Source organism: Deltaproteobacteria bacterium, assembly GCA_030690165.1.
Classification (GTDB): Bacteria; Desulfobacterota; GWC2-55-46; order UBA9637; family UBA9637; genus JACRNJ01.
Map to the genome: position 1 here is coordinate 57672 of JAUYHF010000007.1, position 201121 is coordinate 258792.

Annotated in this window: 196 protein-coding genes, 3 tRNA genes and 2 pseudogenes (1 of these 201 running past the window's edge); 151 read left to right on the forward strand and 50 right to left on the reverse strand. The window is 43.3% G+C overall.

The window, feature by feature from the left end:
• The 19 genes from tkt to Q8P28_01645 form a co-directional block, all read left to right on the forward strand.
• Positions 1-119 carry the final stretch of a transketolase gene (gene tkt / locus Q8P28_01555; GenBank protein ID MDP2681480.1) on the forward strand. Its footprint begins 1882 nt before the window's first position, so the window shows 119 of its 2001 coding nt (coding positions 1883-2001); its start codon lies off the left edge, out of view; its stop codon occupies positions 117-119.
• 11 nt (positions 120-130) lie between these two features.
• Positions 131-1039, forward strand: coding sequence for a decarboxylating 6-phosphogluconate dehydrogenase (gene gnd, locus Q8P28_01560; protein ID MDP2681481.1), 909 nt, complete (start codon positions 131-133; stop codon positions 1037-1039).
• A 2-nt stretch (positions 1040-1041) separates the two neighbouring features.
• Positions 1042-2499, forward strand: coding sequence for a glucose-6-phosphate dehydrogenase (zwf, locus tag Q8P28_01565; GenBank protein MDP2681482.1), 1458 nt, complete (start codon positions 1042-1044; stop codon positions 2497-2499).
• Entirely contained in the window at positions 2484-3239 is a 756-nt protein-coding gene (pgl, locus tag Q8P28_01570; GenBank protein ID MDP2681483.1) for a 6-phosphogluconolactonase, read from the forward strand. Before zwf ends, pgl begins: the two co-directional genes overlap by 16 nt.
• Positions 3240-3253: 14 nt before the next feature.
• Positions 3254-3970, forward strand: a complete 717-nt coding sequence (locus Q8P28_01575; protein ID MDP2681484.1) for a TVP38/TMEM64 family protein — start codon at positions 3254-3256, stop codon at positions 3968-3970.
• Between the two features lie 130 nt (positions 3971-4100).
• Positions 4101-4631: a peroxidase-related enzyme gene (locus tag Q8P28_01580; GenBank protein MDP2681485.1), complete on the forward strand. Its 531-nt coding sequence runs from the start codon at positions 4101-4103 to the stop codon at positions 4629-4631.
• Between the two features lie 51 nt (positions 4632-4682).
• Positions 4683-5366, forward strand: a complete 684-nt coding sequence (locus Q8P28_01585) for a Crp/Fnr family transcriptional regulator (GenBank protein ID MDP2681486.1) — start codon at positions 4683-4685, stop codon at positions 5364-5366.
• Positions 5351-5620, forward strand: coding sequence for a GDCCVxC domain-containing (seleno)protein (locus Q8P28_01590; protein ID MDP2681487.1), 270 nt, complete (start codon positions 5351-5353; stop codon positions 5618-5620). Before Q8P28_01585 ends, Q8P28_01590 begins: the two co-directional genes overlap by 16 nt.
• The gene (locus Q8P28_01595; GenBank protein ID MDP2681488.1) at positions 5613-6143 is read left to right on the forward strand and encodes a hypothetical protein; all 531 of its coding nucleotides are present in this window, start codon (positions 5613-5615) and stop codon (positions 6141-6143) included. Before Q8P28_01590 ends, Q8P28_01595 begins: the two co-directional genes overlap by 8 nt.
• Before the next feature lie 27 nt (positions 6144-6170).
• A complete protein-coding gene (locus tag Q8P28_01600; protein MDP2681489.1) occupies positions 6171-8585 on the forward strand; it encodes a glucan 1,4-alpha-glucosidase in 2415 nt (804 codons plus the stop codon).
• 23 nt (positions 8586-8608) lie between these two features.
• Positions 8609-9319 (forward strand): DUF3047 domain-containing protein, encoded by a 711-nt coding sequence (locus Q8P28_01605; protein MDP2681490.1) that lies wholly within the window; start codon positions 8609-8611, stop codon positions 9317-9319.
• A gap of 85 nt (positions 9320-9404) precedes the next feature.
• On the forward strand, positions 9405-10487 hold the full coding sequence (locus Q8P28_01610; protein ID MDP2681491.1) for an alkene reductase: 1083 nt from the start codon (positions 9405-9407) through the stop codon (positions 10485-10487).
• A 60-nt stretch (positions 10488-10547) separates the two neighbouring features.
• Positions 10548-11660 (forward strand): inorganic phosphate transporter, encoded by a 1113-nt coding sequence (locus tag Q8P28_01615; GenBank protein MDP2681492.1) that lies wholly within the window; start codon positions 10548-10550, stop codon positions 11658-11660.
• 17 nt (positions 11661-11677) lie between these two features.
• Positions 11678-13099 carry a dihydrolipoyl dehydrogenase gene (lpdA, locus tag Q8P28_01620; GenBank protein MDP2681493.1) on the forward strand — a complete coding sequence of 474 codons (1422 nt, stop codon included), beginning with the start codon at positions 11678-11680 and terminating at the stop codon, positions 13097-13099.
• A 24-nt stretch (positions 13100-13123) separates the two neighbouring features.
• A complete protein-coding gene (arsS, locus tag Q8P28_01625) occupies positions 13124-15130 on the forward strand; it encodes an arsenosugar biosynthesis radical SAM protein ArsS (GenBank protein ID MDP2681494.1) in 2007 nt (668 codons plus the stop codon).
• 113 nt (positions 15131-15243) lie between these two features.
• A complete protein-coding gene (locus tag Q8P28_01630; protein ID MDP2681495.1) occupies positions 15244-15861 on the forward strand; it encodes a MotA/TolQ/ExbB proton channel family protein in 618 nt (205 codons plus the stop codon).
• A 1-nt stretch (position 15862) separates the two neighbouring features.
• Entirely contained in the window at positions 15863-16273 is a 411-nt protein-coding gene (locus Q8P28_01635; protein ID MDP2681496.1) for a biopolymer transporter ExbD, read from the forward strand.
• Positions 16274-16295: 22 nt separating this feature from the next.
• On the forward strand, positions 16296-16637 hold the full coding sequence (locus tag Q8P28_01640; protein ID MDP2681497.1) for a hypothetical protein: 342 nt from the start codon (positions 16296-16298) through the stop codon (positions 16635-16637).
• 164 nt (positions 16638-16801) lie between these two features.
• Positions 16802-17446 (forward strand): hypothetical protein, encoded by a 645-nt coding sequence (locus Q8P28_01645; protein MDP2681498.1) that lies wholly within the window; start codon positions 16802-16804, stop codon positions 17444-17446.
• A 45-nt stretch (positions 17447-17491) separates the two neighbouring features.
• Here Q8P28_01645 and Q8P28_01650 read toward each other — a convergent pair whose 3' ends face one another.
• Genes Q8P28_01650 through Q8P28_01660 form a run of 3 tightly spaced genes read right to left on the reverse strand, consistent with a single transcriptional unit; the run spans position 17492 to position 20934 of the window.
• On the reverse strand, positions 17492-18913 hold the full coding sequence (locus Q8P28_01650; GenBank protein MDP2681499.1) for a sigma-54 dependent transcriptional regulator: 1422 nt from the start codon (positions 18911-18913) through the stop codon (positions 17492-17494).
• Positions 18914-18965: 52 nt separating this feature from the next.
• Positions 18966-20051 (reverse strand): ATP-binding protein, encoded by a 1086-nt coding sequence (locus Q8P28_01655; GenBank protein MDP2681500.1) that lies wholly within the window; start codon positions 20049-20051, stop codon positions 18966-18968.
• A 4-nt stretch (positions 20052-20055) separates the two neighbouring features.
• Positions 20056-20934, reverse strand: a complete 879-nt coding sequence (locus Q8P28_01660; GenBank protein ID MDP2681501.1) for a DUF3108 domain-containing protein — start codon at positions 20932-20934, stop codon at positions 20056-20058.
• A 122-nt stretch (positions 20935-21056) separates the two neighbouring features.
• Here Q8P28_01660 and Q8P28_01665 point away from each other — a divergent pair, with 122 nt between their 5' ends.
• Positions 21057-22604: a YifB family Mg chelatase-like AAA ATPase gene (locus Q8P28_01665; GenBank protein MDP2681502.1), complete on the forward strand. Its 1548-nt coding sequence runs from the start codon at positions 21057-21059 to the stop codon at positions 22602-22604.
• A 218-nt stretch (positions 22605-22822) separates the two neighbouring features.
• Here the strand turns inward: Q8P28_01665 and Q8P28_01670 are convergent, their stop codons facing one another.
• Positions 22823-23422, reverse strand: a complete 600-nt coding sequence (locus Q8P28_01670) for a hypothetical protein (protein ID MDP2681503.1) — start codon at positions 23420-23422, stop codon at positions 22823-22825.
• A gap of 164 nt (positions 23423-23586) precedes the next feature.
• Here Q8P28_01670 and Q8P28_01675 point away from each other — a divergent pair, with 164 nt between their 5' ends.
• From Q8P28_01675 to Q8P28_01715, 9 genes and pseudogenes are all read left to right on the forward strand, one after another.
• Positions 23587-23970, forward strand: a complete 384-nt coding sequence (locus Q8P28_01675; GenBank protein ID MDP2681504.1) for a helix-turn-helix domain-containing protein — start codon at positions 23587-23589, stop codon at positions 23968-23970.
• A gap of 16 nt (positions 23971-23986) precedes the next feature.
• A complete protein-coding gene (locus Q8P28_01680) occupies positions 23987-24805 on the forward strand; it encodes a hypothetical protein (protein ID MDP2681505.1) in 819 nt (272 codons plus the stop codon).
• Positions 24806-24957: 152 nt separating this feature from the next.
• The gene (locus Q8P28_01685; GenBank protein MDP2681506.1) at positions 24958-25461 is read left to right on the forward strand and encodes a hypothetical protein; all 504 of its coding nucleotides are present in this window, start codon (positions 24958-24960) and stop codon (positions 25459-25461) included.
• A gap of 113 nt (positions 25462-25574) precedes the next feature.
• Positions 25575-25868 (forward strand): hypothetical protein, encoded by a 294-nt coding sequence (locus Q8P28_01690; GenBank protein ID MDP2681507.1) that lies wholly within the window; start codon positions 25575-25577, stop codon positions 25866-25868.
• 384 nt (positions 25869-26252) lie between these two features.
• A pseudogene (rho, locus tag Q8P28_01695) lies at positions 26253-26975 on the forward strand (transcription termination factor Rho).
• A 254-nt stretch (positions 26976-27229) separates the two neighbouring features.
• A complete protein-coding gene (locus Q8P28_01700; protein MDP2681508.1) occupies positions 27230-27478 on the forward strand; it encodes a ribbon-helix-helix protein, CopG family in 249 nt (82 codons plus the stop codon).
• Positions 27475-27891, forward strand: a complete 417-nt coding sequence (locus Q8P28_01705; GenBank protein ID MDP2681509.1) for a putative toxin-antitoxin system toxin component, PIN family — start codon at positions 27475-27477, stop codon at positions 27889-27891. Before Q8P28_01700 ends, Q8P28_01705 begins: the two co-directional genes overlap by 4 nt.
• A 381-nt stretch (positions 27892-28272) precedes the next feature.
• Positions 28273-29526, forward strand: a complete 1254-nt coding sequence (gene rho / locus Q8P28_01710) for a transcription termination factor Rho (GenBank protein ID MDP2681510.1) — start codon at positions 28273-28275, stop codon at positions 29524-29526.
• A 59-nt stretch (positions 29527-29585) separates the two neighbouring features.
• Entirely contained in the window at positions 29586-29786 is a 201-nt protein-coding gene (locus Q8P28_01715) for a hypothetical protein (GenBank protein MDP2681511.1), read from the forward strand.
• An 81-nt stretch (positions 29787-29867) separates the two neighbouring features.
• Here Q8P28_01715 and Q8P28_01720 read toward each other — a convergent pair.
• The 7 genes from Q8P28_01720 to amrB all read right to left on the reverse strand — a co-directional run bounded on the left by Q8P28_01720 (position 29868) and on the right by amrB (position 35035).
• Positions 29868-29951: transfer RNA gene (locus Q8P28_01720), tRNA-Leu, on the reverse strand.
• Positions 29952-30018: 67 nt separating this feature from the next.
• The gene (gene secG / locus Q8P28_01725) at positions 30019-30369 is read right to left on the reverse strand and encodes a preprotein translocase subunit SecG (protein MDP2681512.1); all 351 of its coding nucleotides are present in this window, start codon (positions 30367-30369) and stop codon (positions 30019-30021) included.
• A 61-nt stretch (positions 30370-30430) separates the two neighbouring features.
• A complete protein-coding gene (tpiA, locus tag Q8P28_01730) occupies positions 30431-31195 on the reverse strand; it encodes a triose-phosphate isomerase (GenBank protein ID MDP2681513.1) in 765 nt (254 codons plus the stop codon).
• Between the two features lie 6 nt (positions 31196-31201).
• Positions 31202-32425 carry a phosphoglycerate kinase gene (locus Q8P28_01735; GenBank protein ID MDP2681514.1) on the reverse strand — a complete coding sequence of 408 codons (1224 nt, stop codon included), beginning with the start codon at positions 32423-32425 and terminating at the stop codon, positions 31202-31204.
• Between the two features lie 13 nt (positions 32426-32438).
• Positions 32439-33446, reverse strand: coding sequence for a type I glyceraldehyde-3-phosphate dehydrogenase (gene gap / locus Q8P28_01740; GenBank protein ID MDP2681515.1), 1008 nt, complete (start codon positions 33444-33446; stop codon positions 32439-32441).
• A 2-nt stretch (positions 33447-33448) separates the two neighbouring features.
• The gene (gene aroD, locus Q8P28_01745) at positions 33449-34150 is read right to left on the reverse strand and encodes a type I 3-dehydroquinate dehydratase (GenBank protein ID MDP2681516.1); all 702 of its coding nucleotides are present in this window, start codon (positions 34148-34150) and stop codon (positions 33449-33451) included.
• 81 nt (positions 34151-34231) lie between these two features.
• On the reverse strand, positions 34232-35035 hold the full coding sequence (amrB, locus tag Q8P28_01750; GenBank protein MDP2681517.1) for an AmmeMemoRadiSam system protein B: 804 nt from the start codon (positions 35033-35035) through the stop codon (positions 34232-34234).
• A 104-nt stretch (positions 35036-35139) separates the two neighbouring features.
• Here amrB and Q8P28_01755 point away from each other — a divergent pair, with 104 nt between their 5' ends.
• The 17 genes from Q8P28_01755 (at position 35140) to Q8P28_01835 (ending at position 50534) form a co-directional block, all read left to right on the forward strand.
• A complete protein-coding gene (locus Q8P28_01755; GenBank protein ID MDP2681518.1) occupies positions 35140-35901 on the forward strand; it encodes a YebC/PmpR family DNA-binding transcriptional regulator in 762 nt (253 codons plus the stop codon).
• Positions 35898-36428 (forward strand): crossover junction endodeoxyribonuclease RuvC, encoded by a 531-nt coding sequence (gene ruvC / locus Q8P28_01760; GenBank protein ID MDP2681519.1) that lies wholly within the window; start codon positions 35898-35900, stop codon positions 36426-36428. Before Q8P28_01755 ends, ruvC begins: the two co-directional genes overlap by 4 nt.
• 46 nt (positions 36429-36474) lie before the next feature.
• Positions 36475-37101 (forward strand): Holliday junction branch migration protein RuvA, encoded by a 627-nt coding sequence (gene ruvA / locus Q8P28_01765; GenBank protein MDP2681520.1) that lies wholly within the window; start codon positions 36475-36477, stop codon positions 37099-37101.
• Positions 37094-38122 (forward strand): Holliday junction branch migration DNA helicase RuvB, encoded by a 1029-nt coding sequence (ruvB, locus tag Q8P28_01770; GenBank protein MDP2681521.1) that lies wholly within the window; start codon positions 37094-37096, stop codon positions 38120-38122. The genes ruvA and ruvB overlap by 8 nt, the downstream gene beginning before the upstream one ends.
• 114 nt (positions 38123-38236) lie before the next feature.
• Positions 38237-38830 carry an epoxyqueuosine reductase QueH gene (locus tag Q8P28_01775; protein ID MDP2681522.1) on the forward strand — a complete coding sequence of 198 codons (594 nt, stop codon included), beginning with the start codon at positions 38237-38239 and terminating at the stop codon, positions 38828-38830.
• A gap of 234 nt (positions 38831-39064) precedes the next feature.
• On the forward strand, positions 39065-40168 hold the full coding sequence (locus tag Q8P28_01780; protein MDP2681523.1) for a hypothetical protein: 1104 nt from the start codon (positions 39065-39067) through the stop codon (positions 40166-40168).
• A 64-nt stretch (positions 40169-40232) separates the two neighbouring features.
• Complete coding sequence (locus Q8P28_01785; protein MDP2681524.1) at positions 40233-40646, forward strand: hypothetical protein; 414 nt, start codon at positions 40233-40235, stop codon at positions 40644-40646.
• A gap of 90 nt (positions 40647-40736) precedes the next feature.
• Positions 40737-42746 (forward strand): HAMP domain-containing methyl-accepting chemotaxis protein, encoded by a 2010-nt coding sequence (locus tag Q8P28_01790; protein ID MDP2681525.1) that lies wholly within the window; start codon positions 40737-40739, stop codon positions 42744-42746.
• Between the two features lie 182 nt (positions 42747-42928).
• On the forward strand, positions 42929-43813 hold the full coding sequence (locus tag Q8P28_01795; protein ID MDP2681526.1) for a DUF4384 domain-containing protein: 885 nt from the start codon (positions 42929-42931) through the stop codon (positions 43811-43813).
• A 91-nt stretch (positions 43814-43904) separates the two neighbouring features.
• Positions 43905-44141 carry a DUF433 domain-containing protein gene (locus tag Q8P28_01800; protein MDP2681527.1) on the forward strand — a complete coding sequence of 79 codons (237 nt, stop codon included), beginning with the start codon at positions 43905-43907 and terminating at the stop codon, positions 44139-44141.
• Between the two features lie 15 nt (positions 44142-44156).
• Positions 44157-44516 carry a DUF5615 family PIN-like protein gene (locus Q8P28_01805; GenBank protein MDP2681528.1) on the forward strand — a complete coding sequence of 120 codons (360 nt, stop codon included), beginning with the start codon at positions 44157-44159 and terminating at the stop codon, positions 44514-44516.
• 30 nt (positions 44517-44546) lie between these two features.
• Positions 44547-46997: a caspase family protein gene (locus Q8P28_01810; protein ID MDP2681529.1), complete on the forward strand. Its 2451-nt coding sequence runs from the start codon at positions 44547-44549 to the stop codon at positions 46995-46997.
• A 210-nt stretch (positions 46998-47207) separates the two neighbouring features.
• Entirely contained in the window at positions 47208-48419 is a 1212-nt protein-coding gene (locus tag Q8P28_01815) for a methionine adenosyltransferase (GenBank protein MDP2681530.1), read from the forward strand.
• Positions 48420-48511: 92 nt separating this feature from the next.
• A complete protein-coding gene (locus Q8P28_01820) occupies positions 48512-49114 on the forward strand; it encodes a methyl-accepting chemotaxis protein (protein ID MDP2681531.1) in 603 nt (200 codons plus the stop codon).
• A 30-nt stretch (positions 49115-49144) separates the two neighbouring features.
• Positions 49145-49594 (forward strand): type IV pilin protein, encoded by a 450-nt coding sequence (locus Q8P28_01825; protein MDP2681532.1) that lies wholly within the window; start codon positions 49145-49147, stop codon positions 49592-49594.
• Between the two features lie 14 nt (positions 49595-49608).
• Positions 49609-49986, forward strand: coding sequence for a TraR/DksA C4-type zinc finger protein (locus Q8P28_01830; GenBank protein MDP2681533.1), 378 nt, complete (start codon positions 49609-49611; stop codon positions 49984-49986).
• A gap of 77 nt (positions 49987-50063) precedes the next feature.
• Positions 50064-50534, forward strand: a complete 471-nt coding sequence (locus Q8P28_01835) for an NUDIX hydrolase (protein ID MDP2681534.1) — start codon at positions 50064-50066, stop codon at positions 50532-50534.
• Between the two features lie 39 nt (positions 50535-50573).
• Here the strand turns inward: Q8P28_01835 and Q8P28_01840 are convergent, their stop codons facing one another.
• The 3 genes from Q8P28_01840 to Q8P28_01850 all read right to left on the reverse strand — a co-directional run bounded on the left by Q8P28_01840 (position 50574) and on the right by Q8P28_01850 (position 52913).
• Positions 50574-50879, reverse strand: coding sequence for a type II toxin-antitoxin system RelE/ParE family toxin (locus tag Q8P28_01840; GenBank protein ID MDP2681535.1), 306 nt, complete (start codon positions 50877-50879; stop codon positions 50574-50576).
• Complete coding sequence (locus tag Q8P28_01845; protein ID MDP2681536.1) at positions 50876-51097, reverse strand: addiction module protein; 222 nt, start codon at positions 51095-51097, stop codon at positions 50876-50878. The genes Q8P28_01840 and Q8P28_01845 overlap by 4 nt, the downstream gene beginning before the upstream one ends.
• Positions 51098-51215: 118 nt before the next feature.
• Entirely contained in the window at positions 51216-52913 is a 1698-nt protein-coding gene (locus tag Q8P28_01850; GenBank protein ID MDP2681537.1) for a DUF262 domain-containing HNH endonuclease family protein, read from the reverse strand.
• Positions 52914-53272: 359 nt separating this feature from the next.
• Here Q8P28_01850 and Q8P28_01855 point away from each other — a divergent pair, with 359 nt between their 5' ends.
• The 7 genes from Q8P28_01855 (at position 53273) to Q8P28_01885 (ending at position 62264) form a co-directional block, all read left to right on the forward strand.
• Complete coding sequence (locus Q8P28_01855; GenBank protein MDP2681538.1) at positions 53273-55126, forward strand: ATP-binding cassette domain-containing protein; 1854 nt, start codon at positions 53273-53275, stop codon at positions 55124-55126.
• Positions 55127-55137: 11 nt separating this feature from the next.
• Entirely contained in the window at positions 55138-55347 is a 210-nt protein-coding gene (locus tag Q8P28_01860; protein MDP2681539.1) for a hypothetical protein, read from the forward strand.
• Positions 55344-56525, forward strand: coding sequence for an MFS transporter (locus tag Q8P28_01865; GenBank protein ID MDP2681540.1), 1182 nt, complete (start codon positions 55344-55346; stop codon positions 56523-56525). Before Q8P28_01860 ends, Q8P28_01865 begins: the two co-directional genes overlap by 4 nt.
• A gap of 118 nt (positions 56526-56643) precedes the next feature.
• Positions 56644-58851, forward strand: coding sequence for a phosphoribosylformylglycinamidine synthase subunit PurL (gene purL, locus Q8P28_01870; GenBank protein ID MDP2681541.1), 2208 nt, complete (start codon positions 56644-56646; stop codon positions 58849-58851).
• Between the two features lie 2 nt (positions 58852-58853).
• Positions 58854-60251, forward strand: a complete 1398-nt coding sequence (gene purF / locus Q8P28_01875; protein ID MDP2681542.1) for an amidophosphoribosyltransferase — start codon at positions 58854-58856, stop codon at positions 60249-60251.
• A 164-nt stretch (positions 60252-60415) separates the two neighbouring features.
• Positions 60416-60880 carry a transposase gene (locus tag Q8P28_01880; GenBank protein MDP2681543.1) on the forward strand — a complete coding sequence of 155 codons (465 nt, stop codon included), beginning with the start codon at positions 60416-60418 and terminating at the stop codon, positions 60878-60880.
• 145 nt (positions 60881-61025) lie between these two features.
• Positions 61026-62264, forward strand: a complete 1239-nt coding sequence (locus Q8P28_01885; GenBank protein MDP2681544.1) for an ankyrin repeat domain-containing protein — start codon at positions 61026-61028, stop codon at positions 62262-62264.
• Positions 62265-62405: 141 nt separating this feature from the next.
• Here Q8P28_01885 and Q8P28_01890 read toward each other — a convergent pair whose 3' ends face one another.
• Positions 62406-63488: an IS630 family transposase gene (locus Q8P28_01890; protein ID MDP2681545.1), complete on the reverse strand. Its 1083-nt coding sequence runs from the start codon at positions 63486-63488 to the stop codon at positions 62406-62408.
• Positions 63489-63583: 95 nt separating this feature from the next.
• On the opposite strand from Q8P28_01890, the gene Q8P28_01895 reads away from it, so the two are divergent.
• The 12 genes from Q8P28_01895 (at position 63584) to Q8P28_01950 (ending at position 76414) form a co-directional block, all read left to right on the forward strand.
• Positions 63584-63838 (forward strand): ribbon-helix-helix protein, CopG family, encoded by a 255-nt coding sequence (locus tag Q8P28_01895; protein MDP2681546.1) that lies wholly within the window; start codon positions 63584-63586, stop codon positions 63836-63838.
• Entirely contained in the window at positions 63835-64236 is a 402-nt protein-coding gene (locus Q8P28_01900; GenBank protein ID MDP2681547.1) for a PIN domain-containing protein, read from the forward strand. The genes Q8P28_01895 and Q8P28_01900 overlap by 4 nt, the downstream gene beginning before the upstream one ends.
• Positions 64237-64256: 20 nt before the next feature.
• Complete coding sequence (locus tag Q8P28_01905; GenBank protein ID MDP2681548.1) at positions 64257-65750, forward strand: caspase family protein; 1494 nt, start codon at positions 64257-64259, stop codon at positions 65748-65750.
• 147 nt (positions 65751-65897) lie between these two features.
• Positions 65898-66713, forward strand: a complete 816-nt coding sequence (locus Q8P28_01910) for a DUF4384 domain-containing protein (GenBank protein ID MDP2681549.1) — start codon at positions 65898-65900, stop codon at positions 66711-66713.
• 233 nt (positions 66714-66946) lie between these two features.
• Positions 66947-68224: a caspase family protein gene (locus Q8P28_01915; protein MDP2681550.1), complete on the forward strand. Its 1278-nt coding sequence runs from the start codon at positions 66947-66949 to the stop codon at positions 68222-68224.
• 91 nt (positions 68225-68315) lie between these two features.
• Entirely contained in the window at positions 68316-68879 is a 564-nt protein-coding gene (gene pyrE / locus Q8P28_01920; GenBank protein ID MDP2681551.1) for an orotate phosphoribosyltransferase, read from the forward strand.
• Between the two features lie 58 nt (positions 68880-68937).
• Positions 68938-69549 carry a hypothetical protein gene (locus Q8P28_01925; GenBank protein MDP2681552.1) on the forward strand — a complete coding sequence of 204 codons (612 nt, stop codon included), beginning with the start codon at positions 68938-68940 and terminating at the stop codon, positions 69547-69549.
• A gap of 90 nt (positions 69550-69639) precedes the next feature.
• A complete protein-coding gene (locus Q8P28_01930) occupies positions 69640-70701 on the forward strand; it encodes a FecR domain-containing protein (GenBank protein ID MDP2681553.1) in 1062 nt (353 codons plus the stop codon).
• A 75-nt stretch (positions 70702-70776) separates the two neighbouring features.
• Positions 70777-72909, forward strand: coding sequence for an adenylate/guanylate cyclase domain-containing protein (locus tag Q8P28_01935; protein MDP2681554.1), 2133 nt, complete (start codon positions 70777-70779; stop codon positions 72907-72909).
• Between the two features lie 78 nt (positions 72910-72987).
• Positions 72988-74454 carry a mechanosensitive ion channel gene (locus Q8P28_01940; GenBank protein ID MDP2681555.1) on the forward strand — a complete coding sequence of 489 codons (1467 nt, stop codon included), beginning with the start codon at positions 72988-72990 and terminating at the stop codon, positions 74452-74454.
• 89 nt (positions 74455-74543) lie between these two features.
• A complete protein-coding gene (locus Q8P28_01945) occupies positions 74544-76166 on the forward strand; it encodes a transglutaminase domain-containing protein (protein MDP2681556.1) in 1623 nt (540 codons plus the stop codon).
• Between the two features lie 11 nt (positions 76167-76177).
• Entirely contained in the window at positions 76178-76414 is a 237-nt protein-coding gene (locus tag Q8P28_01950; protein MDP2681557.1) for a cytochrome b5 domain-containing protein, read from the forward strand.
• A 40-nt stretch (positions 76415-76454) separates the two neighbouring features.
• On the opposite strand, the gene Q8P28_01955 is transcribed toward Q8P28_01950, so the two are convergent.
• Entirely contained in the window at positions 76455-78506 is a 2052-nt protein-coding gene (locus tag Q8P28_01955; GenBank protein ID MDP2681558.1) for a transglycosylase SLT domain-containing protein, read from the reverse strand.
• 137 nt (positions 78507-78643) lie between these two features.
• Here Q8P28_01955 and argJ point away from each other — a divergent pair, with 137 nt between their 5' ends.
• From argJ to Q8P28_02215, 52 genes and pseudogenes are all read left to right on the forward strand, one after another.
• Entirely contained in the window at positions 78644-79834 is a 1191-nt protein-coding gene (gene argJ / locus Q8P28_01960; GenBank protein MDP2681559.1) for a bifunctional glutamate N-acetyltransferase/amino-acid acetyltransferase ArgJ, read from the forward strand.
• A gap of 99 nt (positions 79835-79933) precedes the next feature.
• Positions 79934-80356, forward strand: a complete 423-nt coding sequence (locus Q8P28_01965; GenBank protein ID MDP2681560.1) for a HEPN domain-containing protein — start codon at positions 79934-79936, stop codon at positions 80354-80356.
• 107 nt (positions 80357-80463) lie between these two features.
• On the forward strand, positions 80464-81243 hold the full coding sequence (locus tag Q8P28_01970) for a prepilin peptidase (GenBank protein MDP2681561.1): 780 nt from the start codon (positions 80464-80466) through the stop codon (positions 81241-81243).
• A 3-nt stretch (positions 81244-81246) separates the two neighbouring features.
• On the forward strand, positions 81247-82905 hold the full coding sequence (locus Q8P28_01975; protein ID MDP2681562.1) for an ATP-binding protein: 1659 nt from the start codon (positions 81247-81249) through the stop codon (positions 82903-82905).
• Positions 82906-83026: 121 nt separating this feature from the next.
• A complete protein-coding gene (locus Q8P28_01980; GenBank protein MDP2681563.1) occupies positions 83027-84370 on the forward strand; it encodes a sigma-54 dependent transcriptional regulator in 1344 nt (447 codons plus the stop codon).
• Positions 84371-84530: 160 nt separating this feature from the next.
• Positions 84531-84860, forward strand: coding sequence for a nucleotidyltransferase domain-containing protein (locus Q8P28_01985; GenBank protein ID MDP2681564.1), 330 nt, complete (start codon positions 84531-84533; stop codon positions 84858-84860).
• Positions 84857-85261, forward strand: a complete 405-nt coding sequence (locus Q8P28_01990) for a HEPN domain-containing protein (GenBank protein ID MDP2681565.1) — start codon at positions 84857-84859, stop codon at positions 85259-85261. Before Q8P28_01985 ends, Q8P28_01990 begins: the two co-directional genes overlap by 4 nt.
• Positions 85262-85453: 192 nt before the next feature.
• Complete coding sequence (locus Q8P28_01995; GenBank protein ID MDP2681566.1) at positions 85454-85948, forward strand: GspH/FimT family pseudopilin; 495 nt, start codon at positions 85454-85456, stop codon at positions 85946-85948.
• Between the two features lie 19 nt (positions 85949-85967).
• On the forward strand, positions 85968-86405 hold the full coding sequence (gene pilV, locus Q8P28_02000) for a type IV pilus modification protein PilV (GenBank protein MDP2681567.1): 438 nt from the start codon (positions 85968-85970) through the stop codon (positions 86403-86405).
• A gap of 87 nt (positions 86406-86492) precedes the next feature.
• Positions 86493-86852 (forward strand): annotated as a pseudogene (locus Q8P28_02005) (four helix bundle protein).
• Positions 86829-88052, forward strand: coding sequence for a PilW family protein (locus tag Q8P28_02010; protein MDP2681568.1), 1224 nt, complete (start codon positions 86829-86831; stop codon positions 88050-88052). The pseudogene Q8P28_02005 and the gene Q8P28_02010 overlap by 24 nt, the downstream one beginning before the upstream one ends.
• Before the next feature lie 50 nt (positions 88053-88102).
• On the forward strand, positions 88103-88651 hold the full coding sequence (locus Q8P28_02015; GenBank protein MDP2681569.1) for a hypothetical protein: 549 nt from the start codon (positions 88103-88105) through the stop codon (positions 88649-88651).
• 60 nt (positions 88652-88711) lie between these two features.
• The gene (locus tag Q8P28_02020; protein ID MDP2681570.1) at positions 88712-89068 is read left to right on the forward strand and encodes a hypothetical protein; all 357 of its coding nucleotides are present in this window, start codon (positions 88712-88714) and stop codon (positions 89066-89068) included.
• Between the two features lie 44 nt (positions 89069-89112).
• Positions 89113-93693, forward strand: coding sequence for a PilC/PilY family type IV pilus protein (locus Q8P28_02025; protein MDP2681571.1), 4581 nt, complete (start codon positions 89113-89115; stop codon positions 93691-93693).
• A 109-nt stretch (positions 93694-93802) separates the two neighbouring features.
• A complete protein-coding gene (locus tag Q8P28_02030; protein ID MDP2681572.1) occupies positions 93803-94663 on the forward strand; it encodes a putative Ig domain-containing protein in 861 nt (286 codons plus the stop codon).
• Positions 94664-94766: 103 nt separating this feature from the next.
• Positions 94767-94964, forward strand: a complete 198-nt coding sequence (locus Q8P28_02035) for a helix-turn-helix transcriptional regulator (GenBank protein MDP2681573.1) — start codon at positions 94767-94769, stop codon at positions 94962-94964.
• 14 nt (positions 94965-94978) lie between these two features.
• Positions 94979-96043: a type IV pilus assembly protein PilM gene (gene pilM / locus Q8P28_02040; GenBank protein MDP2681574.1), complete on the forward strand. Its 1065-nt coding sequence runs from the start codon at positions 94979-94981 to the stop codon at positions 96041-96043.
• On the forward strand, positions 96040-96609 hold the full coding sequence (locus Q8P28_02045; GenBank protein MDP2681575.1) for a PilN domain-containing protein: 570 nt from the start codon (positions 96040-96042) through the stop codon (positions 96607-96609). Before pilM ends, Q8P28_02045 begins: the two co-directional genes overlap by 4 nt.
• A 79-nt stretch (positions 96610-96688) precedes the next feature.
• A complete protein-coding gene (locus Q8P28_02050) occupies positions 96689-97276 on the forward strand; it encodes a type 4a pilus biogenesis protein PilO (GenBank protein MDP2681576.1) in 588 nt (195 codons plus the stop codon).
• Positions 97277-97382: 106 nt separating this feature from the next.
• Positions 97383-97868, forward strand: a complete 486-nt coding sequence (locus tag Q8P28_02055; protein ID MDP2681577.1) for a pilus assembly protein PilP — start codon at positions 97383-97385, stop codon at positions 97866-97868.
• Positions 97865-100750 carry a type IV pilus secretin PilQ gene (gene pilQ / locus Q8P28_02060; protein MDP2681578.1) on the forward strand — a complete coding sequence of 962 codons (2886 nt, stop codon included), beginning with the start codon at positions 97865-97867 and terminating at the stop codon, positions 100748-100750. Before Q8P28_02055 ends, pilQ begins: the two co-directional genes overlap by 4 nt.
• Before the next feature lie 390 nt (positions 100751-101140).
• On the forward strand, positions 101141-102376 hold the full coding sequence (gene aroC / locus Q8P28_02065) for a chorismate synthase (GenBank protein MDP2681579.1): 1236 nt from the start codon (positions 101141-101143) through the stop codon (positions 102374-102376).
• The gene (locus Q8P28_02070; protein ID MDP2681580.1) at positions 102377-102877 is read left to right on the forward strand and encodes a shikimate kinase; all 501 of its coding nucleotides are present in this window, start codon (positions 102377-102379) and stop codon (positions 102875-102877) included.
• A gap of 46 nt (positions 102878-102923) precedes the next feature.
• Complete coding sequence (aroB, locus tag Q8P28_02075; GenBank protein MDP2681581.1) at positions 102924-104030, forward strand: 3-dehydroquinate synthase; 1107 nt, start codon at positions 102924-102926, stop codon at positions 104028-104030.
• Positions 104031-104119: 89 nt separating this feature from the next.
• Positions 104120-104644, forward strand: a complete 525-nt coding sequence (locus Q8P28_02080; GenBank protein MDP2681582.1) for a hypothetical protein — start codon at positions 104120-104122, stop codon at positions 104642-104644.
• 33 nt (positions 104645-104677) lie between these two features.
• Entirely contained in the window at positions 104678-105721 is a 1044-nt protein-coding gene (locus tag Q8P28_02085) for a Xaa-Pro peptidase family protein (protein ID MDP2681583.1), read from the forward strand.
• A gap of 19 nt (positions 105722-105740) precedes the next feature.
• A complete protein-coding gene (gene accB / locus Q8P28_02090; protein ID MDP2681584.1) occupies positions 105741-106205 on the forward strand; it encodes an acetyl-CoA carboxylase biotin carboxyl carrier protein in 465 nt (154 codons plus the stop codon).
• Between the two features lie 104 nt (positions 106206-106309).
• On the forward strand, positions 106310-107644 hold the full coding sequence (accC, locus tag Q8P28_02095) for an acetyl-CoA carboxylase biotin carboxylase subunit (GenBank protein ID MDP2681585.1): 1335 nt from the start codon (positions 106310-106312) through the stop codon (positions 107642-107644).
• Positions 107645-107687: 43 nt separating this feature from the next.
• A complete protein-coding gene (locus Q8P28_02100; GenBank protein ID MDP2681586.1) occupies positions 107688-108470 on the forward strand; it encodes a biotin/lipoate A/B protein ligase family protein in 783 nt (260 codons plus the stop codon).
• Positions 108471-108494: 24 nt separating this feature from the next.
• The gene (locus Q8P28_02105; GenBank protein MDP2681587.1) at positions 108495-110462 is read left to right on the forward strand and encodes a tetratricopeptide repeat protein; all 1968 of its coding nucleotides are present in this window, start codon (positions 108495-108497) and stop codon (positions 110460-110462) included.
• Between the two features lie 67 nt (positions 110463-110529).
• Positions 110530-111984: an HD domain-containing protein gene (locus Q8P28_02110; GenBank protein ID MDP2681588.1), complete on the forward strand. Its 1455-nt coding sequence runs from the start codon at positions 110530-110532 to the stop codon at positions 111982-111984.
• Positions 111985-112140: 156 nt separating this feature from the next.
• On the forward strand, positions 112141-112638 hold the full coding sequence (locus tag Q8P28_02115; protein MDP2681589.1) for a peptidylprolyl isomerase: 498 nt from the start codon (positions 112141-112143) through the stop codon (positions 112636-112638).
• Positions 112638-113318, forward strand: coding sequence for a DUF3047 domain-containing protein (locus tag Q8P28_02120; GenBank protein MDP2681590.1), 681 nt, complete (start codon positions 112638-112640; stop codon positions 113316-113318). The genes Q8P28_02115 and Q8P28_02120 overlap by 1 nt, the downstream gene beginning before the upstream one ends.
• 57 nt (positions 113319-113375) lie before the next feature.
• Positions 113376-115340: a selenocysteine-specific translation elongation factor gene (gene selB, locus Q8P28_02125; GenBank protein ID MDP2681591.1), complete on the forward strand. Its 1965-nt coding sequence runs from the start codon at positions 113376-113378 to the stop codon at positions 115338-115340.
• A gap of 47 nt (positions 115341-115387) precedes the next feature.
• Entirely contained in the window at positions 115388-116434 is a 1047-nt protein-coding gene (gene selD, locus Q8P28_02130) for a selenide, water dikinase SelD (GenBank protein ID MDP2681592.1), read from the forward strand.
• Positions 116435-116494: 60 nt separating this feature from the next.
• Positions 116495-118249 carry a hypothetical protein gene (locus tag Q8P28_02135; protein MDP2681593.1) on the forward strand — a complete coding sequence of 585 codons (1755 nt, stop codon included), beginning with the start codon at positions 116495-116497 and terminating at the stop codon, positions 118247-118249.
• Positions 118250-118294: 45 nt separating this feature from the next.
• Positions 118295-119596 (forward strand): FAD-dependent oxidoreductase, encoded by a 1302-nt coding sequence (locus tag Q8P28_02140; GenBank protein MDP2681594.1) that lies wholly within the window; start codon positions 118295-118297, stop codon positions 119594-119596.
• A gap of 101 nt (positions 119597-119697) precedes the next feature.
• Positions 119698-119928 (forward strand): antitoxin family protein, encoded by a 231-nt coding sequence (locus Q8P28_02145; protein ID MDP2681595.1) that lies wholly within the window; start codon positions 119698-119700, stop codon positions 119926-119928.
• Positions 119912-120097 (forward strand): hypothetical protein, encoded by a 186-nt coding sequence (locus tag Q8P28_02150; protein MDP2681596.1) that lies wholly within the window; start codon positions 119912-119914, stop codon positions 120095-120097. The genes Q8P28_02145 and Q8P28_02150 overlap by 17 nt, the downstream gene beginning before the upstream one ends.
• 283 nt (positions 120098-120380) lie before the next feature.
• Complete coding sequence (locus tag Q8P28_02155; protein ID MDP2681597.1) at positions 120381-120563, forward strand: hypothetical protein; 183 nt, start codon at positions 120381-120383, stop codon at positions 120561-120563.
• Between the two features lie 186 nt (positions 120564-120749).
• Positions 120750-121025, forward strand: coding sequence for a hypothetical protein (locus Q8P28_02160; protein MDP2681598.1), 276 nt, complete (start codon positions 120750-120752; stop codon positions 121023-121025).
• A complete protein-coding gene (locus Q8P28_02165) occupies positions 121025-121384 on the forward strand; it encodes a DUF6516 family protein (GenBank protein MDP2681599.1) in 360 nt (119 codons plus the stop codon). Before Q8P28_02160 ends, Q8P28_02165 begins: the two co-directional genes overlap by 1 nt.
• 141 nt (positions 121385-121525) lie before the next feature.
• Positions 121526-122320 carry a hypothetical protein gene (locus tag Q8P28_02170; GenBank protein MDP2681600.1) on the forward strand — a complete coding sequence of 265 codons (795 nt, stop codon included), beginning with the start codon at positions 121526-121528 and terminating at the stop codon, positions 122318-122320.
• A gap of 92 nt (positions 122321-122412) precedes the next feature.
• On the forward strand, positions 122413-122718 hold the full coding sequence (locus tag Q8P28_02175) for a 4Fe-4S dicluster domain-containing protein (protein MDP2681601.1): 306 nt from the start codon (positions 122413-122415) through the stop codon (positions 122716-122718).
• Positions 122719-122757: 39 nt separating this feature from the next.
• Complete coding sequence (locus Q8P28_02180; GenBank protein MDP2681602.1) at positions 122758-123936, forward strand: acetyl-CoA C-acetyltransferase; 1179 nt, start codon at positions 122758-122760, stop codon at positions 123934-123936.
• Positions 123937-124098: 162 nt separating this feature from the next.
• Positions 124099-124323, forward strand: coding sequence for a hypothetical protein (locus tag Q8P28_02185; GenBank protein MDP2681603.1), 225 nt, complete (start codon positions 124099-124101; stop codon positions 124321-124323).
• Positions 124316-124459, forward strand: a complete 144-nt coding sequence (locus Q8P28_02190; GenBank protein MDP2681604.1) for a hypothetical protein — start codon at positions 124316-124318, stop codon at positions 124457-124459. The genes Q8P28_02185 and Q8P28_02190 overlap by 8 nt, the downstream gene beginning before the upstream one ends.
• A gap of 18 nt (positions 124460-124477) precedes the next feature.
• Positions 124478-124570, forward strand: a complete 93-nt coding sequence (locus Q8P28_02195) for a type II toxin-antitoxin system RelE/ParE family toxin (GenBank protein ID MDP2681605.1) — start codon at positions 124478-124480, stop codon at positions 124568-124570.
• An 80-nt stretch (positions 124571-124650) separates the two neighbouring features.
• Positions 124651-125499, forward strand: coding sequence for a 3-hydroxybutyryl-CoA dehydrogenase (locus Q8P28_02200; GenBank protein MDP2681606.1), 849 nt, complete (start codon positions 124651-124653; stop codon positions 125497-125499).
• Positions 125500-125511: 12 nt separating this feature from the next.
• Positions 125512-131295, forward strand: coding sequence for an MG2 domain-containing protein (locus Q8P28_02205; GenBank protein ID MDP2681607.1), 5784 nt, complete (start codon positions 125512-125514; stop codon positions 131293-131295).
• 3 nt (positions 131296-131298) lie between these two features.
• Positions 131299-133674: a penicillin-binding protein 1C gene (gene pbpC / locus Q8P28_02210; GenBank protein ID MDP2681608.1), complete on the forward strand. Its 2376-nt coding sequence runs from the start codon at positions 131299-131301 to the stop codon at positions 133672-133674.
• Positions 133675-133676: 2 nt separating this feature from the next.
• Positions 133677-135062 (forward strand): MmgE/PrpD family protein, encoded by a 1386-nt coding sequence (locus Q8P28_02215; GenBank protein ID MDP2681609.1) that lies wholly within the window; start codon positions 133677-133679, stop codon positions 135060-135062.
• Here the strand turns inward: Q8P28_02215 and mltG are convergent.
• Both mltG and Q8P28_02225 read right to left on the reverse strand, forming a co-directional pair.
• Complete coding sequence (mltG, locus tag Q8P28_02220) at positions 135059-136102, reverse strand: endolytic transglycosylase MltG (GenBank protein MDP2681610.1); 1044 nt, start codon at positions 136100-136102, stop codon at positions 135059-135061. The genes Q8P28_02215 and mltG overlap by 4 nt on opposite strands.
• A 69-nt stretch (positions 136103-136171) precedes the next feature.
• On the reverse strand, positions 136172-136429 hold the full coding sequence (locus tag Q8P28_02225; protein ID MDP2681611.1) for a zinc ribbon domain-containing protein: 258 nt from the start codon (positions 136427-136429) through the stop codon (positions 136172-136174).
• Between the two features lie 119 nt (positions 136430-136548).
• On the opposite strand from Q8P28_02225, the gene Q8P28_02230 reads away from it, so the two are divergent.
• From Q8P28_02230 to Q8P28_02250, 5 genes are all read left to right on the forward strand, one after another.
• Positions 136549-136674 (forward strand): hypothetical protein, encoded by a 126-nt coding sequence (locus Q8P28_02230; protein MDP2681612.1) that lies wholly within the window; start codon positions 136549-136551, stop codon positions 136672-136674.
• Positions 136675-136941: 267 nt separating this feature from the next.
• A complete protein-coding gene (locus tag Q8P28_02235; GenBank protein ID MDP2681613.1) occupies positions 136942-138378 on the forward strand; it encodes a c-type cytochrome in 1437 nt (478 codons plus the stop codon).
• A gap of 91 nt (positions 138379-138469) precedes the next feature.
• Positions 138470-139552: a tetratricopeptide repeat protein gene (locus Q8P28_02240; protein MDP2681614.1), complete on the forward strand. Its 1083-nt coding sequence runs from the start codon at positions 138470-138472 to the stop codon at positions 139550-139552.
• A gap of 121 nt (positions 139553-139673) precedes the next feature.
• The gene (locus tag Q8P28_02245; GenBank protein MDP2681615.1) at positions 139674-140900 is read left to right on the forward strand and encodes a cytochrome c3 family protein; all 1227 of its coding nucleotides are present in this window, start codon (positions 139674-139676) and stop codon (positions 140898-140900) included.
• Between the two features lie 128 nt (positions 140901-141028).
• The gene (locus Q8P28_02250) at positions 141029-141418 is read left to right on the forward strand and encodes a cytochrome c3 family protein (protein MDP2681616.1); all 390 of its coding nucleotides are present in this window, start codon (positions 141029-141031) and stop codon (positions 141416-141418) included.
• A 48-nt stretch (positions 141419-141466) separates the two neighbouring features.
• On the opposite strand, the gene Q8P28_02255 is transcribed toward Q8P28_02250, so the two are convergent.
• The gene (locus Q8P28_02255) at positions 141467-141973 is read right to left on the reverse strand and encodes a hypothetical protein (protein MDP2681617.1); all 507 of its coding nucleotides are present in this window, start codon (positions 141971-141973) and stop codon (positions 141467-141469) included.
• A gap of 79 nt (positions 141974-142052) precedes the next feature.
• Between Q8P28_02255 and Q8P28_02260 the strand changes: the two genes are divergently transcribed.
• The gene (locus Q8P28_02260; protein ID MDP2681618.1) at positions 142053-142538 is read left to right on the forward strand and encodes a cytochrome c3 family protein; all 486 of its coding nucleotides are present in this window, start codon (positions 142053-142055) and stop codon (positions 142536-142538) included.
• Here the strand turns inward: Q8P28_02260 and Q8P28_02265 are convergent.
• Complete coding sequence (locus tag Q8P28_02265) at positions 142520-142906, reverse strand: hypothetical protein (protein ID MDP2681619.1); 387 nt, start codon at positions 142904-142906, stop codon at positions 142520-142522. The genes Q8P28_02260 and Q8P28_02265 overlap by 19 nt on opposite strands.
• 131 nt (positions 142907-143037) lie before the next feature.
• Between Q8P28_02265 and aspS the strand changes: the two genes are divergently transcribed.
• The 4 genes from aspS to Q8P28_02285 all read left to right on the forward strand — a co-directional run bounded on the left by aspS (position 143038) and on the right by Q8P28_02285 (position 147098).
• Positions 143038-144831 (forward strand): aspartate--tRNA ligase, encoded by a 1794-nt coding sequence (aspS, locus tag Q8P28_02270; protein ID MDP2681620.1) that lies wholly within the window; start codon positions 143038-143040, stop codon positions 144829-144831.
• A gap of 422 nt (positions 144832-145253) precedes the next feature.
• Positions 145254-146249 carry a hypothetical protein gene (locus tag Q8P28_02275; protein MDP2681621.1) on the forward strand — a complete coding sequence of 332 codons (996 nt, stop codon included), beginning with the start codon at positions 145254-145256 and terminating at the stop codon, positions 146247-146249.
• Between the two features lie 346 nt (positions 146250-146595).
• Positions 146596-146805: an addiction module protein gene (locus Q8P28_02280; protein MDP2681622.1), complete on the forward strand. Its 210-nt coding sequence runs from the start codon at positions 146596-146598 to the stop codon at positions 146803-146805.
• Complete coding sequence (locus Q8P28_02285) at positions 146802-147098, forward strand: type II toxin-antitoxin system RelE/ParE family toxin (protein ID MDP2681623.1); 297 nt, start codon at positions 146802-146804, stop codon at positions 147096-147098. Before Q8P28_02280 ends, Q8P28_02285 begins: the two co-directional genes overlap by 4 nt.
• A 61-nt stretch (positions 147099-147159) precedes the next feature.
• Here Q8P28_02285 and Q8P28_02290 read toward each other — a convergent pair whose 3' ends face one another.
• The 4 genes from Q8P28_02290 to Q8P28_02305 form a co-directional block, all read right to left on the reverse strand.
• Positions 147160-148104 (reverse strand): hypothetical protein, encoded by a 945-nt coding sequence (locus Q8P28_02290; GenBank protein MDP2681624.1) that lies wholly within the window; start codon positions 148102-148104, stop codon positions 147160-147162.
• A 2-nt stretch (positions 148105-148106) separates the two neighbouring features.
• Entirely contained in the window at positions 148107-148691 is a 585-nt protein-coding gene (locus Q8P28_02295) for a D-sedoheptulose 7-phosphate isomerase (protein ID MDP2681625.1), read from the reverse strand.
• A 121-nt stretch (positions 148692-148812) separates the two neighbouring features.
• Positions 148813-149634, reverse strand: a complete 822-nt coding sequence (locus Q8P28_02300) for a hypothetical protein (protein MDP2681626.1) — start codon at positions 149632-149634, stop codon at positions 148813-148815.
• 8 nt (positions 149635-149642) lie between these two features.
• Positions 149643-150074 (reverse strand): hypothetical protein, encoded by a 432-nt coding sequence (locus Q8P28_02305; protein MDP2681627.1) that lies wholly within the window; start codon positions 150072-150074, stop codon positions 149643-149645.
• Positions 150075-150470: 396 nt separating this feature from the next.
• Between Q8P28_02305 and Q8P28_02310 the strand changes: the two genes are divergently transcribed.
• The 14 genes from Q8P28_02310 (at position 150471) to Q8P28_02375 (ending at position 164005) form a co-directional block, all read left to right on the forward strand.
• Complete coding sequence (locus tag Q8P28_02310) at positions 150471-150671, forward strand: cold-shock protein (protein MDP2681628.1); 201 nt, start codon at positions 150471-150473, stop codon at positions 150669-150671.
• Between the two features lie 106 nt (positions 150672-150777).
• Positions 150778-151983: an exodeoxyribonuclease VII large subunit gene (gene xseA, locus Q8P28_02315; protein MDP2681629.1), complete on the forward strand. Its 1206-nt coding sequence runs from the start codon at positions 150778-150780 to the stop codon at positions 151981-151983.
• Entirely contained in the window at positions 151964-152194 is a 231-nt protein-coding gene (gene xseB, locus Q8P28_02320; GenBank protein MDP2681630.1) for an exodeoxyribonuclease VII small subunit, read from the forward strand. Before xseA ends, xseB begins: the two co-directional genes overlap by 20 nt.
• 2 nt (positions 152195-152196) lie before the next feature.
• Positions 152197-153084 carry a polyprenyl synthetase family protein gene (locus Q8P28_02325; GenBank protein ID MDP2681631.1) on the forward strand — a complete coding sequence of 296 codons (888 nt, stop codon included), beginning with the start codon at positions 152197-152199 and terminating at the stop codon, positions 153082-153084.
• Positions 153085-153178: 94 nt separating this feature from the next.
• Entirely contained in the window at positions 153179-155083 is a 1905-nt protein-coding gene (dxs, locus tag Q8P28_02330; GenBank protein MDP2681632.1) for a 1-deoxy-D-xylulose-5-phosphate synthase, read from the forward strand.
• The gene (locus Q8P28_02335; protein ID MDP2681633.1) at positions 155055-155792 is read left to right on the forward strand and encodes a TlyA family RNA methyltransferase; all 738 of its coding nucleotides are present in this window, start codon (positions 155055-155057) and stop codon (positions 155790-155792) included. Before dxs ends, Q8P28_02335 begins: the two co-directional genes overlap by 29 nt.
• Complete coding sequence (locus Q8P28_02340; GenBank protein ID MDP2681634.1) at positions 155793-157718, forward strand: ATPase, T2SS/T4P/T4SS family; 1926 nt, start codon at positions 155793-155795, stop codon at positions 157716-157718.
• A 115-nt stretch (positions 157719-157833) separates the two neighbouring features.
• A complete protein-coding gene (locus tag Q8P28_02345) occupies positions 157834-158838 on the forward strand; it encodes a 7-cyano-7-deazaguanine synthase (protein ID MDP2681635.1) in 1005 nt (334 codons plus the stop codon).
• Between the two features lie 59 nt (positions 158839-158897).
• The gene (gene larE, locus Q8P28_02350; GenBank protein MDP2681636.1) at positions 158898-159716 is read left to right on the forward strand and encodes an ATP-dependent sacrificial sulfur transferase LarE; all 819 of its coding nucleotides are present in this window, start codon (positions 158898-158900) and stop codon (positions 159714-159716) included.
• 115 nt (positions 159717-159831) lie between these two features.
• Positions 159832-160107 (forward strand): hypothetical protein, encoded by a 276-nt coding sequence (locus Q8P28_02355; GenBank protein ID MDP2681637.1) that lies wholly within the window; start codon positions 159832-159834, stop codon positions 160105-160107.
• Complete coding sequence (locus Q8P28_02360) at positions 160107-160511, forward strand: DUF6516 family protein (protein MDP2681638.1); 405 nt, start codon at positions 160107-160109, stop codon at positions 160509-160511. Before Q8P28_02355 ends, Q8P28_02360 begins: the two co-directional genes overlap by 1 nt.
• Before the next feature lie 161 nt (positions 160512-160672).
• On the forward strand, positions 160673-161974 hold the full coding sequence (locus tag Q8P28_02365; GenBank protein ID MDP2681639.1) for a trypsin-like peptidase domain-containing protein: 1302 nt from the start codon (positions 160673-160675) through the stop codon (positions 161972-161974).
• A 74-nt stretch (positions 161975-162048) separates the two neighbouring features.
• On the forward strand, positions 162049-163263 hold the full coding sequence (locus tag Q8P28_02370; GenBank protein MDP2681640.1) for a hypothetical protein: 1215 nt from the start codon (positions 162049-162051) through the stop codon (positions 163261-163263).
• 154 nt (positions 163264-163417) lie between these two features.
• Positions 163418-164005 (forward strand): transposase, encoded by a 588-nt coding sequence (locus tag Q8P28_02375; GenBank protein ID MDP2681641.1) that lies wholly within the window; start codon positions 163418-163420, stop codon positions 164003-164005.
• A 25-nt stretch (positions 164006-164030) separates the two neighbouring features.
• Here the strand turns inward: Q8P28_02375 and Q8P28_02380 are convergent, their stop codons facing one another.
• A complete protein-coding gene (locus Q8P28_02380) occupies positions 164031-165266 on the reverse strand; it encodes an aminotransferase class I/II-fold pyridoxal phosphate-dependent enzyme (protein ID MDP2681642.1) in 1236 nt (411 codons plus the stop codon).
• A 227-nt stretch (positions 165267-165493) separates the two neighbouring features.
• Here Q8P28_02380 and Q8P28_02385 point away from each other — a divergent pair, with 227 nt between their 5' ends.
• Positions 165494-165739 (forward strand): ribbon-helix-helix protein, CopG family, encoded by a 246-nt coding sequence (locus Q8P28_02385; GenBank protein ID MDP2681643.1) that lies wholly within the window; start codon positions 165494-165496, stop codon positions 165737-165739.
• Between the two features lie 183 nt (positions 165740-165922).
• On the opposite strand, the gene Q8P28_02390 is transcribed toward Q8P28_02385, so the two are convergent.
• From Q8P28_02390 to uvrC, 6 genes are all read right to left on the reverse strand, one after another.
• Complete coding sequence (locus tag Q8P28_02390; protein MDP2681644.1) at positions 165923-166132, reverse strand: type II toxin-antitoxin system HicB family antitoxin; 210 nt, start codon at positions 166130-166132, stop codon at positions 165923-165925.
• 121 nt (positions 166133-166253) lie between these two features.
• Entirely contained in the window at positions 166254-167201 is a 948-nt protein-coding gene (locus Q8P28_02395; GenBank protein ID MDP2681645.1) for an L-threonine 3-dehydrogenase, read from the reverse strand.
• A 29-nt stretch (positions 167202-167230) separates the two neighbouring features.
• Positions 167231-168208, reverse strand: a complete 978-nt coding sequence (locus Q8P28_02400; GenBank protein MDP2681646.1) for an electron transfer flavoprotein subunit alpha/FixB family protein — start codon at positions 168206-168208, stop codon at positions 167231-167233.
• Positions 168209-168238: 30 nt separating this feature from the next.
• Positions 168239-169030 (reverse strand): electron transfer flavoprotein subunit beta/FixA family protein, encoded by a 792-nt coding sequence (locus Q8P28_02405; GenBank protein ID MDP2681647.1) that lies wholly within the window; start codon positions 169028-169030, stop codon positions 168239-168241.
• Positions 169031-169237: 207 nt separating this feature from the next.
• Positions 169238-171658 carry a DNA internalization-related competence protein ComEC/Rec2 gene (locus Q8P28_02410; GenBank protein MDP2681648.1) on the reverse strand — a complete coding sequence of 807 codons (2421 nt, stop codon included), beginning with the start codon at positions 171656-171658 and terminating at the stop codon, positions 169238-169240.
• A gap of 97 nt (positions 171659-171755) precedes the next feature.
• Positions 171756-173591 carry an excinuclease ABC subunit UvrC gene (gene uvrC, locus Q8P28_02415; protein ID MDP2681649.1) on the reverse strand — a complete coding sequence of 612 codons (1836 nt, stop codon included), beginning with the start codon at positions 173589-173591 and terminating at the stop codon, positions 171756-171758.
• A 114-nt stretch (positions 173592-173705) separates the two neighbouring features.
• Here uvrC and Q8P28_02420 point away from each other — a divergent pair, with 114 nt between their 5' ends.
• Positions 173706-174002, forward strand: coding sequence for a hypothetical protein (locus Q8P28_02420; GenBank protein ID MDP2681650.1), 297 nt, complete (start codon positions 173706-173708; stop codon positions 174000-174002).
• 35 nt (positions 174003-174037) lie between these two features.
• Positions 174038-175114: an SUMF1/EgtB/PvdO family nonheme iron enzyme gene (locus Q8P28_02425; GenBank protein ID MDP2681651.1), complete on the forward strand. Its 1077-nt coding sequence runs from the start codon at positions 174038-174040 to the stop codon at positions 175112-175114.
• A gap of 125 nt (positions 175115-175239) precedes the next feature.
• On the opposite strand, the gene efp is transcribed toward Q8P28_02425, so the two are convergent.
• Positions 175240-175800, reverse strand: a complete 561-nt coding sequence (gene efp / locus Q8P28_02430; GenBank protein ID MDP2681652.1) for an elongation factor P — start codon at positions 175798-175800, stop codon at positions 175240-175242.
• A 136-nt stretch (positions 175801-175936) separates the two neighbouring features.
• On the opposite strand from efp, the gene Q8P28_02435 reads away from it, so the two are divergent.
• From Q8P28_02435 to ppc, 3 genes are read left to right on the forward strand one after another with little or no spacing between them, the layout of a single operon-like run.
• The gene (locus tag Q8P28_02435) at positions 175937-179359 is read left to right on the forward strand and encodes a diguanylate cyclase (GenBank protein ID MDP2681653.1); all 3423 of its coding nucleotides are present in this window, start codon (positions 175937-175939) and stop codon (positions 179357-179359) included.
• A gap of 38 nt (positions 179360-179397) precedes the next feature.
• Complete coding sequence (locus Q8P28_02440) at positions 179398-179775, forward strand: response regulator (GenBank protein MDP2681654.1); 378 nt, start codon at positions 179398-179400, stop codon at positions 179773-179775.
• Between the two features lie 5 nt (positions 179776-179780).
• On the forward strand, positions 179781-182597 hold the full coding sequence (gene ppc, locus Q8P28_02445; GenBank protein MDP2681655.1) for a phosphoenolpyruvate carboxylase: 2817 nt from the start codon (positions 179781-179783) through the stop codon (positions 182595-182597).
• A gap of 17 nt (positions 182598-182614) precedes the next feature.
• Here ppc and Q8P28_02450 read toward each other — a convergent pair.
• Positions 182615-182690, reverse strand: a tRNA-Glu gene (locus Q8P28_02450).
• A 98-nt stretch (positions 182691-182788) separates the two neighbouring features.
• Positions 182789-182862: transfer RNA gene (locus Q8P28_02455), tRNA-Gln, on the reverse strand.
• A gap of 139 nt (positions 182863-183001) precedes the next feature.
• On the opposite strand from Q8P28_02455, the gene sthA reads away from it, so the two are divergent.
• The 4 genes from sthA to Q8P28_02475 all read left to right on the forward strand — a co-directional run bounded on the left by sthA (position 183002) and on the right by Q8P28_02475 (position 188269).
• Positions 183002-184372, forward strand: coding sequence for a Si-specific NAD(P)(+) transhydrogenase (gene sthA, locus Q8P28_02460; GenBank protein MDP2681656.1), 1371 nt, complete (start codon positions 183002-183004; stop codon positions 184370-184372).
• A 79-nt stretch (positions 184373-184451) separates the two neighbouring features.
• Complete coding sequence (locus Q8P28_02465) at positions 184452-185048, forward strand: carboxypeptidase regulatory-like domain-containing protein (protein ID MDP2681657.1); 597 nt, start codon at positions 184452-184454, stop codon at positions 185046-185048.
• Positions 185049-185081: 33 nt separating this feature from the next.
• Entirely contained in the window at positions 185082-186275 is a 1194-nt protein-coding gene (locus Q8P28_02470; GenBank protein MDP2681658.1) for a PAS domain S-box protein, read from the forward strand.
• Positions 186272-188269, forward strand: a complete 1998-nt coding sequence (locus tag Q8P28_02475; protein ID MDP2681659.1) for an ATP-binding protein — start codon at positions 186272-186274, stop codon at positions 188267-188269. Before Q8P28_02470 ends, Q8P28_02475 begins: the two co-directional genes overlap by 4 nt.
• Positions 188270-188347: 78 nt before the next feature.
• Here Q8P28_02475 and sat read toward each other — a convergent pair whose 3' ends face one another.
• The 16 genes from sat to Q8P28_02555 form a co-directional block, all read right to left on the reverse strand.
• Positions 188348-189508, reverse strand: coding sequence for a sulfate adenylyltransferase (gene sat, locus Q8P28_02480; GenBank protein MDP2681660.1), 1161 nt, complete (start codon positions 189506-189508; stop codon positions 188348-188350).
• Between the two features lie 92 nt (positions 189509-189600).
• Positions 189601-190317: a phosphoadenylyl-sulfate reductase gene (locus tag Q8P28_02485; GenBank protein ID MDP2681661.1), complete on the reverse strand. Its 717-nt coding sequence runs from the start codon at positions 190315-190317 to the stop codon at positions 189601-189603.
• Between the two features lie 69 nt (positions 190318-190386).
• Positions 190387-190998: an adenylyl-sulfate kinase gene (gene cysC, locus Q8P28_02490; GenBank protein MDP2681662.1), complete on the reverse strand. Its 612-nt coding sequence runs from the start codon at positions 190996-190998 to the stop codon at positions 190387-190389.
• A 28-nt stretch (positions 190999-191026) separates the two neighbouring features.
• On the reverse strand, positions 191027-191491 hold the full coding sequence (locus Q8P28_02495) for a universal stress protein (protein MDP2681663.1): 465 nt from the start codon (positions 191489-191491) through the stop codon (positions 191027-191029).
• Positions 191492-191605: 114 nt separating this feature from the next.
• Complete coding sequence (locus tag Q8P28_02500) at positions 191606-193033, reverse strand: DASS family sodium-coupled anion symporter (GenBank protein MDP2681664.1); 1428 nt, start codon at positions 193031-193033, stop codon at positions 191606-191608.
• Positions 193034-193037: 4 nt separating this feature from the next.
• Positions 193038-194279 carry a radical SAM protein gene (locus Q8P28_02505; protein ID MDP2681665.1) on the reverse strand — a complete coding sequence of 414 codons (1242 nt, stop codon included), beginning with the start codon at positions 194277-194279 and terminating at the stop codon, positions 193038-193040.
• 19 nt (positions 194280-194298) lie between these two features.
• Positions 194299-195123: a molybdopterin-synthase adenylyltransferase MoeB gene (gene moeB / locus Q8P28_02510; protein MDP2681666.1), complete on the reverse strand. Its 825-nt coding sequence runs from the start codon at positions 195121-195123 to the stop codon at positions 194299-194301.
• Between the two features lie 79 nt (positions 195124-195202).
• A complete protein-coding gene (locus Q8P28_02515) occupies positions 195203-195613 on the reverse strand; it encodes a M67 family metallopeptidase (GenBank protein ID MDP2681667.1) in 411 nt (136 codons plus the stop codon).
• A gap of 71 nt (positions 195614-195684) precedes the next feature.
• Entirely contained in the window at positions 195685-196638 is a 954-nt protein-coding gene (locus tag Q8P28_02520; GenBank protein MDP2681668.1) for a cysteine synthase family protein, read from the reverse strand.
• Positions 196639-196913: 275 nt separating this feature from the next.
• Positions 196914-197765 (reverse strand): 4-hydroxy-3-methylbut-2-enyl diphosphate reductase, encoded by an 852-nt coding sequence (locus tag Q8P28_02525; GenBank protein ID MDP2681669.1) that lies wholly within the window; start codon positions 197763-197765, stop codon positions 196914-196916.
• A gap of 2 nt (positions 197766-197767) precedes the next feature.
• Positions 197768-198421, reverse strand: a complete 654-nt coding sequence (gene cmk, locus Q8P28_02530; protein ID MDP2681670.1) for a (d)CMP kinase — start codon at positions 198419-198421, stop codon at positions 197768-197770.
• Positions 198418-199713 (reverse strand): 3-phosphoshikimate 1-carboxyvinyltransferase, encoded by a 1296-nt coding sequence (gene aroA / locus Q8P28_02535; GenBank protein MDP2681671.1) that lies wholly within the window; start codon positions 199711-199713, stop codon positions 198418-198420. Before aroA ends, cmk begins: the two co-directional genes overlap by 4 nt.
• A gap of 25 nt (positions 199714-199738) precedes the next feature.
• Positions 199739-199975 (reverse strand): YgiT-type zinc finger protein, encoded by a 237-nt coding sequence (locus Q8P28_02540; protein ID MDP2681672.1) that lies wholly within the window; start codon positions 199973-199975, stop codon positions 199739-199741.
• On the reverse strand, positions 199956-200114 hold the full coding sequence (locus tag Q8P28_02545; protein ID MDP2681673.1) for a hypothetical protein: 159 nt from the start codon (positions 200112-200114) through the stop codon (positions 199956-199958). The genes Q8P28_02540 and Q8P28_02545 overlap by 20 nt, the downstream gene beginning before the upstream one ends.
• A 405-nt stretch (positions 200115-200519) precedes the next feature.
• Positions 200520-200681: a hypothetical protein gene (locus Q8P28_02550; protein MDP2681674.1), complete on the reverse strand. Its 162-nt coding sequence runs from the start codon at positions 200679-200681 to the stop codon at positions 200520-200522.
• Positions 200682-200716: 35 nt separating this feature from the next.
• Positions 200717-200998, reverse strand: coding sequence for a hypothetical protein (locus Q8P28_02555; protein ID MDP2681675.1), 282 nt, complete (start codon positions 200996-200998; stop codon positions 200717-200719).
• Positions 200999-201121 lie beyond the last annotated feature (123 nt).

A 201121-nucleotide genomic window follows, 5' to 3' on the forward strand; every position in this document is an offset into this window, starting at 1 on the left:
TGATCGGGCTTAACCGTTTTGGCGCATCTGCGCCGGGTAATACTGTTATGGAGATGCTTGGATTTAATGTGGAGAATGTAGTTAAACGGGCTATGGCCTTGGTGCGAAGAAGGGAATAAAAGGAGGTCGTATGGAACTTGGTATGATAGGATTAGGACGGATGGGCGCCAATATGGCGGAGAGGCTCCTCAAAGGCGGTCACCGGGTTGTGGGGTATGCCCGCACACGCGATAAGGTGGAATATATCGTAAAAAAAGGCGGCGCAGGCGCATCCTCTCTTGAGGAAATAACCAAATTGCTTAAACCACCAAGGGTCATATGGCTCATGGTTCCGGCAGGCGAGGCAGTGGAAGAGACAATTAAAGGACTGCTCTCCTGTGTCGCAAAAAACGACCTGATTGTAGATGGCGGTAATTCATATTATAAAGATTCTATCAGAAGGGGATTGATGCTGAAAGAGAAAGGGATTCACTATGTTGATGCAGGTGTAAGCGGCGGTATATGGGGTTTAAAAGAAGGTTACAGCATCATGGTCGGTGGAGAGAAACCGGCAGTTGACAGGCTTATACCACTTATCAAGACACTCGCCCCTGCTGAAGATAAGGGGTGGGGGCATGTGGGGCCGGGCGGCGCAGGCCACTTCGTGAAGATGGTTCACAATGGTATAGAGTATGGCATGATGCAGGCGTATGCAGAAGGGTTTTCCCTGATGAGGCATAAGGAGGGATTTAACATGGACCTCCACCAGATTGCTGAAATCTGGAGGCACGGGAGTGTGGTCCGTTCGTGGCTCCTTGACCTGACTGCCGACGCCCTTTCTCAAGACCCTGATTTCAAGGCAATAAAACCCTATGTGGCAGACTCGGGTGAAGGGAGATGGACAGTATCCGAGGCAATTGACCTGAATGTCCCTGCGCCGGTGATTACCTTGTCGCTTCTCCAACGGCTCCGCTCCCGTGATCTGGAGTCTTTTTCAGACAAGCTCATTGCTGTCATGAGGGATAAATTTGGCGGACATGGAATAAAGAAGGAAGAATAGCTATGTCTAAAACAGATATAGAACCGCATATCTTTATTATTTTTGGCGCAACAAGCGATTTGATGCGCCGAAAACTTGCCCCCTCCATCTTAAGTCTTGCCGCCAGAGGCCTGCTAAAAGAAAAATGCTTAATCCTCGGTGTTGCCAGGACATCTGATTTGGATGATATATCATTTAGGTCTCATATTCGCGAGATTTTTACAGGGTCTGCTTTAAAAGATAAATTAGATATAGAGTGGTGCAATAGCTGTGTTTATTATCAATCTATCGGGTCCGGAGATGCTGAAGATTACAGAAGGTTGGCAGCCCGCATTGCAGAATTGGAAAAGGAACACATGCTTCCGGAAAACCGCATATTCTATCTTGCCCTCCCGCCCGATGCCTTTCCTCCAATCATCAAAGGACTTGGCGAGGCAGGGCTTAATACCAGTCATGGCTGGACACGGGTGGTCATAGAGAAACCCTTTGGCCGCGACCTTGCATCTGCGCAGGCATTGAATCGGTTAGCGCATGATTACTTCGATGAGTCTCAGATCTACCGCATTGATCACTATCTCGGCAAAGAGACGGTGCAGAACCTTCTTGCCTTCCGCTTCTCCAATACCATTTTTGAGTCCCTCTGGAACCGCGACAGGATAGAACAGGTAGAGATAACCGTTGCTGAAGAACTCGGAATAGGGAAACGTGCCAGTTATTATGAACAGGCCGGCGCTTTACGGGATATGGTGCAAAACCATCTTACACAGCTTCTAACTCTCATAGCGATGGAGGCGCCTCCTGCCTTTGATGCAGACGCTATCCGCGGTGAAAAGATAAAGGTGCTTCGCTCCCTTGCCCCTATCCGGCCAGAGGATGCTGTTTTCGGCCAATATACGAGGGGGCAGATAAATGGCAGTGAGGCGCGCGGCTACAAAGATGAGGCATCGGTATCACCGCTTTCTACAACTGAAACTTACGCTGCCATCCGCGTTGAGATTGCAAATTGGAGATGGCAGGGTGTGCCTTTTTACCTTCGGACAGGCAAGTGTCTTGCAAAAAAGACCAGCGCCATTGTGGTTACCTTTCGCTATCCGCCGATATCGATATTTCAGCCGTTTCAATCATGTAATATATGCTCCAACAGGCTGGTCATTACACTTCAGCCTGACGAAGGCTTTGACCTTTATTTTGAGGCAAAATCTCCGGGTGAACCTTTTACCATTAAAACCCATAATCTCCACTTCCGTTATGATGAGGTTTATGGCCATCTCCCTGATGCGTATGAGACCCTTTTGTTAGATATCATGGAGGGGGACCAGACCCTCTTTATCCATGCTGATGAAACTGAAAATGCCTGGCGTCACTATACCCCTTTACTGGAAAAGCGGCCGCTGGTTTACCCGTATGCTGCCGGCACATGGGGGCCTGCAGAAGCAAATCACCTTTTTAAAGGCACAGTTAAGATATGGACAACGCTGTAAGTCAAGAAGTCCGTATATATCCAGATATAGAATTGTTGAGCCATGAAGCAGCCAGGGAGATGGTTTATCTGATATGTACTGTTGCGGCAGAGAAAGGCAGATTTACTATCGCACTGTCCGGCGGCCGCACCCCTGTAGCCCTCTACCAACTCATAGCCGGCAAGTACAGCAGCCGGATTCCATGGGACAAAGTCCATATTTTCTGGGGGGACGAGAGATATGTTCCTGCGGGCCATGCAGACAGCAATTTTGCAATGGCCTCTAAAACGCTTATATCTCATATAAACATACCAACTCAAAATGTCCATCCTGTTCCTATTGAATTGAAACCAATAGAAAGGGTTGCAGAGGCGTATGAGCAGATGCTTAAGGGTTTTTTTTTAAGGGAATCTTCTTTCCCTTGCCTTGACTTAATACTGCTTGGCGTGGGAGAGGATGGGCATACAGCCTCACTTTTTCCTGGAGATTCTGCTATAAGAGAGATGCATAGATTGGTTATGCCTGTTATTGCCCCAGCCAATTATCCTCCAAGAAATAGGATAACCCTTACCCTTCCTGTAATAAACAGCGCGGACAATGTCTTCTTTATTGCGGCGGGGAGTGAAAAAGGCAAGGTTATTCGCTCCATTCTTGAGGATAGAAAAACTACCGGAAGGCTTTATCCGGCAGCGATGGTGCAGCCGAAGGGACGCATTATTTGGTTTCTGGATAACAAGGCTTACACCTCACATAAAAATTAATGAACCGGATCAATATGAAGAAACCCCCTTTGCTGACATGGCTCAAGGCGCTCATAGTTGCAGTCCTTATCATAGGGCTGTTTGCGGCTTTCAGGTATTCTGACCTCTCTTCCAGATTGCGTGATGTGTTGGCATGGATAGAAAACCTGGGATGGATCGGTGTTGGCGCTTACATTCTCATATACATTGCGGCATGTGTATTTTTACTTCCCGGGTCAGTTCTGACGCTTGGGGCAGGTGTTGTTTTTGGTGTAGTCAAGGGCTCCATAATTGTCTCCATTGCATCAACTCTGGGCGCAACCATAGCATTTCTCACCGGCCGTTATATCGCGCGGGGTTGGGTTGTGCGTCAGATTGAAAAGAGGCCTTTTTTCCGGGCAATTGATGAGGCGATTTCGGCAGAAGGCTGGAAAATCGTCCTGTTGACACGCCTGTCTCCGGTATTTCCATTCAGTCTTATGAATTACGCATTGGGACTGACCCCTGTAAAGTTAAAGGATTATGTTCTGGCCTCGTGGATTGGTATGCTTCCGGGGACAGTTATGTATGTCTACATTGGTTCACTGGCCGGAAGTCTTGTATCCCTGGGCGGAGCCGCCAACGGACGGCAGCGGTCTACCGGCGAGTGGGCGCTTTACGGAATCGGCCTTTTGGCCACATTAATCGTCACGGTATATGTCACACGCATTGCTAAACGCGCTTTATCGCAAAAAATAAGCAAGGTAGAATGATATGAGCTGTTGTGGAAACTTCTGCAACAAAAATAATTTTACCAGACTATATTTTGTAATATAGCATACAGAAAAATTTTATAGATCTCTATAAAATGATTTATATAAATTAAGAAGGAGGTAAATTGCTATGGATAGAATCAAATCTTTAAATAAAAATGTAGCAGCAGGAGAGGTAAAAGAAATATTGGAAGAGATCGAGAAAAATTTTGGAATGATCCCCAACTTGTTTAAAACCTATGCCCATTTTCTGCCCCTTTTAAAAGCGAATTGGAACAAGGTAAAAGAAGTAATGATGCAGGGAGACCTGAGCAATAAGGTAAAACAGACCATTGCGGTTCTGGTTTCCAAGGACAATAACTGCAAGTATTGCATAGCCGCTCATACTGCTGCGTTAAAATCCATTGGGGTTTCAGATGAAGAAATCAAAATAATTGAGGATGATGTCAGACGTTCAGACTTCAGTGAAAAAGAAAAAGCGATTATCGGTTTTGTCCGGAAAGCGAATCTCGAACCTCTGAAGATTTCCGATGCCGAATTTAATTCGCTCCGACAATCAGGCGCTTCGGACAGCGAAATCATTGAGGCACTTGGGGTCATGGAATTATTTACCGGGTTCAACAAGTTCCTCGATTCTCTACAGATCGGTATTGATTTCTAAATGTAATATAGCATACAGAAAAATTCAATAATAAGGTGTAGTATTATTATCATGAATAAACTCTGGTACCTAAAACAATGCGATATATTTAGCGGTATGGATAAAGATAAATTAGATAAAATCAACGATATTGCAAAAGAAAGGCATATCCCTAAGAATGAATTTATCTATTCCGCTCAGGACAAAGATGATCGGATGTTTATTCTTAAAAAAGGGAGGGCAAGGATTTTTAAGGTCTCAGCAGATGGTAAAATGATTACCTTATCTATTCTGAGAGAAGGAGATATTTTTGGAAGGATGTCAGCAGTAAGAGGAGGAACCTCCGGGGCCTACGCCGAGACTTTAGAGGATTCCTATATCTGTGTAATCCATCAGGATGATTTTCATAATGCAGTTAAGGAGATGCCGGAGATTGCATTGAGATTGATCGAATTAATAAACCATAGGCTAAAAGAGGCAGAGGATAGAATAGAAGATTTGGTTTTCCGTAATATCCCTGGCAGAATTGCAGGTATCCTTTTGAAACTGGCTGAACAGTTTGGAAAAGATACCAGTGAAGGGATTCAGATTAATTTCAAGATTACTCATCAGGAATTGGCTGATATGGTTGGAGCCACACGCGAAACCGTTACTATTATTTTAAATGACTTTAAGAATGATAACTTGATAAAGATAAGTGAAAAATATATCACCATAATTGATGAGAAGATATTAAAAGAATGGGCTGGAAGGTGAGAGAAAGAGCGAGTCCGATTGATGGAAAAAATAAAATGATATCAAAATCTATAATTCAATGCCCTGAATGCGGATTTAAAAAGGAAGAGGTGATGCCGGAAGATTCTTGCCAGTATTTCTACGAATGTACAAATTGTAAAACACGCATAAAGGCAAAACATGGAGACTGTTGTGTCTTTTGTTCTTATGGAAGTGTTAAGTGTCCGTCAAAACAAAATGAGAATAAAGAATTAAAGGGAGGTAAAGATGTTTAGAAAGATAAAGATATTAATGGTTATTGTCATGATTGTATTGATCACATTTTTGGGGAGCAGCCTGTTTGCCGAAGGGAAGAAGACAATCCTCTTCCACCTTAAGACAGGCCTTAAGCAAGACGATGCCCAGATATGTGTGGCGTATAACGAGATATGGGCAGCCATGGAATCCGGATTCAGTGTAGATGTGCTTATTGATGCCAGTGCAGTAAATACTTATAAAAGAGGGTTCTTTGGGAAGGACTCTTTGGAAAACTATAAACTGCCTGAGGGTATGCGGCAGGTACTGGCGCATCAATTCAATATCCCGATACAAAAGGTGCCTCAGGTTTACGGTGAATATTTAACTATGCTCCACAATAAAGGCGCCGTCTTTTATATCAATAGTGAGATGATGATTACTGCTGGTATTGCCAGGGATGAGAATGACATGGAAAAGATCTCGGCAAAATTCTTTAAACCTATTAGCATGAAAAAGATCATTGAACTCCGGACAAAGGCGGATTATTATCTGGCTTATTAAGCCGGAATAAACAAAAAGGAGCATTTTATGGGTTTAGTCAAGGGTCTAAATTTGAATAGCAGCGGGCTGTTTCCGGCGGAAAAACCTTTTGGAAAGCCCGGACTTCCATCGAACTGGTCTTCTGCTTCAAAGCAGGGTGTGGGAACAGCCTGCAATGATATTTCAAAGGTGTGGTTTACTATAGCAAACGGGATTATCACAGAGGTCTTTTATCCCACAGTAGATACAGCCAATATAAAAGACCTTCAGATTTTGGTAACCGACGGCAAGACGTTCGTTGATGAGGAGAGGAAAGACACAATATCAAGCATAGAGTATATTGCCCCAAAGTCCCTTGCTTATAGGATAATCAATACTGCCAAAAATGGAAGATACAAGATTGTTAAGCATATTGTAACAGATACTTATGGGCAATCATTGGTGATTAAGACTTCATTTCAGGCCTTAAAGGGAAATCCAGATGATTACCGTCTTTTTATCTATCTTGCCCCGCATATAAAAAACAAAGGTTACGGAAACTCCGGCAGATGTATCAGCTATGCTGGCAAGGATTATCTCATTGCCTGGCGGGAAGATATCGCCATTGCCCTTACCGCCAACATACCTTTTAAAAATATGTCATGCGGTTATTCCGGTTATTCGGACGGCTGGCATGATTTGAAAAATAATCTAAAAATGGACTGGTTTTTTCACCGGATTGAGGATGGAAATATTGCCATGATTGCGGAGATTGACGCAAAGGAATTTACCGCAGTCCTCTCCTTCGGAAGAGATGATGTGGAGGCAGTGCAGGAAGCTAACAAAACTTTGGAAAGGGGTTATGATGCCATAGAAGCAGGGTATATAAAAGAATGGCATAATTATTTATCCAAACTGAAAGATTTTAGTGAAGAGGGTTTTGACAACGGCAGGCTTTATTGGATAAGCACGATGGTAGTAAAGGCCCATGAAGATAAGACCTACAAAGGCGGGGTTATCGCCTCGTTGTCCATACCATGGGGTGAAAGCAAATCAGATACAGAGACTGGCGGTTATCATCTTGTATGGCCAAGAGACATGGTAAAGGCAGCCTTTAGCTTTATGGCAATGGGAGACATGGATACACCTCTCGCGATACTTAAATTCCTTGAACGAACTCAGAAATCTGATGGCTCATGGCCGCAGAACATGTGGCTTGACGGCAGGCCATACTGGAACGGCGTGCAATTGGACGAAGTGGCATTTCCCATACTTCTGGCATGGAGGCTTGGGGCTATGGGTATGCTGAAAGAAAATTTTTATCCCATGATTAAAAAGGCTGCGTCATATCTGGTAAAGGAAGGCCCTATTACAGAGCAGGAGCGGTGGGAAGAGAATTCAGGCTTTTCTCCATCTACTCTGGCCATTGAAATCGTTGCCCTGATTTGCGCGGCTCAGCTGGCCAAAAAAATGGGAGAGGATAGAGAATCAAAATATCTCTTTGATATCGCAGATTATTGGCAGACACATATTGAAGACTGGACATTCACTGATTGCGGTTGTCTCCTTTCTGAGCATCCTGAGCATTACCAGAGGATTGCCTCTGTTGCCCCTGAATCGCTTGATATGGGAGGAACAGCGTGTCAGATATTCCTTCCGATAAAAAACCTGCCATCCGAATCTATAAGAGAACATTCGCAATGTTCTGTTGTGGACGGCGGTTTTTTAGAATTGGTGAGATACGGCATAAGAGACCCGAAAGACCCGCATATTCTTAAGACCCTTCCTGTTATTGATAAACTACTCAAGATGGATACGCCATTCGGCGCTGTCTGGCACAGATATAATAATGATGGTTATGGAGAAAAGGAAGACGGCTCGCCTTTTGACGGCTCAGGCATCGGAAGGGCATGGCCCCTGCTTACTGGCGAAAGGGGAATGTATGAATTTCTTGCCGGTAGTTCTATTGACCCTTACTTGAAGGCAATGCAGGGCTTTGCCAATGATGGTGGAATGATTCCAGAGCAGGTGTGGGATGCAGAGGATATACCGGAAAAAGGACTTTTCAAAAATAGAGGCACCGGCTCGGCCACACCTCTTGTATGGGCGCATGCCGAGTATATAAAACTCTTGGTCAGCAAAAAAGAGTGCAGAGGCTGCGACATTGTTGATGAGATATACCAGAGATATGTGGTTAAAAAGACAAAGAGCAATATTATCGCATGGAAGATAAATAAACCTATAAAACGGATACAGGCATCAAACACCTTGCGAATTGTTACTTCTGAGATAGCCCTACTTCACTGGAGTAAGGATAACTGGAAAACCGTAAGGGACGATACCTTTGAGATAACCGGGCTCGGGCTCTTTTATATTGATATACCTGCCGGGACATTTCAACAGGGAGACACCTGTATATTTACCTTCTACTATCCTGTGACGGATAAATGGGAGGGTAAGGACTATATTTTAGTTGTGGAATAGTCTGGAATAAAAAGGAGGTGATGATGAATAAATTACAAATATTCTTATTGTTGTTTATAATCATCTTCTTCCCGTTAATCAGTTATGCCGGGGATAAGGTTTTTTTAAGGGAGGAATTCAATGACCTCTCGAATTGGAATCCGCTCAATTTCCCTAAGATAAAAAGACATACCATTTATACCATAGAATCCAATGGGGAAGAGAGATATCTCAAGGCGGAGAGCGATGCCTCTGCCTCCGGAATAATATACAAGAAGGAGTTTAATGTTTATGAATTCCCTAAGGTTAAGTGGCGCTGGCGGGTAGAGAATATATATAAAAAGGGGGATGTGAAAACAAAGGAAGGGGATGACTATCCGATCAGGGTTTATGTCGCCTTTAAATATAATCCGGAAAAGGCAACCTTTTCGGAAAAGTTAAAATATAATGCGGCAAAATTATTATACGGGGACTATCCCCCATACAGCGCTATCAGTTATATCTGGTCAAGCAAGGAATATCCGGAGAGGATGTTTACCAGCAAATATACAGACAGGGCAAAGATGATCCTCTTAGAGCAAGGGAGTACAAATGTCGGCAAATGGAAGACAGAGGAGGTAAATATCATAGATGACTATAAAGCCGCCTTTGGTGAAGATCCTCCTTCTGTTGCCACCATTGCTATCATGAATGATTCTGACAATACAGGGGAGAAGGGGATTTCTTATATGGATTATATTGAGGTATATAAGTGATGGAAATATTTTGACCTAACCATAAAAAGACATTATGTTGATAATCTGGTTAAATTTTACCTAAAACCTTAATTACAGGAGGGGTATGTCAATTTCAAATTTATTTACTAAAATTCAAATTGGTCCTTATCAACTTCCCAATCGGATAGTCATGGCGCCTATGACCCGTAACCGCGCCGGGAACGAAAATGTGCCGACCGCACTAATGGCTCAATATTATAAACAACGCGCATCTGCCGGACTAATTATCACCGAAGCAACACAGGTAACTCCTGAAGGAGTAGGTTATCCCAATACCCCGGGAATCCATTCAGATGAACAAGTAGAAGGCTGGAAACAGGTAACAAAGGCGGTTCATGAATCAGGAGGGCGGATCTTTCTGCAGCTTTGGCATGTGGGACGTATTTCCCATCCGCTTCTGCTTCCAAAAGGGATGAGGCCTGTGGCTCCATCGGCAATTGCGCCGCAGGGTCAGGTTTATACCCCGGAAGGGATGAAGCCCTATGAAATCCCCCGTCCGCTTGAAACAAATGAAATCCCCCGGATTATAGAACAATACATTCATGGGGCAAAAAATGCCTTAAGATCAGGATTTGATGGAGTGGAACTGCACGGGGCCAACGGTTATTTAATTGATCAATTCCTTCGTGATGGAACTAATATAAGAACTGATATATACGGCGGTTCCATAGAAAACCGCGCCCGATTTCTTCTGGAAGTTACAAAGGCCGTGATTGATATTTGGGGTAGTAACCGTGTTGGCGTGCGTTTATCCCCAGGCGGAACATTTAATGATATGAAAGACTCCAATTCTCTTAAGACCTTTAGCTATGCGGTAAAAGAGCTCAAACAATTGGGGATTGTCTATATCCATATTATAGAAACCTCTGAGGCGGATAAACGGCATGAGGGAAATTCTGTTGAAACCAAACAATTTCGGCCACTCTTTGACAAAGCTATTATTGTAAACGGAGGTTATAACCGTGAACGGGCAGATGCTACAATCAAAGATGGAGTGGCGGACATGGTCTCTTTCGGAGTTCCTTTTCTGGCAAATCCTGATCTCCCGCATCGTCTGAATATCGGCGCTCCGCTGAACATTCCTGATCCAGATACCTTCTATGGAGGAGGAGAAAGAGGATATATAGATTATCCGATTCTTAAATAAGAGCGCCATGAGGAGAAAGGGAAATAGTTTATCTGAAGGCAGAGGGAGTAACTGACGATTATGGGTATAGCACTTCTTTTTCTGGCCACTTTATTCCTGGCCTATTTTAACGGGGCAAATGATAATTTTAAAGGTGTGGCCACACTCTTCGGAAGTAAGACCATAAATTATAGGGACTCTTTATATTTGGCCACCATAACCACCCTTGCCGGTGCTCTTTGTTCTGTTTACATATCCTTCTCTCTTATTAAAATTTTCTCAGGAAAAGGGCTTGTTCCGGATAGTATTGCGGCCTCTCCTGAATTCTTATCAACTGTGGCCATAGGCGCAGGATTAACAATAATGCTTGCCACCCTGACCGGTTTCCCTGTCTCTACCACGCATAGTTTAACCGGAGCCTTGATTGGCGCCGGTTTTATGGCTATCGGCACACAGATAAATCTCAATACCCTGATTAACTCCTTCCTTCTCCCTCTTTTATTAAGCCCGTTAATCTCTGTTTCTCTCTCTGCCCTGCTTTATGCAGGATTACATTATCTGCGAATACAGGCCGACGTATGCAAGGAGTGGTGTGTTTGCGTAGGAGAGACGGAGCAACTGATCCCCATCCTTCAACCAAATTCTCTCGCGTGCCTTGAAGGTATAAAGGGGATAGATGCCTCTATCGGCACAGTAGACGAATGTAAGGAGAGATACACAGGTAAATTTATAGGGATCGAATATCAGAAACTGATAGACCTGCTCCATATCTTTAGCGCCGGAAGTGTGAGTTTCGCAAGGGGATTAAATGATACCCCAAAGATTGTGGCCTTGCTTATGACGGCTTCAGTATTTGATATCAAATATGGGATCATGGCGATTGCCGCAGGGATGGCTATGGGTGGGATTCTTAATGCCCATAAGGTGGCGCAGACGATGAGCAAAAAGATTGTCCCATTGAACCCGGGACAGGGATTTGTTGCAAACCTTACCACCGCCATACTTGTGTTTTTTGCGAGCAGAGCCGGTCTGCCGGTATCCACTACCCATGTCTCGGTTGGTTCTATCTCCGGCATTGGTCTCATTAATAAAAAGGTGAACATAAAGATCATTTCAGATATTTTGCTGGCATGGATATTAACCTTACCGGTATCAGCTATTCTCAGTGCGGGTATTTATTTGGCATTAAAATAATCTTAAGGGGGATAACCATGGAAGAATTTGATCTGACTATAATCGGCGGAGGTGTGGGCGGCCTGGTTGCGGCAAGCGGCGCAAGCCAGTTCGGGGCAAAGGTGGCCTTAGTGGAGAAAGAGAATCTGGGTGGAGATTGTCTCCATTATGGTTGTGTGCCCACAAAGACCCTTGTCCATTCTGCAAGGCTTATCTCTCTTATGCGCAGGGCTACGGAGTTTGGCCTGAACCCTGTAACGGTGGATTTTGAATTTAAGAAGATAATGGAGCATATGCGTGAGGTGCAAAAAAAGGTAGGGGAGCATGATGACCCTAAACGCTTTGAGAAGATGGGGATAAAATTATTTTTTGGAAAGGGAGGGTTTAAGGATACCCGGACATTTGAGGTAAACGGCACAAACATAAAAAGCAGGAAATTTCTTATCGCCACCGGTTCCCGACCGGTAAAATTGCCGATCCCTGGTCTGGACAAAGTAGATAGCTTGGACAACATAAAGATATTGGCCATTAATCACCTTCCTGAGTCCATTCTGATAATGGGCGCTGGACCAATCGGCATGGAATTTGCCCAGGTCTTCAGCAGATTTGGTTCAAAGGTAACAGTAATTGAGAAGGCAGGTCAGATCCTTCCGAGAGAAGAAAAGGAGCTCTCAGATAGATTAGAAGGGATATTAAAGAGGGAAGGTATGGAAATCATTACCTGTGTTGAGACCAAAAGGGTAGAACAGTCTGGGAATAAAAGGATAGTAGTGGCTGAGTGCAGCGGTAAAGAAAAGAGATTTGAGGCAGACGAACTCTTAGTTGCCATAGGAAGGGCGCCGAATATCGAAGGTATGAACCTTGAAAAGATAGGGGTTAAAACTACCTCAAAGGGGATAGTAGTTAATGATACCATGAAGACTACAGTCTCCAATATCTGGGCATGCGGTGATGTTACGGGAATGTTTCCATTTACCCATATGGCGGAATATGAGGCCGGAATAGTAATCGGGAACGCCCTCTTTCCATTTGTAAATAGAAAGATGGATAAGACAGTAGTCCCCTGGACGACCTTTACTGATCCTGAGCTTGCCCGTGTTGGTCTGACAGAGGATGAGGCAAGAAAGGAATATGGGGATATCAGGGTCTACAGATACCCCTTCTCTGAACATGACCGCGCAATAATAGACGGAGAAACAGAGGGGATGATCAAACTTATATGTGACAAGAAAGGTAAAATATTAGGCGCCCATATCCTTGGAAAGGGCGCAGGGGATCTGCTAAATGAATATACCTTTGCTATGAAGAATGGTCTTCCGGTGCAGAAGATATCACAGACCGTCCATGTATATCCGACAATGGGGCAGGTAGTAAAGAGGGGCGCGGACCAGTATTATAAGGAAAGGCTATTTTCCGGCTGGTTTCCAAAGGTGGCAAGGTTTTTAATGAAATTTAAATAAAAAGAGGTAGAACAGGTAGAACAGATGGAACTAATAGATAAGATGGTAGATGTGATGAAAAATAAGATAAAGGTTATTCAGATAAATCTGGGTGATAAATGCAATCTGCGATGCGCTCACTGCCATATTGAGGCTTCTCCGGAAGGAAACAGAAATATGGATTCCAATACAGCAATGAAGGTCATCAAAAGATTAATCGAGACAGATATCAAAGATATTGAATTCACCGGCGGGGCGCCTGAATTAAACCCTAATCTGCGGCTCTTTATCGAAGAGCTCTCCAGCCATAATAAAAATCTGACTGTAAGGACTAACCTGACTGTGCTCGACTCACCTGCCTATTCCCTTTACATTGATCTATATAAAAAATATAAGGTGAAGGTCATTGCCTCTCTGCCCGACATATTTCCTGATACTACTGATAAGCAAAGAGGAAAGGGTGTTTTCCAAAAGAGTATAAATGTCCTGAATAGACTTAATGCGATTGGTTACGGGAGAGATGGCCTGTTATTAGACCTCGTGTATAACCCGGTAGGAGATTATCTGCCGCCTGACCAAAACGAGATTGAGAATAATTATAAAAGGTTATTGAAAGAGAGATATGACATCACCTTTAACAATCTTATACCCATTGTTAACTCGCCCATTAAGAGATTTAAGGAATCTCTTCAACAGACAGGCAGGTTAGAAGAATATCTAAAACTGCTTAAAAAGAGTTACAACCCTGCCACAATAGATAAGCTAATGTGCAGGAATCTGATTTCTATTGATTATAGGGGTTATGCCTACGACTGCGATTTTAATCTGGCCTTAGGTATGAAGACTAAAGGTTATGAAGACAGGAAATTCTGGGAGATAGACCTGCACAATTTTAATCAGGAGATCACCTTTGGGCAACATTGTTATGCCTGTACTGTTAATATGGGGAGCTCTTGCCATGGTGTTCTGATAAAAGAGGAGGAATCCAGACCAATGGGATTTGTTATGAAAGAAAATGTAAAGAGATATTATGGTGAAGAGTTGCAAAAGACCTCTGACTTAAAGACAGGGGCGTGCTGCAGCGCTGATCTTATCCCGGATTATGTTAAAGATGCGCTTATGCTGATAAATGATGAAATAAAGATGAAATATTACGGATGCGGCTCGCCTATCCCGCTTTGCGTCGAGGGTTTGAATGTGCTTGATATGGGCTGTGGCACAGGGAGGGATAGTTATGTCATGTCAAAACTTGTAGGAGAGAATGGCTTTGTCTATGGTGTTGATATGACGGAAAATCAGGTAGGTATCGCCAAAAGATACATTAAAGAACAGACCGATAGATTCGGATACAAAAAGCCGAATATAGAGTTTATCCTCGATAATATGGAAAATATAACCAAACACCTTAAAGAAGAATCAATAGATCTGGTAATCTCCAATTGCGTAATAAATCTGTCTGAGGATAAGGAGGCGGTCCTGAAGGCAATATTTAATGTCTTGAAGTGGGGAGGGGAATTTTATTTTTCCGATGTTTATGCAGACAGGAGGGCGCCTGACGAGATAAGGAAAGACCCGCTTCTTTTTGCCGAGTGTCTTGGAGGGGCTTTGTATTATAAAGATTTTGTGCGGATAGCAAGAATATCCGGTTTCACTGATCCGCGCATTATATCTCAAAGGGAGATTCCTATTACAAATCCGGAGATTAGCAGTCTCACAGGCAATCTCAGATTCTATTCTATAACCTATCGCCTCTGGAAATTGGAAGGGCTTGAAGATGCCTGCGAGGATTACGGGCATATGGCCGTCTATAGAGGCGGAATCCCTGTATCACCATTCCGGTTTGAACTTGACGGCTCCCATATTTTTTATACAAACAAACCTGAACGTGTATGCGGTAATACTGCGCTGATGTTATCCAAGACAAGATTTGGCAGATATTTTGAAATAATCGGTGATTTAAAGGAACACTTCGGAGAATTCAAGGAATGCGGCACACCAGATAAATCTGATAGTAATAATAAAAATAGTAGTGTTCAGAGGGGATGTTGTTAGACTTATCTGATAAGATACTACTTGCCTAAGGGGACTGATTTCAGTAAAATTAGCGATGTGCATCTTAGCAGAGATAGCGTCTCTGATAAACAATCGTATTAGGGGAGACAGATATGTATTCATTTAATGTCGTAGAATTCTTTGTAAAGGGCGGGATATTCATGTATCCGATAACCCTTTGCTCAATTATATCTCTCGGTATATTTATGGAAAGACTCTGGAATGTAAGACGGAAAAAGATTATACCAAACACCTTTCTTGAAAAGGTAGAGGCATTTCTTAAAAACAACAAAACAGGAGAGTCAATCGGATATTGTGAAAGTCATAATTCTCCAATAGCAAGGATACTTCATACAGGTATAAAAAACCGTGAAAGAAGCAGAGAGACTTTAAAGGGTGTGATGGAGGAGGCAGGGAGAAAGGAGACGGTCAGGCTGTTTAAAAATGTTGAGGCGCTTTCAACCATTGCAAGCATATCCACGCTTCTTGGTTTATTGGGCACAATATCAGGCATGATAAAGATTTTTGCTGTCATATCACATGAGGCTATAGTAAATCCTACAGCGCTTGCAGGCGGTATATCAGAGGCGCTCAATACAACAGCATACGGACTTACTGTGGCAATACCTACAATCATATTTTATAAATACCTTTACTCAAGAGTGCAGGCATTGATTTTATCAATAGAAGAATCCTCTCTGTATATTCTGGATATTCTAAAAATGGAATAGCATGCATTTTAAAAGACCTGAAAGACATGACATAGGACTGGATATGACGCCGATTATTGATGTGGTGTTTAATCTCCTCATATTCTTTGCATTATCATTTAATTTCGGCATAACCCCCGGCATTCAGGTAAGACTTCCTGCTGCAAAAGGGGATGTATTAAAACATGAGAAAAAAGAGGTCATTGTGGTTGTAAAAAAAGACGGCAGTATATATCTTGAGCAGAAAAAGATAATCCTTTCAGACCTTCTGTCTGAACTTAGAAATGTCTTTCGCACAAATCCTGATATATCACTCATAATACAGGGCGATGAAGATGCTTTATATGGCAAGGTTGTAAGGATCATGGACTCGGCAAAAAAGGCAGGTATTACAAAGATTGCAGTTGCAACAAGACCTGAGGATGTGTTATAGAAAAAGAAAGGAGGTGATACCGATGAGTATTTCAAAGACAGTTATTGCAGCGCTTTTTTTGGTTTTGCTCGTTACAGTTCCTGCCATGGCAGATGAAAAGAAAGAGACAAAAAATCCATGTGGCATGATGGGTGGGCACGGCATGATGGGCGGGAAGGGGATGATGGGTGAAGGCATGATGGGCGGGATGCATGAAGGCATGATGGGCATGATGAAGGAGATGATGGGGATGATGAAGGAGATGATCCATACCCCAACCGATGCCCAGAAAAAGAGGCTGGACGAGATGATGATGAAGATGGATGGGATGATGAAGATGCATGACGAGATGATGAAGAAAAAGATGGAAAAGAAGGGGATGTAGCATTTTGAGGGGGGCGGCATCCAGACCGCCCCTCAAATATGATTGCGGAACATAAGCTGCGCATAAGAAATTATATATATGCCGGAGGAGATTCTGTGAAGAAAGTGGATGAGAGATTTGAAAGATAGGATTAAGGGATAATAAATCCATAGGAGGTATGAGCGATGATTGAATTTATCAAACCTGTCAGGTATGGAATTTTAGTCGGCCTTCTTGGACTTACCTTTGGCGTCGGCTGGGCGTTCTGGCTTGTGCTTGGACATGAGAGTATACATAGGAGCTTTGAAGAAAGTGTTGTTGAAAAAAAAGATACGCATAGCCTTATTCAGCTATTAGAACCCGGTAATGCTCAGGCCCACGGGCCAGAGGAAGTAAAACCCCGGCAACAAGATGAACATGCGGATATGATGAAGGAAGGGGAGCAGATGATGCCAATCTCGGAAGAAGATGAACATCAGCACGGTGAAGATATGCATGATAACCCCATTATGCAACTTGCCCATGAGAGACTCCGAAGGGGGCATATCCATGGTATGGGGTTGGGTCTTCTTACTATCGCAGTATCTTTCATTCTTGCGTTTACCAGCGCATCTGAGAGGATAAAAACCATAGCCCCTGTCCTTGCTGGGATTGGCGGGATTCTCTACCCCTTTGCATGGATTGTAATGGGCTACAGGACACCGGGCCTTGGGCCTGACGCAGCAGCGGCATCTGTGAGAATGATTGCCGGGATAGGAACTGCCCTTGTGCTTCTTGGAATTTTTACAGCAGGGGTTTTTCTTTTAAAAGATATTTTACAGAAAAGATGATAAGAGTGAAGCCTATTAAGGAAATAGAGATGACTGGGTCTTACTTTAAGAAAACTCCTCTATCTTTATTCCCAGTTCCTTTATCTTCTTTCTCAAGGTATTCCTGTTTATCCCTAAAAGCTCTGCTGTTTTGACCTGATTGCCGCCGGTCTTTTTTAGGACAAGCCTTATGAGCGGCCTTTCCATGAAAGGGACTATAGTTGCATAGAGTTCATGTTTTCCCTTTACATCGATACTGTTTATGAAGCCCTCCAGCCTGTTGTATATGATATCCTCAAGAGATTCCTTATTTTGTTTTTTCTGCGGAAGAGCAAGGTCGTCATACGACAGCACAGGATTGGGAGAGAGGATAACAGCCCTTCTCAGGATATTTTCAAGTTCCCTCACATTGCCTGGCCATAAATATGCCTTAATCGCTTCCGCTGCCTTTGGCGACAATGTCCTCGGTTCAATCCCCATCTCCTCCTGAAATCTCTGCAAGAAATATTCAGCAAGGAGCAGTATATCCTCTTTCCTGTTTCGGAGAGGCGGCAGCTTTATAACTACGACATTCAGTCTATACAGCAAGTCTTCTCTGAATCTTTTTTCCTCAACAGCCTTTTCAATGTCCTGATGTGTTGCCGCTATTATCCGCACATCCACCTTTATCGGCTGCTTGCCTCCAACCCTGTAAAATTCCTGTCCCTGTATCGCCCTCAGGAGTTTGCTCTGCAGGTCAAGGGGCATGTCGCCAATTTCATCAAGAAACAGTGTTCCATTATTCGCAAGCTCAAACTTCCCCAGTCTTGTCTCTACTGCGCCGGTAAATGCGCCCTTTTCATAGCCAAAGAGTTCGCTCTCCATCAGTTCCTTTGGTATGGCCGCTGAGTTAACGGCAATAAATGGCCCTTCATTTCTTGGAGAGTTTGTATGGATGAGTTTTGCAACCAGCTCTTTTCCTGTGCCGCTTTCGCCCTGAATAATAACCGGAACATCCTTTGGAGCAATTTTTCCCACTGTCTTGAATACATCCTGGACGGCCTTGCCCTTGCCGACAAATGTTACCTCGCTCGCCCATTTTTCCTTTAGTCTATCCTTAAGGTTTGAGACCTCATCTTTTAATTTTCTATATTCAAGCGCCCTGTCAACGATTATCTCAAGTTCGCCTACATCAAATGGCTTTGTTATGTAGTCAAATGCGCCGCCTTTCATGGCCTCTATGGCATTTTTCATAGTCCCCTGGGCTGTCATTATAATGATTGGAATTTTTAATCCGGCAGTTCTTATCTCTTTTAATACATCCAGGCCGTCTTTCTCAGGCATCCTTATATCCATTATTGCAACAGAAAAATCCTGTGACTTCAGCATTTCAAGGGCGGTCTTGCCGTCACGCGCCTCTGCTGTGTCTATCTTCTTGTCCTTGAACATTTGCTGAAGGACCCACAAGATGCCTTCGTCATCATCTGCTATCAAAACCTTTTTTTTCATTTTTAACTCCAAACTCCGTAAGGGTGTAATGCCTTACGCCCCTACATCAAACTCACAACTGCTTTTCCGCTATCGGCAGAAATATTGAAACAACAGTCCCTTTCCCGGGATTACTGTCTATTTTGAAGAAGCCTCCGTGTTCCTTGATAATCCTGAATGACAAGGCAAGGCCAAGTCCGCTCCCCTTTGCCTTTGTTGTAAAAAACGGCGTGAATATCTTCTCCATGTTTTCCTTTGATATGCCGCAGCCGTTGTCTTTTATCTCTACAGAGGCCATTTTAGCAGCCCTGTATCCCTCCTCAACAAGGTGAAAGTCTGTAAGCATTCTGGTATTTACCATTATTTCGCCATTTTTATCAACTGCCTCAATGGAATTTTTTATAAGGTTTAAAAATACCTGAATCAGATGTTCTTTATCTCCTAAAACCTGCGGAAGGCTCGGGTCATAACTTTTTATAAGATGCGCTGCCTTACCCTCTGTCATGGTGTTCCCAAGCAATATAACCGTATCTAAGACTTCGTGGATATTGATAGGCAGAGGTTTTATCCTTCGAGGATTTGCAAAGTCCAGAACCTCTTCCAGTATTTTATTCAGCCTGTCAACCTCTCTTATAATAATGTCTGTATATTCGGTCAACCCCTTTTCCCTAACCTTTCTTGACAAAAGCTGGGCAGCGCCCCGGATGCCGCCGAGCGGATTTTTAACCTCATGAGCAATGCCTGCGGCAAATGTGCCGAGAAAGGCAAGCCTGTCCTTTCTTACAGATTCCTCCTTAATGGATTTTATGCCTGAAAGGTCTCTTAAAAGCGCGACCGCCCCGATTATTTCTCCATTCGGGTTAAGCACAGTTGATGTAGTCACGCGCACAGGCGCCATCCCTCCCATTCTCTGACTGATTATATTTTCATGCTCTATAAAGACCTTGCCTTGGTTTAAGGTTTTTTCCAGCATGTCTGTAAGCCATGTATCTTTTGAAAATATGTCTTTTAACGGCCTCCTGATGGTTAATGCCCTTGACAGTCCTGAAATCCTTTCAGCGGCCTGATTATAGACAGTAATAAGCCTTTCTGTATCTATCCCTATAACCCCTTCACCAAGGTATTCTATGATATTTTCACAGATATTTGTCTGTTCCATCTTCCTACTCCCTACCGTCTACCGCTTTTCTAAATCCCATGCTTGATGTCATCTCTATAAGCGTTCCTCTGACATCGCCGAATAATATTAAATCTTTTGCTGTAGCTTGAATTGGTATAAGTTCTTTTGTGAATCGCACCTCCAGCTTTCCTGTCTGCGAGCCGAAAAGTTCCTTGTCTATTACTATATCGGCAAGATAATCTATTTCCGCATGGTCCGGGTTTATCCTTGCAGCCTTTTCTCCGTCTGTTGCAATCCTCACATATATGGTGGACACATTCTTTTTGGGAAATGTCGGCACATTAAATTCCTTACCCGATGCTATCTGACCATAAACACCGAATCTGAAATTATAAAAACCTGTAAGCGGATCGTCGTAATACCCGCGTGTAGGCAGGGGTTCTTCCGCCCCCTTGTCCTCTTGTCCGCCGCCCCAGCTTTTCCATCTGTAAGTCCTTTTATTGTAATCCACTATGGTGTAGCCCTCCCTTACCTTGTCTCCTATATGGACAATCTTTTCAACCTTCGTTGTCCTGAGCCTTCTGCCTTCTTCCCATTCTTCAACGTATGTAGTATAGATGTCCTTTCTGTATTTTGTGATAAAACCTATAAGTCCCATTGTCTCTGCCTGAAGCGTTATCTTGTAATTCCCCCTGTTCAGCCTGTGTATGCCTATCTTGCCGGTTGCGGCCTTCTTAAACCACCAGAAGCCTATATTGTAGGTAAATTCCTCGCCGTCAAAATATTCGCCGATGGTTGGTTGTTTTTTGATAATGTCAGCGCTAACTGAAGTTGCTGAGCCTGATGGAAGAATATAAACGAAACTAACAAGAAGAAAAAAGGGAACAAGCTTGATAAGAAATGACCTTCTAAATATGTTCATGCAATATCTTTATCAAAAACAGCATCAAAAGGCAAGAAGACAGGGATAGACAAGACGCAGAAATAAACTTGTATGTTTAATGCGATTTTTGATAGTATCAGAAAATTGAATGAGGGTAAAAAATGATAGCAAAGGTGTTTAGCGGAGCGGTTTTAGGCATAGATGCGTATATTGTAGAGGTTGAGGTGGATACTGCCTTTGGCCTTCCTGTCTTTTCCACAGTCGGTTTGCCTGATAATGCTGTTAAAGAGAGCAAGGACAGAGTAAGGGCAGCCTTGAAGAATTCAGGATATGAATTTCCCGCAAAACATATAACAGTGAACCTTGCGCCTGCGGATGTGAAAAAGGAGGGGACAACATTTGATCTGCCGGTAAGCATCGGGATTCTGACTGCTGAAGGGATTGTAAAAAAGGAAAGACTGTCTGATTATATGATCTTAGGCGAGCTCTCTCTGGACGGAAGGGTGAAACCTGTAAAAGGTGTTTTGCCAATGGCTGTTGCCGCAAAGAGGGAGGGCTTTAAAGGCATAATCCTTCCAAAGGAAAATGCCGAAGAGGCTGCCCTTGTGGATGGCATAGAGGTCCTTGGCATAGAAAATCTTTCACAGCTTGTGGAGTTTTTAAATGGCAATATTGAAATCCATGCCTGCAGGATAGATATTGAAACATATTTTAAAACTGATGGAGAATCGTACGTTGATTTGAATGAGGTAAAAGGCCAGGAACATGTAAAAAGGGCAATAGAGATAGCAGCGGCAGGCGGCCACAATCTCCTTATGATAGGACCACCTGGTTCAGGCAAAACCATGCTTGCCAGGCGCATGCCGACTGTCCTGCCAGACATGACATTGGATGAGGCAATAGAGACAACAAAGATTCACAGTGTCGCAGGGGTTTTGGACGGAAAAAGGGCTTTAGTAACAGCAAGGCCGTTTAGAAACCCGCATCATACAATCTCAGATGCAGGTTTGATCGGCGGCTCCCGCATCCCTAAGCCCGGCGAGGTTTCCCTTGCCCATAACGGCATTTTATTTTTGGATGAACTGCCTGAGTTTAAAAAGAATGTGCTTGAGGTGTTAAGGCAGCCCCTTGAGGACGGCAGGGTTACAATATCAAGGGCAGCCATCTCTCTTACCTATCCATCCGGTTTTATACTGATTGCAGCTATGAACCCGTGTCCCTGCGGCTTTCTCGGAGACCCACATAAGGAATGCCATTGCACGTCGATGCAGATTCAAAAATACAGGTCAAAGATTTCAGGGCCGCTCATGGACAGGATTGATATCCACTGCGATGTGCCTGCTGTCAGATTTAAAGAGCTTTCAAGCGATACAAAGGGCGAGTCCTCAAAAGATATAAAGGCAAGGGTTGATATAGCAAGAAAGATTCAGACAGAGCGGTTTGCAGGCTATCCTAAACATGAAGGCAGAAGGCTTTATTCCAACAGCCAGATGGCAGGACGTCATATAAAAAAGTTTTGCGGGATAGGTGATGATGGCAAAAGGCTTCTGGAAATGGCTGTGGACAAACTTGGCTTGTCAGCGAGGGCATACACCAGGATATTAAAGGTTGCGCGGACAATAGCTGACATGGAGGGCGAGGAGCGGATAAAATCTCATCATCTTTCAGAGGCGATACAATACAGGAGTTTGGACAGGGGGATGGTGTAAGGAGAACAATTATCAAGCTTTTCAAAAGAAAATTGGAAGAGAGAGAGGAGCGATTTATTGCAGATTTTAGAATAAAGAGGATAAAGGGATGGAGGAGGTATCCATCAGGAAGGCTATATCGGCAGGGGGTTTTATTTTTTTCGATGTTTGATAATTATTTTCCCCCTGTCCCCTTGCGGCGGGGATTACGTTGCCGCAAGGCATTGTATATGGGAGCGTCATGGCGATGGCCCCTTATCTATGCCCTGGGTTGGGGCTGCTATCCTCATCCTGTCCATGATTTCGCTGTCATGAAGCAAATCTTTTATCAGATTATGCATAAGAGTCGCGAGCGCGGTATTTGCGCTCCACTTTGACAGCTCCGACCTCTGGAACTCTTTCGACCACGAACCATCCTCTGAAGAAAGCGTTAACTTCATCCTGCCTTCAACGCCCCAAAGACCACTTTCCCACCATACATCGCTTACCTTGACATAAATCTTGGCGGGGCTTTCCGCGGAAACCTCCACGCCTCTTTTCGCCAATTCCTCTGCGTAGGCCACAAGAAAAACATCGGTCCATTGCTTGTAATTCGCGTAGTGTTTATGTTTAATTGGAACGATTATAGGGAAAACAATGACGATGTTCCAGTAGCTTTTGATTAAATGACGTTCGTTATCCGTCTGGCCGTTAATGAGTTGAACCGAATGTTTTTCCTCTAACACGCCCACAGTATCCAACCCTATTTCGGCGACTTTGCTGGGCGAGAAGACATGCGAACACCCGGAAATAAGCATGACGGCCGTTGGCAAAAACACATAGTAAAGGTTTTTTTTCATAAAAAAGCCTCCTTATAAGCTTTTTAAAATGGATATTTAATTAAGTTATAACAGAAGACGTGGTATTGTCAACCCCAATTCTCCTGCATGTGGTAGCAAAGTAAAACTGTCAGGGTATAACTGCAACAAGATAATGTCAGGGTATGGAAAAAGTGAGCCTGACAATGAAAGAATTAAAGAGAGTAGAAGTGATTCAAAAAGCGGTATCAGGAGAGATAACCGTCATGGAAGCAAAAGAGTTTCTTGGATTGAGTGAAAGGCAAGTTTACCGGTTAAAGTGTTCTTTCAAATTGAAAGGAATGAAAGGGCTTATACATGGTAACAGAGACAAAATCTCCCCAAGACGTTTAGACAATGAAATATGTGAAAAGGTTGTGAAACTGGCAAAGGGGGAATATGAAGGGTATAACGATTCCTTTTTTACCGAGAGATTAGGAGAGGAGGAAGGCATTCAAATAAGCAGGGAAAAGGTAAGACAAATCCTGCGTAAACAGGGCATAGTCCCAAAAAGAAAGAGAAGGCGTCCAACGCAGGACAAGAAGAGATAGGAAGCCTCAATCAGGCATGATGCTGCAAACAGATGGAAGCCGGCATGACTGGCTTCAGGGCAGAGGAGAATATCTTACCCTCATAGGAGCTATCGATGATGCAACCAACGAGGTTCCGTATGCCCTGTTCGCTCCCTACGAGACTACTGAAGGTTATATGAAGATGCTTATTGAAATAGCGAAAAGGAAGGGCTTGCCTCTTTCTCTTTATGCGGACCGGCACAGCATATTTCAAATAGAGAGGCATACACCTACCATTGCCGAACAGTTAAATGGAAAGCCTGACAAGACCCAATTAGGCAGGGCATTGGATGAACTGGGAGTGCAACTCATTCCTGCAAACTCTCCTCAGGCCAAGGGTCGCCAAGAGCGTTTGTGGGGGACTTTTCAGGACAGACTCGTATCTGAACTAAAACGATTCAATGCCAAAACCCAAGATGAGGCAACTGCTGTGCTTTTGAAATTCCTGCCGGATTATAACCGCAAGTTTATGGTAGAGCCTGCCGATAAGAAATCGGCATGGAGAAGTATTGACAATATAGACCTGCATAAGTATTTCTGCATGAAATACAACCGTGTTGTGGGAAATGACAACACCATATCGTTTATGAACGAAAAGATACAGATATGGAGTTCAAAAACAAGATACAGCTTTGCAAAGGCCAAAGTGGATGTGCATCATTTAATAGATGGAAAGATTAGAATATTTTATAAGGGAGAATTGATTGCAGAGGAAGAAGGTCTTGCCAGCGCACAGCTAAATAAGAGAGAACGGTTAAGAAAAAGATCCTGTATAACAAATAAATCTAATGAAAGGATTTCCTTGCAACCCTGACATTTTCATTTTGCTCTTAACCTGACATATTGACTTTGCTGCGACACCCCAATTCTCCTGCGGGTTCAGGTTTGCAACCTGAACCCGAATAGTTCGTATAAAGCAAACATGAATTATTGGGGAGCAGGTTACAAACCTGCTCCCGCAAATCTATGCCATCAATAAGGATTGCGAAAAAGTGTAATTCGGGTTTTTATTATCTTACTTTCACTATCAGAAACTGGTATTACATATTTGACAGGCACAACCGTTTTGAGATACTTGCGAAATCTTTAAAATATTGTCAAAAACACAAAGGTCTTAAATTGTATGCCTATGTATTTATGCTTAATCACATACACCTGATTGTATCATCCGATGATATGATCTGTTTTGTCCGGGACTTTAAAAAGTTCACCTCAAAAGAAATTCAGAAGAATATCATTGCGACAGAACCAAATGTTTTGAGTCTCTTTGATGTCGGGAGCGGCAAGTATGAATTTTGGGAACGGACTAATATGCCGAAGCTAATTGAACAAGAGGAGTATTTATTTCAAAAGGTAATATACATTCATTCAAATCCAGTGCGAAAACAGTATGTGAAACGTCCTGAAGACTGGGTATGGTCATCGGCAAATCATGAGAGCATGGTTTTGGTTGAACCGTTGCCGATATGAAATTTAGGGTTCAAGTTGCAAACTTGAACCCGCAGAGGGGTTTAATAGTTTGTTGAAAAAGATTTGAATATAAAGTTCTTATAGTATAGAATTGAAAGGAAAAGGAGGCGCTCATGCGAGCAACACAAAAAGAGAAAGACATAGTGCATGTCAAACAGTATGTAACCGATGCAAAAGGGCATAAGATGGCTGCGATTCTTGATATAAAAGAATTAGCAAGAGTCCATGAACTGCTGGAAGACCTTGCAGACCTGAAGGTTATTGAAGAAAGGGTGTATGAACTCGTCATCAAAAATTCCGCAAAGAAAGAACTCGATGATATTCCTGCTGCTCAATTCTTAAAGATTGATGCCGCCATTCTGTCATTAAATACATCCCGTTCATTTCCTTTCAAAACTTCAGAATAATCGTGGGAAAAGTAAGTGCAAAAAAATGAATGCAAAAAAACATTGACATATTTTAATATATTTGCTAATTTAAAATAACCATTCGGATTGAGACACCCTATATTGATAACTTTTTTCATATCTCATCACTAAACAACCCAAATGCTATTACCTTTAACAATCCCAGAGATAGGTTGAAAATCAGAGAAAAGACATTTACCGCTTGAAAATTTATTCTAACCTAATAACAACGCCAGCCATAGGCAGGCTATATAAATGGTAACATACCTTACCGTAATCAAATCAAATTTGTTTTTAGAGACAGTACGCAGTGAAGCAGTGCGCAGGTTATCTACTGCCTGCAACTCATACGATACTGCTCACTATTAAAAAGAGGAGTGATTTATGAATCTTAAAGAACTAAAAGAAAAAAAGATTGGCGAGCTTACATCGCTTGCCAAGCAGTACAATATAGAGGGCGCTGCGAGCATGAGGAAGCAGGATATGATCTTTGCGTTGCTTCAGTCACAGTCAGAGCAGAATGGCCTGATATACAGCGAAGGTGTTCTTGAAACCCTGCCGGACGGGTTTGGTTTTTTGAGGGCGCCTGACTATAACTACCTTCCCGGACCAGACGATATATACATATCCCCATCACAGATCAGAAGGTTTAATCTAAGGACAGGCGATATTGTGTCAGGCCAGATCAGGCCGCCAAAAGAAGGAGAAAGATATTTTGCCCTTCTCAAGGTAGAAAAGGTAAATTATGAAGACCCTGATGTTGCCAAAGATAAAATACTTTTTGACAACCTTACACCCTTATATCCTCAGGAAAAAATAAGGCTTGAACTGCCAGGCAAAAAAACAGATCTCTCTATGAGGATAATGGATTTTTTCACGCCAATCGGCAAGGGGCAGAGGGGTCTTATTGTATCTCCGCCAAGGGCAGGCAAGACAGTACTTTTACAAAAGATTGCCAACAGCATAACAACCAACCATCCTGATGTTGTCCTTATTGTGCTTCTCATTGATGAAAGGCCTGAAGAGGTTACTGATATGCAACGTTCTGTGAAGGGAGAGGTTATAAGTTCCACCTTTGATGAGCCTGCGCAGAGACACGTCCAGATGAGGTTATGAGGGACACATCCCATTTATAGGTAAATAGGATAAACAGCCCCAGGGACTTTGAATAGTATTTTGAAACAGGCAAAATTAAAGGGAGAGTAAGATAGGCATCCCCCTATTTTTTATTGAAGCCAATTTGAATCGGTAGAAAACGGTCAAACTGAACCAAAATTATTTTTCTGTGTAAAAGGAGCGATTTGACAATCATATATATGTGATATACAATATATACAAATATATATTCGGGAGGCAGAGACATGACAACACAAATGATCGTAAGGATAGATGAAGGGGTCAAAAACAGGCTTAATAGACTTGCAAGGCTTGAAGGCAAGACAACAAGCGAAATGGTCAGGGAACTGATAGAGGAACGTATTAAAGAACGCGATATCGGCGCATACGTTGATGACCTGTGGAATAGAATCGGCAGGAAATTAAAAGCAAAAGGTGTAACGGCTGCAATAATAGACAAGGCTGTCAAAGAGGCGCGAAAGAAGCAGGGATGAAGGTTGTCATTGATACGAATATCTTTGTTTCATCCTTTTTCGGAGGCAACCCGAAGAAGATTATAGACCTGTGGAAGAAAGAGAAAATAACCCTTTGTCTGTCTCATGCTGTCCTTGATGAATATATAGATGTTCTTCAAAGAATCGGGTTGACGGACGAAGCGGAGCTTGAAGAGTTATTATCCCTTTTTTCAAGGGGCTTTAATATCTTGTTTACCGCAAAAACTCCAAAAATAAAGATTGTCAAAAATGACCCTGATGATGATAAGTTTATTGAATGCGCTGCAGCGCTAAAGGCAGATGCTATTATAACAGGAGATAAGAAAGTCCTTGCTGTAAAGGAATACATGGGTATCAGGATATTAACGTCTCAGCAGTTTTTGGAAATCCATGACAATTTTGAGAAAAAATGATTCTTTGCAATGAAGTATAATGGGCCGTCTGCAGGTTGGTTAAGAACCCCTGCAAAAAAACTATTGACAGGTTTTAACAAATCGTGCTATTTTAAGACTACCTTTCAGAGCAATACACCTGAATATAATTTTTTTATATCTCATCATTATACAATCCAAATGGATTTACCTTTAATAACCCCATAGACAGATTGAAAAACAGAGAGAAAATATTTGCCGCTTGAAAGATATCCTAACCCAATAACATTGCTCACCATACACGGACATACAATGGCATCATCTTGCTGCACAATCAATCGCAGGCGCTTAATTTATGATTTTTAGACATGATAAGTCTGACTTATCAGGACAAACAATCAATTATTTAAAGAGGAGTGATTTATGAATCTTAAAGAACTAAAAGAACAAAAAATCGGCGAGCTTACATCACTTGCCAAGAAATACAATATAGAAGGCGCTGCGAGCATGAGGAAGCAGGATATTATCTTTGCGCTGCTTCAGTCGCAGTCAGAGCAGAATGGCCTCATATACAGTGAAGGCGTTCTCGAAACCCTGCCGGACGGGTTTGGTTTTTTGAGGGCGCCTGATTATAACTACCTTCCTGGACCAGACGATATATATATCTCTCCATCACAGATCAGAAGGTTTAATCTAAGGACAGGCGACATTGTATCAGGCCAGATTAGGCCGCCAAAGGAAGGAGAAAGATATTTTGCCCTTCTCAAAGTAGAAAAGGTAAATTATGAAGACCCTGATGTTGCCAAAGACAAAATACTTTTTGACAACCTTACACCTTTATATCCTCAGGAAAAAATAAGGCTTGAACTGCCCGGCAAAAAAACAGATCTCTCCATGAGGATAATGGATTTTTTCACGCCAATTGGCAAAGGGCAGAGAGGTCTTATTGTATCTCCGCCAAGGGCAGGCAAAACAGTCCTTCTCCAGAAGCTCGCCAATAGCATAACAACCAACCATCCGGAAGTTATCCTTATTGTGCTTCTCATTGATGAAAGGCCTGAAGAGGTTACTGATATGCAACGTTCTGTGAAGGGAGAGGTTATAAGTTCCACCTTTGATGAGCCTGCGCAGAGACACGTCCAGATTGCGGAAATGGTGATAGAAAAGGCCAAGAGGCTTGTTGAGCATCAACGGGATGTTGTTATTCTGCTGGATTCCATCACAAGGCTTGCCAGGGCGTATAATACTGTTGTGCCGCCGAGCGGCAAGGTGCTTTCCGGCGGTGTGGATTCAAATGCTCTGCATAAGCCAAAGAGATTCTTTGGCGCAGCAAGGAATATTGAGGAAGGGGGAAGCCTTACCATTGTTGCAACAGCATTGATTGAGACAGGGAGCAGAATGGACGAGGTTATATTTGAAGAGTTTAAAGGCACAGGCAACATGGAAATAGTCCTTGATAGAAAATTGTCGGAAAGGCGCATCTTTCCTGCTATTGATATTAACAGGTCAGGTACAAGGAAGGAAGACCTTCTCCTTACAAAAGAGGAGTTGAATCGCATATGGATATTAAGAAAGGTGCTTCAACCGCTCAACCCTGTGGAGAGTATGGAATTCCTATTGGATAAGATACAAAGCACGGATACAAACAAAGACTTTCTTAAATTAATGAGTAAGTAGCAGGGGCTATAATTGCTTTCAAGATGTTTGCCGGCAAAGGCTGTTGGAGGTATTTAAAAATGAAAGAAAAAATTGTTAGGATAGATAAAGGTAAAGAAGGGGTGGTCTTGCCGGAGGATTATCTCAGATATCTTGAACTGATACCCGGCGCGGATGTAGAGCTTGCCCTTGACAAGAAAAAAAATTGGATAATCATCAGGCCCCTGCATGGGGAGGATTTTGTGGAGCACTTTAAAACAACAATGGGGGCAATGGCATAATCTATCATAAGTATAATTGCAAAGTTAAGATTGTAAACTCATCTTCTTCTGTTTTAAAATTTTCAATTCAATCTTAAAAATTGGTGCCGAAGGGGGGACTCGAACCCCCACGGGTTTCCCCACCACCCCCTCAAGATGGCGTGTCTGCCATTCCACCACTTCGGCATGCTATGTTTCAACATAGCGTATTAGAAAACTAACATAAAGAAGCGAAGCAAATCAAGAACCACTATTATTTAGGCGCTGCGCCTGACGTATCCTGCGGTGTGTTAGAGGCTGGCTGCTGTTTTTCTGGAGTTGGCTGAGCCTCATGTTTTACTGCGGGGATATCCTTCATAATAGAGCTTGTTGTTCTGGCGCCGGCCATGTAAGTAAGATAAAGGGATGTTATCATAAAGATAATTGCGCATCCCGCTGTAATCTTGCTTAGAAATGTAGCCGGCCCGGCGCTTCCGAAAAGGGTCTGACTTGATGAGCCGCCAAAGGCTGCCCCGACACTTGCCCCTTTTCCTGCCTGCAGTAAAACAACTATTATCAGAAATATACTGACAAGGATATGAAGGATTATTGCTGTTGTGTACATTTATTTACTACCTCCTATAAATAAAGGCTATAGGCGCGAGGCTATGGGCTGCTCCTCTCATCTATTGCCTGTTTTTTTCAAATCTTACAATCCTTGAAAATGCCTCTGGCTTGAGGCTTGCCCCGCCTACCAATGCGCCGTCTATATTCGGCTGGGCCATTAAGCTGTCAATATTATCAGGCTTAACACTTCCGCCGTATATAATCCTTGTTTCTTTAACTGCCTCAAGATTGAACATCTCATATAAAAACTCTCTTATTGAATTGTGAACCTCTTCCGCCTGCTCCGAAGTGGCTGTCTTACCTGTGCCTATTGCCCATACTGGTTCATATGCTATCGTAACATCTTTCATCAGACCCCGGCTTATATTTTTCAAGCCTTCTTCCACCTGTTTTCTTACTATTGAAAGCGTCTTGTTATTTTCTCTTTGCTCCAGAGTTTCTCCGACACAGAGTATCGGCTGCAAGCCTTCTTTTAATGAGGCGAGAACCTTTTTATTTACGGACTCGTCCGTCTCGTTAAAATACTGTCTTCTTTCAGAATGGCCTATTATAACATACTTGCAGCCAACATCCTTCAACATCTCCGGCGATACCTCGCCTGTGTAAGCCCCATTCTTTTCCCAGAATACATCCTGGCCGCAGAGCCTTATTGAGGTTTCTGCCAGGAGATAATTTATATGGCGCAGCGCTGTAAACGGCGGGGCGATTGCCACCTCTACGTTGTTTACGCCTTTAATCGCCTCTCTTATTGCAAAGACCAGAGACTCAGCCTGGCTGATGGTCATGTGCATCTTCCAGTTTCCTGCTATGAGAGGTAGTGGCATAATTTTTTAAACTGCTTTTGCAACCCTGTTATTTTTTTTATAATGTCTTAATGCTGCAATCCCTGGCAGGTCCTTGCCTTCCAAAAGCTCCAGAAATGCCCCACCGCCGGTTGAGAGATACGACATCTTTGCGTATTCGCCTGCCCTGTGAATGGCAACATCTGTATCACCGCCGCCCACAATAGTAAGGGCATATGTGTTTGCAACATTTGTCACCATCTGGAAAGTGCCGCGGCTGAAGGCATCCATCTCAAATACGCCCATTGGGCCGTTCCATATAATTGTCTTTGCGTTCTGTATTGCCTCGCCAAAAAGGGTTGTGGTTGCAGGGCCTATATCCAGGGCCATCCAATCTTTTGGTATCTCCTGGTATGTTACAACCTTTGTTTCTGCTGAGGGATCAAATTTGTCCGCAACAACAAAATCAACCGGCAGATATAATTTAATATTTTTCTGCCGCGACTTTTCTATAACAGCCTTTGCGCTTTCCAATGCAGAGTCTTCCGCAAAGGATTTGCCCACCTCATAACCCAGCGCCTTGAAAAATGTCAACGCCATGCCTCCGCCTACAATGAGCTTATCCACCTTTTCGCACAGGCTTGATAAAACCCCGATCTTGTCAGACACCTTTTTCCCGCCCACAATGGCAATTAAAGGTCTTATGGGATTTTCCATTGCCTTCTTGAAATAAGTAAGCTCTTTTTTCATCAGGAAGCCTGCGCCGCATACCTTAACATATTTTGTAACCGCCACATTTGAGGCATGGGCGCGGTGCATTGTTGCAAATGCGTCGTTTATATAGACATCGGCAATGTTTGCCAGTTTTTTGCCGAACCCGTCGTCGTTCTTTTCTTCCTCAGGATGAAACCTCAGGTTTTCCAACAGAAGGACATCGCCCCCCTTCATGTTTGCAACCATTTTCTCCACATCGCTTCCCACGCAGTCAGGCGCCATGATAACCTCTTTTTCCAAAAGCCTGCCCAGCCTCTTTGCAGCAGGGGCAAGGCTCATTTCCGGAACCCTTTTCCCTTTCGGCCTTCCAAGGTGCGATGCCAGAATAACCTTTGCACCTTCATCAAGCGCATAATTTATAGTCGGAAGCACCGCCCTTATCCTGGTGTCCTCCGCGATGTTTCCCTTATCATCCAAAGGCACATTAAAATCAACCCGGATGAGAACCCGTTTTTCTTTTATATCAAGGTCGTCTATGAATATTAAATCAAAATCCACGGTCTGCCTCCGTTTATATGCCCTTTTCCGCCATCATTTTAACAAGGTCTTTCATCCTGCACGAGAACCCCCACTCATTGTCATACCATGAAAATACCTTTACCATCCTCTTTCCGATGACCTTTGTGGATTTTGCGTCAAAGATAGAAGAATGAGTGTTGCCCTTAAAGTCAACAGATACAAGCTCTTCATCAGAGTATTGCAGTATGCCTTTCAGCCTGCCGTCTGCTGCCTTCTTCATTGCGTTATTTACATCAACCTCTGTAACATCTTTTTGAAGCTCTGCGACCAGATCAACAAGAGATACCGTAGGCACAGGCACCCTTACTGCTATGCCGTCCAATTTGCCTTTGAGCTCAGGGATGACAAGGGATACCGCCTTTGCCGCGCCTGTTGTTGTGGGTATCATTGACAGGCCGGCAGCCCTTGCTCTTCTCAAATCTTTATGAGGCAGGTCTAAAATCTTCTGGTCGTTTGTATAGGCATGAATAGTTGTCATAAGACCCCTTACAATTCCGAACTCCTCCATCAATACCTTTGCAACAGGCGCAAGACAGTTGGTTGTGCAGGATGCGTTTGAAATAACATGATGCCTTTTAGGATCGTACTTTTCGTGGTTTACGCCCATACAGATAGTTATATCCTCATTTTTTGCAGGCGCTGAGATGATGACCTTTTTAGCGCCGGCAGTTATATGACCTGCCGCCTTTTCCTTGTCAGTGAAAAGGCCTGTACACTCAAGCACAACATCTATCTTTAAATCCTTCCATGGAAGCTGGGCTGGATCTTTTATGGCCGTAATCTTTATCTCTTTCCCGTTTACCAGAATAGAATTGTCTTTAGCCTTTACATCAGCGTCTAATATGCCGAACACAGAATCGTATTTAAGAAGATGGGCAAGGGTTTTGGCGTCAGTAACATCGTTTATTGCCGCAAAGTCCAAATCTTTTTCCTTTAACGATGCCCTGAGAATATTTCTGCCGATCCTTCCAAAACCGTTGATTGCAATCCGCACAGCCATTGTTACACCCCCTTCAATTTCTTTAAAAACATTTTTGTATCTTTCAGCGACAACTGCCCAGGCGCCGAGGATTTTGTAACTGATGAGTATGTTAACAAAGAACCGAGTATGGGAAACAATATCCTTGTTGCGGTTCCCAGCCTCCCCATGGCAATGGCAATTATATTGTCATGCTGCGCCATAAGGGACGCAAGCCTGATAAAATCCTTTTTATCCCTTGCAAGGGTTGCTATCTTTACTATATCTCCGCCTGCATCCCGGCAGTTCTTTACTATAGCATTCAGCTTTTTCTGATCAGGCGTATTTTTAAAATTATGATAAGAGATTATTGTCTTCTTGTTAAGCCTGCGGGTCTTATTTACCACATCTTTCAGAATATTTTTTGAGCTAAGTTCTATGTCAACCGCATCCACAAGCGGTATTATACTCTCAAATAATTTCAGCCGCTCGATATCGCCTATTGCTGTTTTACCGCCTTCTTTCCTGCTCCTTATCGTGGCTATAAGCGGTAGTTTGGTTTTTTTAACATTTTTTATAATCCTGTTGATATATGTCTGTCCCTGGTTTTTAAAACAGTCCAGCCTCAACTCCAGAAGGTCTGCCCCATCCATTTTTGCGGCAGATATTGCTTTCTTGTCCTCGCCGTCTACTATGACTGCGGCTATTTTAGGTATGCCTCCAAGCCTTACATTGCCGATATTCATTTAACAATCCTATGCGGCGGTTCCAAAAGCCTTTTATCAATACTCTAAAGAGAGATAAAAAGTCAAGTTTTAAAAATAGTATTAGTTGATCAATATCCCCGCGTAACCCACCACATGCTCATAATCTCCGCTTGTATCGCCTGATGTAGCATAGTCAATAAGTTCAGCCCTTTTTGCGCCCAATTCCTTTGCCGCTACAAGGGCTATTGCGGCGGGTATAATCCCGCACATGCTTATATCTTCACTGGATACTGTTTCCATAAGTCCTCTTGGGTTTAATGCAAGGATTTTATCTATTGCCTTCCTGTCCTTTTTCTTTGTCACAGCATCTCTTTCGTAGTGATTCATATCCGAACTTACAACAATCAAAACCTTATCTTTATATTTGCGGATTGCATTTGCAACAGCCTTTCCCAGTTCTTCACATTCCTTATAACTCAGATACATTATCGTTACAGGGACAATTGACGTCTTTGGATTGAAATGCTGAATAAACGGCAGCTGCACTTCTAACGAGTGTTCTCTTGCATGGGCGGTTGTGTCGTCTGAAAATATATGAGACTCTTCTATCAAAAGATGCGCTATTTCCTGATTTATAGCGACCTTGCCAAAGGGCATTTCCCATTCGCCGCTTGACATCAACGCCGCTCTTTCCCCGAGTCCTGTATGGTTTGGGCCGAGGAGCAGGATATTGTCAGGTATTTTCACTCTGGAATATACAGAGCCTGCCACCTTCCCGGAGTATATATATCCTGCGTGAGGCGCAATGATTGCAATAGCATCTTCCTTGAGAGATTTTTCTTTCACCAGAGATTCTACGGTCTTTTTAAGCGCTACGCGCTCGCCGGGATAAAACTGATATGCTACTGCAGGCCTTCTAATCATGGGCAAAATTTTAGCAGAAATATACCAGGATGTCCACATTACCTTTGCAAGAGGCAATGTTTTATGTTAATTTTATAGCGCTTTATTATATGGAGGTTTTTGAGATGTCAGGCCATTCAAGATGGGCGAATATAAAACACAAAAAGGCTAAGAGCGACGTAAAAAAAGGGAAGACTTTTACAAAACTCGTCAAAGAGATAATTGTGGCGGCAAAGATGGGCGGAGGCGACCCTGACGGCAATCCACGTCTAAGAACAGCAATAGATAAGGCAAAGGCCGCCAATGTGCCGTCGGATAACATAGAACGTGCGGTTAAAAAAGGGGCCGGCGAATTAGAGGGCGTAAACTATGAAGAGTTTTTCTATGAAGGCTACGGTCCTGCCGGAGTGGCTCTGCTTGTTTCCGTTGCGACAGACAATAGAAACAGAACAGCAGGCGATGTAAGGCACATATTTACAAAATGCCACGGCAGATTAGGCGAGAGCGGTTCGGTGGCATGGATGTTTGAGAAAAAGGGGATGTTTGTCTTTGATATGGGTTCTGTAAGCGAAGATAAACTCATGGAGATTGCATTGGAAGCAGGCGCCGATGATGTGATCACAAATGATGAAGACAAGGTATTTGAGGTTTACACGGCAGCAACGGGTTTTCATAAGGTTAAGGAGATATTTGACGCAAAGGGCATTAAATATACCCTGTCTGAAATCAGCATGATACCAAAAAATATAGTCAGGATAGAGGGTAAAGAGGCTCTTCAGGTTTTGAGGCTCATGGAAGAACTTGAGGACCACGATGATGTCCAGGCTGTTTATGCAAATTTTGACATACCGCAGGAAGAGATGGAGAAAGCAGGGGAGGTTTTTTGAGGGTGCTCGGCATTGACCCAGGTTCACATATTACAGGGTATGGCATGGTAGATAGCGAGAAGGGCAGGTTATTTCATGTCTGTGACGGCAGTATTGTGACCGCCCCCAAAAACCCTCTTACTTTAAGGCTCAATTCAATCTTTGATAGTATTCAAAAAGTTATTGATGAATTCAAACCAGGAGCTGTTGTTGTTGAGGAGATATTTTATGCAAAGAATGCCAGGAGCGCTATTATGTTAGGCCACGCAAGGGGCGTGGCAATGCTGTGCGCTGCCCGGCATGGACTGCCTGTGTTTGAATACAGCCCGATGAAGATTAAGCAAGCGGTTGTCGGCTACGGTAATGCCACAAAGGAGCAGGTGCAAAAGATGGTGAAGGCGCTTCTGAATATGGACTCTATACCAAAACCTGATGCCGCTGACGCATTGGCAGCAGCGATATGCCATATACACCACAGTCGACATTCTACGAATGTCGCATTGCAAATTGAAGATTGTAAATTGAAAATTTTAAAATTAAGAAAATAGATTTACAATTTAAAATTTGCAATTTACATTTTACAATGGAGCGACAGTGATAGCCCACATTAAAGGTAAAATAATCCACAAATCGCCGGAGTCCGTCATAGTGGATGTTGGGGGGGTTGGCTATGAGGTTTATATACCTCTTTCCACTTATTATAAACTCCCTGATTTAGAGGAATATGTAAGCCTCAACACATATACTCATGTAAGGGAGGATGCGCTTCAACTGTACGGTTTTTTAACTCCGATGGAGAAAGGCATATTTCAGATGCTCATAGCCGTTTCAGGTATCGGGCCGAAGCTTGCTAGGAATATACTTTCCGGCATACCGGCGGATGACCTTATTTCAGCCGTGTCATCTGCGGATATAGCAAGACTTAAAGCCATTCCAGGGATCGGCGGGAAGACAGCAGAAAGGTTGGTTGTTGAACTTAAGGATAAGATAGCAGTCATAGATAGAAGTCAGGGCGGGTGCCCTCTGGGCGCGGGCAGAAAAGAGGAATTTGGAAGCAGATACGACAGCATATCAAAAGATGTTTATTCAGCCCTTGTAAATCTCGGCTACAAAGGCCCTATGGCGGATAAGGCAATAGAAAAGGCCAAAAAGACTAATACAAGCGCTGCAACATTTGAATCCCTGCTAAAGGAATCGCTAAAGGCGTTGGCTCATGGATAAGAGAGACATTACACCGATCGTATTAGAAGACGAAAAGGTCTTTGATGCAACACTCAGGCCTAAGTCCTTAAAGGACTATATTGGTCAGAATGCAATAAAGGGGAATCTCAAGGTCTTTATTGATGCTGCCAAGGGAAGGGGCGAGGCGCTTGACCATGTGCTTTTTTGCGGTCCCCCTGGACTCGGTAAGACAACCCTTGCATATATCATAGCCAATGAGCTTAATGTAAACATAAAGACCACATCAGGCCCTGTCATAGAAAGGGCAGGCGACCTTGCCGCAATACTTACAAACCTTGAAGAACACGATGTCCTCTTTATTGACGAAATTCATAGGCTCTCCAGTGTTATAGAGGAGATACTATATCCTGCCATGGAGGATTATCACATAGACATAATCATAGGCCAGGGGCCGTCTGCGAGGAGCGTCAAACTGGACATACCAAAGTTCACGCTCATCGGCGCTACAACACGGGCAGGGCTTCTCACATCGCCGCTTCGGGACAGATTCGGGATTATCTCAAGGCTGGATTTCTATTCACCGGATGAGCTTAAAATAATTATCAAAAGGTCGGCAGGGATCTTAAATATGGAAACGGATGACGGCGGCGCAGAGGAGATTGCGCGACGTTCAAGGGGCACACCGAGGATTGCAAACAGGCTGCTTAAGAGGGTCAGGGATTTTGCGCAGATAAAGGCAGACGGCATAATAACCAGGGTGGTGGCAGATGAGGCGCTCAAATGTCTTGAGATAGATAACAGGGGTTTTGACAAGATGGATAGACAGATACTCCTTGCCATAATAGACAAATTCGGCGGAGGCCCTGTGGGCATAGAATCCCTTTCAGCAAGTTTACATGAGGAAAAGGACGCGCTTGAGGATGTGTATGAGCCTTTTCTCATACAGGAAGGTTTTATACAGAGAACGTCAAGGGGTAGAGTTGCGACAAAATTGGCGTATGAACATATTGGAAGGGTGTATAAAGAAGGACAGAATAGTCAGCAGGAAAAGTTGTTTTAGGTATAGTAAGCGCTAAAAATAAATAGACATCGTAGCTCAAGGCTTTAGCCTTGAAAGTCTTGAGAAACCTCAAACCTGAAGGTTTGAGCTACAGAAGAATGCCAACTTTAATTTATGAAACTACTCGTCCACATCTGCTGCGGCCCATGTGCCATATATCCGCTCAAGAAAATAGTTGATGGGAGGATGGATGTATGGGGATTTTTCTACAACCCGAATATCCACCCCTATACAGAATATCAAAAAAGACTTGCTGCTGTGAAATCCCTTGCTGAGAAGATGGATATAGAAATGATTTACAGAGATGAATATAACCTTGAGGAGTTTTTGAAGAATACATTAAAAGCAGAAATTGTAACTCAAGGCTTTAGCCTTGAGAATATCAAACCTGAAGGTTTGAGTTACAATAGGCCTGCCCGATGCGGCTATTGCTATTCCTCCCGGCTTGAGGCAACAGCAAAGGCTGCAAAGGAAAACGGTTTTGACTATTTTTCATCATCCCTTCTTTACAGCAAATATCAGAACCACGATGAGATAAAAAATATCGGCAATGAATTGGCAGAAAAATACGGTATCCCATTTTACTATGATGATTTTAGAATCGGCTGGAAACAAGGCATTAAAGAATCGAAAGAGATGGGGCTTTACCGGCAAAAGTATTGCGGATGCATATTCAGCGAAAAGGAGAGGTATTTAGCAGTTAAATAAACATTCGGGCTTTGTAGATATTGTAAGGATCCCCAAGTTGATATTTTTACTGTTATTTTTACTTGACAAACATCGTTAATATAAATACAGTCTACTCATAAAGATAGGTATTTTCAACTGTTGGTTTTTTTATTAAAGATTTAAGGAGGAAAACATGATGGGAAAATGATGAACATGGGATTAAGATAGTTAGGGCAATTAAATAAAAAAATAAAAAAAGGGTAGGAGGTTACTATGCAGAGAAAAGTAAACATTATATTTCTTGTTTTTTTATGGGCTGTTGTGATGGCTGCTACAGCACATTCAGCAGATTGGCGGTGGAACGGCTATTTTGGCGTAAACTATGAGGACGACACGCGGCAGAATCAGTCAGGGGGGTTTGATACCTATGTGCTCTCCCTTATCTCAAACATCAAGATAGATGAAAACCTCCGATTAGTGGGCCAAGTTGACTGGGAGCATGCGCCCTATATTGACTTTAGTTCAGACAGCACGGGCACAAAGAGCCTGGATCAACGGACATCAGGAGAAGTTACGCTGTCCAACGCCTACGGGCAGTATACGGTTGCTGAATACCTGAAAATAAGCGCAGGGAAGTTTTTCGTTCCTGTCGGCATCTACAACCAGATTTTTTATGCGGTGCCTACGTTTCCGACATTGAAGACTCCTCAAGAATCTGTCTATAAAAGAAGCGGCTCTACGGATAAGGACGCTACTTTCTTTCAGCGATATGCTCAAGGCGTATGGCTAAACGGAGATGCCGGTCTTCTTGCCTATGATGTTTATCTTACCAACGGAAGAACATTCCGGCAACATGTGGATGACAACACGAATAAGAGCGTCGGCGGAAGACTGAAACTGAATCTCCTCGTTCGCGACGTGGGCATCACACCCCTTGTCTCTTACTACCAGGACAAATACAGCGTGCCGGCTACCACGCCCACTCAAACAAAGAAACAAACTTCGTTTATACCGGGAATAGAAGTAACCGCAGGCGACCTGGTAGTGCGGGGTGAATATGCTTCGAGCACCATAAAAAATGTCAATGCCTCGGGGGAAACAGACTTCTCCGCATACTATGCAGAGGCATATTATACGATAGCGGAGAAATTCACACCCTATCTACGTTATGAGCTGTATGAGCCTAATAAAGATGTTGCAGACGACAAAGAGACGGAAACAACGGTTGGTGTTTCCTATCACATTATACCGTGGGTAGCGCAGGTTAAAGCCCATGTGAAGTTTCACGATTATGAAAAGGAAATATCCCCAACGGCAACATCCTCAGGCAAACAAGCGTATAATGTCTACGGCATAGGTCTGGCCCTTGGATTTTGATATGCATCATCCGTACAGCACAATCTGTTTTTTTATTGCCATTTTTTTTGCAATGTTTATGCGCATGGATTTTGCGTGCGCGGAAATGGAAGGCCAGAATGTGGTTGTGATTGTCAATTATAACCTTCTCCATGAGAACTCGTTGCTGCCTTTGGAGATGACGCAGAAGGAGTTAAAAGATATCTACCTGGGTGTCAAGGACAGCGAGAAGGGGGTAAAGCTCCTTCCTGCAGATCAGAAGGATAAAAAAATTTTTGGAGAGTTTCTTTCGCAATTCATTGGCATGTCAGCGACTTCGTATAAAAGCCACTGGGTCAAAAAATTATTTGCTTTAGGTGTCCCGGTCCCTAAGGTTATTGACGGGCATATAGAAGTGATAAAATATGTTTCAGAGAATGCGGGCGCCATCGGCTATGTATGGAAAAGCGATATTAAGGGAAATGAAAAGGGGATACGCGCGGTAAAGATATCGCCGTAAGACTGCGTAGATATAATGCAAAAAAGTCTTCACTCAATAAAATTCAGATTTTTTGCGGGTTTTTTTTCCTTCATTCTTATATTCCTCAGCATGCTTCCTATTATCTACACTACCAACAAGAGAAATAAAAATGATATGAGGGTCATTGTAAATCAAAGCGCCCAGCAGAGGCGGGTCTCTGAAATGGCTTTTCTGGTTAATCAATATGCAACTACAGGGCAGGAAGATTTTTTGAAACACTTTAATAAAGAAGAAGAGGAATTTGAAAAAACATTCAGGGGCATTGCAAACCCTCCGCAGGAATTGCTGGATTTGTGGAAATCCTATAAGAATATGTCTATAGCAATCATAGCGGAAGTCAAGAAAATATTTGCAGGGGAAGACGCATCCCTTGAGGAAATAGCCACATCGAAAAATAAATTGTCTGAGATTGGCGCTAAATTAGACGCCTCTATCAATTCCATGATTATTAATATAGAAAAAGAATCTCTCCATAGGGCAAAAACTATATTTATTGTTACAATAATCCTTCTAACCCTTGCTATATTTCTGGGTATATTCTTTATGTACTCCAGCTCCCGCGTGACTTTGCGGCCGTTCTTAAAAATTATTAGTGAATTGGATTCGGTCAGCAAGGGAGATCTTACTAATGAGATTGATGTTAAAATCCAATTTTGGGGATTCACCTTTAATGATGAGATAGCCCATCTGGTGGACAGCGTCAATACGATTATTCGTAACTTGCGCGTTTCTATCGGGGGTATCCATCGCACATCTCAAGATATGTCAGATGTCTCCCGCGGCCTCAAAGTAACCTCTGAGGGCCTCAAAGAATCTGCCCAGACACAGTTTGGCGCAATGAAAGAGGCCTCTTCATCCGTAGATAAAGCCAGCGCATCGATGGGGGCAGTTGCAGAAAATACAGAGGAACTGCTTAAGGCGGCGGAAAGTGCTTCAGCATCATCCATTGAAATGTCGGCTGCCGTTATTTCTGTTGCTGAACATGTTGAAAAGCTTGCAGTATCTATTCACAGGACATCTGCCTCAATCAGTCAGATAGGCGCTTCGCTTCAGCAGGTTGCTGCGCATGTTAACACCCTGTTCAGCACAACGGAAGAGGCAGCCTCTTACGCAACAGAGATAAATTATATAGTCAAGGACGTTGGCAATAGCTCACGGGAACAGGCGCATCTCGCTGAACAGGTGAAACGGGATGCTTCCACCTTTGGCGCAGAGGCAATGGATAGGACTATGTCGGGCATGGAAAAGATCAAAGAAGAGGTTGCTGTTACCTCGGCTGTTATCAAAAGGCTTGCGGAAAGATCTGACGAAATAGGAAAGATAATCGAGGTTATTGATGAAATTGCTGATACCACAAACCTTCTTTCCTTAAATGCCGCAATTCTTGCGGCCCAGGCAGGGGAGCACGGGCTGGGGTTTGCCGTGGTAAGCAATGAGGTAAAAGGTCTGGCAAAGAGCACTGCGTCAAGGACAAAATTGATAGCTGAACTCATTGGTCAGATGCAGGATGAGGTTGTTGCCGCAACAAGTTCCATAGAGCGCACTTCAGCGCGCGTTGCTGAAGGACTTAAATTTTCAAGGGAAGCCGGTGATGCGTTGAGCAAGATTACTAAGAGTTCTGAAGTTTCCCTTGACATGGCTAAAAAGATTGAGAAGGCCGCTGAAGAGCAGTCTCAGGGCGTAAGTCAGGTTGTTGAGGCAATTCAGAAGGTCAACAGTATGGTTGAGGGTATTAAGAAGGCAACGGATGAGCAAACAATGGCATCAAAAGAAATAATGCAAGCTACTGAGGATATAAAAGGGGTAACACAAGGGGTAAGGCATTCCACCAAGGAGCAATCAAAACAAGGCAAATATATATCTCAGGTTATATTCGATGTGTCTCAAAAGATGGGTTTAATTGCGAATGCCATGAAAGAACAAAAAACCATTGCAGAAAAGATTGTCTATACTATTGAGACAATAAAGAAAAAAACGAATGAAAATCTCTTGCTTACTGTAGAGCTCGATAAGACTGTTAAAAATCTTGATACGCAGGCAGTCTCGCTGAATGAACAAGTGGGTGGTTTTAAAGTGTAAGGTTCACTTCAATAGCCGCGGCTGTCAATCTAATCCCCCTCTTTTATCAATCGATTTAAATAAATATCAACTGAGCCAAAGGTCTTATTTATTGACTATTGAATAATTTGCAAATAAGAATTATCATAGCGTCGTATAGTTTAGAAACAAGGTCTTTACGGCCTGTTAATGAGGAGGGGATTATGAAAAGGATGCTTGTTCTATTGTTTTTCAGTTTGTTTATTGTGATTGGTTTATGGTGGGCAAAGCCCACCCTACTTTTTGCCGCCCAATCCACCATCACAGAATCCGAAGGCTATGCGTGCATGGGAGAAGATAAGTCAAGGAAGCAGGCTGAACAGACTGCAATGACAGATGCAAAGAGGAAGGCAGTGGAAAATGTGATGAGTTATATAAAGAGCGAGACAAAGGTCAAGGACTTTCAGCTTGAAAAGGATGTTATTGAGGCTTATGCAAATGCAAGCGTAAAGATAAATCAGGAGATTGAAAAGGGCTGGTATAAGGATGCCACAATGGGAGATTGCTATAAGATTAAGATTAAAGCGGAGGTTGTCCCTGATGAAAAGGCAATGAAAAAGGTTTCGCAGGCAGTGGACGACCCGTCTGCGCCGCTTGGCGTCAATGTCTGGACAGATAAAAAGGAATATAAACATGGTGAAAAGATAAAGATCTATGTCAAAGGCAATAAGCCATTTTATGTGAGGGTTGTTTATAAAGATGCTGATGGAAGTATTTTACAGCTTCTTCCCAATCCATACAGGCAGGATAATTATTTCAATGGGGGTGTGGTTTACGAAATTCCGTCAGGAAATGATAGATTTGAACTTGAGGTAAGCCCGCCATTCGGCGAGGAGAACATAATCGTTTATGCAAGCACATCGCCTCTGGGCGGTATAGAGCTTGAATCTTTGGGAGGGGTTTATCAGGTAAAAACAAATACAAAAGATATAGGCGACAGGACAAGGAGTGTTAAGATTATGGAAAAGGTGGGCAGCAAAGCCGGCGCTAATGAAGTTTCAGCTTCGGAATTTTTTGAAGAAAAGGCAGTTGTAAAGACAGGGAAATAGCAACTTTGCAGTTAAGTTTTTCATATTATCAAAGTATAGATTTTGTGATAATATAAGAGGCGGTTAAATGCAATAAAAAGGGGGATTGAGTATGGGAAAAGAGGATTTATTAAACCGTATTATTGTAAAACCTGAAGTGATGGTGGGAAAGCCGACAATAAGGGGATTGAGAATTACTGTGGAGCAGATATTAAAGGCGCTTGCAGGAGGAGTAACAGTTGAAGAACTATTAGAAGACTATCCTGAACTTGAAAGGGAAGATATTCAGGCAGCCCTTATGTATGCTTCTGAACTCGTAAACGAAGAACAGGTCTTTGCTGTCCGTTAAGAATAATCTCTTGCTATGGCAATCAAACTAAAATTTCTTGTAGATGTTGGCGTTGGCAAGAAAGTAGAGAAATATCTTGCAGAAACAGGCTATGATGTAAAGTGCGTGAGGAATATAAACCCAAGGGCTGGTGATTCTGATATATTGCATCTGGCAGTTAAGGAAAACCGTATGGTAATCACAATGGATAAAGACTTTGGGGAACTTGTTTACAATTCAGGAAAATTGCATTCGGGGGTATTGATTTTGAGGCTTGAAGATGCTAATGGCGACAAGAAGGTAGAAACCGTAAAGAAAATACTAAGCGAATATTCAGATAAGTTATACGGCAAGTTTTGTGTATTTCAGGGAGAAAGGTTAAGAATAAAAAACTAAAGCGTCTCTGAATTAAAGGAGGAGGGCGCGATGAAAACATTCAAAAAAATGACCCTGCCAAGAATTTTGTCTGTTATTTTTATTCTCTTTCTTCCCTCATGTATGGCAACGCCTGATATTCATGTTAAAAGCTCAGACATGTCAATTGCGATCAAGAAAGAGTCACCTGCGGTAATGCGTGTAGCGGTTTCTCTTGATGGTAAATATATATTGTCTGGAAGCATTGATTCTACATTCAGGCTGTGGGATATTTCAGCAGGAAAAGAGATAAGAAAATTCATTGTAAATCCAATAAACACTAATATGGGGCAGGGTGTTCAGGTAGCTTTTTCCTCTGATGGCAAACATGCGATTTCGGTTGGTGCAGACAATTTTAAGATTTGGGATATTTCAACTGGTGGTGAAGTAAGCTCTTTTGATATTGGCAGTTCATATGTGACGAGCATAAGTATATCTGCAGATGGGAGATATGCTCTGATACCATTCAATATCCTATTTTCATCAAGGCTCCACCTATATTTATTAGGTATTGGATCCGACAAGGTAATAAAGTTGGGAAAGTCTGTAAAAACGTGGGGTAGTGATTTTGTATCAGCTGCTATTTCTCCTGATGGAAAATATGCTTTATCAGGTCATGGTGATGGCAAAATAGAGCTATGGGACATTGCAAAAGAAAAGGTAATAAAAAAGATTAAGGGTAGAAGTTTTTTTCCGTCGGGAATTACTTCCGTGGCATTCTCTCCTGATGGGAAATATGCCCTTTCAGGAGGAACTGATAATACTGTTAAGTATTGGGATGTGACCAGCGGTGCAGAAATAAAGTCATTCAAAGGGCATACCAGTGTTACAGGTATTCTTTCCGTAACCTTTTCTCCTGATGGCAAACTTGGATTGTCAGGAGGTTGCGATGCTCTTATTAAATTGTGGGACCTTACTACTGGCGCTGAGTTAAAAACCTTTACAGGACACACAAGCGGAGGAGTGAATTGCGTTACTTCCGTCCAATTTACACCTGATGGAAGTCATATAGTTTCAGGCGGTGACGCCTCTGTGAGAATCTGGGATGTTGCTACAGGCGAGGAAATTGCCACTATGATCGGGTTCGAAGATGGTGAATGGATAGTTTTGACAACAGAAGGCTACTACAACTCCTCTGAGAAAGGTGCTCAATATCATACTGTTAAGATGGGGGGAAAAGACTACAGTGTTGACAGCTTCTACGACGTTTTCTACCGTCCTGACATGGTAGCAGCCAAGTTGAGAGGAGAAGACATAAAAGACTTAATCACAATCATCATGAAAGACGCAATCAAAACCCCGCCTCCTGTAGTTGAGATTAGCCCGATCGCATCATCTCCAACATCTTCAAAGGCAAAAGTCTGCTATAACATAAAAAGCACTGGCGGAGGAATAGGAGAGGTCCGGCTATTTCATAACGGAAAACTCATAGAATCAGATGGCTTTTACAAAGAAGCAGCCAAAGCAGTTACAGAAAAGACCCAGCTTGTGAAACTCAACAGCAAGACAATATATGAAGACATGAGAAGCGTAAAGATAAAAGGCATAGGAGAGATAAGCCCTGTAACAACCAAGACAAAGGGAGAGGTCTTTAACGACTGTAAAGAGATAGAGGCAATATCAGGAGAAAACGAGATAAGCATAACAGCATTTAACAAAGGCAATACAGTCCAGGGCTATATGCAGACAGCCAAATTCACCTCAACAATAAAACAGGAAGAACCCCATCTTTACATCCTCTCCATAGGTATAGACCAATACAAAGACAACTCAATAAACCTCAAATACGCGGTAAAAGACTCAAAAGACATAGAAGAAAGACTTCTTAAACAGGCAAAGAGCATCTACAAACCCCGGAACATCCACTACGAACTCTTTACAGACGATAATGCCACAAAGGCAAATATAATAAGCAAAATCAATGAACTTTCACAAAAAATCAAACCAACAGACAGTTTCATACTTTTTGTTGCAGGTCATGGGATACTCCTTCAGAACCAATACTACATGCTTACCCACGACTTTGACGGGAAGGTAAATGATAATAACCTCATAAGCTCAAATGAAATCGTAGAGTTCTCAAAGAAAATCAAATCCCTAAGCCAATTATTTATCTTTGACACCTGCCACGCAGGAGGAGTTGACTACATAGTAAGCGGTCTTTACGATGCAAGGATGTCGGTATTGGCTAAGAAGATGGGCTTACACATCTATGCCTCAGCAAGCGACAAGCAGTCAGCGCTGGATGGTTATCAGGGGAACGGACTTTTCACATACATACTCCTTGACGGACTGAATAACAAAATAGAAGCAGACAAAAATCAGGATAAACAAATCAGTCTCACAGAACTCGGAGGATACACAAAACAGACAACAACAGAGATATCAAAAAAAATAGGACATCAACAGACGCCATTGATAATAAACTTTGGCAAGGATAATGCAGTTTATGAGTTGAGGTAAGAAGATTATTCTTATTGCTCCGAAAATAGCCCATCCCCACCCTAACCCTCCCCTTGAATGGGAGGGAACAAAAAAGTCTCCTCTCCATCAGGGAGAGGATTAAAGCTTGCCCCCGAAGTATTTATCGGGGGGTGAGGGTGGGGTTAATTTTCATCCCCCTTTGTGAGCCAAAGGCTCGTTAGGGTTTCACCTGATAAAGAGGTATAACAAATGCCGAGAAATATCGCAGTAGAAATCCTTAAAAATAAACCTGTATCAGAGCAGGATGTTGAGATTGTTGAGAGGAAGGGTGTGGGACATCCTGATTATATCTGCGATGCCATAATGGACAGTATCTCCGTTGCCCTGAGCCAGGAGTATCTTAAAAGATTTGGGGATATTCTCCACCATAATATTGACAAAGGGCTTCTTGCAGCGGGACAGGTGGAAAGGAGATTCTGCGGCGGCAGGGTTTTAAAGCCCATGGAGCTTATAATCGGCGACAGGGCTACCTTTAAGGCCGGCGGCAAGGATATAGATGTGGAAGGCATTGCAGTTAAGACCGCAAAGAGATGGTTTGAAAATAATCTGAGGTTTGTTGATTCGGAAAAAGATGTCAGATACAGGAGCGTGCTTGCGCCGTCATCAGAGGAGCTTGCAGATATCTTCAAAAGAAAGGGAAAAATCAGGGGCGCAAACGATACCTCCGCAGTTGTGGGGTATGCGCCATTTACCTCCACGGAGAGCTCTGTTTACGAAACCGAAAGGTTTTTAAATTCAGAGGAGATTAAGAACATTCATCCTGAAACAGGCGAGGATGTGAAGGTAATGGGGCTGAGAAAAGGGGATATATTGGAGATGACTGTTGCTGTGCCGCTTATCTCAAGATATGTTGAAAACGAAAAGGATTATTTTATAAAAAAGGATAAGATAAAAACGCTGATAAATAGGTTTGTCCATGATAAATTTAAGTTTGATAAAATAACCGTCCATCTTAATACCCTTGACAAGAAGGGAAAAGGACTCGGCGGCATATATCTTTCTTTACTTGGAACATCTGCAGAAGATGCAGACTCAGGACAGGTTGGAAGGGGAAACAGGGTGAACGGCATAATATCACTTAATAGGCCAATGGGCACAGAGGCAGCTGCCGGCAAAAATCCTGTAAGTCATGTGGGCAAGATTTACAATATCCTTGCGCATAAATTGGCAAAGGATATATATGATAATGTTGAGGGGGTAAAAGAGGTCTATGTGTGGCTTTTAAGCGAGATTGGGACAAGGATTGATAAGCCGCACCTTGCTTCTGCGCATATTGTATTGCAAAGGGGCGCTGATAAAAGGAAGGTTTGCAAAAAGGCGGAAGGAATGATAGAAAAAGGGTTAGCCGATATAGGTAGATTGTGTATGGAGCTTGCCCGCGGCAGGTATCCGGTCTGCTGATTTTGCAGATTAGGCTCAATAGGTTTTAGATTTGCTATTTCCGATTGATACTTTTTTAGTTATTCCCAAATCATTTTTTAATGGAGGTAATCATGGCAAAGAGAGGACATGTATGGCGCAGATATTATATCCATGAGATTCAAAAGGAGTATGCAATAATGGTGGTCATACTCCTGCTGGTATATACCTTCATCCTGAGTCTGTTTCTTTTTGGACCGCCTGCGATTAAACTATTTGCTGATGTTCCGTTACCGGAGAAGGCGGAGGCTTCCACACAAGTCCTGGTATTTGCAGATAGGCTCTGGCCGGCGGTAATCGTAAGCTTCTTCCTGAGCACTGCTATCAGTATCTATGCTACCCATCGTGTTGCAGGACCTATATACAGGTTTGAACAAACGGTAAAAAGGCTGATTTTGGGGGATATTTCGGTAAGGATTAAACTAAGGGAAAATGACCGGTTAGTCTGCCTTTCAAATCTTATCAATCAGATGGCGGATAATATGAGCGCAGCTATAAGCGACGTCAAAAAAGAGACAGTTGAAATGAAAGAAATACTTGATAAAATTTTGCCGGAACTGGGATCTCAAGGCCATAAAGATATGTTGAAATCTATGGAAGGCATTGCAGAACATCGGGACAGGATAGAAAAGATGTTGGCAAAATTCAATGTAACCCAGGTTAAAAAAGCAGATTAAACATTCTGTAATGATAGAGGAAAGGCCATCATGCTTTTAGTTGATAGACCATTCCAAAAAAACTCATCCGGAAAAGGCATCACTGCCTTAAACAACCGCAAACAACCCCCGATGTTTTATTGCAAACCAGGGTTTACATTTATAGAGTTATTGTTTGTTATGATAGTGATGGCAATTTTATCTATTATTGCAATTCCGTTATATTTTAGTATAATCAAAACTGCCAAGACTGTGGAGGCGCAGCAGGCATTAACAGAAATCCAGAGATTGGAAGAATTATATCTGTTTGATAATAACAACTATTCAAACAATCTTTCAGGAATAGGATTCAAGGATCAGCTTAAATATTATTCTGTAACTATAGCGCTTAAGCCCAATGGTTTTACTGCCACAGCAACAGGAAATCTTGATAGCGATGCTGATATGGATACATGGACAATAGATGAAACCAAAAGGCTTGTTCATGGAATTCAGGATTGATTCGGAGGATAATAATGACGAGAAAATTGGCGAGAGATGAAATGTTTGAAAAAATGCTTATAGAAAAGAAGCGCAAGATGTGGAATGAATTGAGGGATGAGATTTTTAATAAGCTGGGCAAGGAATACCATAAGCAGTTTGATAGTCCGCAGGATTTGGAGGAGCAGTCTCTTATTGATTTGGTAGAGGATACAGGCCTTGCCGTTGCTGACATGCGGCGTGAAGAGCTTACAAAAATGGACGAGGCAATCGCAAGACTTGAGGCCGGAACTTACGGGATATGCGAGGGCTGTGGGGCAGAGATAGATGAGGGAAGATTAAAGGTTGTTCCTTTAACGTCTTATTGTGTCACCTGTCAGGCAAAGAAGGAAGGGAAAAAGCCAACACTGTAGACTGCTTACTGAATGTTCCAGACATCCTGCACCAAACTCCATGAAATAGGCCAACTCCGGTAAAAGATAGGGTTTGTATGAAGTTAAAAACCGGAAGCCGTGAAACAAAAGCCAGCATGAAAACAGGGCGTCAAATATCTTCCGGCGGTGTGGTCTTTCGCAGGGTAAACAGTAGGACTGAAGTTGCGCTCATTGCCGTAAAAGAAGGTAAAGTGTGGTGTCTGCCAAAGGGATTGGTGGAAGAGGGCGAAAACATTGCCGGAACTGCCCACCGTGAGGTGAATGAAGAGACCGGATTGGACGGTAAGATTATAAAGCTCATTGACCACATCCAATATTTTTATGCGCACAAAGAGGCGGAAGAGACAAAACGGTTTTTCAAGATAGTCTATTTTTTCCTGATGGAATATACCCAAGGGGATGTGAAAAATCATGACAGCGAAGTCAATGACTGCCGATGGTTTCCCATTGATGATGCAATAAAGATGGTTGAATATAAGGGCGAGAAAGAGATTTTGAAAAAGGCAAGGAGAATGATTGCAGTATAACTCTTGAATTCAGTGACGTCAGTCTACTGGAGCGGCTTGTTAGACACTATCTATTCTCTTTTTAATCAAATCAGGGCTTCTTTTGCCATGAATTACAGCCAGAACAATTATTCTTTCTTTTTCAACGAGGTAGATTATTTTGTAAGGAAATCTTTTGATGAGGTGTTTCCTTGTCCCTTTATATTCAGGCGCATGGATTTCCGGTTTTCTTTCTATGAATCTTAAACCTACATCAACCCGTAAAAGAAAGTCATATCCCAACCCAAGCCTGTTATCCTCATACCATGAAAATGCTTCCTTCAGGTCGTTTTCGGCTTCAGGTCTGATTATGACTTTGTATTTCATTGTTTAGCTGCTATCCTTTTGTAAACATCTTCCCACGGAGAGCCTAAATCGGGGTTTCTATGATATGCCTCCAATCGTTCATCAATTATCTTTTTTTCCTCTGCTGTTAATTCGATAGCCTCCGGTTCAGCGGCTATTGTATCCCAGATGTCCTCTACGAGCTGAATTCTTTCAGGTATTGACAATGCAAGGGTGTCTGTTGCTGTTATCTGTTTCATGGTTTATGCCTCCTGTTTTATCTTAAATTTGCACCGAACTATCCGATTATGTCGTAATGACAAGAAAGTAGACCTGATACCTTCTATGTATGACCCTCTATGTATTCCTGTTTTTTTCCTAATGTTCTTTGAACTTATTGATTACGAAATCATGGTTTTTTTGTAGTTCTGTTGGCGTCCATTGGTTGTATGTAGTCAGTATGCGAACTGAGTTAGGAAATGTTTCAATATTCGACTTGAAATACTTTTCTTTCTTTTCTTTAAAATCATAACGGCCTTGGGAAGTATTCTTTTTTCTGCTCATGAGTACTAGATTCCCAAGTAGATGTGTCATTGAGTCCCTTTCTATATCAGTGAAATCTTTACACCATTGGCTGTTGGTTATCGGAGTTTGTGGCAATATGTGCTCAATGCTTATTTGCTCTGAGCCTGACTTCTTCTCAGAATGGCTTTGGAATAAATAATCAAGCTTAAGTAGAATGTACTTAGCCCATTTTCTTCCATATACCTTGCCTTCTAAATTCCTGAAATACGATTTGGTGTCGAAGTTAAAAACATTAGAAGCAATAACCTCATCCGATGTTGCGGAGGATTCAATTTTCTTGAGTATCGTATTCATATTTTCGATTCTGGAGGTAGGCGTTTCTTGTGCGATCCAATCACCAGAAAATTTGTTATCAAGCTTTTTCAGAAATTCCAAAATACCTTTTGTTTTGAATTTGTCATAATAGGCCAAGAGTGGCGGGATCCAATCCGATGCCTCGAATCCAGACTGCATAACTACAAGTAGATTATCAAAAGCCCAACTGTTGCATATATCATAATTGTTTTTCGAGAAAAGAGTAGAGTGATGTTCTTTGAATCGCTTGATATATTCAAGGGTCTCCTTTCCTTTTTGCAGGAGCGGCTTCTTATCCTTTCCTTGCGGTTCGTAAATTTTATCCTCAAACTCCTTTAATAGGTTTAGTCTTGCCTTATCTTTTACGAGAAGAGTTCTGATAAAAGACAAAAATCTATCAAAGTCGTCACCGAACTCGTTTTCAGTCTCAACCCAGAATTCACCGAATTTTTCCTGCTCACGAGCATCTTTTATTTGACCTAGATTAATTGCTTTAAGTATATCGCTATTCCGCAGTGGAATCCCACGCGCATTAAGAACAGTAAAAAGCCTGAATGCATCTTCAAGATCTTCAGTAGAAACATATATCATAAGAACATAGTTCAAGAGGAACTGGAAAAACTTGTCGACACCGATTTTGTTGTCATTGTTGAAATATTTATGGATCTGAAGGATCGCACTCGCCATGTTCGATACGGAAACATCCCCTCCATTTTTCGCGTATTTTTCCAAGTCATCATGTTTTAATGTGCCTTTTAAAGCCATAACGTACTTCTCCATAAACTCCTGCACTTGTGGGCGAGCGGATATGATTCTCAAGCGTTCTGGAGTATTGGTATATGGATTCTTTTCCTGATAAACAAATTTGTGACAAGTGGTCCGTAGAATATCATCCTTAGCAAGGTCTCTTATTACAGCCATTAGAATAAGCAAGGATGTAAGACGTTGTTGGCCATCAAGCAAATCATTCTCGGGGAAATAAATGCCCTTATCTGGAACCGCTGGTCTATTCTGAAAAACTATAGATCCGACAAAGTATTGGCTGGTTGGATTGTTTTCTGCTGCATAGGCAATATCATCCAGCAGATCACTGATCTCCTCATTTCCCCAAACGTAAGGTCGCTGATATACCGGAATCGTAAACCACATATCGAAAACCTTTTTAACAAGGATCTTCTCACTCTTAATTTCACTCATCTTGGTCTCCTTAACAGGTATAGTTTAAGCGGGTAATGGGGTCTTGAAATGCCAAAGTCTTGCAATATCATTTTTCATACTTTTCCTCCTATCAACAAAATAAAAACGGTGACAGCTATCATTTATTGCCTTTCTGAAATTGCCCACAAGACTATTTTGCACTTTATGAATTGTTATCGGCATTTTTATATCCACACGCATTTTTAAATCAATTTTAGGCCAACCTCTGCGGAGAGTCAAGGAAAAATCCGGGAAAATTTTCTTTGTAAATTATATTATGTGCGATATAATCCTATGTTCTCAAGCAAGAGTTTGCAAACGAGAAAACGAAAATAAAAAAGAAAGGAATTTGAACATCAATGCTTAAAGTCAGCGGTTTGGAAAAGACGTACGGTTCGCAGGCGCTTTTTGATAATGTGAGTTTTGTCATGAATCCCGGCGAGCGCATCGGATTGGTCGGCAGGAACGGGCACGGCAAAACTACGCTCTTCAGGATGATACTTGGAGAGGAAGAGCCGGACGCGGGTGTTATCAGCGTTCCGAATTATTACACCATCGGGCATCTTTCCCAGCATATCCGTTTTACCGAGGATACGGTTCTGAAAGAAGGCTGCCTCAGCCTTCCGGTTTCGGAGGATGGAATTGATGAAAGCTATAAGGTGGAAACCATTCTTATGGGTCTTGGGTTTTCTGTGGATGATTTTAATCGAAATCCGGCCGAATTCTCCGGCGGTTACCAAGTCAGGCTAAATCTTGCCAAGGCGTTAGTCTCTGAGCCTAACCTCCTCCTTCTCGACGAACCGACCAATTATCTGGACATTATATCCGTGCGATGGCTGACGCGGTTTCTCCGTAATTGGAAAGGCGAGCTTATGCTTATCACGCATGACCGTGATTTTATGGACAGTGTAACAACACACACTATGGGTATACACCGCTTCAAGGTGAGAAAGATTGCAGGGCCTACGCAGAAACTGTATGAGCAGATATTGCAGGAAGAAGAGATACATGAGAAGACCCGCTTGAATGATCAAAAAAAGCGAAGTGAGGTTGAGGATTTTATCAACCGTTTCAGGGCTAAGGCTACCAAGGCAAGCGCTGTCCAGTCGAGGATAAAGGCCCTTGCAAAGATGGACAAGTTGGAAAAATTATCAGAAATAAGAACCCTTGATTTTTCATTCAGGGCCGCGCCATTTCCTGGTAAATGGCTGATGAATGCTGAGAATTTATCGTTTTCATATAATAAGGACGAACCGCCGCTTATCAACGGTTTCAACATAGCTGTTGGAAAAAATGACAGGATTGGAATTATAGGCAAAAACGGAAAAGGTAAAACTACTCTTCTGAATATGCTTGCAGGCGAGTTCCCTCCTCAGACAGGAGAAGTCAAACACAATCAAAACTTAGCTATTGCCTATTTCGGCCAGACAAATATTAACCGGCTTAATGGCAAAAGAACCATAGAGCAGGAGATAATGGATGTGCATCCGGACTGTAACAGAGGTATTGCGCGGAAAATTTGCGGAATTATGATGTTTAGCGGCGACAATGCACTTAAAAAGATAGAGGTGCTTTCAGGTGGTGAAAAGAGCAGGGTTTTGTTGGGTAAACTGCTTGTAAGCCCGTCAAATCTGCTTCTTTTGGATGAGCCTACCAATCATCTTGATATGGATTCCATTGATTCGCTTGTTGAGGCGATTGAGGCTTTTGACGGCGGGACAATAATTGTAACACACAGTGAACTGGTACTGAATGCCTTGGCAACAAGGCTTATTGTATTTGACGGCGGCAAAGTTGGTGTGTTTGAGGGAACATATCAGGAATTTTTGGATCAGGTGGGATGGGAAAATGAGAGAGAAACCGAAGAAAATAAGCCGAGCAGCAGGCAGAGCAAGAATATAAACAGGAAAGAGTTGCGCAGGCTAAGGGCGCAATTAAATGAGAGCCGTTCAAAGACTCTCGGCCCTTTGCAAAAAACGATTGCGGAAATGGAAAAAAATATCATGCTTCTGGAAAAGGAAGTAGAGGCAGATAGCCACGCGCTTGTTGAGGCTTCGGAAAAGGGTGACGGCGAGGCAATATCCAAATTATCAATTGCCATTCACGGATTAAACACGAAGATTGAAAAACAATTTAAAGCGTTAGAATCTGTGACTGCGGAGTATGACGCTAAAACAAAAGAGTTTGAGGAAAAGATGGCTGAGTTGCAGTAGCATGGCTGACGGTGATTTATGCCGACAGACTTGTGGATATAATCATGGACGGCATTGCCGATATCGGAGGCGATGAGTTGCAGGCTGAAAAAAGATTTGAGGAGATAGTCAGAACATATCCACAATACGGCAAAAATGAGCAAACCCTGAATCGGTATCTCAACTATCACAACGAGATTCAGATATTGATGGCACATGCCAAAGGAAATTCCAGCAGATGAGAGCCAGCCCTTTCGCCTTACTTTGCACCACAGGCCTGTTCGCCATATTCAGTTCCACTATTTCCAAAAGCCCTGTGCTGCCGCTTTTTGCGAGCTATCTCGGAGCAGACCCGGCAAGGGTAGGCATGGTTGCCGCTGTATCCGCCTTTACCGGCGTAGTTGCGAGCATACCGGCGGGGATGCTCTCTGACAGATGGGGAAGGAAGAAGATGCTCATCTTATCAGCAGTTGCCTTTTCCTCCGCGCCATTCCTTTATCTCTTTGTTACCAATATCTATCAGCTTGCAGCAATCAGGTTCTATCACGGGTTGGCTACTGCCATATTTGTGCCTGTTGCAACAGCCCTTGTCTCTGACCTCTTTCACCATGAGAGGGGTGAGAAAATCGGATGGTTCTCCACATCCACCCTTGTCGGCAGATTTATGGCGCCAATCGTTGGCGGATCTATCATTGGAACGTTGGCCTTGAATCCGGGTATGAGCTATAAGATTGTGTATCTGGTATGCGGAGCAGCAGGTATAATAGTCCTGTTTCTCACCATAAAAATACAGCATACTGCTGAACACGAAAGCAAAAGGCAATCGTGGAGCGAAACGGCAGGAGCATTTAAGACAGCAATATCCGACAGGAACATTCTCATAACCAGCATGATGGAGGCATCAATCCTGTTTTCATACGGAACTTTTGAAACATTTTTGCCGCTCTATTCTATAGAAAGAGGCATGAGTGCATATGAAATCGGTATATTCCTCTCCGCACAAGTGATAACACTGGCATTAACCAAACCGCTTATGGGGAAATTCTCTGACAGACACGGGAGAAAGCCGCAAATACTTGCAGGCGCCATAATCGGCGCAGTCTGCATCGGAACTTTCCCCTTTTTTAAATCATTTATACCGCTCCTCGCGCTGAGCATATTATTCGGACTCAGCCTCTCCGTGGTAACATCTGCAACATCAGCCTTTATCGCTGATTTGAGTAAAAAGGAAAACCGCGGCTCTGCAATGGGTGTTTTAGGATCAATCATGGACATAGGCCATACAACAGGCCCCCTTATTGCTGGGATAGTCGCCGCTTATTTTGGATTTGCCAGGTCATTTATAACGGCATCTTTGGTGATTATCGTATCCGCAGTTATCTTCGCAACAACTCTTGAGCGGAAACAATCTGGTTTTTAAGCGCTCTCAATTTTTCTCTTGTCATTTTATCCTATATTTGGTTATTTACCCAGTTAGAAATATATGCTTAAATAAAATAGTATCAACACATGAAAATTTCTAACGGGGCTTACCTTTCATGCAAATCACAAAAGACATTATCTTCCAGCACGGTCTTACAGACGACGAATATCAGAGGATTTTGAAGGCTCTCAGAAGGGAGCCTAATCTTCTTGAACTTGGCATATTCTCAGTAATGTGGAGCGAGCATTGCTCGTATAAATCATCTAAAATTCATCTGAAAAATTTCCCCACAACAGGCAAGCATGTACTGCAGGGCCCAGGTGAAAACGCAGGCATTGTTGATATCGGCGACGGCATGGCGGTTGCCTTCAAGATGGAGTCGCACAACCATCCATCCTATATTGAGCCGTATCAGGGCGCTGCCACAGGCGTGGGCGGCATACTACGAGATGTATTTACAATGGGCGCAAGACCTATCGCATCTTTAAACTCCTTAAGGTTTGGCTCCTTTGACCATCCAAAGACAAGATATTTATTAAACGGCGTTGTGGCAGGGATTGCAGGCTACGGTAATTGCATGGGCGTGCCTACTGTCGGAGGAGAAATCTATTTTCATGAATCGTACAATGGCAACTGTCTTGTAAATGCTATGACCGTCGGCATCATGGAGAGTAATAGAATTTTTAAAGGAATAGCAAAGGGCGTTGGAAATCCAGTCATATATGTCGGTTCTAAGACAGGCAGGGACGGAATACACGGCGCAACAATGGCATCGGATGTATTTGGTGAAGGCGGCGAAGAGAGACGGCCAACTGTTCAGGTCGGAGATCCATTTACAGAGAAACTTTTGCTTGAGGCATGTCTTGAGGTATTTAAGACAGACTATATTGTCGGCATACAGGATATGGGCGCAGCAGGCCTTACATCATCATCCGTAGAAATGGCATCCCGCGGCGGCACAGGCATTGACTTAGATGTGTCGCTTGTCCCAAGACGCGAAGAGGGAATGACACCGTATGAGGTCATGCTTTCAGAGTCTCAGGAACGGATGCTCATGGTTATAAGGCAAGGATGCGAGGGCAAGGTAAAGGAGATTTTCCACAAATGGGACTTGGAAGCGGTTGTCATAGGCGTTGTCACAAACAGCGGGCTTCTGCGCGTTGCGGAAGGGAATGATATCGTTGCCATGCTCCCTGTAAAGCCTCTGACTGATAATGCACCTGTATATAAAAGGCCGGTAAAGAGACCTGAGTGGCAGGATGATGTTAAGACCCTTGACCTTAAAAATATACCTGAACCCAAGAATTACAATGAAACATTATTAAAACTCCTTTCTTCTCCGAATATTGCAAGCAAGGAATGGATATATCGGCAATATGACCACATGGTAAGAACAGATACAGTGGTTTTGCCGGGTTCCGATGCGGCTGTTTTAAGGATAAAAGGCACAAAAAAGGCCTTGGCCATGACTACCGACTGCAACAGCCGTTATTGCTATCTTGATCCGTTCACCGGCGGCGCTATTGCTGTTGCAGAGGCGGCAAGGAATCTTGTGTGCTCCGGCGCAAAACCCATTGCCCTTACAGACTGCCTGAATTTCGGCAACCCTGAAAGGCCTGAGATCATGTGGCAGTTTGAGCAGGCTGTTCTGGGTATAAGCGAGGCATGCAAAAAAATTAGCATACCGGTAATAGGCGGAAATGTAAGCCTTTATAATGAGACATCAGGCACTGCTATATATCCTACACCCACCATAGGCATGGTGGGTTTGATAGAAGATATAAGTCTTCATGCTTCTCAATGGTTTAAAAGAGAAGGTGATGTCGTGGTTTTGTTAGGCGAAACAAAAGAAGAGCTTGGCGGAAGCGAATATCTTAAGGTTATCCATAAACTTGACAAAGGAAGGCCGCCGCATCTGGATTTAGGTTTTGAGGCAAGGGTTCAAGATGCTTGTTTAAGTGCAATACAGAGTGGTATAATAAAATCCGCTCACGACTGTTCAGAGGGCGGGCTGGCAGTTGCGTTGGCAGAATGCTGCATATCATCCTCCATGTCATTTGTCGGTGCGAAGATTACATTGCCTGCTTATACTATGAGGAGAGACGCACTGCTTTTTGGTGAAAGTCAGTCAAGGATTGTTGTCAGCGTAGCCAAAGAAGATATTTCGGTATTTATGTCCATTGCTGAGAAGCATGACGCGCCGGCGATTGTTATTGGAAAGGTTGGTGGTGAAAGGCTTAAGATAGATGGGTTGATTGATATACCTGTTGATGAATTGAAGGCAACATGGAGAGGCTCGCTTGAGAGGCTGTTAAAGGGGTAGATATGTTTGACAAATACAAAGACGAGTGCGGCGTGTTCGGCATATTCGGCCATACAGAGGCTGCGAATATGACATATCTCGGCCTTTATGCGCTTCAGCACAGAGGCCAGGAGAGCGCCGGGATTGTCTCGTCTGACGGAAAAGAGCTTTATTCCCAAAAAGCAATGGGCCTTGTGGCTGATATATTCAGCGAGGATGTTTTAAAAAAACTCCCGGGTCAGGCTGCTATAGGTCATGTGCGCTATTCTACAACAGGCGACAGCCATCTCAAAAATGCCCAGCCGTTTGTTATTGACTATTCCAGAGGCGCAATAGCTGTTGCCCATAATGGAAATCTGGTTAATGCCCGGATTTTGCGGGATGAGTTGGAGGCATACGGCTCCATATTTCAGTCAAGCACGGATACGGAAGTTCTTGTCCATCTCATTGCCCAATCCAAAGCCAATACCCTGACAGACAGGATTGCCGACAGCCTGAAACGGGTAAGAGGCGCATACTCCCTTGTATTTCTTACAGGGACTCAGATGGTTGCTGTCCGCGACCCGAGCGGCTTCAGGCCGCTTGCCCTCGGCAGGCTGAAAGACGGATGGGTGGTTGCCTCTGAGACATGCGCATTTGACCTGATTGAGGCGGAATATGTCAGGGATATTGAACCCGGCGAAATACTTCTTATTGACAAGCTTGGCCCGAGGTCATTCAAGCCATTTGACAAAGTTCCATATACGCCATGCATATTTGAATTTATCTATTTTGCAAGACCTGACAGCAATATATTCGGGGCAAATGTATATGCTGTGAGAAAAAATTTTGGAAGGGAACTTGCCATAGAGAATCCTATAGATGCGGATATTGTTATTCCTGTTCCAGACTCAGGCGTTCCTGCTGCAATAGGGTTTGCAGAAGAATCTAACATACTGTTTCAAATGGGCTTAATCAGAAGCCACTATGTGGGCAGGACATTTATAGAGCCAAAGGACGCCATAAGGCACTTCGGCGTAAAAATAAAACTTAATGCGGTAAAAGAACTGCTTAAAGGCAAAAAAGTTGTTGTGATAGACGACTCCATTGTCCGGGGCACTACCAGCAGAAAGATTGTAAAGATGATAAGAGACGCAGGGGCAAAAGAGGTGCATATGATGATTAGTTCCCCGCCCACTGTCTGCCCATGCTACTACGGAATAGACACGCCCACCAAGAATGAGCTTATCGCCTCCTCCCATAATATAGATGAAATAACCAAATACATTACAGCAGACACCCTCAGATATTTAAGCATAGAAGGCCTGTATAAGGCCGTTGCCGATGCAGGCGGAAATTTTTGCGACGCCTGTTTTACCGGAAAATATCCTATAGAATTCCCGACCGAGGGCAGGGAGCCGCAGTTGGCGCTGTTTAAGTAGTTGCGGACATTTATGTCCGCCGAATGGCCGACCTAAAGGTCGGCAATTACGTGGAAATGTAGCCGCGAACCTTTAGGTTCGCCAAAACTGCCGACCATAAAGGTCGGCAACTACGAAAAAATGTAGTTGCGGACATTTATGTCCGCTAATATTAGAAGACAAAAATGCTATTCCCAAAAGTTCCAAGACTTAAAAAGTTTGATTATAAAGGTCCTTACGCATATTTCATTACCATTTGCACCAATTTTAAGAACCAGTATTTCGTTGAGAAGGAAACTGTTGAAGCGGTATTAAGTCTTTTGAAAGGTTGTGCATCTGATTACAGGTTTAAAATATTTGCCTATTGTTTTATGCCAGACCATCTTCATATCCTATTACAGGGAGAAGAAGATTCTTCTTTAAAAGAATTCATGAGGATATTCAAACAAAAGACAGAATGGTGTTTTAAGAAGAATAGACAAAAAGCACTGTGGCAAAAAAGCTATTATGACCATGTTGTGCGAAAGGATGAGGCTATTGAGGGAATCAGCCGATATATATTAGGAAACCCTGTTAGAAAAGGGATGGTCAATGATTTTAGAGATTATCCATTTTCAGGTTCAATGATTTTTGATATAAATAAAATGTAGTTGCGGACATTTATGTCCGCCGAATGGCCGACCATAAAGGTCGGCAACTACGTGGAGAATGTAGCCGCTAACCTTTATGTTCGCCAAAACTGCCGACCATAAAGGTCGGCGACTACAAAAGAATAATTAAAACAGGAGACGCATTATGAAAAGGATATTTGGATATTTTTTAATTTTGAGTGTGCTTATTTTGCTTGCAGGGTGTGCAACAACAACGCCATTAATGAGTGCGATAGAAAGGGGTAATATTAATGCGGTAAAAGAATTGCTAAATAAGGGCGCTGATGTTAATGAAAAAGACAGTGGTGGCTGGACTCCTTTGCTGGGGGCGGCATATTGGGGCAACACAGAGGCTGCAAAGCTCTTAATAGACAAAGGCGCTGATGTTAATGCAACAAACAATCGTGGCTGGACTCCTTTGCTGAGGGCCGCATTGATGGGTAATACAGAAATTGCAAAGCTCCTTATAGAAAAAGGTGCTAACATAGATAAGGCTCTTGCAGCTATGGAGATAACTGCTATCGATATCGAGTACCCCCTCCACGCGGCAGAGGCAAAGGCTGGCATTAAATTTCTTGAGAGGCTTAAACCAAAGCAGGAAGTTGCAAGCCAGCCATCTCAAGGCATCTCAAAAGAAGAACTCAAGACCATTGTGCAGGCTGCTGTTGAAGGCGCTAAGACCCAAAAACAAGAATCCAAGTCTCCTTCCGTACAATCAGACATTGACAAGCCTTCGTTCAATACAGCAGAAAAAATTATGGGAGACAACGACCTCGCAGTGATTATCGGCATAGAAGGGTATCAGGGTATTCCAAAGTCAGATTATTCTTACGACGATGCAAATCTTGTGGGTGATTATGCAAAGGCCATGGGCTTTAAGCCGAGAAACATAGAACTGCTTTTGGAGGAAAGGGCAACTAAATCGGCCATTGAAAAGATTATAAAGACATGGCTGCCTAACAAGGCAAAGCCCGACAGCAGGGTGTTTATCTACTATTCAGGACACGGTGCGCCTGAGCCAAAGACAGGAGACGCTTATATTGTTCCGTTTGACGGAGACCCGAACTATCTCTCTGATACAGGGTATCCTCTCAAGAGTCTTTATGACAGCCTCGGCAAATTGCAGGTTGCAGAGGTGACGGTTGTGCTTGACGCATGCTTCTCAGGAGCAGGAGGAAGGTCTGTTCTTGCAAAAGGCTCAAGGCCGTTGGTTATGATGGCAGATGTGTCTGTCCTTTCATCAAACATGGCAGTTCTTTCGGCAACACAAGGGACGCAGATTTCCACATCATCAACCGAGAAAGGGCATGGCGTGTTTACATACTATTTCTTGAAAGCTTTAAAAGACGGCAAAAAACGATTGCAGAGATTTACGAATACATAAAGCCTTTGGTTGAAGACGAGGCAAAGCAGATGAATGTCCAGCAAAGCCCGAGCATAAATCCTGATGTTGAGAAATTAAAGGGACGGTTTGGGTTGAGGAAGTGAAGAGTTAAGGGGAGTTGTATTGAGATAGGTTGACACCCTAATGTAGTGTTACCAACGCTTCTTTACTTATAGATATTTTGCTCATAATAGATTGGACGGAAGCAGTCCAAGCGAATATTTTAGGGTTCTGATTATGAGACTCTATGTATTGTTTGATAACCTTAATAAGTTCTTTCAGATTTTTAAAAGATCCACGGCGGATTCTTTTTCTTGATATCTCGGCAAACCATCTTTCTACCATGTTTAACCAAGAGCTGGATGTTGGGATAAAATGAAGATAGAAACGTGGATGTCGTTGTAGCCATCTCTGAACCCGTGGATGTTTGTGTGTACCATAGTTATCAACTATTAAATGGAGATCCAGGTCTAATGGAGTTTTTGTATCTATAATTTGCAGGAATCTGATAAATTCCTGATGTCTGTGGCGCGGCATGCAATCTCCAATTACCGTGCCATCGAGCATGTTTAATGCTGCGAATAATGTTGTTGTGCCATGGCGGGTATAATCATGAGTTTGTCTTGCAGGAATGCCAGGCCGCAGAGGAAGTAATGGTTGTGTTCTTTCGAGCGCTTGAATCTGACTTTTTTCGTCTACACATAAAACAAGCGCTTTGTCCGGGGGGTTCAGGTAAAGCCCGACAACATCATAAAGTTTTTCGAGGAATCGTTTGTCCCGGCTGAGTTTAAATGTCTCGACCAAATGAGGTTTTAAGTTGTGTTCTTTCCATATTCGTTGCACGGTTGCATTGCTGACTCTTTGTTCTTTGGCCATGGTTCTGGTGCTCCAGTGGGTCGCATCAGGAGGCGTTGTGTGTAAAGTGGCATTTACAATAGCCCTAACTTTCTTGTGGCTTACCCTTGGAATACGTCCTGGCCTGGGGGCGTCTTTCGTAAGCCCAGCCAATCGAAGAGCCAAAAAACGTTCCCGCCACAATTGTACGGTAGGGCGGGAAATTTTAAGCATCGCCGAGATTTCTTGATTTTCGTACTTATTGGATGCCATTTGAATTATCCGAGATCTTTGAACAATACGAAAGGGCATCTTTTTACTCTTTGCCCATGCGTCTATTGTAAACCGCTCTTTTTCTGTCAATATAATGGTTTCTGCTACTCTACACATAAAACCATTATACATAATATTTTATATAAGTAAAGTTATTTATGTAACACTACACTAATGATGTAAGATATAAGATGTAGTCGGAGGTGAGGATTATGGAAACGTCAAAGCACAGAACACAGATATCTCTTGAAGACTGGCAGTATCAGGTGCTGCAAGAAATGTCAAAAAAGACAAAGAAAAGTCTTTCCGGCATCATCAGGGATTTGATAAGAGAAAAATTCTCAAAAGAGACTTTAAAAACAAAAGAAGATGCTCTCTGGGGCATAATAGGTCTTGGCGCAGGCAATGGTTCTCCTGTGGCACGTGAACACGACAGATTCCTTTATGCAAAAAGGATGAAGAAATGAAAAGGTTATTTGTTGATACAGGGGCTTGGTATGCCCTCGTTGACAAGAACTACCCTGACCATAAAAGCGCCGAACATTTTTTGAGAAACAATAAAATTCCGCTTCTAACAACAAATTTTGTATTTGATGAGACCATTACACTAATCCGAAGCCGCCTTGGATGGAACATCTCTAAGGATTTTGGGCAAAAACTCAAGCATAGCAAATTTGCAAGCATTGTTGCAGTAAAATATGAGGATGAAGAAAAGGCATGGGAGATTTTCCTGAAATACAAAGATAAGGATTTCAGCTATACGGATTGCACAAGTTTTGCGGTGATGCAGAGATTGAAGATGGATACGGCATTTTCTTTTGACAGCCATTTTCAGATAATGAGGTTTCAGGTAATGCCCGCATAATTTTTTTCAGGAGGTGCATTATGAAAAGGATATTAGATAAATATTGGAAGTGTCCCCCAATTATTCTTTCACGCATAGCGGGGGGTTGCCTTTTACTGGGCTGGCTCTTTGCTGGCTGTGTCAGTCTTCCCGAGCATCAAGACCCGTTGGCCGGCTTGAGGCCGGATGCGTCCGCTCAAAATACCTTCAAGAACCTGACCGTTGGCATCATTTTATCGGAGAATTCCAAGAAAACCGCCGAATACATGGAGAGGTGGCAGAAAACGTTTCGAGTTCCTGTCAATATAGAAGCAATCTTCGGAGAAGTCATAGCCGCATTGCAAAGGAATTTCAAATCAGCGGTGCGGTTGGACACGATCGAGGATGCCCGGGCTGCTCCTACGGATCTGACGGCGGTGATCGACATCACAGCGAAAATGCCCGGTAGCATCTTTGAGGAGAATTGGTTCAACGCCAGCGTGGTCTTGTTGGCTCCGGACCAAACACGGATAGATACGGTTACTGGCCGAATAGATAGATTCATCGTCCCCGACGGGACAAGAGAGATGGACGGTCTGCGCAAGGGTGCAGCTGAAGCGAGCCTCAAATTAGAGAACGCGCTGCTGTCCTCCAAAAAGGCCGCGGCTTTCGCTCTTGCAAAATCGAACGCCCCCAAGGCGGCGATAGCTCAGACATTTGCACCCCAAGCGGCTCCCGAACACAAAGTGACTTCGTCTGATGTCGACGAACTTCCTGCAATAAAAGCAAAACCCAACAAAAACTCCTATGCCATTGTAATTGGCATTGAACAATACCGTCAGAAACTTCCAAAGGCTGATTTTGCGACACATGACGCACAGACAATGACCGAATATCTAACAAAGGTGATGGGTTATCCAGAGGAGAATGTTGTTACGCTAATAAATGAACATGCTGCAAAGAGCGATTTTGAAAAATACTTTGAGAAATGGCTGCCGAATAATGCAGAGAAAGACGGCACAGTCTTTATATACTACTCAGGACACGGAGCACCTAACCCAAAGACAGGGGATGCATTTCTTGTGCCTTATGACGGAGACCCGGCATTTATTGACCAGACAGGATATTCTCTGAAAAGGCTTTATGACAATCTTGGAAAACTTCAGGCAAAAGAAATCATAGTTGCCCTTGATTCGTGTTTTTCAGGCGCAGGCGGAAGGAGCGTAATAGCGAAAGGCGCAAGGCCGCTGGTTATGAATATGGAAAGCTTTACTATTCCTCAGAAGATATCAGTTCTTTCAGCCTCATCAGGAGACCAGATAAGTTCAACATACGAGGAAAAAGGGCATGGGCTGTTTACATACTTTATGTTGAAGGGAATCAAAGGAGAAGGCGATACAAATGGAGATGGGACAGTAGAGATAAGAGAACTATTCAATTACATCAAACCACAGGTAGAGCGGATTGCAAGAAAGGTCTATAACAACGAACAATCTCCGCAGTTGATTGCGCCATCGGAAAAGCAGGAGATGTTTTTGATAGAAAAGACAAAATGAAACATCCATGACCTTCGGTCACAAGGGAACATGAAAATTAACCCCACCCTCACCTTAATCCTCTCCCTGAGGGAGAGGAAACTTTTTCGTTCCCTCCCCTTCAAGGGGAGGGTTAGGGTGGGGATGGGGTAAAAGAGGTATTTTCAGATGAAAAAAATTGTCTTAATAATAATTCTACTCCTTATTCCACTCTTATCCCATGCCTCTGAAAACCCGGTCTGGGTAGAGGCTGACGGCGAGGCTGTCATGGGCGAGATTGAGACCCAGAAGGAGGTAAAAGAACGGGCAAAGATAGACGCTCAAAACAAGGCTGTTGCGGAGGCGGTTGGGACTTTTATAAAATCCCACACCCTTGTCTCAAACAGCCAACTTGCAGAGGATTTAATATATGCCTCTGTCAGGGGAAAGATTGAAAAAACTGAGATAATAAAAGAAGGATGGGATGAAAAAGATAGAAACCTTTACAAGGTCAAACTCAAAGCCCTTATCAAACCCGTATATCCCGAAAAAGGCGAGGGCATATCCATAAAACTCTCCCTTTCAAAAACAGATTTGAGAGAGGGCGATGAGGTAAAGATATTTTATCAGGCAAGCAGCGACTGTTATATCTATATCTTTTCAGTCGCAGCAGACGGTTCTGTGACGCTGCTTCTGCCCAATTCAATCAATGCTGATAACAGCGTCAAGGCAGGCAAGGGTTATCAGTTTCCTTCTGATGAAAGCAAAATAAAATTGCAGGCGCAGTTTCTGCCGGAGTATAAGGAAAAGACAGCAGAGGAGAAAATAAAGATTATCGCAACGAGGCAGAAAGAGGATATAATCCCATTAGGATTTCAGCAAGGATTTTTCAAGATGTATGACGCAAAATCCACAGGCATGATAAGCGATTTGGTAAAGAGGCTTAACCAGCTTGAGCCTGCTGATTGGGCAGAGGCAACCGCGGTGTATGTGCTGAAGAGGTAAAGGTATTTAAATTTACCAGTAGAAGGCGGATTATGAGAAAGATATTTGATAAATATGGGAAGTGTTCCCCCTTTATTCTTGTGAAAAGCAATTTCCTATCATTGAGGCGCAGTGCGCTTTGTCTGGCCGCGATGGGGTTGTTCTTCGGGGGCTGCTCCACGACTATCCACATGCGCTACCAGCCGAGTTCGGCGGCCCGACCGCTGGATCTCGATGTGAAGCCCCGTATTTTCTTGGACCAGGTCGAGGACCGCACCGGAGGAGGACAGATAGCCGGGCTGGGCGGGAGGGGAGGGTTCGTTCCCTCGATCTCCGAAAGCCTTCGGGAAGCTCTGGAGGTGGAATTCGGACGGCTGGGGATCCCTCTGGTCGCAAGCAGGGCCAAGGCAGATGCCGCCCTCAGCGTTGCGGTAACGATGGCCAGCACTCGCGGAACCCCGCAGGGTCTCACGGCGGACCTCGCCTCCATCCTCACCGTGAAAGGCTCCAGGGGCGAGAACCTTTGGGAGAACACTCTGCTCGGAAGCGGGATCAGCCAAGGCTACAACGTTTCACCGTGGGGCCCCGCCTTCACGGCGGCTCTGGCCGATCTGATGTCCAAGATAGGGCCGGTCTTCCAATCTCAGGACGTCGTCTCCAAGATACTGGCAGCTTCCTCTGTCTCCGCGGGCGACGCCGTCGGTCGAAAGGCGCGAGCCGAGCCGCCCGTCGTGCGTTCCGATGTTGACGAGCTTCCCTCAATAAAAGCAAAACCAAACAAAAACTCATACGCCATAGTCATCGGCATTGAGCAATATCGTCAGAAACTTCCCAAGGCTGATTTTGCGGTAGCTGATGCAAAGACAATGACAGAATATCTCACAAAGGTAATGGGCTATCCAGAAGAGAATGTTGTAACGCTTACAAATGAACACGCTGCAAAGAGCGATTTTGAGAAATACTTTGAAAAGTGCTTGCCTAACAATGTAGAAAAGGATGGTTCTGTATTTATCTACTATTCAGGACACGGTGCGCCGAATGTGAAGACAGGGGACGCCTTCTTAGTGCCTTATGACGGAGACCCGTCATTCATTGCCGAGACCGGATATTCTTTAAAAAGACTCTATGAAGCCCTCGGAAAACTCCCGGCAAAAGAAATCATCGTTGCACTTGATTCGTGTTTTTCAGGCGCAGGGGGGAAATCTGTCATTGCAAAAGGAGCGAGGCCGCTTGTAATGACAATGGAAAGTTTAGCAATCCCTTCAAAAGTAGGAGTCCTTTCTGCCTCATCAGGAGATCAGATAAGTTCCACATATGAAGAAAAAGGGCATGGATTATTTACATACTTTATGCTCAAAGGCTTAAAAGGCGATGGCGATGTCAATGGAGATGGAAAAGTTGAATTAGGAGAACTGTTTAACTATATCAAGCCGCAGGTGGAGCGCATTGCCAGAAAAACTTATAATAATGAACAGTCGCCGCAACTAATTGCGCCGAATGAATTGATGAAACAGAAACTAATGGAAAAATGAGAAAAATAACAATGTAGATGCGGACATTTATGTCCGCCGAATGGCCGACCATAAAGGTCGGCGGCTACGGAAAAAAGGGAACAAATAATCTATGTCGATAGACCAACTAAAATCCCGCCTTCTTCAAATCATTAAAGAAAAATCTTATGAAAAAAAAGAGGTAACCCTTGCCTCAGGCAGAAAGAGCGATTTTTATATAGACTGCCGCCAGACAACCCTGCACCCTGAAGGGGCATATCTTGTTGGTAAAATCCTTTATGATATGGTAAAGGGATTAGACAGCGTCGTTGCGGCAGTGGGCGGTCCTACAATGGGCGCAGACCCGATTGCAACCGCCATAGCAGTTGTGAGCTGGCTTGAAGGCGATCCGCTTCCGGCCTTTATTGTAAGAAAAGAGCCAAAAAAACACGGGTTTGGTCAATGGATAGAGGGAAAGAAAAACCTTGCCAACGGCGCAAAGGTTGCTATAGTTGAGGATGTGGTAACAACAGGAGGTTCGTCTCTTTTGGCTGTAAAAATGGCTGAAGAAGAAGGATTAAAAGTTTGCGCTGTCTTTGCAATAGTTGACAGGGAAGAAGGAGGGGGAGAGAAGATACGAGAGGCTGGTTATGAGTTTAAGGCGATATTTACAAAAAGGGATGTTGTTGGAGGATAGGATGAGGAAAATTTCAAATTTCAAATTTCAAATTTCAAAATTTACAGGATTTTTATTTATGCTTTTACTCATCACTCTCAACTCATCACTCATAACTGTTTTTATAGGGTGTGCTGCAAAAAATGCGGATGTTGCGCAGCCTGCAAAGGATTATTTTACTGGTCTTCAGAGGATGACAAGACATGAAAAAGTCATAGACCGTCTTGAGAGCAAGCTGTTTGTGTATGCGACCTATAAAAGCCTTGCATTGAGAGAGGCGTACATTGACGAATATGCAAGGCGGTACAAGATGTATGATCACCAGAAGGATAGACTTGCCAAGGCAGAAGTGGAGATGGATGAGAAGTTTAACGAATTCTTCATTGCAGTATATACCCCCGAAGAGAGGTGGAATGATTTTAATACACCTGAATCTATATGGAAGATTTATCTGGAAGATGAAAAGGGTGACAGGGTCTCTCCTATCGAGATTAAAAAGGTGGATGTAAATAGCCCCATCATAAGAGAGTTTTATCCCTATCTTGATCTGTGGAGTTCGGGTTATGTCATAAGATTTCCAAAGTATATGGTAGGTGGAAAAGAACCGCTCCCCAAAAAGAATGCTAATTATTTCAGGCTTATAATTACAGGCGTCGTGGGAAGCGCGGCATTGGAATGGCAGCTAAAATAAGTGTCAGAGAGTCAAAGTGTCAGAGTATCAGAGTAAAAACTTTGACTCTGTGACTCTTTGGCGCTTTGACTCTTAAAATTGGAGGTTTTTATGCGTAAAATATTCTTTATCGTTTTAGTTTTGATTTCTGCCTACTGTTTACTGCCTGATGCTTACTGTTATGCAGGTATTGGCAATCTATCAAAAGGGAGCGGCGCAGTCTATTACAAGGCAAAGGGAGAAAAGAAATGGGCTGCCGCATCAGCAGGGATGGAGATAAATGAAGGGGACAGGGTAAAGACAGGGAGCGACGGGAGGATTGAGCTTTTACTGCAGGACGGCAGCAGGCTTACCATAGGAAATAATACAGAGATGGAGATAACAAAATTTTTACTGGATAAAGACAGGCGCAGCGCAACCATATTTGTTCAGGGAAAGTTAAGGGCAGCTATTGCAAAATTTTTCGGCAGAACCAATATGTGGGTTAAGACCCCTACTGCGGTTGCAGGTGTAAAAGGAACTGACTTTATTGTGATGAACGAAGGCAAGGCAAATGTCTTGTTCGGTCAGGAAGGAACTGTAGAGGTTAAGGGTAATGATAAAGAATCAGTATCGCTGTCACCCGATACAATGACAGAGAACACGCAGGGCCATACGCCGATTGCCCCTGTTAAGATAGAACCAAACACACCTCTATCAGATGCAAGGAAACAGCTTGAGGCAGTGACAAATGTTGATGCCCCTGTGGAATGGCAGGAGGCGGGAAAACTCCCGCAAATCCTTGCAAGATGGAATATGAATTACGGCCATTATCTTGCCGACAGCGGCAAATACAAAGAGGCCCTTGAGGTTTTTCAGATTGCGGCGGATCTGACCGATATACCTGAGATAGTAGCTGAGAGCCGCGTCCAGAGAGGCACTGTTTATTCAAGGAATTTAAGCCTCTATCAGGAGGCGCTGAAAGAATATCAGGCTGTGCTTGACAAATATCCGCAAATGCCGCAGGCTGAAAATGCCCTCTTTTCCATTGGCATGATATACAAGGATATGGGTGAAAAGGAAAAGGCAGGAGAATATCTGCAAAGATATCTTAAGCAGTATCCTCAGGGTAAGCACACATCCACTGTGGAAACACTAATCAAAGAACTTGAAAAGGAAGAAGGCAAACAGTGAACCCAGTTAGAAACTCATTGTTAATGAATTATCTGCTTTTGGCGGGTATCTTTAAGAGAGGAGGTTTCTAACGGGGTGAAAGAAAGGGCAGGATTTGTAGCCAATAAATTCTGGGTTTTTCTATTCTGGGGCATTCTGGCCTCTTCACTATCTTTGATTATTTATGTGGCGAAGCCTTCTTTTATAGAGGGCGTTGACCGGACAGCCGGCGACGCCAGATTTAAGGCGAGGGGGGAGGCGGCCACTGCTGATGAAGTTATTATTGTTGCTATAGATGAAAAGAGCGTAAATGAGCTTGGCAGATGGCCGTGGCCCAGGACGACCATGGCAAGGCTTATAGATAATCTTGCGCCTGCAAAGGTTGTTGGCCTTGACATAGTTTTTTCCGAGCCTGAGACATTAGAAAGGGACAATGCCCTTGGAAACGCTGTAAAGAAGGCAGGAAATGTAGTCCTTGGTTATTTCTTAAGGGAAGAGGCAACGAACGAGCCTGATAAGAAGGCTATAAATCAAATTAACCGCTCAAAGATAAAGATCGTAAAAATGCTTGAAAGCACCTCCTCTGTTCCTATCGTTGATCTCCCGGGCATAGAGACAAATATACCTGTAATAGGAAAAGACGCCTCAGGTTTTGGCCTCTTTAATATAATTCCGGATGGAAATGACGGCATTCTAAGAAGATCACAGATTATATTTCTCTACAAGGGCGACATATATCCCTCCCTTGCGCTTGAGGCGCTGAGAAAATATCTAAAAGGCGATGTTGTATTGCAGATTGCGCCTTACGGTGTGGATGGCCTTTCTATAAACGACAGGGAACTTCCTGTAGATGAGGGAGGCAGTTTTCAGCTTAACTTTTACGGCAAAGGCGGAACATTCAAGACATATTCTGCGGTAGATATTATAAAGGGGAGGCTGCCAATAGAGGCAATCAAAGGAAAGATAGTCTTTGTAGGGGCAACAGAAAAGGGGATATATGACTTAAGGGTTACACCATTAGATCCCATCTATCCGGGGGTTGAGGTTCATGCAACAGTTGCGGCAAATGTATTGCAGAAAAGGTTTTTAATACATGACAGCAGAGTTGTTGCCCTTGATATATTTTTTATAATCTTTTTATCTGTCGGCCTGTGCGCATCCCTTACATGGGTTCACAGGACATTCATCAGTCTTATTATATTTTTGGCATTCCTTTCACTGCACACTGCCGTCAATTTTTATCTCTTCTACTCCTATAATCTTGTGGCAAGCGCGATATATCCTTTCATAGGCATATCCCTTTCTTATCTCCTTGCAGAGGCGTACAGGAATATCGTTGTTGAAAGCAAGGGGCGCTATCTGAAAAAGGCATTCGGCACCTATGTCTCCCCTGATCTTGTATCAGAGATACTAAAAGACCCTGACAGATTAAAGCTCGGTGGGGAGAAGAAGGAGATAACCATACTTTTTTCCGATATCAGGGGGTTCACATCATTATCTGAAAAGCTTACTCCTGAAAAGTTAGTAGCTGTATTGAACGAATATTTAAGCCCCATGACCAGGATAGTTCTGGAAGAGAAGGGGACTCTGGATAAATATATAGGCGACGCCATAATGGTTATCTGCAATGCGCCTATTGACCTTCCTGACCATCCGCAGAAGGGTTGCAAAATTGCTATTAGATGGATTAAAGAATTGGAAAAATTAAACGGCGACTGGAAGGAAAAAGGTTATCCATCCATAGCTATAGGTATCGGCATCAATACCGGCGATGCTGTTGTCGGCAACATGGGCGCAGACCTTCGTTTTGATTATACCGCCATCGGCGACAATGTGAATCTTGCTTCAAGGCTTGAGGGTATGAACAAGACATACGGCACAGCCATAATTGTGAGTGAAAGCACCCAGAGATTGACGACTAATGATTTCCTTTTCCGCGAGCTTGATATGGTGCGGGTAAAAGGAAAGGAAACCCCGGTTGCGATTTATGAATTAATGGATTTACTTCCGGGTGATGTCTTAAAGAAAGAACTTGCAAACTCTTTTGCAGAGGCCTTATCTCTTTATAAAAGTCGCATGTTTGAAGAGGCAAAGTCCGGGTTTGATGCCATACTTGATAAATTTCCCAAAGACGGCCCTAGCGCTTTATATGCGCAAAGATGCTTAGATTGCCTTAAATTGCCTCCGCCGTCTGACTGGGACGGCGTTTATGTTGCAAAGACAAAATAGATTATATTATGCAGGGCAACCCTTCAGGGTTGCTACAGGCATGCTTAAAGCCTTGCCCTACTGTTTGCTGATTTGCTTATGATAATACCAGAACCCGCATCATCAGCTAATCTTAAGTCTTCTACCAGCGCAAGCGTCTGGAAGCCGCTGGCGGTTGTCCTTCTGTTTTCTCTTGTTGCCGCAGGTTTTAAGATTATATTCATTATAGGCAGGGATGTTTTGCCGGGGCAGGGCGCCAGGATAATAGACGGAGCTTTTATATTGTTTACCGCCCTTGCCGTGATGTTTTTTGTAAGATGGGTTATCTCAGACGCCCCGCTTGCCTTTCTGAGACACTTTACCATCGTTCCCCTGCTCAGAACCCTTATAGGCCTCATCCTTTATTTCATAACTGCTGTCTATCTTTTGCACCGCCTTGTAGGGATAGACCTGTCGCCCCTCCTTACAACATCCGCAGTGCTTACAGGCATTATCGCCCTTTCCCTTCAGGAGACATTGAAGAATTTATTTACAGGGATATGGATAAATACAGAACGGGTTGTGGCAAAAGGGGACTGGGTGAATATAGCCGGCAAGGAGGGTCGTGTCATGGATGTGACATGGCGGACCACAAGGCTTCTGACCTTTTCCAATGATTATGTGTATCTTCCCAATAAACTCCTTTCAGAAGGCTATGTGGATAATTATACATATCCCACGCCGCTTCATATTGCGGAGATCGATGTGGGCGCAAGTTATCACGACCCGCCCAACAAGGTAAAGGATGTCCTTATTGAGGTCGCATTAAAAGAGCCAGGGGTACTCCGCGACCCATACCCCGAGGTCTATCTTACAGCATTTGGCGATTTTTCAATACACTATAAGCTGAGGGTCTGGATAAACGACTACGGCTCAATATTAAAGATAAAAAACGGGCTGCATTATAATATCTGGTATGCGTTTAAGCGGAATAATATTGAGATACCGTTCCCGATAAGGACAATCTACCGCCATAAAGAAGCGATAAGTATGGTTAAGCCAGAGGATATCGAGGTTTATCTCAAAGGCATGGATTTTCTTAAGCCCTTATCGGATGCGGACATAAAGAGGGTTTCTGCTGCGGCAAAGATGGAAGTTTACGGCGCAGGAGAGATTATTTTTAAGCAAGGGGATAAGGGCGACACATGTTATTTTATCAAAGACGGCGCTGTTGATGTATTTCTTATAGACGAGACAGGTAAAGAAAGTTATGTGGCAACATTAAAAGGCGGCGGGTTTTTCGGAGAGATGAGCCTTCTTACAGGGGAGGAGAGAAAGACGACTGTTAGGGCAAAAGAGGATTCCCTGTTCATTGTTATAGATTCAAGGAGTTTCTGCGAGGTGTTTGAGAAGAGCCCTGATTTAATGGAAAGGCTCAGCAAGATAGTTGCGGCCAGATCCCTTGAATTGGAAGAAACCAAAAGAAAGATTGTAACAGAGGCAGAAAAGATTGAGGCGCGGATGTTTGCGGCAGAAGATGTGCTTGACAAGATTAGATCATTTTTTAAAGGGAAGGTGAAATCGTGAAAACTGCAAATTGCAAATTGAAAATTAAAAATTGCAATCTTGTCCCCGAAATTTTTTATCGGGGATTAAAAATTATTCTATTATTCCTCATGATAGCTTTTTTGCCTGCTGCTGCCTTTTCGTCAACAATCATACTTGAAGGGAGTATGGATGAGTTTATAGAGATTGAACAGAATCAAGGCTTTTCTGTCCCGCCTTCAGGGTTAAAAAAATTAGTGTTCCGTTTTGCAAGCCCGGTTTCATTTGCAAGTTCAACTGTAAATCAGGATGTTAAAGATTACGCACTTGTCTACGAGCCCAAGCCCGCATCCGTGGAAACAGAGACCGATGCCTTCGGGAATAAATTTACTAAGGTTACATGGCTTAATATAAACAGGAATGCCTCTGTAAGCGGGAAGTTTACGGCTGCGCTATTTATAACCCTCAAAGAACTGGCGAGCGCAGCGCCGTTTCCATTGAAAGATGCGGCAGAAAAAGAAAAGAGGTTTCTTGTTTCTACGCCGCTTACGCAGGCAGATAATCAAAGGATTAAAGGACTGGCAAATAACCTTTCAAGAGGCTCCGCCACAGAAGAAGCGGCAGTAATCCAGATTTTAAACTGGGTGGTTGATAATGTTAAATATACTACCAATCCTCCGCAGTATGACGCTGTCTATACGTTGGATACTGGAACCGGGAACTGCCAGAATTTTTCACATCTGTCTATTGCACTTTTAAGGGCTGTTGGCATACCTGCAAGGATTGTAGGTGGAATTACCCTGAATAAGTCATGGAAGGCGCCTCTTAAAAAAGGGAGCCTTGTCCAGAGCATAGGACAGGGTGGCCATGCGTGGCTTGAGGTATATTATCCTGATATCGGCTGGATTCCATATGATGCCCAGCAGAGTCATCTCTTTGTAAGTCCAAGGCACATAAAACAGACAACAGGTTTAGATGCAAAGGACATAAACGACTCATGGCTTGCCTCGCCAACGCTTCCGCCGTTCAGAGAGGATATTCAGGCAAACTTTGTAAGAGACGATATAAAACTCTCATTTAAAGATATCAAGGCAAATCCATCCAATTATATCCTTACTAATGCAATTATCGCGCATGTTGAAAAACCTGTTATAGAGATTCAGGCCCCTGAAAGGCCCAAGCCAAAACCTGCAAAGGTTATGGAAAGGGTTGAGTTTGGGAATATGGAATTTCCTTCTTTTGTTGATATATTCGTTAAAGGCAAAGGAGGGGAGGAGGGTTATAAGACGCTGGATAAAGAGACGGCTGAATATGTTACCTCCGAATACACTTACGCCCAGGCATTTACTATCTCAAGGCAAATGAAACTTGAGGAGATAAATCTTGCAATGCACAAATTTGGAGGCAGGGCAGGGAGCCTGTGGTTAGATGTTGTTAAGGATGACAATGGAAAGCCGGGCATGGAAGGGATAAGAAGCTTTCCGCTCAACCTTGATACCGTGAAATACTCTCCTGGATACCAGTGGTTTCCGTTCAGATTTGCGAAGGAACTTTCTGATAATCCTGTCCTGACGCCGGGCCGTTACTGGATAATTTTGAGAAAATCTAAGGATGCGATCGTGAATTGGTTTTATATCCCCGGCAATCCTTACGGCGATGCGGATGATACCCGCTCAACCAGCCAGGGGATTGACTGGTTAGACATATTAAATTACGATTTTAACTTCAAGGCAGCAGGGGTGTATTTGGAATAAGGAGGTATCAGGTGAAGGTCTTTACAGAAGAGGAACTAAAGCAATACGACGGAAGCCAGCAGGGGAAGCCGATACTCTTTGCTTACAAGGGCAAGGTCTATGATATTACGGCCAGCCCTTTATTCCTGGATGGCCTCCACTTTGAGCATTATGCCGGCATGGATTTGACCGATTATATGGCCGATGCGCCCCACAAAGATGAGGTGCTGGAAAAATTAAGGGTAGTTGGCGAATATAAGGGAGGATAAAATACAGGCTAAAAGGTTGGAGGGGGAGGGGGAGGCATTTCTATTCGCCATTCTCTGCAATCCGGCCGGCAAGATTAGCCTCCGAACCATATCTGTATATTGTTTTATATGCCTCATAATAACCTATTACTCTTTCCACATATTTTCTTGTCTCCTGATATGGGATATTTTCCACAAATTCATCCGTATCAAGCCCGCCCCATTTTTTCAGCCACTCGTCCACTGCATTGGGGCCTGCATTATATGCAGCAACAGCAAGAGGGAGATTACCTTTAAATCTCGTAATCATTGTTTTAAGATACCATGCGCCAAAACTTATATTAATGGCCGGTAGAAACAGTTTATCTTGTTTAAATGACGGGTGAGAAAGTTTTCTGGCTATCATTTCTCCTGTGCCCGGCATTATTTGCAGCAAGCCGACTGCCCCTGCGCCTGAGACTGCCTTTTCGTCAAATTCACTCTCCTGCATCATTACTGCATAGACAAGGAGAGGGTCTATTTGCAATTCATTGGCAGCACTCTCCACCAGTTCTTTATAGCCTTCAGGAAAGGCAAGTTGGTATGCGAAATCAGTAAAATCATATGATAAACTCCTCGCTGAAATATAGGAATGATGAAAATCACCTGCCTGCCTGTATAGTAAACTTATATTTATCGGGTCTTGCCTGTAGTTCATGGACGCCAATTCCTTTAATGCAAGGTTGTTCAGCCCAAGCCCTAATAATCTCTGCGCCCTTTGCATAGGCAGAGACTCATATGAATTTTGGCTCTCATATTTTTGGATTTTAAAATTCACCTCCTGCAGTTCGTGACCTGAAATCTCTTCCAACGCCTTTCTGCTCTTGACAGAATAATAGACGGGTGGAAAACTATCTGCGGCAATCTTGAATAGCCTTGCAGCATTATCCTTTTTACCAAGCATAAGAGATATCTTCCCCTGCCAATATACTGCCCGCATCCTTAACGGCGAGTTTTCCAGAGGATTCAATGTTTCAAGGGATTCCTCCAAATTTCCCTGCGAGTATAATAGCCAGCTTATCTGCCACAGTGCATCATTTTTATAAGAAGATGAAGGGTTTTCTGCTATAAGTTGTTTTAAAAAAACAGCAGTCAGATTTACATCTCCTTCATCTTTTGCAATCATGGCAAGCCTATAGAGTGCCTCTCCTCTCAGGCCTCTGTCATTATATACAGATATAAAAGTCTTTAATACATCTCTGGCGGACTTGAAATCCTTTAGCTTAATATAAGCCCTGGCAAGATAGATGAGCGATTCCTGTCTTATTTTGCCGTCTCCAGCAGATGAGAATAATTCTTTAAAAATCTCCACGGCCTTTTTATAATTTTTTGCCTGATAAAATACCTGCCCGAGAAGGAAACTCATTTTGTCGTCATGTTTTAACGGGACATCATACGGAAACCACGGCGGGCCTTCAAAAAGATATGCCTTGCTTTCTTCAATAGCCTTTCCATAATTTCTTGCCTTTAATAAGCCCTTTGCCCTCGTAGAGAATTCATCTATGTTTAATTTTCTGACCTCGCCTGATAAGACCTGGGAAATAAAAGAATTATCGCTATATTCTGCTTGCGGGAATTCGGTCAGTAATCTTTTAATAAAAGGAAAGGCTTCTCCCTGTCTGTTGCTCTGCATTAAGAGAGGGATAAGTTTGTAAAGGATGTGCGGGGTTTGAGGGTTATCCGAATGTCCGGTTAAAAGCCCTTTATAGGTATTTATGGAGTTTGCCGCATCGCCCTTTGCAAGGTAGATGTCGCCGATTTTTTCTTGGGCAGAGGGTTCTAACGGGCCTTTAGGATTGTAGTTGATGCAGGCAGTGAATGCGTTTAATGCCTCGTCAACTTTATTAAGAGATAGATATGCCTCTCCAAGATAATACAGGGCATAGTCGGAGAGGATAGTATCTCCTTTTCCTGCTGATTCCAGATAACCTATTGCCTTTTCAAAGCTGCCGTCCTGGTATGCCTTGTAGCCAAGGGAGAGGTTATTTTCAGGTTCTCCTGCATGGATATTAGGCACAGCAACAAAGATATACGAGGCGACAACAAAAGATATTATGTGTTTTATATCAGGCATGAGATAAAAGTAACACAGCTGTTAGTAGTTGTCAATTTAACCCTAAATGCGCCTTTCCTTGACTTCTCCTCATAAGTTGTTTTAAACTTCATAACCGGCGCTTTGTTTTGTGACTAAATGGAGAGGAAGAATAGAATATGAGCCCCTCAAATCTATCCATAAATGGTTTTAAATCAGCAGGCATCTGCTGCGGAATAAAGAAGGACGGGGGAAAAGACCTTGCCCTGATATATTCTGAATTGCCTGCCACTCTTGCAGGTGTGTTTACAAAAAATAAAATAAAGGCAGCGCCTGTCCTTATTGATATGCAGAGGATTAAAAAAGGTCTGTGTCAGGCAATAATTATAAACAGCGGCAATGCCAATGCCTGCACAGGCAAAAAAGGCATGGAAGATGCAAAAAGCATGGTCGCGGCAGTCGAAGATGCGCTTGGAATAAAAAAGGGTTTTGCAATGGTCTCGTCAACAGGGGTTATTGGGCAGAGGCTCCCGATTGACAGGCTAAAAAAAGGCATTCCAAAACTTGTTTTCTCCCTTTCATCAAAAGGCTGGAATGATGCAGTTAATGCGATTATGACAACAGACGCATTTCCAAAGATTGCGTTTGAAAAATGCAGAATAGGCGGCAAAGATATTACTGTTTTAGGTATCGCCAAGGGCGCGGGTATGATATGCCCGAATATGGCTACTATGCTGGCATTTATCGTAACTGATGCAGAGGTAGAAAGAAAAACATTGCAATCGGCTTTGAAAAAAGCGGTTGACAAATCATTTAACTGCATAACAGTGGACGGAGATACATCAACTAATGATACTGTGTTGCTCATGGCCAATGGAAAAGCAGGGAATAAGCACTTTACAGTTCACAGTTCACAGTTCACACCTTTTTATCAGATGCTTGAAAAGGTCTGTCAGAGTCTTGCAAAGATGATTGTAAGGGATGGTGAAGGTGCAACAAAGCTATTGGAGTTTAATGTTAGCGGCGCAAAGACAGATAAAGACGCAAAAAAGATCGCAGAGACTGTTGCCAATTCGCCTCTTGTGAAGACGGCATTCTTTGGCGAGGATGCCAATTGGGGAAGAATAATTGCTGCAATAGGCCGTTCAGGCGCATATGTGAAAGAAGAAAAGATAAATATATATTTCAATGGTGTGCCTGTTGTGTTAAGAGGTCTTGACGCAGACAGAGAAAGGGATGCGGCAAAGGCTGTTAAGAATGAGAATATATGCGTAAAGATTGAGATGGGTTTGAGCAAAGGCAAAAAGACAGTCTGGGCAAGCGATCTGTCGTATGATTATGTAAAGATAAATGCGGCGTATAGAAGCTGAAAAAAGAGTCAGAGAGTCAGAGTGTCAAAGAGTCAGAGCAATATCAAAAAGTTTGACTCTATGACTCTTTGAATCTTTGACTCTAAACCGGAGGTTTTTATGGAAGGTTTGGCAAAAGAGGCAGACAGGTGGTTTAGGCAGGCAGAGAATGATCTGAAGTCAGCAGGATGGAGCCAGCAGGGCGGTTTTTACGCGCATGCGTGTTTCTGGGCTCAACAAGGTGCTGCAAAGACGCTGCGGGCATTCCTGTTCATGCAAAAGGAGGATGCAAGGGAGACTCGTTCTGTCAGCGAACTCCTTGAAAGGTGCCTTACATACGATGAAGACTTTAAGGCAATTGTTGAATCCGGCAGCAGATTAGATATATATTACAAGACAAGCCGGTATCCTGACAGCCTTCCAGGCGGCATACCTGCCGAGATTATATCTGCCAGAGATTCCAAAGAGGCGATAAAGATCGCATCGGATATTTTTGCCCTTGTGGAGGAAAAGAGAAAGACGTATATTCCGGAAGTGATGTGAAACAGAGTCAAAGATTCAAAGAGTCATAGAGTCAAAATTTTGCTGCTGTTTCAATTACTCTGACTCTGCGACCCTCTGACTCTTTGACTCTATCAAAAGGAGTCCTATTGCCAGATACCTTAATTTACATCTTCACATTTATTTTCGGCAGCATTGTAGGAAGTTTTTTAAATGTCTGCATCCACCGCATCCCAGAAGGCAAATCAATAATATTTCCTCCATCCTCTTGTCCGAATTGCAATAATCCTATTGCATTTTATGATAATATTCCTATTGTAAGTTATATTGTCCTTCTTGGCAGGTGCCGTAGCTGCAAAACTCCTATCTCGCTGCGGTATCCTTTTGTGGAATTTTTAACAGGTCTTTTTGCTATAATGCTTTTACATAAATATGGTTTTTCAGTGATGTTTTTTATCTATTTTCCCTTTGTGTCAAGCCTTATCGTAATAACATTCATAGATATTAAATATCGGATAATTCCTGATGTTATAAGTCTTCCCGGGATTGGTGTAGGCTTGTTGGCTTCTTATTTTTTGCCTGTCGGGATATTGAATTCTGTCATAGGGGTTTTAGTCGGAGGCGGAACCCTTTTTCTGATTGCCTTTAGCTATCACTTTGTTACAGGCAGGGAAGGCATGGGTGGCGGAGATATAAAGCTCCTTGCAATGATAGGCGCATTTCTTGGTTGGAAAGCCGTTATAATAACCTTATTCACAGGCTCGTTTATTGGCGCTGCTGCCGGGTTTGTATTGATGCTGGCAAAAGGTAAGGACAGCAAATACGCCATACCCTTTGGTCCGTTTCTTGCCGTAGGCGCGCTAATTTCCCTCTTTTTTGGAGAATACCTTATAAAATGGTATTTATCGGGTATGCGGGCGGGTATGTGAGCTATGGATAAAATAAAAAAAACTTGGGGCATAAGAGGCCAGCTTATTGCAGGACTTACGCTTGTAACAGTGGCTGCCATAGCCCTTCTTGGATTTTTAAGCATCAAGATGCTGGAATGGAGCGCCTTGTTCAGAAAGGCTAAAGAGGCAGAGGTCATTGCCGCGGTTGTTCAAACATTTGTTCAGGACAGGCAGGGGGCAGAGGCAAAGGGGTTCAGGGATTTTGTAAAAAGTATTATGGAAAAAGGCATAATAAGAGATATGAGCATAACAGATGAAAAGGGAAGGGTATTTTTTGTTACAGGTGAGGGTGTGCTGACAGACAAAGACGAGGGGAGGCTGCTCTTTTCTGTTAAAGGATTAGCGGTGAAGACTACAGGCGGGGGGTGGTTTGAGGGGGTTGGAAAGGAATTGTTTATATCAACGTCCTTGAAGCAGGGGTCGGGGGCAGGGGGCCTGGGGCTTGGGAGATTAGTTTTTTCCATGCCTCTTTCGGATATAAAGGAAGAGGGCGCAAATTTCAGAAGGTTTATCTTTTTCTACTCCTTGTTTGATTCGCTCATTATAATAACGTTAGGCGTCTATCTATTTTCCAGAGGCATAATAAGGCCTATGGCTCTTCTTAAAGAGACCGCTGAAAGTATAGCCGGCGGCAGACTTGAACATAGGGTAAATATAAAGCCCTCCAATGAGATAGGGAGTTTTGCCTTATCTTTCAATATAATGGCTGATAAACTTGAGGAAAAGATAAAGACATTGGAAAGGCTTAATAAAGAACTTACAGCCATGCAGGGAGAATTGATAAGGTCTGAAAAACTTGCCACTGTTGGAAGGCTTGCAGCAGGCATTGCCCATGAGATAGGAAATCCTCTGGGCGCAATACTCGGTTATGTTGATATACTCAAAAAAGGCGCAGCCCCCCCCATCACCGTAGCCGCAGGTTTTAGCCTGCATAATGAGGAGGCGCTGGAAATACTTACACGGCTTGAGAAAGAAATATTAAGGATTGACATCATAGTGAGGGGCCTTCTTAATTTTTCAAGACCGTCGATCCCGCTCAGCGGGACGAAAGAGGCTATGCATAATATTGATATAAACCGGACAGTAGAAGATTCCGTTGAAATACTTTTGCCGCAGTTTTCTGCAAACGGCATATCATTTGACCTAAATCTTGACAAGGATGTACCAAATGTCTTCATTGATGATGGCAAGCTTAAACAGGTTCTGCTGAATATATTCATCAATGCAAAGGATGCGATGCCTGAAGGCGGAAAGATATTTATAAAAACAGAGGCCAGACCTGCCCCTGCAAGCCTGCCCCTGCAAGCAGTAAGCAGGGGTAGTAAGCAGGGGGGACAGCGCTCAGAGGTCAGGAGAAGAAAAAACGATATGGCAGATGCGGACATTGCAGGCATACGCATTCAAACTTTGGGCCGCAGCTATGTTATAATTTCTATTACTGATACTGGAAGAGGCATCAGGGAAGAAGACATCGGCAAGATATTCGACCCGTTTTTTACAACAAAAGAGCAAGGGAAAGGGACAGGTTTGGGGCTTGCAGTATCGCTTGGAATTGTTCAGACATTTGGCGGAGATATAAAGGTGAAGAGCGAAGCGGGAAAGGGAACTATCTTTGAGATTTTACTGCCTACCATACGATAGATTTTGTAGTTGCTCAATTTATTGAGCGTATTGTAACTCAAGGCTTTAGCCTTGAAAAACTCAAACCTGAAGGTTTGAGTTACAAGCGCCGATAAATCGGCAAACTACGGTTTAAAAAACTATGAAAATTTTAATCATTGACGACGAAGATTCCATGCGCCACATGCTTTCCATAATCCTGAAAAAGGAAGGCTATGATGCGGTTTCTGCAGAAAGCGGCCGGCAGGCAATTAAGATGCTGGAGAAGGAAGATTTTGATTTTATACTCTGCGATATAAGGATGCCGGAGATGAACGGGATGGAATTTCTAAAAAGCCATCAGCTATCAGCTATCAGCCATCAGCCTGTGGTCATTATGATGTCCGCTTACGGCGCCATTGACACAGCAATCGAGTGCATGAAACTCGGCGCATACGATTATATTTCAAAGCCATTTAAGACAGATGAGATTATACTTACATTAAAAAAGGCAGAGGAGAGAGAAAGGCTTAAACGGGAAAACACAAGATTTAAACATATTGCCGAGCAAGAATATGACCTCAAGAATATTATCACAGAAGATAAACAACTACTTGAAATATTTAAACTTATAAAGAAGGTGGCAGACTATAATACCACTGTCTTAATCACGGGAGAAAGTGGTACCGGAAAAGAGCTCATAGCAAGGGCTATCCATTATCATGGTAAAAGAAAGGATAAGCTCTTTGTTGCTGTAAACTGTGGCGCGATTCCAGCAATGCTTCTTGAGAGCGAGCTCTTCGGTCATGTCAAAGGCGCATTTACTGATGCTGTAAGAAATAAGCCGGGTCTTTTTGAAGAGGCAGATGCAGGGACTATGTTTTTAGATGAGATAGGCGAGCTTCCAAAGGAGCTTCAGGTAAAACTTTTAAGGGTGATTCAGGAGGGTGAAATAAGAAGGGTTGGCGATTCTAAATCTAAAAAAATAGATGTTAGGATTATAGCCGCAACTGCCAGAGACCTGTCAGAAGAAATCAAGAAAGGCAGTTTCAGGGAAGACCTCTTTTACCGCCTGAATGTTGTAAACATAAATCTGCCGCCGCTGCGGGAGAGAAAGGGAGATATACCAACCCTTGCCTGGCATTTTTTAAAAATATACTCTGATAAATTCGGCAAGCCGCTAAAAGGCATAGATAAAGAGGCGATGGATGCCATTTCAAGCTATCAATGGCCCGGGAATGTAAGAGAATTGGAGAATGTGATGGAGAGGGCAGTGATACTTGAAGACGCTGATGTAATAACACAGAAGAGCCTTCCGTTTTTTAAGACACCAGCCCCCGGTCCCCAGCCCCCGGGTCTTTCTATAAAGAAGGCGGAAGAGGTTGTTGAAAAAGAGCTTATAAAAAAAGCCCTTGACGCAACAGGCGGCAACAAGACCAAGGCAGCGGAGCTTTTAGAGATTAGCCACAGGGCGCTTTTGTATAAGATAAAGGGGTATGGGTTGTAAGTTTCTTAATCTTTTGCTATAGTTGAATTTGAGTTATCATCAAACGTACTATGAGGCTGGGATAATAAAATCAATAATCCTTGATGGTCTGGAGATAGACCTCAAAGAAATCTTTACAGGTTTGCGGGACAAATAATAAACCTTTTTGCAGGAGAGCCCCTTGAATAAAGAAGCAGATGAGAAAGAGGTTTTATCAGAGCTAAAGCATGCCATTATGGAGATTTGCGGCAAACAGGTAGTCAGGTTTGTGCTTTACGGCTCAAGGGCAAGGGGGGATTACGACAAAGAGTCGGATATAGACATAGCGATTGTTGTCAGGGGTATGACAAGAGAACTTAAAAACCGGATATTAGATGCTGTGTGTGACATAGAGATTAAATATCTTACTCCCCTTTCAACTCTTGTCTTTTCCGAGGAGGATTTTGAGTTTCTGAAAAGCAGGGAGAGAAGGATAGCCCTCGATATCGAAAGGGAAGGGATACCGTTATGACGGAAGGGAATAAGAAAGACAATATCAAGATTCAACTTGAGAAGGCATCCGAAATTTTAAAAGAGGCAAATTTGCTTTTTGAGAATAACCTTGTAAGAGGCGCAGTTTCAAGGCTCTATTACTATCTGCTTCACACTGTCCGGGCGCTCCTTCTCACCAAAGGGCTTGAACCCAAAAGCCACGAAGGGGTGTTGAGGGTTTTCGGGCAATATTTTATAAGAGAGGGGATACTGGAGGCAAGGTTTTCCCATATATTCGCAAGGCTGATGAAATACAGGGAGGAGGCTGATTACAACCCTGCCTATGTCGTTTCAAAAGATGATTTTGTGGAGTTCAGAAAAGAGGCAGAGGTTATGTGTGACAAGATAAACAGTTATCTGAAGCAGAAGGGATATGCCTGATAACGTCAAAATGTGGGAGTTGTAATAGGTTTTCTTATTCGGTTTGTTGCTATGAAAAATTTTCATAGTTTGCGCAAAATTTAACACTTCTTTAAATTATACTTCCTTAAGAATCCCTTAATTTTCAATGAGTTAACTTTGTATATTATCTGGCATAGATGTTGCATTGTTATTTAAGCAGGAGAATAGAGGATGAAGGATGAAAAGGGTTTTTCACTGATAGAACTGCTTATAACCATTGCTGTAATGGCTACTTTGACTGCGATAGCGGTATTGGGCACCGAGGGTATAAGGACAGGCTACAGAGTCAGGGGCGCTGCAAGGCTTGTTTATGGGGATATGCAGATGGCAAGGTTAAGTGCAATAAAAGGTGGTAGAAAATGGGCAGTCTGTTTTTCTGCCGGTAACACCGTATTTACATCCTACAGCATAAGAAACACCCCTGGGGCTGATAATAACCTATGCACAGGGGACGATCCCACCACTGGTGCTGCGCCGTTCTATCGTAAAGATGTTGATCTTTCCTCGGGAGATTATTCTACTCTGACATTTAACGAGAATTTTACCGGAACTAATGTAGAATTTAACCCTAACGGTACTGCATCAAGCGGTAATCTAACGATTACAAAAGGTACAAGGACTATAACAATTACGGTTAGTGGAAATACAGGCAATATAAGAATGTAGTAGAATAAGGTGGAGGGATATGTTGAATCAAAAAGGTTTCACCCTTTTAGAGGTTCTGATAGCTATTGTTATTCTTTCTATCGGCCTTCTTGGTGTTGCGGCGATGCAGACTACAGCGATATTAGGCAATACCTCTGCCATGAATAGGAGTCGCGCCATTGGTCTTGCAGAGGAGATGGCGGACAGGGTAAGGGTAAATGCGGGTAGCACACCGAATATTTACGACGCGATTGACACGAGCGGCGTTTGCGGAGGGAGCGAACCTGCCCTCGGAGACTGCACACAGTGGCAGGCAAGGCTCCAGGCATCGGCACTTCCAAATGCCTTTGGCACGGTTGCCGTTACAATGGATTCCCCGATTCCAAAGGCTGCAACAATTACTATTACCGTTACATGGGGGATAGGCGCAACCGGCAGCGCAACAATCACAACTATTATGGAGACATGGCTAACTTAAAAGACAGGGATCAGGGGTCGGGGGCCAGGGAACAGGGAACGAAAAAACTGGAAACGAAACAGGGGTCATGTATCAGGAGATAAAGCAATGGATATTAAGAGTTATCAAGATTTAGAAGTATGGCAGAAGGCAATGGATTTAGTCATGGAGTGTTACCAAATGACAAAAACTTTTCCTAAAAGTGAAACCTATGGAATAGTCAGTCAATTACAGCGCGCGGCCGTATCTATTCCAGCCAATATTGCTGAAGGGAGAAGTCGTCAACATACAAAGGAGTTTATCCAACACCTATCTATAGCATATGGGTCGCTTGCAGAATTAGAAACTCATATTCTGCTTGCTGAACGTCTGAATTATATAGAGGAAGAACAGGTAAAGGGGATTATGTCACAGGCAGCAGAACTTGGTCGAATGTTTAATGGGTTGCAAAAATCTTTAAGGAAAAGGGTTCAGGGTTCAGAAAGCAATTCTCTTATATCCGATCCCCGACCCCTGATCCCTGACCCCTGTAACAAAGGTTTTTCTCTTGTTGAACTCTTAATAGCAATGGTTATTGCCTCTGTTGTGGGGTTGGCAGGGATTTCCATATTCTCATCCAGCAACTGGTCGTATAAGACGCAGGAGGATGTAACAGAGGCGCAACAGAATGTAAGGGTTGCCACGGACAGGCTTACAAAGGACATAAGGATGGCTGGTTATGGCCTGCCTGACCCGCCGTTTTCGCTCTCCTTCACCGGTCTTCCAACCACATTTGTCGGTCAATCCGGCGGCAACATAACCTTGACTTCACCGATTACGGTCACAACCAGCGGCGGAGCAGGCGCCCCTGATAGTTTGACCATCCTTGGGATTGGGTATGAAGTTGGGACATTGGACACCACTACAGCGGTTGTTAATTGCGTCAATGGTATTCAGGCAAATATTAGCGGAGCTAACTGCATCCGACTCAGTGCCACTGCGAGCGTCCCTGCGGCTGATACAATTGATAGATTTTTCCCCGGGGGGGCGTTTAACAGTAATAGAATGCATATCAGCCTTGGAGGGGCAAAATACATAGCGCTTGCCGCGGCAGGCCAGACCGGTCAGGCTACCAGAACATTAGCATTGGGAAGCCCATCTACCCTTGATAGAGACTATCCTGACGGCACGTCCGTTTATATCGTACAGGCAGTTCAATATACGATAGTATCGGATACTTCTATTGCAGGATGTTCAAGTTCAAATCCGTGTTTGATAAGTTTGGATGCTACTGGACTCCGGGGAATGAACGGGGGAGCGCCTTCCAGACAACTCCTTGCTGAAAATATAGAGGACATTCAGTTTGCATACGGCATAGACGCAAACCCAAGGGACAAGAAGATAGACGATACAGACGGGGATGGCTCGTTCGAGGGTCTGGATTATATATTCGCCGAGGCGGGCGATACCTTATCAGATCCGTCAAGCATAATAGTTGTTCGGGCAACTGTTGTGGGAAGGACAAGGAATACAGATATTAAAGGGCAGACTGGTTTTAAGGCGCAGTGTTTCGAAGACCGCCCTGTTGATGCCGGCACTACTAACTGCACAGGCGCGGCATCCGATGGTTACAGGCGAAGGATATTGACAAAGGTTATAAAGATAAGAAATCCTAAGACAGGGGCGTAAAAGACAGTGGTCAGTGGCCAGTGGTCAGTGATCAGAAAAAGAGGTTCAATATGAAGATACTAAATAATGAAAATGGCGCAATCCTTATCACCATGCTCCTTCTTATGGTTATCGTAACCCTTCTTGGCGTGATTGCCATAAATACATCAACCATAGATATCCAGATAACAGGGCATTCAAAAAGGACATCGCTTGCCCTTCAGGGGGCTGATGCAGGGATTGATTTAGGCATACCGATTATTGAGAGCACTTTGGCTATGGGACAATTAAGCACATCCAGCGCAACAGTCTCTACTGCTATTACTTTTCCATCTGGTTCAGGAACTACTGCGAGTCTTAATGCAGCGGATACAGTAACCCTTGGCACAGAAATAACAGGTGGGACAAACTATCATACTGACACACCTTCGTCAGGAACAGACTTATCCATCACCAATCTAAACGGGGTTGGGGTCAATGTGGATATAGACAGGCTATATTCCTATGCGCTTCCAGGCGGCTCGCTCGAATTTGCGGCTGGGTATGAAGGCGTTGGGGCCGGCGCCGGAGGTGGTGGGGTGGGAATTTTATATAGCATAGATAGTCAGGGGACGATGTGAAAAGACAGTGATCAGTGGTCAGCGGCCAGTGGTCAGAGAGATTAAAAACGGGAGGTGCATATGAAACAGGTTTTGAAAATTATTCTAATATCATCGTTGTTTATGGTTTTATTTGGTTCTATGTTGTTGGCGCTGCCGGGAAAGACAGATGGCTCGGATTGGACAGAGGGGAAATTGGTGAAGATTATAGGGCTTGACAGCGCCGCTGCTGATAAGGCTAAAAAACCCGATTTGAGCAAAATAGAGATGATGATGGATGGGGGCAACATCTTTGGATTATCCCCTGATGTCAGAATAAAAGATGCAAAGGGAAATTACATCTCCATTGATACTTTGGAGCCGCCGTATGAGGTTCGGTACATTGCTGAGGATATGATGATAAAAGAGATAAATATTATTAAAGTTATTCCAAAATAACTTCTTATTTTATTTAGAACAGCAAGCTAAAGGAGGGAACATATATGAAACGGCTATCTATAATAACCATATTATTGGGAATGATTTTATGGACACCCCTTACTTGTAAGGTAATGGCGCAGACCATGTCGGATTATACATCCACGCCGCCGTTTATTTCCACATCAATACAGCCAAATGTGCTGCTTGTGCTGGATAATTCAGGCAGTATGAATGACGAGGCGTATGCTACTACTTACGATCCCACCCAATTCTCAAGCGGACAGTATTACGGCTTATTTGACGCTACCAAATACTACCAATACACAAACAACGGCAGATGGGAGATTTTTCCTGTTACAGATACTGATGGCGATGGTATTCAGACAGATGAAACCCTGCCTTCTGCGTCTGCCACAATTGCCAATCCCATTGCCAGCGGTAACCTTCTGAATTGGGCAACCATGAGCAGGATTAGTGTAGCTAAAAAGCTCTTAATCGGCGGCAAGGCCTCTCCCCGGTCCCCGGCAGGCGCGGTTACTGTGAAGCTTTTCGGTGAAACAACATGGGGGTTTCTCAAAACCTTTGATAACACAAGCTCAGCAAACCTCATTGCCCCGTTTACAGGGAATTACCGTTACAATGTGTCATCTACCGCCAACTTTTCTATGGTGCCGGTGGTAGCAGGCACAGACACTGTTTATACTTCTCCCAATGCAAATGTCTCTATCCCTGCCGGATGGACTGTTTTTCCTGCGGCTACTAATGCATGGGAGGATGTGGATGACACAATTTCTCCGACGATTTCAAACGACGCCGATACCACATATATCCAGGCTCAGGGCACTGCAAGTCCGGCTATGTTTGGTTACGACTATGCAGGCGCAAAAACCGGCACTATCACGAACGTGGGAGTTCGGGTAGTTGCGAAAAGTAATTGTAGCAGCACTCTCCTAAGACGAACCAGGGGTGTATTAAGAATAGGCGGGGTAGATTATGATTCTGGATTTACAGCTATAGCAACCTCATACCCGGCTACAGCATATTCATTCAACTGGGCTACCAATCCTGCAACAGGCGCCGCATGGCAGTGGTCAGATATTAAAGATATAGGGAACCCATCAGGTAATTTGGAAGGCTTTGGGATTAGACCAAATCAAAGCAATGCTGGTTGTTACCATCGCGCAACGCAGGTCTATCTGGTTGTTACATCCGGCACCCCATCAGGCGGGCCATACAATATTATTATTGACCAGGGCATGACGCCTGCAAGCGGGATTATTGATAATCTTAGCAGTGACGCAAGGTTTGGACTGGCGTATTACGCTAATTCGAGCAACGGCGGCCGCGTCCAGGAATATGTGGGTTTCGGCTCTGCGGTTAATATGATAACCTCCATAAGCGGTCTTGCTCCAAGCACGTGGACGCCTTTGGGCGAGACCCTATATGAGATGATAAGACACTTCAGGCAGGATGCGCCGTTTTATGCTAATGCCCCTGCAGATTATGCAACAGGCAATGTGTTTAATGACCCGTATTATTACAGATATTCCACATTGGCAGGTTCAGGACTTACTGACCAGTATGTGCCTTGCGCCAAGTCGTTTATCCTGCTGTTGACAGACGGCGAATCAACTCAGGATATAACTATGGATGCCAGCATAAAGGGTCCTCCGGGCTTTTCATGGGGCAAGGGAGTGAATACAGATGGAAGCTCAACCAGTTCAGCCGCGGGGCAGCCCAGACTTGGCGGGACGAATAATGGGCAGACCTATACATCCAGCGGCACAGATTATCTTGTTGATGCGGCATACTGGGCAAGGAGCACCGATGCGCGTCCAGGGGCATGCACCACTACCCCTACTTCTTGGCAGCAGTGCATACCAGGAACACAGAATGTCGTCATTTACCCTGTATTTATGTTTGGCAGCGGGTCCACACTGTTAAAGGACGCAGCCATATACGGTGGGTTTGAGGATATGAATGGAGACGGCAAACCTGGTCCGGATTTAAGAGAATATCTGCGGGACTCAAACGGAGATGGAAGTGTTACAGCTGCGGATGACCCGATTACCTATTTTGAAGGGGATGACGGCTTTGCGCTGGAGGCAAGTATTACAAATGCCATTGCCAGCATTATGAAAAGAAGCGCATCCGGCACATCGGTCTCTATATTGGCCACATCTCAGGAAGGCGAGGGCGCGCTTTATCAGGCATACTATTACCCTGAGAAGATAATGGATGACGGCACAAAGAGAAGCTGGCTTGGCTATTGCAGAGGCATGTTTCTGGATTCCTTTGGAAACCTGAGAGAGGATAGCGATGCTGACAGCACACTCATATTTAAGAATGACAAGATAATCAGGATGCGGCTTGATACCTCTACTAATGAGGTTAAGGCCGACCTGTATAATGATGTAAGCCCGGAGGACGGCGACGCGGATCCTGCCACTTTAAATGCTGATGGTTCAAAGATTGATACTGTGAATAACACCGTTGCTATAGACGCTGTAGCAACTCTCTGGGAGGCAGGTGAGAAACTTGCAAAGGATATAACCACGCGGAATATCTATACATGGGTGGATCTTGACAACGACGGCGTTGTTGACAATGGTGATTTTGGAGTATCACCGCTTCCTTCCGGCGAGGCATATCCATTTGTCAGCAGCAGCGCAACTGCGCTAAGACAATATATCAGGGCAGCGGACGATCCGGAATCTACTAATATAATAAATTTTGTAGCTGGCAATAATGTAACCGGATATCGAAATAGATGCATCCCAGTTACTGGGGCAACTACGGAAACAGGCTGCTCAGGAGCCACAGACAGGGTATGGGCGCTTGGAGACATTGTGTATTCAACCCCCACAACTGTTGCTGGTCCACGTGAGGGGTATGATCAAATCTATGGCATAGCTTCGTATACTAATTTTAGAAATTTATACAGAGACAGGAGAAATATAGTCTATGTCGGCGCAAATGATGGTATGCTCCATGCCTTTAACGCAGGGGTGTATACAGCAGGGGATAATGCAGTTACTACAGATGTAGAGCATGGCAAGTTTGTTCCAAATGCAACCACTGACTGGCCCGGTGTTGTAATGGGTTCAGAATTATGGGCATTTATTCCCTATGATAACCTGCCTCATCTAAAGTGGCTTACAGATCCAAATTATACCCATATTTATTACACCGACCTCAAGCCAAAGGTGACGGATGTAAGGATATTCTGCGACAGCGATGCAAGTTTAACTCCGCCTACCACGCCTAATTGTATTGATGGGCAGACCGGCGTATCTCACCCTGGCGGCTGGGGCACTATTCTGATTGCAGGCATGAGGTTTGGCGGAGGGGCGATAACTGCAGATATAAGCGGAACCACCAGGACATTCAGGTCTGCCTATTATGTCTTTGATATAACGAATCCTGAAAAGAAGCCGAAACTACTCTGGAGGTTTACTGACGCCAACCTCGGTTTTACAACCAGTTATCCCGGCATTATCCATATAAACAGCAGTCCTGAGAAGTGGTTTATGGTGGTCGGTTCAGGGCCTGACAATAATGTCCCTGCTGGCACACGGGGCTATGATGGGACAAGCACGCAGCAAGGCAGGATATTTGTCGTAAATCTTTTAAACGGGACAGCGGCAATTACATTTACCAATCTTGGAATAAACAATGCCGGCGCCGTCCTTGACGCCAATACATTCATGGGCGACCCGACTGTAATTGATGGCGATCTGGATTATACAACTGATGTAATTTATATAGGAAGCGCCACTTCTACAAACAGCGGGAAGGTATTCAGGATAAATACAAATCAGGATGCCAACCCGGCTAATTGGGCGTTATCAACCCTTATAAATCAGGGGAAACCGGTTCTTGTCGGGCCATCTGTGTCAAAGGACAGCCTTAATAACTTCTGGGTATTCTTTGGAACAGGGAGGTTTTTGGCTAGTGCTGATAAGACCAATTCTGACCCTCAAACCTTCTATGGTATAAAGGATGCATGTTGGAAAACGAATACGACAACAAGCCCTTGTCCTGCCTCTGCTAACCCATACCTGCAAACCGCTCTTCTTAATTCAAGCAATTTAGCAGTTTGCACATCCGCGGGCGGCGGGGGGATTTATGATACAAGTTCCGGAACTTGCGCAACCGGCACCCAGGCTTACAGTTCATATACCAACCTTCTTGCAACAGTAAGGGCAGGCTCAGGTTGGTATATAAATCTGGTTGACCCAACGACTCCGAGTGAGAGGGTTATTGCCAGAAGCGTTGTCCTTGGAGGTGTAGTCATTTTTACCGCCTTTACACCCAGCAGTGATATATGCGCCATGTTAGGGGATAGCAACCTATATGCCCTATACTATGAGACAGGGACAGCCTATAATAAACCTGTGATAGGCTATAGCGGGACTACTGTACTGAGAAGCAAAAGCCTTGGCAAGGGGATGCCAACTACAGTAGGTATTGCTGTGGGCAGTAAAACAAAGGGTTATATCCAGACTTCTACAGGCACAATAGTAGAGGTGGAAACAGAACCCGCCCTTGATGTGAGGAGCGGACCAGCAGGCTGGAGGGAAAAAGAGGGCGGCGGCGGGACAGTGGATATAGAGGAGATATATAAGCATATAGTTAAGTAGAAAGACAGGGGTCAGGGGTCGGAAAGACAGTGGTCAGGGGTCGGAAAGACAGTGGTCAGTGATTTTACTGATCCCTGACCCTCGATCCCTGTATCTATGGAGGGTATTTTTGGAAAAGAAGATATGGGAAGAAAGACGAAAGAAGAAGATTGTTCTGCCAAAGGAACCCGAATCTGAGAAAAAAGATTATAGAAGATGGACGAAGTATATTATTGCCGCTGTCTTTATTATCCTTTTATTTACCCTCTTAAGGGGCAAGAAAGAAAAGATAGAGATTCCAGGGCCGGAACAGGAATCAGGGGTCAGGGGTCAGGGGTCAGAAAAACAGGGGGCAGGGGTCGTGGCTCAGAGGTCAGTGAGTAGTCCAGTCGTTGAGCTGCCGCTGCCGCCTCCGCCTAAAAAAAATACCCCCCCGGAAGTCCTGTTAATAAAGTTAAGCCCAAAGATTGTTTACCAGGGAACCAAGATAAAGGCAGAGGTTTCAGGCAAGGATGCTGATGAGGATGATGAGGTTACCTATTTTTATGAGTGGCGGAGAAACGATACTGTCTTGCCTGATAATATCCAGCCGGAGATTGATACAAAGGATTTTAAGAAGGGCGAGCTTATAACCTTGTTTGTTACGCCGTTTGACGGCAAAGACAAGGGGAAGACCAGATTTTCCAGGACAATTGTTATTGTCAACAGGCCGCCTGAGATAATATCATTCCCGCCTGTGTCTGTTTCCAACGGGAAATATCTGTACGAGGTCAAGGCAAATGACCCGGATGGCGATGCGCTTACTTATTCTCTTGAAAATGCCCCGTCCGGCATGATAATTGATCCTGCAACAGGCATAATCCGATGGGATATCCCTGTTACGGCAGATTTAAAATCGGTTACTACCTACAATATAAAGATTGTGGTAAGCGATGGCGATGCCACGGCCTTTCAAGGGTTTTCCATGACCCCTGATGTGGAAATTAAATAACCGGTTCCCGTTCCTTCCTTTTATGTCAAATTATATCAAATTATATCTAAATTAAAAAAATACTTGACAAGTATTTAAAATTAGACTAAAGTTGGCATAAATTATGCCAAAGAATAATCTGAAAAAGATAAGAGAGAATCTCCTTATAAGCAAGGCTGAGCTTGCAAGAAAGGCCGGCATTTCTTCTCTTACCATAGACAGGGTTGAGAACGGCTATGGGTGCCGCGTGGATACTAAGCGGAAGATTATTCAGGCCCTTGGGCTTAAGCTTTCTGAAAAGAACAAGGTATTTAAGGAGTGATATAGAGGGAAATTATGGAGCTTTCGCTGTTTAAAAAAACCGATGTGGTAGGTCTGGATATTGGCTCCAACTCTGTAAAACTTATCCAGCTTGCCCCAACCAAAAAAGGGTGGAGGCTGTTAAATCTCGGCATAATCCAGCTTCCGCCAGAGGCTATTGTTGACGGCTCCATAATAGATTCTATGACTGTCATGAGCGCTGTAAAGGACCTTGTCACCCAGCAGGGTATAAAGACTAAAAACTGCGTCTCCGCGCTGACAGGACATTCTGTTATTATCAAAAAGGTGAACCTCCCTGTGATGACTGAGGCAGAGTTGGGGGAATCTATTCAGTGGGAGGCAGAGCAGTATATACCCTTCCCCATAACAGATGTAAATATAGACTTTCAGATACTTGGCGCGGATACGGAAGGAAGAGGGCAGATGGAGGTAATGCTTGTTGCTGTAAAGAAGGATGTTATAAACGATTATACCAATGTCATAAAAGAGGCCGGGCTCCTGCCTGTGATTGTTGATGTGGATTCCTTTGCGCTGGAAAATATGTTTGAGATGAATTACTCCATTGCGCCTAATGAAAATATAGCAATAGTGAATATCGGCGCAACCATTACAAGCATAAATGTTCTCCGCAGCGGCGTAACTATATTTACAAGGGCAATACCTCTTGGCGGGAACCAGTTTACGGAAGAGATACAGAAGGCCATTGGCATAAGTTTTAAAGACGCTGAAGCCATAAAGCTTGGCGGAGAGGTGAGCGGCATAGACGCAGGCGGCGTCCCTCAGGTGATTGAGCGGGTCTCAGGCAATGTTGCCCTTGAGGTTAAGAGGAGTATAGATTTTTTCCTCGGCGGCGCCCCCGGAATGTTTATCAGCAAGATTTATTTGAGCGGGGGCTGCACAAAGACAAAGGGCTTGCCGGCTATTATACAGGAGAGGACTGCAATACCTATTGAGATAGTCAACCCCTTTACCGGCGTGGAAGTAAGTCCCAGGAAATTTGCCCCTGATTATATTAAGGATATTGCGCCGTATTTTGGGGTTGCCGTCGGTCTGGCTATCAGGAAGGTTGGCGACAAATGATAAGGATAAACCTTTTACCAGTAAGGCTTGCAAAAAAGAAGGAGTCAATAAGGCAGCAGGCATCTGTGGCAGGTCTGAGCATTGTGCTGCTCTTTATAGTTCTTGGGGTTTTTTACTTTTCCATTACTAAGAGTATAGCTGAACTCAACGTCTCCATATCCGTCGAAGAAAAGAATATCGCCCAGTTTGATAAAGAGATAGGGGAATTAAAAAATGTTGAAAGCGAAAAGAAGGCGATTTTGGAAAAGCTGAATATAGTCAAACAGCTTGAGATAGACAAACGACGGCACTTAAAGATATTTTCTGACATTACAGCCGCAATCCCTGAAAAACTGTGGATTGACTCTCTGAAGGATTCCGGACAAACTGTTACGCTGATTGGTTTTGCCGGGGCTGATGATATAGTGGCGGATTTTATGCGCCAGCTTGAAAAAACCCTTGTTTCATGGAAGGTTGAGCTTGAGGTTATAAATCAGGTGGAAAAGGAAAAAATAAAACTGGCGGGTTTTACTATCAGGCTTGAAGCGCCAAAAGGGCCGCCGCCTGCGGCCAAACCCAAGGCATAGTTGTAGCTCAAGGCTTTAGCCTTGATAAACCTTCAAACCTGAAGGTTTGAGCTACAAATAGACCTTCTAAAGGAGTCTTGTGCCAAAGTTTGATGTAGATATAATACTTAAATTGTCCCTTTCTAAAAGGCTTTTGATACTTGGGGCTGTCGTGCTTGTTATAACAGGGGTTTTTTATTATTTTTTATACGGCGCAAAATTAAATGAGAAAATCGCCTTAAGCGCAAAATTAGAGGGGTTTAAGAATACAGTTTCGGAAAAACAGAGGTTAGCCGCCAACCTTCCCAAATTAAAAAAAGAGATTGAGGATCTGAACAACCAGTTCAAACTGGCGCTTGAGGCCCTGCCCAACGAAAAAGAGATCGCCAATCTTCTCGAAAGCATATCTGATGCGGCTAAGACCGCAAGACTGGATATATTGACCTTTAAGCCGGGAAAGGAAACCCCAAAGGGTTTTTATGCCGAAGTGACGATAGATATGAAGGTGGAGGGCGGATACAACAGCGTTATTTCCTTCTTTGAAAAGGTTGCAGGGATGCCAAGGATAGTTAATATAAACGGCTTAAATATAACAAGCGGTAAAGAGGTCAGGGGTGATATTATGATGTCAGCTACTTTTGCAGCGACGACATTTAAGTTTCTGCCTCAGCCGGAGGCGAAGAAATAATATGGGTAATTTACAAGTCACCAGTTATAAGTCACCAGTCACCAGTCACAAGACTAAAAACTCAAGTCTGGTGACTTTGTGTCTGGCGACCTTGTGTCTGGCGACCTTGTGTGTCGGTTGCCAGCAAGGCGCGCCGCCACAGCCCCCTGCGGCAGAGGTAAAAAAAGAGGCTCCGAAACCGGAGACTGTGCCTATTGCTGGAGAGGCAAAAAAAGAAGAGAAGGCTCCGCCTAAAGCGGATGAGGTAAATCCGCAGAGAAATCCTTTTAAAACATTTATTGTTAAAGCAACCGAGAGGCCGTCAGTTGTTGCGCCAAAGACGCCTTTACAGAGGTATGAACTGGAGCAGCTAAAATTAGTGGCAATAATGTGGGGCATTAACAGCCCCGCAGCCATGGTGGAGACACCGGACGGCAAAGGCTATTCAATAAAAAAAGGATACCTTATCGGGAACAGGGAAGGAAGGGTTAAGCGGATTGAAAAGGACAGGGTGATAGTGGAGGAGAGGTTTACAGAGGCCCGCGGCGAGGTTGTAACCAACGAGTTTGAAATAAAACTGCCGCTGCCCAAAGGAGAGGAGGAGTTAAGATGAAAAATAAAAATGTAAAATGCAAAATGCAAAATACAAAAGGTTTCCTTCCATATTTTATATTCTGCCTGCTGCTTACTATATTTTTTACAGGTTGCGCGCCTACTAAGTCGCAGATAAAGAGTGGAGAGGGAGTGGAAAAGGCAGCCATTGAGAAGATTTCGGTTGTTGGAGGGGGGAGGGAGATATTGATAGAGGCTTCAGGGCCTATAACCTACACTGCCTTTAAGCTTTCTGACCCGGCAAGGCTGGTGCTGGATATTCCAGGGGCAGATATAGAAAAGGTAAAGGCCCCGATGGATGTTAATAATGAGTTTATAAACAGGATTGTTGTCGCAAGCTACGGGGAGGAGGGAATGGCGCCCATTTCCAGAGTGGAAATAGGGTTAAAGGAGAGGGTAGCCAGTGATGTAAAGCTCGCAGAAGGCAGTATTCTGGTGGCTTTGAATTATGAAGTTATTCCCCAGCATGAGGCTGAGACACCTGTTGTGGTTGAGCCCCAAGTGGCAGAGGAAAAGGCCGCCGAGGCGCCGCCTTTAACAGAGCCCCTCCAGCAGGAGATTGCAAAAAAAGAAGAAGCCATAAAGGCGGCTGTGGAAGAGGCCGGCCCTGCCCTTGCTGAGGCTGAAAAGAAAGAGATAAAAAAGGCTGACAAATTGTTGAAGATAGAGACGAGGAAGGAAAAGAACCGCACAATAATAAAGGTGATTGGCAACGGGCCGATAGGCGATTTTAATGCCTTTACAATGGATAAGCCTGCGCCGTCAAGGATTGTTGTGGATGTATGGAATGTTAAGAGTTCAATTCCGGGAGACGGTCTTGCTGTAAGCAGTCCTTATGTAAAGAAGGTAAGGGTAGGTGAACATCCGGATAAGGTGAGGCTCGTGTTTGATTCAGGCCAGAAGAATGTGCCGCCCTATACAATAGAGAGGGTTGACAACTCCCTTGTAATAACTGTCGGCAGGATTGATGTAAAGAAGCCTGAAACAGCCGCAGTAGTTGCTCCGGTAACTGCGCCGCAAGAGCCTCCTGTGGAAACAGCACAGCAGCCTTCGGCAGCCGTGCCCGCTCCTGAACCTGTAAAGGCCGATTATGCAGAAATCAAGGCGGTTGATTTCAAGCAGCTTGCGGATAAGGCAAGGCTTATTATAACTGCGTCAAAGAAGATAGAATACAGATTGTTAAAATTACCGGATGAAACAGGACTGGCGCTGGATATTAAGGATGCTATAATACCTGACGAACTCAAACGGACACTCGACGCCTCTGACCTTAACACGCCAGTGGCCAGCATAAGCTCATTCCAGGCGACTACTGAGTCTGCAAAGGATGTCCGTATACTTGTTAAATTAAAAGAAAAGGCTATTTATGATATTTCACAGGAAGGCGAAAGAATACAAATAGATTTTCCGCTGCTCGCAGCGGCGCAGGCGGTTCCAAAGATGGCAGAGATAAAAAGTCAGGAGTCAGAGCTCAGGGGCCTGCCCCCGAATGTTTCTATCGGGGGTCAGGAGATAAAAGAAACAAAGCTGGCAGAAGATGCTATAAACAAGGAACAGGCATCAGGCTATACAGGACGCAAGATTTCTCTGGACTTTAAGGATGCTGATATAAGTAATATTTTGAGATTGATGGCAGAGGTCAGCAATCTGAATATTATTGCGGGCGAGGATGTTAAAGGCAAGGTTTCGTTAAGATTGATAGATGTTCCATGGGATCAGGCATTCGAGATCATATTAAAAACAAACGGTCTTGGCAAGGTTCAGGAAGGGAATGTAGTAAGGATTTTGCCCCTTGCTAAGATAAAACAGGAGAGTGAAGATGCGCTTGCCTCTAAAAAGGCAAAGGAAAAACTTGAAGACCTTGAGATAAAATTGCTGTCTGTCAACTACGCAACTGCCAGCGCTTTAGAATCCCAGGTCAAAGGCTTATTAAGCGATAGGGGGACTGTTACAGTAGAGGCAAGGACGAATACGCTTATTATTAAAGATATCCCTGCCAATATAGCAAAGGCAGTGGACATGGCAAAGAAATTGGATACGCCGACGCCGCAGGTCTTGATAGAGGCAAGGATCGTAGAGGCGCAGAGCAGTTTTGCAAGGGACCTCGGTGTGCAGTGGGGCGCTGCTACTCTTACAACAAGCAAAAATAAGTTTAGCAGCGGGTTTGGCAGCGCTTCGGCTACCCCATCGCCCACCCTTACCCCCACTAGTACCACTACCACCCCCACTACCCCCAGTTTTATCAGCTCAGGGGGGCAGTTCTCATCGCAGCCTAATTTTGCGGTAAGCCTTCCTGCGGCGGGCGCTGCAGGGACATTGGGCGCAATGGGTTTTTCGTTCGGTAAACTTATAGGCGACCCGTTTCTTTTAGACCTCCGCATATCAGCCGGCGAAAAAAATGGTTTGACAAAGACCATATCAAGGCCGAGGATTACCACACTGAATAATAAGGAGGCCAAAATATCTCAAGGCGACTCAGTGCCATTTGAAACAACATCTTCTTCTGGCACACAAACCTCTTTTATTGATGCAACACTTGAACTCATTGTTACTCCGCATATAACCCCGGACGGCAGCGTGAGCATGAAAATCAAGGCCAGCAGGAACTCAATAGGCTCTTTCAGATCTGCTGCCGGTACGCCGAGCATAAGCAAAAAAGAGGCGTCTACAGAGATAATTGTAAAAAGCGGGGAGACAGCGGTTATCGGCGGCATTGTGATAGAGGATAAGTCAGATACCGGCAGCGGCATACCATGGCTTAAGGATATCCCTATACTCGGCTGGCTCTTTAAAAACAAATCAACATCAGAAAGCCAGACAGAGCTCCTGATATTTATTACGCCGAATATTGTAAGCGGCGAAGTGGAGTTGTCGCCAAGTTAATGGATGTATGAAACATCCATGAGCCTTTGGCTCACAAAGAAGGATGAAAATTAACCCCACCCTCACCTGAAACATCCATTGAGGATGTTTCAGTCCTCTCCCTGAGGGAGAGGAGACTTTTTTGTTCCCTCCCCTTCAAGGGGAGGGTTAGGGTGGGGATGGGGTAAAGAGGGTATTTTCAGGTGAAAATATCGTTTTAAATGCACCCTCAAAGGGTGCATTTTTTTTGAAGAATATGATATGATACCTTTTTTGTCATTCCCGCATATTTTTAGCGGGAATCCATATTCGTTCCTGCTAAGGCAGGGAACCGGATAAAATCAAAACATGGATTTCCGATAAAGGCTTCGGAAATGATAGAAAGAAATAGATTTTTTTATAGGAGCTCATATGCTGAGATACTTAACAGCAGGTGAATCACACGGTAAATATTTGACTGCCATTCTGGAAGGCGCGCCGGCAAATCTTAATTTGGCTGCGGATGATATAAATAAAGAACTAAGCCGCAGGCAGATTGGCTACGGCCGCGGCGGCAGAATGGCTATTGAAAAAGATGAAGCAGAGATTACATCGGGGGTAAGGTTTGGCAAGACCATAGGTTCGCCTATTGCTATGGTTATAAAAAATAGAGATTGGGAGAATTGGAAAGAGGTTATGAATACAGGGGTCAGGGGTCAGGGGTCAGGGGTCAAAGAGATTACCCATCCAAGGCCGGGCCATGCGGATCTGGCAGGCGCCTTGAAATATGGCCAGTATGATATTCGCAATATTCTTGAACGTTCCAGCGCAAGGGAAACCGCGGCGCGGGTTGCTGTTGGCGCAGTATGTAAAAGATTTCTGGATGAGATTGGGATAAAAGTGATGAGTTGGGTGGTGGATATAGCAGGGGTCAGGGGTCAGGGGTCAGGGGTCAGAGAGGAGAATGATATAGAAGCAATTTTTAAACTGGCAGAAGCATCTGATGTGCGTTGTCCTGATAAAAAGATTGCAGAAAAAATGAGAAAGGCGATAGATAGGGCAAGAAAAAACGGCGACAGCCTTGGCGGGATATTTGAGGTTGCTGTAACCGGCGTTCCTCCGGGTCTTGGAAGCCATGTCCAGTGGGATAGAAAATTAGATGGGAATCTGGCAAGGGCGCTTATGAGCATTCAGGCCATAAAAGGGGTTGAGGCGGGTATAGGGTTTGAAGCGGCTGAGAGATTTGGATCAGAGGTGCATGATGAGATATTTTATAAAATCTCCCCTGACCCCTCTTTGCCAAAGAGGGGAAAATCATCTCCCCCTTTGGAAAAGGGGGATAAAGGGGGATTTTACAGAAAAACCAACAATGCCGGCGGCATAGAGGGAGGCATGAGCAACGGCGAACCGATTATACTCCGGGCTGCGATGAAACCGATACCAACATTATATAAACCGCTTCGGTCAATAGATATAAAAACAAAAAAGCAGTTTCAGGCAAGTGTTGAAAGGTCGGATATATGCGCTGTGCCTGCTGCTTCAGTGGTTGGCGAGGCAGTTGTTGCCTTTGAGATAGCCAATGCCTTTATAGATAAATTTGGCGGCGATTCTATCTATGAGGTAAAAAGGAATTATAAGGGGTATCTGGAGTATTTGAGGAAGTTTTAAATGAAGAACATAATCCTTACTGGTTTTATGGGAACTGGCAAGACATCAGTTGGAAAACGTCTTGCCAAAGAATTAAATCTCAAATTCATTGATACGGATGATTTGATAGAAAAAGAGGCAGGGATATACATAAATGAGATATTTACAAAATTTGGCGAGACATATTTCAGACAATTGGAATCAAAGGTGATAAATGAAGTGTTTCCTGGTGCGAATATGATAATTGCCACCGGAGGCGGGGCTGTTGTCAATCCCCTAAATCTTCTTGCATTGAAAAAAAACGGGATTCTGATATGTTTAACTGCTTCAATTGATGTTATTCTTTCAAGGGTAGGGAGCGGCGATGAAAGGCCGCTTATTTCCGAAGACGATAAAAAGGGGGCAATATCCAATCTCCTGAAGGTAAGAGAGCCATTTTATAAAAAGGCGGATTTTATTGTTGATACGACTACAAAAACTGTCGGTGAGGTAGTGGAGGAGATAAAGAAGATAGTGAGCTAATATGGTAGTCTGCCGATTTATCGGCGCTTTTAAAAGACGCCCATAAATGGGCATACTACATATGGAACGCATTACTGTAAATCTTGGTGAGCGAAGCTATCCAATCTATATCGGGAGAAATAATCTCGATATGGTGGGAGAGTTGATGAAGCAGAAAGGTCTTAATGGCAAAGCAGCCTGTATTACAAATCCTACGGTAGGGAAACTTTATGGCAACAGGGCGCTTGATAGTCTTGGCAAGGCAGGTTTTGAGGTTTTCAGAATAGATATCCCTGACGGCGAAGAGTACAAAAGCCTTGAATGGCTCTCGCATATATATGATAAACTTATTGAATATAAGATGGAGAGGCAATCCCCTATTGTTGCCCTTGGCGGCGGCGTTGTAGGGGATATTGCAGGTTTTGCGGCAGCTACATACTTAAGGGGTGTGCCGTATATTCAGGTTCCAACGACACTCCTGTCCCAGGTTGACAGTTCTGTCGGCGGCAAGACTGGGGTGAATCATCCAAAGGGCAAAAACCTTATAGGCGCATTCTATCAGCCAAAGATGGCGCTTTTAGATGTGGATGTTCTTAAGACGCTTGGAGAGAGGGATATAAAGGCGGGCTTGGCTGAAGTTATTAAATATGGTATTATCAAGGACGCCGGTTTCTTCTCGTTTTTAGAGGAAAATTATGCGGATGTTCTCAAACTGGGAGATAGCCTGCTGCATGTTGTAAAGGTGTCATGCGGGATAAAGGCGCGGGTGGTTGAAGAGGATGAGAGGGAGGCGGGCATAAGGTCAATACTTAACTTTGGACATACATTCGGCCATGCAGTAGAGACCGTGACCGACTATAAGGAGTTAAGGCACGGCGAGGCAGTTGCCATCGGCATGGCTGCTGCCGCAAGGCTCTCTTTTAAACTCGGCCTGTGCAGTAAAGATGTTTGCGAAAGGATAGAAAGATTGGTATCAAAGATTGGTCTTCCCATAAAGCTATCAGCTGTCAGCCGTCAGCTATCAGCTAAAGAATTATTACAGGCTATGGAGATGGATAAAAAGGCGGCTGGAGGAAATATAAAGTTTGTGATGGTGGAAGATATTGGCAAGGTAATATTTAAACAGATGGGAAGAGCGGATTTTTCCATTGACTTATCAGAGATTTTAAACTAAATATAAGCACAGTATTAAAAACTCAACTCAAAACTCAATCTGTATTTTCTAATTCCTGATTTTCCCCTGTTTTTTATTATTTTCTTATTATGGAACACATAGAAGAAACAGTTATAGAGGAAGATGGCGGAGAAGACTGGCTGCCTGATGATAAATTCTATACATTGACAATGGCGGGGGTTTTAGAGAGACAGGGCCTTAAAAAAGGCGCTAAGAAAATCCACGAAACTTTGCTTATGAAGGGGGGGCAAAAAATGGGATTTCTCGAAATATTAAAAGATATGGTTGACAATGTAAAGGGCGGGGTTGCAGGCACTGTCATGGCTAAAGATGGTATTGCAATACAGAACTATGTAAAAGACAAGGCTGCCTATGATATGGATTCTGTTGGTGTGGAATATGGCAGAATATTAGAGGAGACAAAAAATGCGTCTTCTATGCTTAAGCTTGGCGAGGTGGATGAGTTATCTGTAACGGCAGAAGGGTCTACTGTCATAATGAGGCTTATAAATAAGGACTATTTTATAGCAATTGTGCTTGGGCCTGAAGGCAACTTTGGGAAGGCAAGATATTACTTAAAAAGGGCGGCAGCCGGTGTCAGAAAGGAGTTTTAAATATCTACTGAAATCAGAACAAGGTTAAAGAAGATTCAGGAGAGATTCTCATCCTGGAATATAGATATCCTGCTCATAACCACACCCGAAAATATCCGCTATCTGAGCGGATTTACAGGGACGAGCGGGGTAATTGTTATAACGTTGCATGAGGCATTCTTTTTAACTGATTGGAGATATGCCGCACAGTCAAGATACGAGATAAGCGGATTAAGAGTAAAGATATATAAAAAACAGACTGAAGATGTTGCGTCTTTAATAAACAGGCTAAAGCCCAGACGCATAGGATTTGAGGCAAAGGGGCTTACTTATGAGATATATCGCAGGCTGAAAGTCTTGCTGCGGGGAAAGCGGCTCGTTCCTCTGCCTGATGATATTAACAGGATAAGGGCCAGAAAAAATGCGGGTGAATTGAAACTTATAAGAATGGCCGTTGGTTTGGCGGCTGTTGGTTTTAATGCAGCAGTGAATTGCATAGCCGCAGGGATACGGGAATGCGATGCAGCCCTTAATATAGAAATGGAAATGAGAAAAAATGGGGCAGAGGGTCTTTCTTTTGATATAATTGTCGCCTCCGGCATACGGGCGGCTTTACCCCACGGCAAGGCCTCTCTGAAGAGGATAAAAAAAACAGAAACTGTTATTGTTGACCTTGGCGCAAGATACCGGGGTTATCATTCAGATGAGACATGCACATTTATAATGGGTAAACCTGGCAGGGAACAAAAAAAGGTTTATCAGATAGTTAAGGATGCCCATGATAAGGCGATAGAGGCTGTAAGGCCAGGGGTGAAGGCATCTTATATAGATTCTGTGGCGAGGGGTTTTATTAAAGATGCCGGATACGGTAAATATTTTGGTCATGGCACAGGTCATGGGGTTGGGCTTGCTATTCATGAATGGCCGAATATCTCTCCTTATAATGATGATGTTTTAGAAGAGGCTATGGTTTTCACTATAGAACCGGGGATATATATACATGGCTGGGGCGGTGTAAGGATTGAGGATATGGTCCTTGTTAAAAAGGATGGCTGCGAGGTTTTGACAGAGATGTCAAAAGAGATGGTGATATTGTAGAAGATTAAGGGAGGTTATTATGGATTTTAAAGAGATTGAGCATATTGTAAAGTTTATAAGCGGGACTGATATTGTTGAATTTGAACTTGAAAGACCAAATGGAAAGTTAAAAGTAAAGAGGGGTATGGTTAGGCCGGAGATTGTTGAAATAAAGCCTGTAGTTGCCGCGCCGTCTGTTCTTACAGCGTCGGAACAAAAAATAGAAGAACAAAAAGCAGAAAAAGAGGCTGCTAAGAGTGAAAGGTTAAAGCAGATTACATCACCCATGGTTGGCACATTTTACAAGGCATCTTCTCAGGATGTCCAGCCATTTGTAGAGGTCGGCGGCACAGTTAAAAAGGGCCAGATAGTGTGTATTATAGAGGCAATGAAACTTATGAATGAGATAGAATCTGAATTCAATGGCAAGATAGTTTCTATTCTGATAGAAAACGGGCAGCCGGTGGAATACGGCGAGCCGTTGTTTGTTATAGAGACAGCGTAAATACAGGCTATAGGCAAGAGGCGATAGGCTATAGGTAAAAGAAAAAGACAAGAATATTTTTTCCATTGCCTATAGCCCATCGCCTATAACCTTTTTTAAAACCTATGTTCCATAAAATACTTATCGCAAATAGGGGTGAGATAGCTGTAAGGATTATACGGGCATGTAAGGAGCTCGGTATAAGAACCGTTGCTGTATATTCCGAGGCAGACAGAGACAGCCTGCCCATAAGGCTTGCGGATGAGGCTATATGCATAGGCCCTGCAAAAAGCAAGGACAGCTACCTGAACGCATCTTCCATCATAAGCGCCGCTGAGGTTACGGATGCAGAGGCAATACACCCCGGCTATGGTTTTCTTGCAGAGAATGCTGAATTTGCGGAGATATGTGAAAACTGCGGCATTAAGTTTATAGGCCCGAGTTCCAGGAGTATGCGCCTTATGGGGAATAAGATTCAGGCCAAAAAAGAGGTGGAAAAGTTGCGGGTGTTAGTTCTTCCATGGAGCAGCGGCGGCATAAAGGATGAGAAGGATGCAATGGATATTGCGCGGAAGATTGGCTTCCCGGTGATAATAAAGGCTGCTGCAGGCGGAGGAGGCAGGGGTATGAAGCTTGTTCATACCTCGGCAAGTTTCGGCAATGCCTTTCACACCGCAAAGAATGAAGCGCAGGCTGCGTTTGGAAATGGAGATGTATATATTGAAAAATTTTGTGAGGCGCCCAGGCATATAGAGATTCAGATTATGGCTGATAAGTATGGCAATATTGTCTATCTGGGAGAGAGGGATTGCTCTATACAGCGCCGCCATCAGAAGATATTGGAAGAGGCGCCATCCCCTGTGCTTGATGAAAAGTTAAGAAGGAATATGGGTGAGGCTGCTGTAAAGATAGCAAAGGCAATAGGTTACACCAGTGTTGGGACAGTGGAGTTTTTGCTTGATAAGAATATGCGGTATTATTTTATGGAGATGAACACGAGGATTCAGGTTGAACATCCTGTAACAGAGATGATAACCGGTATAGATATAGTCAAAGAACAGATAAGACTTGCATGGGGAGAGCGGCTCAGATTTAAACAAAAACATATAAGAATCAGAGGGCATTCAATAGAGTGCAGGATAAATGCGGAAGACCCCGAGACATTTATACCCTGTCCAGGCAAGATCACAGGCCTCCATATGCCGGGAGGCCCTGGTGTAAGAGTGGATTCTGCAATATCATGCAGCCATACTGTGCCCCCGTATTATGACTCGCTTCTTGCCAAGCTAATAGTATACGGAGACAATAGGGCAGAGGCCGTCAGCAGGATGGCAATGGCATTGGATGAGATGGAGATCGAAGGGGTGAAGACTAATATTCCGCTGCACAGAAAGATAATGAATGACCACGATTTTATTGCAGGCAAGGTTGATATAAATTTTTTGAGTAGATTTGGGTAGCTCCCCCTAACCCCCTCTTTGATAAAGAGGGGGAATAATAACTATGAATGATTGGAGATTATTGATAGACCTGCCGCAAAACGGCCTGGAAAACATGGCAACAGATGAGGCCATCCTGGAATCCTGCAATCAGAGACTTTCCCAACCCACTTTAAGGCTGTATGAATGGAGCGAGCCAACCCTTTCCATAGGTTGTTTTCAGAAGGCTGATAATGCTATTAAATACTGTTTGGAAGCAGGAATTCCTTATGTCAGGCGGATTACCGGCGGAAGGGCTGTGCTGCATAGCGATGAGATTACATATTCAATAATTTGCAGTGCGGGAGAGCCGTTATTTGAAGAGGGGGTATCAGGGGCATACAGAATAATAAGCAGATGCCTGCTTACTGCATTAAGAGAAGTTGAAATTAATGCCGATATGCATACTTCCAGGGCCATAGAATATGGTTTTGAAAAAACTTCCTGCTTTCATTCTCCTTCCAGATATGAGATTATAATAGACAATAAAAAACTTGTTGGAAGCGCACAGAGGCGGTTTAAAAGGGCGTTTATACAGCATGGTTCCATCCTTTTCGGAGTAGACAGGGATCTGATTGCGCAGTTGTTTGGAGAGGAGTCTCTGTCGATGATGGCATGGATTAAACTTTACAGCGATATAAAAAAAGATGAGTTTAAGGCTATTTTAATAGATAAGATTAGAAAGGGGTTGAACATAAACCTGACTGCCGGTAATATAAATAATAATGAAAATTACCTGAGAGATAAACTGCTAAGTGTCAGAGAGTCAGAGGGTCAAAGTGTCAGAGTAAAAACTTTGACTCTTTGATACTATGACCCTATTTTTATTCCTATGGATGAGAAAAGCAAAATAATAGATAAGGCTCAAAAGCTGCTGCAGAAAGGATACCTTGACAAGGCCATTGCCGAATACAAAAAGGTGGTCGAAAAGTATCCAAAAGACACGACTATTCGTTTGCGGGTAGGAGACCTTTATGTAAAGGTTGGCAAGAAGGATGAGGCCATAAAGGAATATGGCGAGGTGGCCAAAATACATACAAAGGGAGGATTCAACCTAAAGGCCATTGCTGTTTACAAGCAGATCCTTAAATTAGATGAAGGACAGTTGGAGATATATTTTAAGCTGTCAGACCTTTACACAAACCAAAGGCTGATAGCAGATGCTGTAGCGTCATTAAGTGTTCTGGTCAGTTTTTATGAAAAGAAGGGAAAGGCTGATGAGGCAATCGATGTTTTAAAAAAGATGATAACAGTCGACCCTCAGAATGTCGGGGTAAGGCTCAAGCTTGCTGACTATTATAAGACGAAAGGGTTTACAAATGATGCGCTTGCGGAATATGTCGTGGCATTTAATAGTCTTCTTAAGGACGGCAAAATAGATAAGGCTGAAAAGCTTTACGAAGGGTTATATGCTGATAACAGGAGAAATATAAATATAATAGAAGGGCTTGTGGAGGTATACAGGATTAAGGGTGACAAAACCCATCTTATAAGATATTGGAAAGAACTGGCAAACCTGTATAAGGAAAAAGGCGAGGCTGAAAAGAGAAAAGAGATTTATAAGAAGATACTTGAGATTGCCCCGGAAGATAATGATGCCCTGAATGCCCTCGGCATAAAGCCGGCAGTAGAGGAGCCTGCTCAAAAAGCTGCACCTTCAAAAGTTCCTGCAGAAGATAAGACCGCAAAAGAACCGCTCATAGCATGGCCTGAATTTACCAAAGACCTCTTTGAAGAGCCTCGGGAAAAACCTGAACAGATAGCAGCGCCTGCCCCCTTGAAAGAGGAACCTTTAATATCATGGGATGAAATGATAGAGGTAAGTGAGGAGGCGGGGAGAGGGGCTGCGCCTCGCGAGCCGGAGACCAGCGTAAAGCAGCCGGTTGAAGAGGCGCCCATTATAGAGATGCCGGAGATTCAGGCGGCTGAAATAACAGAAGAAGAGCCTCTCATAGAGATGCCGGAGGTTCATGCAGCAGAAACAAAAGAAGATGCCCAGCGCATATCACCTATACCTTCTGAAGAAAAGGCCCGTGCAGAAGAGATTGCAGGAGAAATAGCTCCGGAATACATTGAACCTGCGGAAGAACTGCCCCAAGTGGAAGAGGCAGAAGTTTTAGAGGCAGTTGAAGAAGTTGCGCCAAAGCATGGTTTAGAGGGATTGGGACTGGAAGGGTTTTTGCCTGAAGGGGCAACTATAATAGGAGAGATGGAGTCCCAGCCTGATGAAGAGGGATATGTTGACCTTTCTTCAGAATTAGGGCTGGAAGAGGCCCTGGATTTTTTGACTGAATCCTGGGCTCCTGACGAAAAGGGTAAGGAGACCTTTACGGAATTTAAACACGGCGTGGAAAAACAGTTGAGCAGAGAGGATACTGAAACCCATTATAACCTTGGCATTGCATATATGGAGATGGAACTCTTTGATGATGCCATGAGGGAATTCAAGATTGCTTTGAAAAACCCTGTATTTGAATTTGATTGTTATGCCAGGCTTGGTTTGAGCCTTAGGACAAAAGGAGATTACGAGGAGGCTATAGGCAATTTTTTAAAAGGGCTTAAAGTTAGCGGAAGGACAGATGAAGAGCGGAAAGGGATCATGTATGAACTTGGTCTGACCTACGAGGCCGCCTGCCTCACGCATGAGGCGTTGGAGGTCTTTACCTCCGTATTCGAGATGGATGAATGGTTTAGAGAGGTTTCTTATAAGATTCAGGAATTAAGAAAAAAGCTGGAAGAAGAAATTGAGGCCGGGGCTATTCCATCAACAGACGATATGATAGAGGTTGAACTCTTGTGACTCATAAGATTACACTATTTTCGCAAAGGCCGGTTTAGCCGGCCTTTTCTTTTTTTGGGTTTTTTGAATGATGAAGGCTGATGTAATCTATAGATTAAAGAACGACCCTGTCATCAGGGCCGCGTTTGATGCTGTGAGCAGCGCCGGTGTAATGGCATACCTTGTAGGAGGGGCGCTGCGCAATCTTGTTTTATCAAGGCCATTAGGCTTTGATTATGATGTTGCGTTGGACAGCAAGGTTATGGACATGGCCAATCTTCTTGGTACAAGGCTGAAAGGAAGTCCTTTTTTGCTTGATAAAGCGCATGGGTCTTACAGGATAACCGTAAAACGGGATGGCGGCATATTTAATATTGACCTATCTCCATACAATGGGAAGGATATATTGGAAGATTTAAACAATAGAGACTTTACAATAAATGCCATGGCTGTTGATATAAACGTCCTTTTTAGAAACAGGGATGTTGATTTGATAGATATTTTCAGCGGACAGACAGATGCGGAAAATAAAATAATAAGGGAGATTAAACCGGAGATATTTGATGATGATCCATTGCGGTTGCTCCGGGCAGTAAGGCTTTCAGCGCAATATGGCCTTATTATAGACAAGGAAACTGAAAGGCGCATAAAGACAAAGGCCGAACTCTTGACCACATCTTCATGGGAAAGGATAAGGGATGAGTTTTTTTTAATACTTGAGTGTCCGCAGTCAGTTAATTATGTGAAAGGGCTTTATGAACTCTCTTTGCTCCACGAAATTATCCCTGAGATCAGAGGGTGGAATGATTTGGCAGGTTATAACCTCATATATCATGCATTTAAGACATTGGAGCAGGGGGAAGGGTTGGTCAATAACCTAAAGGCCTTTGTGCCGGAATTTGCCGGCAGCATTGATAATTCCTTTCAAATGCCCATTGGCAATGTCTCTAAAAAGGGATTATTCAAGCTTGCGCTTTTTATCCATGACGCAGGCAAGCCGGCAACGATAAAACAGGAAGGAGAGAGAATGAGGTTTATAGGTCATGAGGTGGAGGGTGAAGGCGCCGGCAAACGGATAGGAAGGCGGTTGAAATTAAGCAGGGCTGCCGCGGCATTCATTTCAAGGCTTATCAGAAATCATCACAGGGTTTTTAATCTAGCGTCTCTTGAAAGATTAACTGACCGTTCTAAGGCGCATCTATTCAGGGCTATGGGGGGCAGGGCTGCGGGGGACTCGGATGGGCTTTTTCTTCTACTGCTTTCCCTTGCGGATGCCAGGGCTACCCGGGGCGGAGATGACCCTGAGTTCGCATCTTTTGTAAAAAGCCTCATTGATTTTTATTATAAGATTTATGCGGTAAAGAGGCCCCGGCCGATACTGAACGGAAATGAGGTTATGGAGATATTTGATGTTCCGGAGGGCGCTGTAGTGGGAAGGTTATTAAGAAAATTGGCAGAGGCTGAAGGCGGTGGGATTATAAAGAACAAGAGAGACGCTGTTAAATTTATAAAGGATTTAATGGAAGCGTCAAAAGACGGATAGAGTTTTTTTCTATTTTGTGCTAACAGCCTTGGTGCCAAAATTATTGACTTTTTATATCAGGTAGGATAGATTGTTTTGAAAAAATAAATATCTAACAAGGAGGGACTTGCTGCTGTTTTTCTGTATAAAAAAAATGAAACAAAAGGAGATAGCGAGATGGGAGAATTAAAGGACACAAGGGCGGTAATTGAAACAAAATTTGGCAATATTGAGTTGAAGTTTTATCCGGATGTTGCGCCAAATCATGTGCAAAATTTTATAAAACTTTCCAAAGAAGGTTTTTACGACGGCGCCATATTTCACAGGGTTATACCGGGTTTTATGATTCAAGGGGGGGATCCGAACACAAAGGGGGCGAATAAAAATATTTATGGCACAGGCGGCCCTGGTTACAATGTGAAGGCTGAATTTAATAATATAAGCCATAAAAGAGGTATATTATCAATGGGGAGGTCGCAGCATCCAGACAGCGCAGGGTCACAGTTTTTTATAGTTGTTAAGGACTCTCAGTTTCTTGATCATGAGTATACCGTCTTCGGTGAGGTTGTGAATGGAATGGAAGCGGCGGATAAAATCGTCAATCTTCCGAGAGATTCAAGTGATATTCCTAACGAGCGGGTGGAGATGAAGGTTAAGATAATTGAGCAACCGTGATGAAGAGAGTTTGGAAAATCAATTTTGTATCCTTCTTTTTTTTATTGCAATGTATTCTGCTTTCAGATATTGCTGCAAGCCAGAGCAATATCCTGGCGGTCGGCAGTTTTAATGGCTTGAAAGAAGGGACAGCGCCGGCTGAATGGGCAATAAAGGAATGGAAGGGCAAGGCAGATGTCCAGATTGTAAAGGACGAGGCAGGCCATGTTTTACGGCTAAGGAGCGAGAAAACATCCACTGCCTTATATAAGGAAATTGAGTTTAATATAAAAGATTATCCATTTCTTAACTGGCGCTGGAAGACAACAAAGATTCCGACAGGCGGCGATGTGAGGAAAAAAGATACAGACGACCAGGCTGCCCAGATATATGTCGTATTTCCCAAATTTCCATCTCAGATAAACAGCAGGATGCTTGGATATATATGGGATACAAGCGCCCCGGCGGGAAGCGAGGTTACGAGCGCCAAATTATCCACAACCAGATATATTGTCCTTAAAAGCGGGGCAGGCGAGATCGGGAAATGGTTTGCAGAAAAGCGGAATATTTACGAGGATTACAAGAGGCTGTTTAACGAAGAGCCTCCAACAGTTGGAAGCATAGCGCTCATGATAGATTCTGACGATACAAAGACCAGCGCAGAGAGTTTTTTTGACGATATATATTTTTCCAAAGAATAATCTTATTTTCTCCACACAACCATAATATTTTCTAATCTTACCCAATCGCATCTCTTTATGCCCTTAATCATCGGCACAGCAGGACATATTGACCACGGCAAGACCAGCCTTATAAAGGCGCTCACCGGCATGGATACCGACCGCCTGAAAGAGGAAAAGGAGCGCGGCATATCCATTGACTTGGGTTTTGCTTACCTTGATTTGCCTGATGGTACAAAGGCAGGGATTGTGGATGTGCCTGGCCATGAGAGATTTATAAGGAATATGTTGGCAGGGGCTACAGGCATTGACCTCGTTTTATTTGTTGTTGCCGCTGATGACGGCATAATGCCGCAGACAAGAGAGCATCTTGATATAATGCATCTCCTTGAAATCAAGAGCGGCATATTTGTAATTACAAAGATTGATTTGGTTGACGTCGGACAAATAAATAAAGTATCAGAAGATATAAAAACGTTGACTAAAGATACCTGCCTTAAAGACTCGCCCATCATTTCAGTTTCCTCTGCAACAGGCTCCGGCATAGATAATCTTAAAAATCTCATAATAAATGAAGCTGAAAAAATTTTACAAAGGCCCGAAGGCGGTTTTTTCAGGCTACCTATTGACCGCACATTTTCAATAAAGGGTTTTGGCGCTGTTGTTACAGGAACGGTTTTATCAGGTAATATAAATAAAAATGCCGATGCTGTTATCATTTCGAAACGGGCAACTGCTCCTAAAAAAGTGAAAATAAGAGGCATGCAGAGCCACTTCAAAGAGGTAAGCACAATAGCCGCAGGTCAGAGGGCTGCTATAAACTTAAGCGGTATATCTCATACAGACATTGAAAGAGGCAATATGCTCGTCTCTCCTGATATGGATATGATTACTGATATAGCTGATGTATCCTTTGAATTTCTGAATTCAACAAAAAAACCGATAAAAAATTATTCAATCTTCAAGCTTTACCACATGACAGATGAAACTATGGCAAATGTATCATTTGCCGGTGTGAATGAGGTCCGCCCCGGCGCTAAGGTGTTTGGCCGGGTAAGACTAAAAGAGCCGATGGCTATGATGAGGAACGACAGATTCATATTAAGAGACCATGCCATAAACGCTACAATAGGCGGCGGCCGTGTGCTTCTCCCTTACCCCGAAAATGTAGCCGTAACCTTTATGTTGCGTGATAAACGCAGGCTAAAGCCTGCGACTACCCAAGATAGACAAAGGCAATATCAAGTTTTAGATAGTCAGGATTTAAGCAAAATTTTAATATCCATTTTATCAGACAAAGACACTTTTGGCATAGACAGTCATGCAATACGGCTTATGCTTAATATTTCTGAAAAGGGGCTTGAGGATCTTATAGCCTCTAACAAGGGGGAAGAGGAGATTGTCCTGATTGGCGGCAAATTAGTTTTGAAACAAAGGATTAATGAGATGGAACAGGAGGTCATTCATATTATAAATAATTATCATAAGCAAATGCCCGGCGATATAGGGATTGAGGAAGATAATATGGCAAAGGCATTTAAAGGCGCTGTTCCTAAAGCAATTCTGCAGGTTGTATTGGGCGGTCTTATAAATTGTGGTAAGATTGCCAGAACCGGCAAGGTATTCAGCCTGCCGTCATACAGGCGCGTAACTCAGGGATTGGATAAGGAGATAGAGGATGCAATTTTATCGGCATTTTCCAGCAGGCATTTTGATCCGGTTAAAATGGACGAGGCTCTGCAATCCCATTCCTGTAAAAAAGAAGATATAAAAAAGGTATTTCAACTTCTCATCAAAAGAGGTATTGTTGTCAAGATTACAGAAGACAGCTATATCTCTCAGGCTAAGTTGGATGAGGCTAAAGATAAGCTGACAAGATGGGTTGATGATAAAGGAAAAATAAAGGCCGCAGAGTTCCGTGATGTTCTCGGCTGCGGAAGAAAATTTGCCATAGAGCTTCTGGAATATTTTGATAAAGAAAAGATTACGCTGAGAAGCGGGGATTATAGGGTGTTAAGAAAAACATTAAGCGCTAAGCAGTGAACAATTGTTTCCCTCTCCCCTTGCGGGAGAGGGGAGGGGTATAAATAATGGCTCCAGGCCGTAAGATAAAACTTACAAGCTACGCATCCTGCGCGGGTTGAGCGGCTAAAATGGGGCATGATGCCCTGGCGCAGGTTCTGCGCCATTTGCCAAAGGTTGTGGACAGGAATCTCATTGTAGGCGCTGAACATGCCGACGATGCAGGGGTGTATAAACTTACTGACGAATTGGCGGTTATAAATACGCTTGACTTTTTCCCGCCAGTTATAGATGACCCATATACATTTGGCCAGATAGCCGCCGCAAATGCCCTAAGCGATGTATATGCAATGGGCGGGGCGCCGAGGCTTGCTATGAATATCGTTGCTTTTCCGGCAGACCTTGACATTTCAATACTTCAGGAAATTATAATCGGCAGCACGGATAAATTAAAAGAGGCTGGGGTTATTCTTATCGGCGGTCATTCCATAGAGGATAAAGAGATAAAATATGGGCTATCTGTTACAGGTCTTATACATCCTGAAAAGGTTGTAACAAATGCCGGGGCTAATCCCGGAGATAAACTTATCCTGACAAAACCTATTGGCACCGGCATTATAACAACGGCGTTGAAAAGGGGAAAGATAAAACCTGATGAGGTTATGGAGGTCATTCTTTCTATGAAGACTTTGAATGATAAAGCTTCTGTTGTTATGCAGGAGGTTGGAGTAAATGCCTGCACAGATATTACAGGGTTCGGCCTCCTTGGCCATGCAATGGGAATGGCAGAGGCAAGCAGTGTCAGCATGACATTTAAGATAAAAGACATACCCTTCTTTCCAAAGGCGCTTCAACTTGTCAAAAAAAGCGCCAACCATCCAAAGATAATCAAATCAAACAGGGAATATCTATCTCCCAATGTAAAGATGTCCGATGAGATTACCCCTGAACAGGCAAATCTCTTATACGACCCGCAGACCTCCGGAGGGCTTTTAATATCCGTGCCTTTCGAAAGGCTTCAACAGTTGATAGAACGTCTTTCTGCTGCTAAAATTTTAGGCGCAGTAATCGGGGAGGTTGCGGAAAAGAGGACACCTGTTATTGTTGTTGAGTAAGGGGCAGTCTTTTGCTTTAGAGAGTCGTATCGTAAAATTGTCAGAAAAAGGAGTGAATATATGAAAAAAGAAATAACGTTTGTATCAGCAATGATTGTATTCGGGGCAGCTATTGGTATAGGTATTATATCTATTATAGTTGCAATTGCAGCGCCTGATCTTGTAAAAACACTTTTGACGTTTCAGGAAAAGGCTGATTTTGAGCTGATGCGGCGAAAGGCCGGCTGGATAATTGAACATATTTATTTCATCAAGTATTCGCTCCTCTTCATAGCAATCTTTACCCTTATCTTGTTTCTCGTAAACTTGAACCCTCACGTAAAAAATAAGCTGAAGTTAAAATATCCTGGACTAAAATTTCTGGTGATTTTTCTGGGGGTTCTTGCCTGTTTCATTCTTCTGATATTTACCGGCGATAGAATTTCTAATTTGTTGAATTTTGATATTCAATCGCCGAATGCGGCAAATTTTCTTATTTTCTCATTTACCACAGGACTCTTATGGTTTATTGTTGGGGAGATGGGCTGGGCAGGCGATTTCTCATCATGGAAGATGGGGGTTGCAGGAGGGGAGAATAGGCCTGTTGCGGCGTTTATTTTAGGAACTGTTGTCGGCAGCGCTGTCTACGGTCTGTCCTTTCTCTATAATTGGACATTCAATAAGTACTTCATACTGGTTTCAGAGGTGCTTGATCAGTCCGGCGAAACCTCGTATCTTGGATTCAAACTCCTGGCACATGAATTGATATTTACGACTGCAATTTCTCTTGGAATCATTGCTGGTCTTATCGTAGCGCTTGCCCCGGTTTACAGGACATGGTGCCAGAGATTACAATGGCTTATATTGCCGGTTGCTCTATCGACAGTTCTTGCGGTGGTTATTTTTGCCGTATACACGAATGCCGCAAAAAAATATGACCTTGGCAAAAAAGACCTTGCTCAGGCAGCAGGGGTGCCGGATAAGGCAATGGAGAGCCTGACCCTTGTTTTATTAAAGCAGGATATGGCAGCGGTGCAGGAATGGCCTTTGCAGGCGCGGGGATCGGGTTTTGTTTCCATGAGTACTGTGGCAGCAACTGGAGAAAGCCTCAAGAGGATTGAAGACTACCTTGCTGAACATAAAGAGGGTTCAGTATTCACCTATGCTGCGCAAGATGCGCTCATAAGAGGACATCATGTGATGTGGAATTTAGAAAAAGGGGTTGAATATCAGTTTCGGTATGCGGGGCAGTCGTTTCTTAATCGCATGGTGTTACTCTCCCGTCTCCGCTATCTTCCTGTGACTCCAAAGAATCTTGCCTATCTCAAGGCGTTTTCTGACGAGACCAAGTGGTATGTGGGCAAGGACGCCTGCCTTAGGATTGCGGAGGCATTTATGCATTTTGGAATGACAAAAGAGGCCCAAGACTGGGTAAATAAGGGGAAAGAGCGCGGCGCGGATATGTCCAAGGCTGGATTTCTCAAGGATGAAGTTCTTACCCAGGGGAGGATAAAAGGGAGAGTTATTATAAACGGAATGGCGAATGTCAGCACAAAAGTAGCGCTCATGCGTCAGGATTATAAAATCGATAAGATCGAGGACGGTGCGCTTATTCATAAACTTGTTGATGTCCAGGGAATCGACAAAGACGGCAGTTTTACATTCAGCAATATAGGGAAGGGGGATTACCTGCTTATTATTGTAGCTGATAAGAATATCATCCCCTATGCTATTGCGTCTAACAAATTAAAGGTAAAAAATCTCTCAGGTCCTGTAAAGATTGATATAAATAGGCCGACGATGGATTTAGGAACCGTGAACATAGTTACTCAATAGACATTTCTTGACGCAGCTTTTATTTGTTTTTACAAAACTAAGTTTATGGCCGACAAATTTGACTGCATAATCATTGGCGCCGGTCCTTCCGGCATTGCCTGCGCATACACTCTGGCAAAGGCAGGGCTGAATGTTATGGTCTTTGAACGGGGAGAATATCCCGGCTCAAAAAATGTCTCAGGCGGGGTTTTGTATTCAACCATCCTCAATAAACTCATCCCTGAATTTTGGAAAGATGCGCCTGTGGAAAGGCATGTGGCAAAGCGAAGATATTCCATACTCTCAAAGGATTCTGAGATGGCTGTGGAATTAAGTTTTGACAGTTTCAATAACCCTCCCTACAACAACAGCTTCACAGTATTGCGCGCAAAATTTGACAGGTGGTTTGCAAAAAAAGCAGAGGATGCAGGGGCATTTATATTGACTGAAACAGTGGTCGATGATTTCATCTTTGAGAATGGAAAGATTATCGGGGTTAAGGCGAGGAGGGAGGGTGGCGATGTTCTTGCAGATGTGGTTGTTTGCGCAGAAGGCGCAAATTCTCTCCTTGCAGAAAAGGCGGGCCTCAGGAAAAAACCTACAGACCATCAGATGATAACCGCTGCCAAAGAGGTCATAAGCCTTCCACGTGAGGCTATAGAAGATAGATTCGGCTTGTCTGATGATGAAGGTGTGACCATAGAGTTTTTCGGCGACGCTGTTAAAGGGATGATAGGCTCAGGTTTTATCTATACCAATAAAGATTCACTATCCGTTGGTGTTGGCTGTCCCATAGCAGTTATGAAAGAAAATAATATGCGTCCCAATGATCTTCTTGATGCGTTCAAGTCACATCCGGTGGTAAGAAAGTTTTTAAGGGGAGGGAAGACCGAAGAATTGTCCGCAAAGATGATCCCTGAATTGGGCTGCAAGAATCTCTCAAAATTTGCTGCCAATGGTTTACTCATTGTCGGAGATGCGGCAGGTTTGGTAAATCCGTCTCTTTATCGTGAAGGCTCCAATATGGCGATGGCGTCAGGTGTAATGGCAGCAGAGACGATTCTTGAGGCAAAGAAGAAAAGTAATTTTTCAGAATCGGCGCTGAGCGGGTTTACAAAGAGATTAAATGACAGCTTCGTTATGAAAGATTTAAAAAGATACGGCGATACGCCGAAGAAGTTATCTGCAATGCCTCAATTTTTCAAAGAATATCCTGATGCGATTCTAAAAATGGCAGAAGGATATTTCACAATATCAGACATGCCAAAAAAAGAAATGCAGAAACAGGCATGGTCTGCTTTTAAGGACAAGGTCTCTGTATGGAGATTTCTGTGGGATATGTATAAGGCAAAGGGGTCGATTCTTTGACAGGCCTCGGCAGATTCTGGGATTCGTGTAACAATAATGTATAAAACAAACATCTTGTTTAAAACAGGTTGTTTGATATAATCTCCCAAAAGGAGGCAACAATGGTTAAGACATTGCATGCAGTCTATGAACATGGGATATTGAGGCCTTTGGAGCCGATAGACGATATTGAGGAGAACGCAGAAGTAGAATTGACTCTGAGCATAGAAAAGAAAGTCATTCATCCTATTTTAAGGTTTGCCGGCATATTGAAGGAAGAAGAGGCAAATCAGATGATGAAGACCGTAGACGATGAGTTTGAGAGGGTTAATCCTGATGAATGGAAAGATTAGCCTTGACACAAATATCGTAATACGGCTGTTTAAAAATGATAAAGCTGTTACAAATCTCCTTTCGCGTAACTCAACGATATATCTGCATCCTGAATATTACAAGAAAGACAGCCGATCCATATTCTGCCATCAGATTACAGCTAAAACAAAAAGGGCGTCCAATCCCTGAAAATGACCTATGGATAGCGGCAGTCTGTATTGAAAACAGTCTTCCAATAATCACGGCCGATGCGCATTTTGATGACGTTGATGGGTTGGAGGTTGTCAAAATATAAATGTTAGTAACGAAGGGCTGAGACTATGCCCGCCAAATGCGGAAACGATGATGGAAGAGGGCAAAAGGAATATAGAAGGGCTGGTGGAGAGGTCCAATTTCTTTTTTAGCTATAGAATAAGCTGGTACTTTGATATAGAATGGAGAAAAATACTAATAATTTAGGGGGTGATTTATAATGAGAGCCACTGCACAAAAAGTTAATCCAGAGGATTTTATCCTTTCGGCCCTTTCTCCAGAGGATCGGCTCGATGCGGCATTTGAGATTGCTCGCGAGGCGTTCAAAAAGACTCGTTTGACAATGAAAGATATTGATAATGCGGTTAAATCAGTAAGGAGCAAGGCTTACGAAAAGTTGTAGGGTGGTCACAGCCCACCGGATAAGGAATACAGCATGGATTAGGGAGAGGTTCCGCAGGGATGGTGAAGGATAAAGGGATTGGGGTTGCGATGGTGGAGGGGGATAAGATAGTCACCTGTTTTTATCATTTTTGAAACAATAATTTTTAGATATAGTGCTAACAAAGATATTATTAGGAGGTGTCCTATGACGGTCATTGATTTGGTGGCAAAAGAATTTCATATGAACCCCAAAGAGGTTATAAAGGAAAGCATCGGCACGTATCTGCATCAGAAATTGTCGAAAGTTGAGGCAGACATCTTCACAATTGCTAAGAAACACGGCGTAAAAGATGTTTTTGAACTTGATGAAAAAATAAAAAAGGGGCTTATCAGCGAAAAGGATTCATATGATGACTATTTTGCCCTTGACAATCTTGAAGCGGAAAGGGAAAGGACCAAGAAGCTTCTGGAGAAAATTTGATGCCTTCAATCCACGATCTGGAGAGGATTGCTGAGATAGAATTCGCTGACATTGTAGCCGGGACTATATTTATTAACCACAAGCTTAGAATATTTCTGACAGATAGCAGCTTTATAGATGTCAACCTTTCGCAGAGGCTCCCAGATAAATTCGGTTTCCATTGGGAACGAATGAATAAGGCCGGCGAGGTATTCCGCTACGATAATTTCCCTGATCCAAGCTGGAAGAATGTCAGCACCTATCCATACCACTTTCATAACAGCGCACAAGAAGGAGTAGAGGCGGCACCTTTTCCGTTGGATGTCATAAAAGGTTTCAGGGCGTTCATGGAATTTGTTAGAAATAAAGTAAAGGAATGAAAGAGAGTTGGCTGGGATTGCCAGCAGGATGAGAGATATAGAAGGACAGAGGGAGAGGTTACGCAGGGATGGTGAAGGATAAAGGGTTGGGGTTGCGAGGGGTGAGAAGAGTAATCGGTTACGTTTTTTATCTAAAAAATTATGAAAACTGAAGAAGATAAATTTAAACACGAAATAGATATTTTCCGAACTGAAGTCGAATCTGGCATACAATTCTTCTATATGTATCTGGCATTTAATTCCGTCCTTAGTAAGAATAAACAAGCTCTAAAAATAGTAAATCGAACGCCTTTATTTTGGAACACGAATGTTGGTGCTCTACAGACCTCTTTTTTTATCGTATTGGGACGACTTTTTGACCAAAACTCCAACCACAATGTTGATAGGTTGATAGGAGTTGCCCAAAAGCATTCTGATATTTTTTCTGCAGAGGCATTGGAAGTTCGTAAGCGAGCAGGGAGTGCAAATGCAGGTGAATGGATAAATGACTACATGAAAGACGTTTATGTCCCAACTAACGATGACTTCAGACGCCTGAGAAAATATGTTAGCAAGTATCGCAAAATTTATGAGAACACATATCGGGATATAAGGCACAAGGTATATGCTCATAAAGTGCTATCAAATAAGGCTGATGTGCATAATTTATTTGCACGGACCAACATTCGTGAAATACAAAAACTATTGATTTTTCTGAATCGAGTTCATGAAGCTCTTTGGCAACTTTTCCATAATGGTCGCAAACCTACATTGAGGGCAATGAAATACTCAGTCAGTAGTATTATGAAAAATGTTCTGGCTCCAGAATGGCAAAGCCGACAGATTCAAGAACTGGTGGTGCATGAGACCCAAAAGTTTTTCGACATATTATTATCTATACCCAATAAGCGAGAACAGGAAAAGGACAGGACACTCTACAGGTTGAAGGAACAGTAATGGTGACTGACCTAATAGAAAAACAAACAAGGAGTAATAAAAAATCTAAAACTTACTGGAAGAACTAATACAACCATGCTTACACTGATTCTATGAGCCAATTTGAACAAATATTACAACCACTTGAACCCAAAACCCTTGAGGAAAAGCTCTATCTTGTCAGGTTCAAAACTGATACAGAGAGCCATTTGAAGGTTGACTCTGAGAAATGCAGGGTTTGTAAAGATAAAGGTTGTATCTATATCTGTCCGGCAGATGTTTACAAAATGGATGAGAAGGAGAATATCGTAATCTCTTTTGAGGCGTGTCTTGAATGCGGCACTTGCAGGATTGCATGTGATTTTATAGAATGGAAAAATCCAAAGGGCGGGTATGGGGTGTGTTATAGATATGGATAAGACAGGTTATAGGCTATGGGCAAGAGGCGATAGGAAAATATGAAAGACATCATTATAGCCGGCGCAGTCAGAACCCCTATTGGGTCTTTTAACGGGGCATTGAGTAATATCCCTGCTACAGGGCTTGGCAGTATTGCTATAAACGGGGCAATAAGCGGGGCAGGCATTAAACCAGCAGATGTTGGCGAGGTCATTATGGGAAATGTCCTCAGCGCTGGCATTGGTCAGGCGCCTGCAAGGCAGGCGGCTATTGGCGCGGGTCTGCCTTATGGGGTTAATTGTCTGGCAGTAAATAAGGTCTGCGGCTCAGGATTAAAGGCTGTGATGCTGGCGGCACAGGCAATTGCCCTTGGTGATGCAGATATAATCGTTGCCGGTGGCATGGAGAACATGAGCCGTGCTCCACACCTCCTTGAAAAGGCAAGGTTCGGTTACAGGATGGGGAATGGCGAGATTATTGATAGTATGATTAAAGACGGCCTGTGGGATGTTTATAATAACCTTCACATGGGTTCTTGCGCTGAGATTGTTGCTGAAAAATACAAAATCAGCAGGGAAGATCAGGATAGATACGGATTGCAGAGCTATAAGAGGGCAATAGATGCTCAGAAAAATGGTTGCTTCAATGATGAGATTATTCCGATAACGCTCCCGGCTGGACGTGATAAATTTAAGAGTTTAACAATGGATGAAGAGCCCACAAGACACGACTTTGCGAGATTTGCAGAGCTTTCTCCTGTTTTTAAAGAGGGCGGCAGTATAACAGCAGGGAATTCTTCAAAGATAAGCGACAGCGCAGCAGCGGTTGTTGTGATGTCAGGGGATAAGGCAAAGGAGTTGGGCATACAACCGATAGCAAGGATTGTTGCATATTCTTCGCAGGGTGTTGAGCCGGAGATGTTCAGCATCGCACCTGTCGGCGCAATCAAAAAAGTTTTAGAAAAGACAGGACTGAGTTTGAAGGATATTGATCTGTTTGAGATAAATGAGGCATTTGCAGTATCCATGCTTGCAGTTATAAAAGAGCTTGATTTAGATGAGACTAAGTTAAACATTCATGGAGGGGCCATTGCATTAGGACATCCGATTGGCGCAAGCGGCGCAAGGATTTTAACGACTCTGCTTTATGCTATGAAAAGGAAAAATGCAAAGAGAGGCATTGCGGCCATCTGCATTGGCGGCGGCGAGGCAGTGGCAATGCTGGTGGAGAGGATATAAACATGGATATCAAAACCATCGGTATAATCGGCGCAGGCATAATGGGTTCCGGCATAGACAGGGTATAGCACTACACTCTGTGTTGTGGTGTTTAAATAGTTTATTGAAAAGGTTTGAATATAAAGCCCTTATAATGTAAAATTGCAAGAAAAGGAGACGTTCATGCCAACAACACAGAAACAAAAAGATATAGTGTATGTCAAACAGTATGTAACCGATGCAAAAGGGCATAAGATGGCTGCTATTCTTGATATAAAAGAATTGGCAAGAGTCCAAGAGCTGCTGGAAGACCTTGCAGATCTGAAGGCAATTGAAGAAAGGGTGTGCGAAAAGGAAGAAAGTTACGAGGCATACAGCCGAAAGAGAAAGTCTTCCCTCCATGTATAAACTCGTCATCAAAAACTCTGCAAAGAAAGAGCTCGACGATATTCCTGCTGCTCAATTCTTAAAGATTGATGCCGCAATTCTGTTATTAAAGACAAATCCGCATCCATTTCCACAGTCAAAAAAACTAAAAGGTTAAGACAAGTGCCGGCTTCGTGTGGGTGACTACAGGGTTGTTTACGCTGTTGATGAAAAAGAGAAGAACATAACAATCTATCGGATACGTCATAGAAAAGAGGTTTACCGCTAAATGTACGCCATGCACAAGGATTCTTATGAAAGGCTGTAATATGAGAGAAAGAGGGGCATTCCCAGCATTTTTATAGAATTATGGACATCAAAACCATCGGTATAATCGGCGCAGGCACAATGGGCTCCGGCATAAGCCAGGTTATGGCATTATCAGGCTTTGAAGTCATAATGATGGATATGAAGGATGAGTTTGTTCGGAGGGGGCTGGAGAATATAAAAAATGGCCTTGGTAAGATGCTTGAAAAGGCAAAAATAACCGCTGAAGAAAAAGAAAAAACTATTGCAAGGATTCGCACTACCATCAGACTTGAAGACATGGCAAAGGTAGATTTTGTAATAGAGGCAGCATCCGAGATGGCGGAATTGAAATTAGATATATTCAGAAGGCTTGATATAATCTGCCGCAAGGATACTATCCTTGCAACAAACACATCCTCCATACCAATTACACGTATAGCCTCTGCGACGAAAAGGGAAGACAAGGTTATCGGAATGCATTTCATGAACCCTGCGCCTGTAATGAAGCTCGTGGAGATAATCAGGGGAACGAACACATCTGGCGAGACATTTGCCGCAGTCAAAGGTCTTACTGAAAAGATTGGCAAGATTCCCGTAGAATCCAAAGACCGCCCTGGTTTTATAATGAATAGAATCCTTATGCCTATGATAAACGAGGCTGTCTTTGCATTTATGGATGGGGCTGCGTCTGCCGAAGATATTGATAAGGCAATGACACTCGGCGCAAATCAGCCAATAGGGCCTCTGGCGCTGGCTGATCTAATCGGCCTCGATACAGTGTTTTCAATTATGGAAAGCATATACAGTGAGACCAAAGACCCAAAACACCGGCCATGCCAGCTGCTTAAAAGATATGTGGATGCAGGGGAGCTGGGCCGGAAAACAGGGAAAGGGTTTTATAAATATTGAGCAGGAGATTTTATGAAGCTAAAATATCTTGTTTTATCTTTTTTATTGGCAGCGCTGCCGTATTCCACGGTATTCAGCGCTTCGCCTGAGCTTCAGATTACCCATTACAGTCCGCAGGGTGAAAATACAGGCCAGGCGCAGATACAGGTGGTATTCAATAAACCTTTGACGGCTTTATCAACTCTGGATGACCCAATAAGAAAAGAAGTCATATCGCATTTTCATTTAGAGCCTTCGGTTGAGGGTAATTTCAGGCTCATTGGCACATCTGCTGTTGTGTTTGAACCAAGACACCACCTCCCCATGGCGACAAATTTTATTGTCAAGATAGATACGGGGATTAAGGCAATAGACGGCAGTATTCTTGCAAAAGGCATTGAATGGTCATTCAATACACCGGGGCCGGCTATCAACCGGATAGACCCAAATAATGCAGATCATGCCCTGCCGTCTCAAGTTGTTACTGTTACATCCAATCAGCCGCTTAAATTGGAGTTGCTTAAAAAGGCGATAACCTTTATTAGAATGGATACAAATGCGCCTGTTCCGTTTATTCTTGAGCCTGCAAAGGAAAATCCAAAACCAGAGGAAACTATCGGCATGGACAGGCAGTATTACCGCTATATATTAAAACCTGCCAACGTTTTGCCGCTGAACACGCGTTTTCAGGCGACTGTGAGCGTCGGCATTCTCCCTGAAGAAGGGAATATGCCGACAAAAGAGGCTAGAGCCGCATCTTTTAAAACATACGGCCCGTTGCGGTTTGAAAGGGTCGGGGCGCCTCCATATGAAGACTTTGAAGGAAGGCTTGAGCCGAGCTTTGTAATTTATTTTACCAATAGGGTTCTTCTGGAAGAGATTAACAAACATATATCCATCAAGCCGGCAATAAAAGGCCGCATCTTTGAAACAGATTGGTATCAGGGTAACATGATAACAGGCGGCCTTGAGCCGGATACAGATTATGAGATAACCCTGTTGCCTGAATTAACAGATGTCTATGGCCAGAAGATTGAATATCCGCAGGTTGTAAAATTTCATTCCGGAAATATGAGGCCAAGTATTACAGTCCGGCAGGGATTTTATCTCATTTCATCCATGACAGACCCTGTGCTGCCCCTTGGGGCTCAGGCCATAACCAATCTTAACTACAAGATAGTCGGCCTAAAACCGGAAGATCTTTTAATGGACGTCGATTTCAGGGATAACTATAAAAGAGAAGGGCTTATGAGTAAACTGGCAGGGGACTACAGCTCAAAGCAGGGTGTGGAGCATAGAAATAAGCCGATGCGTCACGATTTTGATTTAAAGCCGTTTTTTAACGCAAAGGGCTTTGGCGCAGTGGTCTATGATTTTTATTCGCCAGAAGAGATAAGGCGATATTCCAGCGATAAAATCATCCACCACACCGGTTTCATCCTGAGAACTGACCTTGCAGCGCACCTCAAGATTTCTCCGACAGAAGGTATTGTCCTTGTCAACAGTCTCTCCGGCGGCGGAGCAGTCAGGGATGCAAATATTGGTATTTATAGAATAGAGGATGCTGTTTCTAAAAAATCGTGCGCTGGCGGCGTTACCGATAAAGACGGTATGCTGATTTTGTCCAAAGAGAATCTCCTTTCATGCACAAAGCGGCATATTTCCAACAAGGTCTTAAACGAGAATATGCCTGCCGGAGGAGATCCTGATGATGAGGCATATGGCCAGGAATACTACGGCTTTGCCCAGCCGCCAACACTTATCCTGATTGTGTCAAAGGGAGACGACTGGACATATCTCAGGGCTCAGGGCGAAGGCAATCCGTCTATCTGGAATTTTGGGGTGTCATCCGCATGGGAGGCTGAAAGGCCCATCCCTGCCGGAACAATATTTTCAGACAGGGATATTTATAGGCTTGGCGAAACTGTGGAACTGAAAGCCGTGTTCAGGTATCTCCTTTACGGCGAACTTAAAAAAGATGTTGGAGGCAAATATAATATAACGCTTACAGACCCGAATGGCGGGATTAAGGGGCTTCAGGATATTACCTTGAGCGAGTTCGGCACATTTCATTTCAGCCTTCCCATCCAGAAAAACTGGCCGCTGGGTCATTACCGCATTATTGCAACAAATAAAGATAAAGGGCTTTCATACTCAGGCACATTCAGGGTTGAGCAATTCAGGGCGCCTGATTTCAAGGCCGAGGTCAAGCCTGAAAAAGATATTGTATTTGCAGGCAGCGAGATAAAGGCCGGCATTCAGGCCGAATATTATTTTGGAGCGCCGATGTCAGGCGCGCTTGCGTCATGGCGTATTACGCGATACAGGGCATATTTTACGCCTAAGGGCCTAGAGGAGTTTCACTTTGGCACACCAGAATGGATAGAGAGGGAAAACGCGGCTGCGGAACCGACTGTGAATGTGGCGGCAGATAAAATAGAGCTTGATAAGAATGGCAGGGGCGTAATCTCTTTGTCTGTTGCAAAAGGGACAATACAGAGACCCATGCGTTATAACATTGATGCAGAGGTCAAAGATCCATCTGAGCAGACGGTCGGCGCATCCGGTTATATCACAGCCCTGCCTTACGAAATCCTTATTGGAATGGAGACAAAAGACTGGTTTGGAGCGGCAAACAAGCCCATGACAGTAACAATGATAGCGGCAGACAGCAAGGGGAATATAAAATCAGGTATAAAATTGAAGGCAAGGCTCTTTAAGCGGGACTGGCATGCGATTGAAAGGGCTGTGCGCACAGGTGAGATGGAAACAGAGTCAAGGGTGGTTGATAAAGAGGTTGGAAGGTGCGAGGCGGATAGCTCTGATAAACCTGTTTCATGCGACCTCATACCGCAAGAGGCCGGTTATTATATTATTGAGGCAGGGATTAAAGATAAACAAAACACTGGAACAGAGGCCAGGCTTTCATTTTATGCCACAGGTAAAGAAATGGTCGGATGGCAGGGGACAGAGTATGACAGGATAGAGATACTCCTTGATAAAGGAGATTATAAGCCGGGAGATACTGCTAGGGCATTTGTAAAATCTCCGTATCCCGAAGCAGAGATGTTGTTTACTGTGGAGAGGGAGAAATTTTTATTTAATAAAAGACAAAAGGTCTCAGGCGGCGCATTTATAGTTGAGTTTACTGTCACAAAAGAGATGATACCGAATGCATATGCAGCCGTTGTGCTCATAAGAAAAGGCAAGCCCGCATCAGGCATTGAAGCCCCAGGTGAAGCTAATAGCGACAAGCAATTTAAGGTTGGTTATGCGCCGTTTAAGGTGAAAAGCGATGAAAAAAGGCTGGCGGTTACTGTTGTCCCTGACAGAGAAAAATTGAGGCCTTCTGAAGAGGTTAAGGTGGATATAAATCTCAAGGACTTTTTTGGCAAGCCGGTTGTGGGAGAGGTTACAGTCCTTGCTGTTGATGAGGCCATATTGGCCCTAACCGGCTATTCCACGCCTGATATTGTTTCTGTAATATATCCCCATAGGGGCCTTTCCGTAAGAATAAACGACAACCGCAGATTTCTGCTCCACCAGCAGAAGTTTCTTGAAAAAGGCAATGATGGCGGCGGAGGCGGCTTCCTGACAAATGTAAGGGGTATTTTCAAGAGCCTTGCCTATTTTAATCCGTCGCTGGTGACTGATGCGGCCGGCCGCGCAAGCGTAAGTTTTAAGCTGCCTGATAATCTGACAAAATGGCGTATTATGGCAGTGGCTGTGACAAAGGAAGATATGTTTGGAAACGGCCAGGCCAATGTTACAACAAGCCTGCCTCTGGTTTTAAGGCCTGTTTCCCCGCGGTTTGCAAGGCTTGGAGACAGATTTAAGGCAGGCGTAACTGTGCAAGCAACAGGCGATGCAGAGGGTGATGTAAAAATAAAGATGGCGCAGCTGCAAAGAGATTCAAGCCTTGTTTTTGACGGCATTACAAAAGATGAGATTTCCATTCATCTTAAACCTGGTGAGACAAAGAAAGTCCTCTTTCCATTTAAGGCAAGATTCACAGGCGAAGGCAGTCTCCAGTTCTCCGCCTATTTTAAAGGGAAGCCTGACGATAAAGGCCGGACTATTGCCTATGATGATGCGCTGTCGGTAAAACTCAATGTTCAGGATATCCCTCCGACAGAAACTGTTGTGGCGGTCGGCGAGACAGATAAGGAAACTATTGAGAAGATAAATATTGCAGGCAACGTAAGGCCTGACACAGGCGGCTTGCAGATAAGGATAAGCTCTACAGCCCTGTCGCAGATAAACGAAGGGGTAAGGTATCTTGTAGAGTATCCATACGGCTGTATTGAACAGACTATAAGCAGCTTATTGCCGCTTATCCAGATACAGGAGCTTTCGAAGATATTTAAGTTTGACCTCAAAACAGCAAAGCCCATTTCAGAGGTCATTGACTCAAATATGCAGAAGGTCCTTGCGCTGCAGAATACTGACGGCGGATTTAAGTACTGGCCATCGGATATGAGGTCAGAGCCGTATGCGTCAACATATGCGGCAAAGCTGTTTAACAGGGCTGCTGCTCTTAATTACAAGATACCACAGGATGCAAAAAACAGATTGGTGGATTATCTCCAAAAAATTCTTCATAATCCCCAGTATCAATTCTGGTCATGGCAGTCTCTGGCAGAATACAGGCTTACCATGCTCTTTGCCATAAAGGACCTCGGAAGATGGGACGAGTCATATTATCAGGAATTATTTAACAGGAGAAAAGAACTGAGCTTCGGCGGCCAGATGGCATTGGATTATCTTCTTACAGAACTTGACAGAAATAATGCAATGCTGCGTATGCTTAAGGGCAAGGGCGCTCTGCAGCAGGATAACAGGGCGGCTGTATTATTTGAGGAGATAAAAAACGGCATGTTTATCACTGCCCAGACAGCGCATTTTGAAGACCGTTCAGAACTGCCTCCGTCATGGGGCTTTATGCATTCGCCTGTTATCACAACAGCAAGGGGGCTTGAGCTGTTTTTAAAGAGAGAGACTGAAAGCCAGTTCATATCAAAGATGGCTATGTATATCCTGAATGCCAGAAAGAATGGGAGATGGAGCAACACCTATGAAAACGCCCAGGCCATAGACAGCCTCATTATGGTATTAAAGACAAAGGAGGCAGTTCCGCCTGATTATACAGCCCAGGTTATATTGGCAGGGAAGAAGATTGCGGAGGCTGTTCAGAAAGGGTATGACGCAAACCCTTTCGAGGCTGCTGTAAAGGCAGGAGAATTGCCGCAGGGTGTTTCAGACATCAGGATACAGAAAAACGGCAGCGGTGCGCTTTATTATACCATGTCCTATTCATACAAAAAGGCAGGGTCGGAGCCGCCCATACAGGAAGGTTTTTACATTGAAAGAAAGATTACAAGATTCGGTAAAGGAGATGAGGATGGAATATTAAAGGCAAGGCTCGGCGATGTGGTGCAGGTGGATATAACTATTATTGTGCCGCAGGCAGCGCATCGTTTTGTGGTGGATTCCCCCATACCGGCAGGCCTTGAGCCTATTGACACAAGCCTTAAGACCACATCAAGGCAGTATGAAACAGACAACAGCAGACAGGGGCGGAAGTCGCAAAGATGGGGATGGGAATACAGCTACAATCCATTTAACCATGTTGAACGGCATGATGACAGCGTAAAACTTTTTGCCGATGAGATTACAGCCGGGGTATATCACTATAAATATCTTGCCAGGGTTACAACCCCCGGCACATTTGAATATCCCGGCTCTGTTGCAGCCCTCATGTACGAGCCGGAACAGTTTGGCAGGAGCAGGGAAGGGGTGTTTGAGGTAGTGGAGTAAAGTATGAAAAGAAAATTTATCATAGCAGTATTGCTGGCAGTCGCCCCGTTTTTTGCTGGCATCGGATTTATAGAACTGTTTAGATATACAGCCCGCGTCAATCCTATAAAATCCGGCGACATCGGACGCGCGCAGTATCTGAGCGTATATGACAGGAACGGCATTCTCTTGCAGGAGGTAAGGACCAGAGACGGCAAATTTGTGCCTGTAGATGTAAAAGAGGTCTCACGGCATTTTATAAATGCCGTGATTGCAGCAGAGGATAAAAGATTTTTTAAACACAGCGGCATTGACTGGTTTGCAGTAGGCAGGGCCGCATATCAAAACATACTCTCCGGCAAAACCCGATCAGGGGCATCAACAATTACCTTGCAATTTGCCAAGATGCAAAATCCCGGTCAGAGAACCTTTGCCAGAAAAATAGGGGAGATGAAGACCGCATACAGGCTTGAAGCAGGGATGACAAAAGAGGAGATACTTTCCGGTTACATAAGCAGGCTTCCTTTTGGCAATCAACTGTTTGGCGTTGAGGCTGCGTCTTTAAATTATTTCGGGAAAAGGGCTAATGCCCTAAGCCTTGCCCAGTCTGCATTTCTGGCAGCCATACCCAATGCCCCTTCAGAATTTAATCCCTATAAAAATTACGAGGGTATAAAAAAGCGGCAGAGGCTCATCCTTTTCCGTATGAAAGAAGAAGGCTATATCAGCGCAGAGGATGCAAAAATAGCGCAAAGGGAAAGGATATCAGTAAATGACATAAGGCCGTTAAACCATGCCCCTCATTTTGTGCAGGCGCTGCTCCCCCGCATAGCTGATGAGAGAAATAAGGTTGTAACGACTCTGGATCTGAATATCCAGAATATGGCTGTTCAGCAGGTAAGGGATATTGTCAATGAATTAAAGGACAGACAGGTTACCAATGCCGCTGCAATTGTAATTGATAACAGGAGTGGAGATATTCTGGCTTATGTGGGTTCAGCAGATTTCTGGGACGAGGCCGGTCTTGGCCAGAATGACGGCGTTACTGCCCTTCGTCAGCCTGGTTCTGCTTTGAAGCCTTTTATTTACAGCCTTGCCATTGAGCGCGGCATGACCACCGCAACCCTTTTGGAAGACATAGAGGCGCATTATTCAACCCCTATAGGCGACTTTTCTCCGAAAAATTACAGTCGCCGGTTTCACGGCCCTGTAAGATTAAGAGAGGCCCTTGCCAATTCCCTTAATATCCCGGCAGTAAAGGTGGTTGAAAATATTGGCGTGGATAATGTGCTCGCAGGGTTAAAGGAGTTTGGATTTTTATCTTTAAAAAAGGATGCGGGGTATTATGGGGCTGGTATCGTGCTCGGAAACGGCGATGTGAGCCTATATGAATTAGCAAGGGCGTATACTGCTCTATCCAGAGGCGGCGCAGCAATACCTTTGAAAGAGATTTTAGAGCCGGAAGGCGCGCTGGGATATGATAATTTTAAGTCCAGGCATGTTTCTCTTCCGCGATATATTTATCTTATTACTGACATTTTAAAAGATCCTTATGCCAGGGCAATGGAATTCGGTCTGGATTCTGTTATAAAGATGCCGTTTCCTTGCGCTGTCAAGACAGGCACATCCAGAAATTATCGCGATAATTGGAGCATCGGTTATACGACAGACTATACCGTAGGTGTGTGGGTCGGCAATTTTGACGGCGCGGCCATGCAGCAGATTTCAGGCGTTGAAGGCGCAGGCCCGCTTTTCAGAAGAATAATGATGAAGCTTTACGAAAATAAATGGCCGGAGGAGTTTCTAAAGCCTGATGACCTTGTTGAAGTTGAGATATGCCCTTTGTCAGGAAAGGCAAAAGGCTATGCCTGTCCTTCCGGCGTAAAGGAGATATTTCTGAAACAGGAAATGGCAATGATTGACCAGACTCCTTGTAATATGCACAGGATTCTTATGGCAGATGCCGGCACAGGCGAACCTGTTATAGAAGACGGCTTATATCAGAGTAATAATCAGGGGGTTAATAATCTGGAAGAGCGGGTGTTTGAGGATATGCCTCCGGTTTATGAGCCGTGGCAGAGAGAGGGAAAGAGGCAGTCGGCGCCTCATGAATTGTCTTTATTCAGGAAGGGTGATGAATTTTCCATAATAAGCCCGGCACACGATGCAGCCTACAAGCGGCTTACTGATCTTTCGCCGGAATACCAGACAATCCGTTTTGAGGCAGTCGGCGCGCCGCCCAATGTCCCTGTCCGCTGGATTGTCAACGGCAAAACCGCAGGCATAACTACCTTGCAGCATGTAATGGACTGGCCGGCAAATAGCGGAGAGTTTAGCCTTTTGGCCGTGCCTGAGGCGAGGAAAGAACTTTCGCGGGAAGTTAGATTTATGGTGAGATAATTATGGCTGAAAAAACCATCGCCAGAAGACTGGCAGAATATGCCCACAGTTTACAATTTACTGACCTCCCCGATGAAGTTGTCCATGAAGTGAAAAGGAGACTGATAGATTCCATCGGCTGCATCCTCGGCGCATTTAACAGCGAGCCTGCTAAAATTGCAAGGAAGATTGCCGGGACAGTAAAAGGGGACGCTGCTATTTTTGGCGCAAATATCAAAACAACCCCCGACCTTGCAGCGTTTGCAAATGGCGTTGCTGTCCGCTATCTGGATTATAACGATACATATCTTTCAAAAGAGCCTGCTCATCCAAGCGATAATATATCTGCCTGCCTCGCTGTTGCAGAGGCTGAAAATAAAACAGGGAAGGATTTGATTACAGCTATTGTCCTTGCCTATGAAGTTCAGTGCAGGCTGTGCGATGCGGCATCTTTAAGGCAAAGAGGATGGGATCATGTTACATACGGAGCGTTTTCTTCTACCCTTGCAGCAGCCAAACTTATGGGTTTAAGTATTGAGAAAACCGTGCATGCGTTGGGTCTCGCAGGTGTTGCAAATATTGCGCTCAGGCAGACAAGGGTAGGTGAGCTTTCCATGTGGAAGGGGTGCGCTTTTGCCAATACAGCGAGAAATGCGGTATTTGCGGCCAATTTAGCAAGGCATGGCATGACAGGGCCTGCGCCAATATTTGAAGGTGAAAAGGGGTTTACGAAACAGGTTTCAGGGCCTTTTGAACTTAAAGAGCTTGGCAACGGGAAAAGGAGGCCGTTCAAGATTCTGGACGCATATATAAAATTCTATCCTGCTGAGTATCACAGCCAGAGCGCCATAGAGGCAGCTATTGAATTACGGAAAGAAATTGCAGGGCAGGGCTTTAGCCCTGCGGATGACATACAATCTATTGAGATAAGAACCTTTGATGCTGCTTATGAAATCATAGGCTCTGGCCCGGAAAAATGGAATCCAAAAACACGGGAGACCGCAGACCACAGTCTTCCATATTGTGCGGCTGTTGCCTTGATTGATGGAGGTGTGGGTTTGAATCAGTTTTCGGAAAATCGCATAAAAGACTCAAAACTGCACAAACTGATTCAGAAGGTGAAGGTAATAAAAGACAAGGGACTGACCAATCAGTATCCTGAAGCAATGCCGAATCTTATCAAAATTACTATGAGAGACGGCAGACAATTTTCCAATAAAGTTAAATATCCCAAAGGTCATCCAAAAAAACCTATGACAGATGATGAGGTGGAAGAAAAGTTCAGGACATTGGCAAAAGGCAATATTTCAGGACAAAATATTGATCATTTGCTTGATGTTTTATGGAGAATAGAGGAAATAAAGAATATAAATAAACTCTTTTCAAAGAGGCTATGTTTGAGAAGCTAAGATTTTTTATTCCTGGTTTTATTTTCTGATTTCTGTTTTTTGTTTTTTTCTCTCATCCCTTTTTGATAAAATTGCACAGCCATATTATGTTCTTTTAAATTTCTGGAGAAATAATGAGAGCCGTCATTTTTTGAAACAAAGTATAGATAGATGTCAGGTGACGGATTGGTGGCTGCTTCAAGGCTTGTCCTTCCTGGGTTTGCAATGGGTCCGGGGGGCAGCCCGTAAATCTTATAGGTGTTATAAGCCGTTTTGGTTAAAAGGTCTTTTCTTGTAAGGTTTCCGTTAAAGCCCGTTATCCCATAAATAACAGTTGGGTCGCTCTCAAGCCTCATACCTTTTTTAATCCTGTTATGAAAAACAGCGGAGATGAGGGGTCTTTCTCTGCCGTCGCCTGTCTCTTTTTCTATAATGGATGCTAATGTAATAATTTGTTTTTTTGACATCTTTAAGCCGGAGGGCTTCTTATGAGCTATTTCAGCATATACCGTATCAAACCTCTGCGCCATCTTCCTTATAATCTCTTCAGATGTCATTCCTCTTGTAAATCTATATGTGTCCGGAAACAGGTAGCCTTCAACATCACTGCCGTCTATGCCCAGAGATGCTGCAAATACCCTGTCAAAGGCCTTTTCCAAAAATCCCGATTTCTCCGCAATATTTATATTATCCAGAAGCATTGCAATATCTTTTATATTATAACCCTCTGGTATGGTAACGGCATATTCCTTTACCTGCCCATTCACCATTCTATTCAGCACCTCTGATGGAAGGAGGGATGTTGTATATTCGTATTCTCCTGCCTTTATCTTTGTTATTGTTCCTTTGAATTTTGCAAGGTAGTAGAATTTGCCGGCATCTTTTATAATCCCTTCTTTTTCCAGTTCTCTGGCAACGACGCTGAAACTTGCCCCCTGTGGAATAACGATGGTTTTTACAGTTCCTTCCATAGAGGGGGGTGTGTAAAGAAATGTATATATGTGGATTAGAAAAAGGAAAACAGCTGTTGATACAATTAGGATTATTGATTCAATCTTCATTTGAAAGTATAGTTATACCCAGCACTTTAAGACTTTTAAAAAGTGCGGGGTATATAATCTCAATTTTTATTAAGTTGCAGAGGGGCAGCTTGCGCACGGAGACTGCTTATCATCTTTTTTGCCTATTCCGGTATCACAGGGTTTATTTACGGCATAATCGGTTTTATGCCAGCCAGAGCCTTTGAGAGCAAATGAGGATTGCGACATGATTTTTTCCACGTTTCCGTCTGAGCAGTATTCGCATTTTTTGATAGGTTTATCAGAAATCCTTTGCATTATTTCAAAGCGTCTGCCACAGGATTTGCATTGATACTCATATATTGGCATTTTAAAAACCTCCCGAATAAGTTTAAAATCACGGCTATATTATACTGATTATATAGTTTATTGTCAAAAACAATAAATAGGTTTGTTAGCAGCAAGTAAACTGTCCTCCTTTGCAGCACATGAATTGTCCTATTTATGGTTTCCTGAAATTCAAGGAGGAGACCATGAAACGGACAGAGATGTTACAGGAGGTCAGGAAGATGGGCATAGAAAATTTGCTGAATATGACTCGGAAGGTCAATTGAAGGGAAAGGAGACGGAAAAAACGGCTGTACAGAGTCAGAGCCGTCATATCTCATCCAAAACAGGAAAGGCGCTTCGGGCTACGCCCCCGTGCCTTTCCTGTTGAATCAAAAAGCGGACATTTCTATTTGTTGACAACAGAAATTTCTGTCCAAAAATTTCTTGACAAACTATTAAAGATGGAGTATATCAAACAAAGATATAGATATTGGGGAAATAATAATCTAAAGAATAAAATGAAGGTAACCTAAATTTAATGGAGGTTTGAGATGTTTATTCAATGGGGAAGACGTTTTTTTGCCTTATTTTGGCTGTTGATTAGTGTAATCCTTTTCTCGTCATATGCATATGCTGAGCAGGGTGATAAAGAAGCAGGAAAGAAAATTTACGAGGTAAGATGCTTGTGGTGTCATGGCGCAACAGGGGAAGGGGATGGTTTTGCTGCCCAATTCACGAATGTGAGGCCGAGGGATTTTACAATGGGTGTATTTAAATTTAAGCGGTCTCTTCCTGGTCAAATAGCAGCAGATGAGGATCTCTTTAGAACAATAAGTAATGGTCTTCCAGGTACGCCTATGCCTTCATGGAAGTTAGTATTATCAGATAAAGAGATATGGAATGTTATTGAGTATATAAAGTCGTTTACAGATATCTTTGAGTCAGATAAGGCATCCGGGATGGTAGATTATAAGGGTGAAATCCCTTATTCGGCGGATAGTGTTAATAAAGGCAGGGAGGCTTTTAAAAAGGCAAAGTGTTATGAGTGTCATGGTGAAAATGGGAGAGGGAATGGTATGAAGAAATTGAGAGATGACTGGGATAATAGGGAATGGCCCAGAAATCTGGCAAAGCCATGGACATTCAGGGGTGGGAATGATATAAAGGATATTTTTACCAGGGTGACAGTAGGTATCCCCGGGACACAAATGCCGTCCTTTGCGAATGAAAAGGGGTTGACAGAAAAGGAACGTTGGGATGTTGCCAATTATGTGAGGTCGCTTGTAGATGAGACAAAGAGGCCTGTATCACCACAGACTGTTTTGAGGGCAAAATATATAAAGGCAATGTTGCCTAATGATGTAAATGCAGCAGAATGGAATGAAACACCTTCAGCAGCATTTAAATTGTTTCCGCAGCTCATTGAAAATGATAAATTAAGGGGATTCAGACCAACGAATGATTCTGTGACTGCACGGGTGCTTTTCAATGAAAAGGAGATAGCATTTTTAATAGAGTGGGATGACAGGACAAAGAGTGTGCCAGGGGAGCCCATTGTAGAAAAACTAGGTGAAGGAGAGACTTTTGAAGATGCTATTGCCATTCAGTTAAGAGTGGGGCCTCCGACTGCTGTTCAGCAGCCGTATCCCGGACATGGTGATAAAGCACTGGGCGTAGAGATGTGGTATTGGGGTATTGGAAATACCTCTGGTGGTCAGACAATAAAGATGATAGATGCAAATGGGTTTGGAACAGAAAAGATAAGGGATGCAGGCAGGATAAATATAAAAGGAACAGGTGAATACAAGGCAGGTATATGGAAGGTGATTTTAAGGAGGAGCCTTACAACATCTAATACACATGATGATTTCCAATTTGAACGAGATGTGTTGATACCTGTAACATTTGCCAATTGGGATGGTTCAAATGGAGAAAAGGCATCTCAGCATACATTGACCAATATGCATTGGCTGCAATTGGAACCATAGATTGTAGAGTAAAACCCGCACCCCGCCTGATAAAACAATAGCAGAGGTGTTAATGAGGTGGCAGCGCCCGCCAAAAAATAGGATGATAGTTATGAAATATATTATTATGTCAATCATGGTTGTTATGATTTCGTTTTTATCTTCATTGGGTTTGGCAGAAACCAAAGAGATTATTGCTGAAGGTACTTACAATATGGGTGAGGGAGAAATGTTCTCTGTTGCTGAAAGCAAGGCATTGCTTCAGGCAAAAAGGGCTATAGTTGAGCAGGCGATGCCTTATGTGGAGGAGTACTTAAAGGTCAGAAATATCAAATTGACAGAGGATGAGAAACAAATTATGTCTCTTGGACTTATAAATATTACTCTGTTAGAAAAGAAGAAAACTATTGGAAGCGACGGCACCCTCTTTTGGGTTAAGGTAAGGTCAACTGTGAATGCGGTTAATGTTGAAGATATTGCAATAAGTCTCAAAGAAAAATCAGTTATAGATGAGTATAGGAAGATAATAGAGACTTACAAAAAAAGTCAGAAGGCAATTGATGAATTAAAAAAACAATTAACACAGATAAAAGAGATAACGGAAAGAAAACCATTACAAGCAAAGATAAAAAATGAAGGGATATTATTTAAGGCAAACGAATTGTTTGAAAAAGGATACTATTATAGATTAAACAATGATTACGACAGTGCAGTAAAGGCATATACCTCTCTTATTTCGTTAGCCCCCAATTTTGCTGATGCCTACAATAGTCTTGGAAATGTATATATTGATAAAGGCCAGTATGATACCGCAATTGAGAATTATAATAAGGCAATTGTTATAAATCCTAATTTTGAAGAGGCATATAACAATATAGGATTTGCATACAGTAATAAGGGATTGTATGACAAAGAGATGGAAGGTTATAATAAGGCAATCGCTATAAACCCAAATTTTGCCAAGGCATACTATAACCGAGGGACTGCGTACCATTATAAAGGACTGGCTGATAAGGCGATTGAGGATTATAATAAGGCAATTAGTATAAACCCAAATTTTGCTGATATTTACAATAGTCGCGGAAGTGCATACGCTATGACAGGTATAAAGGATAGGGCTATTTTGGATTTTCAGAAAGCCTGTGATATGGGGGATGAAAATGGATGCAAAGGCTTGCAGTTTTTAAAGAAATAAGGAATGGTAAAAGATAGGTTGGAGAAAGGTAAAAATTTTACCTTGACAAAATAATAATTATTTTATTAGTATAAGCACACCGAGCATGCTGAATCATTTCTACCTTACTTTACGGATTATAATGTATGATATAAATATTTTAAGACAATGGCAGTTTTATACATCATTTACATTTATATTATTGGTATGCCTTATTACAAACACATCTATTTTCCTTATTATGAGAAATGATGTTTTAGCGGAAGAAAGCGCCTTTCGTAAAGAATTTATAGAAAAAAGCGAGACATTACAGTTTGAGGCGCTGGTAACTATAATTAAAAAAGATAAGGATATTATCCCAGGGGAAATCAAGTCGCTTATCAAAGATGCAATGACAAAGGAGTTAGGAGAACGGCTATACCTTTTGGATATTACTGAGCGGATGGCGTCTATGTATGATTATTGGCATGGCGGAGGGAAAGAACTTCTTGAAGAGATACAGAATCTACGGCGGTCAGAGATAACAAAAGGGGAGAAGATAAATGCGGAACTTAATAAGTGGAGTAAGGAGAAGAAATTTATTGGCAATCTGGTATTGAAAGAGCATTCGGACCAGATGACGGCCAGTGGTCTCCCGCCTGTTGTTTATCCTCACTGGATACATCGGACATATTTCAAGTGTAAGGTCTGCCATGAGGGTATATTTATTAAAATACAAGGGGCGAACAATATATCCCATAGTCAAATGAATGAAGGGAAACAATGCGGGGTTTGTCATAATGACACAATTGCCTTTGGGGCAAATAAACAATGTGCGAAGTGTCATATAGCAGGTAAGCCTGAGGTTGAGAGATTGCTTGATCCCCGCCATGTAGATCATAATAAGATTAAGGATGTAGCCTCCCGTCTGGGCGCTGAATGGAATATTGAGAACATACCTGGAAAAGCTATTCCTTTAGATAGATTTGGTTTTATAGACTGGATTAAACTTAGAGACATGAGTGTTATTAAACCGGTCGCCTCTTTAAGTAAAGATTTTAAGGAAGAGATAAGAGAAACTGCCATTTTATTTGAGGCGGTAAGTCCGACTACGAATAATGTGTTATTTGATCATAAGGTTCATTCATGGTGGCATAATTGTTCCACATGTCATCCCAAAATATTTAAAGCGGAACTGGGCGGCAATGATGAGCGGATGATATACAATGTTGAAGGCAGGTATTGCGGTGAATGTCATAGCAGGGTGGCTTTTACATTTGCGGATTGTTTTAAATGTCATAAGGTTCCAAAGGGAAATATACCCGAGGGTGCAATGATTCGTAATAGAAGACCGCCTGAGATTAAAGACGAAGAGGTTTTATCTCAGTAAACCCACACGGGCATTTGGCTTACAAAGGGGGATGAAAATAGCTAATATGCATTTTCAGAGCAATTAGGTAAACTATCAAAACTTTACAAAGTTAGGCATAAATCAGGTTGAAATGGAGGGTGAGCAGAATGAAAAACAAAGTTGTTTTTGTATTGTTGATGCTTATAGCTGGAATCATTGGTGTAAATATAGGCTATGCGGAATACGGCGACATTGTCATTGCAAGGAAAAAAGAGGCCATGCGCAAGGCTTCGGTTAGACCAGTCTTATTTCCCCATTGGCTTCACAGGATTAGATTTAAATGCAGGGTCTGCCATGAAGACATATTTATCTTGCGGAGAGGGGATAACAATATAAATATGGATGCCATAATGAATGGACAATTTTGCGGCAAATGCCACAATGGTATCATTGCATGGGAACCTATGTTTTGTGAACGTTGTCATTCATGGAATGGTCCTATTCCGCCTTATGCAGGACCTCCACCATGGGAAGAAGCTAAACCGGCGGCAAAATAACTATAGATTAGGATATGAGATACGAAAGGAGAAAAAGATGAATATCCTTTACTTAATGAAATGTATTTCCAGGGTTATTCCACTGGTTATCTTCACAGTCTTTATTGGTTGTTCAAATCCAAAACCTTTTTCAAAACCTGTCATGTCAGCCAATACCCCAGTAACAACAGAACCTGCCATGTCAGCCAATACCCCAGTAACAACAGAACCTTCTGTTGTTACCACAGAGGTGAAAGCAGCAGAGGCAGAAAAATCTGCTACAGTGCCTTCTCCCACTGCTGTAGCGGTGGTAGTGGCAGAAGCGCCAAAACCTGCTGCCCCCCCTGTTGAGGTAAAATCAGTGATAGCGCCTGCCCCTGTTCCAGAGCCGCCCCAAAAACCTATTGCTGTGCCTGCTTTACCTATAGTAGAAGATACAGAAACAAATGTCACGCTTGTCAGACCAGAGCCTGAAAGAACGTCTGTAGCGCATGCGGTAACATTACCAGTTATTCCCTCCGAAGAAAAAGAAAAAAAGACATCCGCCCCTCTTATCATTTTTAATCCTACTGGCATAACAGTTATTTCCTCCGAAGAAAAAGAAAAAAAGATGTCTCCCTTTCTTAACCCAGAGGATCCGAAGAGTGTCCTGTATTTGGATACAAAGGGCAATCTGGCGGGAACAGGAGATCCGAAGAAATCAGGTTCTCCCAGTGCATCATACAAACTGGGGGGCGCTTGGCACCCTGCAGCACTTGCCTCAAACTTGCTTCCAAAGGATAAATATGGTCTGATAGATTGGGCAAAGGCTGTGAGAGAGAATGCCCTTACACCAAGACACTCATTAGACCCTGATGCCGAGGATATTCCATCTTTTGATTTTAATATTTTGATAGAGACTAAAAGCAATTTTGTAAAAGATGTTGTCTTTCCCCATTATATCCATACATGGTGGCTAAAGTGTGAAATCTGTCATCCAAAGATATTTATCCCTGTGAGGGGGGCAAACAACATAACAATGGTAGGCATGATTGTTGACAACAAATTTTGCGGCAGATGTCATGGCAAGATAGCATTTCCATTTACTGATTGTAATAGATGTCATACATCGCCCAAAAAGCCTCAGACGGTATCAAAATAAAGCGATATGGGGTATGCACTTGACAGCACATACCCCAAGCGCTTGTGTTTTTGAATTAGCCTTCCCGGACGCCTTTTATTAGACATGCATAGGGAACAGGTTCCACTGCCACAGACTGTTGCGCTAACCGCAAAAAAAAGCTTACCGCGGTGGGCTGATGTCCTTCGGTTAAACCGAAGGATAAACCCATCAAGAAGCTCTGTCAAGATGTTAGTGACTAAGTGCATCATGCCTGCTTGAGGTTTTCTCTCCCTGCTTATTTCTATACCTTCCTCCTCTATTAGTTTCTCGGTAAAATAGGAATCGTTATATCTTTTGTATTCCCTCTTTGCCAACTCTATAATCTTTGTGGATACTTGAGTATCCAACCGCATGGAAGATAATGTTGCAGTTATACCCAGACAGAGTTACTTTGCTGCCACAAATGTATTTATTATAATTGAAAAATGGCTGCACGGTGTGTTATAAATGCGGAAAATTGAGATGAGGAGGCATTCAGTTGGCAGATAATCTTGGAAATTGGAAAAGGAGTTGCTACTGCGGCGACTTAACCATCAAAGAGATAGGCAGTGAGGTTACACTCATGGGATGGGTGCAGAAAAGACGCGACCACGGCGGTTTGATATTTGTGGACTTAAGAGACAGAGAGGGGCTGACGCAGGTGGTTTTCAATCCTGAGGTAAATAAATCAGTGCATGAAAATGCCCATCATATCAGGGCAGAATTTGTCATCGCAGTAAAAGGCATTGTTTCAAAAAGACCTGCTGGCACGGAAAATCCGGCATTAAAAACAGGAGAAATAGAGGTTCTTGTAAAGGAACTGAAGATACTGAATGAATCGGCAACCCCGCCGTTTTTAATAGAAGATGATACAGATGTGGCAGAGGGTGTCAGGCTTAAATACCGCTATCTTGATTTGAGAAGGCCGGCTCTGCAGAAAAATCTTATTTTGAGGCACAAGGTTTGCAAGGATGTAAGAGATTACCTCTGCGAAAGACATTTTCTTGAGATAGAGACGCCCGTCCTTACCAAAAGCACACCGGAAGGGGCGAGGGACTATCTTGTGCCGAGCAGAATGAGTCCAGGGCATTTCTTTGCATTGCCGCAATCGCCGCAGTTATTTAAGCAAATTCTCATGATTTCCGGTTTTGACAGATATTTTCAGATTGTCCGGTGTTTTAGAGATGAAGACCTGCGGTCTGACAGACAGCCTGAGTTTACTCAGATAGACGCTGAGATGAGTTTTGTGGACAGGGAAGATGTGATGGGGCTTATGGAAGGGCTTATTGCGGAGATATTTAAAAATAGTTTGGGCATAGAACTTAAATTGCCGTTTCCAAGGCTTACCTATGCGGATGCAGTGGGAAGATATGGTCTTGACAACCCGGACGATAGATTCGGTCTGGAGCTAAAAGAAATTACAGGTATTGTAAAAGATTCCGGCTTTAAGGTTTTTGCAGATGTTGCTAAAAAAGGCGGCATAGTCAAGGCGCTTAATGCAGCAGGCTGTGCAGAATTTTCCAGAAAGGAATTGGATGAACTTACAGCAATTGCCAATTCCTACGGCGCAAAAGGGCTCGCATGGGTAAAGATAACTTCAGAGGGATGGCAGTCTCCCATAGCAAAGTTTCTTACAGATGATGAAAAAGAAAACATATCAAAAGCCCTTGATGCAAAGGCAGGAGACCTTCTTTTATTCGTTGCGGATATTCCGCGGATAGCAAATACAGCCCTTGGAAGGGTAAGATTAGAGCTTGGTAAAAGGCTTAATCTCATTCCAAAGGATAGATTTAACCTTGTATGGGTTACTGACTTTCCGCTTTTGGAATTTGATGAAGAGGAAAAGAGATTTGTCGCAGTTCATCACCCGTTCACAGCGCCGATGGATGAAGATATAGACAAATTAGATAGCGCGCCGCTTGAGGTCAGAGCAAAGGCTTACGATCTGGTGTTGAATGGAACAGAGATAGGCGGCGGGAGCATAAGGATTCACAGACAGGATATTCAGACAACGATATTTAAAAAACTTGGCATAAATGAAGGAGATGCAAGGCAGAAATTCGGATTTTTACTGGATGCCCTTTCATTCGGCGCGCCGCCGCACGGCGGCATTGCATTTGGTCTGGACAGGCTTGTGGCAATCCTTTGCGGCGCAGAGTCAATAAGGGATGTGATTGCATTTCCAAAGACACAGAAGGCGACATGTCTTATGACAGATGCGCCATCGCCTGTAGATAAGAAGCAGTTGGATGAGCTGTTTTTAAGGGTTAAGGTTCAGCAAAAAGAAGGTTGAGAGATGTAATGGGTCGCTGGTTACGCAGTGACAGCCCGTTTCTTTAGGACAACAGAATATTGTTCCCAAATATCAGACGGAATCAATTGCATAGGCGGCTAACATGCAGGGACTATTATTCAATTATGCATATTATAGTAAGCGCTAAAAATAAATAGACATCGTAGCTCAAGGCTTTAGCCTTGAAAGTCTTGAGAAACCTCAAACCTGAAGGTTTGAGCTACAGAAGAATGTCAACTTATTTATGCCGTTCACTATAGTCCATCAGAAAGGGTAATAAAATTCATCAGATAACGTCAAGCCATTTTCCATTGACAGCATAATTAAATTTTTGCTAATTTAACAAAGGCCGTTCAGATAATAACTGGTTAGCCTATCGATTACAGCGTATAGAGACAAGACTTAAGAGAATAGAACAGACCATGGGATGTGACTGCGTTAATTATCTTCCACCGGGAATCAAATTAGAGGACGTTGCTGAATTCTTAAGCATACTAGGTTACCCTCTAGGAAACTTCGCCACCTTTGAAGGGATGCCTATCTACGGGTGCAACTTTTATAAGGACGAAGACTATAAATACTTTACTGGCGTCGAAGTTCTTGCCTACCTAAAGGATGGCACTATTCATGTTGAAACTCGAACCTCAATTTGGCGAACTAAATGGGACTCGGACTTCCATAACTTCACCGTGAAACAATTGCAGAAGCGCTTTGGAGGCACCTTTATTTCAGATTTTGGAAAAAGCCGCTTCCTGCGCTACGACGGGCAGGTACGTATAGCGGCTGAGGCGGGTTGCTATTTTGCCTTCTTCCATCTATCAAATGACTTTTCGAGTGCTCACTCATATTTGGAGTTTTTGAAAGAGGCGAAGAATCATGTGAAAACGCCGAGTTTCCCAAAGCAGCTATTGGAAGCTGTGCATCGCACGGATCCCATAATAATATCAACCAATCTTTTTCTACCTTTTCTTGTCTCTGTATTAGAAGAATACTTTAAGTCAACATATATTGCTTTACTGAGATATTCGCCACGGAAATCAACCGTAATCAAGTCTGCAAGAATCCCGGCAGAAGAACTCACTAGCGTTAGCAACGAGGAGCAGTCTATGGAAGAGGCAATAACGAAATCAATGTCCTTTCAAAACATCGGGAAGGTTTGCACCTACTTCAAAGAACTCGACAGCAAACTCGATTTATATGGAACTCTCAAGAAGCCATATAAAAGACGTAGAGAATCAATGTTTGATACTTTTGATCGCATTCTGCATCAGAGGCATGAGTTTATTCACCGAAGCAAGATGAATCCGAATTATACAATTGAAATGGCATTTAAGGACTTAGAGACTGTCCGCGCAGCAGTAACGCGAGTATATAAATATCTTATTAGTACATACAAGTGGCAACCTTGGCCGATGTAATGCAAATCCGCCTAACAAGGCGCTCCAGTTGGTAGATACCGTTTTCCCTGTCAAGCAAAATTTACCTTATTTGCATGATAATTTGGATTAAAGGAAGAAATAAAGGGGACGGTTCTATTTAAATCAGGAAATTAGCACATGAGCACATGAATATAAGAACGCCTAACAAATCACTCCAGGGGGAAAATGAGGGACTTCCCAGATATTAGGAGAGTAATACCGAATAAAACAATACAGGAAGTACCACCCGATTTAATCAATTTGATGAGTTCCTGTTGTAAAATTGCATCCGAGAATTATTTCTTGACAGAAATTAAGCTGTGATATAATCACATTGGAGGTAAACATGAATATATCAATAGATCAGATGACAACGGCAGAAAAGATTCGTACAATGGAGGATATATGGGATGACTTGTGTCACCATGCCGGCGAAATACCATCCCAATCATGGCATCGTGAAGTCCTTTCACAGCGGGAAGAATCTCTATCAAAAGGCACCGAAACATTTACGAATTGGGAAATAGCTAAGAAAAGAATCCGTGAAAAGTTATGAAAATCAGGATTCTTGACTCTGCATCCCAAGACTTGATAAAAGGGTTTAGTTTCTACGAGAAACAGGAGGGAGGTCTTGGCAACTATTTCATAGACTCCCTCTTTTCCGATATTGATTCCTTGCAGGTATATGCTGGCATACATCCCATACATTTCGGATATTATCGCATGCTCTCCAAACGATTCCCGTTTGCCATTTATTATAGAATAATGAATCTTGACGTTTCGGTATATGCAGTGCTTGATTGCCGCAGAAATCCTGCATGGACAAGGGAACGTCTGAATAAAATCTAATAGGTGCTTGCCTAATAAGGAAATCCAACCGACCGTAAAAACTGCGCCGGTTATTTCTATGTTATCCAGGCAGCCCCTCTTTTATCGCTGCTGCAAGAAGAGGCACCATTATCTCGTGATGCCCTGTTAAAATATATCCTTTGCCGCCATTTTTTGTCGGCCTTCTGACAACATTTGTCAAAGGTCTGTAGCGCTGGATAAAATCCATATTTACTGTTGTCAGCTTTTCAACCTTATGCCCAAGATTTCTCACCAATGTCAATGCCTTTAAAAAAATCTCCGGCAGAAGCACGGCAGAGCCGATATTCAAATAAACCCCTTCTTCAAGATTTGCCACAACACCTGCAAATAATTTGAAGTCCCGATTACTGCCTTCTCCTGTTGCTCTGCCGTCCATATGAGGATGGATGTGTATTATATCCGTCCCTATAGCGACATGGACAGTTACAGGCACACCGAGTCTTGCGCCTGCCGATAGAATGCTTAAATCCTTATATGGAAACCTTGAACTGTTTATCATTTCACCAACAGACTTCCCAATGCCCCAGCCTTTTTTAACCCCGCCCTTTATGGCATTGTTCAGCAGTTTTCCGGTTTCTTCTGCCATTCCGAACTCTCCGGTGCCAATCTCTGCGTCAACATCTTCGGAAGTCATTCCTGCGTATGCAATCTCAAAATCGTGGACAATGCATGCGCCGTTCATTGCAACAGCGTTTATAACACCCATCTCCATCAAATCGATAATAACAGGGCTTAAACCCACTTTTATCACATGGGCGCCAATGCCGGCGGCAACGGTTTTTTTATTTTTATGGGCTGTAATTATAGAGGATGCAATCTCTTTCAGGTCTTTTGCGGCGAGGATATCAGGAAGTGAATCTAAAAAAACTTTGAAGGCCTTATCTTTTTTGCATGGTTTTGCAAATGACCTTATATCTACTTTGCTTTTTCTTTTCTTAATGGAATAGGTTTTAAGTTTGGATGGAGAGACGGGTTTAAATTTCATTTTTAATCCTTACACACTTCTGGAAAAAGTATATGATCAACTAATTCACAGATTATATGTCCTGCGGTAATATGAACTTCCTGAATTCTTGCAGTAACATTTGAATCCACATTCAAAAGCATGTCCACCATCTTGGCCATCTTGCCGCCGCCATTACCGGTTAAGCCGATGGTTTTAATCCCCATATTCACAGCCGCCTTTACTGCCATAACTACATTCTTCGACTCGCCGCTGGTGGATATGGCCAGCAAGACATCGCCCTCTTTGCCTATTGCCTTTATCTGTTTTAAAAATACTTGGTCAAAGCTGTAGTCGTTTCCAATGCTGGTAATGGTGGATGTATCGGTAGAAAGGGCAATGGCAGGCAGAGGCGGTCTTTCAATAACAAACCTGTTTATAAACTCTGCTGCAATATGCTGGGCATCGGCAGCGCTGCCGCCGTTGCCGCAGAGGAGAAGTTTGTTTCCTGCCTTGAACGCATCGGCAATAAGCCAGGCTGACTGGATGATTGACTGCTGGTTTTGCTTAAAAAACGCCTCTTTAGTATGGATGCTCTCTTTATAGCTTTTTGTAATAATATCCTTCATTAAAACCCCATGTTACGATTGGAAAATAATATCTTCTAAGCTAATAGGTGTCAAGGGAATTGTAGTTACGTGATAGATAAAAACATGTTAGCTAAAATTTAAAAGTGCACTGCCTTAAGTTTTAAAAGTGCACTTTCTTTATATCTTCGGCCCTGACCTGTTGTTCCCCCACAAGTTTGTTTCGACACCAGAACCGGATTTTGGCCATATGATGTTTGAGGTCAAAACTGACCCTCAATTCAACTTCGTCACGAGGGGAGACGCCTGAGACACTGAACTTAAGGGTCTGCCATGAGAGCTTCCGATAGGAATCAGCCACCCGTTTTATTCTATAGCAGAAGATATCATCAAGGGTTTCATAGGGTCTGGGAATAGTAAACCTACGAAAGAGACTCTTCTTCTCCTGTAAGGCTTTCTCATAGCGAACAGAAGGGATTTCATTGGTTGTGGAGTGAACCCTATGGTTATTATAGCGATGGATTTCTTCATGCAACACGACCCGCGCCTCCTCTATCCCTGTGATATTCTCCCGCACACACGTTCGCACGACATGATCCTGCAACCACTGGTAGGGGCGCTCCACTTTGCCCTTGGCCGCAGGTGACAGGGCATACACCACTTCGACATTCAAGTCCTTCAGCACCTCCTTCCATTGCACCACAGCTTCTTCCTCTCCCCCGTGGCTCTTTTGCCAGAGGCTATCTCTCCTTTCCACAAACCGAAAGATAGAATGATTATCAACATAGTACTTTAACGGACAGCCAAAGCTTATGGCCACTGTCTTGGCAGCGATGATATGAGTCCAACTTGTTTCCTTGTCCCAGAGGTCTCCATACAAAATCCTGCGGCTATGATCATCTATAGTTGTAACCAGATACCATTTGGTCTGGGCAGATGGAGACCATAAATGAAATGATGTGTCATGTTGAAGAAGTTCTCCCACATAGTTTGTCAGGACCTCACGGTCATGAGCCTTCCGAAAGGGCTTTGCCTGATAAAATCCGTTTTTTTTGCCCGGGCAATGATCGTGGGCAATGAGACGACAACCTTGTGCCTCTTTTTCAATAGTTCCTTCAAGTAACTGTAATTGTAGAATTTGACCGGATTGCTTTTGTCATGAATAATCCCGGCTTCTCTTTCAAGTTCCATGATAATCATGGCATCTGATTTGGCATCTATCTTTCGGGGTGGAACTGCTCTTTTGTAATCCAAAGAAAAGCCGTCTGGATTTTCTCGATAGACTTTTAATAACTTGAAAAACTGACGCCTTCGGATTTTAAGAAGTCCTAATGCCTGCTCCACTTCAATCTCCTGAGATAAATACCTCTCAAAAATCTCCTTCACTTCTTCTGCTGAAAACAGCTTTCGTAAGTGTTTGCCCATTTTATCCTCCTTGGCTTGATAGATGTGAGAAAATCCTGAAAAAGACACAATAGTGCACTTTTAATCTTTAAACCAGTGCACTTTTAATTTTTAAATGACACTGTAATAAAAAAGCTTGACAGAAAATAATATTTCTGATATTTTGCTCACTGAAGTATGCAGGAATTGTTTCACGCTATAGATTCTTATTTATGATTGTTGGGCCGTGGAAGGTTTTGAATACCCTTCTGCGGCCTTTATTTTTTCAATCCTGATAAGCGTGATTACGCTTAGGGTGGCAATCCTGCTTATTCCAAAACAGCCCTCCCCCTGTCCCCCCTCATAGAGGGGGATAAAGGGGGAGGTGGCAGCTCTATAAAAAGGGCAGGTTTTGATCTTTTGAAAGGAGGTAAGCAAATGGCAAAAGGTAAAGTAAAGTGGTTCAATGATACCAAAGGCTACGGCTTCATACAGCAGGAGTCAGGCGAGGATGTTTTTGTCCACTATAGCGCTGTCGGCGGTGAAGGCTTCAAGAGTCTGAAGGAAGGCGATGAAGTTGAGTTCGATGTAACTCAGGGTCCAAAAGGGCCTCAGGCGTCCAATGTTAGAAAGGTATAGCCCTTTCACCCGTTAAGCACAATACCCCTTTCCACAATTAAAATGGGAAAGGGGTATTTGTTTGTGTGGTTTGTAATTCCCTTTAAAGTCTGCTATTCTTTTCATAATGGAATTTCCATCCAGGCAAATACTCACAGTATCTGAGCTTACCCATGAGATCAAGACCCTCCTTGAGGCAAATCTTTATTATGTTTGGGTTGAAGGAGAGGTCTCAAATTTAAGGTCTCCCATATCAGGTCATATATACCTTACTTTAAAGGATGATGGCGCACAGATAAAGGCTGTTATATTTAAAGGTCAGGCAAGGTTTATGAAATTTAAACCGGCTGACGGCCTTCATGTGATATGCAGGGGAATGGTCAACGTATATAAGGAAAGGGGAGAGTATCAAATCATCCTTGATTATATTGAGCCAAAGGGTTTGGGGGCATTGCAGCTTGCGCTGGAGCAGTTAAAAGGAAAACTGGCAAGAGAGGGTTTTTTTGAAGCAATGCGGAAAAGACCCCTTCCTCCTTTTCCAAAGAAGATTGGAATTGTTACATCGCCGACAGGGGCCGCTGTCAGGGATATTCTTAAGGTTTTTGAAAGGAGATTTGCCGATATAGGTGTTTTGATTTACCCTGTAAAAGTGCAGGGCATAGAATCCGCAAGAGAGGTATCGGAAGGCATTAAAGAGCTTAATATGGTTCCGGGGATTGATGTGATTATTATTGCAAGGGGCGGCGGCTCGCAGGAAGACCTTTGGGCATTTAATGAAGAGATTGTAGCAAGGGCAATTTTCAATTCAAAGATTCCGGTCGTATCGGCAGTCGGACATGAAATAGATTTCACCATCGCCGATATGGTGGCTGATTTACGGGCGTCGACGCCCTCTGCTGCCGCTGAAATGATTATCCGCTCAAAAGAGGAGCTTAAAGAGCGGCTGGCTGCTGTTCTATTTCAATTAATATCCGGCTTAAGAAATATAATAGCTGATAAACGGATTTTTCTCCACAGATTGGAGCGGGGGCTTGTTGACCCATCCAGAAGATTAAAGGAGATAAGGTTAAGGCTGGGAGATGTGACAGACAGGCTTGCCCTCGCAATGTCCAATTCTTTGGAGATGATAAAAAAAGATTGCCGGCATATCGCAGAGAGGCTCAATATTTTAAGTCCGCTCAATATACTCGGAAGGGGTTACAGCATCACAAGAAATATCCCGTCTATGGCTGTGCTGCGGGATTCAAAAGATGTTGAGGCAGGCGATGATGTAAATATAATTCTTTCAAAAGGAGAGATATTCTGTAAGGTCTATGGCAGAGATAAAGTTTGAAGACGCATTGAAAAGACTTGAAGAGATAGTGGATGCCCTTGAGAAAGGGGATATTCCTTTGGAGAAGTCTTTGAAAATCTTTGAGGAAGGGGTAAGGCTCTCAAGGCTTTGCAATAAGATGCTGGATAAGGCTGAGAAAAAGGTTGAGATACTTATGCGCAGCGAAAATGGTGAACTTGAGGCAAGGCCGTTTGAACCGGAAGAAAAATGATTTTGGATATTGACAGATACCTGAAGGAAAGAGGAGATATTGTAAATAAAGCAATTGACAGTCTTTTGCCAAAAGAGGATGAATTTCCGCAAAGGCTGCACAAGGCAATGAGATACAGTATTTTTGCAGGCGGAAAACGGCTCCGGCCTATCCTTGTTATAGCCGCAGCAGAGGTTTTCGGAAAAACCGCCGGTAGTGTTATTAACATAGCCTGCGCCGTTGAAATGATACACACATATTCATTGATACACGATGATCTCCCTGCTATGGATAATGACGACCTGAGGCGGGGAATGCCTACATGCCACAAGGTGTTTGGAGAGGCATTGGCAATACTTGCAGGCGATGCGCTTCTGACAAAGGCATTTCAGATAATGAGCAAACCATTAGCAGTAGAGACGCATAATTATGCGTCTCTACAAACTATTCATGAGATAGCAAAGGCAGCCGGCTCTACAGGCATGGTTGGCGGTCAGGTTGTGGATATTGAGTCAGAAGGCAAAGATATTGAGTTTCCTGTTCTTGAATATACTCACATACACAAGACAGGTGAATTGATCCTTGCAAGCTGCAAGGCCGGAGCCATTATGGCAAATGCAGACGACAGAGGACTTGAGGCAATAACAAGATATGGTGAGGCTGTGGGCCTTGCCTTTCAGATAGCCGATGATATACTTGATATAGAGGGGACTAAAGAAGATGTGGGAAAGAATGTTGGAGGAGATGTAAAAAAGGGCAAGGCCACATATCCGTCTATTCTCGGTATAGAAGAGTCAAAAAAGAGGGCAGGGGAGTTGGCATCTCTTGCAATAGCATCGCTTAAAGATTTTGATGAAAAGGCAGAACCGCTGCGGGCCATTGCAAGATATATAGTGGAAAGGAGAAAGTGAAGAAGGGTCAAAGAGTCAAGGAGTCAGAGAGTCAAAGTTTAGAAGCTTTTACTCTGATACCCTGACCCTTTGACTCTATGACTCTATAAAACCTATGTCCAAACTTTTAGATAATATAAACAATCCCGATGACTTGAAAAAGCTTGTAGCTGAAAATCTGCCCGCGCTCGCCGAAGAAATAAGAGATGAAATTGTTGACACAATATCAAAGACAGGGGGTCATCTGGCAAGCAGCCTCGGCGCCGTGGAATTAGCTGTTTCACTGCATTATGTCTTTAACACGCCAAAAGATAAAGTCATCTGGGATGTAGGCCATCAGGCGTATGCGCATAAAATATTGACCGGCAGAAGAAAAGTGTTTTACACCATTCGCCAAATGGGCGGCATAAGCGGTTTTCCGAAGGTATCTGAAAGTATATACGATGCCTTTGGCGCAGGGCATTCCTCCACATCCATCTCTGCTGCTATGGGAATGGTTGTCGCAAGGGATTTAAAGGGCGAGGATTATAAGGTAATAGCCGTTATCGGCGACGGCTCTCTGACAGCAGGGCTTGCATTTGAAGGGCTGAATCAGGCAGGGCATCTTAAGAAGGATATAATTGTTGTCCTGAATGATAATGAGATGAGCATATCGCGGAATGTCGGCGCCCTTTCATCTTTCTTAAGCAGAAAGATTACAGGAAGATTGGCAACGCGGTTAAAAAAAGAGGCAGAGGGGTTTTTTATGTCCATCCCGCGGATAGGCGGACGGCTTATGTCGCTGGCAAAAAGGGCGGAGGATTCCCTTATAGCATTGCTTACACCCGGCATGTTGTTTGAGGGCCTTGGTTTCCATTATATAGGCCCGATAGACGGCCATAACATGGATGAGCTTATAAACACATTTCGTGACGTTAAGGAATTAAAAGGGCCAATACTCATCCATACACTAACAAAAAAAGGAAAGGGATATGCGCCGGCAGAGAAAGAACCTGTTAAATTTCATGGCATCGGGCCTTTTGAAAAAGAGACAGGCAAACAAGTAAAACCGGAAAACAAGATTCCTACCTATACAGAGGTCTTTGGTCAAACGCTTGCTGAAATGGCCGAGAAAGATAAGAGGATCGTTGCTATAACTGCGGCTATGCCTGAAGGAACAGGCCTTGATGGATTTGCAAAAAGATTTCCGCAAAGGTTCTTTGATGTTGGCATAGCAGAGCAGCATGCCGTAACATTTGCGGCAGGCCTTGCAAAAGAAGGGTTTATTCCTGTGGTGGTCATATACTCCACATTCCTGCAAAGGGCCTACGATGAGATACTCCATGATGCAGCTTTGCAAAATCTCCCTGTAATTCTGGCTATCGACAGGGCAGGGATAGTTGGCGCTGACGGCCCAACGCATCACGGATTGTTTGACATATCCTATCTGAGGCATATGCCAAATATGATTATCATGGCCCCTAAAGATGAAGATGAGCTTAGGCATATGTTAAAGACTGCTGTAGAATGCGGGAGACCGGCGGTAGTCCGCTATCCAAGGGGGGAGGGATATAATGTTGATATCTCCTCGCCATTAAAGGAAATCCCAATAGGCAAGGCAGAGGTTTTAAAAGATGGGATGGACGCGGCTATCCTTGCAATAGGTTCAATGGTTTATCCGGCGATGGAGGCTGCTGTAAGACTTGAAAAAAAAGGGATAAAGGCCATGGTTATAAGCAGCCGTTTTGTAAAACCTATTGATGAGGAACTTATAGTTGCGCTCGCCGGAAAAGCCGGCAAAATTATAACCATAGAAGAGAATGCGCTTCAGGGCGGCTTTGGCAGCGCTGTGCTTGAACTTCTTGAGAAAATGGATATAACGGATTGCAGGATAAAAAGGATAGGGGTTCCTGATAAATTTGTAGAGCATGGTTCACAAAAAGAATTGAGAAGCCTTCTTGGGCTTGATGCAGACGGAATTGAAAAAACAGTTAAGGATATGATGAGGGATAATGTCAGCGAAAGGAAAAGGGCGTATTGACAGGCTTCTTGTGGAGCGAGGACTGGCGGAAAGCCTTGAAAAGGCATTGGCCATTATTATGGCAGGGAGGGCGCTGGCAGAAGGGCGTGTAATTGACAAGCCAGGCGCAGAGATTAAAACTGATGTTGAAATTACAATCCTTGAACAGAGTCCGTATGTCAGCAGGGGCGGGATAAAACTTGAAGGCGCTCTATCTTATTTTAATATAGATTGCGCCGGCAAGACAGTCATGGATATTGGTGCGTCAACCGGCGGCTTTACAGACTGCTTGTTGAAAAGAGGCGCTAAAAAGGTTTTTACGGTAGATGTCGGGAAGGGACTTTTGGACTGGTCTTTAAGAAATGACAAAAGGGTTATAGTTTTGGAAGGCAGGAATATCAGGTATCTTGAATTTAAAGATATAGGCGAGTATAGTGATATTGTTACTATAGATGTTTCGTTCATATCATTAGAAAAGGTTATTCCAAAGGTAAGGGAATTTTTAAAACCCAAAGGACTTGTTCTTGGATTGATAAAACCGCAGTTTGAGGCTGAAAAAGAAGAGGTTGGGGAAAAGGGTATTATCAAAGACCCTGAAATACACAAAAAGGTCATTGACAAAATAAAGGCATTTTCAAAAGACCTTGGTTTTATTGTAAAAGGCATTTCAGAATCAGCAATAAAAGGGGCAAAGGGCAATAAGGAATTCTGGATATATATGGAGGCTTAAATGGCGGTAAAAAAACTTGGGGAACTTCTTGTAGAGGCAGGGCTTATTACAAAAGAGCAATTAGACGCCGCCCTTGCCGAAGAAAAACAAAAAGGCAAAAGATTAGGGGCGCTGCTCGTTGAAAAGGGTTTCACAACAGAACTGGATATTGCCCAAACCCTCGCATACCAGCTGAATATTCCATATATTGACCTGCATACCGCTGTTGTAGAGCCAGAGGCAACTAAGCTTGTGCCTGAAAAGCTTGCAAGGAAACACGTTATTATCCCGCTCTACACCGAAAAAAGGAATATATTAAGGGTTGCAATGTCAGATCCGCTGAATATGGAGGCGCTTGATGATATAAGATTTTCCACAAACTACCAATGCTCGCCCATGGTTGCAACAACTACGGATATACTTACGGCTATAAATACGCACTATCACCTCTCTCTTCCTATAGAGGATATTGTAGGGGATATGGTTAAGGAAAAGTTTTTAGAGATAGTCCATGACAAAGAGCATGTCAAAGATACAGAAGAGCTGCTGAAGAAAAGCGAGGCTCCGCCTATTATAAAGATGGTGGACTCTATAATAATCCACGGCATAGAAAGCAGGGCGAGTGATATACACATAGAGCCGCAGGAGCGCATGGTCAAACTAAGGGAAAGGATTGACGGGCTCATGAGGGATGTCATGCATCTCCCTAAATGGGTTCAGGGCGCTGTAACATCAAGGATAAAGATAATGGCAAAGCTGGATATTGCGGAAAGAAGGGTACCGCAGGATGGCAGGATACCGGTGAGGATAACAGGGCGTGAGCTTGACCTCAGGATATCAACCCTTCCCACGCAGTATGGTGAAAAGATAGTGATGCGCATCCTTGACACAAAGTCCACAACGCTTACGATGGGTGAAATAGGGCTTTCCACATCTACGAATGACAGGGTAAAGGCAATTATAGAGAGGCCTCAGGGCATAGTGCTTGTTACAGGGCCGACCGGAAGCGGCAAGACATCAAGCCTTTATGCAATGATCAGCCACATAAAAACCCCGGAGGTTAATGTGATTACCCTGGAAGATCCTATTGAATATAAGCTTGAAGGGGTAAACCAGGTGGCGATAAATGAAAAGACAGGGCTCACATTTGCATACTGCCTGAGGTCTGTTTTGAGGCAGGACCCTGATGTGATATTTGTGGGAGAGATGCGCGATCTGGAAACAGCCGAGATAGCGCACCAGGCGTCCATTACAGGCCACCTCGTATTCTCCACCCTTCATACCACAGACGCAATTTCAACAATAACAAGATTAAAAGATATGAAAATCCAGCCATACCTTATGGCGTCTTCTTTAAACGGTATTGTTGCTCAAAGGCTTATAAGAAAACTATGCGAGTCTTGCAAGGAGCTTTATAATCCCACAGACGAAGAACTGCTTAAGGTGGGCATAAAGGCAAAAAAAGGCGACAGGCCTAATCTTCACAGGGGCAAGGGATGCAAGGAATGCGGAGGAACCGGCTATCACGGCAGAACAGGCGTGTTTGAGGTGTTGGTAGTTAACAGCCAGATAAAGGATATGATAGTTTCTGATGAACCGGAAGATGCTATAAGAAAGGTGGCAATAGCCAGCGGCATGATTCCTATGTATAAGGATGGGATAGCGAAAGTAAGGCAGGGGATTACCACACTGGATGAGCTCCAACGGGTTGTCTTTGCCAAAGAAAAGGAGATAATAAATATAATCTGCCCAAACTGTTCCGAGGTTATCAGGACAGAATTTGCAACCTGCCCGTACTGCGGCTATGCAGTTGTTCTTAACTGCCCATCTTGCGGCAGGGAGCGGGAGCTGGAATGGAGTCACTGCCCATATTGCAGTATGGAATTTAGCAAATCTGTTCCTTTTAATGAAAAAGACCTTCCGCCCAAGGGAAAATCCCGCAGTTGACAAAATTAAGTTGTTGCCTGAATAAGTTAAGATACATATGCGACATTAAGGAATAATGGATCATTATGCGAAGGCATACCCGATAGAATCAATCGGGGACGGAGGTTTTATCTCTATGAACAGAAAGGCTGTTGCCCTGCTTTCCGGCGGGTTGGACTCAACTCTGGCAGTAAAGGTGATGCTGGAACAGGGGATTGAAATTTGTGCCCTTAATTTTACATCCACATTCTGCACATGCAGCTGCAGGGGAAGCGTTTGCAGCAATGAGGCAGCAAGGGTTGCTAACGAATTTGACGTTCCCATAAAAGTCCTTCAAAAGGGATTAGATTACATAGAGATTGTAAGAAATCCAAAGTATGGCTACGGACAGGGTATAAACCCTTGCGTGGACTGCCGCATATATATGCACAGGCTTGCAAAGAAATATATGGAAGAGATTGGCGCGTCATTTATAGTAACCGGCGAGGTGCTGGGTCAGAGGCCAATGAGTCAGAGAAGGGATGCGTTTGAGACAATAGAAAGAGAGAGCGGTCTTGAGGGGCTTATTCTAAGGCCCCTTTGCGCAAAGCACCTTGAACCTACCATTCCGGAGAAGGTCGGCATAGTAAACCGGGAAAAACTTCTGGATATGGGCGGCCGTTCACGGAGGCCGCAGATAGCCCTTGCAGAGGAATTGGATATTCAGAATTACCCTTGCCCATCAGGCGGCTGTCTCCTGACAGACAAGATATTTTCAAAGAGGGTAAAGGATTTGCTGGATAATAAGGAAGAAGTCACGATGAAGGATGTGCTTCTTCTTAAAGCAGGCAGGCATTTCAGGCTGAATAAGGATGTTAAGATTGTTATCGGCAGGGATGAGGCTGATAATAAAAAGATCAAAAACCTCATTCAGGCAGACGATATCATGATAGAGCCGCTGGATTTTGCCGGACCAACAGGACTTATATGCGGCTTATCTAAAAATGGAACGCACTTTATCGCAGGCAGGATGATTTTAAGATACGCCGGAACAAAGGCCGAGGGGAAGAGAACGTTAAAACTTTCTAAAAATAGCGAGACAACTACATTTGAGGTTGATGCGCCAGTTGAGGAAGAAGTGTTAAAAGGGATGATGATATGAAATTACAGAAGTCAGGAGTCAGGGGTCAGGGGTCAGAAAAACAGACGCAAGACTTATCACTGATTACTCAAAAAAAATTTGAGCATCTGAAAACTATCCTCCGTGATATGGGCTCTGTGCTTGTGGCCTTTTCAGGCGGAGTAGATTCAACCTTTCTTTTAAAAAGTGCCTTTGATGCCTTGGGCGGCAAGGCTGCGGCGCTTACAGCCCTATCTCCAACATACCCTGAAAGGGAATTTCAGTATGCAAAGGGCCTTGCCCGGCAGATTGGCGCAAGGCATATAATAGTAGAATCTAATGAACTCCTTATACCAAACTTTGCTGATAATACGGATAAGAGATGTTACTATTGCAAGAGCGAGCTTTTTGAGATATGCAATGAAAAGGCAAAAGAGCTTGGGCTTGCATCCGTAGCAGACGGAAGCAATATTGATGATTTGGGAGATTATAGGCCAGGGAGAGAGGCTGCAAAAAAACTTGGCGTGAGAAGTCCTCTTGTGGAGGCAGGTCTGTCAAAGCCTGAAATAAGACAATTAAGCCGTATTATTGGCCTTGAGACATGGCAAAAGCCGTCCTTCGCCTGCCTCTCATCCAGATTTCCCTATGGAACAAAGATAACAGAAGAAAGACTTGATAAGATTGAGAGATGCGAAGAGATGCTTCGCAATTTAGGTTTTTCTCAATTCCGGGTGAGATACCATAATGAAATTGCCAGAATTGAGGCGCCGCCTGCTGAGATAAACAGATTCTTGGATGAAGGCGTCAGGGATGTAATTGTTAAGGGTTTTAAAGAGCAGGGATTTACTTATATAACGCTTGACCTTCAGGGTTACAGGACAGGGAGCATGAATGAAGGGATGTTAAAAAAGATGGGATGATGACACCTATCGCGGGTTCAAATTCGCTTCCATGAAATGTATTTAAAACAGCAATTGTTCTTATTTATGCTTTCTGTTATAGTGTAAACAAAAAATGTTCTTGGAGGTGCAGGCCATGACTGTAGTGGATATAGTAGCAAAAGAATTTCATGTAAGCCCCAAGGAGATACTCAAAGATAGTTTAAAAACCTATCTCCATCAAAGGTTGTCAAAGGTGGAGGCGAATATATTCATCATTGCAAAGAAATACGGCGTTAAGGATGTTTTTGAGCTGGATTCAAAGGTAAAAAAGGGGATAGTAAATGAAAAGGACGCCTACGATGACTATTTCGCCCTTGATAACCTTGAGTCTGAAAAGGAGAAGATTAAGAAACTCATGGAGAAGGTCTGATGGCTTCTATTGACGATCTCCGAAGAATTGCCGAAGTAGAATTTGCAGACATAGTAAATGATGCCGCAGTCATTGACCATAAGGCGAGAATATTCCTATCTCACGGCGGTTTTGTTGATGTAAACCTTTCCCAAAGACTCCCCGATAAATTCGGCTTCCACTGGGAAGTGACGGACGCAGCCGGGACCATCTTCCGGTATGACAACTTTCCCGATAAAAACTGGCGGACAGTTTCCACATATCCCTGCCACTTTCATAACGGTTCTCAGGAAAATGTTGAGGCATCTCCTTTCCCCCCGACTGTTATTGAGGGTTTTCGCTCATTTATGGAATTTGTGCGGAGCAAGATAAAGAAACATGCGCGGGTTGTCTCTAAGAAAACCGGCGCGCATAAGCCTTCTTGATTTTTTTAAAAACGTTGCAAGAAAAATGCCTCTTGGAGAGTCTTGTATGGTAGGGGTAGACCTATGTGTCTGCCCGATTGTAGGAGCAGGTTGCAAATCTGTTCTCACAAGAGGTAGCGCGAAAAAGAGAAAAAATAAATATTGGGGATTATATCTTATTTATGCCAAAATTTAACAACAAAGAAGAATATCTGAAATGGAAGCAAGAGAAATCAAGGCAAGGGGATAATAACGAGCCTGTTGAAACAGATAATAAGCGCTATCCTAAAAAAGTATTTTATATTTTTATTCTGTTCCTCTTGTTGGTAATTTTATACTCCCTCGGAAACAAAATAGGTAATGTATTAAAGCAAAATCCAAAAGATGTTCCTAATCAAGAATTGCATCCAGCGCAAGAATTAACACGCTATCAAACGAAACAAGAGCCTTCTGCCTCAACCTTAATTAACCAGACAAAACCAGAGACTCCTCCAGCCAAGCTGACTTTTCCTGAAATAGTTAAACAGGCAAAGAAAGCTGTTGTTACTATTAAAACATCAAAAGGTCTTGGCTCTGGGTTTCTCATATCACCTTCTGGAAAAATTGTCACAAACACGCATGTGGTTGGTAAAGATCAAACGGTAGAAGTTGTGTTTATATCAGGAATTTCGGAACGGGCAAGTGTTGTCATGAAAGGGACAATACCCTTGGATATTGCTATTCTTGAGATATATGGCCACAGGTCTGACTATGACTACTTACAATTAGGCGATTCAAGTGACTGTGCCGAAGGTACAGATGTGATTGCTATTGGTTCTCCCATAGGATTGGCTGGGACTGCAACAAAAGGCATAATCAGTAATTGTAATCGTGTTAGCTCAGATGTAAATTATATACAAACAGATGCTTCTATTAATTCAGGAAATAGCGGAGGCCCTTTAATAGATAGCGCTACTGGTAAAGTTATTGGAGTGAATACCATAAAAATGAGCGGCTTGGGATTGGAAGGCTTGGGATTTGCTATCGAAATAAATATGGTCAAAGACTTTATGTCATGGAAACTAACTTCTCTTGAAGAAAAGTTTAGAAGAGAAAGGGAAGAGGAAATTAAAAAATTAGCAAGTGATTTCGAACTAATTATTATAATAGAATTTAATAAGTATATACAAGCGAAGATGCGCGCAGAGTTTGATAGAATTAAACAACTTGGCATAAAGCTTGGTAAAAATAGTAGAGAAATAATTGAGGCATTTAATAGTCAAGCTGTTGAACATGGGTGGAATAATTCGGAACGCTTGCAGAAGTATTCATTGAACTCGTTAGTGATAGAATCAAGAAAGTATGGATGGGATCGTTTGAGGCCACCTTCTGAGTTTGATTCATGGGAAAAGTGGTTTGAAGCAATGGCAGAAGGGGTAATTGACAGGGAGATACCTGTTGAGAAAGTTGTGGAGATTATTAAACGCCATTTTTCTTATGCATAACATATAGAAACCATCAAAACCTGACCTAAATCTGATGCATAACTGCCCATTTTGTATTTAATTGGATGAGAAAAATGACTGACAAAAACAAAATTAGTTCCATAGCGCCGCTTAATTACCAATATCCATCGGTGTCAAAAGACAGCATACCAGCGGGTTTTAATAAACTGTTTCCGATTGATTATAAGAGTGAAGAAATTGAGGAATATGAAGTACTGTTTTTCCATCGTCTCATGAAAAAGAATTATGGCAACCCATCTGAGATAGAATTTGAAAAAGACTCTATCAAAAAAACAAAGGATGGACGGAGTATTTCTCTTGGTCGTGAATGGAAGTATTATATAAGAACACATTCTGGTGGTATTATTCAAGTTGGCACAGAAGATATTCATACTCGTCTGAAAACATGTCATGTGCTTCCAAGTAGTCAAAAAGAACCCAGCAGTATAATAATCCAAGAAGGTGAAAAATTTATTAATGCCCTGCTAACAGAAGCTCGGAGGCAAAAAGACCAACTACTCAATATAAAAAAAGAGTTTGAAAGTGGTGATGAAAGAACAGGCCTTTTTCTATTAGATAATGTTTATCTAACCAACTATCAGCGTGCAGAATTAATGTTGGACTATGCTGAGGATAATGAGAAGGACGTTAATGAAGAATTTTTACGATATGACCCGCGCTATCCGATGACTCCTGATAAACAGGCTCATCATGACAAGTTTATGCAAGCAGGAGGAATGTATTATGATGCATCAATCTTTTATTCTTTTATGGCATTAGAAGGTTTTGTTAACATTATCTATTATGCTTTTTTAAAAGATGAACTTCGGTCCGATTTTATTACCGATCAAAAATTAGATGAAAGATTAGATATCGTCACAAAAATCTTACTAATGCCTTCCTTATGCGATGGTTTTAAGAGTAAACAAAAAGCAGCTTTTTTTAAAATTTTAAAAAAATTGAAAAACCACAGAAACTTCTTGTTTCATTCGAAGATTACTGATTCACTTAGAACGGTATGTTTTGTTGAAAGTGGATTCCTCTATAGTTGTAAGTTCAAGAAAGATTCAAACCCGTTATTCCCGGAACGTAAACAATACCCTCTTCTCGAAATAAATGCCCGCGCGATTAAAGTGATTGTAGAACATATAGTTAAAGAAATCCTTAACATGATGCAGGATGAGCATAGAGCATTAGTTAAGAGTTTTGTTTTAAATGGCATGACAATACCATTTTGGCGGGATAAAAATGGAGTAATTAAATTGGGAATTATGAAAAATGTTGAATAGAGTAAGTATGGTGGGCTACGCCCACCCTTTATCGGCGGGCACAGCCCGCCCTACGCAATTATAAAATTTAACGGGAGGGGGGAGGGGGGGAGGGACACTTCCCGATTTAATTTAGGTTCGCAAGACAGACACGCAGGTTTGCCCCTACAACACCATGACCCAACTCAACCCCGACATCCATCATCGCCGTTCCATACGTCTGAAGAATTATGATTATTCCCGCGCAGGCGCGTATTTTGTTACTGTGTGCGTGCAAAATCGTGAATGTTTGTTCGGGGATATTGACAACGGGGAAATGCGGTTGAATGAATTTGGGCGGGTTGTAGAAAACGAATGGTTGAAGACAAAGGACATCCGAGGTAACGTGAAATTGGATTATTACATCATCATGCCGAACCATTTTCACGGAATTTTGGTAATCAATGATTGTAGGGGCGTATTGCAATACGCCCCTACCGCAAGTCGTAAATTCCGATCACCGTCACAAACAATTGGCGCAATTGTCCGCGGTTTTAAATCCGCCATTACCAAACACATCAATGAAACCCGCAACAATCCGGGCTGTCCCGTCTGGCAGCGCAATTATTATGAACACATTATCCGAAATGAAAAATCCATGAACAAAATACGTGAATACATAACCAAGAATCCATTAAATTGGACAACCGACATTGAACACCCCTGTAACAAAGGCAACAGAACAGCAGAGGAATATTACAAGCATATTGTGGAAAGGTTATGACTGACAATTGCCGTAACGGCAGGAGTTACCTTATTCCACTATCTTTAAATCTTTTTAAAACATCCAGCAGATAATCAATATCCTTTTCAGTGTGGCTGGCATTTATCTGGAATCTTATCTCTTCGTCCCCTTTCGGAACTACAGGAAAATTCAGGCCTGTGGCCAGTATGCCGTTATCAAAGAGAAACCTTACCATTTCCGATGTCCTCTCGGTATCCCTCACCATCAGCGGAACGATAGGGTGTTCGCCGGGAATGGTCTCATACCCAAGCTGTTTCAGCCCTTCCCGCAAGCGCGCTGCAAGTCTTCTCAGCCTTTCGAGAAGCCTTATCCCTTCTGGACTCCCCAGTATTTCAAGGGACTTGATTGCCGCTGCTGCCTCAGCAGGGGTAATTGGGTTAGAATAGATATAAAAAGGCGCTGTTTCTCTGAGATAACTTATCACCGTATTTGTTGAGACTATATAACCGCCGTTTACCCCCAGCGCTTTTCCAAGTGTTGCCACGAGAATATCCACTCTGGCATTGGTATGTTCTTCTGTGCCTCTTCCTGTTTTACCAAATGCGCCGACGCCATGAGAGTCATCAACAATAGTGATAATACCTTCTTCATATCCTGATTCATATCTCTTGCAGATTTCAACAATCCTGTCTAAAGGCGCATAATCGCCCCTCATGCTGAAGATGCCGTCAGTTGCCACCACAACCCTTTTTGCAAGGCCTGTGTTTTCTTTGAGGATACGCTCCATATCTGTCATGTCAAGATGGAGATAGACCTCCTTTTTTGCAGGCCTGGAGAGCCTTATAGCATTGATAATGCAGTTATGGTTCAACCCATCGCTCAACACGAGGGTCTTTTCAGTAATGAACTGGGGGAGTATTCCCATGACAGTTGAATATGCCGAGCTGAATATCATTGCAGCCTCTCTCCCGTGAAAGCCGGCAAGTCTTTTCTCAAGATTTATATGTGGTTCGTAGGTTCCGCTTATAAACCTGACAGCGCCAGGACCTGCGCCGAACTTTCTTGCGGCATCTTCCTCTGCCCTTATGACATTCTTATTTAAAGAGAGTCCCAGATATGAATTGGAGTTCATCTTTAAAAACTCTTTTTCTCCCTGTCCGGCGAGCAGACAGCGAGGGCCAAAGCCGTCCTTTGCCCCTGTTATGCCAGTGATGACCTTTTCCTTACCCTTCAAACTTCCTCTGGCCTTAAGATCATTCAGTTTTTCAGTCAGTATCTTTTCTATTTGTTTTAGAGACATGCTTGCCTTTGCGAAACACTCAGGAGTCTTTGACTTTGCCGCTATAATAACGGGTTTTTATAGACTTGACAAGGGTTTTTGCCTTTATATAATCTATACCTCGTTAAGCATTCTTAAGCTAATGATAATTTTAATGGCTGCTATTTATTAATTGCCCCAAAGAAGCATGCTTGAAAATAAAATAATATTTTGATATGGTAATACAAAATTATACAAGGAGGTTGAAAATGCCGTCACGCCAAAGAGTAGTAATGACTGTTTCATTACCGCCTCAAACTGCTGAAGAATGCAAAGAAATAGCAAAAGAAAAGGGGGAAACGATAAGCGAGTTTTTCAGAGAGATGTTTTCATTTTATAAGCAGGAGAAGTTAACAAAAGAGTTCCGGCGGCTGCAGAGGTATGGAGTGAAAAAGGCGCGGGAAATGAAAATTACGGAAAAAGAGATAGAGCGGCTGGTCTTTGAAGGAAGATAATGCCAAAAGTTGTCTTTGACACAAAAAAATAAGGGACACTTCCCGGATTACCCCGTTACTCAAGCTAATAACCTCAAATTTTACCGAACCTCTATCCCTTGCTTCAGAATTTATTTTACAAAGGGATTAGCCTCTGTAAAACCTTCATATCCGAATATTACTTGTGTCAATCCTTTGATATAATTATGCGAACATCAGGCGGCCTTTAGGCTGAGGGATAGGGCGCCCTATTTCACGAGCGGTCTCTATCCACTCTTGAATAACAATCTCGGCATTAGTCAGGGCTTCCTGATATGTTGCTCCATCCGCCGCACACCCCGGCAGCTCAGGAACTTCTGCAATATATGCTTGATCTTCATCACTCCAATACATGATAACCTCGTACTTAATCACTTATTTTCCCTCCCATTTTATGCTTGAGGATTACAGTGCGAACTTGCTTTACCTGATAAGGCTTTGCCATAGGCCTCGGCTCTTCACTCGCACTCATGAAAAAACCATCATCTGTGTAATCTTACACTTTTTCAGAGAGCCTTTCTATCATCTCCTTTGTCATTGCAGGCAAATTATATTCAGGCCTCCAGCCCCACTCTTTTCTGGCTGCGCTGTCGTCCATGCTGTGCGGCCATGAGTCTGCAATTGCCTGCCTCATAGGGTCTATCTTGTAGGTCATTGTGAATTCAGGGATATGCTTTTTTATCTCTCTATATAAATCTTCTGGGGCAAGGCTCATGGCTGTAGCATTAAAGGCGTTTCTATGGATGAGTTTTGCAGGGTCAGCCTCCATCAATTGGATTGCCGCTCTTACGGCATCCGGCATGTACATCATATCCAGGCGCGTCCCCTCTTTCAGGAAGCATTCATATCTTTTCTCTCTGACAGCAGCATAAAAGATTTCAACTGCGTAATCAGTGGTGCCGCCGCGGGGCATGGTCTTATATGAAATGAGGCCGGGAAACCGAATACCCCTCGCATCAATGCCGAATCTGTGAAAATAATAATCACAGAGGAGTTCGCCTGTCAATTTCGCTATCCCGTACATGGTTGCAGGACGCTGGATGGTATCCTGAGGGGTATTGTCAGCAGGTGTGGATGGGCCGAATGCGCCGATGGAGCTTGGAAAGAATACAGATAAATTAAATTTGCGGGCAGCCTCCAGTATATTTCTGAGTCCGTTTATGTTTACATCCCATGCAAGATGGGGGTTTTTTTCAGCAGCGGCAGAAAGGAGGGCGGCCATGTGATAGATGATGTCGATGCGATACTCTTTCACGATTTTTTCAACAGCGTTAGAATCCCTTACATCCAGATTGCAGAAATGTCCGCCTTCAAGGAGTTCCCTGTCAGGTTTGGTTTCATGCCCTGCAGCAATAATATTTTCAGGGCTATATTTTTTCCGCAACGCAGGGACAAGTTCAGACCCTATTTGCCCTGTGGCGCCTGTAACTAATATTCGTTTCATATTTTGTCCGCCTGCAGCATGTATCTATATCACCTTTTCAGCTCGTCAATCAATATTGGCAAAACCTCGAATATATCACCTGTTATCCCGTAATCAGCTGTTTTGAATATTGGCGCTTCCGGGTCTTTGTTTATCGCAACGATGCATTTGGATGTGGACATGCCTGCAAGGTGCTGGGGCGCGCCTGATATGCCGCAGGCGATATAAAGTTTGGGCGATACTACCTTTCCGGTCTGCCCGACCTGCGCTGAGTGAGGCATCCATCCGGCATCCACAGCAGCGCCTGATGCGCCGACAACACCGCCCAATATCCCTGCAAGTTCCTCAAGCATCTTAAACCCTTCTGCCCCTTTCATCCCCCTGCCGCCGGAGATGATAATGTCAGCATCAGTAAGGCCAAGGCCTTTTTGAGTTTTCTCTATATTTTTTATAATTGTCCTGATATATGAAGGGTCAATATCCACAGGAAAACTCTCTACCTTTGGGGGTTTTGAAGCAGGTGCTGCCGGTTTTTCAAATGCCCTTGACCTAAGTGTTATTACCCAGGGCATCTCGCCCCTGCATTTAACGGTTGATAAAAGCCTGCCGCCGTATACCTGTCTGGTAAAAAGTATTTCACTGCTATCAACCTTTATTTCGCTTACATCAGATAGATATGCTGTTTTGAGTCGTGCCGCAAGTTTTGGCGCTAAATCTCTGCCAAGACATGTTGATGGTATCAGTATGATGGATGGCTTGTTGCTTTTGATAAATGGATAAATGGCGGCAAGATGGGCATCAGATGTATATTGCGTAAGAAGATGGTTTTCTATCAAATAGATATTGTCTGTATCTATGTTCGAGGCAGCGCTTGATAATGCGGATATGCCGCTGCCCAAGGCTATAACAGACAACCCGGTATTGAGCCTGCCTGAAATATATCTGCCTGCGCCGATTGCCTCTAATGTCCCTGAGGTGACAGCGCCTTCTTTGTGTTCAGCAATTACCAATATGTCTCTGTTATTCATTAATGCCCCGCTTCAATTATCATCTCCCTACTATATAACCTTTGCCTCATTTCTCAAACGATTTATCAATTCTTTTGCAGCGCTTATAGCATCACCTTTAAGCATCTCACCATTTTTTCTTGCAGGCGGCCTGGATAATTTTTGTAATATTATCCGCGAGGCCTCTCTTCCGGTTTCTCCCTGAGAAATGCCCAGTGCGCCTGCGTTAATCACCTTTATCTCTTTTTTCTTGGCCCTCATAATGCCGGGGAGGGATGCGTATCTTGGCGTGTTGATGCCCTGTTGTATAGTAAACAAGGCGGGGAGGGGAACTTCAACTATCTCAAGCCCCTCGTCAATTTCTCTGTGCGCAGTTGCGGTTTTTTTATCTTCTGATATTTCCAATTTAAGGATTGACGAGACCGAAGGGATATTTAATATCTCTGACAGGGCAAGCCCAACCTGTCCCCAGCCGTCATCCACCGCCTGCTTGCCTGATAGGATAATATCATAGCCGGAAATGCCTGCAATCTTACTCAGGATAAGGGCTGTTCTATATGCGTCAGAGCCGTCAAAGGCAGTGTCTTTCAAATGGATTCCATCGTCAGCGCCCATGGCAATGGAACTTCTTATAATATCAGCAGCCCTGTCCGGCCCCATAGATATAACAGTTACACTACCGCCATTCTTTTCCTTTATACGCAGCGCCTCTTCCACCGCATATTCATCATATGGATTTATAACCCACGGAATATCCTGATACATAATATCCGCAGCCTCTGCATTTATCTTTAAATCCACAGCAGTATCAGGAACCTGTTTTATAAGGGCTAAAATTTTCAACTGAAAATATCCTCTTTTACCCCATCCCCACCCTAACCCTCCCCTTGAAGGGGAGGGAACAAAAAAGTTTCCTCTCCCTCAGGGAGAGGACTGAAACATCCTTAATGGATGTTTCAGGTGAGGGTGGGGTTGGTTTTCATTCTCATTTGTGAGCCGCGGGCTTATGGGTGTTTTATAAATAGAGTATAACAGTGAAAGGATATGCGGTCAATTTTTATAAGCAGAGGCCTTTAATCTCGCGCCGTCTGTCTCAACTGTTATTGCGCCGTTTATGTCTGTTCTTAAAACAGGTATCTTTAATCCTTCATATCTTTTTAATATTTCAGGGTGCGGAAAACCAAATGGATTGGAATGGCCGACAGATATGACCGCAAATTCAGGGTTCGCTGCCTTTAAAAAATCCATTTGGGAAGATGTCCTGCTGCCGTGATGTGGAACTTTTAGGACAGCGCTTTTTATTTTATCCCCTGCCTTCAGCAAAATGGCCTCGCCTATATCTTCAATATCGCCTGTGAAAAGAAAACTGACATCCTTATATTTTAACTTTACCACCAACGAGTTATTGTTTGTATCAAGACGGCTTTCCTTCGGAGGGGAGAGAAATTCTACAATTGCGCCGTTTATATTTAGCGGGGGTGTATCGGAGTCTGATATAAACTTCTTTATGTTGTTTTTATCAATAGATTTCATAAATTCCTCATAGTCCTTGTTAGCGCTAACATCCCCATTCCATCTAAACTCTTTTACGCGAAACCTTTCTGCTATAAATTTAAGGCCCATCATGTGGTCTCTTTGAGGATGGCTTAAGACAATATAGTCAATCCTGTCTATCTTGTTTTTCCAGAGAAACGGCGCAATAATCCTTTCACCAACATCAAAATCCGCGTTATAAAAGCCCCCGCCGTCTATAAGCATCCGCTTGCCATAAGGAAATTCTATCAGCGCAGAGTCGCCCTGTCCAACACTTATGAATGTAACCTTTAAATTTGGCGAGTAATTAAGATGGTAATACCAGAATGAGTAATTGCCGATTATAATAAGCATTACAACCGGGAGGGCGTATTTAAGAATCTTTATTTTTTTAAATTCCACAACAGAGACTATCAGGATATAAAATAAAACTGCCTCCAGAATTGTCGGCGTTGTTGTAAAAACTGATGAATACGGGATATTGGAGAAAAGATTTACTATCCATATTGAGGCCTTTAATACCATATCAACGATTACAAGAATTAAATTGGCGGCAGATTGATTAAAAAAAGAGACAAGGACGGAAATAAGCCCGAGGGGGACAGCTATAAAACCCATAAGGGGAACTGCAATAAGATTTGCGATAATCCCGATGATAGAGACCCTGTGGAAGTGATATGCAGTAAAAGGCGCTGTGCCAATGGATGCCGCCAAAGACACGGCAAATGGGTTGAGGAAATAATTCTTAAGCGGATGCCATGCCGGATGAGGCGGCAAAAGCTTGGCTATGTCATTTGCCTGCTTATCCTCATTTGCCCATAGCCCTTGAAACCTTGGCACGAGATATATGATTGCAAGGACAGAGGCAAATGATAACTGGAATGAGATATCGTAAACTGATAACGGGGAGATAACGAGAATGACAAATGCGGCAGCGGCAAGCGTATTGTAGAGGTTTTGTTTTCTGTCAATAATAACCGACAGTATGAAAACCATTACCATTATTACAGCCCTCTGGGTGGATACGGAAAATCCGGCAACAGCGCCATACAAAAGCACAGGAACGATGCTTCCTGCAGAGGCTATCTTTTTTATATCAAAGGCAAGCATAAGCCTCTCTGACTGTTTCAATGCATGCAGGATTATCCAGTATGAAAAAAACGCAATGATGCCTATATGAAGCCCTGATATGGCGAGGATATGGGCGGTGCCTGTGCCGGCAAATGCCTCCCTTACGGCCTTTGAAATCTCACCCTTTTCGCCGAGGATAAGCGCCTTTATTATCGCTGGATTTTCAGCGTCCGAACCATCAATGAAATCCCTTATTTTATCCCGTATCTCTTCAATTGATGTCCTTAAGCCATGTTTTTCCTCACCACCGATAACTGCAATCCACCTCTCATTTTCAATATAACCGATAACATATATATCCTGTCTTGCAAGATTGCCGGCATAGTCATACTCCCCGGGATTACCAAAGTTTTGCGGTATATGCGGTTTTGAGATAAACCTGAGCCTGTCGCCGTATTTGACCCTTACGGAAGGGCTTCCTACTGTAATGAGAATTTTTCCTGTAGCTGGAATAAATCCCCCTGTATCCCCCTTTAGAAAAGGGGGAATCAAAGGGGGATTTATAAAGATTTTTTTCGCATCTATGTAGAGCCTTGTCTTGTCAGAAAACCTTTCAGGGGCATTAGCTAAAACCCCTTCAATGCCGATGCCATGCTCATCTCTTTTCCCATTGTTATAATGTTCTACAAGCATTTTTATGTGGTTTTGGGGAAAGTATGGGCTTACCTGTTGACTGGAAAGTATGACGCCAATGAGGAAAAAGGCGATATAGGCGAGCGCAAAGCTATGTCTCCACTTTCTTATTATGCCAAATGTCAGAAAAAGCAGTGAAACTATAAGAAAGGCGAAAGATAGCTTATCTGTCAACCGGTTATAAGAAGCAGCAATAATGCCGAGGATAAAGAATAGAGTAACAGGGATAAGCGGTTGGCTGCTGCGAAACAAGGAAAAAGGGTGGGGTTGTCTATCCATTGTTTTGTTGTAATGCGCTTTTTATCGCTTCTGCCAGACTCGTGGTAATTCCTGGAATTTTTGCAATTTCTTCTATAGCAGCCTCATTTATTTTTTCAACACTGCCAAAATGTTTGAGCAAAATGTTTCTTTTTGTCTTGCCAATGCCAGGGATTTCGTCTAATACTGATTTTATTTTTCCTCTGAGTTTCTTATGATAACTTATGGCAAACCTATGAACCTCGTCTCTTATTTTCCTGAGAAAAAGATCCGGCGAAGCCCCTTCCTTTAATATTATCGGGGCCTTGACAGCAGGCAGATAAATCCTTTCCCCCTGTTCATTTGCAAGCCGTGGCATCTTTTCTCTTGTCTCGCTGTTTTCTTTTGCAATGGCAGCTATGTCAATATCATTTATCCCCAACCCGCTCATAACTTTAACTGCAATATTCAATTGCCCCTTTCCGCCATCCATGAGAATCAGATCAGGCAGGCTTATCCCTGGACCACTTTCTTTATACCGCCTTGTTAAAACCTCTCTCATCATCCCATAGTCATCCGGCTCTTCGGGCATCCTTATCTTATACAGGCGGTATCTGTTTTTATCCGGTCTTGCATCCTCAAAAACCACCATAGCGCCTACAGCATCCTTGCCGCCTATATTGGATATATCAAATGCCTCTATTGTTTTAGGGGTTTTTCTTAAGTGAAGCCGTTTTTTCAATTCATCCAATAATATCTGTTTATCTTCAAAGGCCTCCTGCCTTCTTCGGACAGCCTCTCTTGCATTTGCCTCTGCCATTTTCAGGAGCTTCTTTCTTTCCCCCTTTATTGGAGAAAAGAATTTTATCTTCTTACCCTTTTTTTCAGAAAGCCAATCGGTAGTTGCATCTTTATCTTCTATGCCAACAGATAGAACTATCTCATCAGGAATAAATCTGTCACCGCTGTAGTATTGATAAATAAATGAAGATATTGCCTCATCCGCGGGTAGTTTTTGATCTCTGAAGAAGAAATCTCTTGCCCCGGAGAGCCTGCCGTCCCTTATAAAAAGGGCCTGAATCAAGAGAGCCTCTCCTTCTGTAATATGCACAAATATATCACGGTTAATTTTCTCATGAGATACAACCTTCTGCTCTTCTAAAGTTGATTCTATTGCCTTAATCTGGTCTCTTATATTAGCCGCCTTTTCAAACTCAAGGGCGTCGGATGCTTGAGACATGCCGGCTTTTAGCGCAACAAGGAGTTCTTTATTCCTGCCTTCCAGAAACATAATGGTTTTATCCGTCAGTTCCCTATACGTCGCTTCTGAAATAATATTTACACACGGCGCTGAGCATATACCGAGCTGATAATCGAGACACGGTCTTACCCGATTTCTGAATTCCGCAGGACTGCATGTGCAGAGTGGGAAAAGACGACGTATAAATCTTACCGTCTCCCTTGCCTTCTGTGCAGACGAATAAGGGCCGAAATAGCGGCTGCCATCCTTCTTAATCTGCCTTGTTATAAAAATCCTTGGAAATTTTTCTGAAAGGGTGAGTTTTATGCTTACACATGTTTTATCGTCTTTTAAGCGGATATTGTAACGAGGCTTGTGTTTTTTAAGAAGGGTGTTTTCAAGTATGATGGCCTCTTTCTCATTGGTTGTAACAATGTATTCTATGTCAACAATTTTTGAGGCAAGAAACTTTACAGTATACCTTGTATCCGCCGTCTCCCGAAAATAGGAGCGAACCCTGCTTCTGATATTCTTTGCCTTGCCGATGTATAAGACCTCGCCCTTATTCCCTTTCATTAAATATACGCCAGGGGATTTAGGGAGGTTTTTAAATTGTTCTTTTGCAGCCATACTCAAAATGTAGCACTTTGCCTTTATGGTTGCAAACTCCTATTTGAAAGGAATATTTGAAAGAAACAGGTGGGATAAAACACTTGACATAATCATAATGTTTTTGGTATTAAAATGGCAATTGATAAGGTTGCAGAAAGGATTGCTATGGAAGAACGGGTTATAAATATTCTGTTGGACATCAAGGCTGATGTCGGCGACCTCAAGAAAGGGCAGAATAGGCTTGAAGGCAGAATGGATAATTTTGAAGGCAGAATGGATAGGCTTGAAACCGATATTTCTGAACTCAAATCCGATGTATCAGAACTCAAAGCCGATATGTCCGAAGTAAAATCAACCGTCAACTCCCTGGCCGATGTGCTGCTTGAGACATCAAGCGAGGTAAAACGGATAAAAGGAAAGAAGATTTGAACGCGCATAAAAAATGCTATAAAGGAGGAAACAAGATGACAAACCGAATCTTATTGATTTTGCGGATTATTGTTCTATCAGTTATCGTCCCTTGTTTTATCGGAAGAGCCATCGCGCTTGCCGAATCCCAGCGTGAGCAACTGAGCCAGATGGTCGAGCAGTTGCAGAAGACGCCGGGCGACAACGCACTGCGCGAGAAAATTATTAGGCTCGCTCAGGAGTTGAAGCCCGCGCCTGCGTTGCCGGAGGAGGCGGAGCGCCATATGGCATATGGCACTGCGGCTTTTACGGCAGCAAAATCGCTTGCTGACTATAAGGAATCAGTCAAAGAATTCGAGCAGGCTATACTCGCCGCGCCGTGGTATGGCGACGCCTATTTAAACCTCGGTGTGGCTCAGGACAAGGCGGAGAATTATGAGGCGGCGTTACGCAGCCTCAAACTCGCTCTACTGGCTTTACCGGATGACAAGCAGATCAAGGGGCTGCTTTACCAGGTCGAATATCGGAATAAAAAGGCGCAGGCAACACCCAAACCCGGCGAGAGTTTCCGTGACTGCACCGATTGTCCCGAGATGGTCATTATCCCGCCGGGCAGCCTTGCGATGGGCAAGACCGAAGTCACGCAAGGGCAATGGCGCGCGGTGATGGGCAATAACCCCAGCAGTTTCAAAAACTGCGGCGACAACTGTCCGGTGGAGAACGTGAGCTGGAACGATATCAAAGACTTCATCCAGAAGCTCAACGCCAAGACCGGCAAACAATACCGCCTGCCGAGTGAAGCAGAATGGGAATACGCCTGCCGTGCTGGAGGACAACAGGAGTACTGCGGCAGTAATAATCTTGATGCCGTCGCCTGGTATGAAGGCAACAGCGGTGGTAGCACCCACCCTGTGGCTGGAAAACAGCCCAATGCCTTTGGCTTGTACGATATGAGCGGCAATGTCTGGGAATGGGTAGAAGACTGTTACAGCGGAGATTGCGTGAATCGGGTGATTCGCGGCGGTTCCTGGTACGGCAAAACTGCGCTCCTGCTGGCGTCTTACCGCCTTTGGTTCGAACCGACGCACAAATTCTTCAACGACGGTTTTCGCATGGCGCTTCCCGTCAAGTAGTTGTTTTCTGAGTTCTGAATTTCTGTATTCTAAGGTTTATAGAATTCTACCAGTTGGTACAGTGAATCACTCTAGCTGACGGTATAAAACGCCGCTGCTGATTTCAGCCGTTGTCTTTTTACCTGCTATTTAGCCCTCTCAAGATATTTACCTTCCGTTGTATCAACCCTTATTTTTTCGCCGATATCTATAAATGCAGGGACATTTACAACAAGTCCTGTTTCAAGGGTTGCCGGCTTCAAGGTGTTTGTGACTGTTGCGCTTTTGAGATTTGGCGCAGTATCCACAACCTTAAGTTCAACAACCTGGGGCGGCTCTACGCCAACCGGTTTACCTTCGTAAAAATCAACTATGAATCTTACATTTGGTATAAGATAGTAAACATTATCGCCGATCTCTTCTGATGTAAGCAATACCTGCTCATAATTTTCTGTATTCATAAAATAATAGTCCGTGCCGCTGTTATACAGATATTCCATCTCATGCTGCTCAAGATGGGCTTTTTCAAGCTTATCTTCAGAGCGGAAGCGGTTCCCAATGGCTGAACCTGTCTTCAGGTTTTTCAATTTTGTCTGTACCATGCCGCGCCAATTGCCAGGCGTTATATGTTGAACGCTCGTCACCCTGTACGGTTCTCCGTTATATAGGATACTCATCCCCACCCTAAGCTGTGTTGCCGCAATCATTTTATAAAACCCCTTTCTTTCAGAAAAATATTGTGCTTTATGTTTTTATGATTTTACATACTTCTCCATGCATTGTCAAGCTATGGCCATTCGCTGATTGACATTATCAGAGGATAGTTGTTATAATGCGCACCGTATGAAAAGGATCGCTATTATAGGCGCAGGCAAGGGCGGTTATGCCCTGTTTTGCCTTTTAAAGGATATATCCGGTATTGAAGTGGTTGGCATTGCAGATAGGGATAAGAATGCCCCAGGCATAAAGCTGGCAAAGGCGTCTGAGATATTTGCCACCGATGATTATAATGATCTCCTCAAGATAAAGGATATAGATATTATTATAAATGTTACCGGCAGTCCTCAGGTTTCAAAGGAGATTAAGAAAAAGAGAAACATTAAGGCAGAGATTGTAGAGGGGATGAGCGCGAGGCTTATTTGGGACCTCTTAAACGAACTAAAAGCAGAGCATGATGGGATACAGAGAAATCTGGCAGAGTCAAAGAAATTATATGACATAGCCATCATACTTGCCTCTGCCCACCATCTTGAAGATGTATTGGATACGATAATAAAAGAATCCACTGAGTTTGTAAATGCGCCTGCCGGAAGCATTGCGTTTTATGACGCAGGCGCAGGGGAATTAAGGATTGCGGCAAGCAAGGGATTTTCTCCGAAATTTTTAGAAATAAATAGATGGAAGGTCAGGCCAAATGGCATGACCGTCCATATCCTTGGCGCAAAGAAACCGGTTGCAATAAGCGATATAAAGAAAGAGCCTCTGTTCAATAATCCGCTTATGCTTGAAGAAGGCGTAAGGTCTCTCATTGCCGTACCGCTCCTTGCCAACAGCCGTATTATCGGAATATTATATATAGATGATTTCAAACCCCGCAGGTGGACCGCAAACGAAATATCATTCCTCTCTCTGCTCGGCACCCAGGCCACCTTTGCAATAGAAAAGCACCAGCTTTTGAAAGAACTGAAGGATAACACGGACAGTCTGCTTGAGACAAAGGATTATCTGAAAAATGTCTTAAATGATTCAGCCGACATAATAATAACCACTGATACTTTTGGCAGGATTGTTGAATTTAACGGAGGCGCAGAGAGGACACTGGGGTACAAAATAGACGAGGTAATAGGCAGACCGGCGTCGGAACTTTACTATAACAGGGATGAAAGAATTAAGATACTTGGCAAAATGGATAAGGACGGCGGTGTTTCCAATTACGAAACGCAGCTTGCGGCAAAGGGCGGAAGGGTGGTTGATATAAGCCTTAGCCTCTCCCACCTCCACAACAGCGCAGGGAAGGTAATCGGAACGGTGGGCATCAGCAAGGATATAACTCAAGAAAAACAGATACGCATAGAAATAGACAATAAAAACAGAGAGCTGAAAGAGGTTAATGACAGACTTGAGGAAAGGATATTAGAAAGGACATTAGAGCTTGAGCACGCCAATAAGGGATTAGAGAGGTCCAATAGGGTCAAGAATCAGTTCATAGCCAATATGAGCCATGAACTCCGGACGCCATTAAATTCCATCATAGGTTTTTCCGATATTTTATTGACAGATGCATTTGGCAGCCTGAATGAAAAACAGGCCAGATACGCAAACAATGTACTGACATCAGGCAGACACCTTCTGCAGCTTATAAACAATATTCTGGATATCGCAAAGATAGAGGCCGGAAGGATGACCCTGGACTATTCCACCTTCCAGCTTCCGGCCATAATTGATGAGGTTATGACTATAGTTCAACCATTAGCCGCTAAAAAAGCAGTTATCCTTGAGGTAAAATTAGATCCTGAATTAACGGAGATAACTGCCGACGAGATAAAGCTCAAACAGATACTATACAATCTCCTCTCTAATGCAATAAAGTTTACCCCGCAGGATGGAAGGGTTGCGTTTGTTGCTGAGAAGGGAGTTGCCGATTCGTCAGGGCAGGGCGGACAACTGCTGAAGATTTCTGTAATAGATACCGGCATAGGCATAAGGACTGAAGACATTGATAAGGTATTTGAGGAATTTGAACAGGTTGACGGAAGTTATTCGAGAAGGCACGAAGGGCTCGGGCTCGGGCTTACGCTTACAAAGAAACTTGTGGAACTTCACGGCGGAATAATCCGGGCTGAAAGTCAATTTGGCAAGGGAAGCACATTCAGTTTTATTATGCCGACTGTAATCTCTGTTCAGGACAGCTCTGAATTATTAGTTGGCAGTTCTGAGAAAAAACAATTTCTCCACATACCTGACTCCGAATTCCGAACAGAGGTTAATGCCCCTCTTGTTTTAGTTGTAGAAGATGACCTTCCCACATCCGAACTTATAACCATCCATCTCGCAAAGGCAGGCTACCTGGTTGCCCATGCCTTTGACGGGAATGAGGCTATTAAGAAGGCGCGGGAGCTGAAGCCGTTTGCAATTACCCTTGATGTGATGCTGCCGTATAAGGACGGATGGGAGGTGCTGCAGGACTTAAAAAGCCATGAGGAGACCAAAGATATCCCTGTTATAATAAATTCAATAATAAGCAATAAAGAACTGGGTTTTGTCCTCGGCGCAGCGGATTATCTTGTAAAACCTGTAGACGGTGCGCGGCTTATTGAAAGACTCAATGAATTAAGGCCTACATTTAAAAAATCAAGCCGACATGCCACCATACTCCTTATAGAAAAGGATGAGAAGATGGCAAGGTCTATGTCGGGAGCATTAGAAGTGGAAGGATTTTCTGTGTTAAGAGTAAAAGGGGGAGAGGAGGGGATTGAGCTTGCGCTTGTTGCAATGCCTGACCTTATAATTGTTGATATGATGTTTAATGGTTTAAGCGAGCTCTCCAGTTTTGATATAATACACAGATTAAAAAATATCCCCGCAACACAGGGGATACCTGTATTTCTCCTGACTGAAAAAGAGATGGGGACAGATGAACGGCTTAAGGTTATGGGCTATATTGACAGGGTTATAGAGAAGGATTCTTTCTTAAAAGGAGATATTGTAGATCAGATAAAGAAGCTGGAATCTTTATATCCCAAAAGGGCCGGACTGGTGGATGAGGTTACAGGACTCTTCAATCACCGCTATCTTAATATCAGGCTTAATCAGGAGACAAAGAGGGCTGACAGATACAAACAGCCATGCTCCCTCTTAATGATAGCCATTGACGACCTTCAGGCATATATTGCCAGAAACGGAGAGTTTCACAGCAATGCGGCCTTAAGGAAATCAGCGGAGCTTATAAAAAAGACATTAAGGGGTTATGATATCGCAACCAGATATGGAATGGATGAGCTTGCAATACTCCTTCCAAATACGTCAAAATCCCCTGCCTTACAATTAGCAAAGAGATTCAAGGCCATAATTGAGAGTTTTCCGTTTTATAACGCGGAGAACCAGCCCAAAGGAAAGATAAGCGCTAGCGTGGGCGTGGCAACATATCCTGACGATGCCAATGTCATGGAAGGGACTATTTTAGCGGCGCAAAATGCCTTGTCCGAGGCCATGGGAAAAGGCGGGGACATGGTTGTGGCATACAGGGCGGCAGGCAGTGAAGAGTAAGCGGTAACCGCCTACTCTATAAAAAATGGGTGTATAAGATGATTGAAAAAAAGGTTTTGATAGTTGAAGACAATGAGCAGAGCATGGAGCTTTTCCGCGACCTCCTTATATCAAAGGGGTATACGGTAATAGAGGCCATGGATGGCGAAGTGGCGCTTGAAAAGGCGCTAATAGAAACGCCGGCTCTTATCCTTATGGACATCCAGATTCCCAAGATAGACGGGGTTGAGGTTACCCGCAGGATGCGCAATTATCCTGCGCTGAATAACACTGTCATTATTGCGGTAACAGCCCATGCAATGAAAGGCGATAGGGAGAGTTTTTTAAAGGCAGGGTTTAATGATTATATAGCCAAACCGATAAATATAAAGGCATTTTTACAAACCATTGAAAATTATCTGCAGCCCGTCGTCTAATTTATATGCATCCAAGGGATAAAACCCTCCTTAATGATATAGCATATCTGAAGACAATCCTTTATCAGGCGCTTGAAGAGCAGGTTGGAAAAAGGCTCTTAAAGGTGATAGACGACCTGAGCAAAAAAAACATCCTGTCAAAAGATTGGTTTTACGACCCCCAGAAAGGCGCAAGAACGTCAGTATTATCCGATAAGCTATTTAAAACCATAAATAGGATTAGCATTAGTGAGACAGCCCGGATTATTCAGGCATATTCCATAAATTTTCAACTTATCAATCTGGCAGAGGAAAATTTTGGCATGCAGGACAGAAGAAGGAAAGAGCGGCAAGGCCTGACGGTTTCCGGTTCCATAGAGGGATGTGTCAGGGAGTTCAGGGGAAACGGCGTTACCCCTGATGAGATACAGCTTCTTTTGAATAGGCTTTCCATCGCGCCTGTAATAACCGCCCATCCCACAGAGGCAAAGAGAAGAACTGTGCTGGAAAAGCACAGAAAGATATACCTTTCAATATTTAAAAAAGAAAATCCTATCTGGACAGACAGGGAAAGAGAGGCAATAAGGGAAGAGATACTTGGAGAGGTGGAAAAGCTTTGGCAGACAGGTGATATAAGACTTGAAAGACCAAAGGTGAAAGAAGAGGTTTTAAACGGTATTTTTTACTTTAATAAGACATTCTTTGATGCGTTGCCAAGGATATACGATGAGCTTTGCCGCCAGCTCCAGAGATACTATCCTGGATATAAATTCTCTATTCCCCCGTCTTTATTATTGTTTGGCAGTTGGGTGGGCGGCGACAGGGATGGTAATCCATTTGTAACCAGCGAGAAGACAAAATGGACATTGATTTCACACAAAGAATTAGTCATCGCCAAATACACGGAAATCATATCCCGGCTTATATCCAGCCTGAGCATATCCATGCAGTTTATACTGCCAGGCAAGGAATTCCTTGTATCCATAAAGGAAGATGCAAATGCAATGGGAGCTGAGGGGCAAAGGATTATAGCAAGAAATCCTTATGAGCCATACAGACAAAGGCTTTCTCTTATCAGAAAGAAGCTTGAAAATACAAATGCAAATAAAGATGTGTTTTACAGAAATATAGAGGAGTTTATAGAGGATTTAAACATAATTAAAAGAAGCCTTAATGCCAACAAGGGGGGAAGGATTGCAAGGCTTGAAATTCTTCCGCTTATAAGGCAGGCAGAGGCCTTTGGTTTTCATCTGGCAAAATTGGACATAAGACAGCATAGTGAAATCCATAGAATGGCTGCGGCAGAGCTTCTGGAAAAAGCAGGCATTGTAACGGATATTCCCTTCTACCTTGCCCTGCCGGAACAGGACAAGGTAAAAATCCTCTCTGGAGAGCTTACATCTATAAGGTCTTTGGCGCCCGACTATGCGCGGTTATCTCGTGAAACAAAAGAGGTTCTGGATACATTTAAGGTAATTAAATATGCCCAGGATAAGATAAGCTGGGAAGGAGTAGGCTCCTACATTGTCAGCATGACGCACAATGCAAGCGATATCTTAACTGTAGGGCTTCTGGCAAAAGAGGCAGGGCTCTCTGGGATTAGTGATGATAATGAAATATTTAACAGGATAGACATAGTTCCGCTCTTTGAGACCATAGATGATTTAAGAAGGGCGCCTCAAATATTAATAGCGCTGTTTTCAAATCCTGCCTACAGGAGATACCTTGCAAAAAGGGATAATATTCAAGAGGTCATGCTTGGCTACTCAGATAGCTGCAAGGATGGCGGGATATTAACCTCTGGTTGGGAGCTCTATCATGCCCAGAAGATAATTACAGAAGCGGCAGCGGAATATAAAATCAAACTAAAACTATTTCACGGAAGGGGAGGGACGGTTGGCAGGGGCGGGGGGCCGACTCACAAGGCAATCCTGGCTCAGCCGCGGGGCACTGTCAATGGCCTTATAAAGATAACAGAACAGGGCGAGGTTATATCTTCCAAATACGCAAACCTCGGCACAGCATTATATAATCTGAACCTCCTTGTGGCAGGGGTTATGGAGGCGACATTAAATAGTAAGCAGTCGGCAGGGGTAGGGTGGGCATTGCCCGCCAATCAGAAATCAAAAAAACAAGGAAAGGATTTTGAAGGTGCGTTTGAAGAGATATCAGGAATATCATACAGGTTATACAGAGGGCTAATTGACGGCCCTGATTTTTTAACATATTTTTATCAGGCAACCCCCATAGAAGAACTGGAACACCTGAAGATAGGCTCCAGGCCGACTTACAGAAAGGGGAAAGGCGGGGTTGAAGATATGAGGGCAATACCATGGGTTTTTAGCTGGAATCAAACGAGACATATCATACCGGGGTGGTATCCGTTTGGTTCCGGTCTAATGGCATTTATAGGAAATGACGCGGCGCGGGAAAGGCTTGTTCAGGAGATGTATGTGAGATGGCCTTTTTTTAATAATCTCGTGGATAACATCCAGATGGTCATTGCAAAATCCGACATGCATATTGCAAGGCTTTATTCAACTTTGGTAAAAGATAAAAAGATACGGGAAAAGATTTATAAAAAAATACATAAAGAATTTAAACTGACCGTAAAAATGATTTTAAAGATCACTGGACAGAAAAGGATACTGGACAATGACCCGTTGCTTCAGAGGTCAATAGCCATGAGAATGCCCAGCATATATCCGGTAAATTATATTCAGGTTGCGCTTTTAAGAAGGCTTCGGAGCGGACGAATGCAGGGTAGTGAAAGAGAAAAATCTATTGCAGCGCTCATGATGAGCATCAACTGTATTTCCGCTGGACTGAGAAATACAGGATAGCTGCGTTTGATTTATCCTGGTGGTCCCAACGGGATTCGAACCCGTGTTTAAGCCTTGAGAGGGCTCCGTCCTAGGCCTCTAGACGATGGGACCTCTTTATAAAAACATTGAAAATTGCAAAATGAAAAATGCAAATTTATAAGATTTAAAATTTGAAATCTGCAATTTTCAATTTGCACTTATCACAAGTCTGGCTGGGGGACCAGGATTCGAACCTGGATAGCAAGAGTCAGAGTCTTGCGTCCTGCCGTTAGACGATCCCCCAATGAAGGCTTTTAATGTAAAGCAAATCCCTCACGTGAGTCAAGGTTTTTTTTATGGGAATCCTTTCGGGGTTGCCTTTTCAATTATATTGATATATCCTTTACGAAGCTTTTGGGGAGGCTTTTATCAGGAAATTTGATGTGCTTATAGTAGGCTCGGGGCCAGGCGGCCAGCGGGCTGCGTTTCAGGCGTCGAAACTTAAAAAAAAGGTTGCAGTCATAGAAAGGCAGCCATATATCGGCGGGGCAGGTCTTCACACAGGAACTCTGCCCAGCAAAACATTAAGGGAAGCGGCGCTTTTTCTCGCGGGTTTTAAACAGAGGGCAATCTTTGGTTTTCAGCTTGCCATTGGGAGAGAGGTAACCCTGCAGGAACTGATGCACAGAAAGACGGATGTGATTAAAAAGCAGATGGAGATAATAATAGACCAGTTCAGCAGAAACAATATAGAGATAATCTACGGAGAGGCCTCATTTATAGATGAGCATAGATTGGCTGTAAAGGGAGCAACTGCTGCTGAAGAACTTTATGGAGAGGTTATCATTATAGCAACAGGCACAAGACCGCTTCGGCCTAAAGAGGTACCCTTCGATGAGAGCCATATATACGATACAGACACAATATTAAAGATAGATAATATACCGTCAACCATCACCATAATCGGCGGCGGGGTCATTGGTTGTGAATATGCCTGTGTGTTTGCCTCCCTTGGGGTAAAGGTTGACCTTGTAGAAAAGAAATCAAGGCTTCTCCCATTTGCAGATGAAGAGATTGTAAACAGCCTTATTTACTGGATGAGGCACAGCGGCATCACCCTCAGACTCAGTGAAGAGGTGGTAAGGATAGTGGTAGAAAAGGAGGATCGGGTTGTTACCCACTTAAAAAGCGGAAAACAGGCTGTTTCAGAAAAGCTCCTCTATACCATGGGCAGGGTAGGAAATACTGACATGCTAAACCTTGGGGTAATAGGCTTAAGTCAGGACAACAGGGGCAGCCTCAGGGTGAACGAAAACTACCAGACCGCTGTCTCTCACATATATGCAGTAGGGGATGTTATAGGGTTCCCGGCGCTGGCATCTACATCAATGGAGCAGGGAAGAAAGGCGGTTTGTAACGCATTTAACAAAGAGCAGATTACCTGTGAGTTAGTTCCTCATCTTCCGTTTGCCATATACACGATTCCGGAGATATCCATGATTGGCGAAACAGAAGAAGGATTGACCGCAAAGGCCATACCTTATGAGGTTGGCTGCGCCCTTTTCCAGGAAGTTGCAAAGGGGCAGATAACCGGAGATATACATGGCATGCTTAAACTCCTTTTTCACAGAGAGGACAGGAGGCTCTTAGGCGTTCATATAATAGGGGAAAGGGCATCAGAACTTATACACATAGGCCAGGCAGTTATGAGTTTTGGAGGGACGATAGATTATTTTAAGGATACGGTCTTCAACTATCCAACATTATCAGATGCATATAAGGTTGCGGCATTGAACGGATTGAACAAGTTGTAAAAATCAAAAATCTGCCAGGCCAACATGAAGCTGATTATTGATGGAAAACTTGATATAATTAATCAAGGAGGAAACACCGATGAAACAGATAAAAATACTTCTTAAAGCCATAGTACTCTTTATAATTTTATTCATATTATCCGTCAATATAGCAGACGCAGAGACTATCAGGGGAACTGTCAAATATAAGTCAGCGGATGACGCAGGAAAGGCAGTGGTCTATATTGAAAACACAGGCGGCACATTCATACCTTCCGGAAAAAATCCCATTATGGACCAGATTGATATGACATTTGTTCCCTATGTGCTTCCTGTGCTTGTAGGTACCACAGTGGATTTTCATAACAGCGACGGTCTGCTTAATAATATCTATACACCGTCATGGGCGGGATATAAGTTCAACCTTGGCACCTATCCTAAAGGAGTGGTGAGGCCATTCACATTTGACCGTCTCGGCGAGGTAGTCGTTCTATGCAATATCCATCCTATGATGGAAGCCTATATACTGGCGCTGAAGAACCCCTATTTTGTAGTCCCGGACAAAGACGGGAAATACCAGATAAAGGATCTGCCTCCCGGGGTATATAACCTTAAGATGTGGTATAAGAAGGCTGTTAGCCCGGTTAAAAGCATAACAGTTGAAAAGGGAAAAGAGACAGTAGCTGATTTCAGATAGTATTTACACAGACTTATTAAAGGGGGACTGCAGATGAAACTCGCAATCAGAATAAAGCTTATGCTTGGTTACGCAGCCATCCTGTGTCTTATGCTGTCAGTAAGCATTCTGGGATATCTGGCGCTGGATAATGTCAGTAGAACTGCAAGCCAGATTCTTGTGCATGCGCATAAATATGACATAGTTAACAACCTCATGCAATCTGTAAAACTTTTCCTTGATATAAACGATGTGCTTATAAAAGATCCTGTGCACGATACAAGCTACTATGACTCGCTTGCCCTTGATGTGGAAAAAAAGATTTTATATACGGGTAAGCTCAGGCTCAAGGACAATGAAAAGAAATTTCTTAAAGAGGTGGATGATGAGTTAAATTTTATACGAAAAAGCACCAAGGTGTCTTTAGGCTGGACAGATGCGGAACGGAGCGCAAACCTTGTCTCCCTATTGAAGGATACGGACAGGGCAAAGCTTGCCCTTATTAACAATATGGATGCCTTGTATGACGAGACATGGCGATCGCTCGATAAAGTGGTCATAGTGGCTGATCAGGCGAAAGAGAAGGCCTTAAAGCAGATTATAACCTTTTCTATAATTGCGATAGTTGCCGGGATAGGGATATCCGTTTATATGGCGCATAGGATTACAACCCCCATAGGGGCATTATCCCTGGCTGCCAGTAGTGTTGCCAAGGGCGCCCCTTATCATGAGGTCGAGAAGACAACAGAGGATGAAATTGGGGATCTGGTTACCTCATTCAATCAAATGGCGCTTGACCTGAGGGCATCCAGAGACCAGATTGAGAAATATAATAAAGAACTTCAAACTATGGTGGATGAAAGAACCGCTGAACTGGAAAAAACAAAGGAATATCTGGAGAACATCATGGAATATTCCGGAGATATGATTATTACCACCACACTTTATGACGAAATCGTTCAGTTTAACAGGGGCGCCGAAAATATACTCGGCTATAATAGAGAAAATATGGTGGGTGTTAGATTTGAAGACATGTTTGTTGACAAGAGGGATTACAGGAGGATAAGGGAAAGGGCGGTCGAGTATGGAAATGTGTCAAATTACGATACAAGGCTTATGAAAAAGAGCGGAGATATTGTGCGTATCAGTCTCACAATTTCAAGATTAAAGGACAGGAGAGGCACGGTCATAGGCCTTGTAGTCATTGGAAAAGATATCACCAAAAAAGAAGAAGGCCTGAAAATATGAAAAAGGCTATTCAGCGAAGGACAGCTGTTTCTATATTTATAGTTGGAATACTCCCTATTATTGTGGGCACATCTTTTGTTTACCTCCAGGGCAGGAAGGAGCTCACAGAATCTGTAGGGAAGGACTTTGCGCGGATAACCAGAGAGATAGCAGGCAACATAGAAATAATCATAGAACAGTATGTTTCCAGCATCAGGGGTCTGGCCATATCCCCGGTCTTAAGAGATGCAGTCAGGTCTGCCAATAAGGCATATGCAGGCAGGGGAGAGGCCTCAATTGAAAAAGAGATACGGCAGATGGATCTGCAATGGGTAATGACTGGAAACAAAGACGAGTCTTTAAAAAAATATTTGTTAAACCTTGCTGCCAGATATCTTCTGGATATCAAGAAGCAGACAGGCGAATATGCGGAGCTTTTTATAACCGACTCAAGAGGCGCGCTGGTAGCGTCTACAGACAAGACCCAGTATCTTTATTTTGGGAATGAAGAGTGGTGGCAGACAGCCTATAATAACGGTAAAGGGGAATTATATATAAGCAAGATATATCTTGATCCGGATAAAAATCAGTATCTGCAGGGCATCGCAGCCCCTATCATGGACGAAGGAGGAAATCACCTTCTCGGTGTTGTACGTATAGTCCATAAGATAGAAAGGCTCTCACAGGTGGTGCAAAAACTTCGAATCGGCAAGAGCGGTCATGTCATGCTGCTCAATTCCTCCGGGTCAATTCTAATCTACTCTATGCTTCCTCCTCATATTCAGATGGTTACAGAGGAGCTTATGAGGGATATTACTTTAACCCGCAGAGGTTGGGCTGTTGTCAAGGATAATGCCCGTGGTGATGTAGATGCCATCTCAGGATTTGCTCCGTTAGCCTTCTCATTCGATTATGGGAAGAATATCTTTGGCGGTAACAAATGGTATACATTTGTCAGCCAGTCTCCGGAAGAAAGTTATGCGCCTATGAGCGCCCTGTTAAAAAGGACTCTGCTGCTTCTGGTCTTCTCGGTTGGCATCCTTTCCGCAATGGGATTCTGGGCAGCAAGAAGGATTGTAAAGCCTATCCATATTCTTGAGCGCGGCGCCAGGATTATAGGAAGCGGCGATATGAGCCATCGTATTGATATAAAGACAGGCGATGAGATAGAGGAACTTGCCATGGAATTCAATCAGATGGTGGAGAAAATAAACCAGTCGTATACCGAGTTGGAAAAACGTGTTGCAGAAAGGACCGAAGACCTGAAAAGAAGTTATAAGGAAATGGAGGATGTGAACCGTCTGAAATCGGAATTCCTTGCCAATATGTCGCACGAGCTCAGAACACCGCTCAATTCTATCCTTGGTTTTTCAGAGATGCTTTATGAAGGCATGTGCGGAGAATTAACTGCAAAGCAGACGGAATACGCGGAGTACATACACAAGAGCGGCAGTCATTTGCTTGCGCTGATAAACGACATCCTTGATATTTCAAAGATAGAGGCAGGCAAGATGGAGATAAAACCCGCAGAATTCTCTGTTACGGCTGCTATAAAAGAAACACAGGCCATCATATATCCAATGGCTTTCAAAAAAAGGATATCTATAGAGGTTAATATAGACGATAATATATCCACAATTGTGGCTGACAAAAGGATGTTTGAGCAGATAATGTATAACCTCATGAGCAATGCCGTCAAATTCACAGGGGAAGGCGGCTATATAAAAGTCAATGCCGTGTCCAACAACTATTATTTGCAGACATCTGTCATAGATAATGGGATAGGGATTAAAAGCGAAGACATAGACCTGATATTTAAGGAATTTAAACAGGCCGACAGTTCATTAAGCAGAAAACACGAAGGAACAGGGCTCGGTCTTGCCCTGACAAAACGTTATGTGGAAATGCAGGGAGGAAGCATAAGCGTGGATAGTGAATACGGCAAGGGGAGTAATTTTACATTCAGGCTTCCGGTGAACATAACACAGCTACCGCCACACACTCCGGCAGCCTGACCTGACAAATTATCTTCCATAACGTAAAGCCCGTACCTAGCCTCTTTTGGCCGGAAACGGGCTTTATAAATTTCCGCATCAGACCATTTTCATCGCCTCTATCAAAACATTAGCGACCTCCGGTCTTGAAAATTGCGGCGGTGGCATTGCCCCTGCCCTTAACATCTCCCTTACCTTTGTGCCTGAAAGTGTAACATGATGGCTGGAGTCATGGGGGCAGCTTTTATACGAAGCCATTCCCTCGCATTTTTTGCAGTAGAATGTATGGTCAAAAAACATCGGTGTTATACCGATCTCCTGAGGGTCAAATTCGTCAAATATATAATGGGCATCAAATGTGCCGTAGTAATTCCCTACACCTGCATGGTCCCTTCCGACAATAAAATGCGTGCAGCCATAGTTTTTTCTTATGAGCGCATGGAATATTGCCTCTTTTGGCCCTGCATATCTCATTGCCGCAGGATTTACAACAAGGGCAACCCTGTCCTTCGGGTAGTAGTTCTCTAATAATACCTCATAGCATTTCATCCTTACAGCAGCAGAGATATCATCTCCTTTTGTTTCACCGACAATCGGGTGGATCATAAGGCCGTCAACCACCTCTAAAGCGCACTTCTGTATATATTCATGCGCCCTGTGAATTGGATTTCTTGTCTGAAAGCCGACAACCCTCTTCCAACCCTTTTCTTTAAACAAATGCCGTGTTTCAACAGGGTCAAGCCTGTATTTTTTGAATTTCTCCTGTTTTACCCTGTGAATGACAGAAACCTTGCCCCCAAGAAGAATATCACCCATCTCAAAAACCTTTGCAACACCAGGATGCGCCATATCCTTTGTGCCATAGACCTGAATGGCCTCTTTTTCTTTATCGTGGCTGAATTTTTCCTCAACATGCAAGACTGCAAGTATCTCTCCTGCATCATTTACAAGGCTTGCATCTTCACCTTCTTTTATATTTTTTGCCTCATCCTTTGTAACAGAAAGTGTTATCGGGATTGTCCATGGAAGGCCGTTTGACAGCTTCATATTGTCCATGACGCTGTTATAGTCTCCCTTTTTCATAAATCCTTCAAGGGGGCTGAATGCGCCGATTGCAATCATCTCAAGGTCAGATATTTCTCTGTCACTCAGGTGCGTCTTTTTTAATTTTTGCGCCTTTTCTGAAATGGCATCCCTTTCCTTTCCTTCAAGAATCCTGTTCACAAGCCTGCCGCCATGCGGCTCAATAAGACCCATCATTTATTATCTCCTCCTTATGATAAGGTCAAGGTTGAGGATGAGGTTGAGAAAAAAATAAATCTTAATCTTAACCTTGACCTTAACCTCAACCTTTATTTATGTATTCCACATTCCTTTTTTTCATCTTCTTTGTGAAACCATCTCCACCTGCCAGAGCGGGGCGGCTCGCCTTTAACCAAGGGTGTTGAGCATATTATACAGCCGATAGAATCATAATCTTTGTCAAAGAGCTTATTATACGGCAGATTGTTTTCTTTGATATACTGCCATATATCTTCCATACTCCAGTCAGCAAGTGGATTTAGTTTTAGAATCTTCCTTCCATCTTCTTCAATAATCTCAGCCTTTGAGACAGTTTTTCTGTAATTAGATTGGTCTCTCCTTAAACCTGTTATCCAGACATCAAGGGTTTTTAATGCGCGTCTGTTAGGCTCAACCTTTCTTATAAAACAGCAATATTCCTGCTTTGCCTTATCCATAAAAAACAGATATTCGCCGAATTTCTTTATCATGTTCTCTAATGCGCCCTCTTCCGGATAAAACTTCTCAATAGTCAGGCCATACCTCTTTTCCGCAGCAGATATTGCCTCATAAGTCTCCGGATGCAGACGAAGGGTGTCAATGGTGAAAACTCTAAACTTTTTTAAATGCCTGCTTGCAAGGTCTGTTATTACAGCGCCTGTAAGCTGCAAGCTTGTGCCTATGGCGCATTTTTCCCTGAAGTTTTCAAATGCCCATTTGATAAGTTCTTCTGCGGACATTTTGTTTAATTTATCAAGGGTCTCTTTTGTAATATCTTCAATCTTCATAGTAAAAACAGGCGATAGGCAATGGGCTATAGGTTTTCTTTCTATTACCCATCGTCTATAGTCTATAGCCTAAAATTTCACATATCCCTTTTCTTCAAGATAGCTCAATATAGCCTTTGTTGATTCTTCAACTGAGAGTTTTGAAGTATCAATTGTTATCTCAGGATTCAGAGGCTCTTCATACGGCGCTGATATGCCTGTAAATTCTTTGACCTCGCCTGCGCGGGCTTTTTTATAAAGCCCTTTTGTATCCCTTTGTTCGCAGACATCCAGCGGACACTTTACATACACCTCTATAAATTCCCCGTCCTTTTGCAGTTTTCTGGCATTTTCCCTGTCCTGCCTGTATGGTGATATGAAAGCCGTTATTGTTATGATATTTGCATCTGTAAAAAGCTTTGCAACCTCTCCAATGCGCCGGATATTTTCAGAGCGGTCCTCCGGTGAAAAACCAAGGTTTTTATTTAAGCCGTGCCGGATATTATCGCCGTCAAGGATATACGCCTGATGACTGTTTTCAAGGAGCGCATGTTCAAGCTCAACAGCAATCGTTGACTTCCCTGAACCTGAAAGTCCTGTAAGCCATATAGTTACACCTTTCTGCTTTATGAGTTTTATTCTATCCTCTTTTGTGATCTTTCCGTGATGCCATTTTATGTTTGTTGCCTTCTGATGTGTCATGTCGTCTCCCTTCGTTTATAGCCTGTTTCTATTCTTCAAATACCTCCACCTTGCAAGGCGCCTTTTCAACAAGCTCATCTACCATAGACTTTGAAAAATATTTTAGAAACGCTGAACGTTTTCTTTTTATTGTCACTGCCACATCAACCTTGTATCTTTCAATCACCTCAATGGCCTTTTCAACAAAATCGCCCTGGGTTGTAACTGCGTCAAAATCCACATTCTCCTCCATTGCCCTTATCTGAACCTTGCCCATCTCCTCATAGCCGCGCTGCCGGTATTCCTTCATGATAGCCTCAGTAAGTTGTGTTGAAGGTTTGTCGCCTATAAAACCTATGTCTGTAAATTTATCAAAGACCTCATTGGCAAGCTCTGTCTCCACAATGTAAAGCACTACAAGCTTTGCCTTCTCTTTTTTTGCCAGATTAACAGCATACTCTATAGCATCCTGCGAGGTCCTTGATGTGGAAAGTATGAGAAGTATGTTCTTCACGTGTAAATATCCTCTCTTACCCCATCCCCACCCTAACCCTCCCCTTGAAGGGGAGGGAATAAAATAGTCTCCTCTCCCTCAGGGAGAGGATTAAGGTGAGGGTGGGGTTGATTTTCATATCTTTATCCCGATCAGCGGCCAATAAAATCTGGCCACGAGGTTAAACACTATCCATGCAATTGTCATCATTATAATACCTGCCTTTGCCATATCCGTTGCCGTTATGTAGCCTGATGAAACCGCTATGGCATTTGCTGGTGTTGACATGGGAAAGCAGAAGGCCATGCCTGCCGGGATCGCAATCGCATAAGTAACAAGCTTTGGCTCTATATTGAATTTACCGGCTATGCCAATCCCCACCGGCATAAGTATAGCTATCACTGCCGAATTGCTCATCCCCTCTGTCAGCAGGATTGTTAAAAGGGAAAATAGCGCAATAATAACCCACGGGCTATTCGCCCAATCGCCGATAGTTCTATTTGCTATCCATGCCGCAGCGCCTGACTTCTCCATTGCTGCGCCAAGTGTTATCGCGCCTCCATACATAAGTATTATACCCCAGTTTACATACTCCTCAATATCCTTCCATCTGACAAGTTTTAATATAAAAAGCCCAACAACAGAAACAATAGCTATATTGGCTATCCCAATGTCCTTGCCCAAAAACAGCCAGAACAATATTGTCATTGCCATTACAATACCTACCGCATATTCCACATATCCTATCTTGCCGATGACATTAATCTTCCGGGCAAATATAGTCCTTGCCTGCTCTATGCTGTCAACATCCATTGGAAAGAATTTAATAAGAAAAATACTGCCGATAAAGAGCATTATCACGACTGTTGGGAAAACGGCAATGGTATATTCAAAAAAATCAATGCCTGCGCCTGTTGCCTCTTTAAGCATGCCAACGGCAAGTGGAACCCTCCCGCCTCCTAAAAAGGTCGCAACGCCGCCGATTATACATCCCCATGCAAGGGCAAGAAATAATGACTTTGCATAATTTGACTTGCCTGGTTTCAGGTTCAAGCCCTTTGCAATCTCAAGCACAATAGGAAACAACATGGCTGCCACAGCATGTTCTGACATAAAAAATGAAAGTATTGCAGCCAGAAAAAATATGCTTAAAAGAAGCCCTGTTGCAGTCTTCCCGAATCTATTCATAATAGCCAGCGCGATACGGCCGGATAATCCGGAATGCATGACAGCGCCGGCAAGGATAAATGCCCCAAGTATAAAAAAAACCGGCTCATTTCCGAACAGCGCATATGTTTCCTTCTTGTCCAATATCCCCAGCAAAGGCACTGTTACAATCGCCAGAAGACTGGTTATGGCAAGCGGCAGTATGCCTGTAACCCACAATATCAGGCAAATGACAAACAGGGCAATAGCCCTCTGTCCCTGAATTGAAAGTCCATCCGGTGTTGGAAGATTTATAATGTAAAAGAAGATTAACCCGATTGCCAGAAAGAATAGCAGCCTGAAACTCTTTAAGACAATAATAATCCAGATGGGGCGTCTGTCTATCTCTATCTTCACTCCGTTAGCCCTCCTTCACCCCGTCGGATGATTCTCTTATCCTGACCCTCAACTTCCTTCGCAGGGTTGCAAGGCTCCATGCTGCCTTTAATCCTAATCTTGATTTGTAGAAATTCTGTATAAATCTTTTTATCCTTGCCTCTGCGCCGACAAAAAACCTTCCCTCTAACGGCGTTGTCACAATACTTATATCTCTGACCCAGTTTGTATTTATTTTATTTGCCATAACAGCCTTGTAAAGATGTCCGTATACCGGCGCAACATCATCAGTAGACGGCATTTTATACTTTAAAATCTTTGCCCCTGTTAAAGGCCTGTAAATAGGGAGTATCGGCACTACGTCAATACCGGTTAAAAAATCTATCCCCTTCATGGTTGATTCTATTGGTTCAAGCCCAACGATAAGATGAGACGCCACAGTGCCGTTCGGAAATATGGCAGCGGCGTATCTTAAGGCCTCAAGATACCTTTCTCTTCCAATAAGTTTGTCTCTTCCGGGGCATATCTCTTTAAAAAGCCTTTCATTAAATATCTCCAGATTATACAAAACAGAATCCGCGCCAACTGCGTAAGTTTCATCAATCCATCTGTTCTCCTTTGGCGGAAGAGCCTCTACAGCAATCAGGGTATTAAAGCGCTTTTTTATAGCCTTTATATACGGCTTCAAAAACTCTATGCCGCCGTCCGGCGTCTCTGAAAAACCTATTGACAGATATACAATCTCTGCCTTGCCTTCTTTGTACGCAGCCTCAACAGTCTCCAGCACATCTTCAACAGTGTATGTTTTGCCCTTTCCCTCCTGAATATCAGGACTGCCTGCGCAATACCTGCATTCTATATCTTTATTAAAGAAATCACACTGGGTTGCAGGGGTTATTGCCACATATCCCCCGTGGACAAGACCTATCTTTGAGAGCCGGATACCCGTCTTTGTTTTAAGCTGATAAAACTTAGGGGTAGGCACAATAGACACCTGAACCGACTCACCGCCGTTGACTATAAAAAATCTATTGCCCTTTTCTATCAGTTCATACGGCGATTCTTTTACAAAATCTTCAGCATAAGGGGCAGTTACCCATGTACTGCGGGGAAGCATAATATCCAACCCGCAAGTAATATCCACGAGGTCATGGCATTTATCAAAGCCTGCCTTTTTAAAAACCCTGCCGTCAACCCTTATGCCCTTGAGCATAAGGTCTATCTTCAGATAACCAGGATTGTGGAGATATAGATTGGATTTTTTCATGGTAGAATTAACTCAAAGATTACACCCCGCACTGCTCGGTTGCCTTGAATTCACATGCCTCTTCATAGGTGATAAGCTCTTTTATTGTTGCCTTTTCACTGCAGAGGGCGCATTCAGGGTCTCTCCTGACCTTCACCTTTCTAAAATTCATGCCAAGTGCGTCAAAGATAAGAAGATGACCTGCAAGTGTGTTGCCAATACCCAGAAGCTCCTTTATGGCCTCCACTGCCTGTATAACCCCGACTACACCTGCCAATGCCCCTAAGACGCCTGCCTCCTGGCAGCTTGGCACAAGGCCCTTTGGCGGCGGCTCAGAATAAAGGCATCTATAGCAAGGGTAGCCTGCGTGAGGTTTAAATATTGTAACCTGGCCGTCAAATCTAAACATACTGCCCGATATCAGGGTCTTCTTCTCAAAAAATGCTGCATCATTCATCAAATATCTTGTAGGAAAATTGTCGCTTCCATCCATGACAATATCGTAGCCCCTTATTATTTCTCTTATATTCTCCGCGCTTAGCCTTTCTTTGTATGTTATCACCTTTACATCAGGATTAAGGGCCTCTATGGACTTTTTTGCAGATACAGCCTTATGCACACCAATCCTGTTTGTATCATGGATTATCTGTCTCTGGAGATTGCTCAAATCAACGCAGTCGCCGTCAGCTATGCCTATTGTGCCGACACCGGCAGCAGCAAGATACAGAAGTATAGGCGACCCCAAACCGCCTGCGCCAAGCACAAAGACCTTTGCATTAAGAAGCTTAGCCTGGCCTTTGCCTCCAACCTCCGGAAGTATTATATGCCTTGAATAACGTTCTATTTGCTCTTCTGTAAAATTCATGTCGCTTCGCTCCAGTGCAGAATGTAAATTGCAAATTTAATTTTGTATTTTTAATTTTGCAATCTTCAATTCGCAATCTTCAATTTGCAATCGCTACCTCCTCTTCTATAAACGGCTCTTTATCATCTTCAAATGTCCATGATTTTACCGAAACATCTTTTCCGTTTTGAATGGCAATAATGATATACGAGTAAAAAGCCCATGCCCTTTCCCTGTCAAAGGCCGACGGCCGGTCAGGGTGGTCTGGATGGGAATGATAAAAACCAATCACCTCCTGCCTGTCAAGCGATGCCTCTTTTTCAATCTTCAATAATTCCTTAGGGTTTATCTCGTATCTGTCATTTGCCCTGTCTTTATTTATGTTCTCCATCAGCCGCGCCTTTGCAACTGATTTACCTTTTCCAATCAGCGCCCCGCAGCATTCATGCGGATATGCCTTTTTTGCATGACCGATTATTTCATTGTAAATATCTTGTGATAAATAAAGCATAATCTTAAGCAATAATTGCTCAAACCTAAAGGTTTGAGTTACAGTAACTCAAGGCTTTAGCCTTGATTTATTCAGTCCCACAACCGCGTCGAAAGGTACCTGTCTCCACCGTCAGGGAATAATACCACTATAACGGATTTATCTAACTTCTTCGCCACTTCAAGGGCGCCCCACATTGCCGCTCCGGAAGACTGGCCGACAAAAAGCCCTTCTTCAATGGCAAGTCTCTTTGCCATATCGTATGACTCCTCAGTGGGCGCAGGCACTTTATCGTCAAGCTCATTTTCGTGATATATACCTGGAACAATTGATGTAGCCATATGCTTAAGACCTTCAAGACCATGGAGTGGTGTGGCAGGTTCCACTGCTATCACCTTTATATCAGGATTAAATTCCTTCAATCTCCTGCCGGCGCCCATAATAGTACCGCTTGTCCCGATACTTGCCACAAAATGGGTAATCTTGCCATCGGTCTGCTTTATTATCTCCGGGCCTGTTGTATCATAATGCGCCTGAGGGTTCGATGGATTGTTATATTGGTCAAGTTTGCAGTATTTATCAGGATTATCCACATAAAGCTTCCAAGCAAGCCTTATAGCGCCATCAGAACCTTCAAGAGGATTTGAAAACACGACCTTTGCGCCAAATGCCTTGAGTATTTTTTTTCTTTCCTCGCTCACATTTGCAGGCACAACCAACTCAACGCCATAACCCTTTACAGCGCCAATCCAAGCATACGCAATGCCGGTATTCCCGGATGTGGAATCAAGAATTATCTTATCTTTGGTAAGCCTGCCGCTCTTTTCCGCATCCTCTATCATCCTCTTTGCCGCCCTGTCTTTCACAGAACCGCCAGGATTATAGTTCTCAAGTTTTGCATAAACCTCCACCGACATGGGAAGCTGTTTGGTAATTCTATTTATCTTAATGAGCGGGGTGTTGCCAACCATGTCAACAATAGACTGCTTTGCCAAACTCAAATCCCATCTAATCTGCGGTAAATCCTGAACAATATGCCTGCTCATATATTTATCTCTCCAAGAGTTATCTTAAAAGTTGAGTCTTTTACTCTTGTATAATACTTTAGTATATTTGTCAAGTTAAAATCCCTTACCAAAAATAGACTTTGATTTTTGGGGAAACCTGCAAGTTGCCTGCCAAACGAGGCAGCGGGCAATTTTTACGACGAGCCGTATGTTCACCAATACGGTGAGGAGTAAAAATTGTCCGATAACGAAGTATGACAGGCAAATCGCAGGTTTGTAAAATAGCGAGGTTTTTAATCGCTATTTTACGGCCATTACCTCTTTGCCTGTTCACATATCTGACTTACAGCCTCTATCACTTTTTCTATTATCCAGTTGGGTGTGGATGCGCCTGCTGTTATGCCGACCTTTTTTGCGCCATTAAAGTGTATCTGATTTAATTCCCCGGCAACCTCTATATGATAGGTTTTTGGCTGGATCTTCCTGCAAATATCTGCAAGCCGCTTGGTATTGGCGCTGTTCTTTCCGCCCACAACAATCATGCAGTCCACTTGCGCTGCAAGTTTTGTGGATTCATCCTGCCTGACAGATGTGGCATTGCATATTGTATTGAATATCTTTATCTCAGACGCCCTTGCAACACAGAACGCAACTATGGCTTGAAGATTCTGGATTGACTGTGTTGTCTGCGCAACTATACCTATCTTTTTTCTCCTCGGCATCCCCATTAGCTCATCCACGCTTCCTGCTGCTATTATATCCTTTCCGCCGTAACTCAAAATCCCTTTGACCTCAGGATGCTCCTTATCACCAACAACAACTATTGAATAACCTTCTTTTGTTAGAAGTTCCACATACTCATGGGTCTTTTTAACAAACGGACAGGTTGCGTCAACTATCTTAAGCCCTTTTCCTTTTACAATCTCCATCTCCTGCAATGTAACGCCGTGGGAGCGGATTATGATTGCGCCGCTGTCTACATCCTCAACGGTGTTGACAGCAGATATACCCTTCCTCTTCAATTCCTCTACTACCTGAGGATTGTGGATTATCGGCCCCAGGGTGTGGATACACCCCTTGTCGTCCATAGTGCACTCCTCTGCCATGTTTATGGCCCTTTTTACGCCGAAGCAGAAACCTGCATTTTTAGCGACAAGTATTTCCATATCTATTTTTCAATCGCCTCCACCATTTTTCTTACTACATCTTCTATTGCCATATTGCTTGTGTCTATATGGATGGCGTCGTCTGCCTTTCTTAACGGCGAAAGGGCCCTTGTAGAATCTTGCTCATCCCTTGCCTTCACCTCTTCAATAACCTTTGCAAGGGAAACATCGCTTCCTTTCTCCTTTAATTCCAGATATCTTCTTTTACCCCGAATCTCTGCCGAGGCATCCAGATAAAACTTTATATCAGCATCAGGAAAAACAACCGTGCCGATATCCCTTCCCTCCATTACCACAGAGCCGTTTTCAGCCATAGAACGCTGCAATCTGACCATAGCTTCCCTTACAGCCCTTTTTGTCGAAACCTTTGAAGAAAGGGGGCCGGCAGACGTCTTTCTTATCTCATTAGAATAATCCCTGCCGTCAACAAATATTTTATTGTCCTTAAAATTAAGTCTTATCTTTGAACAGAGTTTTTTTAATTTATCCTCATCCTCAATATCAATGCCTTCCTCATAGGCCTTGACTGCAACAGCCCTGTACATTGCGCCTGTATCAAGATATGTAAAATGTAATCTCTCTGCAAGCAGCCTGCTCACTGTGGATTTGCCGGTTCCAGCAGGACCGTCTATGGCAATTACAAGACCTCTTTTCATGCCCTTTTAACACTTTCTAATAATTCCATAAAACCGGGGAAAGAGGTATCTATGCAGTCTGTATTTGAAATAGTTATGCCTTTTTCCGATGCCAGCCCCGCAACAATCATTGACATTGCAACCCTGTGGTCGCCCCAGCTGTTACAGCTGTCATTTCCTATCGGTCTTTTCCCGCCTTCTATAGTCATACCGTCCGGCAACGGGGTAACCTTAACGCCTATCCTTCCAAGTTCGCTTGCCATTGATTCAATCCTGTCTGTCTCCTTTACCCTTAGTTCTTTAGCATCTTTTATAGTCGTGGTGCCTTCGGCAAATGCAGCGGCAACAGCAGCAATCGGCAATTCGTCAATGGCCCTCGGAATTATCTCTCCCTGTATCTCTATACCCTTGAGCCTAGTTGATTGTACCAAAATATCTCCGACAGGTTCGCCGGAAATTTCTCGTTGGTTTACTATTTTCAAATCTCCACCCATTGCCTGCAATAAGTCAATGATGCCTGTCCTTGTGGGATTTATCCCGACATTTTTTATCAGTAGTTCCGAATTTTCTGTAATAAGCGCCGCAACCATAAAAAATGCGGCAGAGGAAATATCGCCCGGAACTTCAATTTCTTTCCCGAAAAGTTTCTGCCCGCCTGCAATGCTGACGGCAGTTCCGCTGCGTTTTACCTTTGCGCCGAAATATGCAAGCATCCGTTCCGTGTGGTCTCGGGAAATGGTCGGCTCTGTTACTGTTGTAACTCCATCGGCAGATAGACCCGCAAGGAGAACAGCAGATTTTACCTGCGCGCTCGCAACCGGAGAGTTGTAAGTTATTCCTTTCAACTTTGAGCCGATGATTGCAAGAGGCGCCTTGTTTCCATTTTCCCTTCCGAATATCTTAGCGCCCATCTGTGCCAATGGTTCAACAACCCTTTTCATGGGTCTTTTTCTAAGATATTGGTCTCCGGTTATAACGGAAAAGAAATTCTGTCCGGAAAGAAGCCCTGTAAGCAATCTTATGGTGGTTCCTGAATTTCCGGCATCTATTACATCCTGCGGTTCCGTAAGGCCATGAAGCCCCTTGCCCTGAATAGCGACTATGCCGTTTTTATGTTCGTCAATACGAATCCCCATCTGCCCGAATGCCTTGAGAGTCGCCATATTGTCTTCGCCCTTCAAAAGCCCTTTTATTGTCGTATCCCCTTCAGCAATAGAACCAAGCATAATAGCTCTGTGTGAGATGCTCTTATCGCCGGGAACAGTTATCTCGCCTTTGAGGGAGTTAATCTTTTTTACAGTAATGTTTTTCATATCCCTATACTCTATGTTTATCAAACTATAACCCTACCACATGCAAAACCTTTCCAACCGTCTCCAGATTAACCTCTTTCTTTTTGACCTTTTCCTCTATTCCCTCTAAAAATTGGATAGTTCGTCTGTCATAATATCTTTCGCCGCAATTCTGACACACGAGGGTTTCTACAGGGACAAAAATAACATCCTTTCCCTTTTTAATTTCTTCTTCAACCCTCTTTTTTACAATATCTTCGTTTTTACAAATAACGCACTTCATTTTCTCCTCCTCTCAATACTGCCTCATATACTTCAGCATCTTTAATTATTCCAAATCTTTCATTCCTCATCTCCTCTTTGGCATGAAAGGTATAGAACACTTTACCTTTTCTAAAACAATCTTTTACTTTATTTAGCATATCACAGGTCGTCTTACTTTTTTTGTCTGAACCTCTTGCCTTCTAACCTTCATAAAGAATAATCCCCTTGTGAGAGATGCTCTTATCGCCCGGAACGGTTATCTCGCCTTTGAGGGATTGGGTTTTTTTTATGGTTATGGATTTCATAAGATGGCTTTTGGCTTAATTATTAACGGTCTCAATAGTAACAACATGCTTTTATAAAAATCTGACTAACCAATTTTGTCATGCCCGAATGTTTCTATCGGACATCCAGCGTCTTTTGTGTTATTGACGAAAATACAAAGACTCTGGATTCCCGCTTAATACCTGCTGGAATGACAGCATGGGGAGATTTTTGTTTTATGTATATAGTCTATTTCGAGACTGTTAATAATTAAAAGTTTTTGCTATAACAATCAAAAATCATACTTCGTCAACATAATACTTGCCGATATTAAAGTTTTGGATATGCTCGGCAAGTTTGTCAAGATTCATCGCCTCTACTACTTCTTTAGCCTTTTCCTCATTTTGAGCCTCAACTTCAATATGTCCGGCGAATTCAAAGTCTACAAAAAATTTGGGCATGGTCACCTCCTTGTGCTTGCTTGAAATTGTTAATGTTATAAATTTATAGATGCTTTGTAATTTTCTCGCTTATTACTGATGCTGAAACCTCTTGAAAACTTATGATAATCTTTATGCCTTAGCTCAAAACAGATTATTTCGTCAAAATTAGTTTCTAAAAGGTAATTATTTTCTTCTATCAAGTTGTCAAACGCCTCTTCTGGGCTATTGCCTTCAGCAAAACCAATTACCTGGCAATTTTCAATATCAGGTTCTGGAGATTCAGAATTAGGCTGATGAGTAAAGCCCTCAGCGGTTATAAAGATGTAAGATTTCATACATTATAGTGTTGTAAAAGTTCCGCTATCTTCGGGTCATCAGGGATTTGAAGGTTTTTGAAATTATTCTCAAAAACAATATTATGAAATTTCTTTTTTTGATTTGGGTTCAAAGATGAATAA

Coding starts and splice junctions, on each gene's coding strand:
- gnd (MDP2681481.1), top strand. CDS start 131: ATGGAACTTGGTATGATAGGATTAGGACGGATGGGCGCCAATATGGCG.
- zwf (MDP2681482.1), top strand. CDS start 1,042: ATGTCTAAAACAGATATAGAACCGCATATCTTTATTATTTTTGGCGCA.
- pgl (MDP2681483.1), top strand. CDS start 2,484: ATGGACAACGCTGTAAGTCAAGAAGTCCGTATATATCCAGATATAGAA.
- Q8P28_01575 (MDP2681484.1), top strand. CDS start 3,254: ATGAAGAAACCCCCTTTGCTGACATGGCTCAAGGCGCTCATAGTTGCA.
- Q8P28_01580 (MDP2681485.1), top strand. CDS start 4,101: ATGGATAGAATCAAATCTTTAAATAAAAATGTAGCAGCAGGAGAGGTA.
- Q8P28_01585 (MDP2681486.1), top strand. CDS start 4,683: ATGAATAAACTCTGGTACCTAAAACAATGCGATATATTTAGCGGTATG.
- Q8P28_01590 (MDP2681487.1), top strand. CDS start 5,351: ATGGGCTGGAAGGTGAGAGAAAGAGCGAGTCCGATTGATGGAAAAAAT.
- Q8P28_01595 (MDP2681488.1), top strand. CDS start 5,613: ATGTTTAGAAAGATAAAGATATTAATGGTTATTGTCATGATTGTATTG.
- Q8P28_01600 (MDP2681489.1), top strand. CDS start 6,171: ATGGGTTTAGTCAAGGGTCTAAATTTGAATAGCAGCGGGCTGTTTCCG.
- Q8P28_01605 (MDP2681490.1), top strand. CDS start 8,609: ATGAATAAATTACAAATATTCTTATTGTTGTTTATAATCATCTTCTTC.
- Q8P28_01610 (MDP2681491.1), top strand. CDS start 9,405: ATGTCAATTTCAAATTTATTTACTAAAATTCAAATTGGTCCTTATCAA.
- Q8P28_01615 (MDP2681492.1), top strand. CDS start 10,548: ATGGGTATAGCACTTCTTTTTCTGGCCACTTTATTCCTGGCCTATTTT.
- lpdA (MDP2681493.1), top strand. CDS start 11,678: ATGGAAGAATTTGATCTGACTATAATCGGCGGAGGTGTGGGCGGCCTG.
- arsS (MDP2681494.1), top strand. CDS start 13,124: ATGGAACTAATAGATAAGATGGTAGATGTGATGAAAAATAAGATAAAG.
- Q8P28_01630 (MDP2681495.1), top strand. CDS start 15,244: ATGTATTCATTTAATGTCGTAGAATTCTTTGTAAAGGGCGGGATATTC.
- Q8P28_01635 (MDP2681496.1), top strand. CDS start 15,863: ATGCATTTTAAAAGACCTGAAAGACATGACATAGGACTGGATATGACG.
- Q8P28_01640 (MDP2681497.1), top strand. CDS start 16,296: ATGAGTATTTCAAAGACAGTTATTGCAGCGCTTTTTTTGGTTTTGCTC.
- Q8P28_01645 (MDP2681498.1), top strand. CDS start 16,802: ATGATTGAATTTATCAAACCTGTCAGGTATGGAATTTTAGTCGGCCTT.
- Q8P28_01650 (MDP2681499.1), bottom strand. CDS start 18,913: ATGAAAAAAAAGGTTTTGATAGCAGATGATGACGAAGGCATCTTGTGG.
- Q8P28_01655 (MDP2681500.1), bottom strand. CDS start 20,051: ATGGAACAGACAAATATCTGTGAAAATATCATAGAATACCTTGGTGAA.
- Q8P28_01660 (MDP2681501.1), bottom strand. CDS start 20,934: ATGAACATATTTAGAAGGTCATTTCTTATCAAGCTTGTTCCCTTTTTT.
- Q8P28_01665 (MDP2681502.1), top strand. CDS start 21,057: ATGATAGCAAAGGTGTTTAGCGGAGCGGTTTTAGGCATAGATGCGTAT.
- Q8P28_01670 (MDP2681503.1), bottom strand. CDS start 23,422: ATGAAAAAAAACCTTTACTATGTGTTTTTGCCAACGGCCGTCATGCTT.
- Q8P28_01675 (MDP2681504.1), top strand. CDS start 23,587: ATGAAAGAATTAAAGAGAGTAGAAGTGATTCAAAAAGCGGTATCAGGA.
- Q8P28_01680 (MDP2681505.1), top strand. CDS start 23,987: ATGATGCTGCAAACAGATGGAAGCCGGCATGACTGGCTTCAGGGCAGA.
- Q8P28_01685 (MDP2681506.1), top strand. CDS start 24,958: ATGCCATCAATAAGGATTGCGAAAAAGTGTAATTCGGGTTTTTATTAT.
- Q8P28_01690 (MDP2681507.1), top strand. CDS start 25,575: ATGCGAGCAACACAAAAAGAGAAAGACATAGTGCATGTCAAACAGTAT.
- Q8P28_01700 (MDP2681508.1), top strand. CDS start 27,230: ATGACAACACAAATGATCGTAAGGATAGATGAAGGGGTCAAAAACAGG.
- Q8P28_01705 (MDP2681509.1), top strand. CDS start 27,475: ATGAAGGTTGTCATTGATACGAATATCTTTGTTTCATCCTTTTTCGGA.
- rho (MDP2681510.1), top strand. CDS start 28,273: ATGAATCTTAAAGAACTAAAAGAACAAAAAATCGGCGAGCTTACATCA.
- Q8P28_01715 (MDP2681511.1), top strand. CDS start 29,586: ATGAAAGAAAAAATTGTTAGGATAGATAAAGGTAAAGAAGGGGTGGTC.
- secG (MDP2681512.1), bottom strand. CDS start 30,369: ATGTACACAACAGCAATAATCCTTCATATCCTTGTCAGTATATTTCTG.
- tpiA (MDP2681513.1), bottom strand. CDS start 31,195: ATGCCACTACCTCTCATAGCAGGAAACTGGAAGATGCACATGACCATC.
- gap (MDP2681515.1), bottom strand. CDS start 33,446: ATGGCTGTGCGGATTGCAATCAACGGTTTTGGAAGGATCGGCAGAAAT.
- aroD (MDP2681516.1), bottom strand. CDS start 34,150: ATGAATATCGGCAATGTAAGGCTTGGAGGCATACCTAAAATAGCCGCA.
- amrB (MDP2681517.1), bottom strand. CDS start 35,035: ATGATTAGAAGGCCTGCAGTAGCATATCAGTTTTATCCCGGCGAGCGC.
- Q8P28_01755 (MDP2681518.1), top strand. CDS start 35,140: ATGTCAGGCCATTCAAGATGGGCGAATATAAAACACAAAAAGGCTAAG.
- ruvB (MDP2681521.1), top strand. CDS start 37,094: ATGGATAAGAGAGACATTACACCGATCGTATTAGAAGACGAAAAGGTC.
- Q8P28_01775 (MDP2681522.1), top strand. CDS start 38,237: ATGAAACTACTCGTCCACATCTGCTGCGGCCCATGTGCCATATATCCG.
- Q8P28_01780 (MDP2681523.1), top strand. CDS start 39,065: ATGCAGAGAAAAGTAAACATTATATTTCTTGTTTTTTTATGGGCTGTT.
- Q8P28_01785 (MDP2681524.1), top strand. CDS start 40,233: ATGGATTTTGCGTGCGCGGAAATGGAAGGCCAGAATGTGGTTGTGATT.
- Q8P28_01790 (MDP2681525.1), top strand. CDS start 40,737: ATGCTTCCTATTATCTACACTACCAACAAGAGAAATAAAAATGATATG.
- Q8P28_01795 (MDP2681526.1), top strand. CDS start 42,929: ATGAAAAGGATGCTTGTTCTATTGTTTTTCAGTTTGTTTATTGTGATT.
- Q8P28_01800 (MDP2681527.1), top strand. CDS start 43,905: ATGGGAAAAGAGGATTTATTAAACCGTATTATTGTAAAACCTGAAGTG.
- Q8P28_01805 (MDP2681528.1), top strand. CDS start 44,157: ATGGCAATCAAACTAAAATTTCTTGTAGATGTTGGCGTTGGCAAGAAA.
- Q8P28_01810 (MDP2681529.1), top strand. CDS start 44,547: ATGAAAACATTCAAAAAAATGACCCTGCCAAGAATTTTGTCTGTTATT.
- Q8P28_01815 (MDP2681530.1), top strand. CDS start 47,208: ATGCCGAGAAATATCGCAGTAGAAATCCTTAAAAATAAACCTGTATCA.
- Q8P28_01820 (MDP2681531.1), top strand. CDS start 48,512: ATGGCAAAGAGAGGACATGTATGGCGCAGATATTATATCCATGAGATT.
- Q8P28_01825 (MDP2681532.1), top strand. CDS start 49,145: ATGCTTTTAGTTGATAGACCATTCCAAAAAAACTCATCCGGAAAAGGC.
- Q8P28_01830 (MDP2681533.1), top strand. CDS start 49,609: ATGACGAGAAAATTGGCGAGAGATGAAATGTTTGAAAAAATGCTTATA.
- Q8P28_01835 (MDP2681534.1), top strand. CDS start 50,064: ATGAAGTTAAAAACCGGAAGCCGTGAAACAAAAGCCAGCATGAAAACA.
- Q8P28_01840 (MDP2681535.1), bottom strand. CDS start 50,879: ATGAAATACAAAGTCATAATCAGACCTGAAGCCGAAAACGACCTGAAG.
- Q8P28_01845 (MDP2681536.1), bottom strand. CDS start 51,097: ATGAAACAGATAACAGCAACAGACACCCTTGCATTGTCAATACCTGAA.
- Q8P28_01850 (MDP2681537.1), bottom strand. CDS start 52,913: ATGAGTGAAATTAAGAGTGAGAAGATCCTTGTTAAAAAGGTTTTCGAT.
- Q8P28_01855 (MDP2681538.1), top strand. CDS start 53,273: ATGCTTAAAGTCAGCGGTTTGGAAAAGACGTACGGTTCGCAGGCGCTT.
- Q8P28_01865 (MDP2681540.1), top strand. CDS start 55,344: ATGAGAGCCAGCCCTTTCGCCTTACTTTGCACCACAGGCCTGTTCGCC.
- purL (MDP2681541.1), top strand. CDS start 56,644: ATGCAAATCACAAAAGACATTATCTTCCAGCACGGTCTTACAGACGAC.
- purF (MDP2681542.1), top strand. CDS start 58,854: ATGTTTGACAAATACAAAGACGAGTGCGGCGTGTTCGGCATATTCGGC.
- Q8P28_01880 (MDP2681543.1), top strand. CDS start 60,416: ATGCTATTCCCAAAAGTTCCAAGACTTAAAAAGTTTGATTATAAAGGT.
- Q8P28_01885 (MDP2681544.1), top strand. CDS start 61,026: ATGAAAAGGATATTTGGATATTTTTTAATTTTGAGTGTGCTTATTTTG.
- Q8P28_01890 (MDP2681545.1), bottom strand. CDS start 63,488: ATGTGTAGAGTAGCAGAAACCATTATATTGACAGAAAAAGAGCGGTTT.
- Q8P28_01895 (MDP2681546.1), top strand. CDS start 63,584: ATGGAAACGTCAAAGCACAGAACACAGATATCTCTTGAAGACTGGCAG.
- Q8P28_01900 (MDP2681547.1), top strand. CDS start 63,835: ATGAAAAGGTTATTTGTTGATACAGGGGCTTGGTATGCCCTCGTTGAC.
- Q8P28_01905 (MDP2681548.1), top strand. CDS start 64,257: ATGAAAAGGATATTAGATAAATATTGGAAGTGTCCCCCAATTATTCTT.
- Q8P28_01910 (MDP2681549.1), top strand. CDS start 65,898: ATGAAAAAAATTGTCTTAATAATAATTCTACTCCTTATTCCACTCTTA.
- pyrE (MDP2681551.1), top strand. CDS start 68,316: ATGTCGATAGACCAACTAAAATCCCGCCTTCTTCAAATCATTAAAGAA.
- Q8P28_01925 (MDP2681552.1), top strand. CDS start 68,938: ATGCTTTTACTCATCACTCTCAACTCATCACTCATAACTGTTTTTATA.
- Q8P28_01930 (MDP2681553.1), top strand. CDS start 69,640: ATGCGTAAAATATTCTTTATCGTTTTAGTTTTGATTTCTGCCTACTGT.
- Q8P28_01940 (MDP2681555.1), top strand. CDS start 72,988: ATGATAATACCAGAACCCGCATCATCAGCTAATCTTAAGTCTTCTACC.
- Q8P28_01945 (MDP2681556.1), top strand. CDS start 74,544: ATGATAGCTTTTTTGCCTGCTGCTGCCTTTTCGTCAACAATCATACTT.
- Q8P28_01955 (MDP2681558.1), bottom strand. CDS start 78,506: ATGCCTGATATAAAACACATAATATCTTTTGTTGTCGCCTCGTATATC.
- argJ (MDP2681559.1), top strand. CDS start 78,644: ATGAGCCCCTCAAATCTATCCATAAATGGTTTTAAATCAGCAGGCATC.
- Q8P28_01965 (MDP2681560.1), top strand. CDS start 79,934: ATGGAAGGTTTGGCAAAAGAGGCAGACAGGTGGTTTAGGCAGGCAGAG.
- Q8P28_01975 (MDP2681562.1), top strand. CDS start 81,247: ATGGATAAAATAAAAAAAACTTGGGGCATAAGAGGCCAGCTTATTGCA.
- Q8P28_01980 (MDP2681563.1), top strand. CDS start 83,027: ATGAAAATTTTAATCATTGACGACGAAGATTCCATGCGCCACATGCTT.
- Q8P28_01990 (MDP2681565.1), top strand. CDS start 84,857: ATGACGGAAGGGAATAAGAAAGACAATATCAAGATTCAACTTGAGAAG.
- Q8P28_01995 (MDP2681566.1), top strand. CDS start 85,454: ATGAAGGATGAAAAGGGTTTTTCACTGATAGAACTGCTTATAACCATT.
- pilV (MDP2681567.1), top strand. CDS start 85,968: ATGTTGAATCAAAAAGGTTTCACCCTTTTAGAGGTTCTGATAGCTATT.
- Q8P28_02015 (MDP2681569.1), top strand. CDS start 88,103: ATGAAGATACTAAATAATGAAAATGGCGCAATCCTTATCACCATGCTC.
- Q8P28_02020 (MDP2681570.1), top strand. CDS start 88,712: ATGAAACAGGTTTTGAAAATTATTCTAATATCATCGTTGTTTATGGTT.
- Q8P28_02025 (MDP2681571.1), top strand. CDS start 89,113: ATGAAACGGCTATCTATAATAACCATATTATTGGGAATGATTTTATGG.
- Q8P28_02035 (MDP2681573.1), top strand. CDS start 94,767: ATGCCAAAGAATAATCTGAAAAAGATAAGAGAGAATCTCCTTATAAGC.
- pilM (MDP2681574.1), top strand. CDS start 94,979: ATGGAGCTTTCGCTGTTTAAAAAAACCGATGTGGTAGGTCTGGATATT.
- Q8P28_02045 (MDP2681575.1), top strand. CDS start 96,040: ATGATAAGGATAAACCTTTTACCAGTAAGGCTTGCAAAAAAGAAGGAG.
- pilQ (MDP2681578.1), top strand. CDS start 97,865: ATGAAAAATAAAAATGTAAAATGCAAAATGCAAAATACAAAAGGTTTC.
- aroC (MDP2681579.1), top strand. CDS start 101,141: ATGCTGAGATACTTAACAGCAGGTGAATCACACGGTAAATATTTGACT.
- Q8P28_02070 (MDP2681580.1), top strand. CDS start 102,377: ATGAAGAACATAATCCTTACTGGTTTTATGGGAACTGGCAAGACATCA.
- aroB (MDP2681581.1), top strand. CDS start 102,924: ATGGGCATACTACATATGGAACGCATTACTGTAAATCTTGGTGAGCGA.
- Q8P28_02080 (MDP2681582.1), top strand. CDS start 104,120: ATGGAACACATAGAAGAAACAGTTATAGAGGAAGATGGCGGAGAAGAC.
- accB (MDP2681584.1), top strand. CDS start 105,741: ATGGATTTTAAAGAGATTGAGCATATTGTAAAGTTTATAAGCGGGACT.
- accC (MDP2681585.1), top strand. CDS start 106,310: ATGTTCCATAAAATACTTATCGCAAATAGGGGTGAGATAGCTGTAAGG.
- Q8P28_02100 (MDP2681586.1), top strand. CDS start 107,688: ATGAATGATTGGAGATTATTGATAGACCTGCCGCAAAACGGCCTGGAA.
- Q8P28_02105 (MDP2681587.1), top strand. CDS start 108,495: ATGGATGAGAAAAGCAAAATAATAGATAAGGCTCAAAAGCTGCTGCAG.
- Q8P28_02110 (MDP2681588.1), top strand. CDS start 110,530: ATGATGAAGGCTGATGTAATCTATAGATTAAAGAACGACCCTGTCATC.
- Q8P28_02115 (MDP2681589.1), top strand. CDS start 112,141: ATGGGAGAATTAAAGGACACAAGGGCGGTAATTGAAACAAAATTTGGC.
- Q8P28_02120 (MDP2681590.1), top strand. CDS start 112,638: ATGAAGAGAGTTTGGAAAATCAATTTTGTATCCTTCTTTTTTTTATTG.
- selB (MDP2681591.1), top strand. CDS start 113,376: ATGCCCTTAATCATCGGCACAGCAGGACATATTGACCACGGCAAGACC.
- Q8P28_02135 (MDP2681593.1), top strand. CDS start 116,495: ATGAAAAAAGAAATAACGTTTGTATCAGCAATGATTGTATTCGGGGCA.
- Q8P28_02140 (MDP2681594.1), top strand. CDS start 118,295: ATGGCCGACAAATTTGACTGCATAATCATTGGCGCCGGTCCTTCCGGC.
- Q8P28_02145 (MDP2681595.1), top strand. CDS start 119,698: ATGGTTAAGACATTGCATGCAGTCTATGAACATGGGATATTGAGGCCT.
- Q8P28_02150 (MDP2681596.1), top strand. CDS start 119,912: ATGAATGGAAAGATTAGCCTTGACACAAATATCGTAATACGGCTGTTT.
- Q8P28_02155 (MDP2681597.1), top strand. CDS start 120,381: ATGAGAGCCACTGCACAAAAAGTTAATCCAGAGGATTTTATCCTTTCG.
- Q8P28_02160 (MDP2681598.1), top strand. CDS start 120,750: ATGACGGTCATTGATTTGGTGGCAAAAGAATTTCATATGAACCCCAAA.
- Q8P28_02165 (MDP2681599.1), top strand. CDS start 121,025: ATGCCTTCAATCCACGATCTGGAGAGGATTGCTGAGATAGAATTCGCT.
- Q8P28_02170 (MDP2681600.1), top strand. CDS start 121,526: ATGAAAACTGAAGAAGATAAATTTAAACACGAAATAGATATTTTCCGA.
- Q8P28_02175 (MDP2681601.1), top strand. CDS start 122,413: ATGAGCCAATTTGAACAAATATTACAACCACTTGAACCCAAAACCCTT.
- Q8P28_02180 (MDP2681602.1), top strand. CDS start 122,758: ATGAAAGACATCATTATAGCCGGCGCAGTCAGAACCCCTATTGGGTCT.
- Q8P28_02185 (MDP2681603.1), top strand. CDS start 124,099: ATGCCAACAACACAGAAACAAAAAGATATAGTGTATGTCAAACAGTAT.
- Q8P28_02190 (MDP2681604.1), top strand. CDS start 124,316: ATGTATAAACTCGTCATCAAAAACTCTGCAAAGAAAGAGCTCGACGAT.
- Q8P28_02200 (MDP2681606.1), top strand. CDS start 124,651: ATGGACATCAAAACCATCGGTATAATCGGCGCAGGCACAATGGGCTCC.
- Q8P28_02205 (MDP2681607.1), top strand. CDS start 125,512: ATGAAGCTAAAATATCTTGTTTTATCTTTTTTATTGGCAGCGCTGCCG.
- pbpC (MDP2681608.1), top strand. CDS start 131,299: ATGAAAAGAAAATTTATCATAGCAGTATTGCTGGCAGTCGCCCCGTTT.
- Q8P28_02215 (MDP2681609.1), top strand. CDS start 133,677: ATGGCTGAAAAAACCATCGCCAGAAGACTGGCAGAATATGCCCACAGT.
- mltG (MDP2681610.1), bottom strand. CDS start 136,102: ATGAAGATTGAATCAATAATCCTAATTGTATCAACAGCTGTTTTCCTT.
- Q8P28_02225 (MDP2681611.1), bottom strand. CDS start 136,429: ATGCCAATATATGAGTATCAATGCAAATCCTGTGGCAGACGCTTTGAA.
- Q8P28_02230 (MDP2681612.1), top strand. CDS start 136,549: ATGAATTGTCCTATTTATGGTTTCCTGAAATTCAAGGAGGAGACCATG.
- Q8P28_02235 (MDP2681613.1), top strand. CDS start 136,942: ATGTTTATTCAATGGGGAAGACGTTTTTTTGCCTTATTTTGGCTGTTG.
- Q8P28_02240 (MDP2681614.1), top strand. CDS start 138,470: ATGAAATATATTATTATGTCAATCATGGTTGTTATGATTTCGTTTTTA.
- Q8P28_02245 (MDP2681615.1), top strand. CDS start 139,674: ATGTATGATATAAATATTTTAAGACAATGGCAGTTTTATACATCATTT.
- Q8P28_02250 (MDP2681616.1), top strand. CDS start 141,029: ATGAAAAACAAAGTTGTTTTTGTATTGTTGATGCTTATAGCTGGAATC.
- Q8P28_02255 (MDP2681617.1), bottom strand. CDS start 141,973: ATGCCAGTAGGATTAAAAATGATAAGAGGGGCGGATGTCTTTTTTTCT.
- Q8P28_02275 (MDP2681621.1), top strand. CDS start 145,254: ATGGGATGTGACTGCGTTAATTATCTTCCACCGGGAATCAAATTAGAG.
- Q8P28_02280 (MDP2681622.1), top strand. CDS start 146,596: ATGAATATATCAATAGATCAGATGACAACGGCAGAAAAGATTCGTACA.
- Q8P28_02285 (MDP2681623.1), top strand. CDS start 146,802: ATGAAAATCAGGATTCTTGACTCTGCATCCCAAGACTTGATAAAAGGG.
- Q8P28_02290 (MDP2681624.1), bottom strand. CDS start 148,104: ATGAAATTTAAACCCGTCTCTCCATCCAAACTTAAAACCTATTCCATT.
- Q8P28_02295 (MDP2681625.1), bottom strand. CDS start 148,691: ATGAAGGATATTATTACAAAAAGCTATAAAGAGAGCATCCATACTAAA.
- Q8P28_02305 (MDP2681627.1), bottom strand. CDS start 150,074: ATGGGCAAACACTTACGAAAGCTGTTTTCAGCAGAAGAAGTGAAGGAG.
- Q8P28_02310 (MDP2681628.1), top strand. CDS start 150,471: ATGGCAAAAGGTAAAGTAAAGTGGTTCAATGATACCAAAGGCTACGGC.
- xseA (MDP2681629.1), top strand. CDS start 150,778: ATGGAATTTCCATCCAGGCAAATACTCACAGTATCTGAGCTTACCCAT.
- xseB (MDP2681630.1), top strand. CDS start 151,964: ATGGCAGAGATAAAGTTTGAAGACGCATTGAAAAGACTTGAAGAGATA.
- dxs (MDP2681632.1), top strand. CDS start 153,179: ATGTCCAAACTTTTAGATAATATAAACAATCCCGATGACTTGAAAAAG.
- Q8P28_02335 (MDP2681633.1), top strand. CDS start 155,055: ATGTCAGCGAAAGGAAAAGGGCGTATTGACAGGCTTCTTGTGGAGCGA.
- Q8P28_02340 (MDP2681634.1), top strand. CDS start 155,793: ATGGCGGTAAAAAAACTTGGGGAACTTCTTGTAGAGGCAGGGCTTATT.
- Q8P28_02345 (MDP2681635.1), top strand. CDS start 157,834: ATGAACAGAAAGGCTGTTGCCCTGCTTTCCGGCGGGTTGGACTCAACT.
- Q8P28_02355 (MDP2681637.1), top strand. CDS start 159,832: ATGACTGTAGTGGATATAGTAGCAAAAGAATTTCATGTAAGCCCCAAG.
- Q8P28_02360 (MDP2681638.1), top strand. CDS start 160,107: ATGGCTTCTATTGACGATCTCCGAAGAATTGCCGAAGTAGAATTTGCA.
- Q8P28_02365 (MDP2681639.1), top strand. CDS start 160,673: ATGCCAAAATTTAACAACAAAGAAGAATATCTGAAATGGAAGCAAGAG.
- Q8P28_02370 (MDP2681640.1), top strand. CDS start 162,049: ATGACTGACAAAAACAAAATTAGTTCCATAGCGCCGCTTAATTACCAA.
- Q8P28_02375 (MDP2681641.1), top strand. CDS start 163,418: ATGACCCAACTCAACCCCGACATCCATCATCGCCGTTCCATACGTCTG.
- Q8P28_02380 (MDP2681642.1), bottom strand. CDS start 165,266: ATGTCTCTAAAACAAATAGAAAAGATACTGACTGAAAAACTGAATGAT.
- Q8P28_02385 (MDP2681643.1), top strand. CDS start 165,494: ATGCCGTCACGCCAAAGAGTAGTAATGACTGTTTCATTACCGCCTCAA.
- Q8P28_02395 (MDP2681645.1), bottom strand. CDS start 167,201: ATGAAACGAATATTAGTTACAGGCGCCACAGGGCAAATAGGGTCTGAA.
- Q8P28_02400 (MDP2681646.1), bottom strand. CDS start 168,208: ATGAATAACAGAGACATATTGGTAATTGCTGAACACAAAGAAGGCGCT.
- uvrC (MDP2681649.1), bottom strand. CDS start 173,591: ATGGCTGCAAAAGAACAATTTAAAAACCTCCCTAAATCCCCTGGCGTA.
- Q8P28_02420 (MDP2681650.1), top strand. CDS start 173,706: ATGGCAATTGATAAGGTTGCAGAAAGGATTGCTATGGAAGAACGGGTT.
- Q8P28_02425 (MDP2681651.1), top strand. CDS start 174,038: ATGACAAACCGAATCTTATTGATTTTGCGGATTATTGTTCTATCAGTT.
- efp (MDP2681652.1), bottom strand. CDS start 175,800: ATGATTGCGGCAACACAGCTTAGGGTGGGGATGAGTATCCTATATAAC.
- Q8P28_02435 (MDP2681653.1), top strand. CDS start 175,937: ATGAAAAGGATCGCTATTATAGGCGCAGGCAAGGGCGGTTATGCCCTG.
- Q8P28_02440 (MDP2681654.1), top strand. CDS start 179,398: ATGATTGAAAAAAAGGTTTTGATAGTTGAAGACAATGAGCAGAGCATG.
- ppc (MDP2681655.1), top strand. CDS start 179,781: ATGCATCCAAGGGATAAAACCCTCCTTAATGATATAGCATATCTGAAG.
- Q8P28_02465 (MDP2681657.1), top strand. CDS start 184,452: ATGAAACAGATAAAAATACTTCTTAAAGCCATAGTACTCTTTATAATT.
- Q8P28_02470 (MDP2681658.1), top strand. CDS start 185,082: ATGAAACTCGCAATCAGAATAAAGCTTATGCTTGGTTACGCAGCCATC.
- Q8P28_02475 (MDP2681659.1), top strand. CDS start 186,272: ATGAAAAAGGCTATTCAGCGAAGGACAGCTGTTTCTATATTTATAGTT.
- sat (MDP2681660.1), bottom strand. CDS start 189,508: ATGATGGGTCTTATTGAGCCGCATGGCGGCAGGCTTGTGAACAGGATT.
- Q8P28_02485 (MDP2681661.1), bottom strand. CDS start 190,317: ATGAAGATTGAAGATATTACAAAAGAGACCCTTGATAAATTAAACAAA.
- cysC (MDP2681662.1), bottom strand. CDS start 190,998: ATGACACATCAGAAGGCAACAAACATAAAATGGCATCACGGAAAGATC.
- Q8P28_02505 (MDP2681665.1), bottom strand. CDS start 194,279: ATGAAAAAATCCAATCTATATCTCCACAATCCTGGTTATCTGAAGATA.
- moeB (MDP2681666.1), bottom strand. CDS start 195,123: ATGAATTTTACAGAAGAGCAAATAGAACGTTATTCAAGGCATATAATA.
- Q8P28_02515 (MDP2681667.1), bottom strand. CDS start 195,613: ATGCTTTATTTATCACAAGATATTTACAATGAAATAATCGGTCATGCA.
- Q8P28_02520 (MDP2681668.1), bottom strand. CDS start 196,638: ATGAGCAGGCATATTGTTCAGGATTTACCGCAGATTAGATGGGATTTG.
- Q8P28_02525 (MDP2681669.1), bottom strand. CDS start 197,765: ATGGAAATACTTGTCGCTAAAAATGCAGGTTTCTGCTTCGGCGTAAAA.
- cmk (MDP2681670.1), bottom strand. CDS start 198,421: ATGAAAAGAGGTCTTGTAATTGCCATAGACGGTCCTGCTGGAACCGGC.
- aroA (MDP2681671.1), bottom strand. CDS start 199,713: ATGAAAAACATTACTGTAAAAAAGATTAACTCCCTCAAAGGCGAGATA.
- Q8P28_02540 (MDP2681672.1), bottom strand. CDS start 199,975: ATGAAGTGCGTTATTTGTAAAAACGAAGATATTGTAAAAAAGAGGGTT.
- Q8P28_02545 (MDP2681673.1), bottom strand. CDS start 200,114: ATGCTAAATAAAGTAAAAGATTGTTTTAGAAAAGGTAAAGTGTTCTAT.
- Q8P28_02550 (MDP2681674.1), bottom strand. CDS start 200,681: ATGCCCAAATTTTTTGTAGACTTTGAATTCGCCGGACATATTGAAGTT.
- Q8P28_02555 (MDP2681675.1), bottom strand. CDS start 200,998: ATGAAATCTTACATCTTTATAACCGCTGAGGGCTTTACTCATCAGCCT.